This window comes from Flavobacterium alkalisoli, from assembly GCF_008000935.1.
Taxonomy (GTDB): domain Bacteria; phylum Bacteroidota; class Bacteroidia; order Flavobacteriales; family Flavobacteriaceae; genus Flavobacterium; species Flavobacterium alkalisoli.
In genome coordinates this window covers 3,799,491-3,985,855 of record NZ_CP042831.1, presented here as the reverse complement: position 1 = coordinate 3,985,855, position 186,365 = coordinate 3,799,491, and the positions used below count along the sequence as shown (strand labels likewise).

The 186,365-nt window shown below is 37.6% G+C and carries 182 protein-coding genes, 2 tRNA genes and 1 pseudogene (1 of these 185 only partly in view); 94 read left to right on the top strand and 91 right to left on the bottom strand.

The window, feature by feature from the left end:
• Positions 1-94 precede the first annotated feature (94 nt).
• Positions 95-502, top strand: coding sequence for an acyl-CoA thioesterase (locus tag FUA48_RS18270; RefSeq protein ID WP_147584925.1), 408 nt, complete (start codon positions 95-97; stop codon positions 500-502).
• A 48-nt stretch (positions 503-550) separates the two neighbouring features.
• On the opposite strand, the gene FUA48_RS18265 is transcribed toward FUA48_RS18270, so the two are convergent.
• On the bottom strand, positions 551-1,162 hold the full coding sequence (locus FUA48_RS18265) for an IMPACT family protein (RefSeq protein ID WP_147584924.1): 612 nt from the start codon (positions 1,160-1,162) through the stop codon (positions 551-553).
• Positions 1,163-1,329: 167 nt separating this feature from the next.
• On the opposite strand from FUA48_RS18265, the gene FUA48_RS18260 reads away from it, so the two are divergent.
• Genes FUA48_RS18260 through FUA48_RS18220 form a run of 9 tightly spaced genes read left to right on the top strand, consistent with a single transcriptional unit; the run spans position 1,330 to position 7,935 of the window.
• On the top strand, positions 1,330-2,256 hold the full coding sequence (locus FUA48_RS18260; protein WP_129751730.1) for an ABC transporter ATP-binding protein: 927 nt from the start codon (positions 1,330-1,332) through the stop codon (positions 2,254-2,256).
• Between the two features lies 1 nt (position 2,257).
• A complete protein-coding gene (locus tag FUA48_RS18255) occupies positions 2,258-3,550 on the top strand; it encodes an ABC transporter permease (RefSeq protein ID WP_147584923.1) in 1,293 nt (430 codons plus the stop codon).
• A gap of 51 nt (positions 3,551-3,601) precedes the next feature.
• Entirely contained in the window at positions 3,602-4,765 is a 1,164-nt protein-coding gene (locus FUA48_RS18250) for a sigma-54-dependent transcriptional regulator (RefSeq protein ID WP_147584922.1), read from the top strand.
• 31 nt (positions 4,766-4,796) lie between these two features.
• Entirely contained in the window at positions 4,797-5,438 is a 642-nt protein-coding gene (locus FUA48_RS18245) for a DEAD/DEAH box helicase (RefSeq protein WP_147584921.1), read from the top strand.
• Positions 5,439-5,440: 2 nt separating this feature from the next.
• The gene (locus FUA48_RS18240) at positions 5,441-5,893 is read left to right on the top strand and encodes a hypothetical protein (RefSeq protein WP_147584920.1); all 453 of its coding nucleotides are present in this window, start codon (positions 5,441-5,443) and stop codon (positions 5,891-5,893) included.
• Positions 5,877-6,365, top strand: a complete 489-nt coding sequence (locus FUA48_RS18235) for a phosphoribosylaminoimidazolesuccinocarboxamide synthase (RefSeq protein ID WP_147584919.1) — start codon at positions 5,877-5,879, stop codon at positions 6,363-6,365. The genes FUA48_RS18240 and FUA48_RS18235 overlap by 17 nt, the downstream gene beginning before the upstream one ends.
• 12 nt (positions 6,366-6,377) lie before the next feature.
• A complete protein-coding gene (locus FUA48_RS18230; protein ID WP_147584918.1) occupies positions 6,378-6,590 on the top strand; it encodes a putative signal transducing protein in 213 nt (70 codons plus the stop codon).
• 12 nt (positions 6,591-6,602) lie between these two features.
• The gene (locus FUA48_RS18225) at positions 6,603-7,142 is read left to right on the top strand and encodes a GNAT family N-acetyltransferase (RefSeq protein ID WP_147584917.1); all 540 of its coding nucleotides are present in this window, start codon (positions 6,603-6,605) and stop codon (positions 7,140-7,142) included.
• Positions 7,126-7,935 (top strand): alpha/beta hydrolase, encoded by an 810-nt coding sequence (locus FUA48_RS18220; RefSeq protein ID WP_240732511.1) that lies wholly within the window; start codon positions 7,126-7,128, stop codon positions 7,933-7,935. Before FUA48_RS18225 ends, FUA48_RS18220 begins: the two co-directional genes overlap by 17 nt.
• Here FUA48_RS18220 and FUA48_RS18215 read toward each other — a convergent pair.
• Genes FUA48_RS18215 through FUA48_RS18200 form a run of 4 tightly spaced genes read right to left on the bottom strand, consistent with a single transcriptional unit; the run spans position 7,932 to position 8,725 of the window.
• Complete coding sequence (locus FUA48_RS18215; protein WP_147584915.1) at positions 7,932-8,126, bottom strand: hypothetical protein; 195 nt, start codon at positions 8,124-8,126, stop codon at positions 7,932-7,934. The genes FUA48_RS18220 and FUA48_RS18215 overlap by 4 nt on opposite strands.
• Positions 8,123-8,320, bottom strand: a complete 198-nt coding sequence (locus tag FUA48_RS18210; protein WP_147584914.1) for a hypothetical protein — start codon at positions 8,318-8,320, stop codon at positions 8,123-8,125. Before FUA48_RS18210 ends, FUA48_RS18215 begins: the two co-directional genes overlap by 4 nt.
• The gene (locus FUA48_RS18205) at positions 8,321-8,518 is read right to left on the bottom strand and encodes a hypothetical protein (RefSeq protein ID WP_147584913.1); all 198 of its coding nucleotides are present in this window, start codon (positions 8,516-8,518) and stop codon (positions 8,321-8,323) included. It lies immediately after the preceding gene.
• A 3-nt stretch (positions 8,519-8,521) separates the two neighbouring features.
• Positions 8,522-8,725, bottom strand: coding sequence for a hypothetical protein (locus tag FUA48_RS18200; RefSeq protein WP_147584912.1), 204 nt, complete (start codon positions 8,723-8,725; stop codon positions 8,522-8,524).
• 119 nt (positions 8,726-8,844) lie between these two features.
• Between FUA48_RS18200 and FUA48_RS18195 the strand changes: the two genes are divergently transcribed.
• On the top strand, positions 8,845-10,479 hold the full coding sequence (locus FUA48_RS18195; RefSeq protein WP_147584911.1) for an ABC-F family ATP-binding cassette domain-containing protein: 1,635 nt from the start codon (positions 8,845-8,847) through the stop codon (positions 10,477-10,479).
• A gap of 3 nt (positions 10,480-10,482) precedes the next feature.
• Positions 10,483-11,397 carry an alpha/beta hydrolase family protein gene (locus FUA48_RS18190; protein ID WP_147584910.1) on the top strand — a complete coding sequence of 305 codons (915 nt, stop codon included), beginning with the start codon at positions 10,483-10,485 and terminating at the stop codon, positions 11,395-11,397.
• A 35-nt stretch (positions 11,398-11,432) separates the two neighbouring features.
• On the opposite strand, the gene FUA48_RS18185 is transcribed toward FUA48_RS18190, so the two are convergent.
• The 3 genes from FUA48_RS18185 to FUA48_RS18175 all read right to left on the bottom strand — a co-directional run bounded on the left by FUA48_RS18185 (position 11,433) and on the right by FUA48_RS18175 (position 15,642).
• Positions 11,433-14,123: a YfbK domain-containing protein gene (locus FUA48_RS18185; RefSeq protein WP_240732509.1), complete on the bottom strand. Its 2,691-nt coding sequence runs from the start codon at positions 14,121-14,123 to the stop codon at positions 11,433-11,435.
• On the bottom strand, positions 14,107-14,625 hold the full coding sequence (locus FUA48_RS18180) for an RNA polymerase sigma factor (protein ID WP_147585035.1): 519 nt from the start codon (positions 14,623-14,625) through the stop codon (positions 14,107-14,109). Before FUA48_RS18180 ends, FUA48_RS18185 begins: the two co-directional genes overlap by 17 nt.
• Before the next feature lie 171 nt (positions 14,626-14,796).
• Complete coding sequence (locus tag FUA48_RS18175) at positions 14,797-15,642, bottom strand: DUF6929 family protein (protein WP_147584908.1); 846 nt, start codon at positions 15,640-15,642, stop codon at positions 14,797-14,799.
• Between the two features lie 75 nt (positions 15,643-15,717).
• On the opposite strand from FUA48_RS18175, the gene FUA48_RS18170 reads away from it, so the two are divergent.
• A complete protein-coding gene (locus tag FUA48_RS18170; RefSeq protein ID WP_129751746.1) occupies positions 15,718-16,605 on the top strand; it encodes a PPK2 family polyphosphate kinase in 888 nt (295 codons plus the stop codon).
• Between the two features lie 70 nt (positions 16,606-16,675).
• Here FUA48_RS18170 and FUA48_RS18165 read toward each other — a convergent pair whose 3' ends face one another.
• On the bottom strand, positions 16,676-17,176 hold the full coding sequence (locus tag FUA48_RS18165; RefSeq protein ID WP_317130698.1) for a hypothetical protein: 501 nt from the start codon (positions 17,174-17,176) through the stop codon (positions 16,676-16,678).
• A 190-nt stretch (positions 17,177-17,366) separates the two neighbouring features.
• Here FUA48_RS18165 and FUA48_RS18160 point away from each other — a divergent pair, with 190 nt between their 5' ends.
• Together FUA48_RS18160 and FUA48_RS18155 are read left to right on the top strand one after the other, a co-directional pair.
• Positions 17,367-18,755: an MATE family efflux transporter gene (locus tag FUA48_RS18160; RefSeq protein WP_147584906.1), complete on the top strand. Its 1,389-nt coding sequence runs from the start codon at positions 17,367-17,369 to the stop codon at positions 18,753-18,755.
• A gap of 34 nt (positions 18,756-18,789) precedes the next feature.
• A complete protein-coding gene (locus tag FUA48_RS18155; RefSeq protein WP_147584905.1) occupies positions 18,790-19,020 on the top strand; it encodes a hypothetical protein in 231 nt (76 codons plus the stop codon).
• Between the two features lie 12 nt (positions 19,021-19,032).
• On the opposite strand, the pseudogene meaB reads toward FUA48_RS18155, so the two are convergent.
• A pseudogene (meaB, locus tag FUA48_RS18150) lies at positions 19,033-20,122 on the bottom strand (methylmalonyl Co-A mutase-associated GTPase MeaB).
• A 426-nt stretch (positions 20,123-20,548) separates the two neighbouring features.
• Between meaB and FUA48_RS18145 the strand changes: the two are divergent.
• From FUA48_RS18145 to FUA48_RS18135, 3 genes are all read left to right on the top strand, one after another.
• Positions 20,549-21,472, top strand: coding sequence for an AEC family transporter (locus FUA48_RS18145; protein WP_147584904.1), 924 nt, complete (start codon positions 20,549-20,551; stop codon positions 21,470-21,472).
• A 308-nt stretch (positions 21,473-21,780) separates the two neighbouring features.
• Positions 21,781-22,209 (top strand): DoxX family protein, encoded by a 429-nt coding sequence (locus tag FUA48_RS18140; protein WP_147584903.1) that lies wholly within the window; start codon positions 21,781-21,783, stop codon positions 22,207-22,209.
• Positions 22,210-22,276: 67 nt separating this feature from the next.
• Positions 22,277-23,689 carry an FAD-binding oxidoreductase gene (locus FUA48_RS18135; RefSeq protein WP_147584902.1) on the top strand — a complete coding sequence of 471 codons (1,413 nt, stop codon included), beginning with the start codon at positions 22,277-22,279 and terminating at the stop codon, positions 23,687-23,689.
• Here the strand turns inward: FUA48_RS18135 and FUA48_RS18130 are convergent, their stop codons facing one another.
• The 7 genes from FUA48_RS18130 to FUA48_RS18100 all read right to left on the bottom strand — a co-directional run bounded on the left by FUA48_RS18130 (position 23,690) and on the right by FUA48_RS18100 (position 31,561).
• Positions 23,690-24,931 carry a cation:proton antiporter gene (locus tag FUA48_RS18130; RefSeq protein WP_147584901.1) on the bottom strand — a complete coding sequence of 414 codons (1,242 nt, stop codon included), beginning with the start codon at positions 24,929-24,931 and terminating at the stop codon, positions 23,690-23,692. It abuts the gene before it with no gap.
• A gap of 130 nt (positions 24,932-25,061) precedes the next feature.
• A complete protein-coding gene (locus tag FUA48_RS18125; protein WP_147584900.1) occupies positions 25,062-25,637 on the bottom strand; it encodes a hypothetical protein in 576 nt (191 codons plus the stop codon).
• Between the two features lie 23 nt (positions 25,638-25,660).
• Positions 25,661-26,248, bottom strand: a complete 588-nt coding sequence (locus FUA48_RS18120; RefSeq protein ID WP_147584899.1) for a hypothetical protein — start codon at positions 26,246-26,248, stop codon at positions 25,661-25,663.
• Positions 26,249-26,341: 93 nt separating this feature from the next.
• Positions 26,342-29,704 carry a preprotein translocase subunit SecA gene (secA, locus tag FUA48_RS18115; protein ID WP_147584898.1) on the bottom strand — a complete coding sequence of 1,121 codons (3,363 nt, stop codon included), beginning with the start codon at positions 29,702-29,704 and terminating at the stop codon, positions 26,342-26,344.
• Positions 29,705-29,799: 95 nt separating this feature from the next.
• Entirely contained in the window at positions 29,800-30,021 is a 222-nt protein-coding gene (locus tag FUA48_RS18110; protein ID WP_002986941.1) for a DUF2795 domain-containing protein, read from the bottom strand.
• 175 nt (positions 30,022-30,196) lie between these two features.
• A complete protein-coding gene (locus tag FUA48_RS18105) occupies positions 30,197-30,769 on the bottom strand; it encodes a cob(I)yrinic acid a,c-diamide adenosyltransferase (RefSeq protein WP_147584897.1) in 573 nt (190 codons plus the stop codon).
• Between the two features lie 90 nt (positions 30,770-30,859).
• Positions 30,860-31,561 carry an ABC transporter ATP-binding protein gene (locus FUA48_RS18100; protein WP_147584896.1) on the bottom strand — a complete coding sequence of 234 codons (702 nt, stop codon included), beginning with the start codon at positions 31,559-31,561 and terminating at the stop codon, positions 30,860-30,862.
• Between the two features lie 227 nt (positions 31,562-31,788).
• On the opposite strand from FUA48_RS18100, the gene FUA48_RS18095 reads away from it, so the two are divergent.
• The 3 genes from FUA48_RS18095 to FUA48_RS18085 all read left to right on the top strand — a co-directional run bounded on the left by FUA48_RS18095 (position 31,789) and on the right by FUA48_RS18085 (position 33,619).
• Positions 31,789-32,307, top strand: a complete 519-nt coding sequence (locus tag FUA48_RS18095) for a DUF4833 domain-containing protein (protein WP_147584895.1) — start codon at positions 31,789-31,791, stop codon at positions 32,305-32,307.
• A gap of 238 nt (positions 32,308-32,545) precedes the next feature.
• Positions 32,546-33,211: a hypothetical protein gene (locus FUA48_RS18090; protein ID WP_147584894.1), complete on the top strand. Its 666-nt coding sequence runs from the start codon at positions 32,546-32,548 to the stop codon at positions 33,209-33,211.
• Between the two features lie 153 nt (positions 33,212-33,364).
• A complete protein-coding gene (locus FUA48_RS18085) occupies positions 33,365-33,619 on the top strand; it encodes a DUF7218 family protein (RefSeq protein ID WP_147584893.1) in 255 nt (84 codons plus the stop codon).
• Here the strand turns inward: FUA48_RS18085 and FUA48_RS18570 are convergent.
• On the bottom strand, positions 33,616-34,221 hold the full coding sequence (locus FUA48_RS18570) for a hypothetical protein (protein WP_240732507.1): 606 nt from the start codon (positions 34,219-34,221) through the stop codon (positions 33,616-33,618). The two genes, FUA48_RS18085 and FUA48_RS18570, sit on opposite strands and share 4 nt — an antisense overlap.
• 99 nt (positions 34,222-34,320) lie before the next feature.
• Positions 34,321-36,186, bottom strand: coding sequence for an ABC-F family ATP-binding cassette domain-containing protein (locus FUA48_RS18075; protein WP_147584892.1), 1,866 nt, complete (start codon positions 36,184-36,186; stop codon positions 34,321-34,323).
• Positions 36,187-36,287: 101 nt separating this feature from the next.
• Here FUA48_RS18075 and FUA48_RS18070 point away from each other — a divergent pair, with 101 nt between their 5' ends.
• From FUA48_RS18070 to FUA48_RS18055, 4 genes are all read left to right on the top strand, one after another.
• The gene (locus tag FUA48_RS18070; RefSeq protein ID WP_147584891.1) at positions 36,288-36,845 is read left to right on the top strand and encodes a DUF2199 domain-containing protein; all 558 of its coding nucleotides are present in this window, start codon (positions 36,288-36,290) and stop codon (positions 36,843-36,845) included.
• A 167-nt stretch (positions 36,846-37,012) separates the two neighbouring features.
• Positions 37,013-37,441: an Hsp20/alpha crystallin family protein gene (locus tag FUA48_RS18065; protein WP_147584890.1), complete on the top strand. Its 429-nt coding sequence runs from the start codon at positions 37,013-37,015 to the stop codon at positions 37,439-37,441.
• 118 nt (positions 37,442-37,559) lie between these two features.
• Positions 37,560-38,720, top strand: coding sequence for a glycosyltransferase family 2 protein (locus tag FUA48_RS18060; RefSeq protein WP_147584889.1), 1,161 nt, complete (start codon positions 37,560-37,562; stop codon positions 38,718-38,720).
• A gap of 103 nt (positions 38,721-38,823) precedes the next feature.
• Positions 38,824-40,146 (top strand): dihydrolipoamide acetyltransferase family protein, encoded by a 1,323-nt coding sequence (locus tag FUA48_RS18055; protein WP_147584888.1) that lies wholly within the window; start codon positions 38,824-38,826, stop codon positions 40,144-40,146.
• Positions 40,147-40,191: 45 nt separating this feature from the next.
• Here the strand turns inward: FUA48_RS18055 and FUA48_RS18050 are convergent, their stop codons facing one another.
• From FUA48_RS18050 to FUA48_RS18035, 4 genes are all read right to left on the bottom strand, one after another.
• Positions 40,192-40,755, bottom strand: coding sequence for a dihydrofolate reductase family protein (locus FUA48_RS18050; RefSeq protein WP_147584887.1), 564 nt, complete (start codon positions 40,753-40,755; stop codon positions 40,192-40,194).
• A gap of 29 nt (positions 40,756-40,784) precedes the next feature.
• Positions 40,785-41,315 (bottom strand): DinB family protein, encoded by a 531-nt coding sequence (locus FUA48_RS18045; RefSeq protein WP_147584886.1) that lies wholly within the window; start codon positions 41,313-41,315, stop codon positions 40,785-40,787.
• Positions 41,316-41,344: 29 nt separating this feature from the next.
• Positions 41,345-41,560 carry a hypothetical protein gene (locus FUA48_RS18040; protein WP_147584885.1) on the bottom strand — a complete coding sequence of 72 codons (216 nt, stop codon included), beginning with the start codon at positions 41,558-41,560 and terminating at the stop codon, positions 41,345-41,347.
• Between the two features lie 188 nt (positions 41,561-41,748).
• On the bottom strand, positions 41,749-42,774 hold the full coding sequence (locus FUA48_RS18035) for a helix-turn-helix transcriptional regulator (protein WP_147584884.1): 1,026 nt from the start codon (positions 42,772-42,774) through the stop codon (positions 41,749-41,751).
• Between the two features lie 280 nt (positions 42,775-43,054).
• Here FUA48_RS18035 and FUA48_RS18030 point away from each other — a divergent pair, with 280 nt between their 5' ends.
• The 12 genes from FUA48_RS18030 to FUA48_RS17975 all read left to right on the top strand — a co-directional run bounded on the left by FUA48_RS18030 (position 43,055) and on the right by FUA48_RS17975 (position 53,680).
• On the top strand, positions 43,055-44,569 hold the full coding sequence (locus FUA48_RS18030; RefSeq protein ID WP_147584883.1) for a TROVE domain-containing protein: 1,515 nt from the start codon (positions 43,055-43,057) through the stop codon (positions 44,567-44,569).
• A gap of 887 nt (positions 44,570-45,456) precedes the next feature.
• Positions 45,457-46,881: an RtcB family protein gene (locus FUA48_RS18025; protein ID WP_147584882.1), complete on the top strand. Its 1,425-nt coding sequence runs from the start codon at positions 45,457-45,459 to the stop codon at positions 46,879-46,881.
• A gap of 100 nt (positions 46,882-46,981) precedes the next feature.
• Entirely contained in the window at positions 46,982-47,653 is a 672-nt protein-coding gene (locus tag FUA48_RS18020; protein WP_147584881.1) for a M15 family metallopeptidase, read from the top strand.
• A 5-nt stretch (positions 47,654-47,658) separates the two neighbouring features.
• Positions 47,659-48,435 carry a 3'-5' exonuclease gene (locus FUA48_RS18015; RefSeq protein ID WP_147584880.1) on the top strand — a complete coding sequence of 259 codons (777 nt, stop codon included), beginning with the start codon at positions 47,659-47,661 and terminating at the stop codon, positions 48,433-48,435.
• 28 nt (positions 48,436-48,463) lie between these two features.
• Positions 48,464-49,075 (top strand): fumarylacetoacetate hydrolase family protein, encoded by a 612-nt coding sequence (locus FUA48_RS18010; RefSeq protein ID WP_147584879.1) that lies wholly within the window; start codon positions 48,464-48,466, stop codon positions 49,073-49,075.
• Positions 49,075-49,419, top strand: coding sequence for an Hpt domain-containing protein (locus FUA48_RS18005; protein WP_147584878.1), 345 nt, complete (start codon positions 49,075-49,077; stop codon positions 49,417-49,419). The genes FUA48_RS18010 and FUA48_RS18005 overlap by 1 nt, the downstream gene beginning before the upstream one ends.
• Before the next feature lie 5 nt (positions 49,420-49,424).
• Complete coding sequence (locus FUA48_RS18000; protein WP_147584877.1) at positions 49,425-50,672, top strand: competence/damage-inducible protein A; 1,248 nt, start codon at positions 49,425-49,427, stop codon at positions 50,670-50,672.
• Between the two features lie 79 nt (positions 50,673-50,751).
• On the top strand, positions 50,752-50,988 hold the full coding sequence (gene rpmB, locus FUA48_RS17995; RefSeq protein ID WP_129751777.1) for a 50S ribosomal protein L28: 237 nt from the start codon (positions 50,752-50,754) through the stop codon (positions 50,986-50,988).
• Between the two features lie 30 nt (positions 50,989-51,018).
• Positions 51,019-51,201, top strand: a complete 183-nt coding sequence (gene rpmG, locus FUA48_RS17990; RefSeq protein ID WP_026981158.1) for a 50S ribosomal protein L33 — start codon at positions 51,019-51,021, stop codon at positions 51,199-51,201.
• Positions 51,202-51,210: 9 nt separating this feature from the next.
• The gene (locus FUA48_RS17985) at positions 51,211-51,363 is read left to right on the top strand and encodes a DUF4295 domain-containing protein (RefSeq protein ID WP_129751778.1); all 153 of its coding nucleotides are present in this window, start codon (positions 51,211-51,213) and stop codon (positions 51,361-51,363) included.
• A gap of 97 nt (positions 51,364-51,460) precedes the next feature.
• The gene (ftsY, locus tag FUA48_RS17980; protein ID WP_129751779.1) at positions 51,461-52,414 is read left to right on the top strand and encodes a signal recognition particle-docking protein FtsY; all 954 of its coding nucleotides are present in this window, start codon (positions 51,461-51,463) and stop codon (positions 52,412-52,414) included.
• A 48-nt stretch (positions 52,415-52,462) separates the two neighbouring features.
• Complete coding sequence (locus FUA48_RS17975) at positions 52,463-53,680, top strand: hypothetical protein (RefSeq protein WP_147584876.1); 1,218 nt, start codon at positions 52,463-52,465, stop codon at positions 53,678-53,680.
• A gap of 28 nt (positions 53,681-53,708) precedes the next feature.
• On the opposite strand, the gene FUA48_RS17970 is transcribed toward FUA48_RS17975, so the two are convergent.
• Entirely contained in the window at positions 53,709-54,791 is a 1,083-nt protein-coding gene (locus FUA48_RS17970; protein WP_147584875.1) for a serine hydrolase domain-containing protein, read from the bottom strand.
• A 121-nt stretch (positions 54,792-54,912) separates the two neighbouring features.
• On the opposite strand from FUA48_RS17970, the gene FUA48_RS17965 reads away from it, so the two are divergent.
• On the top strand, positions 54,913-55,332 hold the full coding sequence (locus FUA48_RS17965; protein ID WP_147584874.1) for a lipocalin-like domain-containing protein: 420 nt from the start codon (positions 54,913-54,915) through the stop codon (positions 55,330-55,332).
• Positions 55,332-55,628, top strand: a complete 297-nt coding sequence (locus FUA48_RS17960) for a DUF721 domain-containing protein (RefSeq protein ID WP_129751782.1) — start codon at positions 55,332-55,334, stop codon at positions 55,626-55,628. The genes FUA48_RS17965 and FUA48_RS17960 overlap by 1 nt, the downstream gene beginning before the upstream one ends.
• Positions 55,629-55,768: 140 nt before the next feature.
• Here the strand turns inward: FUA48_RS17960 and FUA48_RS17955 are convergent, their stop codons facing one another.
• Both FUA48_RS17955 and bshC read right to left on the bottom strand, forming a co-directional pair.
• On the bottom strand, positions 55,769-56,188 hold the full coding sequence (locus FUA48_RS17955; RefSeq protein ID WP_129751783.1) for a nucleoside-diphosphate kinase: 420 nt from the start codon (positions 56,186-56,188) through the stop codon (positions 55,769-55,771).
• An 80-nt stretch (positions 56,189-56,268) separates the two neighbouring features.
• Positions 56,269-57,858 (bottom strand): bacillithiol biosynthesis cysteine-adding enzyme BshC, encoded by a 1,590-nt coding sequence (bshC, locus tag FUA48_RS17950; RefSeq protein WP_147584873.1) that lies wholly within the window; start codon positions 57,856-57,858, stop codon positions 56,269-56,271.
• Positions 57,859-57,975: 117 nt separating this feature from the next.
• Here bshC and FUA48_RS17945 point away from each other — a divergent pair, with 117 nt between their 5' ends.
• A complete protein-coding gene (locus FUA48_RS17945; RefSeq protein ID WP_147584872.1) occupies positions 57,976-60,177 on the top strand; it encodes a B12-binding domain-containing radical SAM protein in 2,202 nt (733 codons plus the stop codon).
• A 6-nt stretch (positions 60,178-60,183) separates the two neighbouring features.
• Here the strand turns inward: FUA48_RS17945 and FUA48_RS17940 are convergent, their stop codons facing one another.
• The 4 genes from FUA48_RS17940 to FUA48_RS17925 form a co-directional block, all read right to left on the bottom strand.
• Positions 60,184-60,630: a hypothetical protein gene (locus FUA48_RS17940; protein WP_147584871.1), complete on the bottom strand. Its 447-nt coding sequence runs from the start codon at positions 60,628-60,630 to the stop codon at positions 60,184-60,186.
• 81 nt (positions 60,631-60,711) lie between these two features.
• Positions 60,712-62,040 carry a 30S ribosomal protein S12 methylthiotransferase RimO gene (gene rimO / locus FUA48_RS17935; protein WP_147584870.1) on the bottom strand — a complete coding sequence of 443 codons (1,329 nt, stop codon included), beginning with the start codon at positions 62,038-62,040 and terminating at the stop codon, positions 60,712-60,714.
• Positions 62,041-62,186: 146 nt separating this feature from the next.
• Positions 62,187-63,683 carry an OmpP1/FadL family transporter gene (locus FUA48_RS17930; protein WP_147584869.1) on the bottom strand — a complete coding sequence of 499 codons (1,497 nt, stop codon included), beginning with the start codon at positions 63,681-63,683 and terminating at the stop codon, positions 62,187-62,189.
• 66 nt (positions 63,684-63,749) lie between these two features.
• The gene (locus FUA48_RS17925) at positions 63,750-64,811 is read right to left on the bottom strand and encodes a hypothetical protein (protein ID WP_147584868.1); all 1,062 of its coding nucleotides are present in this window, start codon (positions 64,809-64,811) and stop codon (positions 63,750-63,752) included.
• Between the two features lie 103 nt (positions 64,812-64,914).
• Between FUA48_RS17925 and proS the strand changes: the two genes are divergently transcribed.
• The 4 genes from proS (at position 64,915) to rpsT (ending at position 66,969) form a co-directional block, all read left to right on the top strand.
• Positions 64,915-66,390, top strand: a complete 1,476-nt coding sequence (gene proS, locus FUA48_RS17920; protein WP_147584867.1) for a proline--tRNA ligase — start codon at positions 64,915-64,917, stop codon at positions 66,388-66,390.
• 81 nt (positions 66,391-66,471) lie between these two features.
• Positions 66,472-66,543: transfer RNA gene (locus FUA48_RS17915), tRNA-Glu, on the top strand.
• Between the two features lie 67 nt (positions 66,544-66,610).
• Positions 66,611-66,682 (top strand) — tRNA-Glu (locus FUA48_RS17910).
• 35 nt (positions 66,683-66,717) lie between these two features.
• Complete coding sequence (gene rpsT / locus FUA48_RS17905; protein ID WP_129751792.1) at positions 66,718-66,969, top strand: 30S ribosomal protein S20; 252 nt, start codon at positions 66,718-66,720, stop codon at positions 66,967-66,969.
• Positions 66,970-67,033: 64 nt separating this feature from the next.
• Here rpsT and FUA48_RS17900 read toward each other — a convergent pair whose 3' ends face one another.
• On the bottom strand, positions 67,034-68,083 hold the full coding sequence (locus tag FUA48_RS17900) for an endonuclease/exonuclease/phosphatase family protein (protein WP_147584866.1): 1,050 nt from the start codon (positions 68,081-68,083) through the stop codon (positions 67,034-67,036).
• Positions 68,084-68,282: 199 nt separating this feature from the next.
• On the opposite strand from FUA48_RS17900, the gene typA reads away from it, so the two are divergent.
• Positions 68,283-70,082, top strand: coding sequence for a translational GTPase TypA (gene typA / locus FUA48_RS17895; RefSeq protein ID WP_147584865.1), 1,800 nt, complete (start codon positions 68,283-68,285; stop codon positions 70,080-70,082).
• A gap of 40 nt (positions 70,083-70,122) precedes the next feature.
• Here the strand turns inward: typA and FUA48_RS17890 are convergent, their stop codons facing one another.
• From FUA48_RS17890 to FUA48_RS17840, 11 genes are all read right to left on the bottom strand, one after another.
• Entirely contained in the window at positions 70,123-70,533 is a 411-nt protein-coding gene (locus FUA48_RS17890) for a hypothetical protein (protein ID WP_147584864.1), read from the bottom strand.
• A 29-nt stretch (positions 70,534-70,562) separates the two neighbouring features.
• Entirely contained in the window at positions 70,563-73,058 is a 2,496-nt protein-coding gene (locus FUA48_RS17885; RefSeq protein WP_147584863.1) for a T9SS type B sorting domain-containing protein, read from the bottom strand.
• A 57-nt stretch (positions 73,059-73,115) separates the two neighbouring features.
• Positions 73,116-75,881, bottom strand: a complete 2,766-nt coding sequence (locus tag FUA48_RS17880) for a T9SS type B sorting domain-containing protein (RefSeq protein WP_147584862.1) — start codon at positions 75,879-75,881, stop codon at positions 73,116-73,118.
• 63 nt (positions 75,882-75,944) lie between these two features.
• Entirely contained in the window at positions 75,945-76,784 is an 840-nt protein-coding gene (locus tag FUA48_RS17875) for an ABC transporter permease (protein WP_147584861.1), read from the bottom strand.
• A gap of 6 nt (positions 76,785-76,790) precedes the next feature.
• Positions 76,791-77,690 (bottom strand): ABC transporter ATP-binding protein, encoded by a 900-nt coding sequence (locus FUA48_RS17870; RefSeq protein WP_147584860.1) that lies wholly within the window; start codon positions 77,688-77,690, stop codon positions 76,791-76,793.
• Between the two features lie 85 nt (positions 77,691-77,775).
• On the bottom strand, positions 77,776-79,659 hold the full coding sequence (locus FUA48_RS17865; RefSeq protein ID WP_147584859.1) for a BamA/TamA family outer membrane protein: 1,884 nt from the start codon (positions 79,657-79,659) through the stop codon (positions 77,776-77,778).
• A 140-nt stretch (positions 79,660-79,799) separates the two neighbouring features.
• Positions 79,800-80,858: a nucleoid-associated protein gene (locus tag FUA48_RS17860; protein ID WP_129751802.1), complete on the bottom strand. Its 1,059-nt coding sequence runs from the start codon at positions 80,856-80,858 to the stop codon at positions 79,800-79,802.
• A gap of 67 nt (positions 80,859-80,925) precedes the next feature.
• Positions 80,926-81,465, bottom strand: a complete 540-nt coding sequence (locus tag FUA48_RS17855) for a plasmid pRiA4b ORF-3 family protein (RefSeq protein WP_147584858.1) — start codon at positions 81,463-81,465, stop codon at positions 80,926-80,928.
• 107 nt (positions 81,466-81,572) lie between these two features.
• Entirely contained in the window at positions 81,573-81,962 is a 390-nt protein-coding gene (gloA2, locus tag FUA48_RS17850) for an SMU1112c/YaeR family gloxylase I-like metalloprotein (RefSeq protein ID WP_147584857.1), read from the bottom strand.
• Between the two features lie 2 nt (positions 81,963-81,964).
• Positions 81,965-82,342, bottom strand: a complete 378-nt coding sequence (locus FUA48_RS17845; RefSeq protein WP_147584856.1) for a VOC family protein — start codon at positions 82,340-82,342, stop codon at positions 81,965-81,967.
• 73 nt (positions 82,343-82,415) lie between these two features.
• Positions 82,416-83,588 (bottom strand): porin family protein, encoded by a 1,173-nt coding sequence (locus FUA48_RS17840; RefSeq protein WP_147584855.1) that lies wholly within the window; start codon positions 83,586-83,588, stop codon positions 82,416-82,418.
• 164 nt (positions 83,589-83,752) lie between these two features.
• On the opposite strand from FUA48_RS17840, the gene FUA48_RS17835 reads away from it, so the two are divergent.
• Positions 83,753-85,906 (top strand): TonB-dependent receptor, encoded by a 2,154-nt coding sequence (locus FUA48_RS17835; RefSeq protein WP_147584854.1) that lies wholly within the window; start codon positions 83,753-83,755, stop codon positions 85,904-85,906.
• Here the strand turns inward: FUA48_RS17835 and FUA48_RS17830 are convergent, their stop codons facing one another.
• Complete coding sequence (locus FUA48_RS17830) at positions 85,907-86,401, bottom strand: hypothetical protein (RefSeq protein WP_147584853.1); 495 nt, start codon at positions 86,399-86,401, stop codon at positions 85,907-85,909. It lies immediately after the preceding gene.
• 1 nt (position 86,402) lies between these two features.
• Positions 86,403-86,924 (bottom strand): STM3941 family protein, encoded by a 522-nt coding sequence (locus FUA48_RS17825; RefSeq protein WP_147584852.1) that lies wholly within the window; start codon positions 86,922-86,924, stop codon positions 86,403-86,405.
• Positions 86,925-87,122: 198 nt separating this feature from the next.
• Between FUA48_RS17825 and FUA48_RS17820 the strand changes: the two genes are divergently transcribed.
• The 8 genes from FUA48_RS17820 (at position 87,123) to FUA48_RS17785 (ending at position 91,598) form a co-directional block, all read left to right on the top strand.
• The gene (locus FUA48_RS17820; RefSeq protein ID WP_147584851.1) at positions 87,123-87,746 is read left to right on the top strand and encodes a hypothetical protein; all 624 of its coding nucleotides are present in this window, start codon (positions 87,123-87,125) and stop codon (positions 87,744-87,746) included.
• 162 nt (positions 87,747-87,908) lie between these two features.
• The gene (locus FUA48_RS17815) at positions 87,909-88,199 is read left to right on the top strand and encodes a hypothetical protein (protein ID WP_147584850.1); all 291 of its coding nucleotides are present in this window, start codon (positions 87,909-87,911) and stop codon (positions 88,197-88,199) included.
• Positions 88,183-89,529: a 2TM domain-containing protein gene (locus tag FUA48_RS17810; protein ID WP_147584849.1), complete on the top strand. Its 1,347-nt coding sequence runs from the start codon at positions 88,183-88,185 to the stop codon at positions 89,527-89,529. The genes FUA48_RS17815 and FUA48_RS17810 overlap by 17 nt, the downstream gene beginning before the upstream one ends.
• Positions 89,520-89,843 (top strand): 2TM domain-containing protein, encoded by a 324-nt coding sequence (locus FUA48_RS17805; protein ID WP_147584848.1) that lies wholly within the window; start codon positions 89,520-89,522, stop codon positions 89,841-89,843. The genes FUA48_RS17810 and FUA48_RS17805 overlap by 10 nt, the downstream gene beginning before the upstream one ends.
• Before the next feature lie 2 nt (positions 89,844-89,845).
• Complete coding sequence (locus tag FUA48_RS17800) at positions 89,846-90,163, top strand: 2TM domain-containing protein (protein ID WP_147584847.1); 318 nt, start codon at positions 89,846-89,848, stop codon at positions 90,161-90,163.
• Between the two features lie 2 nt (positions 90,164-90,165).
• The gene (locus tag FUA48_RS17795) at positions 90,166-90,471 is read left to right on the top strand and encodes a 2TM domain-containing protein (protein ID WP_147584846.1); all 306 of its coding nucleotides are present in this window, start codon (positions 90,166-90,168) and stop codon (positions 90,469-90,471) included.
• A gap of 8 nt (positions 90,472-90,479) precedes the next feature.
• A complete protein-coding gene (locus FUA48_RS17790) occupies positions 90,480-90,806 on the top strand; it encodes a 2TM domain-containing protein (RefSeq protein ID WP_147584845.1) in 327 nt (108 codons plus the stop codon).
• Positions 90,807-90,842: 36 nt separating this feature from the next.
• The gene (locus tag FUA48_RS17785; protein ID WP_147584844.1) at positions 90,843-91,598 is read left to right on the top strand and encodes a LytR/AlgR family response regulator transcription factor; all 756 of its coding nucleotides are present in this window, start codon (positions 90,843-90,845) and stop codon (positions 91,596-91,598) included.
• Positions 91,599-91,682: 84 nt separating this feature from the next.
• Here FUA48_RS17785 and FUA48_RS17780 read toward each other — a convergent pair whose 3' ends face one another.
• The 7 genes from FUA48_RS17780 to FUA48_RS17750 all read right to left on the bottom strand — a co-directional run bounded on the left by FUA48_RS17780 (position 91,683) and on the right by FUA48_RS17750 (position 98,199).
• Entirely contained in the window at positions 91,683-91,865 is a 183-nt protein-coding gene (locus tag FUA48_RS17780) for a CsbD family protein (RefSeq protein ID WP_147584843.1), read from the bottom strand.
• Positions 91,866-91,976: 111 nt separating this feature from the next.
• A complete protein-coding gene (locus tag FUA48_RS17775) occupies positions 91,977-93,017 on the bottom strand; it encodes a COX15/CtaA family protein (protein ID WP_147584842.1) in 1,041 nt (346 codons plus the stop codon).
• A gap of 107 nt (positions 93,018-93,124) precedes the next feature.
• Positions 93,125-94,567 (bottom strand): CCA tRNA nucleotidyltransferase, encoded by a 1,443-nt coding sequence (locus FUA48_RS17770; RefSeq protein WP_147584841.1) that lies wholly within the window; start codon positions 94,565-94,567, stop codon positions 93,125-93,127.
• Positions 94,567-95,142, bottom strand: a complete 576-nt coding sequence (locus FUA48_RS17765) for an L-threonylcarbamoyladenylate synthase (protein ID WP_147584840.1) — start codon at positions 95,140-95,142, stop codon at positions 94,567-94,569. Before FUA48_RS17765 ends, FUA48_RS17770 begins: the two co-directional genes overlap by 1 nt.
• Positions 95,143-95,144: 2 nt before the next feature.
• The gene (locus FUA48_RS17760) at positions 95,145-96,257 is read right to left on the bottom strand and encodes a DegT/DnrJ/EryC1/StrS family aminotransferase (protein WP_147584839.1); all 1,113 of its coding nucleotides are present in this window, start codon (positions 96,255-96,257) and stop codon (positions 95,145-95,147) included.
• A gap of 25 nt (positions 96,258-96,282) precedes the next feature.
• Positions 96,283-97,230: a hypothetical protein gene (locus FUA48_RS17755; RefSeq protein WP_147584838.1), complete on the bottom strand. Its 948-nt coding sequence runs from the start codon at positions 97,228-97,230 to the stop codon at positions 96,283-96,285.
• Positions 97,231-98,199 (bottom strand): hypothetical protein, encoded by a 969-nt coding sequence (locus FUA48_RS17750; RefSeq protein ID WP_147584837.1) that lies wholly within the window; start codon positions 98,197-98,199, stop codon positions 97,231-97,233.
• 170 nt (positions 98,200-98,369) lie between these two features.
• Here FUA48_RS17750 and FUA48_RS17745 point away from each other — a divergent pair, with 170 nt between their 5' ends.
• Positions 98,370-99,278, top strand: coding sequence for a hypothetical protein (locus tag FUA48_RS17745; RefSeq protein WP_147584836.1), 909 nt, complete (start codon positions 98,370-98,372; stop codon positions 99,276-99,278).
• Between the two features lie 29 nt (positions 99,279-99,307).
• Here the strand turns inward: FUA48_RS17745 and FUA48_RS17740 are convergent, their stop codons facing one another.
• The gene (locus FUA48_RS17740) at positions 99,308-100,231 is read right to left on the bottom strand and encodes a glycosyltransferase family 2 protein (RefSeq protein WP_147584835.1); all 924 of its coding nucleotides are present in this window, start codon (positions 100,229-100,231) and stop codon (positions 99,308-99,310) included.
• Positions 100,232-100,329: 98 nt separating this feature from the next.
• Here FUA48_RS17740 and FUA48_RS17735 point away from each other — a divergent pair, with 98 nt between their 5' ends.
• Positions 100,330-101,115: a glycosyltransferase family 2 protein gene (locus FUA48_RS17735; protein WP_147584834.1), complete on the top strand. Its 786-nt coding sequence runs from the start codon at positions 100,330-100,332 to the stop codon at positions 101,113-101,115.
• 4 nt (positions 101,116-101,119) lie between these two features.
• Here FUA48_RS17735 and FUA48_RS17730 read toward each other — a convergent pair whose 3' ends face one another.
• Positions 101,120-101,887, bottom strand: coding sequence for a glycosyltransferase family 2 protein (locus FUA48_RS17730; protein ID WP_147584833.1), 768 nt, complete (start codon positions 101,885-101,887; stop codon positions 101,120-101,122).
• Between the two features lie 57 nt (positions 101,888-101,944).
• On the opposite strand from FUA48_RS17730, the gene FUA48_RS17725 reads away from it, so the two are divergent.
• On the top strand, positions 101,945-102,655 hold the full coding sequence (locus FUA48_RS17725) for a polysaccharide deacetylase family protein (protein WP_147584832.1): 711 nt from the start codon (positions 101,945-101,947) through the stop codon (positions 102,653-102,655).
• Here FUA48_RS17725 and FUA48_RS17720 read toward each other — a convergent pair.
• A complete protein-coding gene (locus FUA48_RS17720) occupies positions 102,647-103,384 on the bottom strand; it encodes a glycosyltransferase family 2 protein (RefSeq protein ID WP_147584831.1) in 738 nt (245 codons plus the stop codon). The two genes, FUA48_RS17725 and FUA48_RS17720, sit on opposite strands and share 9 nt — an antisense overlap.
• Before the next feature lie 57 nt (positions 103,385-103,441).
• Between FUA48_RS17720 and FUA48_RS17715 the strand changes: the two genes are divergently transcribed.
• Positions 103,442-104,260, top strand: coding sequence for a glycosyltransferase family 2 protein (locus FUA48_RS17715; RefSeq protein ID WP_168197010.1), 819 nt, complete (start codon positions 103,442-103,444; stop codon positions 104,258-104,260).
• Positions 104,261-104,277: 17 nt separating this feature from the next.
• Here FUA48_RS17715 and FUA48_RS17710 read toward each other — a convergent pair whose 3' ends face one another.
• Complete coding sequence (locus FUA48_RS17710; RefSeq protein ID WP_147584830.1) at positions 104,278-105,339, bottom strand: glycosyltransferase family 9 protein; 1,062 nt, start codon at positions 105,337-105,339, stop codon at positions 104,278-104,280.
• 58 nt (positions 105,340-105,397) lie between these two features.
• Between FUA48_RS17710 and FUA48_RS17705 the strand changes: the two genes are divergently transcribed.
• Positions 105,398-106,165: a lipopolysaccharide kinase InaA family protein gene (locus FUA48_RS17705; RefSeq protein WP_147584829.1), complete on the top strand. Its 768-nt coding sequence runs from the start codon at positions 105,398-105,400 to the stop codon at positions 106,163-106,165.
• Between the two features lie 47 nt (positions 106,166-106,212).
• Here the strand turns inward: FUA48_RS17705 and FUA48_RS17700 are convergent, their stop codons facing one another.
• Entirely contained in the window at positions 106,213-107,028 is an 816-nt protein-coding gene (locus FUA48_RS17700) for a 2,3,4,5-tetrahydropyridine-2,6-dicarboxylate N-succinyltransferase (RefSeq protein WP_147584828.1), read from the bottom strand.
• A gap of 136 nt (positions 107,029-107,164) precedes the next feature.
• Between FUA48_RS17700 and FUA48_RS17695 the strand changes: the two genes are divergently transcribed.
• The 4 genes from FUA48_RS17695 to FUA48_RS17680 all read left to right on the top strand — a co-directional run bounded on the left by FUA48_RS17695 (position 107,165) and on the right by FUA48_RS17680 (position 110,599).
• Positions 107,165-107,899 carry a class I SAM-dependent methyltransferase gene (locus FUA48_RS17695; protein ID WP_147584827.1) on the top strand — a complete coding sequence of 245 codons (735 nt, stop codon included), beginning with the start codon at positions 107,165-107,167 and terminating at the stop codon, positions 107,897-107,899.
• A 24-nt stretch (positions 107,900-107,923) separates the two neighbouring features.
• On the top strand, positions 107,924-108,562 hold the full coding sequence (locus FUA48_RS17690; protein WP_147584826.1) for a hypothetical protein: 639 nt from the start codon (positions 107,924-107,926) through the stop codon (positions 108,560-108,562).
• 1 nt (position 108,563) lies between these two features.
• A complete protein-coding gene (ruvX, locus tag FUA48_RS17685; RefSeq protein ID WP_147584825.1) occupies positions 108,564-108,980 on the top strand; it encodes a Holliday junction resolvase RuvX in 417 nt (138 codons plus the stop codon).
• A gap of 107 nt (positions 108,981-109,087) precedes the next feature.
• Positions 109,088-110,599 (top strand): malate:quinone oxidoreductase, encoded by a 1,512-nt coding sequence (locus FUA48_RS17680; RefSeq protein WP_147584824.1) that lies wholly within the window; start codon positions 109,088-109,090, stop codon positions 110,597-110,599.
• Positions 110,600-110,645: 46 nt separating this feature from the next.
• On the opposite strand, the gene FUA48_RS17675 is transcribed toward FUA48_RS17680, so the two are convergent.
• A complete protein-coding gene (locus FUA48_RS17675) occupies positions 110,646-112,877 on the bottom strand; it encodes an FUSC family membrane protein (RefSeq protein ID WP_147584823.1) in 2,232 nt (743 codons plus the stop codon).
• Between the two features lie 170 nt (positions 112,878-113,047).
• On the opposite strand from FUA48_RS17675, the gene def reads away from it, so the two are divergent.
• The 3 genes from def to mazG all read left to right on the top strand — a co-directional run bounded on the left by def (position 113,048) and on the right by mazG (position 115,031).
• Entirely contained in the window at positions 113,048-113,635 is a 588-nt protein-coding gene (gene def / locus FUA48_RS17670; protein WP_147584822.1) for a peptide deformylase, read from the top strand.
• Between the two features lie 58 nt (positions 113,636-113,693).
• Positions 113,694-114,131 carry a DUF5606 family protein gene (locus FUA48_RS17665; RefSeq protein WP_147584821.1) on the top strand — a complete coding sequence of 146 codons (438 nt, stop codon included), beginning with the start codon at positions 113,694-113,696 and terminating at the stop codon, positions 114,129-114,131.
• A gap of 126 nt (positions 114,132-114,257) precedes the next feature.
• Entirely contained in the window at positions 114,258-115,031 is a 774-nt protein-coding gene (mazG, locus tag FUA48_RS17660) for a nucleoside triphosphate pyrophosphohydrolase (protein WP_147584820.1), read from the top strand.
• A 61-nt stretch (positions 115,032-115,092) separates the two neighbouring features.
• On the opposite strand, the gene FUA48_RS17655 is transcribed toward mazG, so the two are convergent.
• The 19 genes from FUA48_RS17655 to FUA48_RS17565 all read right to left on the bottom strand — a co-directional run bounded on the left by FUA48_RS17655 (position 115,093) and on the right by FUA48_RS17565 (position 137,435).
• Positions 115,093-117,117, bottom strand: a complete 2,025-nt coding sequence (locus FUA48_RS17655; protein ID WP_147584819.1) for a DUF349 domain-containing protein — start codon at positions 117,115-117,117, stop codon at positions 115,093-115,095.
• A gap of 156 nt (positions 117,118-117,273) precedes the next feature.
• Entirely contained in the window at positions 117,274-118,035 is a 762-nt protein-coding gene (locus tag FUA48_RS17650) for a shikimate dehydrogenase family protein (protein ID WP_147584818.1), read from the bottom strand.
• 90 nt (positions 118,036-118,125) lie between these two features.
• Positions 118,126-119,523 (bottom strand): tetratricopeptide repeat protein, encoded by a 1,398-nt coding sequence (locus FUA48_RS17645; protein WP_147584817.1) that lies wholly within the window; start codon positions 119,521-119,523, stop codon positions 118,126-118,128.
• A 107-nt stretch (positions 119,524-119,630) separates the two neighbouring features.
• On the bottom strand, positions 119,631-120,818 hold the full coding sequence (locus FUA48_RS17640; protein ID WP_147584816.1) for an aspartate aminotransferase family protein: 1,188 nt from the start codon (positions 120,816-120,818) through the stop codon (positions 119,631-119,633).
• 25 nt (positions 120,819-120,843) lie between these two features.
• Positions 120,844-122,508, bottom strand: a complete 1,665-nt coding sequence (locus tag FUA48_RS17635) for an OstA-like protein (RefSeq protein ID WP_147584815.1) — start codon at positions 122,506-122,508, stop codon at positions 120,844-120,846.
• 133 nt (positions 122,509-122,641) lie between these two features.
• Complete coding sequence (locus FUA48_RS17630) at positions 122,642-123,913, bottom strand: adenylosuccinate synthase (RefSeq protein ID WP_147584814.1); 1,272 nt, start codon at positions 123,911-123,913, stop codon at positions 122,642-122,644.
• A gap of 109 nt (positions 123,914-124,022) precedes the next feature.
• Positions 124,023-124,475: a Fur family transcriptional regulator gene (locus FUA48_RS17625; protein WP_129751849.1), complete on the bottom strand. Its 453-nt coding sequence runs from the start codon at positions 124,473-124,475 to the stop codon at positions 124,023-124,025.
• 51 nt (positions 124,476-124,526) lie between these two features.
• A complete protein-coding gene (locus FUA48_RS17620; protein ID WP_147584813.1) occupies positions 124,527-124,868 on the bottom strand; it encodes a hypothetical protein in 342 nt (113 codons plus the stop codon).
• Positions 124,868-127,090, bottom strand: a complete 2,223-nt coding sequence (locus FUA48_RS17615; protein ID WP_147584812.1) for a RelA/SpoT family protein — start codon at positions 127,088-127,090, stop codon at positions 124,868-124,870. Before FUA48_RS17615 ends, FUA48_RS17620 begins: the two co-directional genes overlap by 1 nt.
• A gap of 100 nt (positions 127,091-127,190) precedes the next feature.
• On the bottom strand, positions 127,191-127,739 hold the full coding sequence (locus tag FUA48_RS17610) for a cupin domain-containing protein (protein WP_147584811.1): 549 nt from the start codon (positions 127,737-127,739) through the stop codon (positions 127,191-127,193).
• On the bottom strand, positions 127,739-128,272 hold the full coding sequence (locus FUA48_RS17605; protein ID WP_147584810.1) for a hypothetical protein: 534 nt from the start codon (positions 128,270-128,272) through the stop codon (positions 127,739-127,741). The genes FUA48_RS17610 and FUA48_RS17605 overlap by 1 nt, the downstream gene beginning before the upstream one ends.
• A 33-nt stretch (positions 128,273-128,305) precedes the next feature.
• On the bottom strand, positions 128,306-130,354 hold the full coding sequence (locus FUA48_RS17600; RefSeq protein ID WP_147584809.1) for a M48 family metalloprotease: 2,049 nt from the start codon (positions 130,352-130,354) through the stop codon (positions 128,306-128,308).
• A gap of 12 nt (positions 130,355-130,366) precedes the next feature.
• Complete coding sequence (locus FUA48_RS17595; RefSeq protein WP_147584808.1) at positions 130,367-131,155, bottom strand: TrmH family RNA methyltransferase; 789 nt, start codon at positions 131,153-131,155, stop codon at positions 130,367-130,369.
• A gap of 42 nt (positions 131,156-131,197) precedes the next feature.
• The gene (locus FUA48_RS17590) at positions 131,198-132,526 is read right to left on the bottom strand and encodes a DUF58 domain-containing protein (protein WP_147584807.1); all 1,329 of its coding nucleotides are present in this window, start codon (positions 132,524-132,526) and stop codon (positions 131,198-131,200) included.
• On the bottom strand, positions 132,526-133,599 hold the full coding sequence (locus FUA48_RS17585) for an AAA family ATPase (protein WP_147584806.1): 1,074 nt from the start codon (positions 133,597-133,599) through the stop codon (positions 132,526-132,528). The genes FUA48_RS17590 and FUA48_RS17585 overlap by 1 nt, the downstream gene beginning before the upstream one ends.
• Positions 133,599-134,795 (bottom strand): DUF4350 domain-containing protein, encoded by a 1,197-nt coding sequence (locus FUA48_RS17580; RefSeq protein WP_147584805.1) that lies wholly within the window; start codon positions 134,793-134,795, stop codon positions 133,599-133,601. Before FUA48_RS17580 ends, FUA48_RS17585 begins: the two co-directional genes overlap by 1 nt.
• Position 134,796: 1 nt before the next feature.
• Positions 134,797-135,558 (bottom strand): DUF4129 domain-containing protein, encoded by a 762-nt coding sequence (locus tag FUA48_RS17575; protein ID WP_147584804.1) that lies wholly within the window; start codon positions 135,556-135,558, stop codon positions 134,797-134,799.
• Positions 135,551-136,471 (bottom strand): hypothetical protein, encoded by a 921-nt coding sequence (locus tag FUA48_RS17570; RefSeq protein WP_147584803.1) that lies wholly within the window; start codon positions 136,469-136,471, stop codon positions 135,551-135,553. Before FUA48_RS17570 ends, FUA48_RS17575 begins: the two co-directional genes overlap by 8 nt.
• On the bottom strand, positions 136,446-137,435 hold the full coding sequence (locus tag FUA48_RS17565) for a stage II sporulation protein M (RefSeq protein WP_147584802.1): 990 nt from the start codon (positions 137,433-137,435) through the stop codon (positions 136,446-136,448). Before FUA48_RS17565 ends, FUA48_RS17570 begins: the two co-directional genes overlap by 26 nt.
• Positions 137,436-137,457: 22 nt before the next feature.
• Here FUA48_RS17565 and FUA48_RS17560 point away from each other — a divergent pair, with 22 nt between their 5' ends.
• Both FUA48_RS17560 and FUA48_RS17555 read left to right on the top strand, forming a co-directional pair.
• Positions 137,458-138,189, top strand: coding sequence for an RDD family protein (locus FUA48_RS17560; protein WP_147584801.1), 732 nt, complete (start codon positions 137,458-137,460; stop codon positions 138,187-138,189).
• Positions 138,189-138,794: a trimeric intracellular cation channel family protein gene (locus FUA48_RS17555; protein WP_147584800.1), complete on the top strand. Its 606-nt coding sequence runs from the start codon at positions 138,189-138,191 to the stop codon at positions 138,792-138,794. The genes FUA48_RS17560 and FUA48_RS17555 overlap by 1 nt, the downstream gene beginning before the upstream one ends.
• Here the strand turns inward: FUA48_RS17555 and FUA48_RS17550 are convergent.
• Genes FUA48_RS17550 through FUA48_RS17535 form a run of 4 tightly spaced genes read right to left on the bottom strand, consistent with a single transcriptional unit; the run spans position 138,791 to position 143,696 of the window.
• Entirely contained in the window at positions 138,791-139,363 is a 573-nt protein-coding gene (locus tag FUA48_RS17550; RefSeq protein WP_147584799.1) for a DUF3137 domain-containing protein, read from the bottom strand. The genes FUA48_RS17555 and FUA48_RS17550 overlap by 4 nt on opposite strands.
• A gap of 9 nt (positions 139,364-139,372) precedes the next feature.
• Positions 139,373-139,939: a hypothetical protein gene (locus FUA48_RS17545; RefSeq protein WP_147584798.1), complete on the bottom strand. Its 567-nt coding sequence runs from the start codon at positions 139,937-139,939 to the stop codon at positions 139,373-139,375.
• Positions 139,936-141,222: a MutS-related protein gene (locus FUA48_RS17540; RefSeq protein WP_147584797.1), complete on the bottom strand. Its 1,287-nt coding sequence runs from the start codon at positions 141,220-141,222 to the stop codon at positions 139,936-139,938. The genes FUA48_RS17545 and FUA48_RS17540 overlap by 4 nt, the downstream gene beginning before the upstream one ends.
• An 8-nt stretch (positions 141,223-141,230) precedes the next feature.
• Entirely contained in the window at positions 141,231-143,696 is a 2,466-nt protein-coding gene (locus FUA48_RS17535; protein WP_147584796.1) for a T9SS type B sorting domain-containing protein, read from the bottom strand.
• 154 nt (positions 143,697-143,850) lie between these two features.
• Between FUA48_RS17535 and FUA48_RS17530 the strand changes: the two genes are divergently transcribed.
• From FUA48_RS17530 to FUA48_RS17500, 7 genes are all read left to right on the top strand, one after another.
• Positions 143,851-144,048, top strand: a complete 198-nt coding sequence (locus tag FUA48_RS17530) for a hypothetical protein (RefSeq protein WP_129751866.1) — start codon at positions 143,851-143,853, stop codon at positions 144,046-144,048.
• Entirely contained in the window at positions 144,032-145,414 is a 1,383-nt protein-coding gene (locus tag FUA48_RS17525; RefSeq protein WP_147584795.1) for a class I SAM-dependent methyltransferase, read from the top strand. The genes FUA48_RS17530 and FUA48_RS17525 overlap by 17 nt, the downstream gene beginning before the upstream one ends.
• Positions 145,415-145,416: 2 nt before the next feature.
• On the top strand, positions 145,417-146,898 hold the full coding sequence (locus tag FUA48_RS17520) for a hypothetical protein (protein ID WP_147584794.1): 1,482 nt from the start codon (positions 145,417-145,419) through the stop codon (positions 146,896-146,898).
• A gap of 2 nt (positions 146,899-146,900) precedes the next feature.
• A complete protein-coding gene (locus FUA48_RS17515; RefSeq protein WP_147584793.1) occupies positions 146,901-147,839 on the top strand; it encodes a FemAB family protein in 939 nt (312 codons plus the stop codon).
• A 19-nt stretch (positions 147,840-147,858) separates the two neighbouring features.
• The gene (locus FUA48_RS17510) at positions 147,859-149,133 is read left to right on the top strand and encodes an O-antigen translocase (protein WP_147584792.1); all 1,275 of its coding nucleotides are present in this window, start codon (positions 147,859-147,861) and stop codon (positions 149,131-149,133) included.
• A 195-nt stretch (positions 149,134-149,328) separates the two neighbouring features.
• On the top strand, positions 149,329-150,291 hold the full coding sequence (locus FUA48_RS17505) for a hypothetical protein (RefSeq protein WP_147584791.1): 963 nt from the start codon (positions 149,329-149,331) through the stop codon (positions 150,289-150,291).
• A gap of 28 nt (positions 150,292-150,319) precedes the next feature.
• On the top strand, positions 150,320-151,996 hold the full coding sequence (locus tag FUA48_RS17500) for a T9SS type A sorting domain-containing protein (RefSeq protein ID WP_147584790.1): 1,677 nt from the start codon (positions 150,320-150,322) through the stop codon (positions 151,994-151,996).
• Positions 151,997-152,032: 36 nt separating this feature from the next.
• Here the strand turns inward: FUA48_RS17500 and FUA48_RS17495 are convergent, their stop codons facing one another.
• On the bottom strand, positions 152,033-153,169 hold the full coding sequence (locus FUA48_RS17495) for a glycosyltransferase (RefSeq protein WP_147584789.1): 1,137 nt from the start codon (positions 153,167-153,169) through the stop codon (positions 152,033-152,035).
• 92 nt (positions 153,170-153,261) lie between these two features.
• Here FUA48_RS17495 and FUA48_RS17490 point away from each other — a divergent pair, with 92 nt between their 5' ends.
• From FUA48_RS17490 to FUA48_RS17480, 3 genes are read left to right on the top strand one after another with little or no spacing between them, the layout of a single operon-like run.
• The gene (locus FUA48_RS17490; RefSeq protein ID WP_147584788.1) at positions 153,262-154,026 is read left to right on the top strand and encodes a glycosyltransferase family 2 protein; all 765 of its coding nucleotides are present in this window, start codon (positions 153,262-153,264) and stop codon (positions 154,024-154,026) included.
• A complete protein-coding gene (locus FUA48_RS17485) occupies positions 154,023-154,436 on the top strand; it encodes a sugar 3,4-ketoisomerase (protein ID WP_147584787.1) in 414 nt (137 codons plus the stop codon). The genes FUA48_RS17490 and FUA48_RS17485 overlap by 4 nt, the downstream gene beginning before the upstream one ends.
• A complete protein-coding gene (locus tag FUA48_RS17480; protein ID WP_147584786.1) occupies positions 154,433-155,524 on the top strand; it encodes a glycosyltransferase family 4 protein in 1,092 nt (363 codons plus the stop codon). The genes FUA48_RS17485 and FUA48_RS17480 overlap by 4 nt, the downstream gene beginning before the upstream one ends.
• On the opposite strand, the gene FUA48_RS17475 is transcribed toward FUA48_RS17480, so the two are convergent.
• Positions 155,501-156,400: a glycosyltransferase family 2 protein gene (locus tag FUA48_RS17475; RefSeq protein ID WP_147584785.1), complete on the bottom strand. Its 900-nt coding sequence runs from the start codon at positions 156,398-156,400 to the stop codon at positions 155,501-155,503. The genes FUA48_RS17480 and FUA48_RS17475 overlap by 24 nt on opposite strands.
• A gap of 83 nt (positions 156,401-156,483) precedes the next feature.
• Here FUA48_RS17475 and FUA48_RS17470 point away from each other — a divergent pair, with 83 nt between their 5' ends.
• Complete coding sequence (locus FUA48_RS17470; RefSeq protein ID WP_147584784.1) at positions 156,484-157,299, top strand: 2OG-Fe(II) oxygenase; 816 nt, start codon at positions 156,484-156,486, stop codon at positions 157,297-157,299.
• A gap of 3 nt (positions 157,300-157,302) precedes the next feature.
• Here the strand turns inward: FUA48_RS17470 and FUA48_RS17465 are convergent, their stop codons facing one another.
• Genes FUA48_RS17465 through FUA48_RS17455 form a run of 3 tightly spaced genes read right to left on the bottom strand, consistent with a single transcriptional unit; the run spans position 157,303 to position 160,008 of the window.
• A complete protein-coding gene (locus tag FUA48_RS17465) occupies positions 157,303-158,601 on the bottom strand; it encodes a glycosyltransferase family 39 protein (protein WP_147584783.1) in 1,299 nt (432 codons plus the stop codon).
• Positions 158,591-159,322: a glycosyltransferase gene (locus tag FUA48_RS17460; protein WP_147584782.1), complete on the bottom strand. Its 732-nt coding sequence runs from the start codon at positions 159,320-159,322 to the stop codon at positions 158,591-158,593. The genes FUA48_RS17465 and FUA48_RS17460 overlap by 11 nt, the downstream gene beginning before the upstream one ends.
• Positions 159,323-159,324: 2 nt before the next feature.
• A complete protein-coding gene (locus FUA48_RS17455; protein ID WP_129751879.1) occupies positions 159,325-160,008 on the bottom strand; it encodes a cell division ATP-binding protein FtsE in 684 nt (227 codons plus the stop codon).
• Positions 160,009-160,202: 194 nt separating this feature from the next.
• Here FUA48_RS17455 and FUA48_RS17450 point away from each other — a divergent pair, with 194 nt between their 5' ends.
• From FUA48_RS17450 to FUA48_RS17440, 3 genes are all read left to right on the top strand, one after another.
• Complete coding sequence (locus FUA48_RS17450) at positions 160,203-163,217, top strand: tetratricopeptide repeat protein (RefSeq protein ID WP_147584781.1); 3,015 nt, start codon at positions 160,203-160,205, stop codon at positions 163,215-163,217.
• A 27-nt stretch (positions 163,218-163,244) separates the two neighbouring features.
• The gene (locus FUA48_RS17445; RefSeq protein WP_147584780.1) at positions 163,245-164,999 is read left to right on the top strand and encodes a TonB-dependent receptor; all 1,755 of its coding nucleotides are present in this window, start codon (positions 163,245-163,247) and stop codon (positions 164,997-164,999) included.
• 77 nt (positions 165,000-165,076) lie between these two features.
• Positions 165,077-165,529, top strand: a complete 453-nt coding sequence (locus FUA48_RS17440) for a hypothetical protein (protein ID WP_147584779.1) — start codon at positions 165,077-165,079, stop codon at positions 165,527-165,529.
• Here FUA48_RS17440 and FUA48_RS17435 read toward each other — a convergent pair.
• Positions 165,526-166,656, bottom strand: coding sequence for a hypothetical protein (locus FUA48_RS17435; protein ID WP_168197009.1), 1,131 nt, complete (start codon positions 166,654-166,656; stop codon positions 165,526-165,528). The genes FUA48_RS17440 and FUA48_RS17435 overlap by 4 nt on opposite strands.
• Positions 166,657-166,663: 7 nt before the next feature.
• The gene (locus tag FUA48_RS17430; RefSeq protein ID WP_147584777.1) at positions 166,664-167,404 is read right to left on the bottom strand and encodes a glycosyltransferase family 2 protein; all 741 of its coding nucleotides are present in this window, start codon (positions 167,402-167,404) and stop codon (positions 166,664-166,666) included.
• A 229-nt stretch (positions 167,405-167,633) separates the two neighbouring features.
• Here FUA48_RS17430 and asnB point away from each other — a divergent pair, with 229 nt between their 5' ends.
• The 7 genes from asnB (at position 167,634) to FUA48_RS17395 (ending at position 177,751) form a co-directional block, all read left to right on the top strand.
• Positions 167,634-169,250 (top strand): asparagine synthase B, encoded by a 1,617-nt coding sequence (asnB, locus tag FUA48_RS17425; protein WP_147584776.1) that lies wholly within the window; start codon positions 167,634-167,636, stop codon positions 169,248-169,250.
• Positions 169,251-169,529: 279 nt separating this feature from the next.
• The gene (gene gyrB, locus FUA48_RS17420) at positions 169,530-171,470 is read left to right on the top strand and encodes a DNA topoisomerase (ATP-hydrolyzing) subunit B (RefSeq protein ID WP_147584775.1); all 1,941 of its coding nucleotides are present in this window, start codon (positions 169,530-169,532) and stop codon (positions 171,468-171,470) included.
• Between the two features lie 190 nt (positions 171,471-171,660).
• Positions 171,661-172,596 (top strand): malate dehydrogenase, encoded by a 936-nt coding sequence (locus tag FUA48_RS17415; protein ID WP_147584774.1) that lies wholly within the window; start codon positions 171,661-171,663, stop codon positions 172,594-172,596.
• 139 nt (positions 172,597-172,735) lie between these two features.
• Complete coding sequence (gene secDF / locus FUA48_RS17410) at positions 172,736-175,687, top strand: protein translocase subunit SecDF (protein WP_147584773.1); 2,952 nt, start codon at positions 172,736-172,738, stop codon at positions 175,685-175,687.
• A gap of 152 nt (positions 175,688-175,839) precedes the next feature.
• Complete coding sequence (locus FUA48_RS17405; protein WP_129751887.1) at positions 175,840-176,547, top strand: MotA/TolQ/ExbB proton channel family protein; 708 nt, start codon at positions 175,840-175,842, stop codon at positions 176,545-176,547.
• A 2-nt stretch (positions 176,548-176,549) separates the two neighbouring features.
• Positions 176,550-176,942 (top strand): ExbD/TolR family protein, encoded by a 393-nt coding sequence (locus FUA48_RS17400; protein WP_129751888.1) that lies wholly within the window; start codon positions 176,550-176,552, stop codon positions 176,940-176,942.
• Between the two features lie 8 nt (positions 176,943-176,950).
• Positions 176,951-177,751 carry an energy transducer TonB gene (locus tag FUA48_RS17395; protein ID WP_147584772.1) on the top strand — a complete coding sequence of 267 codons (801 nt, stop codon included), beginning with the start codon at positions 176,951-176,953 and terminating at the stop codon, positions 177,749-177,751.
• A gap of 64 nt (positions 177,752-177,815) precedes the next feature.
• Here the strand turns inward: FUA48_RS17395 and lgt are convergent, their stop codons facing one another.
• The 4 genes from lgt to folE form a co-directional block, all read right to left on the bottom strand.
• The gene (gene lgt, locus FUA48_RS17390; RefSeq protein ID WP_147584771.1) at positions 177,816-178,757 is read right to left on the bottom strand and encodes a prolipoprotein diacylglyceryl transferase; all 942 of its coding nucleotides are present in this window, start codon (positions 178,755-178,757) and stop codon (positions 177,816-177,818) included.
• 66 nt (positions 178,758-178,823) lie between these two features.
• The gene (gene yidD / locus FUA48_RS17385; protein ID WP_147584770.1) at positions 178,824-179,075 is read right to left on the bottom strand and encodes a membrane protein insertion efficiency factor YidD; all 252 of its coding nucleotides are present in this window, start codon (positions 179,073-179,075) and stop codon (positions 178,824-178,826) included.
• A 4-nt stretch (positions 179,076-179,079) separates the two neighbouring features.
• Positions 179,080-180,564 (bottom strand): cysteine--tRNA ligase, encoded by a 1,485-nt coding sequence (cysS, locus tag FUA48_RS17380; RefSeq protein WP_147584769.1) that lies wholly within the window; start codon positions 180,562-180,564, stop codon positions 179,080-179,082.
• Between the two features lie 44 nt (positions 180,565-180,608).
• Complete coding sequence (gene folE / locus FUA48_RS17375; protein ID WP_147584768.1) at positions 180,609-181,280, bottom strand: GTP cyclohydrolase I FolE; 672 nt, start codon at positions 181,278-181,280, stop codon at positions 180,609-180,611.
• Positions 181,281-181,615: 335 nt separating this feature from the next.
• Here folE and FUA48_RS17370 point away from each other — a divergent pair, with 335 nt between their 5' ends.
• From FUA48_RS17370 to FUA48_RS17350, 5 genes are all read left to right on the top strand, one after another.
• Complete coding sequence (locus FUA48_RS17370) at positions 181,616-183,547, top strand: hypothetical protein (protein WP_147584767.1); 1,932 nt, start codon at positions 181,616-181,618, stop codon at positions 183,545-183,547.
• Positions 183,548-183,705: 158 nt separating this feature from the next.
• Positions 183,706-184,083 carry a hypothetical protein gene (locus FUA48_RS17365; RefSeq protein ID WP_147584766.1) on the top strand — a complete coding sequence of 126 codons (378 nt, stop codon included), beginning with the start codon at positions 183,706-183,708 and terminating at the stop codon, positions 184,081-184,083.
• Positions 183,993-185,747, top strand: coding sequence for a hypothetical protein (locus tag FUA48_RS17360; protein ID WP_147584765.1), 1,755 nt, complete (start codon positions 183,993-183,995; stop codon positions 185,745-185,747). The genes FUA48_RS17365 and FUA48_RS17360 overlap by 91 nt, the downstream gene beginning before the upstream one ends.
• A gap of 14 nt (positions 185,748-185,761) precedes the next feature.
• Positions 185,762-186,061 (top strand): hypothetical protein, encoded by a 300-nt coding sequence (locus FUA48_RS17355; protein ID WP_147584764.1) that lies wholly within the window; start codon positions 185,762-185,764, stop codon positions 186,059-186,061.
• Between the two features lie 86 nt (positions 186,062-186,147).
• Positions 186,148-186,365 carry the 5' end (the start) of a T9SS type B sorting domain-containing protein gene (locus FUA48_RS17350; protein ID WP_147584763.1) on the top strand. The gene runs 1,180 nt beyond the window's last position, so only the first 218 of its 1,398 coding nucleotides appear in the window; its start codon is at positions 186,148-186,150; its stop codon lies beyond the right edge, outside the window.

The following is a 186,365-nucleotide window of genomic DNA, read 5'->3' as shown; positions in this document are numbered from 1 at the left end:
TTTTTAAAAAAAAATGGTTTGCGTATTGATTTTTATAAAAAAATATTGTAAGTGATTTAAAAAAATATTAATACAAAATTAACGCTTTAAAAATATGAAAATTCATGAATTTAATGTAAGGGTAAGATATGCCGAAACCGACCAAATGGGTGTTGTTTATCACGGTAATTACGCGCAATACTTTGAAATGGGACGTGTGGAATGGCTTCGAAATCTGGGACTTACATATAAGTTTATGGAGCAAAAGGGGGTAATGCTTCCTGTTGTTTCCTTAACAATGAATTACAAAAAACCTGCCCGCTATGATGATTTATTAACAGTGCGAACTATCTTTAAAAAACAGCAATCTGTTAAGATAGAATTCGACTATGAGATACTAAATGAGCAGGGTGAGTTATTAACAACAGGGAACTCAGTTTTGGTGTTTGTGGACATGAAAACTGGTCGGCCAATTTTGCCTCCGGATTACGTTTCAGAGAAAATGGATTTAGTTAAATTTTAACTAATTTTAACATTTCTCTTTTTCAAAAAAATCAATTTGAGAAAGAACTTAAACTTCTTTAATCGCTATTTCATAGATACTGTTAAATGCTTCAAAAATCATTGAAGCATTTTTTTTTCGGGTACCAATTACAATTTCACAATCCATTTCCATTTTTTGGGAAACTATATCAAGGTTCTTTTCTTTAATAACGCGCATAACCTTGTTCATATTATGGTAACCGAATTTTATAACATAATGCACATCGATTGTTTTCTCTATTATGTCTGATGCTTCAAGAGCCATTTGTGCCGATGTGCGGTAAGCGGAGATCAGTCCGCCCACACCAAGTTTAACTCCGCCAAAGTATCGTACAACGACAATTAGTACATTGGTTACTTCAAAAGACTGTATTTGTCCGTAAATGGGCATGCCTGCACTGTTGCTGGGTTCGCCGTCGTCATTGGCGCGGTAATACAGTTTCTTTTCGTCTGTGCCTAATTGAAAGGCATAGCACCAGTGCCTTGCAGAGTGGTGTTGTTTTTTAACTTCTTCAAGCAGTAGCTTAACCTCCTCTTCGCTGGTTACAGGAAATGCATAACCAAAGAACTTACTGTTCTTTTCCTTGAACAATGTTTCTCCCGATGCGGCTGCGAGGGTTTTATAGGTGTCTTTTTCCAAGAGTTTAGCTAATTGCCTGCAAAGGTATTTTATATAATACGGAATTGCAAACTGCCTTAAAATTGAGTATACTTGTGTGGATTGATTATAACTTTAGCTGTATATAAGTTATTTTTTTCGGTATCCGCTATATAATTTTTACTTTTACATCATCACAATCAAAACAGATGGATTCAATTTTAAAAGTAAACAACGTTGTAAAGCAGTATGGTGATTATACGGCTTTAAACAGCGTTTCATTAGAAGTTCCCAAGGGCAGTATTTACGGGCTGTTAGGTCCTAATGGTGCCGGGAAGACTTCCCTTATACGAATTATCAATCAAATTACTATGCCCGATAGCGGCGAAGTGTTACTGGATGGCAAAAGGCTTAATCCGGAACATATTGCCCATATTGGCTATATGCCGGAGGAGAGAGGTTTATATAAAACCATGAAGGTAGGAGAGCAGGCGCTTTATCTTGCACAGCTAAAAGGCTTAAGTAAGCAGGAGGCAAAAAAACAACTGGAATACTGGTTTGAAAAACTGGAGATAAAAGGCTGGTGGAATAAAAAGATACAGGAGCTTTCTAAAGGTATGGCACAAAAAATACAGTTTGTGGTAACGGTGCTTCACCAACCCAAGCTGCTTATTTTTGATGAGCCTTTTAGTGGTTTTGACCCTGTTAACGCTAACCTGATAAAAGATGAGATACTGGAGCTTCGCGATAAGGGGGCGACGGTTATTTTCTCTACTCACAGGATGGAAAGTGTTGAGGAAATGTGTGACCATATCGCTCTTATCCATAAATCGAACAAACTTATAGAAGGGAAACTTCATGAAGTTAAAAAACAGTACAGGACCAATACTTTTGATGTAGGTATTGCGCCTTACAACTTCCAGCAGCTTCTGGCAGATATAAGTACTAAGTTTAAAACGGAGCAGGCTGACTTTAAAACGCTTGACGACGAACTTAAACTAACGGTTACCCTGCCGCAGGGAGGTACACCAAGAGAACTGATGCAGTATCTTTTACAGCATGGTGAGGTAACTTATTTTATGGAAAAGATACCTAGTGTAAACGATATTTTTATTCAAACCGTAAGTCAGAGATAATATGAGCCTATCCCTTATTATAAAAAGAGAGTTTAATGCCAAGGTACGTAACAAGTCGTTTTTAGTAATGACTTTTTTGAGTCCGTTATTAATGGTTGCCATGGGAACTTTGGTAGCCTATCTGGCTAGTGTGAATAATGACGAGGTTAACAAGGTGGCTGTATATGATAAAGCTGATTTGCTTAAGACGGATTTTAAAAACTCAGAACGTACTATTTATACCGACCTGTCTGACCTTTCGCTGGATTTGGCAAAACAAAAAGCATCAGAAGGTTATATCGGTCTGATTTATGTTCCGGAGGTAGACAGTATACCGCAACTTGTAAACAAGGTAGAGTACATAACTAACGAGACTCCTAACCTTGAATTTGTAGGCGAAATTGAAAATGTGGTAGATAAGAAGCTTACAAACTACAACCTGGAAGTGCTTGGTTTTGATTCCGAAAAAATTGAAAAGGCGCAAACCGATTCCAACATACATCTGAGTAAATTTACGGGTGAAGAAACTTTTAAGGAAGGAAGCTGGCTTAAAATTATATTAGGAGGAGCATCGGGTTACCTTATTATGATGTTCGTTATAATTTACGGAAACATGGTAATGCGAAGTGTGATTGAGGAGAAAACCAACCGTATTATTGAAATTATTATCTCATCGGTTAAGCCATTCAGACTGATGATGGGTAAGATTATAGGGACATCATTAGCAGGTATATTACAGTTCTTAATTTGGGCGGTAATAGGGCTTACACTGTTTTTTGTACTTAGTATGTTTGGTGTTGATGTTGGTGCAGCATCGGCAAGGCCTGAGTCTGCCGAGGCAACTCAACAGGCGATGGAGGGGCTTCCGCTTTATGTTTCTGAGTTCTTTAAGCTACCGTTGCTAACCATGTTTATTTCGTTTATTGTTTATTTTATAGGAGGGTTTTTCCTGTACAGTAGTTTCTATGCTGCTATAGGTGCTGCGGTAGACAGCGAAACCGATTCTCAGCAGTTCCTTTTACCTATTCTTCTGCCACTGATGCTGGGAGTATATGTAGGGTTCTTTACGGTAATAAGCGATCCTAATGGTACGGTAGCCACAGTATTTTCCATGATACCGTTAACATCACCTATAGTAATGCTTATGCGTATACCGTTTGGTGTACCTATGTGGCAGATAATAACATCGATGGTTATACTGTTTGCAACCTTCTTTGGAGTGGTATGGTTCGCTTCAAAAATTTACCGTGTAGGTATACTTATGTATGGTAAAAAACCAACCTATAAAGAGATATTTAAATGGCTTAAATACTAAGCTATTAATAGCAGAGTTTATAATCTGAAATCAAACAATCAAAAATAGAGAATGTCTAAAATACTTATAATAGAAGACGAAGCAGCAATCCGCAGGGTACTTTCCAAGATCCTTGCTGAGGAGAGCGATTCGTATAAGATAGAAGAAGCCGAAGACGGGCAGCAGGGAATTGAAAAAATCAAGAACGATGATTTTGACCTGGTGCTTTGTGATATAAAAATGCCGAAGATGGATGGTGTAGAGGTACTTGAGGCTATAAAGAAAATTAAGCCTGAAATACCTTTTGTAATGATATCGGGTCACGGTGATCTTGAAACTGCAGTACAAACCATGCGTTTAGGTGCGTTTGATTACATATCTAAACCGCCGGATCTAAACCGCCTGCTTAATACAGTGCGTAATGCGCTGGACAGAAAGACACTTGTGGTTGAAAATAAGATGCTGAAAAAGAAAGTAAGCAAAAACTACGAAATGATAGGTAGCAGTGAACCTATAAACCTTATTAAGGATATTATAGAAAAAGTAGCACCTACCGATGCCCGCGTACTTATTACAGGGCCTAACGGTACAGGAAAGGAGCTTGTGGCACACTGGCTGCATGAAAAAAGCGAGCGCAATACAGCCCCTTTTATAGAGGTTAACTGTGCGGCTATACCAAGCGAACTTATAGAAAGCGAACTTTTCGGTCACGTTAAAGGGGCATTTACCAGTGCTGTAAAAGACAGGGCAGGTAAGTTTGAAGCTGCAGATAAAGGAACCATTTTCCTGGATGAGATAGGTGATATGAGCCTTCCGGCGCAGGCAAAAGTGCTGCGTGCCCTTCAGGAAAACATGATACAAAGGGTAGGTGCAGAAAAAGATATAAAAGTGGATGTGCGTGTTATTGCGGCTACTAATAAAGATTTAAAAAAGGAAATTGAAGAAGGCCGTTTCCGTGAGGATTTATACCACCGTTTGGCAGTAATCCTTATCAAGGTTCCTGCGCTTAATGACAGGAGGGATGATATTCCGGAACTGATCAGCCATTTTTCCGACAAGATTGCAGGAGAGCAGGGAACATCACCTAAACAGTTTTCTGATTCGGCAGTAAAACTGCTTCAGGAATATGACTGGACAGGTAACATTCGTGAACTGCGCAACGTAGTGGAAAGGCTTATAATTTTAGGAGGAAGCGAAATATCAGAAAATGATGTTAAGCTATTTGCAAGTAAGTAATATATAAACCGTATAAACGGTATTTGATACAATGTTTTTAAAAAAGATATACGACAAGCTTTCAGAGGGAATTGAATTGGCAGGATTCACTGAACCTACCGAATTGCAGAAGGAAAGCTTTGGTACCATAAAAAGTGGTGCCGACTGTGTACTTGCCATGCCGGATGGCGGAAGCAAAACCACAACTATTGTTATTAATGTGATACAAAAGCTTCAAAAAGCCTTTGAACAGTCGCCCCGTGCCCTTATTATGGTGCAGGACAAAGCGAAGGTGCTTGAAATGCTTGAGATATTTGAGACTCTGGGTAAGTTTACCGATTTAAGGGTGTATGGCGTGTATGACCAAACGGATATAGACGAAGACAAAAACCAGATATCTATAGGTATAGATGTGCTTATAGGTACACCTAATAAACTAAACGATATGTTTAGTGGTGCAGGGTTTGATGTAAACCAGCTTAAGATGTTTGTAGTAGATGATACAGAAATTCTGCTTAAAAACAGACAGGAACCTAAAATAAGCAGGCTTTCCAATAGTATGGGGAAAATGCAGCGAATTTTCTTTACCGATATAATTACCGAAAGGGTTGAACTGCTTGCCGACAGAATTATGATTGAACCCTACTTTTTTGAGTTTGATGACGAGGAAGGTGATGACGATGATGATGAGTAGAAATGAATAAATTTAAGATTTATGAATATAAAGAAAAGGCTTCGGGCCTTTTCGGCTTTTTTAAACGGAAGTCACAAAAAGTTCCGTTAGGGGAGATTATTTTTCATAATGATAAAGTGCTTCTGGCAGGTAGGGAAATTCCTTTAGATGAATTACAAAGGATTAGTTTTGCTCAATTTCAGGATTATGCTGGGCGTAATGATGAAGGGAAGGTTTCTGAAGGTAATAATAATGTGGTAGAGCTATATTGGAGTAACAGTGTAAAAGAGGTTTGTTGTTTTGCATTGGAAAAACGCTACCAACTAAGAGATGTTAAACAACAGCTTATAGCTTATTATAAAGCTGGTAAGCTTGATTTTGAAAATCTTATACTGATTTTAGGGTTGGAAGATTACAACGCTGTTCAAAATTTTAAGAATTCACTTTTAGCGACAAAAGATGGAAAAGAAGTTTAAAACCAAAACTGGCTATTGCCATATCCTGCCTGATAAAATTGTACTTACCCGAAATGGTATAATAGGCGAGCTGTCTAATGCGGTTGTTGGTAATTCTATTGTTAGGCCTTTAATTATGTATGGTCTTTTTCTGGCCTATATGGCATATAAAGTTGTTACATTATATAATATAGGCGAACAAGTACGAGCCATGTTTCATTTGGTAGTTGCTGCTTTACTTCTTTTTCTCATTTTTAAGAGTATAAGCAATTCTGCAACACCTGTTATATATAGAAATACAATAAAAAGCGTTATCTTTAAGAAAGCTACCCTGCTAACGAGGGCTTATTTTATTGTAGTTTTTGAAAATGATAAAGGTAAAACCAAAAAACGCCTAATCATGCTTCCCGGGTCGATGACAGGAGGTGATGAAGCTACTGGAGAAGCACTAATCATAATGAACGAGGAAGGATTACTTACTACTAACAATTAAAAAACAAGAGCTATGGCATTAGTAAAAATATATTCAGGAAGTGAGATAGAGGCAACACCAATAAAACTGACTCTTGAGGAAGCCGGTATAAACCCTGTTGTTAAAGACAATATACAGTCGGCTACTGTAGCTGGATTTGGCTCTTTTGGTCAGGCTATGGAGCTTTATGTTGAAGAACATGAAGTGGAGGTTGCAGCAAAAATAGTAGCAGGTTTTAATAAATAATATTCTGTTATAATGAATCCCATATTAGAGTCTGAAAGATTGCTGTTTCGTGAGCTTTTGCCGTCAGATGCAGAGGCGATGTTTGAAATGGATTCTGATCCTGAAGTGCATTTGTATTTGGGTAATAATCCGGTAAAAAGTATTGATGAGGTTAGTGATGTTATTGAAAATATTCAGTGGCAGTATGAAACTTTCGGGCTTGCCCGTATGGCAGTTATCCTTAAAGAAACCAATGAATTTATAGGATGGGCGGGATTAAAAAGGGAGCGTAATTTAAAAGAACGCGGGATATTTTATGATTTGGGTTACCGCTTTTTAAAAAGGCATTGGGGTAAAGGCTATGCTACAGAGTCGGCAAAAGCTTTTGTGGATTATGGATTTACAGTTCTTAATCTGGAGAAGATAAATGCCTATGCCGATGCTGCTAATGTTGCCTCCTGTAAAGCCCTTGAAAAAGCAGGCCTAAAAAATATGGAAAGCTTTGAACTTGACGGAGTGGAGGAGATTTGGTATGAAATCCTAAATCCAAATATTTATGCTGAAAAGTCTTAAACTGATAATGATTGCATTAATTTCTTTTTTTACTGTAATTTATCTGCTGATAGTGACGCTGTTGTATTTTAATCAGGAGAAGCTTATATTTCCTGCAACCAAATTGTCTAAGCAGTATGAATTTAATTACAGTAACACTTTTGAGGAATTGTATATTCCGGTAGAAGAGGATGTAAAACTTAACGGACTCCTGTTTAAGGCTGAAAATTCTAAAGGACTTATTTTTTACCTTCATGGTAATGGCGGCTGCCTTGATACCTGGGGCGATATTGCTGCCACGTATACCGATTTGGGTTATGACATCTTTATTCTCGATTACAGAGGATATGGAAAAAGCGGCGGGAATATAGAAAGTGAAAATCAGTTTTTTGAAGATGTAAAAAAGTCGTATGCCGAACTGCTTAAAAGATATACAGAGGAGAATGTTATTATAATGGGATACAGTATAGGTACAGGATCGGCAGCTATGTTGTCATCGCTTAACAATCCTAAATTGCTAATCCTAAAAGCGCCTTATTACAATTTAAGTAATGTAATAGACGGAAGGGTGCCGTTTATGCCCGAGTTTTTAAGAAAGTATAAATTTGAAACCCATAAGTTTCTGGAAAACGTAAACTGTCCGGTTTATGTATTTCACGGTACAAAAGACAAGATTATACCTTATTCTAATTCAGAAAAGCTTAAAGAGGAGTTTCCTGATAAAATACAACTTACCACCCTAAAAGGTACAGATCACCTTATAAACGGAAATATAAAAGCTTACAGGGAGAAACTGGCAGAAATATTGGATTAGTTTTTTGCCTTGTGGTGCTTTTTCTTCTCGAACAGATAGCCTATAACAAGGCCTATAACTATCCAAAAAGGAATGCCTAAAAGTATTTTATGATAAGAGAGCCTTTCGCCATCAATTAAGGGGAAAATAATCATGGCTATAATGTAAAGCACTCCTCCCCATACGAGTCCGGATCTTAACCATTTTTTCATGACTTCTTTTTTTGCAGGTCGTTTTTCTTTAAGAAAGATACGATTATTCCTGCTATTGTCCAAAGGACCAGGTTGAAAAGAATGGTTTGTAAGTCTGTTTTATTATTTGATACTCCTATAGCAGGAGCAATAAAAGTTTGCAGTATAAAAAGTATTGATGCCCATATAAGAGCAAATTTTATATGCGGTTTCATTTATTTATCAATCTGTTTTGTAGGCTCCTTTTTTCTCGAAAAATAACCAAATAGTAACCCGAATACTATCCATAACGGAAACATGAAAAGACATTTATTAATGTCTATTTTTTCACCATCCCATAATGGGAAACCTATGTTCATTACAAAGAACATGAATATTCCCCAGCCGATTCCAAATTTTACCCAGCTTTTCATGATTTATTGGTTTGGAGTTTTAGTGTTTTCTTTTTTAAGGGAATACTTTACCACAAAAAAGCTGGCAGCTATCCATATTGGTATGCCTATAATAACTCTGGTTAATAAAGGTACCTCATCGTTTATGCCAAAAACAGGAAAAAGAAAAGTGGATATGCAGAACATCAGGACAAAAAATATGAGCCCCGATTTAAATTTTTTACTCATTGTTAATTGTATTTGTGGTACTGGCCAAATATATATAAACTTCTTAATCTAAACAAAACGTGTGTTGATTGTGTAATTGCCTAATTATCCTATCTTTGCGGCTTCAAAAAAATACCTCTATGATAACTGTAGATGCACTTTCGGTACAATTTGGTGGTACCACATTATTCAGCGATGTTTCTTTTTCTATAAATGAGACAGATAAGATAGCCCTTATGGGTAAAAACGGAGCAGGAAAATCGACATTGCTAAAAATAATAGCAGGAGTTAACAAGCCTTCAACGGGAGCTATATCGGCACCTAAAGGTACTGTTATTGCTTATCTTCCACAGCATTTGCTAACCGAAGATAATGCTACGGTATTTGAGGAAACATCAAAAGCATTCTCGGGTATTTTTAAAATGAAGGGAGAAATTGATGCCTTAAACGAAGAGCTTACCGTACGTACCGATTATGAATCGGAAGAGTATTATAAGATTATCGAGAGGGTATCTGAACTTAGCGAGAAATTCTATTCTATAGAAGAGATAAACTATGAGGCAGAAGTAGAGAAGGTACTTATTGGTATGGGCTTTGAGCGCGCCGATTTTACAAGACCTACATCAGAGTTTAGTGGTGGATGGAGAATGCGTATAGAGCTTGCTAAAATATTGCTTCAAAAGCCGGATCTTATCCTTCTGGATGAGCCTACCAACCACATGGATATTGAGAGTATACAGTGGCTGGAGGATTTCCTTTTAAACAGTGCTAAGGCTGTTATTGTAATATCGCACGACAGGGCATTTGTAGACAATATTACAAATCGTACCATAGAAGTTACTATGGGTAGGATATATGACTATAAAGCAAAATATTCTCACTATCTTGAATTACGTAAAGACCGCCGTGCACAACAGCAAAAAGCGTATGACGAGCAGCAGAAGATGATCGCTGAAAATATGGAGTTTATTGAGCGTTTTAAAGGGACGTACTCTAAAACGCTACAAGTACAGTCGCGTGTAAAAATGCTTGAAAAACTGGAGATTGTTGAGGTTGATGAGGTAGATACTTCGGCACTTCGATTAAAGTTTCCTCCGTCGCCACGTTCAGGGCAGTATCCTGTTGTGGTAAACGAGCTTTCTAAAGCTTACGGCGACCATGTGGTGTTTAAGGATGCTTCTATGGTTATAGAGCGTGGACAGAAGCTTGCCTTTGTGGGTAAAAATGGTGAAGGTAAGTCTACCATGATTAAAGCTATTATGGGAGAACTGGAGTATGAAGGAGGCAGCCTGGAAATAGGACATAATGTACAGATAGGTTATTTTGCACAAAACCAGGCATCGCTACTGGATGAGAACCTTACTGTTTTTGAAACGATAGATCGTATTGCAGAAGGTGATATCCGTACACAGATAAAAAACCTTTTAGGTGCGTTTATGTTTAGTGGGGATGATACTACTAAAAAAGTAAAAGTATTATCAGGTGGGGAAAAGACCCGTTTAGCAATGATTAAGTTATTGCTTGAACCTGTTAACGTACTTATTCTGGATGAGCCTACCAATCACCTTGATATGAGAACCAAGGATATCATTAAAGATGCCCTTAAGGCTTTTGACGGTACATTGATATTGGTATCTCACGACAGGGATTTCCTAGACGGACTGGTAACCAAGGTATTTGAATTTGGTAACAAACGTGTTAAAGAACATTTTGAAGATATTAAAGGTTTCCTTGAACTTAAAAAGATGGAAAACCTGAGAGAAATAGAAAAGTAAACTATGGTTAAAAAATTCAGTACTGTAATATTATTGTTTTTAGGGGTTGTTGTTTTTGCCCAAAATCAGCAAAAGCTACTTTTGAAAAAAGAGCTGCAAACTACTCCCGCAAAAATATCTTATAAAGACAGTATTGAAGTTTACAGTATAACTTATGCCAGTGACAGCTTAAAAGTTAACGGATATCTTGTGCAGCCTAAAACCCAGGGACCACACCCGGTTATTATATTTAACAGAGGAGGTAACAGGGATTTTGGAGAATTGATCCTGCCTTATGCATATCGCTTTTTAGGCCCGCTGGCAAAAGAAGGTTATGTGGTAATAGCCAGCCAGTATCGTGGTAACGGTGGCAGCGAAGGGACTGAAGAATTTGGCGGCAGTGATGTTGATGATGTGGTTAACTTAATTGATGTACTTGCTGAAATTAAAGAGTCAGATACAACGCGTATAGGTATGTATGGCTGGAGTAGGGGCGGAATGATGACTTTAAGGGCACTAACGGAGACCAATAAGATAAAGGCGGCTGTTGTGGGCGGAGCACTTTCTGATATGAGAGCCGGACTTGAAAGGCCTGAAATGGAAAAGGTGTACAGCGAACTTATTCCCAATTATGCAAATAATAAAGAAGCTGAACTTACAAAAAGATCGGCTATTGAATGGGTAGAAAAATTGCCAATAAATGTTCCATTATTGATGCTACACGGTAATGCCGACTGGCGGGTGAAATGTGAGCAGAGCCTGAAACTGGCTATTGAATTTGAAAAATACAGAATACCCTACAGGCTTGTGGTTTTTGAAGGGAGTGATCATGGTATCAACGAAAACAAAAATGAAGTAAATAAAATGGTGCTAAACTGGTTTGACCGTTTTCTTAAAAATAACGAACCATTACCGGATATGAAGTATCACGGAAGATAAACCAAAAAGGCAGGATTTAATCCTGCCTTTTGTTTTTATTGTACCATATCTACAAGTCTTATAAACTCTGCCTTATATCCGTCAGGGTCCGGTTTTGAACCTTCTTTGGCAAGCTTAATAATGTCTTTAGAAGCCTTGTTAGGTATAAGTTTGGAATCCCTTAGCTTTAACCCGAACCATGCAACTGCGGCGGCAAATTTAAAGTCGCCCGATGCCTGTTCCAGGCTTACTGCTTTGTTTGGTATTACCTGTACAGTTTCTTTACTCTTATCGCCATCAGGCTTTTTGTGCCTGAATTTAATGGTTGCCAGCTCATCGCTATATTTATTCTTAGAAGCCGTTGGCTGACTGTATTTCAAATCAGGTGCAGGATTGTAGTAGTCACTTTGTACACCTGTTGGTATTATTTCATACAATGCTGTAACGGTATGTCCGCTGCCAAGCTCCCCTGCATCTATGGCATCGTTAGCAAAATCCTCATCCCTTAGTTTGCGGTTTTCATAACCTATAAGTCGGTATGACTGCACATGTTTAGGGTTAAACTCGATTTGTATTTTAACGTCTTTTGCAATGGCATACATAGAGCCTTTAAACTCTTTCTGTAAAAAGCGGTCGGCTTCCTGCATGTTGTCAATGTAGGCGTAGTTACCGTTGCCTTTGTCGGCAAGCGTTTCCATTTTAGAATCTTTGTAATTACCCATCCCATAGCCCAGACAGGTAAGGAACACTCCGCTTTTGCGCTTTTCTTCAATAAGTGTCTGCATATCCCTGTTTGATGATGCTCCAACATTAAAATCACCATCGGTAGCTAGTATTACTCTGTTATTACCTCCTTTAATAAAGTTTTCCTGGGCTGTTTTGTAGGCCAGTTCAATACCTTCACCGCCGGCAGTACTGCCACCCGCACTTAGTTCATCTAAAGCCTTTACTATTTTAGTTTTTTCGCTTCCGCTGGTTGATGGGAGTACTAGTCCTGCAGCGCCCGCATATACCACTATGGCTATCCTGTCTTTTGGTCGCATTTGGTTAACCAGTAACTTCATGGACTGTTTTAGTAACGGTAATTTATTGTCGCTGTCCATAGATCCGCTTACATCGATAAGGAACACAAAGTTAGATGCCGGTAAATCCTCGGTAGGTATTTCAAGACCCTTTAGTCCTATTTTCAATAGTTTGTGTTTAGGGTTCCATGGCGCGTCGCTGTATTCAGTATTTATAGAGAAAGGCACGTCTCCTTTAGGCTGCGGATAACTGTACTTAAAGAAGTTTATCATTTCCTCTACACGTACTGCGTCTTTAGGTACGGTTTGCCCGTTGTTTAAAAAGCGGCGAACGTTTGTATAGGATGCATTATCCACATCAATGGAGAAAGTGGAAAGCGGTGTTACAGCCGGATTTTCAAATTTATTTTCTTCAAACATTTCATACTCTTCCTCATCTACATGTATCTTAAACGGATCTGGCTGTTCGTTATCCAGTTCATCAGAAATCTCAATATCTGAAGTTCCGGTTTTGGTAGTTAGTATAACAACACCGTTAGCACCACGCGCACCATATAAAGAGGTAGCCGAGGCATTTTTAAGTATGGTAACCGAAGCAATGTCGTTAGCGTTGATGGTCTTTGCTGTTTCCTCATCTACAGGCATACCGTCTATTACATATAGCGGAGGGTTATATCCTCTAAACGTTGTAAGGCTTGTAATGTCTATAGATTTGTCGGCATCTTCCTGTACACCCAGTATTTGTCCAGGCAGGTTACGGTAGGTTGTGTCGCTGCCATCGCTTATGTCATAAGTACCATTGCTAACATTAGGTGTTAATACCCCCGGATTGATAGTGGAGATAACCACCACACCGTTAGCGCCCCTGTTACCATATATGGAAGTTGCTGCAGCATCTTTATAAACCGCGATAGAGGTAATATCGTTTTGATTTAGGTTCCTGAATGTTTTTTCGTCTACAGGAAGGCCGTCTACTACATATAGAGGTGCTGTGTTGGTTATACTTCCTACACCTCTAAGTACTATTGTTTTATCTGCTCTTGGTTGTTCAGTCAGATATCCTATAGAGTTCTCTATTTTTACTCCGGCAACTTTTCCTTGTAAACTTTGGATAGGTACAGTGTTAGCTCTGTCCTCTAGAGATTCTGCCTGTATGGTTGCTACTGCCATTGCAGATTTATGACTTGTTACAGATCTATAGCTGGTAACTACCACTTCATCAAGTTGAGTACTTTCTACAACCGCTTCTTTTTTCCTAACTTCAAGATGTTTAAATTTTACTTCCTCTATTACGTTTACCCCATCTTCTGTAGTGTAAGATTTACCGTTTTGATATTCCGTCTTTTTACTTAGAATAGGCTGCGTTTTTTGTTCAATAGGAGCATTTACCACGACGCTTTCCTCAGTCTGGCTGTCCTTAGCGGTTGGGCTAAACGTTTCTTCTATTTTATCATGGTCTATAGTGGTAACCTGTGTTTCTGGGTTTTGTTCCGGTAACTCCGGCGATGTATGGTTGTTAAAAAACCTTCCGCCTAATGCTAATAATATTAGCAAAGCAGCAGCTACACCACCATACCTCCAGTAAATGGCGCCCCTTCGTTTCTTTTTCCTGTCGAGCTTATCTTCAACACGGTTCCATACCGCTTCCATTCGGTCAAAGCCTTTTTCCTCGGCTTTTCCGGCTGCATCTTTAAATTGTTCGTATAATTTATTTTGATTTTCCATAGCTGTTTTCATTTAGATAATAAACATTGTTTACTAAATCCTTTAGTTTACTGCGGGAGACATTTAATTGTGATTTTGAAGTCCCTTCTGTAATATTAAGCATTGCAGCTATTTCTTTGTGTGAGTAACCTTCTATGGCAAAAAGGTTAAAAACGGTCCTGCATCCTTCGGGCAGGTAATCGAGCAGTTTTAGCAGGTCTTCTTCCTCAAGCCCGGCCGATTGGGCTTGTGCAGGCTCTGCCGAAGCGTTCATGTCTTCAATATAAATATTAAAGTTCACCTTTCTTTTAAGAGTAAGCAGGCATTGGTTTATGGCTATACGCCTTGCCCAGGCTTCAAAAGCCTTAGTTTCCTTTAATTGGTCAAGCTTGGTAAAAATGGTATAGAAGGCATCGGCTATTGCCTCTTCAATTTCCACTTCGCTCTTTAAGTACCTTTTGCAGGTGTGGTATAGCTTAGGTGCCATATATTCATATACCCTGCGCTGAGCGTCTCGGTGCATTTTCCTGCATGCTGTTATTAGTTTTTCTTCTATCACAATTTGTCTCTTTGTTTATATAGAGCAGAAAAAACAGTAAAAGGTTGGGAGGGGGATTAAAAAAGTTTACAGTGTTCAGTATTCAGTTTTCAGTTTTCAATAGTACTGTATAGTGAACACTGATGACTAAAATAACTATTTATCAATAGTAAGCCTGTATATGTCCGATTCGGTAGCATCACTGTCGGTGTCCTCACATAAAAGGAATTCCAGAGAGTTTCCGTTATCCTTATATAGGGTAATGCCTTCAAACTTATTCCTGTCGGATATGGTTTGGGTAAACTCAACTGTCATGGTTTCTATATCCATCCTGCCTACAAGAGATCCTGCCACCTCACCGTCAAGATAAGTAGAGTTAGAACTCTCGGCAGCGGCAATAAAGTAAAGTTTATCTCCTACTTTAACCGCATCGGTAAAGCTCGACTGAGATCCGTTTATTTTAGGCAGTTCTATAGGGTTGTATATAATCTGTACAGAAAACTCATTAATATCGCCTTCCAGTGTAAAAACTCCGTTTTGCTGAGCCGGGCCGTTACCTCTTTGGAAAAGATACCATATGTCGCCATCATTAACCGCAGCTTCTATGTTAAAATCCTCAGGGCTTATTTCGCTAAATCCCTGCATTGCCAGATACAGATAAATGGCATCAACGGGGCCTTCTGTAGTTTTGGTCTGCATGTTGTATCGTGTAAGGATGCTCCTGTTTTCTTTGGAGCCCGACCCAAAAATATAGAGTTCATTATTAAAAGCCGCTATAGCCTCATAATCGGGTTTGTCTTTTTTAGGTATGTTTTCAAGCGGGCCTGCGTAGTCTTTGGCTGCCAGGGAAATCTTATCGGTTTTGTTTTCCGCTATGTTATATTCATACAGCATGCTGCTGTTGTCTGATATAAGGAAAACCGAACCACCATTAAAAAAAAGCCCCGATGCAGAGCCTATTCCCATAATGTGAAACAGCAGTTCCAGCTTAAACTTTTGCATAAACTTATGTTTTTGGTGTAAACGTGTTATTGTTTAAATTCTTACATTTATATAAAGATATAACATTTCTGCGCCATGAGTATTACTACAGATGACTTTAAAATTACCGGTACTTTTTCTATAGAAAATACCCCTACAAATATAGAGCTTGAACTTACAGCTAAAAAGAAAGTAAAGAAAATAGAAAAAACGAGTGTTAAGCTGGGTAAGCTTCAGGATAAGATGTATGCTAACAACAGGTATGGTGTACTTATCTGTATACAGGGTATGGATACTTCGGGTAAGGACAGCCTTATAAGGGAAGTGTTTAAAAACTTTAATGCCAGGGGAGTAGTGGTGCACAGCTTTAAGACACCTACACCTCTTGAACTGGATCATGATTATTTATGGCGTCATTATATTGCTTTGCCGGAGAGAGGTAAGTTTTCGGTGTTTAATCGTTCTCATTACGAAAATGTGCTTGTAACGCGTGTGCATCCGGAATATCTCTTAAACGAGAACCTTCCGGGTATAGAAAAGGTTAAGGATATTACCGAGGGTTTTTGGGAAGAAAGATTTAAGCAGATAAACAGTTTTGAAAAACATATTGCCCAAAACGGAACTATAGTTTTGAAATTCTTCCTTCATTTAAGTAAAGAGGAGCAGAGGCAAAGACTGCTTAGGCGTCTTGAAAAGGAAGAGCGTTACTGGAAATTTTCGGCTGGCGACCTTGATGAAAGGGATTTGTGGGGTAAATACCAAAAGTATTATGAGGAAGCCATAAACAAAACTTCTACCAATCATGCCCCTTGGTATGCGATTCCGGCAGACGATAAAGAAACAGCCCGCCTGCTTGTAGCAAAAGCAATATTAAACGAACTTAAAAAGTATGATTTTCAGGAGCCTGAAGTTAATGAGGATGTGCTTGATAATATCGCTTTATACAGAGTAAAACTACTTAATGAAAAGCCTGGAAATAAATAAAGCCTGTAACATCTCTGCTACAGGCTTTTAGGTTAGTTTACTTAGGTTATTGTATTAATTGTTTTGGTGTTTACAATTTAAAGCCATAGGCCAGTCTTAATGCTATAATTCCTGAGTCGTAATAGGAGTCTACATCTTCATATCGTACACTAAGGTCAATAAAGTCGTTGGCATATCCTACTCCCGGCGACCAGATAAAGGTTGTTTCGTCATAACCGTTTGTAACTGCAAAACCGGCACCGGTTTCGCCCATTACATAAAAAGGGCTACTGTTAATAAAGGCCTTAAAACCTGCCTTTACCGGAATGAAACCTAAATCCTTAAATTCATTTTCCTTTGCAAAAAGATTAGTGAATCCAGTTGTAAGGGTTAGGGAGGTGTCCTGAGAAAGGTCGTATTGTAATCTTACGTCACCACCAAATGCAAAATTAAAAGCATCGTTGGTAACTCCTCCTGCATTAATACCAAATCCTAAACGGAATCCCTGGTCATAGTTATTATCAGTTATTGTTTCCTGTGCATTTGCGCCCCCTGCAACTAACAGTACGGCAGCAATTAAAAATCGTTTCATCAACTTCATATATTCAAGTATTATGATTATGAAGTAAAATTACTGCGGTAAATCTAATAATATTTTTAAGATAAAGTTAAAAATAGTTATACTTTTTAATATTTTAACTTTTATGGTTTTAATAAACTGATTTTGAGGTCGTTCGTGTTTATAGCCAAGCTTCTTCTTAATTTTGCAGAAAAATTACAAAGTGAACTTAGCTCAATACACAAAAGAATTCTCCTACAATATTAGACTGGCTTATCCTGTAATACTGGGTATGCTTGGTCATACCATTACAGGTATTATAGATAATATTATGGTGGGTAAGCTGGGAGCTGCCGAACTGGCTGCGGCTTCACTGGGGAACAGTATGGTGTTTGTGGCTATGTCGGTAGGTATTGGTTTTTCTACAGCTATTACGCCTATTATAGCAGAGGGTGATGCAGAAAAGGATACGGCTAAGGTAAGAACGGTTTTTCATCATGGCCTGTTCTTGTGTACATTGTTAGGGATAATGCTGTTTGCAGTAGTATGGTTTGCAAAGCCGTTAATGCATCTTATGGGACAACCCGATGAGGTGGTAAACCTTGCGGCACCTTATGTGGACTGGGTAGCTTTCTCGCTATTACCTATGGTAATATTCCAGGGGTACAAGCAGTTTGCCGACGGGCTTTCGCTTACCAAATATGCTATGTATGCGGTAATAGTGTCTAATATCATTAATATAGTTGTAAACTACCTTCTTATATACGGTGTATGGATATTCCCTAAAATGGGTATTGTTGGTGCGGCATTAGGAACTGTGGTATCCAGGATTTTCATGCTGGTATATATGCACTACAGTTTGTATCTAAACAGTAAGCTTAAAACTTATTTCACCGGATTTACCTTTGGTGAAATCAAGAAATCCATCCTTAAAAAGATTACCTCTATAGGTGTGCCTTCTTCTATGCAGATGCTGTTTGAGGTTGCTTTATTTACAGGGGCTGTATGGCTTTCGGGATCAATAGGTGCTAATAGCCAGGCAGCAAACCAAATTGCACTTAGCCTTGCTTCCATGACCTTTATGTTTGCTATGGGTTTAAGTGTAGCTTCTATGATTAGGGTAGGAAACCAGAGGGGATTACAGGATTATAAAAAACTTCAGCTAGTGGCACGTTCCATATTTTTGCTGGCAATTATCCTTGAAATAATCTTTGCCTTATTTTTTGTGTTATTTCACGATTACCTGCCTTTGTACTTTCTTAATATGAAGAATCCTGAACTGGCACTGGAAAACTCAGAGGTTATAAGTATAGCGTCTCAGTTATTATTGGTTGCTGCCGTTTTCCAGATTACCGATGGTATACAGGTAGTGGTGCTTGGAGCATTACGCGGATTACAGGATGTAAAAATACCAACCTATATAACCTTTATTGCGTACTGGGTTATAGGGTTTCCAATATCTTATTACTTGGGGCTGCACACAGAACTTAAGGCTGCCGGTATATGGATAGGGCTTTTGGCAGGATTAACAGCTGCCGCAATATTTTTGTATATTCGCTTTCATATTCTTACCAAGAGGCTAATTGCTAATTCTGTTAGCAAAGCCGCGTAAGCTTTTTTAAGACATACTTTTATAAACAGATACTATGGAATTACCTAAATTTTTATTGGGAGACAATACAGATCATCCGGAAGATATATACATTATACATCTTGATTACCCGCGTTTTATCATTAATCTTAAAGATGATGAGGTGGAGTTTCTTGAAGAACCCGAAGATCTTGATGAGAATGAACTAAACAGCGAGATGGAGGGTCTTATCGAGCAGGCTAACAATTTTTACGACAGGGAAATGGAACGTTATGAAAAGGAATAAAGTTTAGACTTATTATTTATTAAAATACTTTTCTAACAATATATGAGCGGCTACAAACGGTGAAATTTCATTGTTTTGTACCGCTTTTTTGTTTTCTGTAAGCAGTTGCGCAATATCAGGCCTGTTATAAAAACGGTTTTTTAGCTGTTCGTTTATGGTTTCGGTAAGCCAGTGGCTGTTTTGCTCACTTCTTCGGCTATCAAAGTAATGGTTTTCTTTGGTAAGGGTAAAGTAGTCGTTCATTATATTCCATACATCGTCAATACCATCTTTAGTAACAGCACTGCATGTGGTAACCTTAGGTTGCCACCCCGATGTTTTTGCAGGGAAAAGATGAAGCGCCCTGTTAAATTCGGTTTTGGCAAGTCTTGCTTTTTTGATATTGTCGCCGTCCGCTTTGTTGATTACTATAAGGTCGGCCATTTCCATAATACCGCGCTTAATGCCCTGAAGCTCGTCTCCGGCACCGGCTATTTTTAGTAATAGGAAAAAGTCTACCATACTATGTACGGCGGTTTCACTTTGCCCTACACCTACAGTCTCTATAATTATGGTATCAAACCCGCATGCTTCACATAAAATAATAGCTTCACGGGTTTTACGTGCCACACCTCCTAAAGTATCTCCGGAGGCCGAAGGGCGTATGTATGCATTCTCGTCCTTAACCAGTTCCTCCATGCGGGGTTTTATCTCCCAGTATGCTGCCATGGGATAAGGAACTGCTTGGGTCTACGGCCAGTACGGCAACCTTTCTAGCTGCTGTGGTAAGGTGTTTGCCAAAAGCCTCAATAAAAGTACTCTTTCCTACACCTGGTACCCCCGTTATTCCTATACGAACAGATTTATTGGCATGAGGCAGACACCCTGCAATAACCTCATTTGCCTTTTCAAGGTGGGAGGGGTTTGTGCTTTCTATTAAAGTAATGGCACGGCTAAGCGCAGTCTTATCGCTTTTAAGAATACCTTCAATCAGCTCTACAGCGGAAGGTTGCTTTTTTCTTAGCTTGGTAATGTTTTCAATAGAAGCCTTGCTGATACTCTCAGGCTGGTTAATACCTTCTTTTTCGTATAGGGCAGTTTTATGGGCTTTAGGATTGTTCACTTTCTTTTTCTTATACCGTAAAATTAAGCTTTTTTAGCTAATTTTTCCGACAGGGCTCAAGATAGCTTAAGGTAATCAGATTGTACTATTCTCAATCAAAAAATGTTTGTATTTAAAAATTAGGTAAAAAAGAATTAAAGTATATATTTGTCTTTAACATATAACTACAAAACTACCACAGAAATTAAATGATTGTGACACAAAACAATACTTTTGGTTTTGTGACTAATAAGTTGTTTTACTTATTAGCGATTGTTTTATTATTCACGATGATCTTTTATCTTAATATAAGTTTACCGACGAATATTCAGGTTTTACATTTTTTTCATCTCTTAAGTTTTAGTTTTTCAGCATTTGTAGTTATATTGCTTTTTAGTAAGAAATTTACTCTTATTTTAAGTAACCCCCTAACTGCCCCTGTTGATAATGGATAATGTTATTTTAATCTTTATTTGTCTTATACTGGGAGTTTTGCTTCAAAAGCTGCGTGTATTCCCTGTTAATGGTCATGCAACATTAAATCAGTATGTAATTTATATATCCTTACCGGCTTTAAGTTTATATTTCATACCTAAAATAGTACTTTCGGGAGCTTTGTTCTTTCCGTTATTTACGTCGTGGATAGGCTTTGCCTTTGCTTATGTGTTCTTTACCGCTTTAGGTAAATGGCTGGGCTGGTCTAAAAAGCTAACCGGTTGCCTCATTTTAACGGGGGGATTGGGTAATACGGCCTTTATAGGTTTTCCTGTAGTGGAAGCCCTTTTTGGTAAACCGGGGTTACAAACAGCAATTGTTTTAGATCAGGCGGGTACTTTTGTGGTTATGGCTACCTTAGGGATTGTAATAGCGGCAACACACTCGCTTAAGATGAAAGCTGCAGGGTCGGGGGCAGGTGACATCCTGAAGAAAGTATTTTCATTTCCGCCTTTTATTGCTTTTTTAATTAGTGCCTGCATGAATTTATCAGGGTTTGATTTTACGGATGATATACAGTCAGTACTAATGAGTATTTGCCGCACAACGGCACCGTTAGCACTTGTAGCTGTTGGTATGCAGCTTAAGATCGACAGAAAAAGCAAATACTGGAACTCACTTTATATAGGGCTCTTCTTTAAACTTATCCTTATGCCTGCTATTATTTTTACCATTTATAAAGTCTTTTTGGGAGGTAAAGGATTGGCGGCAGATGTATCGGTAATAGAATCGGCAATGGGGCCAATGGTAACCGCTGCTGTACTAGCGTCAGCTTACGGATTAAAACCAAAACTTGCCGGTATGATGGTGGGGGTAGGTATACCGCTATCCTTTATAACTATGGATTTTTGGTATTGGTTACTTCTTAATTATTAATAGTGCTTAGTTATATTTCTAACAATCCATATTAATATTGTTTTTATTAATCTATTTTGATTTTTTTTGTAGCATTTTCCTTAAGTTTATATATCCATCTAAACTCGGTTAAAATGTATAGAATTAAGCAATTAGCTGGTTCGGTTTTAGTGAAATTACTAAGATCAGCCAGGCTTGTAGTTTTTGATACTACCAGTGCCCAACTCCCCACAAAATTAAAGCCGGTACCTATTCCGGTAAAAAATAACAAATTCCCCCACAGATGTAACAGCAATTTCCCCGCTTAACATAAAATAAGGAATTTAATTATGTGGATTTTTGAAACAACAAGAGAAAAGAAGTTATACAATTTTGTTATTTTTTTAGTTAGAATTACGATAGCCTGTTTTATGCTTACGCATGGGCTAAAAAAAATAGACCTTTTATTATCAGATGATCCTGTACAGTTTGCAGATCCTTTTAATTTTGGTCCTGTTGTTACACTAACAATGGTAATTTTTGCAGAGGTAGTATGCTCTGCCTTGCTTATTATAGGCCTTGCAACCCGATTGGTTGTTATTCCTTTAATTGTTACCATGGTGGTTGCAGTATTTATGATACATGGCTCTGATGGTTTTGAGCGTCAGGAGTTGGGAGGTATTTATCTTATGGTGTATGTAATGTTATTGGTTACAGGCAGCGGTAAATACTCTTTGGATCATGTTATATGCAGGAAGAACAGAAAGATGTTTTATTAGTACTTGTATATTTTTTTAAGGCTTGTTTTTATAGTATTTTTGATGTGTAATACATACATGAAAAACTATGAATACTGAGTCGTTATCAAATGAAATGATTGTCGGACTTGAAAATATAGTCGGGCGGTCATTTCTTTTTTTAGATACAGATACAAGAAACCATTACGGGCATGACGAGACCGAAGATTATGTTTTCCCTCCTTCGGTTGTGGTTAAGCCGGGAAATACTGATGAGGTTGCTGCTATAATGAAGTTTGCTAACCAATATGGTATTCCTGTTGTCCCTATTGGCGGACGTACAGGGCTTAGTGGTGGTGCACTTAGTATTCATGGTGGTATTGGGCTTTCTATGGAGCGCTTTGCCAATATAGATATTGATGAAAAAAACCTTCAGGCTGTTGTTGAGCCTGCTGTTATAACTCAGGTATTTAGGGAAGCGGTTAAGGAAAAAGGATTGTTTTACCCACCCGATCCAAGTAGTCAGGGGAGTTGTACCATAGGAGGTAATGTAGCTGAGAACGCAGGCGGAGCGAGAGCTGTAAAATATGGTGTAACCAAAGATTATGTGCTTAATCTGGAAGTGGTTTTGCCTACCGGAGAAGTTATATGGACAGGAGCCAACACCCTTAAGAACTCAACAGGATATAATCTTACCCAGTTAATGGTGGGTAGCGAAGGTACACTTGGTGTTATTACCAAAATAGTGATGAAGCTATTGCCTGATAATTCCCATAATATATTGATGTTGGTGCCTTTCTTTAAGGCAGGGCAGGCCTGTGAAGCGGTCGCAAAGATTTTTAGGGCGGGTATAGTGCCAAGTGCCCTTGAATTTATGGAGCGTGATGCCATAGACTGGACACTTAGATATGTTGACGGTGTTAGCCTGGATATTAAAGATGAGGTAGAGGCGCATCTGCTTATAGAGGTAGATGGTAATTATCCTGACGTACTTTTTGCCGATGCAGAAAAAATTACCGGAGTACTCGAGCAGTTTGAAATAGATGAGATTCTGTTTGCCGATACCGAAGACCAGAAGAATGCACTTTGGAAAATGAGAAGGGCAGTAGGTGAGGCTGTAAAATCTAACTCGATATATAAGGAAGAGGACACAGTAGTGCCCAGGTATGAACTGCCAACACTTTTGGCCGGAATAAAATCCATAGGTAAGAAATATGGATTTCATTCGGTTTGTTACGGGCATGCCGGTGATGGTAATCTGCATGTAAACATCATTAAAGGTGACATGACTGATGAAAACTGGAAAACTGAAGTACCTAAAGGAATACGTGAAATATTTGAACTGACCGTTTCTTTAAAAGGAACACTATCGGGAGAACATGGTATAGGCTATGTGCAAAAAAACTATATGGATATAGCTTTTAATGACACTCAGCTTCAATTAATGAAAAGCATCAAGAAGATATTCGATCCTAATAATGTGCTTAATCCGGGTAAGGTATTACCTGATAATATGGCGTAGTTATTTCTTGCCAAGTAGCTTTCCTGCTATCTTGGCAATAGATAATCCCTGTACCAGTATAGAGAACACCACAACAAAATAGGTAATGGCTATAATGTCATTTTTGTAAGGAACATCATCTATAGACAGTGCTAAGGCAATAGATACACCGCCTCTGAGTCCGCCCCAAACAAGAATTTTTATGGTGTTGCTGTTAAATTTCTTTTTAAATGGTATTATTAATGTAGGCAGCCATATTGAAACATAACGCGCCAGCAGTACCACAATTACACAGGCAAGGCCCGGTAACCAGTAATTGTTTATATCGGTTACCATTAAAAGATTAAAACCTATAAAAAGGAATAAAACGGCATTGAGTATTTCATCGTTTAATTCCCAAAACTTGTCAAGGTAATCTTTAGTTGTTGGCGACATTACGGATGTCTTTTTAAAGTTACCGATAATCAATCCGGCAAAAACCATGGTAAGCGGCCCTGATATGTGCAGGGCAGAAGCTATAAGGTAACCTCCCATGACAACAGACAGTGTAATAAGTACCGATACCTTGTAATCGTCTATTTTTCGCATGGCTTTAGCGGCTCCTATACCCAATAGGACTCCGAGTAAGAACCCTCCGCCAGCTTCCCTTAAAAATAGCCATAGCACATTAAATACAGTAGGAGTGTACTCATTATCCTGAGCAATATTTAGTATTACGGCAAATGCTACGATAGCCATACCGTCGTTAAATAACGATTCTCCTGCAATTTTGGTTTCAAGTGATTTACGCACCTTAACTTCCTTTAGTATACTCAATACCGCAACAGGATCAGTTGGGGATATTAATGCCCCAAACAGCAGGCAATAGGAGTAAGGTATACTTAAGTGTAAAAAAGGCGTGAGGTAATATAAAAACGTACCTACCACAAAGGTTGATATTACAACACTTACGGTTGAGAATACCATAATGGGTAACCTTTGTTCCCTAAGGTCTTTGAGGTTGATGTGAATGGCCCCTGCAAAAAGCATGAAGTTAAGCATGGCTCCCATAAGGAGTTCGGTAAAATCGAACTTTGATATAAGTGAAGAGATATGGTTAAGCGTGTTAGGGAATACATTACCAAAAACTACCAGAAATATGGATACCGCCATAGCAATTACCATGATACCGATTGTTGAGGGTAGCTTTAAGAACCGTACATTAAAATAGGCAAAAAAAGATGCTAATACTATCAGTACTGAGAGAGAATAGTATAATTCCATAGGCTTGTATAGATGCTAAAAGTGGGGTGAAATCAGATTTTCTCAAAAATAAGGAAAAGTAAAGGATTACCTACTGTGAAAAATGCAAAAAGCCCTTAAAAAAGGGCTTTTGTGATATACTGTTACGATTTTATAGGTTTAATTCTTTTCGTACTTCTTTACTAAAAAGTTTTTCCATTAAAGGACTTTTAGATTTATTTATAAAAGACCATTGTTTGTTAGTATAGCTATCGAAAATAGCAATCATTGTAGATTTTTTTGTAATCGTCATAGTGTTGGTTTCATCATTAAAGCTAACGCTTTCAGTTTCCATGGTTTCCTTAAAAATATCTATCATTAGTTCTTTCTCGTCGCTTTCTATTTTCTCTGTAAATATCATCTCCATTTTTAAGTCATGTTTGATAAGGCTGTACCAGCCATCATCAATTTTTTTAATTTCACCGAAAGTAAAGTTAGGAGGTATGTTTATTATTTTTATTTTGAACTCTTCATTTCCTTCAAGCATTTGTTTAAAGCTTTTGAGTATGATATCTCTTGGAGCTATTTCAAAAAGCTTTGAATAGGTGTAATCCATTAGCTGATCAAAATTACCGTCTGCAATGCTGTTATACATTTCGCCGGCTCTCTTTTCCATGGATTCTCTATCCTGTGAAAATACTGAAAAAGCGACTAATAGTAAGATAAGTGTGATAAGGTGTTTTTTCATTAAAGATAAATTATGTTAGTTTATTATTGTGTTTTTATTTGCGCCCTAAGAGCAGGGTCAATGTCTGAAATATTACAGAAAGTCCATTTGAAGTTTGATTTTTTATTGCAGATGGCAATATTGTATATAGTTGACTTTGTAACTATGGCATTGGCTTCTACGTCAAAATAAGCTTCATCGGCCCTGCTTAGTCTTTTATGTCCTTCAACTAATTCTGCACGTTCGTCTTGATTTATCTTATCTTTATATACAAATTTTGATGATCCGTTATATTTCACATAGCAGTAATAACCATCATCAATTTTTGTAAATATACTGAATTCAAAATTTGGTTTAATATCTACAGGAACAACTTTGTAGTCTCTGTAACCGAATTCTTCTGCTTCTTCATTATTAAATTCTTTAGTGTTTTCTAAAAAGGCAATTACATCTTCTTTGTCAACAGATTCATAAACACCGGGATAAATATATTCTTCAATAACAATTCTGTTATTTCCCTGTATGGAGTAATTATGCATTTCATTAGCTCGCGACACTAATTTTTTTTCGTCCTGACTGTAAAAATTAGTTACCGATAAAATAAGAAATGTAAATAAGAAAATTTTTTTCATGGTTAAAGTATCTTGTTATTTGGTTAGGCAAAAATAATAATAAAAAGTCCCGCTATATAGCAGGACTTTTTAATCTATAGAATGAAAATCTGATTAGTCGTTAACCACAACCCATTCACCGGTTGCAATAAGGCTTTCTGCCTTTTTGTATTTCATGGTTTCAGTTTTACCGCTCATAACGTGTTTAATGGTCACGTTGTCGTTACGGTTAATTTTTGGAGCATCCCTAACGATGGTTTCAGTAACCTGAGGGCGGCTTTGGCTCTGTTGAGATACCTGGCGTGCCTGTGAAGCCATTTCATCTGTATTTAGAACGTCTTCCTTACTTTCGGTGTACTGTTCTTTTTGCTGAACCTGTTGTCTTGCGTCCTGTATTTGCTGAGCATTTTGAGATGGTAAGTCACCTTTAAAAAGGAATGATATTACATCTTTATTGATACTGTCAAGCGTTTTCTTGAACAGTTCAAATGCCTCAAACTTATAGATAAGAAGCGGGTCTTTCTGTTCGTGAACCGCAAGCTGTACCGATTGCTTAAGCTCGTCCATTTTGCGAAGGTGTTTTTTCCATGCTTCGTCAACAATAGCAAGAGTAATGTTTTTCTCGAAATCGTTGATTAGCGTTTTACCTTCAGACTGGTAAGCTTTTTCAAGGTTAGTAACCACGTTAAGCGATTTAACACCATCTGTAAACGGAACTACGATACGCTCATACTGGCCTTCGTTGTTCTCATATACGTTTTTAATAACTATAAAAGCTTCTGCAGCGTTACGCTCGTTTTTATCATGGTAAGCCTGGCTAGCCGCTTTATATACTTTTCCTGTAATATCTCTTGCGCTTAGTTTAGCAAATTCAGATTCGCTAACCGGAGAACTTATAGAGAAGTTACGGATTAATTCAAATTCAAAGTTTTTAAAGTCGTTAGACAGTTTGTTGTTTTCAGAGATAACTTCGGCAACATCATACATCATGTTTGCGATATCCACTTTAAGTCTTTCTCCAAACAATGCGTGTCTTCTGCGTTTGTAAACCACTTCACGTTGTGCGTTCATAACGTCGTCATACTCAAGAAGCCGTTTACGTACACCAAAGTTGTTTTCTTCCACTTTTTTCTGTGCACGCTCAATAGACTTGGTCATCATTGAGTGCTGAATAACCTCACCCTCTTTAAGTCCCATTCTGTCCATGATCTTAGCAACCCTTTCAGAACCGAATAAACGCATCAGGTTATCTTCAAGAGATACATAGAACTGTGAGCTTCCAGGGTCTCCCTGACGTCCTGCACGACCGCGAAGCTGTCTGTCAACACGTCTTGAATCGTGACGCTCTGTACCTATAATTGCTAAACCACCAGCAGCTTTTACTTCCGGAGTAAGCTTAATATCGGTACCACGACCTGCCATGTTAGTAGCAATGGTCACTACGCCCGGTTTACCTGCTTCGGCAACAATTTCTGCCTCTTTTTTATGAAGTTTCGCGTTCAGTACATTGTGAGGTACATTTCTCATCTTAAGCATACGGCTTAATAACTCAGAGATCTCTACCGATGTAGTACCGATAAGTACAGGCCTTCCTGCATTAGAAAGTTGCGTTACATCTTCAATAACGGCATTAAACTTCTCACGCATTGTACGGTAAATAAGGTCATGCTGGTCTTTACGTGCAATTGGCCTGTTTGTTGGAATTTCAACAACGTCCAATTTGTATATTTCCCAAAACTCGCCTGCTTCGGTAACGGCAGTACCCGTCATACCTCCAAGCTTGTTGTACATCCTGAAGTAGTTTTGAAGCGTAATGGTAGCAAATGTTTGCGTAGCTGCTTCAATCTTAACGTTCTCTTTAGCCTCAATAGCCTGGTGTAAACCGTCAGAATAACGTCTTCCATCCATAATACGGCCTGTCTGCTCGTCTACAATCATGATCTTGTTGTCCATGATTACATACTCAACATCTTTTTCAAACAGGGTATAAGCTTTTAATAGCTGAGTTAGCGTATGAATACGCTCACTCTTAATAGTAAAGTCTTTGAAAAGCTCTTCTTTAGCTTCCGCTTCATCGTCTTTAGAAAGCTTTTGTTTTTCTATGTTGGCAATCGCAGTACCAATATCCGGAAGGATAAAGAAATCCTTGTCAGTATCCTGAGAAAGGAACTGAATACCGTTATCGGTAAGCTCTACCTGATTGTTTTTCTCTTCAATTACAAAGTAAAGTGCCTCATCAATTTTATGCATTTCACGGTTGTTGTCCTGCATGTAATGATTTTCAGTTTTTTGAAGCAGCTGTTTTACACCTTCCTCACTTAAAAACTTAATAAGGGCCTTGTTTTTAGGTAAACCACGGTGCGCTCTTAATAAAAGGAAACCACCTTCTTTAGTGTTACCTTCTTTAATAAGTTTTTTAGCCTCAGCTAAAACACCGTTTATTAAAGTACGCTGTAAGTTATAAAGATTATCTACTTTAGGTTTAAGCTCATTAAACTCGTGACGGTCTCCCTGAGGAACCGGACCAGAGATAATAAGCGGCGTACGTGCGTCATCCACTAATACCGAGTCGACCTCATCGACAATGGCAAAGTTGTGTTTTCTTTGTACAAGATCGTTTGGCGAGTGTGCCATGTTGTCCCTTAGGTAGTCAAAACCAAATTCGTTGTTTGTACCATAAGTAATATCGGCAGCATAAGCTTTTCTTCTTCCTTCAGAGTTGGGCTGGTGGTTGTCTATACAGTCAACTGTCATACCATGGAACTCAAATAAAGGCGCTTTCCAGGTACTATCCCTTCTTGCAAGGTAGTCGTTTACGGTTACAAGGTGAACACCGTTTCCTGTAAGTGCGTTAAGGTAAAGCGGAAGGGTAGCCACAAGGGTTTTACCTTCACCCGTTTGCATCTCTGCAATCTTACCCTGGTGCAGTACTATACCACCTATCAGCTGTACATCGTAGTGAATCATGTCCCAGGTAATTTCCTTACCTGCTGCATTCCATGTATTAGACCATAATGCGTTATCACCTTCTATAGTGATGTATGGTTTGGTAGCCGAGAACTCAATATCCTTAGGAGTAGCCTTAACCGTAATAGTACTGTTCTCTTTAAAGCGGCGAGCCGTTTCCTTAACTACTGCAAACGCTTCCGGCAGTATGTCCATTAATACTTTCTCACTAATATCGTATGCTTCTTTTTCAAGAGCATCTATAGATGCATAAATATCTTCTCTTGCATCAATGTCTTCTGTTTTCTCAACTTCCTGCTGATATGAAGCTATTTTAGCGTCTTTATCGGCACGGGCTTCGCGAATCATATCTTTAAAATAGATAGTCTTGGCTCTAAGCTCGTCGTTAGAAAGCTGCGACAAAGCCTGTTCGTAAGTCTTGCTCTTACTTATTAAAGGCTGGATAGCCTTTATGTCCTTTTGCGATTTATCACCTACAAAGGCTTTTAAAATGCTGTTTATTAAACTCATTATTATATAATTACTTTTTATTTGTCTATGCTTAGGTACAAATTTAACCAAAAAAAAAGCCTCAAGAAGAGACTTTTCAATTGAATTTATTTTTCCTAGTATTCATCCTCGTTCCAAAGATAATCTTCGTCTGTCGGATAATCCGGCCATATTTCTTCCATCGATTCGTAGATTTCTCCTTCATCTTCGATAGATTGCAGGTTTTCTACTACCTCAAGAGGTGCACCTGTTCTGATGGCGTAATCAATTAGCTCATCTTTAGTAGCCGGCCACGGGGCATCACTTAAATAGGATGCTAATTCTAATGTCCAATACATCTTCTAAACGATTTAATTTTATGCAAAAATAAATTTTCTACTGAAAAAGTCAAGTAAAATTATGTTTATTTTCTGTAAAAAGTTAAGAACGTTTTTCGGGTGTCTTATATAGGTACTCAAAAGGGCTTTTTTAGACCTGCTTTGTATCTCTTTACTGTTTTAACCCTTTGGCAAACTAATACTTTTCTGGTATCCACTTCACTTCGTCGGCCTGTAAATCATGGGACAACTTTCGTGCCAGTACAAAAAGGTAGTCAGAAAGTCGGTTTAAGTATGTCAAAACCATCTCATCTGTAGGTTCCAGTTCGTGTAAATGTACCGAAAGTCGCTCTGCACGACGGCAAACACAACGTGCAATGTGACAATATGACACGGTGGTGTGCCCGCCCGGAAGCACAAAATGCGTCATAGGTGGCAGCTGGCTGTCCATTAAGTCTATCTCATTTTCAAGCAGTTGAATGTCGGCTTCTGTAATTTTAGGGATATTAAGTCTTTCTTTTCCGTTTTTCAGGATCGATTTCTCGGGGTCTGTTGCCAATATGGCACCTAAAGTAAACAGCCTGTCCTGTATGCGCTCCAGTACTTTCTTATAAAGCGGGTTCATATCCTGATCGCGGATAAGCCCAATGTGTGAGTTAAGTTCGTCTACAGTACCGTAGCTTTCTATTCTTATATGATGTTTAGGTACGCGTGTACCGCCAAAAAGTGCTGTGGTACCTTTGTCTCCTGTTTTAGTATATACTTTCATTTTGTATTAAAGTTGCTGAGTTTCTAAGTAGCTTAGTCGCTAAGTTTTACTTTTGAGTGATGGATTGATTAAAATACTGATCACTTACAATTACCTGTGCGGATTAGGATTTACCCTGTCGCTTTCTATCACACCATCCCTAAGGCGTATTACCCTGTGGGCGTAGGCAGCAATATCCTCTTCGTGGGTTACTAATATAACCGTATTGCCGTTTGCATGTATCTCGTTAAAAAGCTTCATGATCTCTATGGATGTTTTACTGTCCAGGTTACCTGTAGGCTCATCGGCAAGGATGATAGAAGGGTGATTAACCAAGGCACGTGCTACGGCTACCCTTTGACGCTGACCTCCCGAAAGCTGGTTGGGTTTGTGGTCCATCCGGTCGTCAAGGCCTACCTGTGTAAGTACCTGTGTGGCGCGTTGGGTACGCTCGGGTTTTTTATAACCGGCATATACCATAGGCAGGGCTACATTATCCAGTGCTGTGGTTCTTGGTAAAAGGTTAAAGGTTTGAAAAACAAAGCCTATTTCCTTGTTGCGTATTTCGGCCAACTCGTTATCGGTCATCTGGCTTACGTCTTTTCCGTTAAGGATATAGGTGCCTCCGGTAGGGGTGTCAAGACAGCCCAACAGGTTCATTAGGGTAGATTTACCCGAACCCGACGGCCCCATTAGTGCTACATATTCACCTTTTTCTATAGTTAGGTCTATACCTTTTAAAACTTTTACAACTTCGTTACCCAACGGAAAATTTCTTGTAATACCTTTTATATCGATAATTGGTTGTGCCATACTTTTATTTTGAGGCTTAAAAGTAAGGAATTTTTGTTGGAATGATGAAAAGGTGTGTTTAGTTTATTATGTAGTTTTTTTATATTTTGACATGTGTGTTGGTTTTGTTTAAAGTGCAAATAGTGAAATAAAAAATATTTATCAAAGCCTGCAACTTTACAATTTCTTTACATAAACTGCCTGTCTAACAAAATTTTTACTATATTTATAGTGTTGACAATCAGTATATGAAAAATCAATTGCTAATCATACTCTTCATTATTAGCATGCCGGCTTGCCTGGCACAGGAGGGCTATCCTGAACCTCCTGATACTCATAAACGCCTTTTTTACATTCAGCACAGTAAGAATCATAATACCTATGTATATGATGCTAATTTTAGCAGCAGCACACGTATTAATGATTCCGATCCTATAGATGTATATCAGATAGACTACAAAAAGGACGGTACCCGTGAGGAGCTTACCGCACTGCAACGTAAAATGGCTTATGGTATTACCTTTAACAGGGTGAGCGAGAACCGTTTTGAATTCACACTGGCTGCCTATCCCGAAAAAACACTTACGCTGGCACTTCATTCCGGGCATCCTGTAGTTACCGTAAACATAAACGGTAAGGATATCCAGCTGGAAAGAATGTTTTTACACTGCAATGCCCTTGGTACAGGGGTTTCTAAAATTGAATTTTACGGTAAGGACTTAAAAACCAAAAAGAAGCTTACCGAAATTATGTACATCAGCAAATAAACTTAAAGTCGAAAGTTTGTAAAGTCTAAAGTCTGTTAAGGCTTATCAGATTATTATACCTATTCCTAGACTTTAAATCCTTCCGACTTTCGACTATAATTCCGTTAACTATTTCTTAAAAATCTTAATAAACTGTTTAAGTGTATTAAACTATTCTTAATAATTTAGCTAAAATTTTGAATTGTCGTAAACATGCAGTTACCTTTGATCTATCAAGTAACAAATAATCAAAACGACTATGAAAAGATTGAATCTATTATTAGGAGCTGCTTTAATCGCAGCAGGTATGACATCATGTAAAACGGATACTGAGCAAATGGCGGAACAAAACATTGACCGTTATGAATCTTATGTTGACTCAATAAGCCGTCTTGATGCTACAGAAAGAACGTCTAACTGGGAAGCAATTGATGCAGAATACAATGCAAGACTTGCTGAAGCAGAAGCTGCGCTAGCTGATGCAAAAGACAGCCAAAATGCTGAAACAAGAATTAACGACTCTAAAACAGAGTACGAAAACGTAAAAACTGAGACTCAAAACACTGTAAAAGAAACTCAGGGTAATGCTCTTATAGTATCTTACTTCGGTCCAAACAACATGGTTGGTAGCGATCTTAACTTTGACTGGGTAAACAAAGACAACATTCTTAGTGTTTACCAAAACTTTGTAGATACTTTTGAGAAAAACAAAGACACTTACTCAAGAGAAGACTTTGACCAGATTAAAGTTTGGTATGAGGCTCTTGATGCAAGAAAAAACACTGTTGAGAAAGAAGGTCTTTCTTCTGAAGACAACAATGCAATTGCTAAGCTTAAATTAGAGTTTGCTCCGAAATTTAAATGGGAGCGTATGACTGCTAAAGGCGAAGAAAACAAAGAGGCTAAAGAAGAAGCAGCAGAGTAATATGTAAAGGTTTTATATAAATTTGTGTTTGTGGAAATGCCGGCAATAGCCGGCATTTTTTGTTTTTATTGGGTATACTTTAACCGGTGGTTAACGTGTTCTTGTTTAGTGGTTTAATACCTTTAAGGTAGTTAAACCATAAAAAATTTAGTTATGCCAGGAAGAAAAAGCCCAGGGCCTGAGGTAAAGGATAAAGCCCAGTATGAGGCACTAAGAGACAAAGGCTATAGTAAGGAGAAGTCGGCGCGTATAGCTAACAGCAAAGGTGCCGAACATCGTGGCGGTAAAGCAAAGAAATATGAAGACCGCACTAAGCAAAGCCTTTATGAAGAAGCGAAAAAAGTGGGAATTGAAGGAAGAAGCAAAATGACCAAGGCAGAACTTGCTCATGCATTGCGCACAAACTAAGCTAATAATCCCCATAAATTGCGAACACCTAAAACAAGGTCGAGTGCAAAGGAACGGTAAGGGCGTATGTTGAAATGTTGTTTCGCCTGTCCCTTACGGAAAAAGATAAGGCCTAAATGATATGTGTCTACCGTGACCGTAACATTTGGGTCTTTTTTTATGGCTTCCCATGCAGCTTCCCTTTCAGGAGTAGCATGTGGATCTGTAAGTACAAAGATATTTTTCTCGGCTACGTTGTCCAGAAGCTTATTAAATACAGGAAGGATGGTGTGTTTATCATGTCCGCAAATTACGCTCATGTCCAGTCCGCCCGGTACTGACGCAAGAGGAGAGAAGAACCATATTTGTGTTTTGGTTTTTTCTCCCGCTTCACGAATGGCTTCGGTCATGTCATGGGCATTTTCTCCCATAATGGCGAGTTTAAACGACCTGAAATGATTAATAGTTTTAAAAAGGGTAGTTAGTGCCTGATTGCTGACACTATTATTGCTGATTTTTACTTTCTTGCCGAAATAAAAACCATCGGTAACAAGATCAAACACAAAAGGGGAGTGAACCCCATGTGCGTTTTTAGACTTTAAAAGAAATTCTAAGTATGACATCGTTCCCAAATTTAATAAAAATCATTTCACTTTAACGAGAGTTTTTTCACGGTATTGTATTACTCTCAAAATGACAGATAATATAGTTTTTGGTTAGAATTATTCTTCCATTTTAGCACTTAACTCAAACCAACGTTCGGTTTTTTCATCAATCTTGTTGAGTACAACCTGAAGTTCGTCTGCTTTTTTGGTGATGTCGGCATCGGCTACCTTACCTTCAGAGAAAAGCAATTCGATGGCTTCTTTTTCCCTTTCAAGGTCTTTAATTTCCTTTTCTATTTTCTGGTATTCCTTCTGTTCGTTAAAGGTAAGTCCTGTTTTTACCTGATTTTGTTTCCATGCTTTTTTATCGGCTGCAGGTTTTGCATCGTCTTTTGCAGGTTCGGCACTGTCTTCATAAGCACGGAAATCGCTGTAGTTGCCCGGGAAGTCTTCTACCTCGCCTTCGCCACGGAAAACAAACAGGTGGTCTACAATCTTATCCATAAAGTAACGGTCGTGAGATACAACCAGTAAACATCCCGGATAATCTAAAAGGAATGCTTCCAGTACGTTTAGGGTTACAATGTCGAGGTCATTTGTAGGTTCATCCAGTATAAGGAAGTTAGGGTTTTGTATAAGTACCGTACATAAATACAGGCGTTTTAGTTCGCCCCCGCTAAGTTTCTCTACAAAGTCATATTGTTTTTTACGGTCGAATAAAAAGCGCTCCAGTAACTGTGCTGCCGATATTGTTCTTCCTTTTGTAAGCGGAATGTATTCGCCAAACTCCTTAATAATATCTATCACCTTTTGTTCCGGCTTAGGGTTGATACCTGCCTGCGTGTAATAGCCCAGTTTTATTGTTTCGCCTATTACAACCTTACCGTTGTCGGGCTGTATGGTTTGTGTAAGTATATTAAGAAAGGTGGATTTGCCGGTACCGTTTTTACCTATTATGCCTATGCGTTCGCCACGTTTAAAGTTGTAGTTAAAGTTATCCAGTATGGTTTTGTCCTTAAACTTTTTAGAAACATTATGTAGTTCCACAACCTTGCTACCCATGCGCTCCATGTTTATTTCAAGCTCTATCTGGTGGTCTTTGCGGCGGCTATGAGCCTTTTCCTTAATTACATAAAAGTCGTCCTGTCTTGATTTAGACTTAGTGGTTCTTGCCTTTGGCTGACGACGCATCCAGTCAAGTTCTTTAACGAAAAGATTTTTGGCTTTGTCTATACTGGCGTTTTCGGCAGCTATTCTTTCCTCTTTTTTAGTAAGATAATACGAGTAGTTTCCTTTGTACTGGTATAGCTTTGCGTGTTCTAGCTCAATAATCTCATTACAAACACGCTCTAAAAAGAAACGGTCGTGCGTTACCATAAACAGGGTCATGTTCTCTTTAGCGAAATAATTCTCAAGCCATTCAATCATTTCCAGGTCCAGGTGGTTGGTAGGCTCATCCAGTATTAAAAGATCGGGCTTGTTAATAAGGATTATAGCCAGAGCCAAGCGCTTTTTTTGCCCTCCCGAAAGATTTTTAACCTTTAACTTAAGGTCTTCCATTTTTAGTTTAAAAAGGATTTGCTTGTATTGGGTTTCGAAATCCCATGCGTTGTTGGCGTCCATGCGCTCAAACGCTTTTTGGTATGCCTCTTCGTCTTCAGGGTTTTCAAGCGCCTTTTCATACTGTTCTATAACTTTCAGTATATCGTTGTCTGAAGCAAATATGCTTTCCTCAATGGTAAGTTCAGGATCCAGATTGGGTTCCTGTGATAAGAAAGCCATCTTAATATCCTTACGTATAACAACCTGTCCTGTGTCGGGAGTGTCTTCTCCCGTAATTATTTTAAGGATGCTTGTTTTTCCTGTACCGTTTTTTGCAACAAAGGCTATTTTCTGGTCTTTGTTTATCCCGAAAGAAAGATTGTCAAAAAGAGTACGCTCGCCAAAAGACTTTGATATGTTTTCTACTGAAAGATAGTTCACTGCTGTATTATTTTTTGCAAAAGTAGTCTTTTTGTATCATGTTTTGTCTTGAAACTTACTTTAGCTGTTATCTTTACCTTGAGGTTTATAAATTGTATTATATGTTTAAAGGCTTAAAAAATATATTCTTTCCTAAAAGGAAGAAAAAATATAAATGTCCGGAATGTGGGGAGTATCATCAAGACTGGCCCGCATTGTGTTATGATGCTCCTATTAATTATTCGCAATTGCCTACTGAAGATAAGGGAAGTATAGCTTCTTTGGATCGTGATTTTTGTGTTATTGAATACCCTGATCAAACCGATAGATTTATTCGTGTGATACTAATTCAAAGAGTGTATGATAGCTGTGAGGATTTACATTACGGATTATGGGTGTCTCTTAGTGAAAAGAGTTTTTTAGATTATAAATCTCATTTTGATTCAAATGATTATGAAGCTGTGTATTTTGGTTGGATAAGTAATATTTTAGAGGGGTATGATGATACTTTGAGTGTTCCTGTTGATGTGGTGTATAATGGAGGTAGCAACAGGCCTGAAATTATACCGCATAAAAGTTTTTCCCATCCTTTTGTTGAGGACTACTATAATGGTATTGCTAAAAAAGAAGCGCAAAAGCGGGTTGATAATATTTTGCAGAGGTTTAATGATAATATTTAGTTTATTATATCTCAATATTTGACAGAAGCGTTCCAGTCGGAGCGCTTTTTTCTTAAGTATAAATCAGACAAAAAGTCATGTAAAGTGCCATTTTGGCGTTAAAAAATGCATTGGAATAAAAGTTGACTATTACTAAGCAAATATTTGAAACTAAAAAATTAAAAGATATGAACTTAGTAAAACGCAACAACACAAACGGTTTTCCATTTGTAATGGACGAAATTTTTAAAGATTTAATGGGTGGTACACAGTATGTAAATAAAGTAACTGCACCCGTAAACATAAAAGAAACAGAAAACAACTTCCTGGTGGAGCTTATGGCTCCGGGGTTAAAAAAAGAAGATTTTAATGTTGAACTTGACAATGACCTTTTAACGATTTCATCTGAAGTAAAAACAGAGAAAACGGAAGGTGAAGAAGGTAAATTTACGCGCAAAGAGTTTAGCTTCTCTTCTTTTAAAAGATCGTTTACACTTCCGGAAACCGTAAATCAGGAGGCTATTACTGCTTCATACGATAACGGTATCCTTAAACTTACACTTCCTAAAAAAGAGGAAGCGTTACCTAAAGAAAAGAGGTTAATAGATATTTCATAATGATTTGAGTTTAGTTGGTTTGAAAAAGCACTCTGGTTTCAGGGTGCTTTTTTATTTGTTGTAAGGTAAATCTAAGTATTGCAATTAACCAATTCAACATAATAATTATATTTGCGGCATGCAGTTATCGGTAATTATCCTTAATTATAATGTCCGCTATTTTTTAGAGCAGTGTGTACTTAGTGTACAAAAGGCTTTAAAAGATATTGACGGTGAAATAATTGTAGTTGATAATAACTCTCCTGATGATAGCTGTGCTATGATGAGCCAGCGCTTCCCTGAGGTTACACTTATAGAGAATAAGGATAACGCCGGATTCCCGAAGGGTAATAATATAGGTGTGGCTGCTGCAAAGGGTGAATACATCTGTATACTTAACCCTGATACTGTCGTCGCGGAAGATACCTTTAAAAAAGTACTGCAGTTTGCACAAAGCAAAACCAATCTGGGTATTGTAGGGGGAAAATTGGTAGACGGCCGTGGTAACTTCCTGCCGGAAAGCAAGAGGGGAGTGCCTACTCCCTGGGTAGCCTTTACAAAAATAACAGCACTTAATAAAGCTTTTTCCAAATCATCGCTCTTTAATAAGTATTATGCTCAACACCTTGATGAAGATCAAACGGGTGAGGTAGATATACTTGTTGGGGCCTTTATGGTTATGAAACGTGAGCTTTATCTTGAAGTAGGAGGTTTTGATGAAGGCTGTTTTATGTACAGCGATGATATTGATTTGTCTTATACGGTACAACAAAAGGGTAAGATCAATTATTATTTTCACGAAACAACCGTTGTACATTATAAAGGAGAGAGTACGGTTAAGGATGGTACTTATATGAATCGCTTTAGGGAAGCGATGCAGTTTTTCTATAAGAAGCATTTTAGGAGTTCTCCTGTTTTTGATTTGTTTATGCGGGCAGGGACTTTGTTTTTTGCTTTGGCAAAACAAAAGAAAAAGGTGGCTGTAATAGTACCCGATAGCTATATACTCTTATCTTATAATGAAGATTTACGTACTGCTCTGGAAGTCAGTCTTGAAAAAAAAGTGGACCGACATGAAAAAGATTTCGAAAAATTATTAATTTCGCAATCGATTTCAGGTTTAAAGAGGTTTGAAGTGATATTTGATAATGAAACGCTTGATTTTTTTGAGATAATTAAATTAATGGAGCTTTTTAAAAAATCAGGCCTTACCTTTAAAATAAAGCCGAGAGGGAGTAATTTTATTATAGGAAGTAACGACAGTAACGACAGAGGGACTGTAATTGTTATAAAATCCTGAAAAGTCTTAACGGTTTTATAAAGCCGTAACAAAACAGGACAAAACTGATTTTTTTTAGTAAATTCGCAAGCACAAAGATTAATTTTACCTTTAGGTTAACGATATGGCAAAATTTGAATTAAAATTACCCAAAATGGGGGAAAGTGTTGCAGAGGCAACAATTACAAATTGGTTAAAAAATGTGGGTGACCACATTGATGCTGATGAAGCGGTTTTAGAGATTGCCACAGATAAAGTGGACTCAGAAGTACCGTCTGAAGTTTCAGGTGTTCTTTCTGAAATACTTTTCCAGGTTGACGATGTTGTTCAGGTTGGTCAAACCATTGCTTATATCGAGACCGAAGGTGGTGTTGCTGTTGATGCTCCAAAAGAGGAAACAAGTGCACCAAGCGTACAGGCAGTAGAAAAAACTGTTGAGGCTGCTAAGGAAACTTCGACTGCAGCTCCTGTTGATTTTTCGGATTCAGATAAGTTTTTCTCTCCGCTTGTTAAGAATATAGCTAAAGAAGAAGGCGTATCTCTTGCTGAACTTGAATCAATTAACGGTACAGGTAAAGACGGAAGAGTTACTAAAAACGATATATTAGATTACGTTAAGAACAGAGGTTCTAAGCCGGCTCCAGCACCTGCACAGCCAGCACCTGCCGCTGCTCCTTCACCGGTTCCTCCAACAGCACAGGCTCAGGTGGCAAAAGCTGCTCCCGTATCTGTAAACGGACAGGACGAGATTGTGGAAATGGACCGTATGAGAAAACTTATCTCAGGATATATGGTACAGTCTGTTCAAACTTCGGCTCACGTACAGTCGTTTATTGAAGTAGACGTTACCAATATCGTTAAATGGAGAGATAAGGTTAAAAACGCATTCGAGAAAAGAGAAGGTGAAAAACTTACTTTTACTCCTATATTCATGGAAGCAGTTGCAAAAGCACTTAAGGATTTCCCTTTAATGAATATATCTGTAGATGGTGAGTATATCATCAAGAAGAAAAATATAAATCTAGGTATGGCGGCTGCATTACCTAACGGTAACCTAATTGTACCTGTTATTAAAAATGCCGATCAGCTAAACCTTGTAGGTATGGCAAAAGCCGTTAACGATTTAGGTAACCGTGCAAAAGCAGGTAAACTTAAACCGGACGATACTCAGGGAGGTACTTATACAGTAACTAACGTTGGTACATTTGGCAGTGTGTTTGGTACACCAATTATCAACCAGCCGCAGGTAGGTATCCTTGCTCTTGGAGCTATCAGAAAAGTACCTGCAGTTATCGAAACTCCTGAAGGTGACTTTATCGGTATCCGCCAGAAAATGTTCCTTTCTCACAGCTACGATCACCGTGTGGTAGACGGAGCTCTTGGGGGTTCATTCGTTAAGCGTGTTGCTGAATACCTGGAGGCTTTTGATCCAAACAGAGATATATAATACTGAATAGTATAAATAAAAAAAGCGGCTTAATAGCCGCTTTTTTTATTTGACTGAAGCAGGTTTGTAATATAAACTTGTAACACCCGATTTAGAAGACCTTACTTCGATAAGCTCGAGGTTTAATCGCTGTCTTATATCCTGAAACAATGGCTTTCCACCACCTAATACTACAGGATGAACTGCAAGTCTGTATTCATCAATAAGATTGTTGTTGATGAAAGCTGTAATAAGAGATGCACCTCCAAAAAGCCAGATATCCTTTCCTTTTTGGTTTTTTATCTGATTTACTTCTTCAGCAATTTTATCTCTTATTATGGTATTTTCTCCGGCATTGGTAAGTGTTGATGAAAAAATATATTTTTTCATTCGATTTATTTTATCATAAAAGTCTTTGAAGCCACTTTCTTCTTCAGGTTGATAGTTGCCATATAGTTCATAGCTTTTTCGTCCGTAAAATACAGTGTCAATTTCTTCAGGAAAAGTTTCCAGGAAATTTTTCTCTCCTGCTCCAATATCTGTATCCATAATGCACCAGTCAATTTCACCATTTGGTCCTTCAATAAAACCATCAAGCGTAACGGCAAGGTCTAGAATTACTTTTCTCATAGTTAAAGTTCGTTTATTACGTGCATGATTTATTCTGCTACGGTGTTAAGATAGCGTTCGTTAATAATATTCATGTGGTGGCGCACATGGCCCAACAGGGCGTATCCTACTGCTCTTGCAGAAACAGTGTCTTCTCCGCTTCCAAGGCAAAGTTGTGATTGCTTTTCTGTTAATCCTGAAAAGAATTCTATGCTATAATTGCGTATTACATTAAACTCTTCCAAAAGTTCGTCAATGTCATGGCGTTCCACTTCTGCGTTTTGTATGTAGGCTTCGTGGTTGGTAAATCCAAAAGGAGTTTGGTTGTCTCCTCTTGATGCAGCTAATGCACGATACTGCATGATTCTCTCCACATAATTTATATGCATCAGTACCTGTTTAATGCTCCATTTTCCTTCGGCATAGCAGTAATTAGCCATGTCAGGACTGATGTTCTTAAAGAAATTATAGGTACAGTTTCTATCCTGTCTCATTAAATGTATAAGTCCGTCTTCTTTAGTGAGGCCTATATACGCTTCCAGTCTCGGCGGATATTCGCCAATAAGGGGTTTGGTGATCATAAATGTTGATTTTTTGATTGATGATTGTTTTAAACTAATTCTTCGCAGTTAAGTCCGTTAGCCCTGAAAAGGTTAATTACTTTAGTTGCGATTTCTTTGTTGCTTTCAACACGAACGATACGGTCGCAATCCTCCGGGTCAAAATCCACTCTTAATACAGAGTCTATTGCGGCAAGTATTTTACTTGCGAATTTGATTTGTCTGTTGGTTTTGACGGAGGTTTTAAAAACAAACACTTTTTTCATAATTGTCGGTTTTTTGATGATGATGATTTTAAAAAGTAGTGTAAATGTACAACACAAATGGATAGGTGGGTTGTGCAAAAACCTCAAAAAATTTTGAGACTTCATTTTTCGAAATCATACAAAATTATTTCACAGGTAATTACATAAACAATACCTGCGTTGACATTAATGTTGACAATAGAGAATAATTAAGATTCCTCTTCGTTATGATATCTTTCTGCCGATTTATTAATCCTCGCAGCTATAATACTTTTAAGCTTTCTTGGGGCCAAAACCTTCATGCATTCCCCAAAGCCCAATATCTCCCTTTCCAATTCAAAGTTATGAACCACATCTATCCGTATTATAATACCGGTTTCATCCTCTTTAACAATCTGTTGCGAATGATGGATGGGTTTAGTTATTACATAAGGGGCGTTGTATTTGTTTACATGCAGTATTACTTTACTGGGCCTGTCTTTTTGAGATTTTGTTACTCCCAGCAAATCATTAAAATAACGGTCAAAATTTACACCGTCATATTCAACATACAGTTCTTTTGAAAGGGAATGAAATTCAATAATCCTGTCCAGGGCCAGAGTAAGAAGGTTTTGGTTTTTTTTTGGCCTGCAAACCAAAAACCATCTGTTTCTGTACTCTTTTAAAAGGTATGGGTAGTAAATTTCATTACTAGCTTTTAAAGCTTTGAATGATTTATACTCTATAAGTAGCGGTGTTTTATTTAAAATAGCCTGATACAAAGGGCTAATATGTTCAATTCCCTTAAGGTTTTTGTTGTCTTCAAACTGAATGTAGTTCTTATTACTGTCGGCCGATTTGTTTACGTTGTTTTCCAGTTTTGCGATAAGATCACTCATTTCGTCAAAGTAGTTAAAGCCATTTAAGTGCTTCAAAACGCTTACTATCTCCTTCATCTTATCCATATCGGCAGTATTGATAGGAGAATTGGTTATACTGTAATCGGAATCTTCATAAGTATAAAACCTTTTGTCAATAACAACAATAGGGGCATTGTATCCCAGCTTATCACTACGCATGGTTTGAATGTCAGACTGAATAGTCCTTTTGCTTACCCCGGTAGAAATACCCTCATATTCGTATAAGGCATACGATACTTTTTCTATAAGGTCTTCCAGTGTCCATTTCCTGAATCGGTTTTTAAGGCATTCGTCAATGGTTTTATATCGTAAAAGGGCAAGCTTATTTGTAGCCATTTGGTAAGGATTTGGTTTTTTGGTTAAAAAAGGCCTTTCAAAAATAGATAAAAATACTTTTACTGCGCATTCTATTTGCGCAGATTTGTTTTTTTAAACATATTTTGAAATTATTTTACTTGTTAAATGATTGGTAGTCAATATTTTCATTGAAAATAATGAAAAAAAAATTCACTGCGCATTTTCATTGCGCATACGTACGGCCATATTTGCAATGTCAGGATGAGACATTAAAACCACACCTTATCAATTTTAAGTTTAACAGTAAAAGATTAGTATTATGAAATTCAATTTTTTAGCCAAAAACAAAAACATAACTGTAAATCACCAAGGAGCTAAAGCTTATAAAGTTACTCCCGAAATGGAACTGTATACAGCAGTGGTTACAACCGGGCTGAGTGATACATTTTACGAATCGGGAAGCGAAAGACTTAAAAGAATTATAAACCTTATGGCTTTATGTGATGCCGAGTTTGTTGCAAAGTTAGCCGTTTATGTTAGAACACAAATGTATTTAAGGAGTATTCCTTTAGTGCTTTCGGTTGAACTTGCAAAACAGGCGTCGGGTACTTCAATAGTAAGTAAAACAATAAACGGAGTAGTACAGCGTGCCGATGAGATTGCCGAGCTTTTAGCTTACTATCAGATAGCAAACAAAAGGCAGGGTGCAAAAAAACTGGGAAGCCTTTCTAAGCAGGTACAAAAAGGACTTGCAGAGTCGTTTAACAGGTTTGATGAATACCAGTTTGCCAAATACAACAGGAAAACAGAAGTGAAACTTAAAGACGCCCTGTTTTTGGTTCACCCTAAAGCAAAAGATGAGAGCCAGCAGGAAGTATTTAATAAGATTGCTGCCAATACACTTGCTGTGCCTTATACATGGGAAACTGAGCTTTCTGAACTGGGAAAAACCAGGTTTGAGAATCAGGTTGTTAAACAGATGGCAGTTGCTCAAAAATGGCAGGAATTAATAGAGAGTAAAAAAGTAGGGTATATGGCTATAATGCGTAACCTGAGAAATATACTTGATGCAGGCGTTTCCGTAAATCATATTAAAATGGTTTGCAGTTATATTTCTAACGAACAGGCTGTGGCAACATCTAAACAATTGCCTTTTAGGTTTCTTGCAGCTTATAGAGAAGTTAAAAAGCATGAATCGAAATATACCTCTATGGTTCTCGAAGCTCTTGAGGATGCGGTAATGCATAGTGCTAAAAACATAAAAGGTTTTGGTGTGAATACATCGGTTGTTATTGCCTGCGACGTTTCAGGTTCAATGCAGCAACCTGTTTCGGCAAAGAGTAGTGTAATGCTTTATGATATAGGCCTAATGCTGGGTATGCTTATGCAGTCGCAATGTAAAAATGTTATAAGCGGTATGTTTGGCGACCGTTGGAAAATAATAAACATGCCAAGGAGAAATGTACTGGCAAATGTACTGGAGTATTACAGAAGGGAAGGTGAAGTAGGTTATGCTACAAATGGCTACCTGGTTGTTAACGACCTTATAAAAAGAAAAGAGGTTGTAGATAAAGTTATGTTGTTTACCGATGTGCAGATGTATGATAGCACAGGCTTCAATTCGTTTGAAGGCTCATGGAAAAAGTATAAGGAAATAGCACCAAATGCCAGCCTGTATATATTTGACCTTGCAGGGCATGGTAAAATGCCTTTAGATATAAAAAGAAATGATGTGTATTTGATAGCTGGCTGGTCTGACAAGATCTTTGATGTTCTTAATGCTGTAAATGATACGGCAATTGCTATGGAAAAGATAAGCCAAATCAAATTGTAGATCGCTTCCGCAGCCGGGGATGCTGCGGAAGCTTAATAAAAGTTCATAAACATAATAAAAACAGGTGCCGTAAATAAGAGTTACTCCGTAAGTTCTGTGTCACAGGTTCAAATCCTGTCATCGTAAGATGTAGCTCAGTCTGGTAGAGCAAGAAACTCTTTTTGCCTTTTGCCCTGTTTGAATTGTAGATTGCTCCTGCAACAGGGGATGTTGCGGGAGCTTAATAAAAGCTTATTAGATGAGTGCCGTAGGGAAGAATTACTTCGTTGGGGTTAACACAATGCAGTTTCAAAAGCTGCTATCCTGTAAAAGGATATCGTCTAATTGGTAAGACTTGTTAGAGAGGTCTTTCCGGTTATAGCCTCATCTTAATATAACAGGTGCCGTAGATAAGAGTTACTTCGTCCATTCCTGAGACGGGAGTTCGATTCTCCCTTTCTTCGAGAAAGTGAAAGATATAGCTTAGATGGTAAGCGCGGGAAATAGTCTCTTTTCGTTTGTAGCCCTGTTTTAAAATAAGGATGCCGTAGGTAAGGGATACTTCGTCACCACTTAGGGGGAGGAATAGCGTAGTCATTTTAATATGGCAAGGCTATCCGGTTCGACTCCGGCTTGACATGCCCCCGTTCTCTTACCGTTTTTTGCTCCTTTGTTCTTTAAAAAATTGTTGAGTGCCGTAGGGAAGTGTTACTTCGCCTGGCTGATTAAAGCGGGTTCGAATCCTGCATGTCACTTCCTGCTTATAGCCCCGGCAGTAAAAGAGTGCCGTTGTAAAGTGTTACTTCGTTTCCAAATCGACATCTTACATCACTTTACGCTTATTGCCTCTTTTTCTATTTAAAAATTATAAATTAAGTTTAAAGCAACCATTGCAAACATAAAAAGTTATGGAACGATTAATTACAGGAACCGATTTATTGACTATCGGTTTTAAAGAAAACACGGTTTTAGGGCATGCCTTAACATTGGTAAATGAAAAATATGCTTCTCAGGAAAAAGAAGAAGTATTGGCTTTATTAAAGAAAGTAAATGATTATCCGGAGAATTTTCTTGATGACGAAGTTTTAGGAACACTGGCTTCGGCAATGATAGAGGAAGCAAACATTTTGAAGGAAGACGAAATACCTCTTGTTGAAAATCCGGAGACGTATACTATATATGGTGAAAAACATATAGAAGAAGGGGCGAAGACCCAAATGGATGTGGCAATGAAACTGCCGGTAACGGTAGCGGGGTCTTTAATGCCCGATGCCCATCAGGGATACGGCCTTCCTATAGGTGGTGTGCTTGCAACAAAAAATGCCATAATTCCTTATGGGGTTGGGGTAGATATAGGTTGTAGAATGGCACTGTCGGTATACGATATTCCTGAAGGATTCTTTATGGAAAATCAGGCTAAGTTTAAAAGGGAGCTTATTGCTCAGTCTAAATTTGGTGCAGGGCAGGGTTTTAAAGGGAGAGATAAAACGACTCACGATATATTAGACCGTGATGAGTTTAATATGAACCAACTTTTAAAAAGCCTCCAGGATAAAGCCTGGTCTCAGTTAGGTACTTCGGGAGGAGGTAATCACTTTGTGGAATTTGGTATTATAGAGTTTGAACAAAGAGATGAGATACTTAACATAGATAAGGGACGTTATGTGGCTTTGCTTACCCATTCGGGTTCACGTGGTTTGGGTGCTACTATAGCAGGACATTATACCAAGCTTGCCAAGAGTATGTGCAAACTGCCAAGGGAAGCTCAAAACCTTGCTTATCTGGATCTTAGTACTCAGGAGGGGCAGGAATACTGGATGGCTATGAACCTGGCTGGAGATTATGCATCGGCCTGTCATCAGGTAATACATGATAAGATGGAAAGGGCTTTAGGAGGTAAAGTGCTGGCTAAGGTAGAGAATCATCATAATTTTGCATGGAAGGAAATCCTTAACGGAGAAGAGGTAATAGTACACCGTAAGGGGGCAACACCGGCCGGTAAAGGGGTTATGGGTATTATACCGGGTAGTATGACGGCACCGGGATTCCTTGTGAGAGGTAAAGGAGAAGAAAATTCCATTAACTCAGCTTCACATGGAGCGGGAAGGCAAATGAGCCGAACACAGGCTATAAAAAGCATTACCCGAGATGATATGAGACAAGTACTTAAAGACCATGGCGTGACCCTTATTGGGGCAGGAAAAGATGAAGCGCCTATGGCTTATAAAGATATCAACACCGTGATGGCCTCACAAACAGACCTTGTGGATGTCGTGGCTAAATTTACCCCTAAAATGGTAAGAATGGCCGATGACGGAAGCCGGGAAGATTAACAATGGGTGCTAAGGGAGACAGTTTTTCTGTCTCCCTTTTTTTATTTGTCTTTGGTCATAAATTCAATTCCCTATCTTTGTAAAGATAAAAGTATAATTGGTGAAAACTTTCGGGGTAATAGTATTGGTTATAGTGCTTTTTGCATTAAGCACCGCTAAAGTTGATGATAAAAGACTTACAGAAGATTTTCATCACACTATAGTTATGAAAGATACAGCCAACTGGGCAGAAATAAAGATGGATACATTAGACATGGTCAATAAAATGGCTTATGCCGATACTGCTAATTTTATGAAGCAGAAAATTTATCCCTGTGCCCGATGCTTTTTAAGGCCGGAGGTAGCAGAAGCTTTAGAAAAAGCTAACATGCTGGCTAATGCTAAAAACCTTAAATTGGTTATTTTTGATTGCTATCGTCCTTACGGCTATCAGCAAAAGATGTATGAAATTGTAAACAATCCCAAATATGTTGCTCCGCCGGGTAAAGGCTCTAATCATAACAGGGGAGCAGCAGTAGATTTATCTCTGGCGGATGAAAACGGTGATTTGCTTGACATGGGTAATGAGTTTGATGATTTTTCAAGCCTTTCCCATTACATGTCTGATAAGATATCTGAAAAAGCGCAAAATAACCGAAAGCTGCTTAGAGTTATAATGAATGAGGCAGGATTTACACCTTATGATAATGAATGGTGGCACTTTGATTACAGAAAGAAAAAATATGAGACTTCCGATTTTAGATGGGAGTGTAATGAACAAACACAACAATAAATAAAATGGAACTTAAACTGCACAGGCCTATATGTTTTTTTGATCTGGAAACTACAGGTACAGATATTACTAAAGACAGAATAGTTGAAATAGCGATACTTAAGGTATACCCTAACGGAAATAAGGAAAGCAAAACCTGGCTTGTAAATCCGGAAAGGCCTATTCCGCCACAGTCTACAGCTTTTCATGGTATAGACGATGAAAAAGTGGCAAACGAGCCTACCTTTAAAGATCTTTCTCATCAGGTGTATAATATGATTAAGGATTCTGACCTTGCCGGATATAATTCAGACAGATTTGATATACCGCTTTTGGCAGAAGAGCTTTTAAGGGCAGGTGTTGACTTTGATATGAAAAACAGGGTAACTGTAGACGTGCAGACAATCTTCCATAAAAAAGAAGAACGTACCCTTAGTGCTGCCTTTAAGTTTTATTGCGGGCAGGTGCTTGAAAACGCACATAGTGCAGCGGCAGATACCAATGCTACTTATGAGATATTAAAATCGCAACTGGACCGGTATGAAGATCTTAAAAATGATATTAAGGAGCTTTCGGAATTTACAACCCGTAAAAAAGCAGTAGATTTTGCAGGTTTTATAGTTCTTGATGATGATGGGGAAGAGATATTTACTTTTGGTAAGCACAAAGGTGCAAAAGTGGAGAAAATACTGGAGCAGGAGCCCGGTTATTTCGGGTGGATTCAGAATGCCGATTTCCCTTTATACACTAAAAAAGTGCTTACAGCTATTAAATTAAGAAAATTAAATAATAAATTAGTATAAAATAATCCCCACAAGATAACGCATACGCATGAAGATAATATGCATAGGCAGGAATTATGCCAGCCATATAGAGGAACTTAAAAACGAAAGGCCAGATGAGCCTGTTATTTTCCTGAAGCCTGACACGGCAGTAGTGCAAAAACAGTTTCCATTTGTTATACCGGAGTTTAGTAACGATGTACACTATGAAGTAGAAGTACTTGTTAAGATAAATAAGGTAGGTAAGTATATAGATGCAAAATTTGCCCATAAGTATTATGACGAGATAGGTTTAGGTATCGATTTTACAGCCAGAGACATTCAGGCAAAACTTAAGGAAAAAGGGCTGCCATGGGAAAAAGCCAAAGCGTTTGACGGTTCGGCTGTAATTGGGGATTTTATCAATAAATCAGAATTAGGATCGTTAGACAGCATAAACTTTGAGCTTACCAAAAATGATGAGGTAGTACAAAAAGGCAATACCCAAAATATGCTTTGGAAGATTGATGAGCTTGTTGCTTATGTTTCGCAATATTTTACATTAAGAACGGGAGATGTTATTTTTACCGGAACGCCGGAAGGCGTGGGCAAAGTTAACCCCGACGATGTGTTGGAAGGTTCGATAGAAGGTAAAAAATTATTCAGGATACAGGTAAAATAATGGCTTTACACTATAATTTATCCAAAGTATATGCGATTTCCGATAACGATGTGGATTTTGCAAGGCAGATAATGGTACTTTTTACCGAAGAGGTTCCGCCGGAAATTAAAAATATAAGGCAGGGACTAAAAGAAAAGGATTATGAAAGGGTATACCATGCTGCACATAAAATAAAGCCTACGCTTGATATGCTGGGTATGGACCTGGCTTATGAGGATGTTTTGTCTATAGAGACATGGAGCAGGAGCGAGGGTAAGAAAAAGGAAATTAAAGAGGTGTATAAGAGTCTTAAGGACAGGATAGACCATGCACTAAAAGAAATAAAAAAAGATTACGGCCTTTAATAGATATGAAAGCAGCGGTTGTTACCATTGGGGATGAGATCCTGATAGGGCAGATTGTGGATACCAATTCTGCTTTTATCGCAAAGTCTTTAGATAAAATAGGTATAGGAGTAGTTGAAATGCTTTCCATAAGCGACAGTCGTGAACATATACTGAAAACGCTGGAAACGCTGCAAAATAAGGTGGATTTGGTTGTCATGACAGGAGGACTTGGTCCAACCAAAGATGATATTACCAAAAAGACCCTTGCAGAGTATTTTAACGATGACCTTGTGACTGATGAAGCGGTTCTTATTCATGTTGAAGAACTGATACAAAAGGTTATGAACCGTCCGGTTTCGCAGATGAATAAAGACCAGGCGCTTGTACCCTCAAGAGGGACTGTGCTTTTTAACAGGGTAGGGACTGCACCAGGGATATGGATGGAAAACGAAAATACCGTTTTTGTGTCGCTGCCGGGTGTTCCTTATGAAATGAAATACCTAATGGATAATGAGGTTATCCTTAGGCTTATTTCTAAATTTAAAAGGCCTTATATACTTCATAAAACCATAAATACATACGGACAGGGAGAAAGCCTTATTGCCGAGCGTATTGAAGACTGGGAGAACAACCTGCCGGAGTTTATTAAACTTGCTTACCTGCCAAGTCCGGGTAAAGTAAGGCTTCGCCTTTCGGCAAGAGGTATCAACGAAGAGTTTTTACAGGAAAGCATTAAGGAAGAATCTGAAAAGCTAAAAGCTATAATAGGCGATATTATAGTTGGTTATGAAGAGGAAGAATCGCTTGAGGTTGTTTTGGCAAAGGTTTTAACGGAACAGCGTCTTACCATATCGGCAGCCGAAAGTTGTACAGGGGGCAGGATAGCGCAAATGCTAACTTCTCTGCCGGGGTCTTCGGCTTATTTTAAAGGAAGCGCAGTGGCTTATGCTACCGAAGCAAAAGTTAATATACTAAAGATAGACCAGCAGCTTATAGATATATTTAGTGTGGTAAGTCCTAAAGTGGCCGAAGCGATGGCTTTGCAGGCAAAGAAGATTTTTGGGACAGATTATGCCGTAGCAACCACCGGAAATGCGGGGCCTACAAAGGGAGATTCTGATGCCGAAGTGGGTACGGTTTTTATAGGTATAGCTACTCCAAAAGGCGTTTACAGTGAGAAGTTTGAGTTTGGTCAGCCCCGTGAAAAGGTAATAGAACGTGCGGCAAATAAAGCTTTGGAAAAAATTTATCAGGAAATTTTAAAAAACTGATTGATTATGTTTGTGTAATAGTTTTATTTTTTGTTACTTTGCACCCTGATTTTGAATAACGATATAAAAGCGATAAATAATGTCAAGAGTTTGTGCCCTTACTGGTAAAAAAGCGATGGTTGGAAATAACGTTTCCCACGCAATGAACAAGACTAAGAGAAAGTTTAGTGTAAACTTAGTGAAGAAGCGTTTTTATCTTCCTGAAGAGGACAGATGGATTACTCTTAGGGTAGCTGCTTCTACTATCAAGACAATTAATAAAAATGGTTTAGCTGCTGTTCTAAAAGACGCTAAAGCTAAAGGATTTATTAAATAATAATCCGTACCTAAATAAATATATAGCAAGATGGCAAAGAAAGGTAACAGAATCCAGGTAATTTTAGAGTGTACTGAGCACAAAGCTTCTGGCGTACCAGGAACTTCAAGATACATCACTACTAAAAATAAGAAAAACACTCCGGACAGGTTAGAGATCAAAAAATTCAATCCTATCCTTAAGAGAGTAACTGTTCATAAAGAAATAAAATAATATTACGTCATGGCAAAGAAAACCGTAGCATCGTTACAGACAGCTTCTAAAAGGCTAACTAAAGCTATCAAAATGGTAAAGTCTCCTAAAACAGGTGCTTATACTTTTGTTGAGAGCGTAATGGCTCCAGAATTAGTGGATGATTTTCTTAAGAAGAAATAATAAGTCCTAAACATATATAGAAAAGCTACTTTCAGTAACGGGAGTAGCTTTTTTATTTTCTATATTTACCAAAGGAAAAACGAGACTAAAAAAGCATATGAACTTCTTTAAAAAAATATTTTCTTCTGAAAAGAAGGAAACTTTAGATAAAGGTCTTGAGAAAACTAAAACTTCTTTTTTCTCTAAGTTATCTAAAGCTGTAGCAGGTAAATCTAAAGTAGATGATGAGGTACTTGATAATCTTGAAGAGATACTTGTATCATCTGATGTAGGTGTAAATACTACCCTTAAAATTATTGAGCGTATAGAAGAGCGCGTATCTAAAGATAAATATTTAGGTACAGATGAACTTAATGCTATATTAAGAGAAGAGATTGCAGGCCTGCTTTCGGAAACCAATACCGGAGAAGCTACAGATTTTGAAGTTCCGGCAGACAAAAAGCCATATGTACTAATGGTGGTAGGTGTAAATGGTGTGGGTAAAACCACAACTATAGGTAAACTTGCTTACCAGTTTAAAAAAGCCGGGCACAATGTGGTGCTTGGTGCTGCCGATACTTTTAGGGCTGCTGCTATAGATCAGTTACAGGTATGGGCAGACAGGGTAAATGTACCAATCGTAAAACAGCAAATGGGTAGTGACCCGGCTTCTGTTGCTTTTGATACGTTACAGTCGGCCGTTAAGCAAAATGCTGATGTTGTTATTATAGATACAGCCGGAAGGCTTCATAATAAAGTAAACCTGATGAACGAGCTTACCAAAGTAAAAAGGGTAATGCAAAAAGTAGTGGGCGATGCACCTCATGATGTGTTGCTTGTACTTGACGGTTCTACAGGTCAAAATGCTTTTGAACAGGCTAAACAGTTTACTGCTGCAACAGAGGTAACCTCACTTGCCGTTACCAAACTTGACGGAACGGCAAAAGGAGGTGTGGTAATTGGTATTTCAGACCAGTTCCAGATACCGGTTAAATACATTGGTGTGGGTGAAGGAATTGAGGATTTACAGGTATTTAACAAGTATGAATTTGTAGATTCCTTCTTCAAATAAATTTTTTACCAATAACCAATTAACTAACTAAATTAATCACCTTACAAGATGAGATTTTTTTCTTTGCTGGCAATATTCCTTATTGCTGTGGTTTCCTATGGCCAGGATATAAAAGGCTATTATATAACTAACAGTGACACTAGGATAGATGTCTATTTTAAACCAACAGATTTTGCAAAAACTGATAAGATTCAAATCAGGCAAAATGAAACAGGGGAATACCAGTCTTTACCATTTTTAACAGTTAAAGAATATGGTATAAGCGATCAGTTTAAATTCATAAAAAGAACAGTTAAAGTCGATAAGTCGAGATCTGATTCTCAAAGATATTATAGTACTTTTAAAGAGGCTGAGTGGGAAAAGACTGAGCTTTTCCTGAATGTACTTGTTGAAGGAGATGCATCTTTATATTCAGGCTACTTTAACGAAGAGAAAAAATATTTTTATTCGATAGATTCCAAAAAAATAAAAATTACCCAACTGGTACACAAAATGTACTTATACGGAAATGAAGTAAAAGAAAATAAAGAATACCAGCAAACCCTTTATAATGAGGTTAACTGTGGAGACAGTTCCGTTAACTTCGGGACTCTGTCTTATAAAGAAAGTTCTCTAAAGAAAGTTTTTGAAGTTTATAATAGTTGTAAAAGTTCACAATACAAAGTTTATGATAATAAAGGCTCATTAAAAATAGAATTGCTGGTAAGTGGTTATGCCGGACCAACAATGAATATGTTAGCTACAAAAACACAAGGCGGAAGCGGTAATGACAGTAGCATAGGTTTTAATTTAGGAGCTGAGGCTGTTATTGTAATGCCTGCAGGTAATTTGGGAGGTTTTTTCAGACTTGAATATGCAATGGCAACAGAGCTTGAAACAATAACACCTTTTGCAAATACAAACAGGCTTGTTGAACAATCTGTTCTTAATGCCAGCTTTTTTAGCGCTGTTTTAGGACCCAGATATTTTTTAAGTGAAAATAAAAACAAAAAAGGGTTTTTTATTGACGCCGGTTTTGGAATGAGCTTTGCTTTTGGTGATTTAACCAAGAATCAGTTAGCGACAAATGCTCAAGGTGAATATTATACGGCTTCAACTCAAACGTATAATCTGGCTCATAATTTTTATCTGACTGCCGGTTTTGGTTATGCCCTTTCAGAAAATATGGGACTTGAAGTAAGATATGATACTCCGAGAGAAGTGGTTGACTATAACAGTAACTATAAATTCAGTAAACTGGGATTGAATTTTAAATATACATTCTAATAAAGAAGCCGCTCATTGAGCGGCTTCTTTATTCTATAACAGCATTTATCTTTTGCCATAGGTTATCATCAAAACCCGAAAGGGCAAAGTTTTCGCCATCGGCTGCATTACCCATTCTTATTACCACCATCTTTTTAGATGGTATTACATAAATCTTCTGGTCATTTTTGCCTAATGCCATATACATATCATTAGCCCCGGAAGGGATAATGCTACCGTTAAATTCAAACTGTGTTTGCGGCAGGTGGTAGCTCTGCTTACCGTTAAGCCACCATAAATAACCGTAGCCTTTGTTAATATCCTGAGAGGTGTTTACAGCCTCGTTAAAATAAGTTGTATTTATTATTTGGGTTTCTTTCCACTTTCCGTTATTTAATGCTAAAAGGCCAAATCGAGCCATGCTTCGTGTAGTACTCCAGTAAACACTAAGGTCATCGCCGCTATCTATCCATACGCCTGTCATTCCTATAGGGTCTCTAAGTTTGGAATTGAAATAACCGCTCCAGGTTTGGTTGGTAGCCTGTGCCACAACATCCTGTAGTTTTACATAAACATTATGGTAGGCCCATCGGGTGCCGGCATCGGCTACGTATTGCAGGTTTTCTGGAGAAACATCATCACCCAGAGAATCGTCAAGGCCGGAACTCATAGTAAGCAGGTGTCTGCAGGTTATAAGGTTCTCTTTATCTAAATTAGCACTTGTCCATCCTGTGCCTAAATAATCGGATACTTTGTTGTTTATATTGATGTAATTTTCCTGCTGGGCAATTCCTGTTACTGTAGACGTAAGGGTTTTTCCGGCACTTGCCCAATACCAGGGGGTAGTGGCTGAATGCCCGTCAAAATAGTTTTCCATTACAATCTTACCATTTACAAGTATCATAAACGATTTGCTGTGTTTTTCTTCAAGATATTGTAAGAGTGCAGGTACGGCACTTTCATTCCAGCCCAACGAAGCCGGACTGGTAGTTTCCCAAACATCGGTATTGTTGTCAGGGAAATACATGCTTTCTTCAGGGGTAGGGCTAGTATCCGGATTGTTACTGTCATCGGAAGAACTACAACTAAAAAACAGGACACCTGTAAGTAGTAAAGGAAATAATTTTCTCATATAATTTTTTTGTTAGCTGATGCTAAAGATATTAAATACTTGTTTTCGTTAAACTACCGTTATAACATTTGAGGACACTTTTAAATGATTAAATTTGTGCTAACCAAAACAAAAAGATATCATGAAAAAACTATGCCTTTTTTTGCTAATGGCATTAGCAACTGTTTCCTGTTCCCAAAAAATTGAAGAGGCTAATCTGTATAAACTTAACGGATATTGGGAAATAAAAGAGGTTATAATGCCTGATGGACAAGAAAAAGAATACACGGTTAATCCTACGATAGATTTTTTTGAGTTGAAAGGAAAAGAAGGTTTCCGTCAAAAGGTAATGCCTCAGGTAGACGGTACATACAGAACCAATGAGCTGACAGAAAAGATCGCATTAAGTGAAGAAGACGGAAAGACTTATATAAATTATACTACCGATCATGCTAAATGGAAAGAGCAGATAATTGAGCTTGACGATGAGAACCTTGTTTTGAAAAATGAGCAGGATATAGAATACCACTACCAGAAACCCGAACCCTTTACTATAAAATAATGGCAAAACGGTTAAACGATCACAGTTCACTAGGTGATGTGCTTAAAGAAATTATCCAGAAGAATAACCTGCAAAAAGGTATGGATAAGATTGATGTGCGTGATGCATGGAAAAATCTTATGGGTAACGGGGTAAATAATTATACCAGTGAAATTATGCTGAAAGGTACTACACTTTATGTGGCGCTGACTTCGGCAGTTTTGCGCGAAGAGCTAAGTTTTGGAAAGGAAAAGATAGTGAAGATGATTAATGAAGAACTGGGTAGGGAAGTAGTAAAGGAAGTTGTTTTAAGATAAATAAATGTTTTTTCATTTCGAGCGCAATGCAATGTAGTCGAGAAATCTACGTCAAATTTTGAGATTTCTCCATTCGTCGAAATGGAAAAAGGCTGTCTATTTATAGACAGCCTTTTTTATTTCAGTTCGGGATTATATTCTTAGAACTGCTCTCTTCCTGCAAAGTGGAAGTTGCTCTCGATAGCAGCGTTCTCATCGCTGTCTGAACCGTGAACCGCATTTTCACCTACAGATGTAGCATATTTTTTACGGATTGTACCTTCAGCAGCATCAGCAGGGTTAGTAGCACCAATTAGAGCTCTGAAATCTTCAACAGCATTTTCTTTCTCAAGGATAGCAGCTACGATAGGTCCTCTTGTCATGAACTCAACAAGCTCACCAAAGAAAGGTCTTTCTTTGTGTACGGCATAAAATGCCTGAGCATCAGCTAAAGTAAGTTGAGTTAATTTTAGAGAAACGATTCTGAAGCCAGCTTCAGTTATCATAGATAAAATACCACCGATGTGTCCTTTTTCAACAGCATCCGGCTTAATCATTGTAAATGTCCTGTTTGTTGCCATAGTCTTTTTAAATTTGCTGCAAAAGTAGTGGTTTTTACATTAATAACTTTAATAAATTATTAATGTTTTTTTATTCTTTTTTACAAAACCACAATGTTAAACTCCTGCTCCAAAGGCTTTAAGTCGGCAAACAGTTTTTCGGTAAGCTTGCCGTCAAATTCAAGATAGAATTGTGAGAAGTTGGCTTTGCGTTCCTGCAGGCTTCTGCCCGGGAAAAGCTCATTTTGAAGTTCTGTTATACGCTCCAGCTTGTCGGCATGGTTTTTCTTTTCTGCCCTAAGCAATTTCTTTTCCAGATTTTCAAGCCCTTTCAGTTGTTTAAGCTCTTGGGCCTTTACGGCTCCGGTAAAGGTAGCGTCAGTTTTTGCAGCCATATCATACAGCTTGGCAAACTGTTGTTTTAAAAACTTTTTCTGTTCGCTAAAATCAAGGCCTAGTTCCGAGAATTCCTGAGTTTTTTTAGTAACAAGCTCCTGCTGTTTCATAAATATATCGCCCCACGTAAGGTTTAGCTTGTCCAGTTTGTCGGCCTGTTTTTGGGTAGTAAGTAGTACCGAATTACGTAACAGTAATATAGGAAAGGTAACCCCCGCCGACTCAAAATAGGTTTTTAACTCCAGCCAGTAAGCCAACTCACCTCCTCCGCCTATATAGCACAGGTTAGGCAATATAACCTCCTCATAAAGCGGACGCATAATAACATTAGGACTAAACTTTTCCGGATTCGACTCCAGTAAAGCCAGTATTTCTGCCTCGCTAAATTTAATTTCGGTATTGTTTACATAATAGGTGCCGTCCTGTAAAATAATACGTTCCCTTATGTTGTCTTCTATATAAAACAGGTTTATTTCCCTTGGGTTAACCTGTATATTGTAGTCTTTTAATAAGTGTGCTGTTTCGGCAACTTTAGTATGCGATGTCTGGTGTAAAAGCTCTTCCTTAACATGAGGAGTAAACAGTTTTTTAAGACTTGAGCTGTCTCCGTCTACTATTACCAGTCCTGTGTCGCCAAAAAGTCTGTTAGCCAGATATCGGGTGGCATCGGTAAGGTTACTGTGTTTTATGTAGGTTTCCCTAAACAGCTCTTTTAGCCATGCTGCATTGTTTCCGGGGCCAAGTTCTTTTTCAAAAACCTCAAGTACCGCTTCCAGTCCAAGAGTGGATAATCGACCTACAGGGCCTGAACTTTCCCTGTTCCAGCTTATTTTCTTTTCCTTAAAGTTAAAGTAGTTAATCTCGTCGAAGTCATGATCTTCGGTAGCCATCCAGTAAACCGGAACAAAATTGTATTCGGGATAGGTTTCAGTCAATTGCCTGCTAAGGTTTATGGTGCTCACGATTTTATACAAAAAGTAAAGCGGGCCCGTAAACAGGTTTAACTGATGGCCTGTGGTTATGGTAAAGGTATTGTCTTTATTAAGTAGCTCAATGTTTTGCTTTGTACTGTTAGATATGTTGAATCCGACATACTGCTGTTGCAGGGCATTTACTAAAACATTACGGAAATCACTATTGTAGTTGTGCTGTTTTTCAAGTGCCTGCTGCTTAAAGTTTTCCAGGGTAGGGAAGCGGTTGTATAACGGCTTCAGGTTTTCTTTTTGGTTTAGGTAATCGGTTATTAGTGGGGTAAAATATCCTGAACTTTGAAAGCTGATACAGTCTGACGGCATTGTAGTAAATTATTTTCCTGTAAAGTTAGCGAAAAAATGAATGCATATTTCTATATGAGTGATGTTTGTAAAATCCCAAAAATATCGACTATTTTAGCAGGCTAAACCATTACTGTTTTGAGTACTAAAGTATTTTTAATAACACCGCCTTTTACCCAGTTAAATACGCCTTATCCGGCAACGGCATATCTTAAGGGATTCCTTAATACTAAAGGTATATCCTGTTTTCAGGCCGATTTGGGTATAGAGGTAATTTTAAAGCTTTTCTCAAAACAGGGGCTTACCGATTTGTTTAACCGCATAGAACAAAATGCTGAAAACCTAAGCCCGAATTCAGAACGTATTATAGCTCTTAAGGAGGAATACCTTAAAACCATAGATGCCGTAATGCTGTTCCTGCAGGGTAAGAACCCTACGCTGTCGCACCTGATATGTCAGGAAGATTTTTTACCCGAGGCATCACGTTTTGCACAGCTTGAAGAATTGGACTGGGCATTTGGCAGTATGGGAACTCAGGATAAGGCGAAGCATTTGGCTACGCTATATCTTGAAGATATATCCGACCTTATTGTAGACTGCATCGACCCGCATTTTGGGTTTAGCCGTTATGCCGAAAGGTTAGGGCGCTCTGCAAATTCGTTTGATGAATTGTATGAAAGCCTGCAACAGCCCTATACTTATATTGATGAGCTACTGATTGATATCCTTCATGAAAGGATGAGGGAAGTTAATCCTGTGCTTGTTGGTTTTTCGGTACCGTTCCCCGGCAATTTATATGCAGCTTTCAGGAGTGCACAGTACATTAAAAAGATATTTCCTGATGTAAAAATCAGTATGGGAGGCGGGTTCCCGAATACCGAGTTGCGTTCGCTTTCGGATGGACGTGTAATGGAGTTTTTCGATTTTATTACGCTGGATGACGGGGAAGCTCCGGTAGAATGCCTTGTAGAATATCTTGAAGATAAAAGAAGTCTGAATGAACTTAAGCGCACTTTTGCACTGGTAGACGGAAAGGTAACTTATATTGATAATTCGGCCTGCAGGGATTATAAACAGAGTGAGGTAGGTACTCCCGATTATTCTGATTTACTGCTTGACGACTATATTTCGGTTATAGAGATTGTAAACCCTATGCACCGCATGTGGAGTGACGGAAGGTGGAATAAACTGACCATGGCTCACGGTTGTTATTGGGGTAAGTGTACTTTTTGTGATATATCATTAGATTACATAAAAATTTATGAGCCTGTTGCCGCAAAGCTTTTGGTAGACAGAATGGAAGAGCTTGTAGCACAAACAGGGCAAAACGGTTTCCATTTTGTGGATGAGGCTGCACCTCCTGCCTTAATGCGTGAAGTGGCTTTAGAGATTATCCGAAGGAAACTGGCAGTAACCTGGTGGACTAACATACGTTTTGAAAAAAGCTTTACGGCCGATTTATGCCGATTGCTAAAAGCATCCGGTTGTATAGCGGTTTCAGGCGGACTTGAAGTGGCTTCCGACAGGTTATTGGAACTGATACAAAAAGGGGTAACGGTGGCTCAGGTAGCAAGGGTAACCCGCAATTTTACCGAAGCCGGTATTATGGTGCATGCTTACCTTATGTATGGTTTTCCAACGCAAACAGCACAAGAAACTGTAGATTCGCTTGAGATGGTTAGGCAAATGTTTGAACTGGGAATACTACAGTCGGGGTTTTGGCACCAGTTTGCTATGACAGCCCATAGCCCTGTAGGAATGTATCCTGAAAAGTTTGGTGTATTAAAGGAAACTGAAGCCATAGGTTCTTTTGCCAATAACGACATTGTACATATAGATAAAACAGGTACTAACCACGATAAATTCAGTTACGGACTTAAAAAGTCTCTCTTTAACTACATGCACGGTATTTGCTTTGACTATCCGTTACAGGATTGGTTTGAGTTTAAGGTACCGCGTACTAAAGTGCAACACGATTATATTTATAACGTACTGCATGAGGAAGATAGTTTTACGGTTAAGCCTACCGCAAAAGTAGTATGGATAGGAGGGAAGCCAACGGTATCCTACTTTACAAAAAACAAAAAAGGCCACACTTTTGAGTTGGCCGCATTTACTTTTCACGATAAAAAGGAGAGTTATACCATTCAGGTTAATAAAGAACAGGGCGAATGGTTGGTTATATTATTACAGCAAATAGCAGTGACTCCGGATAATAAGGTAACAGGATTCCAGCAGGTAAAGCAAAACTACGAAGATGCAGGGCTGGAAGATTTTGAACTGTTTTGGTATAGTAAACCCGTAAACACTTTACGCGAATACGGGTTGCTTATATTGTAACTGTAATTACTTTTGCTTATTTCTGTCGTCGATAATTTTCTGATATGATTTTTTCTGATCTTCAGATAATAACGGAAGGATTTTTTTATCAATCTCCTCACTTATCGCATTGAATTTATCTTTTAAAACCTGGCGGGTATCACTTTCGTTATTAGACAGTTCAAGTATCTGGTCTTTGTGATCGTCATAAATTACCTTAACAGCAGCTTTTTGAAAATCATCCAGCTTAAGTTCTTTAGCAAGGTATTCAGACATTACTTCCGAAAGGTCTTTAGGCTTTTCATCTTTTTTCTTATGTGTATCAGGAGCCCTTCTCTGAGTGTCTATTCTTCGGTCAACACCCGGTCTGTAACCGGAGTTGTAATAAGGATCGTAACCGTAACCATACTGAGCCATAGCTTCGTGTCCGGTAAAAAGAAGAAAGGTAATAGCCAAAAGTTTAAAATATTTCATGATGCAATACTTTATAATAAGGTCAAACTTAATGATTTTTAAACAAAAAAGCTAAAGTTCATCAACTTTAGCTTTTAGGTATTATTCTGTGGCCATGTTTGCCGGTACACCATACAGGTCAAACTCGGTGGCATCAGTAATCTTAATATCTGTAAACTCTCCTGTTTTAAGGTAAGTTAAAGAAGCATCAATGAGTACTTCGTTATCCACATCAGGACTGTCGAATTCAGTTCTTGCCACAAAGTGGTTCCCTTCTTTACGGTCGATGATACAACGGTAAACCTGCCCTATCTTTTCCTGGTTAAGATCCCATGAAATTTGCGACTGTATTTCCATTATTTCGTTAGCGCGCTGTTGTTTTACTTCAGCAGGTACGTCATCCTCAAGAAGGTAGGCATGAGTATTCTCTTCGTGAGAGTAGGTAAAGCATCCAAGACGCTCAAAACGCATTTCCTCTACCCAGTTTTTAAGTATCTGGAAATCCTCTTCGGTCTCTCCCGGATAACCTACAATAAGGGTGGTTCTGATAGCCATTCCCGGCACGGTTTCCCTAAACTCTTTTAATAGTTTGGTTGTTTTTTCATAAGTAGTACCACGGCGCATAGACTTAAGTACATTATCACTTATGTGCTGTAGCGGAATATCTATGTAATTACATATTTTAGGCTCACGCTTCATTAGTTCAAGCACATCCATCGGGAATCCTGTAGGGAAAGCGTAGTGTAACCTTATCCATTCTATACCTTCAACTTTTACAAGGTTTTCAAGTAGTTCGGCAAGATTACGTTTTTTATAAAGGTCAAGACCGTAGTAAGTAAGATCCTGAGCAATAAGTATAAGTTCCTTAACTCCGTTTCTTGCAAGGCCTTCGGCTTCCTTAACCAGTTTTTCTATCGGTTGGGAAACGTGTTTACCCCTCATTAACGGGATAGCACAAAAACTGCACGGACGGTCGCATCCTTCAGCAATTTTAAGGTAAGCGTAGTTTTTAGGAGTAGTTGTTAAACGCTCCCCTAAAAGCTCATGCTTATAATCGGCTCCAAGTGCCTTTAAAAGTAACGGAAGCTCTGTAGTGCCAAAATACTGGTCTACATCAGGTATTTCCTTAACCAAATCCGGTTTGTATCGTTCAGAAAGGCATCCGGTAACAAATACTTTGTCTACCAGTCCCTGTTCTTTCTTGTCAACATAATTAAGGATCATGTTAACCGATTCTTCCTTTGCATTATCAATAAAACCACAAGTGTTTATAACAATAATGTTTCCTTCCTCATGTGCAGGTGCTTCGTGGGTAACATCTTTACCACTGGCTCTAAGCTGGCCCATAAGCACTTCGCTGTCATAAACATTTTTAGAACACCCAAGTGTTACTACGTTGATTTTATTTTTCTTTAACGATTTGGTTCTCATGTACTTGAAAATTGGAGTGCAAAATTACGCTTTTTATTGATAAACAGGAGTATATAGCGTTAAAATTTATGTGGAAAGGTCTATAAAATAAAAACCGCCTCTCTTTTGTAGGGGCGGTTTTTAAAGTAACTATGTAAGATGAAAATTTACAGATCCATAGAATATGAAACAGTAACATTATTGTTGCAGCTGTTTATTCTTGCAGAATCGGTTAATGCTGCGGTTAATAAAGGCGCATCCGATTTTCTGTTAAAGTAAGAGTAGGTCAGGTCTAATCTTGATCCCCTGAAGTTAAAGCCTAAACCTCCCGAGTATCCGGTAAGGTCGCCCATTGTATAACCATTTTTATAAGGACTTTGCTCAAAGCGGTAACCACCTCTAATACTTACACTTTTAATACGGTATTCAATACCAGCACGGAATTCACTTGCTAAATCCAGAGTGCTTCCAAGCTGGTCGTTAATCATGTCGTAACCCCTGCTTGTAAACTTGGTATTGCTATAGTCTTTAAGTGAGTAATCGATACTTATAAGTCCCGACTGCCCAAAAATATAAGCTAAGCTTCCGGTATATTTACCAGGTGTTTTAAGTCCGTAATCGTCCATAATAAAAGTCATTCCCGGGTCGGTAACAACGCGGCTGCCATTGTTTTGAACAATTATGTTTTGTGTGATTTCATCCTGAAGCCTGTACCATGTAGGTGACTCATAAGCAAGTCCTAAACGGAAAGCTTCGGTAACTTTTGCAATAGCACCAAGGTTAAAAGAGAAGCCTCCTCCATATGTGTATCTTTCGTTATTGAAACGAACGGCTTCTAAGCCTGTAGTTGGATCCTGATAGTCTTCGTAAACACTATAGGTTTTAATATAATCGGTAAAATGTGCATTTAGGTTAGCCCCAAGATAAAGCCAGTTAGAAAACTGTCCTGCAAAGTTAATGGCCACCTTGCCGTTATATCCCCTTGTAGAAACACTGTTTTCGTTATAGTAGGGTCCTGCGGGAACATTGCTGGAATAAGTAGTATTGTCCGGAGTATTTACATCGGGGTTAAACATGTAACCATTGTAGCCTAAGTAAGCCTGCTGGTCTATAAAGTTCAGGTCTTCATAGTAAGCGTTGTTAAGTGCGCTTAGCGGAATTCCTCCTTCATTACCTATGCCGTTAGCATATCGCAGAAAATACCTGTCTATAGAGTTGTTTGGGTTATAGCCTGCAGAGAAAATACTGTTGTCAAAATTATCTGTATTTTCATAGTTAAATGCTATGGCAAACTTTTTAAGAGTAGCATTTTCATTGGAGTTGTTAAAAACAAAAACAGCACCAAGCTGGTTTAATTCTATTGAATTATCGTTCTTTTTTGTGTTTGTGCCAAAGTAATTGGATTCGTTAGTGATATTAAAACTCGTTAACGAAACTGTACCTGCATTGTAATTGAAAACTGCCGAACCTGCCGGGTTTACATTAATGGCAGAAAGATCGCCGCCCAGTGCTCCAAAAGCACCGCTTAATGCGCGGAAACGTGCAGTACCTGTAAGGTTGCCGGTTGCATATCTTACAGCATCTTCAGGAGTATTTAGGTCCTGCTGAGCGTGTAAAGCTGCTGCAGTTAATGAAAAAGCAGCAAGGAATAGATATTTTTTCATAGTCAATTGATTTTGAAAAGCTCCATACTGTTTTGTCAAATAGCATGGAGCCGTATTATTGGTTAATTATCCTCTTCTTCCACCGCCGCCGCCACCGGATCTACCGCCGCCAAATCCGCCGCCTGAGCTTCTTGAAGGAGAAGGACTGTAAGACCTGCTTGGTGATGAGCTGCTTCTTGAAGGAGTATAATTATTATTACTTCTTGTATTGCTTGAAGGAGTATATTCTCTGTTACTGCTGCTTCTGGTAGCTCTTGATGAGTTAGAGTAAGAACTTCTGTCGCTGGTGTTGTTACCTCTTGATCTTACTGTAGAACTGTTTCTGGACATAGAAGATCTGTTAGGGGTATAAGAAGAATTCCTTCCGGCTACATTGCTTCGTCCTGTTTGATAGCCTCTGCCTGCAACGTTACTTCTTCCGCTTATACCGCTTCTGTTTCCGCCATAAGCAACGTTAGATCTTCCTGCGCTGTATGGATAACGTCCGTTGTAGTCATTATAGTAATAAGCGTGTCCGTAAGGGTAGTAGCCCCAGTTTCCGTAGTAGCCGCCCCAGCCATAGTATGGGTAACCCCATCCGCCATAGCCGTAACCCCAGCCGATGCCAACATTCCATCCGCCCCATGAGTTCCAGCCAAGGCCCCAGCCCCAGCCGCCTCCGTAGTAAGGATAGCCCCAACCGCCATAGCCCCAACCATAGTAAGGATAACCCCAACCACCATAGCCATAGCCGTCATAAACATTTACGGTTATGTTGTCAGGATTTTCACCCCAACCTGGGTAAGAGTTAGTTGTATATGCGTTGTTGTAGTTGGTAACACTAACAACAGAGTCGTTTTCTGTAGTAGCCTCATCATCATATACAGGGTATTCATTTTTTAAAGATTCGAAGTAACCTTTATAGTTTGTGTTTTGTCCTGAAACATTTCCGTCTCTGTACTGCTGTACGTTTCCGTCGTTGTAAGTATAAACAGGATTGTTGTTGCTGTCACGGGGAACCGAACCATAAATACCGTCATTATAAGAAGAGGTGTTTTGGTAAGAACCGCACGAGACTACGGTAAGGGTCAAAAACCCTAACAGGGTATGCAGGGAGATTGTACGTAGTGTGAAGTAGTTAGTTTTCATAACGCTGCATTTTTTTTATTGTTGGACTAACAAAAATAGTTAGTTTTGCCAAACAGTTAGTAATATATTTTAAGAAAACAATATTTGTGCCAATTTAATTGAAATGAGTAAGAATTTAACTAAACGATCAGAAGATTATTCCAAATGGTATAATGAACTGGTTGTAAAAGCAGACCTTGCTGAGAATTCAGGGGTTAGGGGATGTATGGTAATCAAACCATACGGCTATGCAATTTGGGAAAAAATGCAGGCAGAGTTAGACAGGATGTTTAAAGAAACAGGACACCAAAACGCTTACTTCCCCTTATTTATACCCAAATCTTATTTTAGTAAGGAGGCGAGCCATGTAGACGGCTTTGCAAAAGAATGTGCTGTAGTTACTCATTACAGGCTTAAAACAAGTGAAGACGGAAAAACCATAGAGGTAGACCCTGATGCTAAGCTTGAAGAAGAGCTTATAGTTAGGCCTACTTCCGAAACCATTATATGGGATACTTACAGAAAATGGATACAATCGTACCGCGACCTGCCTATTCTTGTTAACCAGTGGGCAAATGTAGTGCGTTGGGAAATGAGAACCCGTTTGTTTTTAAGGACTGCAGAGTTTTTATGGCAGGAAGGACATACTGCTCACGCAACTAAGCAGGAGGCAATAGCCGAAGCTGAACAAATGATGAACGTGTATGCTGAGTTTGCTGAGAACTTTATGGCTATACCCGTAATAAAAGGGGTGAAAACGGCTAACGAGCGTTTTGCCGGAGCAGAGGAGACATATTGTATTGAGGCTTTAATGCAGGACGGTAAGGCACTACAGGCAGGTACTTCGCACTTTTTAGGGCAAAACTTTGCTAAAGCGTTTGACGTTAAGTTTGCCAACCAGGAAGGTAAGCAGGATTATGTTTGGGCAACCTCATGGGGTGTTTCCACACGCTTAATGGGAGCTCTTGTAATGACGCATAGTGATGATAACGGACTTGTGCTTCCGCCAAACCTTGCGCCTATACAGGTAGTGATTGTTCCTATTCACAGAAGTGATGAGCAGCTTGAAGAAATATCGGCAGAGGTTAAAACATTAATGGCTCAGCTAAGAAAACTTAATATCTCTGTTAAGTATGACGACAGGACTACGCATAAACCGGGATGGAAGTTTAATGAGTATGAGCTTAAGGGTGTTCCTGTAAGAATTGCCGTAGGGCCAAAAGATCTTGAAAACGGAACTTTTGAAGTTGCACGCCGAGATACCCTTACAAAAGAGATAGTGGCTAAGGCTGATATCGCAAATTACATTCAGGATCTTCTTGAAAAGATACAATCTGAACTGTTTAATAAAGCTATTGAGTACAGAAATTCACATATTACTGAAGTAAATTCTTTTGAAGAATTTAAAGATATTTTAGATAATAAAGGTGGTTTTGTAGCGGCTCATTGGGACGGTACAGGAGAGACTGAAGAACGTATAAAAGAACTTACTAAGGCTACAATCAGATGTATAGCTCTTGATAGGGTAGAAGAAGAGGGTAAATGTGTGCTTACAGGTGCGCCATCAAAGGGCCGAGTGCTGTTTGCAAAGGCGTACTAAAAAAAATAAAAAATTTTTGTTTCAGCTATTGCGTAAATAAAAAATAGTTGTACATTTGCACCGCAATAATGAAACAAAAACGGTCCGTTCGTCTAGGGGTTAGGACGCCAGGTTTTCATCCTGGTAACAGGGGTTCGATTCCCCTACGGACTACAAGATTGAAGTTCTAATATTTTTTACTGAGAATAATCCAAAAAGGACTTCAGAGTAACAAAACAATGGTCCGTTCGTCTAGGGGTTAGGACGCCAGGTTTTCATCCTGGTAACAGGGGTTCGATTCCCCTACGGACTACAAATTTTATATAACAAGATATTTAAGTTAACAAAATGGCAAATCACAAGTCAGCTTTAAAAAGAATCAGAAGCAACGAAAAGAAAAGAGTGTTGAACAGGTATCAGCACAAAACTACTCGTAATGCTATTAAAGCAATACGTTTAGCTACAGATAAGAATGAAGCTTCAGAAAAATTATCTTCTGTTATTTCAATGATTGATAAGTTAGCTAAGAAAAACATCATCCACGCTAACAAAGCTTCAAACTTAAAATCAAAATTAACTAAGCACGTAGCAGCTCTTTAATAAGAGGATAACTACTTGTTAAGATATAAAATTGAAGCTCCTGGATCATCAGGAGCTTTTTTTGTTATGTTGATTTTTGTTTCTTTTCATTAGCTTCAGCTATATCATCGCTATCAGGTTTTTCGCCGTGTTGTTCAAACTGCGCTCCTTTGTCAAGCTGTAGGCTTACATATATAGGAAAATGATCTGAACCGCAGTTATTAAGCCGTTTCATGCATGCAAACTTAAAGTGCGGAGATGCAAATGCATGGTCTAAAGGGAACCGCATAAAAGGGTACTGCGCATGGAAGGTGTTAAAAAAACCTCGCCCTATCCTTGGGTCCAGCATACCGCTCATTTTTAAAAACAGTTTTGTAGTATAGCTCCATGCCACATCATTTAGATCACCCATTACTATTACCGGAAATTTACTTTTTTTGCATAAATCTGCTGCAAGCAAAAGTTCCTTATCTCTTTCGGTAGATTGCATATTTTCGTTTGGTACCGGTGGTGTAGGGTGCAGCGCATATAGTTGGATTTCTTGACCGCTTTTTAATAGTACTTTGGTGTGGATAGAGGGGATATCATCTTCTACCATATATTTTACTTCGGTGTTTTTAAGTTCCAGTTTGGAGTATAAGATCATTCCGTATGTATTTTCAAGCGGTACGAGTTTGTTGTAAGGGTAAGTTTCTTTTAACTGCAATGTAGCATCAGCCCAAAAATTATCGGTTTCTATAAGCAGTACAATATCAGGGTCTGCCTTTTTTATTTCTGTAAGGCATCCCTTTGCATTACGGTTTTCCTGATATACGTTTGCAATTACTATATCTATAGTGTTAGCTTTATCTGTACGTTTGACTGTAAGCATCTGTTTTTTTGCAAGAGGCGTAAACGGCAATATATGATAAAGCAGGTAAATAATATTAAGGGATATTATAGAAAGTATAGTTGCATATTCTATTGCCGGGCCATCATAATAAAATAGTATTAGAACCATGCAGATAACAGAAAGAGTTAGCTTTTGCAGCCGAGGATAATCAAAAATCCTGAAAGTCCAGTAATCATTTCTTACAAGTGGTATGATGGTGAAGAGGATAATAAAGGCTGTGAAAATTATTAAAAAAGTATTCATTTATTAAGCTATAAGTTATGCTAAAGCACTGAGTTACTTCAAATATACTTATTTGCTTTTGTAATAAGAAGACTGTTAATTGTAATTTAACTAATGTTAATTTTAGGTGTGATAAAGATTATAACAATCTTAAGTGTCTCGTTTTTAGTGTTTTTTATATCAAAATAAAGTGTACCTTTGCAGCTTCAAAAAAAGAAAGATGGCGTCTATAAGAAACATTGCAATTATTGCTCACGTTGACCACGGTAAGACTACGCTGGTTGACAAAATTATGTACCATTGCCAGTTATTCCGCGAAAACGAGAACACAGGCGACCTGATACTTGATAACAACGACCTTGAGCGTGAAAGAGGTATTACCATTACTTCTAAAAACGTATCGGTAGCTTACAAGGGAACGAAAATCAACATTATCGATACTCCGGGCCACGCCGACTTTGGTGGTGAGGTAGAGCGTGTACTTAACATGGCTGACGGTGTATTACTTTTAGTTGATGCTTTTGAAGGGCCAATGCCACAAACTCGTTTTGTACTTCAAAAAGCTATCGACCTTGGCCTTAAGCCATGTGTGGTTATCAACAAGGTGGATAAAGAGAACTGTACTCCGGAAGAAGTACACGAAAAGGTATTTGACCTTATGTTTGAGCTTGGTGCAGAAGAATGGCAGCTTGATTTCCCTTCGGTATACGGTTCTGCTAAGCAAAACTGGATGAGTACTGACTGGAGAAACAAAACTGAGAACATAGAGCCGCTTCTTGATATGGTACTTGAGCATATTCCTGCTCCTAAAGTATCTGAAGGTACTCCGCAATTACTTATCACATCTCTAGACTTCTCAAGTTTTACAGGCCGTATTGCTATCGGTCGTTTACAAAGAGGTGTTTTAACAGAAGGAATGAATGTTTCTCTTGTTAAGCGTGATGGTAAAGTGGTTAAATCTAAATTAAAAGAGCTTCACACTTTTGAAGGGCTTGGCCGTAAAAAAGTAGAAAGAGTAGAAGCAGGAGATATTTGTGCTCTTGTAGGTCTTGAAGGTTTTGAAATTGGTGATACTGTTGCTGATTTTGAAAATCCTGAAGCATTAGCAACTATTGCTATTGATGAGCCTACAATGAGTATGTTGTTTACAATTAACGACTCTCCTTTCTTTGGTAAAGAAGGTAAGTTTGTTACTTCAAGACACATTAAAGAAAGATTAAACAAGGAGCTTGAGAAAAACCTTGCGCTTAGAGTTAATGAGACGGATAGTGCCGACAAATTCATGGTGTTTGGCCGTGGTGTACTTCACTTATCAGTTCTTATAGAAACTATGAGAAGAGAAGGATATGAGCTTCAGATTGGTCAGCCTCAGGTTATCATCAAAGAAATAGACGGTGTTAAATGTGAGCCTATCGAAGAGCTTACTATCGACTTACCGGAAAACCTTTCAGGTCGTGCAGTTGAGTTTGTAACTATGCGTAAAGGTGAGATGCTAAGTATGGAGCCTAAAGGTGAGCGTATGATAGTTAAGTTTATCATTCCTTCACGTGGTATCATCGGTTTAAGAAACCAGTTACTAACGGCTACAGCAGGTGAGGCTATCATGGCACACCGTTACTTAGAGTACCAACCGTTTAAAGGTGAGATTCCTGGACGTATTAACGGTTCATTAATCTCTATGGAGAACGGTAAGGCAATCCCTTACTCTATTGATAAACTTCAGGACAGAGGTAAATTCTTTGTTGATCCTAACGAAGATATTTACGAAGGTCAGGTTATTGGTGAGAACTCTCGTGGTGATGATATGGTTGTAAACGTTACTAAAACTAAAAAGTTAACTAACGTTCGTTCATCTGGTGCTGATGATAAAGCAAGAATTATTCCTGCTATCAAATTCTCATTAGAGGAGGCATTAGAGTACATCCAGAAAGATGAGTATGTAGAGGTAACGCCTAAGAGCTTACGTTTACGTAAAATCTACCTGAATGAAAATGACAGAAAGCGTTTTAAAATCGCTTAATGATATAAATAAAAAAATCCCGCCAATCGGCGGGATTTTTTTATTTAGTTTCTTCGATTTCTTCCGTTGCTACATCTTCATCTTTAGTAATAGGAATATTCGACTTTTTGATGCCTAACCCTTTCCAAAATGCAGGAGGATATTTGAGTTGTAGACTATCGGCATTGCCCATCCATCCTTTTGTAAGGTTAAGTTCGTAACCTTCTTCAAGCTTTTTATATTCTGTGGAATTTATTGCCATCATATCCCAGTCTCCGGTAAATTCAAGACTGTCAAGGGAAGAAGGATAATCACCATGCCTTACTTTGTAAAGTTCTATTAGGGATAGGGTTGTTTTAAAATGTTGGTCACCAAATTGTTCATTTGCCTGTTTTTGGAATTCTTTCATTTTTTCAGAACAACTGCAAAGTAAAAATGCGGGTAATAAAGCCGCTAACAGGATTTTTTTCATAAAGAATTTTATTAAGATGTATAAACCGATTATCTAATCATACTAAAATGTCCCTTAACAGTTCGGCCATCGTCAAGTTTAATAACATACCAGTAGTCGGTAGATGGTAAACGGTTTCCGTTATATGTTCCGTCCCATCCGGAGCCTTTCGGGTCTATATTGGCTATGAGCTTACCGTAACGGTCGTAAATATATATGGTACTGTTTTGGTAAAATTTAAAATTCATGCCAACAATGTCCCAAGTATCATGTACACCGTCGCCGTTTGGAGTAAAGAATTTAGGTATGGAAAGTATAGATATCTCTTTAAACACTACACCACAACCATTCACATCAGATACATATACAGTATGTAGCCCGGGTTCTACCTTCTCAAAGTGATTGGACTCCTGAAAAGGACCGTGGGGTCTATCTATACTGAATTCATAGGTTGTATTAACTCCTCCGGTTGGAGAAACATGAACGGTTACTGTATTGTTATCTGTAAGATCTATAATGTCAATATCTTCTATTATGGCAACGTCTGACGGAATAACTGTAAAGGTTTGCGTTTTAGAGCAGCCGTGTGCATTGGTTACGGTAACAGAAAAAGTGCCTGAACGTGTAACCTGTATGGTAGGGGTAGTACGCCCGTTAGACCACTCATACGTATACTGTGCTCCTGTAATACCTGTGCTTAAGGTAACAGGATCGCCTGTATTGGCACATATTCTTGCTTCGGCAGTATCGTCTATTCCCGGAACACCCATTGTACCTATGGTAAATGTTGTTATTGCATAACAGTTGGTGTTGTTTTTGTTTTGTACACGGGCATAAATTGTTTGGGGATCGGATGTGTTGTTATAACTGTCCGGATTTAAAGCCCCGGATGATAATTGGGCATTAGTTAACGATTCATAGTACAATACTTCATAATCCTCCGGATCCTGATTGCCTAAAATGGTGTTTGTATTATCGCCAAGTGTAAAGTTTTCTATACCGTCACTACCTGTATCACATTCTCTAAGATTATCAGCTGTATTGGCTACAGGAACTTCTGCAATAGTAACATTTTGAGAAAAGGTAAAACTCTCTCCCGTATATTCAATAATAGCAACCACATTATAAGTGCCGGCATCGGTATAAATGTGGGTAGGGTTAATTTCTGCAGATGTAGGACTTCCGTCACCAAAATCCCATTCTATGCTGTCGAACTCGTTGGTAAAAGCAAGAGTAAATTCAGAAGTATCGCCAAGGCAGGTGTTTTCAATCTCTATACTGGCATAAAAAAAGGAGGTAATAAACGGAGGCAGTCCAAAAAAGCAGCTTGTTCCGTTAGCTAATGTTATTCCGTTTTGCTGATAACCGCAGGCAGCTCCTGTTTCTTCAGGGTTGTTAATAACATCCAGATTTTGCGAGCTTACAACGGCTCTGTAAATTTTACCGTTAGGCCCTAACTGAAGCGTTCCTGATTGCGGGGTGTCTGCAATAAAAATTTCTGAACCGGGAATATTAGCAGCTTCAAGATTATACTGGTATATTCCGCTAATAACATTTGCCGTATCATAACATGCATATAGCTTTTTACCCGAAGGTGAAAATTCAACTCCATACGGCTGACCATTTTCTTTTATCGGTAGTGGATTGGATACCGCTCCCGTACTGTTATTAAAATCATACAGGTATACCATACCATTTGAGGCTGATCCTCCGGTTTCGGTGCCTACCTGCATGTGGGCAATGGCAAGTTTATTTCCTGTGGGCGATATTTTTAAACAACCTATAGCATTTCTCCTGTATCCTGAAGTTGGTATTACAGGTAATAACTGGCTTACTACCGGTGTCTCGTTAACACCATTGGCATCTACTAAAAAAGAATAAAACCGGTCTACAAATTGTGTAATTACCCAATACCCTGTACCGTCGGCATTTTTTACGGCGGTTATCTTTTCAGAACATTTGTACTTAATCTCTTCAATATTTGCAGGGTTGTAAGTAACAAGGTGAACATTTCTTGTTGTTATATCACCTTCGCTGCCATTGGCGCCGATTACCGAAAGGTCTACTATAGAATAATTGAATCCGTTGTTGAGTCCGTCGTCTGAAGCGGGAATAGTACTGCCGTCTGTATACGGTCCGGGAAAAGGATCAGGGTAGGTTGCGGCATTTTCATGATGGGGTTCATCTACAGTAAAAATATAATAGATATTGGGGTCGTCGGCTTTTGGTACTATAATGCCCGATTGTGTACTTGAGGGGTCGCCAAGCAAACCTGTTCCGCCCAAGTAATTTCCGTTTGGCATTATAATGTGGTTTTTATCCCAAACGGTGCGCCCGTCTGTATAAAATAGTAAGTTGCCCTGTGCATCTGAGATTGAACTACAGCCTTCATTGGTTGTCATATTACTGTCGGCCAGTGAAACTACAGAACCGTCGTCAAGAAAATGTATACCGGCATTATTGCCAAAATACCAGTAATTGGCTTCTTTTTGGGCAAAAGCAAATACTGTAAAAAACAGTAATAAGAATAAGGTGATTTTTTTCATAGCGGAAAAATATTTAACGGACTAACGTTAAATGATTTATAAAATTACAAAAAAAACTTACCTGACCATAGCAAAATGTCCTCTTATGTTTCTTCCGTCTTCAAGTTCAAGTAAAAACCAGTAATCTGTAGATGGTAGCGGTCTGCCGTTATACATGCCGTCCCAACCGATACTGTCTCCCCAAAAGCTGCTTACCAGTTTACCATAACGGTCGAATATGGAGATTTTAGATTTAGGAAGGAAATAGATAAAGAAAACCTGCCAGGTTTCATGTATACCGTCTCCGTTAGGTGTAAAAAACTTAGGATAGTTAAGTATAACAACCTCTTCGCTAACCTCACTACAACCATCCTTAGAACGTATATAAATGGTATAAACACCAGGTATAAGATTGCCAAAATGAGGCATGTCTATATAGTTTATTCCGTCCAGTGAATATTCAAAGTTTTCCCAATTGGCAATATCAACAGCTATTGCATTGTCATGTGTTGTAAAATCTTCTATTCTTATGGTGTAGTCAATATCCGGTAAATGCGGTACACTAATAGTAAAGGATACAATGTCGTAGCCTAAACAGCCATTGGTGCTTTCCAGCCTTGCCCAAATGGTTTGTCCTGTATAAGGAACACTGTTTTGATGTATGTCGTTAAGAGGGTTGGTTTCATTTTGTGCATCTTCAAGGGAGGCATAATAAGTTACAGTCCTAAATGGCTCGCTATTTTTTATGAGCTCATCGTTAAGGCTTAATGTAAATAGCTGAAAACCGTCTTCATCACTGTCACATAGCCATAAATCTTCTGGCTCTCCTGCAACAACAGGATTTATAATTTCTATTTCAAAACTTTCGGGTAAACTATAGCATCCGGTTACTGTATTGTATATCTGTATATATATAGTTTGCGGATTGACAGTATTAGCATAAGCCTGCGGATTTGCAATCGCATTTCCGTCGTTAAGGTCATCCATACTTTCATAGTAGGAGAAAACAAGATCGGTTTGATTGCCTGTAAACATATTTTCGTGAGCAGTGAGGTCAAACTCGTTAGACTGGTCGTCTACACCGTCATCATCACACTGATTCAAATCTAAAACGATGTTATCCGGATTATTAAATACAGGTAGTGGAATAATGCTTATGGTAAATGACGTGATGTCGAAACAGTCAGGATTGTTTGTTCTTTGTAGTCTAACCCATATTGTCTGGATGGTATAGGCCAGAGTGTTTTGGTAAGGGCTGGTTATAGGATTTACACCGTTTAGGGCATTTTGCTGAGTTGTGTGGTAACTTACTACAGTATTTGTATCTCCGTTTTGAATAAGGTTTTGGTTTATACTTAAATCAAATAACTGAAAGCCGTCAACATTATCATCACATAACATAAGATTTTGAGGTGTACCTGCTGTTACTGATGATGTATTTATGATAAATGACTGTGTTGCAAAACATCCGGTATCGGTATTAGTCATCCTTACATATACTGTTTGCGGATTTGAAGTGTTAGTGTAGTTAGAAGGGTTTGCTATAGGATTATTATTTTGCAAAGCAGTTGCTGATGCATAATAGACAAATGAAGCATTGGTTGCTCCGCCGGAAAGATTATCTTCGTTAATGGTGAGGTCAAAATTTGTTAAGCCATCGTCTATACCGTCATTATCACACAAAGTGATTTGTGATGGAGGCATTTCAAAAGTATATATGCTTATAGTAAATGAAGATAGGTCAAAGCAACTTTCTCCGGTTTTGTTTAGCCTGGCCCAAATAACTTCGTCTTCATAGGGAACCTGATTTTCGTAAAACGGGCCTATGGCTCCGGTATTGTTCTCGGCATCTTCCTGAGATGTATAATAAGTTACCGTATAATCGGGATCACCTCCTGTAATACCATCATCATTAACCGATAAATCAAATTCCTGTATACCATTCTCATTTGTGTCACAAAGTGTTATGTCTTCAGAGCTTCCACTTATTACAGGTATTTCAACATCAAACGTCAATACATCATAACACCCGGTTATAGGATTGGTCATCCTTAAATAAACGGTTTGTGTTGGAACATCACTAAAAAATTCAGAGGGATTAGCCATAGGGTTTTCACCTAATGTCATATCGTTAAGGCTGGTGTGATAGGTAAGCTCAACATCCGTCTGGTCTCCTATAAACATTTCTTCATAAACGGTTAAATCAAATGTTACCGACTGGTCATATACACCATCATCACCATCACATTGAACAATGTCTAAAGGGATATTATCTGGATTTAAAAAAACCGGAACCTCGTGAAAGGTAGCGGTTCCTGTCCATTCTATAGAAAAATTACTAAAGCCGTGCGGGCGGTCTACCACGAGGTAGTAAATATCGTCGTCCTCAACATCTACCCATTGTATAAACGCATTACCATCTTCATTGGGACCTTCAGAAACATCGATTTCCGTTTCATTCATCCCTGTTGTGTTATAGGTTAGGCCGGCAGCGTTAGGGTTTGTTGTAGAGCATCGTATAGGGTCTCCCAGGTTACCACATTCAAGATTAGGGCCAAAGAACCAGAAATCAAAATCCACAACGAGGTCAGAACTCTCCGGAGTAAGTATAAAGCCTAACGTACCTCCGTCCTTTATCTGAATTTTAAACCAAACGCTGTGATGTTCCTGACTGTGACAATCGTTAGTGGCGGTACTAAGCTCCATTATGTTGCCAACACCCTCGGCAGTAAGCCCATAATAGTCCATACCACCACATACCATAATCGCGTCGGGGCAATCGCTTTGTGCCCAAACGGTAATATTAAAAAGAAAGATTAAAAAATATGTAAATTTCAATTTCACAGCAGGAATGTTAAGCTTTTGGTAAATTTATATAAAATTTATAAAACGTTCCTGCTGTTTATGTTATAAATCTCTCTTTTTCAAAATCTTATAGGATAATGTTATAAATATGGCAATCCATGCTAAAACTATAACAATTTCATACCAATGTACACCGTAGAAACGTTCGTTTATGCCCCCGCTTACCTGTCCTTCAATAGCCTTATATGCCTTAAACTTGGTAAATGGCTCCTTTATGAGGTTATACATGGACTCTAGAGGTAAAAAATTAATAGCAGTCTGAATTGATTTATCATCGCTAAAGAACCATTTCATTAAAGAAAAATGGATTATTTTTTCGATAACATACCACAGCGCTATAAAACCGATTGCAAATGCCGAACGTTTTATAAGTACTCCCGCAAAAAGACAGAAACAGAAGAATGCTACCAACTTTAAGAAATAAGTGAATACATAACCCATTTCTGAAAATACTATGGAAGCCTCGTTATAAGAAGAAAAGCTATATCCCAGAAGTATGGTAACAATAAATACAAATAGGGTAGAAATCGCAGAAAATAATAATACGGTTAGTACCTTTGAGGTAAGGAATTCCTTTTTACTTAATCCGTCTATAAGGTTTTGCTTTAGTGTTCCATAAGTATATTCATTAGACATCATGGATACAATTATAAGCGCAAGGAAAATTTTAAGCAGTGCGGCTATAAAGAAATTAAAATGCCATATATAAGGAAAGTCAAATACTCCCTGATCAGCCAGTTTAAACTCAGCACCAAAAAGGGTTAGCTTAATACTTGATATAAATGCTAAGAAACTTAGTAGTACAAAATAGGTTATTATAAGTACTTTACTGGATCTGTTTTTCCAGAGTTTTTGTAGTTCTATGGTTAAAAGTCGTTTCATAGGGGCTTATTTTGAAGGTGATGTTAATTGAAGGAATTGTTCTTCCAGGCTGTACTGGCGTTTTACTAAATGATTAAGGTAAATATTATGTCCTACCAAATGTCTGTTAAGCTCTGCCGCTTCCAATGGAGCTTTAAGATAAACCATAAGTTTTCCTTCATTTTCTTCAATCTTGTCTACAGCATTGTGCTGCATAAGTATGTTTTGCAGTTTTAAGTTATCATTTGCCTGCAACTCAAAGAAGCCTTCATTAGATATCATTCCGTTTACCGTTCCGGTATATAAAACAACACCTTTCCTTAAAACAACAACATGGGTACAAACCTTTTCCACTTCATCTAAAAGGTGAGAAGCCAAAAGTATGGTTGTGCCTAATGAGGCGATATGCCTTATTATATCCCTAATCTGACGGATACCCTGAGGGTCAAGCCCATTTGTAGGTTCATCAAGTATAAGTATTTCTGGATCGTTAAGCAGGGCAGAGGCAATAGCCAGCCTTTGTTTCATACCCAGTGAGAAAGTTTTAAACTTACTGTCTTTCCTGTCCAGCAGATCAACAAGAGCCAGTTTTTCGTCAATTTTTTCAATAGGGGCTCCCTTGATTTTACAAACCAGCTTTAGGTTTTCGTAAGCCGACATGTAAGGGTAAAAATTAGGCCTTTCTATAATTGCACCTACCTTTTTAAGAGCATCGTGGGTTTCCATATTACCGCCAAACCAACTGTAGTTGCCTGAGGTTGCATTTACAACGTTAAGTATTATACCAAGCGTGGTAGATTTACCACTTCCGTTAGGGCCAAGTATGCCATAAACGTTTCCTTTTTTAATATCAAAGGTCACGTTATTTACCGCATGTACCCTCCCGAATTTCTTATCAAGATTATTGATGGTCAGTATAGTTTCCAAAAGCTCCTGTTTTAGGGTTATTGTTAATATGACGAACTGTTTACTTTTTTGTTACCCCTAAAGTTAAACTTTTTTAACAAAATGTTTATTGATAAGGAACCACCTTAGGTTCGCCAATCTGGAAGTCCGGAAGCATTATATCATTGTTTTTAAAACTGTTGGTTTTAAAAATATTGTCCCCGCTACCCGGTATGGTAGGATAGAAAGCTAATGAAAGCTGGAAGCTGTTAAATACAAGGTAGTCATTAGTTATAAGCAGGCCTATACCAAACTGGGTATACACTTTACTTTGATAAAGGTTATGCCCTTCATCACCAATTACACCCATTGTAAAATTAGCAAAAGGGTTAAGCCTGAAGCCAAAAACATCCCAAGGAGCATAACTCTGGGTTTGCAGCTTTATGGTTAACTTTTTAGTGCCCAATGGGGTAGTGCTGTTAAAGTCGGGGATGGCGCCATCACCGCTAAGGTTTAGCTGATCTTTAATAATTGCTGCCCTGTTATCACCAAAAACCAATATTGGCTGTATAAAATGCCTAAAGCGCCAATTACCCCACTGTTTCATATTGGTAAAATAAAGCAAATCGAACCGCAGTGAGGTTTCCTGTGTTTTGTCTTTATAGAAAAAAGAGCCTACTTCAGCATTAATACTCATGTATCCCCATTTGTAATAGTTACCAAAGGCATATCGTCCACCCAGATAAACTCTTCGTTGCTTGTTTTTATCCTGCATACCTCCGGTAAAGGAGTAGGTACGGCCAATGGGAATATCCTCCACAATATCATAGTTAAAAAGGAATTTATCCTGAACGAATTTACGGGATGTTAAACCGACACTTGCCATGTAAAGCTTTTCGTTACCGTAGTAACCTACCGAGTCATATTGAAAAAAAGGCTTTTCCTTATACTGCCTGTTATATACCCTGGCGGTTGTTACAAGATTTGTGGTTCTGTCTTCTTCGGTAAAGCCTTTAAATATCTTAAAGGCATAACCTCCCCAAAAATCCTTTGCTTCCCATTTCATGTTTTGCATGGCAAAAACACCGGCACTGTTAGGGAGGGAATCCCTTACAAGACTTTCTTCCCACATAAAGCCTCCTGCCCAGCGTGTATAGGCCGAGAAAAATTCTCTTTGTAGGCTGAATCTCTTTAAATAACTGTCATCAGTATTTGTTTGATAGGTAGCCTGGAGCTTGGTGTAAGTATTCATTACATTGGGTACGGTATACTGACCTAAATATGCCGATTGTCCGGTGTTTAACTCTTTATCAAATTCGTTTTTGAACTCGTGTCCCAATCCGAAAAAGTTTCTCTCGGTCAATTCAAAAGAGGTGCGTGATGAGGAAGCCGATCCGTTAGGTATTAAACTCCATGAGTCGAGTACCCGTACTTCCACGTCTACATATTCACTATTTCCTTTTATTGGTTTTGCTGTAATAATTACCCTTCTGGTATAGCGTTGCGAACGTATTAAACGTTCCGACTCCTCAACTAATAGTGAGTCTAAAGGCTTCCCTTCCTTAAATAGCAAAAGATTTCTGATGGTCATTTCTTTTGTTTTAAGGTGAATGTTGTTACCGGTTCTTTCGGCCCAGTTAGAGGGTTTTCTAAGGGTATCGGTAATGGAGTTACCAAAAGGATCGAGAGTTACTATTTTTATTTTACGTATGGTTTTCCCATTGTATTTGGCAAAAGAGCTTTGCATCTCTGGAGCGTTTTCTTTCGTTCTTTTACGTGTGCCGGATGCCTCCTGCTCCCTTACCGGACGAAAGATAAGCTTGTGCATGAATTTTGTAAACTTTCTCTTTTTAGAATACTCCTGTATGCTTTTGTACATTTCCTCTCTTTTTTGCTTAACGGTATCGTTTTGTGCAGGAAGAGAATCTTGTGTAGGAACGACCTGTGCAGCCATAGGTAGGGCCACAAAAAACAAGGTTATAAAAATAAGCAACCGTAATTTTTTGGTCATTTTTCTGAGAAAAGGTTTACAATTAAAATTATGAAATTAAAAGCTAATAAAACGCTAAAATTACCGTCAGCCGTATGTTTTACCATTCATTTAACAATAAAAAAAGAGGCTCAAGGCCTCTTTAAATATAACTGTAGTTATTAGCTTTTCTGTTCTTTGTTAAAGTAAACCAGATAGTAGTACATCTGCTTTTCCTCATCCCATCCTTTTTCTACAAATTTCTCTGCACTTTCTGGGTTCACAAAGTCCATTTTTATCTGGATATTGGTATCCAGATTAATAACGTTCTTTATTTTTTTACGGGCATCGGTAACCGCTGCATTGGCAATAGGGAAGTTAGTAACATCCTCAATACTGTATTTTGGCGCCTTTTCTACTTTGTAGTTTTTAAACTCAGGTATAAGGTCAGGGTTATCAAGTACCTCGTTAAGGAAGTTGGTTTCTTCAAACTCATCGTTTTTAGCGAAGTAGTTTACAGAACGGTTCATAAACATTACTTCCTCTTTCTTGTCTTCTGCAGGAAGTACTACATCTTTAGCAAAATCCTGACAGAATTTAAGGTACTTCTTAGTGATGAAGTTCTCATCCTGAAAAGCATCTACCGAAAGGAAATGCTCCAGCCAATAACGGGCATCATACCTGTTACTGTCTATAGTAAGTATTTTATAACCTTCCTCTTTCTTGTAGTTAAAGATAATACAGCCCTTATCAAGCTTGTTAAGGTTGATACCCTGTTGTAGTATAATTTCAAGGTTGCTGCTTTTTTCTTCAAACTGAAGGAAGTCGGTTTTTATTTCGCTTTTAAATACAGCTACAGCATCTACCACATTATTATCTATAGAAAGGTTAGTCAGGTAAGTAACATAAACCTCACCATTTTTAATATGCGGGTGGTTAGACTGCTCAAAAAGATGCTTGGTTATTTTTTTAGAAACCTCATGCGCCTCACTAGGGTTAGTAAAAATTTCTGTAGCAAGGTTGTACATGTCGTGGTAATCTAAATCCACATCATGGGCAAACTGAAAATAATTTTCCTCTTTATCCCTAAACGGCTTAAAGAAATACTCCTTTAAAAGCGGAGTTATCTCATCGTTCAGGCTATATGGCTGTTCTGATAAAAATATAGCTTCGTTACGGCTTTTGTTTCCTACTCTGTGTACAGAAAGGGTTTCAATTTGTGTGTTAAAAAGGTTTATCATTTTTTTATTAAGATGCTTAGATTCTTAGTTACTTAGGTCCTGAGTTCTTGTTTTGATTTTGTTTAGTTTAATTCCACTGTCCGTCATCAAAGCTCATGTCGTCAAAGCTTTGGTCGTCGTTGAACATGTCAAGATCATCGTCATCAAAATCATCCTCAAACTCTCCGTAAATATCATCTTCATCAGCCGTAAACTCTTTATCCGGTGCGTTAGAAGGCATCTCTCCGTGAGAGAATAAAAGTTCAGGATAAGCAACACCGCTTTCTGGCTCTTCAATAGCACCCAGTTCCACAAAAAATGTCCACATGTTTAAAAAATCATACACATAAATGATTTTTGTATTCTCACTATCTAAAATTGAGCTTAGCGGATAATCTGCCATTGTTTTCATTTCTCCCGGCACATCACCTGCATCAAATAGCGGAATTTCGTCTTCCTGTGCCCATTCGTCATCACAGGTATAAAAAGAGCCCATTTCAAGGCCGTCAAAACCAAAAGCATTAACAATTGCATTGTGTAAATCTTCCAGCGTATCTTCTTCAAGGATAGCTATATCCCTAAAAATATCTTCCTCAGCATCAAGTATTACTCTGAATTTATAAACCATAGTTTAAGTGTTTTTTGTAAACCCCAAAGGTAAACCATTAATTCTGATTTTGCTTTTTGGAATTTTAGAAATTTTAGATATATACATATTTAGAAACCACCTGCAAACTATTTTTCGTATAGCTCAACAGGCAGATTATCAGGGTCTGAAAAGAAAGTAAATTTTTTCCCCGTAAACTCGTCAATCCTAATAGGTTCGGTCGCTATATCATTTTGGTTAAGCCATTTAACAGCCGTGTTTATATCATCGGTTTCAAAGGCTATATGCCTTAATCCGGCAGCTTCGGGAAGCGAAACTCTGGCAGGCGGATTAGGGAAAGAAAAAAGTTCAATAGTATACTGTCCTTTTAGTGAGAGATCCAGTTTATACGATTGCCTTTCCTGCCTGTAGTTTTCGGCTTCAATAGTAAAGCCCAGTATATTGGTGTAAAAATGTTTTGATTTATGGTAATCGCTACAAATTATGGCGATATGATGTATGCGGTTAATGTTAAGCATAATTATTCTCCCTGTGTTATCCACCAATGGTTACCAAAAGGATCTTCAAACCCTGCCGAATATCCGTAATCCTGATTAACAGGCTGCTGTAGTGAAGTACTTTTGGCTTCCAGAGCTTTTTTATAAACCTCATCTACGTTTGAAACAAAAATAAACATGCCCGATGCTTTTTGTTTCCAACTTTCATTACTGTTGGCAAACATAATTACTGCATCGTGTATTTTCAGTTCGCCGTGCATAATTGCCCTTGTATCATCCTGCCCGGGAACTATCATCTGTTCTGTGGCGCCAAAAACATATTTGCAAAATTCCATGAATTCGTAAGCTTTATCCAGTACTAGATAAGGCATTACCGGTAAATAGTTGTTAGGTAAATTCATAATATAAAAAATTAAGGCTCTGCTATAAAAGTAGAGCCTTAGTATGACAATTAAAAGTACTTTATAATTTTCTTTATAAGAAACGGTAACCCAGTATCACATTTAGAGAATTATATTCGGAAGTCCAAACGGTGTAAGGACCTAATATACTATGATCTAAAATGTAACGTGCCTCAATGCTGTAGTTTTTAAAGCCATATCCTGCACCAAAAGCAAATGAGCTGTTTTTACCTATTTCCAGTTCGCTATTGTTGTAGGTTATCTTAGAGTTACCCGTTAAGAAATTAAGATTGTAAGATCCGTTTATAAAAACTTTTGAGTCGCTGTTAAAAAACATACTATATCTTACACCAATGGGTACCTGCAAAAATTTATAATCGGTTTCTACATTGTAGTTCCTGTTTTTATAGCTACTGTTATAAATGTTGTAAGACGGATTAATAAATAAACTCCATTTATTGTTGTTAAATGGTAGTGTATATTCCATTTCAGCCCCTATTGAATAAGTTTGTGAAGGCTCCATTTTAAAATTATAAGTTTTATTAACCGCATTTTTAAATGCGAAAGAAGTAAAGCCTACAGCGGGAGTGAATTTTAAGGTTATTTTGCTCTTGTTGTGTTTTAGCGTATAGTTATTATTGCTTTCTCCATTATATTCGCTAAAAAGCTTGGTAAGAGAACTTTTTTTATAATCAATGTTTTTAAACCTGTTTACAGTATTTATTCTGTCTCGCATTAGGTTAAACAGTTGTTGACGATAATTGTTGTTTTCTTTAATCATACCGTCAACAACATATTTTTTATATAAAAGCTGTGTGGCAGTTTGTTTATCATCAGCACTGTAAAAATATTTAACAATGTTACCGTCTTCAAACTGATAAAGATCTAAATCCCCTTCAAGAAGAACTTTTAAGAAAAGAGTTTTCTTTTCCCATGCAGGTTCCGATGTAACGTCCAGTTTATCTACATAATTACTTGACAGTTCTATATCCAGATTAAAACGCTTGAATTTATAGCTGTTATCAACGTTAAATTCTGCCACATCATTTACGGTTGCAGTTATTGATTCGCTGTTTTCAGCTAGTTTGTATTCAAAATCAAGAGGGCTGTTTTTCCATGCCATGTCTTTAATAAGGCATGTTGTTTTTTCACCATTGTTGTTGATGAAGTATCCCTGCTTGTAGGTTATTTGAGAATAGGAAATAAAAGAAGTAAGAACTAAAAGTAAGGTGTAAAAGTTTTTCATGAAAGTAGTTGTGTAATTGCTGTTGGTTAATAATGGCGAAAGTATAAAATTTTGTTAAGAAATGAAATTACAGTTCATCCTTTAAAAATTACAGTTGGGTATTATTAATTATGAAAGGTGTAAAAGCCGTTGCAAATTTGCTCCATCAAAACAATCAATCAGTTATGAAACGAGCAGTTATTTTTTTCTTTTTATTTACAGCAATCAGCCTTAATGCACAAAACGTAATAAAAGGTACAGTGCAGGATACTAAAGGCAGCCCCCTACCGGGAGCTAATGTTTATCTTGAAGGTACTTATGACGGGACAGTAAGCGATGAAGCAGGTAACTTTTCTTTTGAAACCACTACAACGGGGAACCAGACACTGGTAATAACCTTTTTGTCTTTTGAAAAAGTTACACAGGCTATTACTATTGAAAACTACCAGCCACAAACATTTAAACTTCGGGAAGGTGTAAATACTCTTGATGCAGTAGTAATTTCGGCAGGTACATTTGCAGCGGGCGATAACAGTAAAATAACTGCCTTAAAACCTTTGGATATTGTAACTACTGCAGGATCGGCAGGCAATATAGTGGCAGCCTTACAAACATTACCGGGTACACAAACCGTAGGCGAAGACGGAAGGCTTTTTGTAAGAGGGGGTGAGGCTAACGAAACTCAGACTTATGTAGATGGTATACGTGTAGCACAACCCTATGGAGCTACAACCAATAACCTGCCTACCAGAGGACGTTTTTCTCCTTTCTTGTTTAAAGGTATAACTTTTTCTACAGGTGGTTATTCGGCAGAGTTTGGTGAGGCGCTTTCAAGTGTACTGTTGCTTAATACTATTGAAGAACCGGAGCAGGAACAAACCGATATCGCTCTAATGACAGTAGGTGTTGGTTTAGGTAATACCCAAAAATGGGAAAAGAGCTCTCTTAGCTTTAATGCTAATTATATAAACCTTAAACCTTATCAGTGGATAGTACCTCAAAATATAGACTGGAATAAACCTGTACAGTCTTTATCGGGTGAAACGGTTTACCGATATAAATTCAATACCGGTATGCTAAAGGTATATGCCGCTTTTGATCATTCTGATTTTGATATCAACCAAAAGGATATTAATGAACCGAACCCTGTTAGGGTAGCCCTAAAAAACAACAATTTTTACCTTAACAGTTCATACAGCGGTACTCTTGGAAACGCATGGTCGCTACAAACAGGACTTAGCTATGGTTACAGTTACACCAATGTAGAACCAGCGGGTAATATGGTGGAGGATAAAGAAAACAGTTCACACATTAAAATGAAGCTTAGAAAAAATTTCAGCAGCAGGTTTAAATTAAGTTTTGGTGCCGACTACTTTATAACCGACTTTAATGAAGACTATAAAGAGTCTACAAACTTTACTTTTAGTAGCGGATACAACAATTCTATAGCAGCCACTTATGCCGAAGCCGATATATTTTTCTCTAAAAACCTGGCGCTTAAAGCAGGGGTAAGGGGTTCTTATTCTGAAATAGTTGATGAAACGGTTGTAGAACCACGTGTATCGTTAGCTTATAAGGCAGGTAAAAGAGGGCAGTTCTCTTTAGCTTATGGTGATTTTCATCAAACACCAATGTCAGATTACCTTAAGAACTTTAAAGGTTTTGAGTATGAAAAAACCAGTCATTATATTCTTAACTACCTGTATAATAACGAACGCAGGATGTTTAGGGCAGAGGCTTATTATAAAGATTATAGCAACCTGATTAAATATGATACTGATACACCTATGTACAACTCAGTATACAATAACGGTGGTAAAGGATATGCTAAGGGTGTAGATTTATTTTGGAGAGACAGTTATAATATTAAAAACTTCGATTACATGCTGTCGTACTCATTTATTGATACCGAAAGGGATTACAGGAACTATGAGTATGCTGTTACGCCAAGCTATGTAGCAAAACACAACTTCTCTATAGTAACAAGATACTGGATAAATGATTTAAGATCGCAATTAGGGGTTACTTATACCTTCAACTCAGGCAGACCTTATGATAATCCAAACGAAGCCGAGTTTATGAACAGCATGACCAAAAGCTATAATAACCTAAGTGTTAGCTGGGCATGGTTATTAAGTCCGCAAAAAATACTGTACTTCTCAGTGTCAAATGTATTGGGTTACGAAAATGTGTTTGGGTACAATTATGCCAATACACCCGACTTAAACGGACAGTTTGCAAGACAGGCCATTACCCAACCGGCAGACAGGTTCTTTTTTGTAGGCTTCTTTTGGACCATCAGTGATGATAAAAAAACCAATCAACTTGATAATTTGTAGTTAGTTAATAGGATTTAAGGGCTTTGGTAATTTAATGTCATCAATATTGCCAAAGTCCTGTTTGCCTACATAGGGAGTCCAGCGTTGCCCTTTTTGCAATTCAATTATTTTATTGGCTGTTTGGTATAGCTCTTTGGGTCCATTATTTCCCTGAATTAATATATGGTTTACAGTATCGTTTTTTGTCCTGTAAAATTTTAATATGCTCCCGTCAGCAACAGAGTCTTTGTATACGCCGTCATATTTACTGAAGTTTATTTCTTTTACCAGTGCTAGAGCAGAGTCCCTTTTCTCTTCTGTTAATATAGAATAGAAATAATCTATAGGAGAAGTTTTCATAAATATACTGTCTCCGGGTGTGAACTTAATACTGAAGTTAGCAGCATCTGTAGCAAAAGAAAACACAAACATATCAAAATCCGCTTCTGGTTTTTTCTCTTCTTTTTGGCATCCGGCAAGTAGCAGTAGGCCAAATAGGACGGCTATCTTTTTCATATTAAGCAATTTTATCCCCGTTTCTTATTTCCCATTCCAAAAGGAAAAGATTATATAACTCGTCAATATTGTGTTTAATATTGTTTTCGGGAATACTTATTGGCGATCCGTACATGGCATTGTTGCGTTTGCGTAACCATTTTTTAGTGCCCGATGCCTTATTAATGTATACCTCAGGATTTTTAACATGTACTATTATAAAGCGGTGATTAAATACCTTCCTGATAGTGAATTCTGTAATGTCTTCCCACTTTATATGTCCTACACCTATATTTGTTGAATAATCGGTTATTCCGGTTTCATCCACAATAACCGCAGGTTTATTATTCATAAGGAAAAGAAAAGCGAATACTGATAATGCTCCAAAAAATACTATAGCTGCACTGCCCACTATATTTTCCAGTCCGGGTATAAGTTTCATAGGCTTGTCTAAAATATAGAAGCCGGCAGCAACAAATAGTACCGAACCCAAAAAGGCAAAGAATAGCTTGGTCTTGTTACGTTTAATTATTTTCTTTTCCATTGTTTTTTTAGAGGTTTAAATACGTTTTACAAATATGTTCGGGAAAGTTTAGGAATAGCCGGAGTCCAAATTTAATTAAAATAAACAACTCATCCCCGTTATTCTACAGTTCGGTAAAACACTTTTTAATAGGTGTGTTTTTGTTTGGATATTTGTCTCATCAAAATCAAACAATTATTAATTAAAAAACGAACAGTCATGATTAGATTAATTACAGTTATAGTTTTATTTGTGAGCAGTATGGTTAGTGCACAAAGCCAGTATGAAACAGGAATGCAGAAAGCATTCGATCTTTGGGGGCAGGGTAAAAATTCAGAAGCTTCGGCAATGTTTGAAAGGATAGCTGCAGCAGAAAAAGACAATTGGATCCCGAATTACTATGTAGCGCTTATAAATACGATTGATGCGTTTCAGACAAAGGATAAAGAAAAAGTAAACGCCCTATTAACCAAGGCACAGGATGCACAGGATTTGGCAACACTTGTTTCTCCTGATAACCCCGAACTGATGGTAATGCAGGCAATGATACATACAGCATGGATAGCCTATGACCCAATGACAAACGGAATGAAACTATCTGCAACGGTAAAACAGATTTATGCAAAAGCAAAGCAAACAGCACCAGATAACCCGCGTGTAGTGTTTTGTTCGGCAGAATTTGACATGGGAGGAGCAGCTTATTTTGGTCAGGATACTACACCTATGTGTGCTGAAATTGAGCGTTCTCTAACTCTTTTTGCTAACTTTAAGGCGGAAACACCTTTTTACCCTAGCTGGGGACTGGACAGGGCACAACAAAAAGCAGAAGAGTGTAAAAAATAGTTATATAGATAATAAAATAAGGCAATAAGAATGTTGGAATTAGATAAGATAAGTTTGGTGTGGATAATAATGCCTTTTTTTATAGGAGGAATAGTATATACAAAAATAGTAAGACATAAAACCGGCAACCCTTTGCGGGACAGTGTTAAAAACTTACAGGTTATGATTACTATTACCGCTGTAGTGTTAGTCGTGCTTTTATTCTCACTTTCACCAACAGCTGTATTAGGCAGTTTTGGATACCCGCATGAGCTTGAAGATATAAACAATCAGGAAAAACTACTTGAACTGTTACAGGATTATAACAAGGCAATTGTAAGGACAACAGAAGTGGTTTACTGGTTACTTTTTATAAGTATATTTTGGATACTAACGGCAGTATACCAATTATTAAAGGTTTATAAGGATAAACTGGATAAGGAAACAGCAAAACAATATGAAACTACTAGTTAAAGAGTTATTCAGGGTAATAATAATGGGCTGTATAATTTTTTTTATAGTCCTGTTATTTCTTATGGCAAACGGTAAATCGTTTACCTGGAACAGAGCACTTTTAGTAAACTTTATGTTTGTTATGCTGTATAGCATATGTCTTTATACGGTTAACTCTTTAATGTTTAAGTTTTTTGACCGAAAGTATGGTAAGGGCATTATAACGGCAAAAAGGTTTGTGATTGGTGTAAGCAGTTCGCTTTTGGTATCTCTGGTTATAATTTTTATACTGCGCGTTTTTGAGGATGTTGTGGTGCAGGGGTATACAATGGCAAGATTTATAAAGGAAGAAAAGATAGCAAACTATTTTTTAGCCTTTATATTAACCCTGATAGTTGATATAGGTTTTCATGTGTTTTATGTTTACAAGCGTTACCAGGAAAACCAGGTAAAAAAGCAAAAGATAATTGCAGGTACAGCCTCGGCACAGTTTGAAACCTTAAAAAATCAGATAGACCCGCATTTTCTTTTCAATAGCCTTAACGTTTTAAGTTCGTTAATAGAGGAAAATCCGGAGAACGCACAACGGTTTACCACTTCACTCTCTAAAATATACCGCTATGTACTGGAACAAAGGGATAAAGAGGTGGTAAGTGTACAGGAAGAGCTTTCGTTTGCAAAAACATATATGAACCTTCTAAAGATGAGGTTTGAGAACAGTCTGTTTTATGATGCTCCAACCGAGCTGATAAACCCCGAAGGGAAAGTGGTACCGCTATCGTTGCAACTATTACTGGAAAATACAATTAAGCATAATGTAGTGAGCCCCCAAAGGCCGCTGCATATTAAGATTTATGAAAAAGACGGTTACCTGGTGGTAGAAAACACTCTGCAGAAAAAAGAAGTGCTGCAGGATAGGAAAGGCGTTGGTTTGCAAAATATAGTAAATCGTTATGCCATATTAACCAACAGGAAGATGGAGATAGAGCAAACCGAAGAATGTTTCAGGGTATACTTACCCGTACTAACAAAACAGGTGTCAATTATGGAACCGGTATATTACAATGACGAGGAAAATGATTATTACAAAGCCCAAAAGAGGGTAGAGGATATAAAAGGGTTTTACGGAAACCTGATGTCTTATCTTGTTATCATACCGGGGCTTGGTATATTAAACTATGTTACCTCTCCCGGCTATTACTGGTTTTTATTTCCAGCTTTAGGCTGGGGATTAGGTGTTGTAATTCACGGTTTTAATGTGTTTAATTTCATGCCTTTTTTAGGAAGGGACTGGGAGGAGAAAAAGATAAAAGAGTTTATAGATAAGGAGAAATCCAACAAATGGCAGTAAGTATGAGGTATTACGACGAATTTGATAAGAATAGTGTTTTATATCAGAAAACCAAAAGAAAGGTAAGAGATCTAAGAGCTTTTTATATTCATTTTATTTGTTACCTGATAAGTATAATTGCCATGCTAGTGTTGCTGGATCTCACTTTCAAACCGTTGCTGTACTGGTTCTTTATAATAACAGCCAGTTGGGGATTAGGAGTCTTTTTAAATGCGATGAAGGTATTTGGCTTTTATCCTTTTTTAGGGAAGAAGTGGGAGAAGAAAAAAATGAAAGAATTAATACAAAAAGAGAAATCCTATAAAAAACAATAGTTATGGATAATTTTTATGACAAATCAGAACAGGAAAGGCTATTGTACAGAAAAGCCAGAAAGAAAGTAAAAGAACTTCGCGGGTTTTATTATCACCTAACCTGCTATATAGTAATAATGCCGTTACTAATTTTTATAAACCTTAGATTTAGTCCTGAGTTTTTATGGTTCTTTTTCTCACTTATAGGCTGGGGAATGGGACTTGGTTTTCATGCTATGGAGGTATTTGGTTACAATCCGTTTTTAGGTAAGGGATGGGAAGATCGAAAACTGAGGGAACTCATGGAAAAGGAAAGACAGGATCGTGCAAAATATGAGTAGCTATGAAAAATACCTCTGAAAAACAGCAGATAGATAAAGTGCACAAAAGGGTTGAAAGCATTAAGGGTTTTTACATGCACCTGGCGATATACCTAACAGTAAATATCCTGTTTTTTATATTTTGGTGTGTCGACTCCTGGATGCCGAAAACATTTTGGAAGCCTTCTTTTTTCATCATGATTGTTATAGCGGGTTCAGCAGTATTAGCCCATGGATTATTTGTATTTGGAGCAAAATATATTTTGCCAAAAGATTGGGAAGAAAAGCAAATAAAAAAAATAATGTCTAAAAACAAAAAAGAGTCTTAAATCTAATTATGGAAAATTCATTTGAAGAAAGAGAAAGGTTAGAGCGTGCCAAAAAGAAAGTAAAATCTATTAAAGGGTTTTACAGGCACCTTACCGTTTATCTGTTTGTTAATGCATTTATATTGATATCACGTGCAATTGGTATGGAACCGGGTGAGGATTTTTGGCGGTGGGGCACCTTTAGTACTGCCCTTTTTTGGGGTATGGGATTACTGCTTCATGCTGCCAGTGTTTTTGGGACTACTATCTTTTTTGGTTCAGACTGGGAAGAGCGCAAGCTTAATGAAATATTGGAAAAGAATAAGAAGGCTAAAAAAGAAAACCGCTGGGAGTAACAATACTATCTTTTATAACAAATTAACCGCCAACCAATGAATGTTTTAATTATAGAAGACGAAAAGCCTGCTGCAAGGCTGTTGCAAAGAAAACTTCAAAAACTTAATCTGGAAGCAGGTACCATGCTGCACTCTGTAGAGGAAGCAATAGACTGGTTTCAGAATAACGAACATCCTGATCTTATATTTCTTGACATACAACTTTCTGACGGACTCTCGTTTGAAATATTTGATGCTGTGCCTATAAGCAGTGCGATAATTTTTACTACCGCTTATGATGAGTATGCGCTTAGAGCCTTTAAGCTTAATAGTATAGATTATTTACTAAAGCCGATAGATGAGGAAGACTTAGAAGTAGCTGTAAACAAGTACCGCGAAAGGATTCCGGCAAGCCAGGAGTTTTCTTTTGATTTTAATCAGATAAAACAGATGCTGGTTAATCCTCTTGAAAAGAACTATAAAAAGCGTTTTACCATAAAAATGGGGCAGCGCCTTAAAATGATCAATATAGACGATGCCGAATGTTTTTATAGTGAAAACAAGGGCACCTATATCCATACGAACGACGGGAGGGATTATCTTCTTGATGGTACACTGGAACAGCTGGAAAGCGAACTGGATCCATCAAAATTCTATCGTGTGAGCCGTAAGTTTATCGTTTCGGTAAATGCAATTAAAGATATTGTGATGTATACCAATTCCCGCCTTAAACTGGTCCTGAATACCTATAATGAAGATGATGTAATTGTAAGCCGCGAGCGCGTTAACGATTTTAGGGAATGGTTGGGATAACCCCATAAAAAAAAACTGTTCTGCAAATCATTATCTGATTACAGAACAGTTTCAAAATGTGTAGTTTCCCAGAGGGAAATAAGGTTACTCAAAAACCGATAAAATTTCCTTTTTGGCTTTACCTAATTTCTTTTCGAGCTTCCCCCACATTTCATCTTCTTTGCCTTCTTCATACATTAGATCATCATCTGTAAGTTCGGCATATTTCTGTTTAAGTTTTCCTTTAAACTCATTCCAGTTCCCTTTCATTTCTTCTTTGTTAGGCATAGCTTTTTTATTTTAAGTTGTTTATTTATTTAGTATAAAGTTACCAACTTAATATTACTAATACCAGATGTTTAGTACAACTTTAACCCTGCCTTAAAAGTATGTGAAAGCTTAGTCTGCCTGTTGAGGTATAACCGTTTTTCGGGTAGTTTCCAGCCAAATGTAATACTGTATACCAAACAGTATAGACGCTGTTACTAAATGTATGGTTTGAGAGCCGAACGGAAAGTCAAGATAATACATTGCAACACCCGATGCTATTTCAACCAACAGCAATAACATGACCCAGTTTATTTTACTGTAGCCAAGATTAAGCTTTTTGTTTCGAAGGTATAGCCATAGGTTAACACCAAAAACAACAAAAGAGAAAGTCCTGTGGATATAGAAGGTTACTTCAGGGCTGTTGAGAATCAGGTTCATGTTGTCGTAACCTAACGACTTTATCTGCTCGTCCACAAACTGGCGTACCTGTGTACCTAAAACAACCTGAATCATGGTAAGCATGATTGATACCACAAGAAGGGTTTTAAACAGTTTGTCCTGCTTAAAGCTGCCTGCATTTTCTTTAGCCTTGTGCAGTATGTATAAAATAATACCCACAATTACTAAAGCCATGACCATATGGATGGTAATTTTTACAGGATTTAGTACTGAATATACCACTGTAGCGCCTAACCATGCCTGAAAGCCCATTAGGAATACGGTAATCCAGGAAAGGAGTATGATGTTTGTTTTCTTTTTGTTGTAGACTACTACTGCCATTACAGCCATTATAAATACCGCTAGTCCGGCCAATGCCCCAACTAAACGGTTTATATATTCAACCCAGGTATGCACAGGGTTAAACTCGGCATAATCGTGTTTGGTGTATGCTTCCCAGTTACCTTCGTTATAACTCTCGCCTGTAGTAAACGTTTCTTTTGCAACCCAAAGTTTCTCATCCTTTATAATAACCTGTCCTTTACCAAATTCATGGTTAGGACTCCAGTTAAGCTCGGTAACATCAGTAGGAGGTATGTAATAGCCAAAACATCTTGGCCAGTCAGGACACCCCATACCCGAACCTGTCATACGTACTAAAGCACCTGCCACAATTACAAGGTAAACCAATACCAGGGCAGTTTTTGCAGTTTTTATAAAGTTTAGTTTCATTTTTCTTTGAGTTTCAAAATTTCTGATTTACAAAGTCGCAAAGTTACTTTTAGTACGGTTTGGCTTATATGATCTATATCATGTATAGAAGCTACTCTGCTGCTCAGTTACTTTTTTATTAACCCCATTTTTTTAGCCTTAGCCATCATAAAGTCATGCGCAGCCTGATACTCGTTAGGTATTTCTCCTTCCAGTATGGCTTCTTTAATGGCTTCCTTAAGCTGGCCTATCTCACGTGAAGGTTTCAGGTTAAATATTTCCATAATCTCTTCGCCCGATATAGGGGGCTGGAAATTACGTACATGATCCCTTTCTTCAACCTCTACTATTTTTTGTCGTACTATCTTAAAGTTATTGTGGTACTTTTTAAATTTCTGAGCATTTTTAGTGGTAATGTCTGCGGCACAAAGCGTCATTAGATCATCTACATCTTCACCGGCATCAAAAATTAATCTGCGTACTGCCGAATCTGTTACAATATCCTGAGCCAGTACAATAGGGCGGGAGCTAAGCATAACCATTTTAGCCACATATTTCATTTTGTGGTTTAGCGGCATATGCAGCCTTTCAAACAGCCTTTTTACCATTTTACCTCCAAGGAATTCATGCCCGTGGAATGTCCATCCGTGTTTTTTGCTGAATTTCTTTGTTGGTGCTTTACCTATATCATGTAGTAATGCTGCCCAACGCAGCCAAACATCATCAGTATTCGGAGCAATATTATCTACTACTTCCAGAGTGTGGTAAAAATTGTCTTTATGGGTTTGTCCTTCCACTTCTTCCACACCCTGAAGTGCGGTAAGTTCCGGAAGAATAATGTTTAATAAACCAGTTTCATGAAGCAGCTTAAAGCCTATAGACGGCACAGGAGCCATCAAAATCTTATTAAGCTCGTCTACAATACGTTCTCCCGATATTATTTTAATACGTTCCTTATTCCTGTTTATCGCTTTCAGTGACTCTTCCTCAATCGTAAAGTTAAGCTGTGCGGCAAAGCGTATGGCACGCATCATGCGTAACGGATCATCCGAATAAGTAATATCAGGATCTAAAGGTGTACGTATAATTTTATTCTTAAGGTCTTGAATCCCGTTAAAAGGATCTACAAGCCTGCCGTAGTCATTTTTGTTAAGTGATAATGCCAGTGCATTAATGGTAAAGTCCCTGCGGTTCTGGTCGTCTTCAAGTGTGCCGTTTTCCACAACAGGGTTTCGGCTTTCGCTACTGTAAGATTCCTTACGGGCACCTACGAACTCAATATCTATAAAGTCGCCTTTGTTTTCTTCAAAACGAAGCATGGCTGTACCATAGTTTTTAAAAACCTGAACTTTAGGAGTGTTAGGCAATAGGGAAGAAATCTCTTTTGCCAGTGTAATACCACTGCCTACAGCAACGATATCTATATCTTTTTTAAAATCCCTTTTTAAAAGAAAATCCCTTACAAACCCGCCTATTACATAACTTTCTAAGTTAAGTTGAGCAGCGGCCTGTGAGGCGATTTCAAATATCCTGTTATTTAGAGCTTCTTTGTATGAAGTATTGTTTTCCATTAAGGTCTTATCACTTTTACCTGTAAATCGTTGCCAAGCTTGATAATTGTAGAAGGCTTTGCGGCAACTTTATCATGGTGCAAATTTACGATATAGTCCACTCCGTCCAAAATATGATGGTCTATTTCTTTAAAAGAATTAGGGGTTGGCATCCCACTTATATTAGCAGAAGTGGAAACAAGCGGTTTTTTCATGCGTTCCATTAGCTTGTAGCAAAACGGTTCTTTCACCAGTCGCATGCCTAAAGTATTGTCTGATGCTATAATATTCTTAGCTACATTTCTGGGGTTATCCAGTATAAGTGTAGTGGGCTTATCAGAAAGATCCAGTATTTGCCATGCCACTTCTGGAATTTCATTAAAAACATTGTAAAGCATGCGCTCGCCATTCATAAGTACAATCATACTTTTGCTTTCCTCACGCTGCTTTAGGGTGTATATTTTCTTTACGGCCTCTTCGTTTGTAGCATCGCAGCCTATTCCCCATACGGTATCGGTAGGGTAAAGAATGATACCTCCGTTTTTAATTACCTCATAGGCATTGTGTACCTCTTCATTTATTTTATCTGTGCTCATGGCTAATTTGTATAACTGTTTAAAATGTCTACAATCGTTTTTATTTCTTCATTGGTAAGTACGGGGCTTATTGGCAGGCTCAGTACTTCGTTATGTATCTGTTCGGTTATCGGGAAAGATAAATGGCTATACTCCGTGTAAGCTTCCTGTTGGTAAGGAGGTGTAGGGTAGTGTATAAGTGTTTGCACGCCATTATCTGATAAATGTTTTTGAAGCTTATCCCTGTTTTGAGTGCGTACAACAAACAAATGCCAAACATGCTTCAGGTTACTTGTTATTGCATTCACTTTTGGCAGTATAATCTCCCTATTAGTAATGTTATCACTATAGTATTGTGCTATCTCCCGGCGCTTTTGGTTTTCGGCTTCTAGGTAATTAAGCTTTACCGAAAGCACGGCAGCCTGTATTTCATCCAGTCTTGAGTTGAGTCCCTTATACTGATTTACATATTTTTTTTGCGAACCATAATTGGCCAGTGTGCGTATGGTTTTTGCCAGTTCATCATCATTAGTTGTAACAGCACCGGCATCGCCCAGGGCTCCAAGATTTTTCCCCGGATAAAAACTAAGACCGGCAGCATCACCCAGGTTCCCTGTTTTTGTTCCATTCCAGTTAGCGCCTATGGACTGAGCGTTATCCTCTATAATTTTCAGGTTATGTTTTTTTGCTAATTCTGTTAGCAAATTACTGTAAGCCACCTGACCATAAAGGTGAACAACCATTATGGCTTTTGTCTTTTTGGTAATCTTATCTTCAATCAGTGAGAAGTCTATATTGTAAGTATCAATGTCGGGTTCTGTAAAAACAGGTATAAGTCCGTTATCGGTAATACTCAGTATCGATGCAATGTATGTATTGGCCGGAACTATAACTTCGTCTCCCGGCTGCATTATGCCAAGCTCAATATAGCCTTTAAATATAAGCCTCAAAGCATCCAGCCCGTTAGCGACACCTATGGCATGGCTACAGCCAATGTAATCACTAAGCTTCTCTTCAAAAGCTTTTACTTCTTCGCCTAATAAATACCACCCGTTCCTAAAGGTTTTAAGCAGGCGTTCCTCTATTTCCTGCTGGTGCTGCAGGTTTATTTTTTGTATGTCGAGGAATTTTATCATTGACTAAATTTTTATAAAAATACTATTAATCCTTAATATTGAGTAGGGTTTTAACCCAGTTTTCCTGACTGTACTTTTTATAGATATGTTCTGGAAGCTCCTCATAAGGTGTGTTTAGAAATTCCGAAGGGAGTGATTTTGTCTCCGGGGTCCAGATAAAAACATTATTTGGATTGTAAAAATCATAGTCCTTTATATCCGGATTGGTGGTAATCAGTTTTTTGCCGAGTCCCATGGCTTCATATACCCTAAAGGATAGCCCGCGCTGTATATCCTTGTGAATATCCAGTATAATACGGGATTTTCTCATGTACTCTTTTGTTTCTTTAAAAGAGATGTGTTTGTCTATAAATTCAACCGATTTTGGTGCATCTGTAACATCGGGTAATGTTTCGGCATACTGTTTTATCACCACTTTTTGGTTTTGGGCCTCCAGTGCTTTAGCTATTTTAGCTATAAGCGGATACCTTGAATCGTATGATGCAAGGAAGAACAGGTCATAGTCATAATCAGTTAACCTTTCCTCGTGGAAGTAAAAGTTAGTGATAAGGTTAATATTATAATCTTTGGCATCTTTAGGCTCAAAGGTAAATGCCTCATCAAAATACTGTATGGTATGGGCTGCCGGGATGTGGTCAAACGAATCCCAGTAGTAGGCTACGCTATGACTGGCTTTTTTGGTCAGTTTTTTTAAATGCTGAGGTAATACCAGTTCGGCAGAAATCATTACCAGATAATCATAATGGCTTTCCAGTCCGTATAGGTTCTGTTCGCTGGCCTTAATTTTTTTAAGGTTTTTGTTCAGGAATATTTTAAAAAGAAAGTTTTGTACCTTTTCCCATGTATTCCTGTACTTGTAGTTTTTATATAGAACGGTGGTTACCTCACAACCCGAATATTTTTTGAATCCCTCTTCAAAAACTTTATAAAGGTCGTAGCGTCCGTTACTTAAAAATAATAGTTTTTTTTCCATTTATATAGTGTCACCTTTATCAAAAAAGACAGTGTTAACCCAGTTGTCTATAGTGTATTTATAGTATATATTTTCGTCTAACGGCTCATATGGCGTTTCAAAAAACGAAGCTTCAATTATAGGATTATCAGCATCTACAATCAGTATGTTATTCGGATTGTAAAAATCATAATCCTTTATGGTTTTGTTAGTCGTTATCAGTTTCTTCTGGTAGCATAGGGCATCAAACACCCTAAAGCTAAGCCCGGTTTGATTAACCCTAACAATATCTATAAAAACCTTTGCATTGCTCATGTATTCGTCAAGCCTGTCCAGCTTTATAATGTCCCTTTGGTAACTAATATTAGTGTTTAGGCCAGTAGGTTTATGTTTGCCTACCAGCATAAAGTTGTAATTAATGTTTATAGTATCCAGCCTGTTTGCTATTGCGTTAAGCGTCTGCAACCTTTCGTCTACAGAAAGTATCATGAATGCTCCATAAGTAACTTCATTAGGCTGTTGTAGCGGTTTTTTGTCCATATAGATATAATTGCTTATGGGCGAAAATCCGTATTGGGCAACATCATCACTGTCAAAAGATAATATTTTGTCAAAAATATTATCCAGCAAATGGTCTATAGGGTAGCGTTTGGAACTGTCATACAGATAAGCAATATACTCTTTAGTGTAACTCTTTATTTTTTTATGAATAGCTACAGGTATAAGTTCGGGGTTAATAACCAGTATTTTGTCCTGTGTACCTAACTTATTGAGCTCCTTTAAAATATATTGTTGCTGCTTTATCTTTTTTATATTTCTCTTAAAAACAACTTTACTTAAAAAATTAGTGATCTTGTGAAAAGGTGTGGGGTATTTATACTTAAATTTCCCGGTATTAATATGGTATGCCTCTATATTTTTGTCTTTAAGGGCTCTTACTATATGTTTGTCGTACTCCCAGTGGTCAAAGCTAATAAGGCATATTTTCATTTGAATAGATTTTTAGAGAAAGGCTTATAACTCATAAATTATTGCAAAAATATTATTTTTAACTATGGATTTGTTTAAAAAATAATATTTTAAAACAAATTATGATTCCATTATTATTTTGGTATTTTTGCCCCCTTTAACAATTGTAGGCAAGTTAAAAGTATGTTATTATGAAGAATATACATGTCGGATTCCTTTTGTCCTATGACTATGAGAAGCTCAAACTGGCTATTCCTCCAGTGTATGATGGGGCCGACAGGATTTTTATTGCCTTTGATGAAAACTTTAATACCTGGTCAGGAAACAAATTTGAGGTAGATCCTTCCTTTTTTAAATGGATAGAGGAGTTTGATGTTGATAATAAAATTGAATTCTATAAAGACAACTTTTATATACCTACTCTTAATGCCATACAAAACGATACACGTGAAAGGCATTTACTGGGGTTAAAAATGGGTATAGGCAATTGGCTTATTCAGGTCGATAGTGATGAGTATTTTATAGATTTTGCACGATTTGTAAAAGAGCTTAGAAAGTATGACAGTTATCTGGATAATCCGGAAAAGCACCCTATACAGTTTGCCGGTTTCCATATTAACTTATACAAATATCTTGAAGACGGGCTGCTTTATGTAAATAAGCCTACCAAGTTACTGCTGGCAACTAATTATCCTAATTACAAAAATGCCAAGAACACAAAAGAAAGGATAATATACCACGATACTTTTATCCTGCATGAAGGCCTTGCCAGAACCGAAGATGAGCTTGAGCTTAAATTAGCTAACTGGGGGCATATGCATGAGATAAATATGACCTTTCTTGATAAATGGAAAATGGCTAATAAAGATAATTACCATACCATTAAAGATGTTTTTTATCTTGACCCGGGAATATGGAAAGAGTTGGGCTACTTACCTTCTAAGTCGCTTGCAGATTTAAAAGAACTTGTTGCTAAAGATGAAAACCTGCAACTGTCTAAAACAAAACTTTTCTTTAAGAACTTTGGGCAGTGGTTTAAACATTCCAAAATTAAAAAGCCAGGCTATAAGCCTTATTACGAAAAATATTTTAATGATTAAAACAGGTTAACTAACCTGTTTTTTTATATCTAATTCGTTGCTATTTTTTGTTTCAGTTTAAGTGAATCTGAAAGTGGTGCGCCTTTTAGTAGAAGGAAAAACACAGGCCAGTTTTTAGGTTTAAATATACTGCTGAAAAAATATTTGATAAGCAGAAACAGAAATACCAAAAAATAACCTGCAATGCCATAGTGTTTAAGCATAATATAAAACAGCGAAATGCGCAGTTCCTTTTTTATTGCTATCGATTTTTCGGTACTTGCACCGTGATAGTGAATGAACTCTGCCGAAGGGATAAGGTATGCATATTTGCCCTTTTTCCTTAGGCGTTTGCATAAGTCGGTTTCCTCATAATAAAGAAAGATGTTTGTGTCAAATCCGCCCACCTCATTAAAATCTTCCGAACGTATAAACATAAAGCTACCCGGAACAAAATTTACCTTTACAGGTTCTATATACCGTTTTTTGCGTTTAGGATATTGCTTCGGATTTATTTTCTCCAGAAAACTACGCCCGAAAATTTCGCGGGCAGGTGAGGCAAAGTGATCCAGAGAAATCATAAAGTCACCATTAGGTTTGAATGATTGTCCGCCGGCAATACCTATATCATTGTTTTTTTCAAGATTGTCTTTTAATATGTTAAGGCAATCGTTTATAAATAGTGTATCGTTATTGATAAACGCAAGGTATTTTGCGTTTGCATGCTGAACACCAATCATGTTTCCTCCTCCAAATCCGGTATTGATTTTGCTTCTTACCAGTTGAATGTTAGGGAAATCAATTGTTTCGCATACCTGTTTAAGATTTTGGTAATCCTCATATTCAGAGCAGTTATCAACGATTATAATCTGATAATTCAGTGTATTTGAGGTACTTTTAATTATCGATTTTACACAATCGGCAGTAAGTGTTCCTGAGTTATAATGAACAAGTATAACTGCTATATCAAACATAGGTGAGGCTGTTTTTTTGTTGCTGCAATTTATTGTTTTTGTAAAGTAATAACAAAAAAAACAATAGTTTTGCAAAAGCCCGTATTTAAAACATAATTATGCGTACTTCTTTACTAGTATCTACTTATAACTGGCCACAGGCCCTGAAGGTGGTTTTTAAAAGCCTTAAAGAGCAAACGGTACTTCCTGATGAGGTGCTTATTGCCGATGACGGTTCTAAAGAAGAAACGAAATTGCTTATAGAGCAGTTTAAAAATGAAATAAGTATACCTGTAAAACACTTTTGGCAGGAAGATAACGGTTTCAGGAAATCCAAAATACTTAATAAAGCAGTTGCAGGTAGTGACAGTGATTATATTATACAAATTGATGGTGACTGCATTATGCACCGCAATTTTATAGAAGACCATATTAATGCAGCAGAACGCAATATGTATTTATACGGAGCGAGGGTAAATATACTTGAAGATGCCGTAAAAGAGGTGTTGGAGAATAAGATCACTTCCTTTAGTTTTTTTTCTAAGCTGATAAAAAATAAAACCCGTAGCCTGCATATTCCCTTTTTAGCCGGAATGTATAAACCCCATAAAGAATACTCAGATAAATTTAGGGGATGTAATGTTTCTTACTGGAAAAGCGATTTTATAGCCGTAAACGGTTATAACGAAAGTTTTGAAGGCTGGGGCAGGGAGGACTCAGATCTTGTTATTCGAATGGGCAATAACGGCGTTATAGCAAAAAGGCTGCGTTATGCAGGTATTGTTTTCCATATTCACCATAAGATAAACTCAAGGGACAATTTTGAGGCAAACGAGAGGATACAGCAGGAAACTATAGAAAAGAAAATAATCCGCTGTGAGCAGGGGGTAGATCAGTACCTGTAGTTTATTAGTCTACTTTCCTGTATTTCATCCATAATTGCAGGTATCGTTTAAATACCGAAAATGAGTGTATGTAAGCCAGTATAAAGCCTTCTTTTCCGTCAAGTATACCTAGCCTGTAAAAATACTGCCAGCAAAAACGGTAAAACGGCCTGAAAAGAAAATGATAGGCATTTGGCCGTACTTTTTTGCTATACAGGTTTTCTGCCTGTAGTTTACTGTAAAGATTCAGTTTGCCATTATAATTGTCAAAGCTTTTATAGCTGTAATGGTCAACTTTTTCCTTTAGTGTAGATACTTTTCCTTTAGCGGTTATAACCTCATGTACTAACCCGGTGTACTTGCAATATTGTTTGTTAAATACCCTTATTGCTTTATCGGTTCTCCATCCGCCAAAACGTATGTGTTTACCCATAAAGTGAAATTTACGTTTTACAAAATAGGCTACAGCACCATCATTATTGGCAACCACCTGTTTTATTTCGTTTTCAAGAGAAGGGGTAACAATTTCGTCAAGGTCAAAAAACAATATCCAGTCGTTTGATGCCTGTTCAATGGCAAAGTTTCTTTGGCTGGAAAAGTCCTTAAACTCGTTTTGGATGAATTTTACATTTAGCTTTTCTGCCATTTCTTTAGTAGCATCTGTACTAAAAGAATCCACTACAATAATCTCGTCTGCAAACGATAAACTCTCCACATATCTATTTATATTGTCTTCCTCATTAAAAGTAATAGCTAGTGCGGTTATTTTCTGACTCAAATTATTTTGTGGCATAAAATGGTATATATTGGCAAATGTAATAATTTTACACTATTAAAATTTTAAAAAATAATGGCTAAATTACCAGTTTTAATGTATCATAACGTGTCCGCTTTCAACGAAAAAAGCAAAGGACTGACAATTTCGCAACAAAAGCTGGAAGAGCAGTTTAGCTATATCGCATACAAGTATACTACTTTTCATTTATCCGAACTCGAAAAAAATAAAAATATTCCTGAGAAAAGTATTGTTATAACTTTTGATGATGTTACGGTAAATCAATTGGAGTTTGCCATGCCCTTATTAAAAAAGTATAACCTTAAGGCTACGTTCTTTATACCGTTTAATTATGTAGGTAAATCGGACCTATGGAATGAGGGTTCAGAACCTATTATGACCGTAGAGCAATTGCAGTCTTTAGATAGTGAACTGATAGAGCTTAGCTATCATTCTTTTATGCACAGGCGCTATGCCCAAATGAGTGATGAGGAGATAAATGAGGATTTTAAAAACTGTAATGATTTCATCAGTCAGAATAACCTTGAGGTATATCCTGCGGTAGCTTATCCTTATGGTAATTATCCTAAAAAAGAACCTGCAAAATCGCATTTTAAGCAATTGCTTGAACAAAATGGAATGAAAATGGCCCTTAAGATAGGAAATCGTATAAATGCTTTCCCGTTAAAGGAAAAGTATGAAATACAGCGTATAGATGTAAAAGGGGAGTACAGCCTGTTTAAGTTTAAGCTAAAGCTAAAGTTTGGGAAGCTTAAATTATTTTAGTCCTCGTTGTAATAAAAGCAGTTTTGCATAGCGGGACAAAACCCCATAGGCATTAATACTTGCCAGTGCCAGTCCCGGTATACCGTCTAAAAAGCCTCTTTTTATTATGTAAGTGTGGAAAAAACGGTACATCGGCTTAAATATCAAGTGGAAATAGGTAACCTTTTTTCCTTTCTTGAAGCCCATACCTGCCTGGAACCACGCATAAGAATCCTTTTTTTGCAGCCAGTTAAAAAAGCCTTTGTAGGTATAGTGAACCATAAAGTTCTTAAGTTCGCCTATACTGCCGTTTATATGCAGTTTTTCATGAACATCTCCCGTAAACTTAATATCCTTGTTTTTTACCAGTCGGGTTACACGGTCAACCTTATGGTATAAAAACCTGTTCATGTAAAAATGCAGAAACTTTATTTTGTATCCTTCATTTTTAGGATTAGCAATAGTATCCTGGATTTCAAACCATAATTTTTGTGTAGCGCGCTCATCGGCGTCCATAAACAGAATCCAGTCGCCGGTAGCATAAGGAAGGGCAAAGTTTTTTTGTGCAGAAAAATTGTCAAACTTCCTTTCTATAACCTTGCATCCCAATGCAAGAGCCTTTTCTTTAGTGCTGTCGGTACTGTAAGAGTCAATAACAATAATCTCATATGCTTCCCTTACCGATTTGATTGCATCTTCTATGTAGGCCTCTTCGTTATATGCCGGGATAATTACAGAAAGTTTATTCATTAGCTATGGCGGGTTTGAATTTCACAAAACTAAAAAAAATTGAATTATCTTTGCGGCATGATGCAAAAGAATATTTCTGTAATAATTAGTACTTACAATTCGGTAGAATGGCTGAAAAAAGTACTGTGGGGTTATAACACTCAAACTTATAAAGAGTTTGAGATGGTTATTGCAGATGATGGGTCGCGTGAAGACACCAAGGAAATGATTAATGCAATGAGGGAAGAGGTTTCTTACCCTATAATTCACGTTTGGCACGAAGATAACGGATTTCAAAAATCACAAATACTTAATAAAGCACTTCTTGCCTGTACTACTGATTATGTTTTAATGAGCGACGGCGACTGTATACCGCGTCCTGATTTTATAGAGCAGCACATCAAGTTTCGTGAAGAGGGGTATTTCCTTTCAGGAGGTTACCACAAACTACCCATGGAGCTTTCTAAATCACTTAGCAAAGAGGATATCTACTCAGGCAGGTGTTTTGATGTGGAATGGCTTAAAAAGAACGGTATGTCTGCTTCATTTAAAAATAATAAGGTAGATGCTATGGGTATTAAAAGTGCCCTGTTTAATATGTTGACTACTACTAAGCCAAGTTGGAACGGACATAACTCATCAGGTTGGATTAAGGATATAAAAGCGGTTAATGGTTTTGATGAAAGGATGCAGTATGGCGGACAGGACAGGGAGCTGGGAGAAAGACTGGTTAACTATGGTGTTATACCAAAACAGATTCGTTACAGTACTATATGCCTGCACTTAGATCACCCAAGAGGTTATGCAACTCCGGAATCGATAAATAAAAACAGGTCGATAAGGAAAGTAACCCGAACCGAGAAAAGAAAATGGACAGAATATGGCATCGTTAAATAACGATGCTTTTTTTTGCTCTATAGGTTGTTTTTAAGGAAACTGTCCAGCTCCGGCAGTATCATTTCAGGAGTTAGCTGTTTGTAAAGTTCGTGCGGGTCTTTCTCTATTTTTTTGCGCTGATCATAGGTAAAGCTGTCATACAGATTAGGCTTCATTTCCAGCAGGTGTACGCTTTTATGAAATTTTCCATCCTCAAAACTGGCCCAGTGCGCCTTGTTTACATAAGGAGAGAAAATAGTAAATGTAGGCTTGCCTAATGCTTTAGCAATGTGTACTGTTCCGCCTTCGTTTGCCACAAGGGCATCGGCCTGGTACATTACCTTAATAAAATCACGTATGGTTTCCGGATAAACATCAAGGATGATATTCTCTTTGTATTTGCACATCTCATAAATCTTCATGGCTTCCTCCTTTTGATGAGGTGCATAGTTAAAGAAGATGTATACATTGTAGTGTTCGGCTATAAAATCACACATTTCCGCCACATACTCATAAGGCATCGATTTTTGCGGAGTACTACCCAAAACGCCTAAAACGATAACTTTTTTGTCACGGTATTTATTTAGCCAGTCTTCTTTTTTCTCTTCTTCCGAAAGGAAAATGTGTGGCTCATAATCTATAGGCTCAAAATTACCTGCTATCTGTAAAAGGTGAATACGGTCTTCTATGGCTTTACCGCAAATATGGCTACCTTCCTTAAGCGGACGTGTAGGATGGGTGTAATACCCCCAGTTACCCAGTTTTTTACGGCTCTTGTTGCCAATTGTCATTTTAGCACCCGAGAATTTACAGATAATCCTGCTTTGGGTTTTTGAGTAAGAGTCAAAAATAATATCATATTTTTCGGCTCTTATCTGCTGTATGGTTTCTAAAAGTACAGGGAGTTTTTTAAGTTCTTTTTCCTTAACCGAAATAAACCTGTCAATGTTTGGGTTGTTCATCACCACACCTTCAGTAAAATCATACGCCATAAGGTGAATTATACTGTCGGGGTATTTTGCTTTAAAGTTATTGGCAATTACCGATGCGATTAAAACATCGCCTATACGCTTATTTTGGATAATAAGTACTTTCTTCATACAACTAAATCTATTGCAAAGTAATACTTTTTTTCTACTTTTAAGGCAAAATTATCCTATGCCTTTAAACATCTACACCCATCCCGACTATGCTTCCCAAAAAGACTTAATACTCAATTTGGTACAGCAGTTCCATAACGAAGGGGAAATGCTTGTTAAAGGCTCACGAAACATTATTAAAACCAATTTTTTAGCAGACGAAAAGGTCAATTTAAAGTACTTTAAAAGGCCTAATGCCATGAATTCGGTAGTGTATTCGTTATTAAGGCCGTCTAAGGCAAGGCGCTCGTTTGAGTATGCACAATACCTTTTGCAGCACGAAATACTTACTCCGTTTCCTATTGCTTATGTAGAAGAACGTACCGCAACAGGACTAAAAGAGAGCTTTTACATTTGCAGGCATATAAATTATGACTTTACCTTTAGGGAACTGATACACGACCCTATGTTTGAAAACCGAAAGGAAATACTGGAACAGTTTACCGAGTTTACCTTTAAAATGCATGAAAGCAGGGTTAACTTTTTAGACCATTCGCCGGGCAATACACTAATTGTAAATAAGGGTAATACACAATATGATTTTTACCTGATAGACCTTAACAGGATGAAGTTTGAGGATATGGGTATTGAAGCACGTATGGATAACTTTAAAAAGCTTTGGCCTTCACGTACCATGGTAAAGATTATTGCCGAAAAGTATGCAGAACTTAGCGGACAGTCGGCGGACAAACTTTATGGTATACTGCTTGGTAAGACACTGCAGTTTAAACGAAAAATAACCAAAAAGAAATATTTGAAGCGCAAGCTTAAGGGTAAGAAGAAATAAAAAAGGGATTGCTTAGCAATCCCTTTTAGTTTTATATAAAGCATTAATTATACTGCTACGTCATACTCCCTAAGTGCATTGTTAAGGGATGTTTTTAAATCTGTAGATTCTTTACGTTTACCAATAATAAGTGCACAAGGAACCTGATATTCGCCTGCAGCAAATTTTTTGGTATAACTACCCGGTATTACCACACTGCGTGCAGGTACAATACCTTTCATTTCTACCGGAGTGTCTCCTGTAACGTCAATAATCTTTGTAGAGGCAGTAAGGCAAACATTAGCGCCTAAAACAGCTTCTTTTTCTACTCTTACACCTTCTACCACAATACATCTTGACCCAATAAAAGCTCCATCTTCAATAATAACCGGAGCAGCCTGTAATGGCTCTAATACACCGCCAATACCTACACCGCCACTAAGGTGAACATTTTTACCTATCTGTGCACAGCTACCTACTGTTGCCCATGTATCTACCATTGTACCTTCATCTACATAAGCACCAATGTTTACATAACTAGGCATAAGGATAACACCTGAAGAGATAAAAGCACCGTGACGTGCTACTGCATTTGGCACCACACGAACACCTTTTTCTGCATAGTTACGTTTTAAAGGCATTTTGTCATGGTATTCAAAAATACCTGCTTCCAGGGTTTCCATTTTCTGGATAGGGAAATACATAACCACTGCTTTCTTAACCCATTCATTTACCTGCCATCCGCCTTCAACAGGCTCTGCAACCCTAAGTTTTCCTGCATCAAGCAGTTCTATAACTTCGCGAATTGCACTGGTAGTTGTTTCTTCCTGTAACAGCGCTCTGTTTTCCCAGGCCTGCTCTATAATGGTTTGTAAGTTGCTCATTGTAAAAATTTATTTTGTGCAAAGATAATAATAGGCTTTTCAATACTAAAAGCGAATAAACAAATATCACAAACTAATTACATTCTATTAAATTATTGGCGGTTTCATTATCTTTATGTATCGTATTAATAGTATTATGAAAGACAATTTTTCAACTCAGGCAGGGCAGTATGCCAAATTTCGCCCTTCCTATCCGCAGGAAATGATAGAGTATATAGTATCGCAGGTTAAGAACAGGGAGCTTGCACTTGACGTAGCCACCGGAAACGGACAGGTAGCAGCCCTGCTTTCAGGGTATTTTACAAAAGTATTTGCTAATGATATTAGCCAAAAGCAACTTGATAATGCCGCCAAAAAAGAAAATATAATTTACAGTGTAAGTTCTGCTGAAAAAACGGAGTTTGATGATAATAGTTTCGATCTTATAACTGTTGCACAGGCTATACACTGGTTTGATTTTGATGCTTTTTACAAAGAGGTGTATCGCATATTAAAGCCTGACGGTATTTTTGCGGTAATGGGTTACGGACTGCTGTATACCAATGCAGAAGCCGATAAGATACTCCGACATTTTTACGAAGATATAACCGGACCGTATTGGGATCCTGAGCGACGTTATCTTGATGAAAACTACACAACGATACCTTTTCCCTTTAATGAGCAGGAAATCCCTCGGTTTGTAAATGAGTTTACCTGGGAGTTTGAGCAGCTTACAGGGTATTTGGAAACATGGTCGGCAGTGCAGCATTATATTAAAGAGCATAATACAAATCCTGTTGATATTATAAGGGATGAGCTCAAAGAAGTTTGGGAAAAAGGAGATAGAAAGGTTTATTTTCCTTTACTGTTAAGGGTAGGGCAATTAAAATGATATATTTGGGGGAAATATTAAAAAATGAAATTAAAGGTATTATTCTTTTTTATGATTACTCTTTCCTGTTTTGCCCAACAGGATACTTTGTCTACACAAAAATTTGATGATTTTGTATCTGTAAAAATGCAGGGTCCTGTAACTAAAATGGATACTATTATGGATAATCTTGAAATTAATGCTGCGGTATCGGGTGTAGAGAATTCAGTTTTTGTATTTCAAAGGTTAAAAGTGGGAAATAGTGAAGATATGCCTTACGATTTTAAAAGTCTTAAGGACTTTTATACAGAAACAAATAAAGGTATTGTAGATAAAACGGAGGAGAGTTCCGGGTATAAGCTTTTAGATACAACAATAGTAGATATTAGTGGTTTTAAGGCACTTCGTTCTTCGTTTGGAGAGAATAAAAATAAAAAAATAGAGTTCATTGTTTTGTATTTAGGAGGCTACATGTATAGCTTTGCTTATACTAATGCATTAGACTACAATGAAAAAGAGAAAACAGATTATTTCAAGAGTATAACTATTGAAGAAAATAATCCGGGGCAGTTTACTGGTGAATCTTTTGCATATAGATTAGGAGAGAAATTAGGAGGGCTATCGATTGTCTTGATTGTAGTATTGATTGTTGTTTTGATAATTCGTTCTAAAAGGAAAAAATAGTATGCCAAGAGTATTAGCGATAGATTACGGTCAAAAAAGAACAGGTATAGCGGTAACCGATGAAATGCAGATTATAGCATCGGGATTAACTACTGTAGATACCCCAAAACTAATGGACTTTTTAAAAGATTATTTTGCTAAGGAAAATGTAGGAAAAGTTCTTGTTGGAGAGCCAAAACAAATGAATAACGAGCCTTCGCAAAGTGCGGCCATGATAGACGATTTTGTGGAGAAATTTAAACTGCAATTTCCTGATATGGAATTAGAAAGGGCTGACGAACGCTTTACAAGCAAAATGGCCTTTCAAACCATGATAGACAGTGGTCTTAAAAAGAAGCAACGTCAAAATAAATCTTTAATTGATGAGATTTCCGCAACAATTTTGCTTCAGGATTATTTAGTGAGAAAAAAAATATAACTTTTTGTTAGCTTTTAATAAAAATTAAGTTTAACAAAAGACTGACGTTGCTTTATGATAGTTTTTTGACGGATTCAAAGTAACTTTGCACTCTCAAATTTTACGCAATGTCCACTACAATACAATACGAACCGGATGTGGTTCTTATTGGCGCAGGAATTATGAGCGCCACTCTTGGTATGTTCCTTAAAGAACTTATGCCGGAGGTCAAGATAGATATTTATGAAAGGCTGGATGTGGCAGCTGCCGAAAGTTCTGACGCATGGAACAATGCAGGAACGGGGCATTCTGCCTTTTGTGAACTAAATTATACCCCAGAGCTGTCTAACGGCTCTATAGATACTGCAAAAGCTGTAAAAATTGCCGAATGGTTTGAAGTATCAAAGCAATTTTGGGCTTACCTGGTAGAAAAGGACAGAATTACTAACCCTGAGGATTTTGTGAGGAGTATTCCGCATATGAGCTTTGTTTGGGGTGAGGAAAATGTGGAGTACCTTAGAAAAAGGTTTGAAGCATTACAAAAATTCCCAATCTTTAAAGGGATGGAGTTTTCTACCGACAGGAAAACCATAGAATCATGGATGCCATTAGTAATGGAAGGCCGTGATGAAAAGCAGCCTATTGCCGCTACAAACATGAAGATAGGTACCGATGTGAACTTTGGTGAACTTACACGCGATATGTTTGCATGGCTGTCTCAGCAGGAAGGGGTAAACATATACTATGGCCACGATGTTAAGAGCATGAGACGTTCAGGTCTTGGCAACGGCAAGTGGAAACTAAAGATAAAGAACCTTGAAACGGGTGATAAATTTAGACAATACACCAAGTTTATATTTATTGGTGCAGGAGGAGGATCTCTTCACCTGTTAGAAAAAGCAGATATCCCTGAAGGAAATGGTTTTGGAGGTTTCCCTGTAAGCGGACAGTGGCTTAAATGTGTAAACGAAGAAGTAATTAAAAAGCACCACGCAAAAGTATACGGTAAGGCATCTGTAGGGGCACCGCCAATGTCGGTTCCTCACATTGATACCCGTATGATAAACGGTAAGAGAGAACTTTTATTCGGACCATATGCCGGTTTCAGCACTAAGTTCCTTAAGCATGGTTCTTATTTCGATTTACCTACTTCAATAAAAGCAAATAACATTGGCCCTATGCTTGCTGCGGGCTACCATAATATGTCGCTTACCAAGTACCTTATCGAGCAGGTAACACAATCTAAGGAAGACAGGCTTGAGGCATTAAAAGAATATCTTCCGGATGCAAAAATGGAAGACTGGGTTCTTGAAACTGCCGGACAGCGTGTACAGGTTATCAAGAAAGATGAGGAAAAAGGAGGTAAGCTTGAGTTTGGTACGGAGGTTATAAACAGTGCAGATGGTTCGCTTGCAGTGCTTTTAGGGGCATCTCCTGGAGCTTCTACAGCGGTTTCTATCATGCTGGACCTAATGGCACGTTGTTTCCCTGAAGAGGTAGCTTCTGCAGAATGGCAGGCTAAACTTAAAGAAATGATACCTTCTTACGGACAGTCGCTTAACAACAACGAAGAGCTGCTTAAAGAAGTAAGAGAACATTCAGAGAAGATGTTAGGGCTTGAAAGCCTTGATGAAAAATAGAAATTCACAGTTGCAAAAAAATCCCCATGTTTTCATGGGGATTTTTTTATTTGTTAAGTTCCAGCTGTTTTGTTGCCTTCACAATTTTTTCCGATAATCCGTTGAGCCATACCAGTTGCTCAATTATTAGGTGGGCTTCTTCCATTTTAAGGCGGAACTCCTGCTCATCAGTAATATAGTTTTCCTTTAGCTCACGTGCCCTCAGGTTTTTCAGTTCTATAAAACGTAATGCCAGTTCTTCCTTATTAGAAAGGTGCGCTGCTTCTGCCTGCATATCTATCGTTAAAAGTGTTACTGCATGATCAAGGTTTTTAATAACCGCATCTACCACTACGTTAAAGGCTTTGGAAGCCTTAGAGGTTTTGTGTGATTGTATATAAGTACCTAACGATGCCAGTGATGATAACAGGGTGTGGTTAAGTACCGCCAGTTTGTATATCTGCTGTACCTGTTTTTGTTTGGATTTAGGCTCTTGTATCATCCTCTGGTAAGACGACATAAGGTTTCCTAACTCTACAAAGGCGCTTTTTCTGGCAAGTTTATAAGAGGTAGATACGCTTCCCTTTTCATTATAGAAAACAGATATCTGGTTAAGGTAATCCCTGTTGGCCTCAATAGATTTCTTGATGTACATAGGCAGGCTTAAAAACTCCCATGCCGGCCAAAGGAAATAGTTGGCTATAAAGGCTAGTGCTGCCCCTATGGCAGTATCAAACACCCTGTACTGTATTACTTCCCTAATGTTAGGAGTAAGCATGCCGTACAGGAATACCACGTATATGGTTACAAAGGTTGCCCCAATACTATAATTGATAGAGGTAAAGGCAAGCCCAAGTACCATAGCGGTAATAGCCAGTACAGCAATTACAGATGTACTCTTAATTACACTAAGTAGGGCAAAAGCTATTATACCGCCTACAACCGTACCTATAATCCTTTGGAGGGAACGCTGTTTGGTAAGGCCATACCCGGGACGCATAATTACTATAATGGTAAGCAGTATCCAGTAAGGGTTTTGCAACTTAAGTACAGAACTGCATACAATACCTATTATAAAGCCTATTATTATGGTAAGGGTTAACCTTAGTGAATGCCTGAATATTGTAGACGACATGCTCAGGTTTTCTTTTAGTATCCTGAAAGGGTAATATTCGGGGGTAAGGAATTTTTGAAGGTCCTTATCCCTTTCTTTTATATCCTTAAAGTTTATGGTTGTGGTAAAGGCACGTTCTATTATCTTGATTTTCTCTACCTGCTTTTCGGCATAATGCAGCATGTTAGATAACATCCACACTCCTTCGGAAGCTTCTTCCTCATTCAGTGCGTCACGATAAGATGTTATAGCCTTGTCTACGCTTTCCAAATCTTCTATAAGGTTGTGTTTGGAAATATATTTCTTTCTGTTTTCTATGCTTTTGGCAATCTTTTTAAGTGATGCACCTAGATTGTAGGCAAGGTTTTGGTAAGTACCCAGTACTTTGGGATGCTCACTGAATTTATTTTGCAGTTTACTGTGGTCAAACGAGGTAGAAAGTGCTAACTCTAATATATCGACCAAAGAAATAAAAACCAGTAACATTTTACGGTTACGGTTAGAGCTACCCGCCGTAGAACGGTTACGGATAAGTATTTCCCTAAGGCTTTCGTGTATGGTGTTTATCTCGACCTGCAGGTTAAGCTGTTTTTCTATTATACCTTCCCTGTCGGCGTCCTTGTCCCAAAGGTCTCCGCGAAGTTTCATGTATTTAGCGGTAAGCTTAAGGCATTCTACCATTTGTAGTTCGGTATAGCGGTGCGGACTTACCAATTTAAATAAAACGGATATACCCGTATATATAAGTCCTCCGGCTAGTGATAACCCTGTATAAAGGGGGATGTCCCAACCTTCACGCAAGTGCCCCGTAGATAGTGCAACAGCCAGTAATCCTGAGAAAGATACCATAGTGGCTCTTTGTCCGTAAACTGAAATCATCGACAGGAAAAAAATAATTGCTACGGCAAACGGATAAAATAACCAGGGTATAGGGTGCAGAAGGCTTACCATTAATGTACATCCCGATACGATAAGGGTTGTAATAAGTAATCCTCTTACTTTGTGCTGTAAATTGCTGGGAATATCGGCAGGATAAGTTAAGAAGGCACCCAATGCCACTGCAATACCGTATTCAAAATAACCTAACTGAGAAAGTATAACAAGCGGCATGGCCGAAGCTATGGTTACTATAACTGCTTTAGTAAAATTAGTGCTGTCTGCAAAGCGTCTTAGTTTCTCGATCATGCGCTGTAGGATGGTTTTGCAAAGGTACTAAATGCTTTATTCATTCTATTTCTTTAGGAGTCAATTCTCACAAAACTTTAGCATTTTCCATTATAAACGGCTTATAGAAGGGAGTATCGTTTTTATTTATTATTTTTGCGCTCAATCCAAAATAAATTAGGGATAAGATTATGGTATTACCGATTATAGGATATGGCGATCCGGTTTTAAGGAAAAAATGTGTTGATGTAGCTCAGGATGATCCAAACCTTAAGCAGATAGTTGCCGATATGTATGAGACTATGTATAATGCTTACGGAGTAGGGCTTGCAGCACCTCAGGTAGGGCTTGGTATAAGGATTTTTGTTGTTGATGCCAGTCCGTTTGCAGATGATGATGAGCTTTCTAAAGAGGAGCAGGAGCAATTAAGCAATTTCAAAAAAACATTTATAAACCCTACTATCCTTAAGGAAGAAGGAGAGGAGTGGGGCTTTAACGAAGGCTGTCTTAGTATTCCGGAAGTTCGTGAGGATGTATACCGTCACGAAAGAATTACAATAGAATACTATGACGAAGACTTTAATAAACATACTGATGTATTTGACGGACTTGCAGCCCGTGTAATACAACACGAGTATGACCATATTGAAGGTATACTTTTTACCGACAGGATTTCGTCGCTTAAAAAGAGACTTATTCAGAAAAAACTGCAAAATATAATGGAAGGCAAAACAAGACCTGATTATAAAATGAAATTTGTTGCCAAAAAAGGCAGATAATTTTTGTTTTTATGACCAAAGATTAGATATTTGTCTCCCTTTAAAAAAAATTAGAACAATGAGCATCGAAAAAATATTATCAATTTCAGGAAAACCGGGTTTATATGCCCTTAAATTACAAACACGTACAGGCTTTGTTGCCGAATCTCTATCAGACGGTAAAAAAGTAACTGTAGGTTTAAGAAGCAATGTTAGCCTTTTATCAGAGATATCTGTTTACACTTATGACGGAGAGGTTCGTTTAAGCGAAGTATTCAGAGCTATCGCTACTAAAGAAGACAACGGTCCTGCAATTTCTCATAAAGAGGATAACGCAACCCTTACTAATTACTTTAGGGAAGCGCTTCCTGAGTTTGATGAGGACAGAGTATATGCTTCAGATATCAAAAAAATACTTAACTGGTATAACATGCTTCAGGCTAAAGGTCTTGTTTCTAAAGATGAGCCTGCTGAACAGGAAGCTCCGGCTGCCGAAGAGGTTAAATCAGAAGAATAAAAAGTTATCTTACTAAATTAACGAAGTCCTGTCGCTATCCCATAAAGCGGCAGGATTTTTTTATTTTTAGGAATCTCCTAAAATAGCTTTTTATAAACCCTTATCTTTGTTTAAAACATATTATTTATGAATACAAGACAGCAGCAATTAGAGGCTTTTAACAGGTTACTGGATATAATGGACGATTTAAGGGAAAAGTGTCCCTGGGACAAAAAACAGACCCTGCAAAGCCTGCGCCATCTTACTATTGAAGAAACTTATGAACTGGGTGATGCTATTTTGGATAACAACCTTCAGGAGGTGAAAAAGGAACTTGGCGATATTTTGCTGCACATTGTATTTTATGCCAAAATAGGCAGTGAAACAGGTGATTTTGATATTGCTGATGTGGCTAATGAAATATGTGAAAAACTGATTTACCGCCATCCGCATATTTATGGTGATATAAAGGTGGAGAACGAAGAGGAGGTTAAGCAAAACTGGGAAAAGCTTAAGCTTAAGGAAGGAAAGAAGTCGGTACTGGAAGGCGTACCTAAAAGCCTGCCGGCACTTGTAAAGGCCAGCCGTATTCAGGATAAGGCAAAAGGAGTGGGATTTGACTGGGAAGAACCGGAACAGGTTTGGGAAAAAGTACAGGAAGAGCTACAGGAGCTCCATGATGAGGTACAGGGCAGCAATCAGGATAAGATTGAATCAGAATTTGGTGATGTGCTGTTCTCTATGATAAACTATGCCCGTTTTCTTAATGTTAATCCTGAAGATGCTTTGGAGCGCACCAATAAAAAATTTATAAAGCGTTTTACCTACCTGGAAAGTAAAGCCGGTGAGCTAGGTAAATCATTAGCCGATATGACCCTTGCCGAAATGGATGTGTTTTGGAATGAAGCCAAAAAGTTGTAAAAGGATAGTATCTATATTATAAAAAACAAAAAACCTTCTCAAGTTGAGAAGGTTTTTTGTTTTAATTATCCTGTTGGATATTTCGTATCTGTTTAAGTTTTTCTTTCCAGGTTTTAAGCTCTTCCTTATGGCGATCAATATTTTTATTAATCTCTTTTATAAAAGGATTGTCGGCCTTAGCATTAGAGATAAACTGAATATTATTTTCAAGCTGAAGGATTTCACTATTTACTTCGTCAATTTTACGCATAATGAAAATCTGCTCGTTTTCAATTCTGCGTGAATCGTCGCTGTCTGCCAACTGCTCTAAACGGTTACTGAATTTAACCATCTCTGCATCTTTCTTAGAAAGGCTCAATTTGTCGAACAGTGCATCAAGAATCTTATTGAATTTACCTTCAATGTGGCGTCTTGACTGCGGTACACGGCCTAAATTTTTCCAGTTTTCTATATGTTGCTTAATAGCATCAAGGTCGGTTTTATGATCGCCTGTAAGCTCAAAGCTCTTAAGGTTGTCAAGGTATTCTTTTTTCTTGTCAAAGGCTTCTATTTCCTCTTTATTGGCTTCGTTTCTTACAGCATGTAGCCTGTCAAAATAATGGTTACATGCAGCTTTAAACTCTTTCCATACCTTATCAGAATATTTTCTTGGAACATGGCCTATTTTCTTCCAGTCTTCCTGAATCTGTTTCATTATAGGAGTAGTGGCATTAAAATCGTCACTGTCTTTTAATGATTCAGCTTTTTCAACAAGAGCCATCTTTTTACCAAGGTTATCCTGCTGTTCTTTCTTTATATCCTTATAGAAAGCGTTTTTGTTAGCGTTAAAATCCCTGACAGCGCCTTTAAAGGCTGCCCAGGTATCTTCATTAACTTCAATTGGCACTTTGCCTGCCTCAAAAAATGCAGACCTTAAAGCTTCAACTTTTTCTATTTGTCCCTGCCATCCGTTGTGAGAGCTTACTTTTTCTTTAGCAATCTCTTCAATTTTGGCAATAATCTCTTTTTTGTTTTTAAGGTTTTCTTCTTCCTTCTCTCTTACCTTAGCATAAGAAGCTTCACGTTTGTCATGCAGCTGCTTTGTAAGGTCGCTAAACTGGTTCCATATCTCCTCGCGGTGCTCGCGTGATACAGGGCCAATTTCTTCTTTCCATATTTTGTGAAGCGACTGTAGCTCTCTAAAGGCTTTGTTTATGTCCTCTTCCTGAATCAGCTCTTCAACTCTTGCAATAATTTTTTGTTTTTGCTCGAGATTGTGTTTAAAGTCTAAGTCTCTTGCTTCCCTGTCCAGGTGAAGGTGGTCGTAAAAACGCTCTATATGGAAATGGAAGTTATTCCATACGTGGTTGTATTTGTCGCGCGGTATAGGTCCGGCAGTTTTCCAGCGTTCACGTATATCATTTATATGCTTAAGTGCATCGCTTATATTTTCATCTCCGTCTATAAGATTCTTAAGTTCTTCAATAAGGGCAAGCCTTGTTTCAAGATTACCTTTAAGGTCATTTTGAAGCCTTTTATAGTGAGCGTTTCTTTTTTCTCTGTATTGGTTGTAATAAGCGTCAAACCTGTTTTTTAAAGGGAAATGATAATCAAAGCCCGATGTGTCACCATCATTGTCATGGCTGTATTCATCTCTCTTTTCTTCAATCAGGTGATTGTATTTAGAGTAGAATTCTTTTTTTATTTCCTCAACATGATCCTTAACAGACATTACTTTTTCATGAGCAACGAGTTTTTCCAGCTCATCGGTAAGTTTCTCCATTGAAAAAGCTTCATAATTCTGCATAGGTATATCGTGCCTGTCAGCAGCAGAATCATCCTCACTGTCTTCAGCATTAGAATCTTCTATTGCTTCAACGGCTGTTTTTTTCTTAGGTGTGCCATCTTCTTCCAGGCCTGCGTTTAGCACTTCTTGTGGTGCAAACGGCATTTGCCCTTCAGTTTCGTGAATGTCGCCTAACTCATCAAGGCCTTTATTTTCGGCGTTAGGTTCGTTGGCCAGTTCATTCTTGTTTATAGCACTGTTCAGTTGTTTTAATTCCTGTCCATCTGCATCATGCAGGTTATCATTCTTTTCTTCTAACATTTTTTAAATGCTTAAGGTTTATATTGCGCTTTACACCCGAAAGATAGTAAAGCCTCTTGTAAATTCAAAAAAAAACGGGATTTTATGTTAAATAAAGTCTGTTTTTGAATATTTAGTTAAGTTTTTGATTATAAAATGATTCTGTTATTTAAAATATTATTTATTCCAGATTTTCCATGCTTTCTCTGCCTGGTAAACAAGCATCTTATATCCGTTTGAAATGGTAGCTCCATGAGCAGCTGCTTTCTTTAAAAAGGCAGTTTCTTCCGGATTGTAAACAAGGTCGAAAGCAATATGTTTTTCGGTAAACAGGCTGTAGTCTAAAGCCGGATATTCATTTACATTAGGGTAGGTGCCCACAGGTGTGGTGTTGATGATGATCTGGTACTCATCAAAAATTTCCTTATCAAGGTCGTCATAAGAGAAAATAACATCTGTTCCGGTTCTGGAAACAAAGTCATATTCAATCTTAAGTTTTCTTAATGCATAGGCTATTGCTTTTGCTGCCCCGCCAGTGCCTAATATAAGGGCTTTTTCATGGTGTGGCTCCAGTAATGGCTTTAGCGCTTTTTTAAACCCGAAATAATCCGTGTTATATCCTTTAAGCTTACCTTTTTTAGATATGGTTATGGTATTAACCGCGCCTATAATGCGCGCTGTTTTAGAAAGAGAATCCATCATAGAGATAACATCTTCCTTGTATGGTATTGTTACATTCAGGCCTTTAAGTTTTTTGGTTTCGTCCAAGACATTTCGAAGTTCACTTATGTATTCCAGATCAAAATTCTGGTAATAACAGTTGTCCATCTCTTTTTTGGTGAACTTATCATTAAAATACTTGGCGGAAAAAGAATAGCTTATCCCCCTGCCTACAAGACCATATATTTTTTTGGACTTTGATTTCAAAATACCTTTCATTTTTTAGTTGGCTCAATATAAAAAAACCTGATAACAAAGATTACTATTTCTTTGTTATCAGGCTGTATCTTAATTGTTAATTTATGTCACTTATTTAGCTCTGTTCTTTTTAATGGTTTGCTGTACTGCCTCGGTATCCCAAATGGTAGGGAAGAACTCCTCAAGCAATACATGGTTTTTGTAATTTAACCTTAAACCATTACTAAGATGGAATGTGCCTTTATCTTCCTGATGCTGTAAAAAGTACAGTCCGGCAAGACGGTATTCTATTTCATACTCTTCCGGGAAGTATTCGGCAGCCTGTAATAAAGTAATGATTGCTGTTTCATACTCTCCTAAGAACTGAAGCGTGTCTGTCCAGAATAACCATGTGTCAAGCTGGTAATCACCATACTCAACGGCTTTTCTGTAACCTTCTTCTGCCTCTTCATGAAAATTAAGCGCTTTGTTGATTACAGCATAGCGTTTCCAGTACAGCTTATTTTCATTGTCTATACCTATGGCTTTGTTGGCATAGTATAGTGCTTTCTGGTAGTTTTGACGACGGATATAAAAATCAGTAATCGCAATCCATGCCTTGTCTAAAAGCGGATCTTCATGAACGGTTTTAAGATAATACTTAAGTGCCTTTTCATGATTGCCCAAACGCTCGTAACATTTACCTACACGCAGTAATGCAAACGATGTTGGGTCATCCAGCTCCATTGTTATATTATAACAGGCAATAGCCTCCTCATAGCGTTTAAGCTTTTCAAGGGTTTTTGCTTTTTCAAGAAAAGCACCAAGGAAGCTTTCGTCTATAAGTGTGGCATATTCAAACGCCCATAAGGCTTTTTCAAAATTGTTTACGGCAAAATACTGGCGTCCTAACTGGTGCCATGCCACATCGCTGTATGGGTTTCTGTCTATAAAACCGTTAAGGAAATCAATTGCTTCAAGGTTTTGGTCTAAAAAATCAAAGCAATACACTACATTGTATAATGCAGAGTGGTCTTCAGTATCTTCTTCAAGACACTTTATAAAACTTTCTTTTGCCTGTTCCAGGTTATCCATAAACAGGTATTCCATACCAATAAGTGAATATACGTCGGCATAATCGTCGGTATACTTAAGGGCAACGTTTAAAAGCTCAACAGCCTTATCGTGCTGATCCCTTTTAGAATATATATTGGCTTTTTGGATGTAAATTTCTTCGTTTGTAGGTTCGATTGCATAAAGGTCGTTTAAAAGCCTTTCGGCTATATCGAGCTTGTCATCGAACACTAAAAGCTCAACCTGTACTAATTTTAAGCCTGTTGATTTGGGATGCTGTTCCAAACCTAATTTTAAGGCCTTCTTAGCTAAATTAATTTTTCCGGTATCGAGATAATGAAGTATAATGTCTTCAAACTCTTCGGAGTCAAAGAAGAATACTTTGTTGGTTTTCAACATCGATTCGAACTTTGATAAGGATAAACTGTGATCTTCTTCTTCGTGACTCAAATTCATACGCCTAATAGTTTAATAATTATCCTTCTTAAAGTTACGAAATGTAACACTAAATAAGAATATGTGTCGATTTGTTTTGAACAATTTAATTAACAATTTTAATCTTGTTATTGTTCTGCTAAAATCTCATTTAATACTTCAATAATAATGCCACATCCTTCCTTAATCTCTTCGTTTGAGATAGTTAGCGGCGGTGTAATTCTTATGGCGCAGCCTTCAAAAAGCAGCCAGAATAAAATAAGCCCTTTTTCCTGGCATCTTAATATCGTCCTGTCAGTAATATCAGGCCTTGGCGTCATTGCAGCCAGCATTAACCCTTTTCCGCGCACCTCGGTTATAAGAGGGTGAACAAGCAGTTCCCTGAAAAGTTTTTCTTTTTCCAGTGCCTGTGCCATTATGTCGGTTTCTGTCAGTTCCTGTAAAGTAGCTAAACATGCAGCTGCAATTACCGGATGCCCTCCAAAGGTTGTTATGTGTCCTAGCTTAGGGTCGTGGCTTAACAGGTCCATCATTTTTTCTGAAGCTGTAAAAGCACCTACTGGCATTCCGCCACCCATGCCTTTACCCATAACAATTACGTCGGGAACAACATCATAGTTTTCAAAACCGAACAGTTTTCCTGTACGGCCAAATCCGGGTTGTATTTCATCAAGTATCATTACGGCACCCACTTCGTCACAACGCTGCCTTACTTTTTTAAGGAAATCGTTATGAGGTTGTACAAATCCTGCACCTCCCTGTATGGTTTCCAGTATTATACCTGCGGTTTTTGTGGTTATCTTTTGCAGGTCTTCCTCATTATTAAATGTAATGAAGTCCACATCCGGAATTAATGGCCTGAAAATCTGCTTGCGCTCTTCAAATCCCATAACGCTCATAGAGCCCATGGTATTGCCGTGATAGGCATTATAACACGAGATAAGCTGACTGCGGCCTGTAACTCTTCTGGCAAGCTTTAAAGCACCTTCGGTAGCTTCGGTACCCGAATTGGTAAGGTATGTTTTATTAAGGCTGGGAGGAAGGTTTTCTGCAAGCAGCCTGCACAATTCCGTAGCGGGATGTTGTGCATACTCCCCATATACCATAACATGCGAATATTTATTCAGCTGATCTATAATCGCATTGTTAATCCTTTGGTTCTGGTGGCCAAGACTTGTGGCCGAAACACCTGCTACAAAGTCAAGATAGGCTTTGTTGTTAGTGTCATATATATAGGAGCCTTTGGCGTGAGAAACTTCCGTTCCTAACGGGTAAGGGGAAGTTTGCGCCTGGTACTTTAAAAAATCGTTGATCATTGTGGTGACTTATTAGAGATGCCGCTTATTCTTTTATTACAGGGGGTTTGGGTTTAGGATTGTTCTTGTCATAATCAAGCGTTTCCTGTAGCACTTCCATAGGTTTTATTTCCTCCTTTTTCTTTTCTTCGCTTTCTTTTACTATCTGCTCATGCAGTTCCTGTTCTTCCGGAGGGAAAATGTCCTCTTTCCTTTTTATCCTTTCATCGCCCCGCCATTCAAATCCCCTGAATTTTTTTACGTTCTCAGGAAAATCTTTTTCGGGATATGTAGTTCCGTCAACATTAGTATACGATATGGCATTAACCAGTTCGTTGTTTTCAAATATCATTCTTATCTTACTGCTTTTGCTTTTATCGATACCTATTAAATCTTCTTTGTCATAATTGTATAAAATCTTTTCGGTATTCTTTATAAGGTCTACAATATGGAGTTTGTTGTCTTTAAACTTACCATAAAGATTTAGTCCCTTTATCTGATTGAAATTAGGATTGGACGGATTCTTTTTGGCTGATATGGTATCCAGCTGTATCACAAAGGCATTGTTGAGGACCTTTAATGAATCTAGCTTTTCGGTTTTAGTATCAGAAATGAGGTGCATTACATCGCCTGTAAGCTGGCTTTCTCCGTTCCAAATTACAGGCCTGCCTATAAGTTGTGTAAGTCCTGTTTTTTCTGACGAATGGATAGAGTCACATTTACCGCTGATATCTACTTTGTAGAAACGTGCATTGTTGTAGCCTCTTACAATTCTTTCTCCTTCTTTACCAGTAATAACTATTTGTTTAGCATGGGTATATAGCGAGTCTTTTTCAACCAGAGTAATCACTTGGGCTCTTTTGGTAAGGAAAAGGGAGTCCTGTTTTTTGTATACTTCGGCATAATGTCCTTTTGCTATAAATTTGTTTACAGTATCGGTAACCTTTACATTGTTTGTAGCAGAAGAAAAATCCCTGTTCCTGTCATAATAAATACTGTCGCCCTCTATAATCTGGGTGTCGTTTTTTATGTATGAATTGTCCAACAGGTGGGCAAAGTTCTTTTTGGTGTCATAAAAACCGTTCTCGGTATATATATAATTCTCTTTGCTGGTTATTGTAGATGGACCAAAAACGTAGGCATGTCCTGAGTTTGTATAATAATCAAGATGATTTGATTTTAATACATACTTAGGATTTGTAAGTGTAACAGCTGTTAGAAACTGGTATTTCTTTTGGTTGGCATAAAATCTTCCAGACTTACTTTTAAGAGTGTTCTCGCCGCTAACAATAGTACCGTAGGAGTTGTAATAGGCCTCCTGTTTATTTCTGTCAAAATAGATAGTATCTGTTGATAGGGTCATGTCCGGCGAACGCATAACTACCTTACCCGAAGCATAAGCGAAGTTTTTGTTTCCGTTATATTCGGCATATTCACTGTTCATGTGCAGGGTATCACCCTGATTGAACCTTACATCACCAAAAGCCTTTAGGTAGTTTTCGTTTTCAAGTATATAGGCCTTGTTGCACCATATTTTAGAACCGTTGTGCTCTACCTGCACGTTACCTGCAAGCAGTACCGCGGCACCGGGTATTTCCTTTTGATTTCGGTCTGTAAAGTCTGTATGAATTATCTTAATCTTATCTTGAGCAAATACTGAGGTATTGCTAAGTGTCAGAATACAGATAATAGTAAAAAACAGTTTTTTCAAGTTGTAAAAATTTGATGCAAATTTACGCAAAATACAATACAATAGGTTAGATGTTTATAACTGTTGGGTAAAAGCAATAACCGAACCAAAGTGTATAAAAAAAGCGCTTTAGTTTCCCAAAGCGCTTACTGTATTATTTTGTTATCGTCTGAGTCCTGTCCGGCCCTACCGAAATAACTTTGATAGGCACTTCCAGTTCTTTTTCAATAAACTCAATGTATTCCTTAAGCTCTGCAGGAAGTTCCTCATAAGTAGTCATTCCTGTAAGATCAGCTTTCCAGCCTTTTTTCTCAACATAAACCGGCTCTACGTTTTCCGGCTCAATGTTGTAAGGAAGGTGGTCTATTTCCTGTCCTTTGTATTTGTAAGCTGTACAAACTTTTAGGGTATCAAATCCTGAAAGTACATCACCCTTCATCATATAAAGCTGGGTAACACCATTAACCTGTACGGCATATTTAAGTGCAACAAGGTCTAACCATCCGCAACGTCTTGCACGTCCTGTGACAGAACCAAACTCGTTACCAACTCTTGCCATAGTAGCTCCCACTTCGTCAAAAAGCTCAGTAGGGAAAGGTCCGCTACCTACACGTGTAGTATATGCTTTAAAGATACCAAACACATCTTTAACCCTGTTTGGAGCAATACCTAAACCGGTACATGCACCTGCAGCAGTAGTGTTAGATGAAGTAACAAACGGATAAGTACCAAAATCTATATCAAGAAGCGATCCCTGAGCACCTTCTGCAAGAATTGATTTCCCGTCTTTTAGTGCTTTGTTCAGGTATTCTTCGCTGTCTATAAATGTAAGTTCTTTTAATGCTTTAACCGAAGCAAAGAACTCCTGTTCCATTTCTTTAAGGTCATACTGAAGGTCTACATCATAAAATGCAATCATCGCCTCGTGCTTATCAGCTAAAGCTCTGTAACGCTCTTCAAAATCAGCTAATTCAATATCACCTATACGGATACCGTTTCTACCGGTCTTGTCCATATAAGTAGGACCAATACCTTTTAATGTAGAACCGATTTTTGCCTTACCTTTTGAAGCTTCAGATGCAGCATCAAGTAAACGGTGTGTAGGCAAAATAAGATGTGCTTTTCTGGAAATAAGCAGTCTTGTTTTAATATCTATATTAAATTTTTCAAGGCCCTCCAGTTCTTTTTGAAAAACAACCGGATCCATAACCACACCATTACCAATAATGTTGATGGAGTTTTTATGGAAAATTCCTGATGGGATTGTTCTCAAAACGTGTTTTATGCCGTCAAATTCAAGAGTGTGCCCAGCGTTTGGCCCTCCCTGAAAACGGGCTATAATATCATATTTTGAAGTGAGTACGTCAACAATTTTTCCCTTGCCTTCGTCGCCCCATTGTAATCCAAGTAGCAAATCTACAGTCATTCCGTATTATTTGTTTGTTTATATTATGCTGTTATTGTCGTGTTCTTTACAAAATAAAAACCAACCGCTTATTAGGAGTTGGTTTGCCAATGCCGTATTTTACTGCAATTTAATTTTCGGCTGCAGGCTGTTTTTTCTGGCCGTAAAGGTATAAAGAATGGTTATGAATTTCAATACCAAATATTTCCTCTATGGTTTTTTTTATGCTTTGTATCCTTGGGTCACAAAACTCTATAACCTCTCCTGTATCAGTCATGATAATGTGGTCATGCTGCTTGTCGAAATATGATTTTTCGTAGTGTGCCTGGTTTTGGCCAAACTGGTGCCTCCTAACAAGACCACTGTCTAAAAGAAGTTCTATGGTATTGTATAGCGTGGCACGGCTTACACGGTAGTTTTTATTCTTCATTTTGATATAAAGTGATTCTATATCAAAATGTTCCTGGCTGTTGTATATTTCCTGAAGTATGGCATAACGCTCAGGGGTCTTGCGATGCCCCTTATCCTCAAGGAACTTCGTGAAAACATTTTTTACAATCTCCTGGTTTTTATTTTCTTCCATCAGTTTGTGAATCAAAGTGCAAAGATAAGCTAAATTTTGTGAAGTAAAAGGTTATTGATTAAAAGTGATTTTACTCTTATCATAAATTACGGTTTCATTTCTCTCAAAGGGAGGAAAAGCCACATCAGAAAACCACGTTTGACTTATTTGTATATTTTCTTCAAGCTTTTTCATAAATTCATCATACCAGGGTGTGTCTTCGTGTATGCTGAAATATTCATCTGTTTCCAGTTCAATGGTAATATATATGCAGTCTACAGTTATAAGGTCTTCCTTAAAAGCGATTACCCTGCGTATGTCATTCCAGTTAATGTGTTCTTCATTGAAACTAAATCCACTTTCATGATAAGAAAATGGATTTATAGGTTCTCTATGTTTTTTGCTAAACCACATTAATTATTAGGTATCCTGGTCACTTTATCAATACCGTCTATCTTCTTAATGTTTTCCATAAGTTTTTTAAGGATGGTATTGTTTTGAACAATTACCGAAACCTGTCCGTTAAATATGCCGGCATTACCGCTAAGGGAAATACTCTGGATATTAACATGCATGTTGTTTGAAATTACCTGCGTAATCTCGTTGGCAAGCCCCAGTGTATCCATACCTGTAATTTTAAGGGTAGCCTTAAACTCTTCCTGAGATGAGTCTATCCATTTTGCAGGCATAATACGGTAAGCATAATTAGATTGTAGCCTGATGGCATTAGGGCAATCTTTTTTATGAACCTTTATCCCTTCGTTTATGGTTACAAACCCAAATACATCATCTCCCGGAATAGGGTTACAGCAGTTAGCAAGTTTATAGTCCAGTTTGTCCTGATCCTTACCGAAAACCAACAGGTCATAGTTTCTGCTTATCTCGTCTTTAGTTACCTGTTCCTGTTGTACACTTGGCGTACGCTTAATCTTGTTACCCTTAAAGAAATTCATAAAGGTGTTGCTCTTAAGCGCGGCATAATCCTTAAGTTGTTGGTTGTCTATAGTACCCACACCCACACGATAAAACAAATCGAGACTGGTTTTAAGCTTAAAGTAGTTTACCAGTTCGTTTACTATGGTTTCGTTAAGGGTTACCTTAAGGTGGCGTAACTTACGGGTAAGCAGTTCCTTACCTTCCTCGGCAATTTTCTTGGTACTCTCGTTAAGTACGTTCTTAATTTTATTTCGGGCACGCGATGTGGTTACATAATCTAACCAGTGCGGATTAGGCTTTTGGTTAGCCGATGTAATAACCTCTACCTGGTCACCACTGTTAAGCACGTGGTTTAACGGTACAAGCTTACCGTTTACGCGGGTACCTCTTGTTTTAACCCCAATCTCTGAGTGTATACTAAAAGCAAAATCAAGTGATGTGGCTCCTTTAGGCAACGATTTGATGTCGCCTTTAGGGGTAAATACATAGATTTCCTTAGAGTAAAGGTTAAGCTTAAAGTCCTCTACAAAATCCACCGCACTCCCTGATGTGTTTTCAAGTGCTTCTTTTAAAAGGTTAAGCCATGTTTCAAGCCCGTGTTCTTCACCACCCACACCTTTATATTTGTGGTGGGCCGCATAACCTTTTTCGGCAATCTCGTCCATACGCTCGCTACGTATCTGTATTTCAACCCAGCGGCCTTTTGGTCCCATAACAGTAATGTGCAGGGCTTCATATCCGGTAGATTTAGGTGACGATATCCAGTCCCTTAAACGGCTGGGGCTGGGCCTGTAATGATCGGTAACTATAGAATATATTTTCCATGCCAGGAATTTTTCTTCCTGTGGTGGTGCCTTATAAATAATGCGCAGGGCAAACTTGTCGTAAACTTCATCAAAAGTAACGCCCTGAGCCAGCATTTTCCTTCTTATAGAATAGATGGATTTTGGCCTTCCTTTTATAACATAGTCGATGCCTTCGCCGTTAAGCGAATCCTTAAGCACATCAGAAATGGATTTAATGTAAGCATCCTGTTCCTCCTTGCTTTCCTTCATTTTACTTACAATGTCATTGTAAATATCCGGTTCGGTATATTTAAGGCCCAGATCTTCCAACTCAGTCTTAATGTTATATAAGCCCAGGCGGTGTGCCAGCGGAGCATAGATATAAAGTGTTTCCGATGCTATTTTTGCCTGCTTGTAGTCTACCATAGACTCCATAGTCTGCATGTTGTGCAGCCTGTCGGCAATCTTAATAAGTATTACCCTCACGTCATCATTAAGGGTAAGCAGCATTTTACGGAAGTTTTCTGCCTGTATCGATATTTCCTGATCGGTTTTAACCTGTGCTATTTTGGTTAGCCCTTCAACAATCTGAGCAATTTTAGGATTAAACATCCTCTCGATATCTTCAACAGTTAGGTCGGTATCCTCTACAACATCGTGCAGCAGGGCAGAGGCAATAGAAGTTGCGCCCAAACCTATCTCAGCGGCTACAATTTTTGCAACAGCAATAGGGTGGAAGATATAGGCTTCGCCCGATTTTCTTCTCTGGTCCTTGTGCGCGTCTACTGCTACGTCAAAAGCTTTGCGTATCAGCTTCTTGTCCTCTTCGGTAAGTGTCTGGTAACTGATTCGGAGTAGTTCCTTATATTCCTTGGCAATTGCCTTATTTTCCTGTTCTATATCTATCTCTATCATAGTCCTGTACAATATGATTAAAAATAACTAAATAAATTAACATCTGCAATAGGGTTGCCATCACAAAATATGATAATTCAATAGCCTGAATTTATAGTGTTTAACGGCAATACCTGTTTTTCAGTCGTGTATCTGCACCTGTTACTTTAGCCAAAAAATATGCCATTCCTGCAAAAGGTGTAAGCAGGTAAAAAAATGGGTTTTTTAAGTGGGTATCGCCCCATTTTAAAAGCAATGCCGCATAAAGCGGATTTTTAGGTGTTTGCCTTTTGGTTGTTTTTTCGTCGTTTACCAGTCCAAACAACGATTTTATAAAGTTTTCAAAGCCCGGCTGTCCCTTTCGTAAAATAATCCTGAAGATTATTTCTTCATCGGTGTTATTAAAAAAGCGGTGTACCGTACCTATAGGAACCAATCTGTTTTCTCCCGGCTGTAAGTGAAGATCTTCCTTTTCATACTGCAAGCCCAGCAAGCCCTTAACTGCAAAAAACTCTTCTGTAAATTTTTTATGGTAATGGGGCGGATTGCCTCCTCCCGGTTTCAGGCAAACTTCCAGATGCGAATATTCACCATTAGTATCGGCAGCGCTTTCCAGTATTTTGGTGTATTCCCCGTTTACAGGGTTATAATAGGTTTTGGGTTCCGGCATTATTTGCAGCTCTCAATGTAAGTAATGGAGTGTAGTTTTCCGTTTTTGAAATTAAAGTTCCATTCGTAGCCTTCCGAAAGGTCACGCGGAAAAATAACCACACTCTGGTATTCTTCTCCGGTCACTTCATCATAAATGTCTTCAACATACTCAGCCTGTTCAGGGAAAGAACGATGAAAGCTTTTAAGGCTGGTAGTATGATCAAACCAGTCTTCATTTATGGAAAAGTACATAGCCTTGCGAACAGAAAAATCAATACTGCTGAATTTAAGTGTGTTGTCTTTTTGCAGTTCAAAACATATCCCTTTGTAGTAATAAAGCTTTACTTCAACTTCAGCTTTCTCAGCACAGCTGTAGGCGTAGCCATTTACTATACTATCGGCTTTTTTATATCTGTTTTCAAAGTCGGCCAGTGATAAGGATAGTTTTATCTTATCGTTAATGGAAGCTTCTTTCCATGAGATACCCTCATTTTCCTGAGCTGATATAGTAAGAGAGAAAAGGATAAATAAAGCTAAAAATTTTGACTGCATAGTAAAAACGTTAATGCTCAAAGATAGGTAATACTATATAGAAGTCAAAGTAGCCTGGAAGTCAAGAAAATCTTTTTTCAGCATGCGGCATTTAACCTGGAGCACAAAAACGTAAGCATCTATCCCGTTAAAGAAAGTTTGAAGGTTTTCATTTTTATAACTTTCATTCTCAAAATACGTCCAGTTGTAGGAAGCATATTTGTTCAGGTTGTCTTTCAGTTCGGGAACTAGTATAGATTCATACTCACTATTATTAAGGAGTTGTCTTATTTTCTCTCTTAGTATTTGTTCTTTAGGGAAAAGCTTCCTGAAGTTGGACTCGATTTTTTTAAATGTTGTCGTTTCATTAAGAAACAGGGTCATCCCTTTTATTTCATCAATAGCCCTAAGTTCTTCATCACCTTTTTTAGTGAAGGCAGCAAATGTTTTATACCTGTTTTTGTATTCTTCTGCTTTGCCTGACTGTAAGGCAATATGGTAATAGAAACTGAATATTTTCCTGTCGTTCCTTTGCTTTTTTTCCTTTAACTGTTCAATATCATTTTCAATACTCACAGCTAGTACTGCAGCTTCCTGTTTTTTGTAGTTTTTTCCGTCAAAACCAAAAGTTTTGATAGGGGTTTCTTTATGAGAAATCTGTTTAACTATAGCAAGATCACTTTCAAGTCCTTTAATGTTGTAGTGTAGTTCTACATTTTCTTCACTAAACAGTTCCTTTTCGGTGGTGGTGGTTTCTATAATATCGTTAAGGTCTATATCAGGTGTAAGGAAGTCATCAAAATATTTGTTGAACTTTTTATCAAAAGAGTTTTTGCTGACATTCGTGTTGAACTCAATCTCAAAATCTTCAATGCCATGATTTTTAGTTTCCCGAGAAGTATAGGGAACCTTTGAAAACAGTTTTGATGTTACCTTTAGCTGTAATTGTGTAGCATCTTTAATAAGTGAAAGGGAAGGGTTATTGTTTATGGTATTACTTGTAAGATTAAGGTTTTTAACCCTGTTAACCCTGTCTTCATCACTTGGGTGAGTAGCCCATTTGTCATCAAATTTTAATTTCGATAAATTTAACCTGCTTTTATTCTCCAAGGTTACCATAGGTAATCCGTTTTCTATAGGCAGTTTATTTTCGGTTGCTATAAAAAACATTAGGAACTGTTGTTGCGGATAAATATTGACAGGCCTTATATTTTGCTCAATTTTTCCGCTATAAAAATTCAAAACCCGTTCTAATGAAATAGATGCTAAATCAAGTCTTACTAATGATGAAGCTACAGGTGATGAGCCGGCTACCAAAGCGGCCACTTCATCAGCATGAAATTCCATTTCTCTTGAAAGTGCCGAATGGCTAAGATTAAGTACATTGTATACCTGTTTAAGAATCCACTTTATTCCGGTAATTACCTGTATGCCTAACAAAGTAAAAAGTGCAAAATAGGTACTTACATCCGACCAGCTTTTAGCCACTTCATCAAACGAATCGTTCTTGTAAAGCATGTTATGTATTATCTGGTTTACATTATATACATAACTGCCTACCTTCATGCTTTTTTGGGAGAAATGCCCAAATTCGTGTGCCATAATGGCTTTAAATTCGTCAACAGTAACAGAGTTCATTAATCCCATACCTATTACCAGGTTCTTTTTTACAGGCAGGAACATGCTCCAAAAACTGGAATTGTAAAACACCGAAGCATTAACCTGATGGGATACATAAATCTTTTTAGGAAACGATGTGCCAACCTGTGCAACGATATCTTCAATTAAGGCAAATAATTCAGGTTCGTCTTCTTCATATATTCTGATATAGTCGGGTTCTTCTTTTTTGCTTACTGCAAAAATAAACTTGATAAGAAAAAAAAGTATCAGTAGTCCCATACTACCCAGTCCCAACCCAAGCATTATAGTTATTAATGAAGGTCTTAATGCAATAAGCATAATCGCTCCATAGCCACAAAGAATGGTTAAGCCTAGAGCAGCAGCAATTAAAACAAGGTAAGTAATAACAAACAGGATTATGGCTAATATGGCCATAACGGTTTTTTGCTTAAAGTTTTTTGAAATAGTAATGGTGTGGTTCATAGGTATTATATTTTAAAAACCTCTTTGCCGTTTGGCTTCAAAAATAAGTATGGCTGCAGCGACAGATACATTCATAGAATCTATCTCGCCCTGCATGGGTATAATAATATTTTTGGTAGACGCATCCCTCCATTCGTGAGTAAGCCCAGTGGCTTCGGTTCCTACAACCAATGCAGTAGGGGTAGAGTAGTCCTGTGTGTGGTAATAAGTTGAATCCTGAAGTGTAGCGCAATAAATGGCAATTCCTTTAGATTTAAGAAAATCTATAACCTCCTGTGTACTTGCCGTAGCAATTTGGTTAGTGAAAAGGCAGCCTACGCTGGAACGTACAATATTAGGATTGTACATATCACTTTTAGGATTGGCTATAATTACGGCATCAAGGTTTGCGGCATCGGCAGTACGTAATAAAGCCCCTAAATTACCGGGCTTTTCGGTAGCCTCGGCTACAAGTATAAGCGGATTGTCGCCTAACTGTAGATCCTCAAGGCGTAAAGATTTTGATTTGGCAACTGCCAAAATTCCTTCGGTAGTATCGCGGTAAGCCAGTTTTTGGTAGACTTCCCTGTTTATTTCTGTAAGATTAGCCTGCCTTCCTGCCAGTTGTTTAACCTCTGCTTCGCTAATCATTTCAGGTACAAAAAGTACCGATTCCAGTTCATAGCCGCCTTTTGTTGCAAGCATTATTTCGCGCTGGCCTTCTATTAAAAAAGTACCGCTTTGCCTGCGTGCCTTCGCTTTTTCCTGAAGCTGCACTAACGATTTTATAAACGGGTTTTGAGTACTGGAAATCTGTTTCATATTAGCAGTCGTATAAAGCAGCAAAGGTACAAAGTATAAGTATTACAAAATACCCCTTGCTTTTATCTCCAGGTATTTGTTTATACTTTCTATAGTAAGGTTCTCCGGCTTGGTTAGTACAGAGTAGATACCATATTTTCTAAGTTCGCTAACAATAAGCCTTTTTTCAAAAGCAAATTTCTCGGCTATTACCTGATCATATATCTCCTGAACGTTTTCGGCTTTTTTCTGTACAAAAGCATCAAGCTCTGTATTCTCAAAAAATACAACTACAAGCAAATGGTTTTTTGCTATTCCTTTAAGGTATGGAAGCTGTCTTTTAAGGCCGTCCATAGTCTCAAAGTTTGTGTACAGTATTATGAGGCTCCTGTGATTAATATTTTTCTTAATGTCTCCATATAGCGTACTGAAGTCACTTTCAAAAAAGTCGGTGCCTACATTATACAGGTTTTCCATTATTTTCTGCATTTGAGAGTTGCGCCTTTCAGAAGCTACACGGTTTTCTACTTTTTTAGAAAAAGTAAACATACCGGCCTTATCCTGTTTTTTAAGGATTACGTTAGAGAGTACGAGTGTAGCGTTAATGGCATAGTCTAAAAGGCTAAGGCCTTCAAAAGGCATTTTCATTACACGCCCCTTGTCTATAACCATATAAACGTTTTGAGACTTCTCATCCTGAAACTGGTTTACCATCAGCTGGTTTTTCTTTGCTGTGGCTTTCCAGTTTATGGTACGTATATCATCTCCCGAAACATATTCTTTTATCTGTTCAAACTCCATGGTATGACCTATACGTCTTATCTTTTTTAACCCGTATTGCATTAGCGTATTGGAAAAAGCCATAAGGTCGTACTTTCTTAATTGGATGAAAGAAGGGTAGGTGGGTACCATTTGCCCTTCATCAAAAGAAAATCTGCGGCACGCCAGTTTAAGCGGAGATGTTACAAACACATTGAGTTTCCCAAAATGGTATTCGCCCCTTTCTACAGGTCTTAATAAATATTCAAATATGTCTTCCTTACCGGTGCTTAAATTTCTTTTTATTTCAAAATTACGCATCTGGAACTGTAAAGGTATCTCATCTATAATCTTTGCAGACACAGGAAAAGCATAACCACTGGTAACTTTTACCGTAACCGGGTTTTCGTCGCCATTAGAAAATTTTTCGGGTGTATTTCTGGATGCACTCAATTTCTGATTGGTAAAAAGCATCAGGAAATCCATGGCAGTAAACCCCAGGAAAATATAAAACAGCAGCCACGCCACGCGGTACAGTGCCGGATAGAAATATGCGAGTATGAAGACTACCATGAGTCCTGAAAACACATAGAAAAAGAAATTGTTAAGATATATTTGTTTAAGCCACTTCATTAACGCGGAATTTCTACACTGTCAATTATCTGTTTGATTATCTGCTCGCTTGTAAGTCCTTCCATTTCTCTTTCAGGAGCTACAACCACACGGTGCTGTAATACCGGTACGGCAGAATCTTTAATATCATCAGGAGTAACAAAGTCCCTTCCTCTTAAAGCAGCATAACCTTTTGCCGCATTAAGTATTGCTATAGAAGCACGCGGAGAAGCCCCTAAATAAAGGAAAGCGTTATCACGTGTATTTGCTACTATTTTAGCAATGTATTCTATAAGGTTTGGCTCAATAACAATCTGTTTTACCAATCCCTGGTATTTAATGATGTCTTGCTGAGAAAGTATTTTTTTCACATCCTGCAGCTTCTCTTTGTTTTGAAGTGCATTTTCTCTTTGAAGTATAGAAATCTCTTCTTCAAGCTTAGGGTAATCAATGGTTATTTTGAAAAGGAAACGGTCAAGCTGTGCTTCCGGCAGGCGGTAAGTACCTTCCTGCTCAATAGGGTTTTGGGTAGCTATTACAAGGAAAGGAGACTCCATTAACTGGGTTTTTCCTTCTATGGTTATCTGTCTTTCTTCCATTACCTCAAATAAAGCAGCCTGAGTTTTGGCAGGAGCCCTGTTAATCTCATCAATCAGGATGAAGTTTGAAAAGATAGGCCCTTTCTTAAAGTTAAACTCAGATTTTGAAAGATCGAATACCGAAGTTCCCAAAATATCAGAAGGCATAAGGTCTGGTGTAAACTGAATCCTGCTGAATCCTAACGTAAGGGTTCTTGCCAGTAATTTAGCAGTTATTGTTTTTGCAACACCCGGCACACCTTCAAGTAATACGTGACCGTTAGACAGTATAGCCACAAGCAGTCTGTCTATCATTTTGTGCTGGCCAACAATTACATTGCCTATTTCTTCTTTAACCTGTGCAATACTGTTTTGTAATTCGGTTAAATCAAGCCTGGTACTAAAGTTTATATTATCACTTTGAGTTTCTGTATTAGTTGTGTCCGGAGTAAGGTTTTCGGTGTTTGTAAGGTTTTCCGGATTGTTTTCTGCATTATTGTTTTCGAATGATTCCATTATAATCTTAGATTTTCGATTGCTTTATTTATTTCTATTAAGTCGGCTTCGGTGCTGTCAAAATTATGCCTGTGCCTTTTTATCAAACTTACGGCTTTTTCAATATCTTCTACAGGCTTACCTGTTTTTTGATGCAGTTTTTCTACAAAAGTACTGTCAAGGCTGTAAGTATCTATAAGGTAAACAGTTCTTATATGTTCAAGGAAATAGATAATTTTTTTATCTATAATAGTATGATGGTTCCTTTCCTGGAAATAAAGGTTACCTATGGTTTTTGTAAAATCTACGGTAGTGTTTTTTACCGGAGGTACTATAGGCACTATTCTTTGTTTTCTTCTTGCGTTGAATATCATGAATATCAAAATTCCTAAAAGGCTCAGGTAGTATGCATTCTTTAATGGTGGCTGAGATAGTATATATCTTATAATAGAGTTGCTTTGCCTGTTATTAAGGAAAGAATGCGAATACCAATAAATATTTCCTTTAGGCAGGTATGACACAACATTTTCGGCATAGGTATGGTGTTTTCCCTTAAGCAAATGGAAATTAGTAAATACTGCAGGCTGTGTATGCAATATAAAATAACCATTTCCGTAAGCTACCTTTATAAAATTTGCCTGTTTAGTGGTTTCATTTACTTCCTGATATCCTAAAACAGTAGTGTTTAAAGTATCAATCTTATTAAAATGGAAAAAGCTTACCCCTTCGGAAAGCGATTGGGTTTTATAAGAAAGTTTCTTGTTTGCAAAAGTTAGAGGTATAGAATCTCTTTTGTGATATCCCGAAGAGGTACCTATCTTAAGGGAGTCTAATATTACATCGGGAAAATCTTTCATGCTCAGGAAAACGGTATTACCGTATTCTGCAAAGTACAATAGTTCCTGTGCCGACTCGGTGTCAATAGAGTTGTATGCTTCTATATTAATAAAAGTTCCGGTTTCGGTATAATCACTTACATCATAATCATAAAGGGCATTTAAAAACTCATAAGGTGTTTCAGAGAATTTGGTTACCTTACTGTTTTTAAACAGCGTTTTAGATTCCTTATTCATTACATAAAGTCCTAAAGGAATCTTATCATTGGTTTGATAAGAGGGTGTCCAGTCTATAGCTTTTGGCCCGGCGTTTTCTGCCCACACTATAAGTGTTAGAACAACAACAAGTAATACGCTACATATAATAATTGGTTTCTTCATATTACAGCGTATTTAAGGTTTTAATAAAAGCTTTTTCGGCTTTAGTAAAAGCTTCTTCATCTATTGCAAATTCTCCATACCATATATATTCGTATATATAAGACAGGTATTCAAAATCTTTTCTCAGGCCAGGGTTGTTAATTTCATACAGGTAGTCTGAATTGGTCTTATCAGGATGCCATTCTATAATTTCCCTGTAAGTTAGCAACTTTAACAACCATAGGTAGTAATAGCGGGTTGCCAGCCTGTAATTGCCTGATTGTTTGGTTTCGTTAATTAAATCTTTAAAGTTAACCTGAGCGAGATCTTCGTTCATAATCTCGTTAATTGATATCTTTTTACCCGAACGTTTAAATATCCAGAAAATCTCCTTACCGGCAATAGATGAGGCAATAACATAAATCACAAAAATGATTAGTATCGCAGCAACTAGTTTAGTTATTATTTCTCCCCAGCTTATTCCGCCTTTTTCCTCGGCAACTTCTTCGTCTGAAGGGCCAAAAATGCTGTCCAGCAAATCTCTTAACCATTCCAAAAAGCGGTCCCATGCCGTTTTAGGTTTAGGTTTTATTTCATAAATAAATTCATCGGCTTTATAGCGCTCTTTAAAGCCGGGTTCAAATTCCCTTTGTGTATAGTTAACGGTATCAGTAGCCGAAAGTGCTGCTTCTGTTATCACAGAAACAGAATCGTTTACGGTAGCCTGACCCGATACCAATACAGGGAAGCAGATTAAAATAATATAAATAAGCAGTTTATTCACTTTCTCCTCCTATTAAATCTATTTGAGAATGAAGAGAATTGTTTCCTTTTTCTTCTTCATTACTATAGTAAATCATTCCCTGGCCTATTAAAGCCAGATTTGTTATTGCAAAACTTAAAAGTACAGTAAAGATTGTACCTATTATGGAAAGGATACTTGTACTTCCGTCAAACACTTCAGGATTAGCCTGATCCAGTAATGTAAAGGTTCCTATTATCTCCGGAAGAACGGTAACAAAAAACAGAACAGCAAAAACTATAATACCCATTATAGCAGTTGCACCTACATTTTTCCAAAAGCCATTAAGTACTATTGTGAACCCATTACCCATAGAGGTGAAAAATCCATTATCTTTAGTTAGGTTGTCATAAAAAGAAAGCAGGACCCAGCTAGCCATGAAAGACCCCATTACAACAAATACAAAGAATCCTAAAATAGAACCGAAAAGTCCTAAAGTAGCAAATATAAGCGCTGAAACAGCACCTGATACAATAAGCACCAGAGTTATCAGAGGTATAAATGAGATAAGCGAAGCTATAGGAAAAAGAACTATTTTTCCCAGTTTAGCTTTTAACAGGGCTATAATTTCTTTTGTTTCCGGAGCTTCTTTTTCCTGAATTGCTTTTAGGTAGAAAACGGCAACACTATAACATACAAGAGATAATACTAAATAGACAAAACATCCTAAAAAAGCCAAAATATAAAACGTGCCGTTATCCATCATAGAGCGGGTTACTTCGTCACCTCCTAAAATGAACTTAGCTAACAGAAATGTAACAAGCGATATTACCAGTAGTATACTGCCACTTATAATAAAATAGCTTTTAAGATAGTTTTTGCCGTGTGCCTTAAAAAAAGTGAAAGTATCACTTATAAGAGCGCCAAAATTACGCTGCTTGTAGAGTTGAAACATGTTTAAGGTGTGTGTTTTTATAAACCAGATAAGGGTATATTAAAAAATAAAATGATATTAACGATAGTGTAACCAGTATTATGGCAACACTAAGAAAGTTAGGCATATCCGGTGAATAGCGGGTTATAAACCCTTCCAGTATACCTGCCATTATGGTAAAAGGCATGGTGCCTATTACTATTTTCAGGCTGTTTTTTATTCCGATTTTTAAGGAAGCCATCCTTGAATATGTTTTAGGGAACAGTATAGATGCCCCTAATACCAAACCGGCAGCAGCCTCAATAACCATGGCAAAGATTTCCATAGAACCGTGTATCCATATACCGCGTACACTTTCCCAAAACACGCCATGCTCATAAAAGAAATACTGAAATGAGCCCAGCATGATGCAGTTTGAGAGCAATACATAACCTGTACCAAGGCCTCCAAAAGCCCCCAGTACATATGATGTAATTCCTACCCTTAGGTTATTTAAGGTAATGTAAAACCACATTCCCCAGTTACTACCATCTTTATAAACCGCAACAGGATTCCCGTTTTCTATATTTTCCAGAGTCATGTTTACATAACCGTCTCCTAAAATAAGCCTTACAAAACTACCGTCGTTCATAGCCGATAAAACGCCTATTCCGGTAAATATAAAGAACATGATAAAGGCATAAAGTACATATCTCCTGTATTGGTAAACAATAAGGGGTACTTCGGTTTTAAAGAAGCTTATAAACCTGTTGCCTTCTTCACGTTTGGTCTTATAAATTTTTTGATAGGTAATTGCAGCTAAATGATTTAGGTAAGTAACTGTCTTACTTTTAGTGTAATAGGTTTGTGCGTAAGAGAGATCGTTAACTAAATGTATATACAGGCTGGCTAACTCATCAGGATTTTTTTTAGCTTTACCAAAAATAGCCTGTTCAAATTCAAGCCATTTTTCTTTATTTTGTTTTATAAATGCTGCTTCTCTCATAGGGAAGCTAAAATAAAAAAATATGTCAGAATTATCCATAACCACAACACAAAATGTAAATATAAATTTTAACACGGCCTCTGTTGGCGAAAGGATACTGGCCTATCTTATTGACTTTGTTATTTTTATAGCTTATTACATTATAATGTATGGGGTTTTAAATGCCGGAGACTGGTATAAGGGAGATGATCGTGCAGTAGATGCAGCTATAAACGGACTAATATCTTTACCCGTGTTGTTTTATGCCTTAACGCTTGAAAGCCTTTTAGAAGGACAGACAGTAGGGAAGAAGGTTTTAAAGATTAAGGTGATTAAAATAGACGGCTATCAGTCGGGGTTTATAGATTATGTTCTTCGATGGATTTTCAGGATAATAGAGGTTACACCACCATTAAGCTTTATAGGGCTAGTTATAATGATAGTGAGTAACAAAACCCAAAGATTGGGAGATATGGCTGCCGGTACAGCAGTAATAGATCTTAAAAACAAAATTACAATAGACCATACCATACTTAAAGAGCTTAAGAACGATTATGTACCTACTTATCCGTTAGTTATCAGGCTTAGTGATAATGATATGAGGATTATTAAAGAGACTTATGAAACAGCCGTTAAGAGTGCTGATTTTGATGTTATCAATAAACTGGAGTATAAGATAGAAGCAGTTACCGGAATTAAATCGGTTTCTAAGAGCCCAATGGCTTTTATTGATACTATTATAAAAGACTACAACTACTACACACAAAAAATGTAATGTTTTTTTACCTGATTGATGTTTTCGGGACTATGGCATTTGCCATCTCCGGAGTTTTGACCGCGATTAATAAAAAAATGGATCCCTTTGGGGTTTTTGTTATTGCCTTTGTTACCGCAGTAGGCGGAGGAACCCTGCGTGATGTTTTGATAGGAAGATCGCCTGTAGGGTGGATGAGGGATCTTAATTATGTATATGTAATTATTGCAGGATTCTTTTTGGCGGTTATTTTCAGGAAAAAACTGGACAAGCTACGCACATCCCTTTTCTTTTTTGATACCATAGGACTTGGAGTCTTTACGCTTATTGGTCTTGAAAAAGGATTGGAAATAAACCTGCACCCTGTTATATGTGTAGCACTGGGTACCATGACAGCATGTTTTGGCGGAGTAACCAGGGATATATTATGTAACGAGATTCCTGTAATATTCAGGAAAGAGATATATGCCACTATCTGTATTTTGGGAGGCTGTGTTTTCTTTCTCCTAAAAGCACTGCATGTACCCGACGGATTACTTTATATACTTACATCGGGAGTTATTATAGCTACGAGGCTTATGGCGGTTGTGTTTAAATGGTCGTTGCCGCCTTTAAGCAGGGATTAATTATTGATAATCTCCATATTTTGAAATTGGTCGAGTATAGTGTGAAAAAGTATCTGAATTTCTTTTAGTTTTTCAAAATCATGTATCTCTTTTTCACAATAAAAAGAAAGTTCAGCCTGTCCTTCAGGAAGCTTATCTCCCCAAATACCTTCATTATCTGAAATGGATAAATTAATGTTTTGAATGCTTTCTATAGATTTTCTCACTTCGGGACTGTTTAGTAATTGTTTTACTTTAAAGCCGTTATTACTTTTTATGATAAAGTCTTTATCAAACTCATGATGTCCTGTCTCAATATCCTGCATTCCGAACAGCTTAGCGATGGAGCTAAAAATACTTTTACGGTAGATTTCAAAATAAAATTCCTGCTTAAATGAAAGAGGAGTAATCACCCTCGTATAAGTTTGGGTTACTGTAGTACTTGAAACAGTTTTGTAAACAGTATAATTATCAAAAATTATTCTATGGTTCTTATAAATTGTGTCAACTTTGGCGGAATGCCAAAAATGATGTTTTGTAAAAGAACCATTAATATACTTTGCAAATTCCTGCCATTGTAGAGATTTCATAAGGTATGTTTATTGTTTTATATCTTCAATAAGATGCATTTCCTGCAGCTGATTTATTACCACAGTAAGTAAATGGTAAATGGTTTCCAGTTCCCTAAAATCTTTAATGTCTTTGTGGGTATTATAACATAGCTCATATAGATTTTCGGGTGCTTTTCTGTTCCAAAAGGTTTTGCTTTTGGACAGAGTTATATAAATATACTTAAAGTTTTCAATTTCATTTCTTACTTCGGGAGTCCTTAATAGTTGTTTTATCTTAAAGCCATCATTACTTTTTACGATATATTTTTTATCAAAGTCAGGACTGCCTATAAGTATATCCTGCATACCGAAGTATTTAGCAATGGTTGTAAAGAAATTACTGTTGTATACCTGAAACACAAAATCCTTCTTTAAATAAAGAAACGCGGTTACTTTTGTACAGGTTTGGTTTGTTTCATCTCCTGTTGTGTAGTTTTCAAATACAACTCTGTTTCCCTTGTAGTTCTTTTCTACTTTAGAGGTATGCCAAAAACTTTTTTTTACAAATTCTCCCTGTATGTGTTCGGCAAATTCCTGCCACTTTTTTGTATTCATGATAAAGTGTGTTTGTGCTGTAAGAGTTCATTAAGGCCTTCTTTCTCAAAAAGTATACGGCCTATTTTAATATCGCTCCAACCCGGTTTAAGCTCATAGGTAAATGCCGGAGTACTTTCTTTAAGGTTGCAGTCTAAGTAATAGGTTGCAATACTACCGTTTTGTATCTCTTCCATTTCGGTAAGTTGGTGGAGGTGGCTTGATACAAAAAACAATGAGTTTTTAAAATTAAGCAGGCCTTTAAGCGTTGCTTTGCTTATTTCAAGAGCATCATCAATATTGGTTCCCCTAAACAGTTCGTCAAAAACGGCATAGTGGGGTTTATCTGTACCCGACTGCTCCACCACTTTCTTCAGGTTTATAATCTCGGTCATGAAATGGCTGTAGCCGCTTTGAAGGTCGTCGTTAAGATTGATAAATACCGATATGTTATCATACTTAGGGATCTTCGCCGCCTGTGCCGGTACCGCAAAACCTATATTGCCCAGATAAATACAAATACTGATTGCTTTTAGCAGGGTTGATTTGCCCGACATGTTGGGGCCTGTAATAAGTACTACATTGCTGTTTGCCTCAAAGGAGTTTTTTACCGGATTAGCCAATAAGGGATGATAAAATTGGGTAAGGGCTACCTGTTTCTCAGATATTTCAGGAAAGGCAAGTTTGTGTCGTATTATCCCCTTGGCTATAGATATATAGGCTTCAAAAAGGGTGTAGGCATCCTGAAAAGCTACAATTTCCTTTTTTCTTTTTTTAATTGAGATGAGTTTGAGAATCTGTACTATATGCTTAACCCCGAATTTGTGGGCCCTGATGAGGTTTTCATAATAATCCAGTTTAAAGCTGCTTAAAAAATCGTCGATAAGCCTTATGTCGTTTTTATACTCTTCAGGGAAAGGTACTGTAACAATATTTTTAATGTAATGATTATGCAGCCTGTGAAAAAGCATGATAAGTTGTACACAGCGGCTACGATAATCATAATGTTTTTGTTTAGAAAAATGTAGTTTTAGCTTTAGTCCTTTTTCAAGGAACTCCTCATCATCAAAACTTTGTAAAAAAATGTAGACCTGCCTGAAGTCTATACGGGAATAGGAATAGGTTTCAAAAAGGGAAATGTTTTCGAGAAAGCCTTTTAGAACATGCTGTCTGTATAGTATTTGTTCTTTTGTTTCGAGAGGTTTAAGCAATAGGTTTTTTACGGTTGCTTTAGCATCGTCGTTTAGTGTATAATTAAAAAGGTTGAGGATATCCTCATTAATACTCAGGTCTTTAATTTCCATCGGTGTGGTTATTTGCTTACATATACCCAGCCCACAATAGGTTCAGGGTAATCAGGATCGTTCAGTTCCAGCACAAAATAATAAGTGCCTACCGGTACGGTATTGTTGTCAGAACCTACTTTTTCTTCGGTTGCAACCCCGTCCCAGTCTTCCATACTGTGATCGCCTACCCATACAAGCCTTCCCCAACGGTTATAAATTTTCATTTTAAAATTGAGGAATATATTTCTAAGCCCTCTTACAAAAAATGTATCGTTTATACCATCGCCGTTAGGGGTAACATAATTATAGGTTTGCGGCGGACAGTTTTTTGTATACAACAAAAATGATGCTATAGTGTAGCAGAACTCATCATTTAAGCGAACAAAAATTTCCTGAGGGTTAGTTGTAGTAACAAAGCCTGTAGTGTTATTTATAGGGTTAACACCCTGTTCTGCATCCTGTTGTGTAAGATAGAAATTAACTGTATCGTCAGGGTCATTTTTTAATGACTGTGCGTAATCAGAAAAATCAAAAGTACCCAATCCGTAACCTTCATTACAGGAGATAATATCTTCCAGTCCTGTTATGGTTGGTGATGCTACTAAAGATACAGAGATAGTATATGTATTGTTTGTTTCGTCTGTTTCCTGTATTATGCCTGTGCCATCGCCTGTATCATCCACAACAAAGGTCAGCTCAAAATCCATAGGCAGGGCATCAGGAATGGTAAGTGTTATTGTTCCTTCTTCGCTACCGCCTATAGGTATGTTCATTAAGGTTTCGGTATATTCTATAAACTGTCCGTTTGCATAGATAGATATTGGTGTTCCGGCAGGCAGTATATCGTCACTATCTAAATTATAAACTGTATAAGATACTTCAATTATCCTCGAGTCGCAGGTTTTAACCACATCATACGCTGTTATGGTTGCATCGGGGAAAAGGCAGTCTACTGCATAAAGAAAGAATGAGCCAATGGTATAACACCCGTGTTCATCCTCCAGGCGAACAAAAATTTCCTGTGCCGGTCCGTTAGATGTATAATTCTCCGGATTGGTAATATGGTCAATATCATTATTGGCATTATCTTGTGATGTATAGAAACGAACAATATCCGTTGGCGAGTTTTTAAGGTCTTCTTCATAAGCCGAGAAATCAAAAATCCCTATACCGCTGTTATTAGCCGTTTCACAAACAGTTATGTCTTCAGGCTGCTGTAGGGGAGGAGATACCCATCGTGTTACGTTAACCGTAAAGGAATTATTGTTTTCGTTGGTTTCGGTAATACTTCCTGTTCCGTTACCATTGTCATCTACAACAAATACCAGTTCAAAATCAACAGGAGTATCCGGCGGTAGATTTATGGTAATAGTGCCATTTTCATTACCATCTATGGGTAATTCTGTTTGTGTTTGTGTAGTCCCTACCAAAATGCCATTAGCATAGACGGCTATAGGAGTTCCTGCCGGGAGCGGGTCTGTACTGTTTGTATTGTATACCGTATAATCTACGTCCAGACTTAAAGAATTACACTCTTGCCTTACATCGGTAACTTCAATAGTAGCATCGGGCAGCTGGCTGTTAAGTTTGGTTATAATGGCATTTACCATTACAAAATCCTGTGCCGACTGCAGGCTTATCTCTGCCGATTCATCACCAATCTGTATCATGTTCTGGATATTGTAAATATCAAGATCCATATTGTACATATCGCTGGCTCCGGTAACACTGTTAGTGCCGTTAAAGGCATTATTAGAGGGATTTAACGGTGGGTTGCCAAGTACGTTTCCATTAATGGATAGTACTTCGTTGTTAGCAATATTGGCGTCGCCTTCCCACGCAATAAAGCCTATGCTCGCCCCAATATTGTCTATTACATTAAGGCTGGGAAGAGTAATGTCTATAGATGTGGGTACAAACTGTAACCCGTCATAAAGATTAAGCTGGTTTAAGGGGAGGTTGTCATTTTCATAAACAACAAAAATGGCCCATCCTCCAAAGTTTGTCCCGTTTTGGCAATACAGGTTAGAGGAAGGAGGGACGTCATTATTAATTACATCGGTAAGATCAAGTTCAGAAACCGTATAGGTACCGTTACCTGTGGTTTGAACTAAAGAGGTTACATCGGCAAAGGCACTGAAAAAATCACGGGGAATTAAATCGGAAGTACTAACAAATACCACAGGGAAAGTACGTGTTGCCACTACGTCCTGTCCGTTAAGCTGTATTTCAAAATCACCCGTACCTGAACCTGCCCAATAAAGATAGGCCTTAAATATCTGGTCATCCGGATTTAAGTTAAGCTCTGCCGAAGATGAGGTTAGTATGCTACAGTCAAGTCCGGCGCCGTTTGGTATGGTGTTGAGCGTATTACCTACAAAAGTAAAATCATATTTACCGTTAAACTGCTCGTATAATTGAATATCTACCTGACTGTATAAAGAGGATACAGCAAACAACATTAAAAAAATGGAGAGTAGTTTTCTTTTCACGGCAAATTTATTTTTGCTTAAAAATAGAAAATATTTGATAAAGCTGTCCTTTTTTGCTTAAATGTATAACAAATACAGCGTTTTAGATTATTAAACCTCATAAATTCCCTATGTGCCGGATAATTTTCTATTTTTACCAGTTCAAAAGAGAATTATGAGTCATATATTTTTATACTTCGATCCCGGTACAGGTGCTTTAATAGTGCAGCTGCTTGTTGCGGTTGGAGCTTCCATAGCTTTATTTTATAAAAGGATTACCACAAAAATAAAATCTGTTTTTGGTAAGAAGCAGGAGCAGGACCTAATGGGAGATATTGATATAGAAGACAAATCTGATGCAGACACAAAATAGGCATGCTTCTTCGTTCAGGGATCCGTCGGGATATATTTTTACAGAGAATGATACTGTATTAAGACAGGTAAACCCTGTATACTTTAAGCAATATAATTCGCTTAAGAATAAAGGGTTTTATGATAAGCTTTTTAAAGCGGGTCTTCTTATCCCGCATGAAGAAGTAAAGGCAGATGATAATGGAATTGTAATTAGGCCTGAAAATATTCCGTTTTTTTCCTATCCATACGAATGGAGTTTTAATCAGTACAAACATGCTGCGCTTCATACCTTAAAACTGCAGAAATACTGTATTCAAAATGGTTATTCGCTTAAGGATGCCACAGCATTTAATATTACGTTTCATAAAGGAAAGCCTGTTTTTGTAGACAGCCTTTCTTTTGATTTTTATACAGATGGTGAGCCGTGGAGAGCCTACAGGCAGTTTTTAATGCATTTTTTTGCCCCATTACTTTTGGCAAAGTATTATGGTAACGATATACTTAAGCTGCTTATGCAGCATATAGATGGTATTCCGCTGGATAAGGCTGCAAAAATGTTACCTTTTAAATGCAGGTTTAGTCCGGTTATTTATACCAATATTTATCTTACGGCTAAGTATGATGCCAAGTACAGCAATAGTGTAGGTGCAGAAAAAGAAAGGAAAATAAATATTTCAAAAGAGGCACAAATCAAGATATTAGATTCGCTCTACAACTACATTAAAGATCTTGAGCTTAATGAAAAGACAGAGTGGAAAGACTATTATAGTATAACCAATTATGATGCTGAAGCTTTTGATTACAAAAAGGATTTGGTTAGAAAATGGTATGGAAGTGTAAATGCTTCTAAGCTTATTGATTTTGGCGGTAATGACGGTACTTTTTCGCGAGTGCTTAAAGATTTGGCAGAGGAAATACTGGTAACCGACATTGACCCCAATGCTGTAGACCAAAACTACCTACAGGTCTTAAAAAACAAAGAGAGTAATATATTACCACTGGTTAGCGACCTGGTGAATCCGGTTCCCGGAATAGGACTCAACAATGCCGAAAGGGATTCCTTGCTGGATAGGATTAAAAAAGGTAACTATGATATGGCTATGGCACTTGCCCTTATACATCATATATCCCTTACGGGAAATGTGCCGTTTAGTATGTCGGCAAATCTGTTTGCTTCTTTAACGCCTTATCTTATTATTGAGTTTCCGGACAGGGGAGACTCTTGGGTAGACTTCCTTTTAAACAGTAAACGTGAGTTTAAAGGTCATTTTGACGGTTATAACATTACCGATTTTGAAAAGGAATACAGTGTGTATTTTGATATAGTAGAAAAACAACTTATACCTAATACACAAAGGACGATGTATTTACTAAAAAGAAAATAAACATGATTGAAAAACTAAGGCAAAAGATTTTAGATTTTATCAATTCTGATAAGGATACTCCCATATTGGCAGGATTTAGCGTAGGCTTATACCTGCTTTTGTTCTATTACTCTAAGAACTTTGCTTTAGCTAATTCATTAGTACAGCTTTCCTTATTTGCGGCATTTTATATAATTATACCCGTTACGGTTTTATTTTTTGGATACAAGGTACTTCCTCTTGTAAAGCTTGGCGAGTATAGAAGAAACTACCTGTTTGTAGGGATGCTGGGCATATTGTTTTACTTTATTTTTGATCTTATTGTTTTACAGTTTACAGAAAAAGGTACGCTGTTGCTAATAATAATAGCAGCATGGTTTATATCAAAAAAATATAAAAAGTATTACAAGCTTTTTATCATACTGTTTATTTTTCTTTCCTTTTTTAATCTGGTACCAATTTTAGGAATTGTTTTCTCTAAAGCTGATAAACAATGGCAAAAACAGCCAGATAATATAGAAATGGCAGTCTTTAAAAAGAGGCCAAATATCTATTACATTCAGCCGGACGGTTACACTAATCCGGTAAACTTTAGGGATAGCATTTATAACTTTGATAATACTGCCTTTTGGAACTATCTTGACAAGGAAGGCTTTAAGGTGTATGATAACCAAAGGTCTAATTATTATTCTACACTGCTTTCAAATTCCTCCATGTTCTCTATGAAACATCACTACAGTGCAGCCGATGTTGAAAAATACAGGGCAAGGGAAATAATTGTGGGAGATAATGCCGTACTGCGAACGCTTAAGAATAATAATTACAAAACTCATCTTATAAGCGAAAAGCCTTATTTGATAATGAACAGGCCTGATTTAGGTTACGATTACTGTAATATATCTTATTCGGAAATACCTGTTATTAAAGACGGATGGGCTGTTAATTATGACGTTTTTGAATCGCTTAAAAATAATACTCAAAATATTAGTGACGGAGGTAACTTTTTCTTTATTGAAAAATTCACTCCTGGACATATAGGTGTATACGAACGCTCAATAGCTGAAGAACAGGCAATACAGGAAGAAAAGGATAAATACCTTAGCGGAGTTAATGAAGCCAATATTTGGTTAGAGAAAGTTATTACTTACCTTGAAGAGAAAGACCCGGGTGCAATAATAATTATAGGGGCTGATCATGGTGGTTTTGCAGGTTTTGCCTATAGTTTGCAGTCTAATTACAAAACGACAAATAAATACAAGGTAAACTCTATGTTTGGGGCTTTGCTGGCAATAAAATGGAATGATGCCGAAGCGGATGCTTATGACAAAGAACTGAAAACGAATGTGAATATTTTTAGGGTATTGTTTTCTTATCTGTCTCAGGATAAGTCTTATCTTGAAAATTTGCAGGAAGATAAGAGCTATGTGCGTCTTAAAGAACCTCAGGGACTTTATCTTTACATAAATGATAAGGGAGAACAGGTGTTTGAAAAGATAGAAAAATAAGCATGTACAGAGTTGAGAAATATACGGTTGATTATTACACACAATGGAATGATTTCGTGAGCCGTTCTAAAAACGGTACGTTTTTGTTTCATCGTGATTTTATGGAGTATCACAGCGACCGTTTTATTGATTACTCATTACTTGTGTTTGAAAATGATAAAGTGGTAGCGCTTTTTCCGGCTAACAGTAAAGATGATATTATATATTCCCATCAGGGGCTTACATACGGAGGGTTTCTGTTAGAGAATAAAAGCCTGGGAGAAAAAACAGAGCAGGTTGTTAATGCCGCCTTTCAATTCCTTTCAGAAAAAGGATTTAAAAAAGGTATCATAAAACAAATATTGCCCATATACCATAAATATCCTGCTTTTGAAGCTGATTATGCCCTTTTCAGTAAAGGCGCTAATATTATCCGCAGGGATATGAACCTGGCGATTGATTATTCGCTTCCGCTTACAATTTCCAAAAGTAAAATGAAACATTACAGGCGGGTAAGCAGTTTGGGAATGGAAATAAGGCAGGATAATAATTTTAAAGATTTTTGGCAAAACGTTCTTGTTCCCAGACTTGCAGCTAGGCATAATGCAAAGCCAGTACACACTCTTGAAGAAATAGAGCTATTGCAAAGCCGTTTTCCTGAAAACATATTTCAGTATAATGTTTATTATAATGACGAAATAGTATCAGGAATAACCCTTTTTGATTCGGGAACAGTTGTTAAATCGCAATATGGTGCTACTACAGGTAGGGGCGAAGAGTTAAGGGCGTTGGACTACCTTTTTATAACCCTTATTGAAAAGTTTAGTAATACCAAACGTTTTTTTGATATGGGTACTGTTACAGAAGCAGACGGATATAATGCCGGATTACTTAAGCAGAAAGAGGAGCTGGGCTGTAATGTATATATCCAGGATTTTTATGAGGTAACAATAACTGAATAGCTCTAAAATTATTTGGAATTTGAAGTTAATCAATAAGATAAAAGGCAATCCTGTTCTTAAGGTTTTTTCCCTTAACTCCCTTAGTGTGGGGATAAGGTTGGCGGGAGGCATAATAATTTCAAAAATCATTGCGCAATTTCTTGGCCCTGCAGGACTCGCACTTATTGGTAATTTAAGAAACGTACTTTCCATAACCGATTCAGTTTCTACACTTGGCTTTCAAAACGGTATTGTTAAATATGTAGCCGAACATCAGAAAGAGGAAACAAAGCTTAAAGAGATTTTAAGTACTGTTTTTTTTGTTTTGTTAGGAGTAGTAGCAGTACTAAGTATCGGTGTTTTTTTTGGTGCCGGTTATTTTAGCGAAGTGTTTTTTAAGGATGCAGCTTATAAATGGATTTTTAAAATGATAGCTTTTGCTATGCCCTGGTATGCAGGGAATATCTTTTTAATTTCTATATTAAACGGTTTAGGTAATTATAAAAAAGTAATAAAGGTTAATATTTCAGGAAATGTTTTTGGGGTATTACTTTCGGCCGTTCTTATTATTTACCATCAGCTAAACGGAGCGTTAATAGCTGTAGCACTTAGCCCGGCATTACTTTTTATTTTTTCCTTTATTATGTTAAGGGGAGAAATATCTCTTTCAACATTTATCAGAAAACCTTTTTTTAAGGTTACGATACTTAAAAATCTGTTTTATTACAGTTTAATGACTCTGGTTACTGTAGTTACGGGTTCTTTGGTTACTTTGTACATAAGAAATCTTATAATTGATTTGTATGGGGAGATACAGGGGGGGTATTGGGAAGCGGTTAACCGTTTTTCATCCTATTATCTTATGTTTATTTCCACTTTACTAACGGTCTATTTTTTACCAAAGTTAAGTACGGCGATAACCAATAAAGAAACCAAAACTGTATTTTATAGTTACTATAAAACGGTAATGCCACTTTTTGGTATAGGACTGTTTCTGGTTTTTGTTTTTAAGTATGTAATTATTACAACTCTCTTAAGTGACGAGTTTTTACCTGTTGGCCCACTTTTTAAATGGCAGTTAGCGGGCGACTTTTTAAAAGCATGTTCTATTATTTTAGGGTATGAGTTTTTTGCCAAGAAAATGACAAAGGCATTTATAGCAACTGAGATTTTTTCATTTGTAACGCTGTATTTATCTGCAACATATTTTATAAAACAGTATGGAGCAGAAGGTGCTGTTATGGCTCATGCCTTTACCTATGCTTTATATTTAGGACTTTTATTAGTGGTTTTTAGGAAGAAAATATTCGCCTAATCACTTTAACAATATTTTAACTTTTAAAAATATTTATTTATTAATAGTCCACTTTTTCTTTTTTAAAGGCACATACTAAAAAAAAAGTTTTAATTATTTAAAATACAGCTATTTAAATTTTAATTATCTCTTTTTTGAAGAGTTTTGAATAAATCTATTTCATAGTTTAGTGTTCTAATTTAAACCACACTAATCATGAAAAAAATTTTAATTACAGGTGTACTTTTCCTGTTTGCAGTAACTGCAAAAGCACAAACTACAATTTACAATGGTAGTAGTAGTCTTACAAGTTCTAGAACAGTTACTTTAGGTACTTATTCTTTACATTTTAGGCCTAGTCTTCTTACTTCTGGATTATATATTAATTCATCAGGTAATGTAGGGATCAATTCAACTTCTCCTACAGAAAAACTAGATATTAATGGAAATGTTAAGGCTACTGCAGGTTACTTTACAAAGTCTGCGCCAAATGGTTCTAACTTTGCTACTAATACTGAAAGGGTACAAGCATCATTAGCTTTTGCTGCAGGTACTTTGGTTGATGCACCCAGTGGCATGAGAACATTATATTTATTAGATATGCCTTCTTCAAATATGGATCCTAAACCTGTTGTTTGGTTTGGTGTAAATGACCGTGAAGATTGGAGTAGACTTCGTTTTAGAGCTGAATTAGGAGGTAATTCACAATTTATATTGTTTGATAAAACACAAACAGAACATTTTGCTGTTACAGATGACGGTGTACAAAATTTTGTTATGAGAATGGCAAAACCTAACTCATATGTTTGCATTGGTACTTCTTCTTACATAGATGGTAGTGATGTTTATAAGTTATCTGTTTCCGGTAAAGTTAGGGCACATGAGGTAAAAGTTTATAATACCTGGGCAGATTATGTTTTTGAAAATGATTATGACCTAAAATCACTTGAACAGGTTGAGGCATTTATTGCAGAAAACGGACATTTGCCAAATGTTCCATCAGCAAAAGAAGTAGAGGCTAAAGGTATTGAGCTTGGTGAGATGACCAAAATACAACAGGAAAAAATAGAAGAACTAACTCTTTATTTAATTCAACAGAATAAAGAAAATCAGCAACTTAAAGAAGAGCTTAAAGAATTAAAGGCTTTAGTAAATACTCTGATTGATGAAAAGAAATAACTACGTTTAATTTATTAAAACTAATATTATGAAAAACGTATGTTTATATATATGCATTTTGCTTAGTTTATTAGGCTTTGCGCAAGATCCTAATAATCATTGGCAAATGGGTTCGTTAGATTTTGATTTTTCTACAGATCCTGTTCAGATAAATACAATTGGACAAGGGAATCCGGAATATAATGGAGGAGCAACAATAAGTGATGCTAATGGTAATTTGTTATTTTATTTTAATGAAGGAAATAATGAATTAAGGGATAGAAATCATGATCTTATAGAAACTGTACTTTATCAAGGAGGAGGCCTGCCAATGGGTAAAAGTAGCATAATTCTTCCTTATCCGGGAAACATAAATAAATTTTATGTTTTTTGGGGATATTCTGAGCAAATTCTTTGTTGTCCGGTTCATAGTTTTTATATGTATTCAATTGTAGATTTTACCAATAATCCTTTAGGAGAAGCGATTGACTTTAATAGTCAAGTTGGTTCATATGATAATACAAAAGCAAAAATGTTAAGGGATAACAATGGTGTAGAAATTGACAATGATGGTAATCAAAGAGCAATAGCTTATTCTGAAAATGCTGCGGGAACCGGCTATTGGGTTATTGTTGAATTTGAAGGGAAAATATTTAGTTTTTCAGTTACTCAAAGCGGAGTAAGTTCTGTTCCTGTAGCATCGTATGCTCCAACTGTTTATCAAGGAGATAACAATATGATGAGAATAGCGCCTGATTACTCTAATCCAAGCATTACAAAACTTTATACCTCATCAACAGGGAATTATGTTAATAGTTTTGATTTTAATAAATCGACAGGAATGCTATCTAATTATCAGCAAATCTCACTAGGCTCTTATAGCGAAAATGGGTTTGAGTTGTCTCCCGATAATTCAAAAATGTATGTAATATCATCAGTTGGTACTATTATTGTAAAAGACCTTACCTCACTTTCAACTGCTCCAAGGGTTTTATATCAATATGCAAACCCCTCTTTACAGGCTTCGGGATCTTTCTTGCAAAAAGACAAACATGGAAATGTTTTAGTTGGAGGGAATACATCCTATATTCATAAAGTACAGAATCCTAATTCTTTTCAAAATTCATCGGTACAAACTAATTATGTTTATCTGAATGGAGAAACTATAGATGCTTTTCCACAGTTACAACCTTCTACTTTATTTGTACCATCATGTATAGATGATATTACACTATCAACTATTGAAACGAATGCAAGCTATTCTTATGAAGTTGATAATACAATAACTACAAATAATAATTACTCTGTAAGTTCTGGAAAGAATATTACTTTTAAAGCAGGCAATGCAGTTTATTTAAAAGCTAATACACATTTAAGAGCTGGTAGTGTTGTTGTTGTCAAAATTGAAGAATGTGAATTGATATCTTTAAAACCAGCTAAACTGACATCAAAAATGTATGATGATGACGATTTAAGTGATAATGAATATCTTAAAAGTTTTGTAATGTATCCTAATCCTAGTAACAGTGTTTCTACAATTAAGCTGGATAATGGAGTAATTACAAGGCTAACAGTTACTTCTATTGAAGGGGTAACAATGTATAATGGTAGTCCTCTTCAAAGTTCGTTTGATTTAGATATCTCAAACTACAGGCAAGGTATATATATTGTAACTGTAGAAACTCAAAAAGGAGAAATCTTTACAGAGAAATTAATGAAAAATTAAACAAATTATTAAAAGCCCCGCTTTGCGGGGCTTTTTTTATTTCCAAGCCTTGAGGTACTTTTCTGCAATTTTAATATAGTTATGCTCTTTCTCTATAAAAGCTCTGGCTCTTAGGCTTATCGCTTTTATTTCATTTGGATTTTCAATAAGGTAAGATAGTTCGTTAACAATTGCCTTTGTATCGGGTAACGCATTTATGGCTACTCTCTCTGTAAGATTATATTGTTGGGAAAACTCGGCCTCTGCACCGGTAAAAACTACCTTTCCTTTTGCCATAGCTTCTAAGGCATTATACCCTTGGTCATAACCATAGGTTTGATCCAGTAATATATGTGCCCTGTCATACAGTTTTATGTATTCGTTATAGGGTACGTTCTCGGTAATTATAATCTCTACTTTGTCTCTGTATTTTTCCTGTATTATGGTTAGGGATTCTTCAAAAAAGTTAATTCCTTTTTTTACATAGCTCAATCGGTTAATACCTAAAAAGATGACAATCTTATCCGTTATATCCGGCTGGTTATACGTTATGGTATCCGTATTTATAGGGTTTGGTATAAAGTTAGTTTTATATCCCATTGCCTTCATGGGTACCTCATAATCCAAATCGGAAGTTACAAGGCAAGCGGAATTGTTTTTTACCCATTCAAAAAGCTTTTTATATGCAGGTCTAAGGTATTTAAGAGAGTATGTAAAATCACTTTCAGGAGCTCTTTTTTCAAGATATGGGGTAAGTATAGAGTATTTAAGGTTTCCGCTAAGGCAATACTTTATAATAGGTGTATCGTCTCCACAAATTAGCAGACTCATTTGCCTGTTTTGGTTTAAAAGCTTTTTGTAAAGCTTTAAAGCATGCTTAGGCTGAGATTCAACAGCGTCAGAATTAATTAACTGTATATGGTCAAAACCTCTTAGTTTAGGTAATAGTTTATTAAACCGATATCCTTTTTCAGTCTCCTCTAAATTATATCCGGTTAGTTTGTAAATAAGATTTTTAAATTTTCTTAAAAACCAATAATCGTTAAAAAGCTTTGGGTATATTGAATAGTCAGTATCAAACTTTTTAAAGTTGTCTCCTGTTCCTACTATAATTACTTTATGGCCTAAAGCGGTTAAACCTTCCTTTAAGGAATTGTGAAGCCTGCTATATTCGCCAAGTAAAAGTATTTTCATTAGTGAGTAGGGAAATTTTTATATTTGTGTAAATATATAAACAATTGCAGGAAGGTTTTAAAAAATCGGATATCGAAATTTTGGTTTCTACTATGAACCGTAGTTCACTTGACTTCTTAAAACCAATGTTTGTTTCTCATTTCTCTGATTATTCAATATTGGTTATAAATCAGACAACACAGAATAATTTGCTTCAGTCGGATTATCCAAGCGTTAGGGTAATTAATTCTTTTGAAAAAGGATTAAGTAAAAGCCGTAACATGGCCCTGCAAAATGCAAAAGGGGAGCTATGTGTTATAGCTGATGACGATATACAATATAAGGATGATTTTCAGGAAAAAATACTCAGAGTGTTTAATGAAAATCCCGATACTGCAATTGCTGGTTTTAGGGTTGTAAATCCCGAGGGAACTTTGTTTAAAAAATATCCCAAAGCAAGATTAATAAATCCTGATACATTACAGCTTTTAAGTATAATGTCGGTAGAAATGGTGTTAAATAAAACTGTTATACATGATGAAATAAAATTTGATGAAAGATTTGGATTAGGTGCTCAGTTTACAATGGGAGAGGAAGGTGTTTTTATTTTTGGCTTGCTAAACAGAGGCTTTAAGATTATAATGGAACCTGAGGTTTTATTGCAACATCCTAAAGAGCATACTAATTTAAAAATATCAGTTTCTGAAAAGTACTATGTACAGGGCGCTTTTATCTATAAAATATTTCATAAGAATTATTTTATGTGGTTATTTGTTAAGATATTTTTTGACTTGAAACAGGGAAAAATTAAATTTGGAGATATAAAAACAGCGTGGAGAGCTGCTGCGAAAGGGAAAAAAGACCTGAACAGAATATGAAGAACAATATAACAATTAACGATTTACAGATAATTTCATTACCCAGAATTGAGGATAGGAGGGGTAACCTTTCAGTAATTGAAAAAGATATTCTTCCTTTTGAATTTAAAAGGGTTTATTATTTATATGACGTTCCTGGTGGTGCAGAAAGAGGAGGGCATGCTCATAAAAATCTTCAGCAGTTTTTAATAGCACTCAGTGGCAGTTTTGATGTGGTATTGCATGATGGAAAAGACGAAACAACTGTAGCCCTTAACTTACCTCATAAAGGGCTGTTAATACCTACGGGTATTTGGAGAGAGCTTAAAAACTTCTCTTCCGGTGCAGTTTGTTTGGTGCTGGCATCAGATGTATATCTTGAAGAAGACTATATAAGAGATTTTAATGAATTTCTTGAATTTAAGAAATGAGGTTACTCTATATAACTACAAAGGTGAGTGGTGCCGGGGGAATGCAGAAGGTACTGGCTGTTAAGACAGATTACCTTATTGAGCATAGTGATTATAAGATTGATATACTCATATCTAATGCAGAGCCTGGAGAAGAGGTCATTCATGAATTCAATCCGTCAATAAATTTTCATCAAATAAGTCCTGCAAAGGGTCTTGCTTACTTTAAATCGTATTCAAAACTTTTAAAAAATAAGATAAAAGATATTAATCCAGATATTATCATAATGTGTGATAATGGATTAAAGAGCTTTCTTCTCCCTTTTATAATGAAGAAAGATTATCCTTTGATATATGAACTTCATGTTGCAAAGAGGATATTAAGTAAAGGGGATGGTTTGTTTAAATTTGTGAGAGATAAAATTATTTTCTCTTTTATCTCTTTTTGTTCATCTGCGTTTGATAGGTTTGTAGTACTAACACCTAGCGAAAAAGAGGAATGGAATCTGAAGAATATTGTAGTTATACCAAATCCGTTATGGTTTACTAATGAAAGTTTAAGCCGACTGGAAAATAAAACAGTAGTTGCCGTTGGTAGGCATGTGTATGAAAAAGGTTATGACAGGATGTTTGAAATATGGAAAAAAGTCTTGGATAAACATCCTGATTGGCAACTGCATATTTATGGAGATAAAAATATTGATATAAATCTGGAAGAATTAGCAAATAGTATTGGGATAAATGAGAATGTAAAATTTTTTGATGCCACAAAAAATATACTTAAAGCTTATCATGAGGCTTCTTTATACTTAATGACTTCGCGATATGAAGGTTTCGGAATGGTTCTTATAGAAGCTATGGGCGTAGGAGTGCCTTGTATAGCTTATAACTGTCCAACCGGCCCTTCTGGTATTATAATTAATGGTTATAATGGCTATTTGATTGATGATGGTGATGAGAAGGCTTTTGCAAATGCTGTTTTACAGTTGATAGAGCATGAGGAAATGCGTGAGGAAATGGGGAAAAATGCATACAACTCTTCTCAAAGATTTTTTTTGCCTGAGATTATGCAAAAATGGAATGATTTATTTACCTCTCTTTTGAAGTAACGTTAAATACCCTAATCTATACAAATCAAAAACAAAAAGAGAAGGTTTTCCTCCAAGCAGATTTTTTTGCATAAATGATTTATTTGCCCTGAAAAATAAACTTAGTAAACCGGTAAGGCCAAACTTTTTTAAATTGACATATGTTTTAGACAGCCTCATGTAGTTTGCGTCTAAAAGTTGGTGATCAAGTAAATATTTTAGGCCTTTTATGGAATCTTCAGCTTTTATAAGGCATATATAGCTTGTATCCAGACCCAAATGATAAACCGGATTAGCAATATGCTCCATTGTAATTTTATTTAATGAAAGATCATATGAAAAAAGGATATCCTCATACCTTAAATTTGGTATCGTCTCATTAAATGTAACTTTCTTAAAAACCGACTTTTTTATGGCAAAGTTTAGGGTAAGCATGCTAAGATAAGGGTCTGACATTCTTTTTTTAACCGATAGAGCTTCACGACTGTTGCCATATACCCATCGCAACAATTCCTGTTTTTCAGGTTGCTTTTCCTGATATATAATACCTCCGTAAATAACTTTTTCCTCATCGTTTAAGTGTGGAATGTATTTAGAAATTAAGGTGTTGTTTACGGGCATAGTATCGGCATCTAAAAATAGCAGCCAGTTATATTGCGCCCTTTTAGCCAGTAAGTTTCTTATTCCGCTTCGTCCTAAGTTTTCTTGAAGCACCTCGTAGCTACAGTTGTCTAGATTGTTTATTTCCTGATTAGCCTTTATCGTACCCTCATTTTTTGAAGCATCATCTAAAGCTATAATTTCAAAAACAATATTTTCACTTAAACATTGTTTTAGTAAATTTTCTACAAGAGGAAATACGTTATAATTATATACAGGAATTAAAACAGACAGCATTTAAAACAGTTTTTGCAAATGTAATAAACTAAGTAGTATACATTCTATCAGCTAATGTTTATATTTGGAGAAAATCTTTACATATGGACAGACACTCTTACTCTGAGCTTATATACAATTCAATCCTTCAAAAGAAACAGGAGCTTACTGAGCAATATAATAAAACTGCCGCAGGTATAGGTCATTTTTATCTGGATAACCTTTTACCGGAAGAATTGGCACTGGAAATTTATAAAGCATTTCCTAAGTCTGAGGAAATGGTGCTTAAAAAAAGTATAAGGGAAGATAAGTATGTTGCTGCACAAATGGATAAATATAATCCGGTTCTGGAGGAGATTATTTATGCTTTTCAGGATAGAAAAATTGTTAGGCTTGTAGGAGAAATATGTGGGTTGAAAGATATTTTGCCAGATGATAATCTTTATGCGGGTGGTATTTCTATGATGGGGCATAAGCAGTTTTTAAATCCGCATCTTGATAATTCTCACGATAAGGACAGGGCATTATGGAGGGTTTTAAATCTTTTATACTATGTAACTCCCAATTGGGAAGAGCAATATGGTGGAAATCTTGAGCTTTGGCCAAACGGATTAAAAGCCAGGCAAATTACCGTGCATAGTAAGTTTAACAGACTTGCTGTAATGGCGACACATAGCCATTCTTTACATTCGGTATCCCCGGTAAATTATGATGGATTCAGGTGTTGTGTTTCAAACTATTATTTTTCCGGTGAACCTTTAAAACAAACCGATTCATTTCATGTTACCTCTTTCAGAGGAAGACCAGAGAATAAAATTACTGATGTGGTATTACGTTTAGATACCTTTTTAAGGATGGGTCTTCGTAAAATGTTTAAAAAAGGGGTAAGAGAAAACCCTCATGTATACAAAAAGAAGTAATTATTAAGTTTTTAGCTTTTTTCCAAAAGTAAGCAGTACAACAATAATCATTAAAAACTCAAAAGGGTAGCTAAATCTTGAATTAGTGCCATAAGTAGCCATAGCCTGTAATATTGAGGCAGCAAAAATTACTGTTGTAATAATAATTGCAGGATTGATTTCTTTTTTGCGAAAAAACTGCACTATATGGTAGGGTATAAGCAATACAAAAATTAGTTTGATTAAATAGAGTAAAAAACTTTGTGTCAGCCATAAAAGGTAAAGAGCCTGATTAGCATGTGCTACTTTAAAGCTTTTGTAATTCCAGTAAATGGCAGTATTCCAAAAATCTCTCCATGATACAAACACCTGCTTAGAATAGTCAATAGGGTTTTTCTTTATTGTGGCTTTACTGTATTCGCTTAGTTTGGCAGAAAAGTCGGGCAGGTAAGATAATTTGGTCATGCCCATAAGTTCCGGCCTTGCAAACCAAATGGTCATGGCTACATCTTTATCTGCAGCAATAATTTTTTCTCTGTAGTCGGCATAAGTATCTCCTATCTCTTTATATTCTTCAGGGCACTTTTCGGCAAAATAAACACAGTTTTGCGCTATGTTAATTCCCCAATAGGTAGTTGAAACAAAATAACCTGTATTAACCTTATTTACATAAGACCATCCTAAAAAAGAAAGGAGGGGAAATATAAACAGGATAAGGCGAATATTGATGATTTTTGAAACACTGAAATTCTTCAGGGTATAAAATCCGTAAATTAAAAACGGCAGAAATATATAGAACGGTTTTATAAGTATAAGAAAGCCTATAAGCAGGCTTAATATGATGCTGTTTTTTAGTTTATGTTCTGTATATAATCCTTTTGTAATAAAATAAAATATCAGCGTAACAAAAAATAGTGTAAAGCTTTCTGTCAGGATATTGGTTTCATAAAAAATTACATGAAGCAAGCTGTTAAATATCAGTATTGAAATTAATGATGCCTTAGTTGTAAAGTTTAGTAGCTGTAAAGTTTTATACTGATAAATGGCATTTATGGTTCCTAAGACAAACTGAACGACTACAGCAATAATTAGTGAATTTCCTGTAAGGGCAAGAAGTATAGGATATCCGGGGCTGCGCGTTCCCAGATAGCCTTCCAGATTAAAATCGGCTAAACGTTCTGCCAGTTCTGTATAACCTGACGAATCAGGAAAAATAGTGATGTTTTGATAAAGCAATACAATAATCAGCCTGCTGATAAAGCAAAAAGCGATAATAGTGGCAATAGGCCTTTTAGTGAGGGTATTTATTATATTACTTACCATAGGCAAAGTGTATTTTTACAAGCTGATAAGGGAAGCCTAATAAATCTTTAAAGGTTATTTTGCTGTCTCCTTTTTCTATCCATATGCTAAGGCCGTATTCAAATATCTTGTGAAGGTAATTTTTTTCAATTTCCCTGTAGCGTAAAAGTAGCTCCAAATCAAAAACCCACTTGGTTATAAATGGTTTTTCAAATAATGTTGCTGCCAGATCATGGGTTATAATTTTTGCACCACACTGGGTATCATATACTGGGGCTTTAAGTATCAGTTTGCTGGCAATGGTTGCAAATATCCTTCCGGAATAATGCCTGTAAGAGTAGCGGGTTATATCGCTGCCCAGTTTTTTTATCCTGCTGCCCATTACAAAGGTGTAATTAGGGTTTTTACAGGCAAACTCCCATATCCTGAAAAACTCATCAAAAGGAGTGGCTAAATCGGCATCAAGATACCCTATATGAGTGTAGCTTTTGTCTTTGCTGTATAATACAGCCTGCCTGATAGCTTCTGCTTTTCCGCCGTTCTTTTTAAGGTCTAAGGCAGTTGCATTAGGAAATTTGTCGCTAAGTTTATTAAGGATTAAAGCTGTATTGTCAGAACTACCATCGTTAACCAATAAAAAGTCGCAGTTGGCATGACTTGTAAAAGCCTGAGTAAAAGTATCTCGCTCAATTCTGGATGCTTCGTTGTAAAACGGAATAATAAGCAACAGCTTTTTGTCCATAATTAAACCGTTCGCTGTACTACCTCAAACAGGGTACCGCTATCACATTTAAGCGTTTTAGAAGGGAACTTCATCAGCAGGGCATAATCGTGTGTTGCCATGATTATGGTTTTGCCGTTTTGATTAATCTCTTTAAGCAGTTGCATAACCTCTACGCTGGTTTGCGGGTCAAGGTTACCTGTTGGCTCATCGGCAATAATAACCTCTGGGTCATTAAGCAGGGCACGTGCTACAGCAACCCTTTGCTGCTCACCTCCCGATATCTGGTGAGGCATTTTGTGTATGGCATTTTTCATACCTACCTTATCAAGCACCTCGTTTATTTTTACTTCCATTTCCCTTTTTTCACTCCAGCCTGTAGCCTTAAGTACAAAAAGAAGGTTGTCAAAAACAGTCCTGTCCGGCAGTAGTTTGAAATCCTGAAAAACAACACCTATTTTTCTCCTTAGGTATGGTATGTTACGTTCTTTAAGTTTGGCAAGATCATAGTCTACAAAAGTACCGTAGCCTTCTCTTAGTTTAAGGTCGGCATAAAGGGTTTTCATAAAGCTGCTTTTCCCCGATCCTGTTTTACCTATTATATAGATAAATTCTCCCGGATAAACGTCAAGGTTTATGTCGGTAAGTACGGCATTATTATCCTGGTATACATTTACGTTTTTTAACGATAGAACGGGTTGGGACATAGTCTTTGTTGTTTATTTGGTAAAAGTAATAAAGTAAACGGTTTTATTCAAAAAATTATTCTTTTTGCAATATACAATTTAACCTTTTCTATACGTGTATCCATTTTATTAAAGTAATACTAAAACTCTTTATTTACGCGTTAAATAAAAATAAGAATTGATATATTTGGCTACCCATAAAATAAAAAACCAATATGCGCAAACTAAACAGGTTACTATTATTTTCAGTACCGTTTTGTGCCCTTAGTCTATCGGCACAGCAATCTAAAATCTACACAAACGACCTTAAAGACTTTGATAAGGCTGTTACCTTATACAACGAAAAGGAGTATCAGGCTGCCCAGATTCTTTTTGAAAAAACCAAGAGTACTAACAGTGAAATGGAAGTGCAGGCAGACTGTGCTTACTATATAGCAAATTGTGCCATAAGACTTGAGCAGATGAATGCCGATATGCTTATGGAAAACTTTGTGGAAGACTATCCTACCAGTACCAAGCAAAATCAGGCTTATATTGAGGTGGCAGGGTATTACTTTAATCAGGGTAAATATCCGCAGGCTTTAAAATGGTATGACAAAGCCGATGAGGCTTCCATGTCTAATGCCGACAGGGAAAGATATAATTTCCAGAAAGGATACAGTTTTTTTAATGCAGGCGACAAAAAGCAGGCAGAAAAATACCTTAACAAGGTAGTTAACTCAAAAGAGTATGGTTCTCAGGCAAAATATTATTTGGGGTATTTAGCCTATGAGAGCGATAACTATAAAAATGCAAACGAGTATTTTGAGCAGGTAGAAGATCAGGACGAATACAAAGAGAAAATGTCCTATTTTCAGGCTGACATGAACTTTAAGCTGGGTAATTTTCAAAAAGCTATCGATTTGGGTGAACCGCAATTGGCCAAATCAAACGCTATGGAAAAATCAGAGCTTAATAAGATAATAGGTGAGAGTCACTTTAACCTTAAGCAGTATGATAAGGCAATACCTTATTTAAAAGAATACCGTGGCAAGAAAGGTAAATGGAACAATACCGACTATTATCAGCTAGGGTATGCTTACTACAAGCAGGGAGATTATGAAAACGCCATCGCTCAGTTTAATAAAATTATAGATGGTAACGATTTTGTAGCTCAAAATGCTTACTACCATTTAGGGGAAAGTTACCTTAAAACCGATAAGAAGCAACAGGCTTTAAATGCATTTAAAACAGCATCGGAAATGGATTTTGACGCCAAAATTCAGGAAGATGCCTATTTAAATTATGCTAAGCTGAGTTACGAAATAGGTAATCCTTATCAAAGTGTTCCGGAAGTACTTAAGGCGTTTATGGACAAGTACCCGCAAACTCCTTTTAAGCAGGAGGTTCAGGGGTTGCTTATCGATTCTTATATCACATCAAAAAATTACAAGGAGGCCTTAACGCTGCTTGAAAAGAACAAGTCGCCTGAAAACAGGCTGGCCTATCAGAAAGTGGCTTTTTACCGCGGACTTGAATTATATACAGATGGTAGCTACCACGATGCATTAGAATTGTTTAAGAAATCTATTGCAGAGCAGCGTGACCCAAGGTTTACCGCAAGGGCTACTTTTTGGAAAGCAGAAACTGAATATACTTTAGGTTTATTTAATGAAGCCTTGTTGAGTTTTAAACAGTATACAGGCTTTACTGAGGCTGCATCTACACCGGAGTATAAGCATATAAACTATAATCTTGGATATACTTACTTTAAATTAAAGGAGTATGAAAAGGCAGCAGAATTTTTCCAGAAGTATGCCGATGCTGCTAAAGACGATAAGGTAAGGCTTAATGATGCTTACCTGCGTTTGGGAGACAGTTACTTTGTTTCTACAAAATACTGGCCTGCAATGGAAGCCTACAACAAGGCAATCGACATGAAAGGTATTGATGCAGATTATGCTTTCTTCCAAAAAGGTATCAGTTATGGTTATGTGGGCAGAAATGAGAAAAAGATTGAAGACCTTACCAAATTTGTACAGTCATACCCTAAATCTAAATATGCCGATGATGCATTGTATGAATTAGGTAATACTTATGTAACCGAAAAGAATACAACAAAAGCCCTTCAAACGTATGACAGGCTTATAAGTGAATATAAAGGCAGCTCTTACGTATCTAAAGCAATGATGCGTCAGGCACTTATTTACTATAATGCAGAAAACGATAAGCAGGCGCTTGACAAATTTAAGAAAGTAGTTGCCGAATTCCCTAATACTCCTGAAGCTATGGAAGCCGTAAGTACGGCCCGTCTTATTTATGTAGACAGCGGAAGGACAGAAGAGTATGCGGCATGGGTAAAAACACTTGATTTTGTTGATGTAAGCGATTCTGACCTTGATAATACAGCTTTTGAGGCAGCAGAAAAGCAATACCTTCAAAACAATACTAAAGGGGCTATATCTGCGCTAACAAGTTATCTGGCACAGTTCCCTAACGGTATATCTGCATTAAAGGCAAACTTCTACTTAGCTCAGTCGTACTATGCAGAAAAGCTTGAGAACAATGCGGTGCCTAATTATGAGTATGTGGTTTCTAAATCAAGAAACGAGTTTACTGAACCATCACTGGCAAGGCTTGCAGAAATACATCTTAAGAATAAGAATTATGAAAAAGCGCTGCCGGTACTTAAGAGACTGGAAACAGAGGCAGATTTCCCTCAAAATGTAACTTTTGCACAGTCTAACCTTATGAAGTGCTATTACGACCAAAAAGATTATGCTAATGCGGTTGTGTATGCTGATAAGGTACTTGCAAACAGTAAAACAGAAGACAGGATTAAGAGTGATGCCCAAATTATAATTGCACGTTCGGCTATTAAGACCAATAATGAGGAAAAGGCTAAAGCAGCTTATGCTAAACTGCAAACTATAGCTAAAGGTGAGCTGGCGGCAGAAGCACTGTATTATGATGCTTACTTTAAAAACAAAGAAGGTAAGTATGATGCTTCAAATGCGGCAATACAAAAGCTTTCTAAAGACTATTCGGGTTATAAATATTTTGGAGCTAAAGGCCTTGTGGTTATGGCTAAGAACTTTTATGGCTTAAAAGACAGTTTCCAGGCTACTTATATATTGGAGAGTGTAATTAAGAACTTTACAGATTATCCTGATGTAGTGGAAGAGGCAAAAGCCGAACTGAACAGGATTAAAGGAGAAGAGTCTAAAACAAACTCATCCATCCAAAATTAAGTATAACCAGCCTTTTAAAATTTAGTTATGACAATCAGATTTCAATATAAAATAGCTTTTGTTTTAGCCCTGGCAGGTTTTCAGGCAGCCACGGCCCAAAAGAAAGACGAGAACATAGGAACCGAAGTGGTAAATGTGGTTAAGCCATATACACCAACAATTTCGGATGCTTTTAAAGTAAAGGAAACTCCTGTAATGGAGGATGAGGATAATGCTCAGAAAAAAGAGATAGAATACAATATCTTCTCTTTCCCTGTAGCCTCAACATTTACACCGGCAAAAGGTAAAGCAGCAGGAGTAAAAAGGGGTAAAAAGGAAACAGCTTTTAATAATTATGCATCATTAGGTATAGGTAACTATGGTACTATTAATGCAGAACTTTTTGTTACCGAAAATCTGAATCGAAACGAGTATGTGGGAGGTATGCTTCGTCACATCTCTTCACAGGGAGGTATAGACGGCGTTGTGCTGGATGATAAGTACTATAATACCAGTTTAGACTTAACTTACGGCAACAGACAGAAAGATTATAGCTGGAATGCCGATATGGGGTATCAGAACCAGGTTTATAACTGGTACGGACTGCCATTGGAGTATGTGGATTTTACCGATGAGCAAATAGCGGCAATAGACCCTAAACAAACCTACAATACCTTTTATTTAGGAGGTAATATAGCTGCGGAAGACAGTTTCTTTAGGGATGCTTCGGTATTATATAAGCGCTTTTGGGACGGATACGGTTCGGCGGAAAATCGTTTTTATGTAAAGCCATCTTTAGATGTTGATGTGCTTGAAGAAAAAATCAAAGTAGACTTTATTGCCGATTATGTAGGTGGTACTTTTGAACAGGGGCCATGGGTTGTTGGTGAAGAACTAACATATAGTCATTTAAATTTTGGCGTTCAGCCAAGTATACTTTTTCAGAGAGATGATTTATCGGTACAATTGGGTGCCGGTTTGTTCTATAGCTCAGGAAAAATTGATGATGAAAATGATGGTAAATTCTTTGTTTATCCACAGATTAAGGCATCTTATAAAGTTGTGGGCGACTTAATGATTGCTTATGCCGGTGCAGAAGGCTCGCTAAAACAGAACTCGTATGCTGATTTTGTTTCTCAAAACCCATTTGTGTCACCTGATTTACTTGTAACTCCAACTAATCAGCAATATGATATATATGTAGGGTTGAAAGGTAAGCTTGCCAATACAGTTGCCTATAATATACGCGGATCGTATATGAATGAAGATGACAAAGCATTTTTTAGGAATTCATTGTATATACCTAGTTCTGAAGATCAATTGGATAATTATCACTATAACAACAGTTTTGGTGTTGTTTATAACAGGTTGAGAACAATCAGTTTCTTTGGAGAGCTTAAGGCCGATATTTCTAATAATGTTAGTTTTGGTGTTAATGGGACTTTCAATAGTTATGATACCGACATGAAAGAAGCGTGGAACCTACCTTCAATACGTATAGGAGCTGATCTTGATGTGGATATTACTGAGAAATGGTATGCCGGAGCTAACGTGTTTTTTGTAGGTGAAAGAAAAGACCTGATATATCCTGAACTGAGTTTTGATCAGAACATAGATTCTCAAACAGTAACTCTGGACAGCTATTTTGATGCTAATGCTCATGTAGGATACAGGTATAATGAAAGGCTTACAGGTTTCTTGAAACTTAATAATATTGCAGGCCAAAACTATCAGAAATGGGTTAACTATCCTGTACAGGGATTCCAGTTCCTTTTAGGGGCATCATACAAGTTTAATTTCTAAGGATAAGAAATAAAAAATACCGGTAAAGCTATATAGGAGTAAAATCCTGTGTAGCTTTGCTGCTTTATAAGGGATATATGAAAGAATTAAAGCAAAAGGTTTTAAACTACTATAAGCAACAGGTTCAGGATAAGGAAGACGCTTTCAGGGATATGATAGATGCTCTTACAGAAGGGGCTGCTAACGATGCAAAAGGATCGGCGGGAGATAAACATGAAACAGCCCTTTCCATGATGCACCTGGAACAGGAAAAACTTAATCATAAGCTTAAGGAAATACTGGAACAAAAATCGATACTGGATAAAATAGAACCTGACGTTGCTCCCTCAAAAATCATATTGGGTAGCCTTGTAAAGGCAAATAATATGTATTTGTTTTTAAGTGCCGCACTCCCTAAAATAGTGGTAGAAGGTACTACCATTTTTGCACTCTCTCCACAATCTCCGTTGGGTAGTAAGCTGTTAGGTAGTGAAAAAGGGAGTGAGATAGAGATAAATGGTACAGTTTATCTAATCCATGAAATTTATTAAGAGACCTTTTTTTCTGATAATAGTAAATAATAAAACAAAAAAGGAGTAGCAAGGATATAATAAGATATATCAGCTGAACTGTTATAAAAAGTTTCTGTAAAACCTTCTTTAATGATATGGTATAGGTAATAAAAACTGATGATAGCACTAAGTGTAATGCCGCTGAAAAAATAAACATCATTTTTAGTTTTACATAAAAAGGAAATAGCTATAGCAAATAATATGAAGCCAATTGTATATTCAAACGGAATTAAAAAGGTTGATTGAATAATAAAGGGATTCATTGTTTTAAACTCCTCAAAATGTCCTATTACAAAAGGAATAAATGTAGTTGTAAAAGTAATTAGAGCTATTATGCCTGTAAATACAGTCTGTTTTATATTTATTTTTTTTACGCGTAAAGCATATATAAAGGCTATTATATATGGTATTATATAAACATTTCTTGTTGAAAGAGCTAAGCCTATTAGAATACCACTAATGCAAAGATGTTTATAATTACCATCTTTCGGTTTATTTAAAAAGTATAGAATTGAAAATAAAACTAATAGACCGTTTAAAAAAACATTGCTTCTGCATGTAACTTCCCATAGGTAGAATAAGGATGATATAAGGAGTAATAATATTGCCGTTTGCTTGTAATCTCTAATATTAATATATCTCATCAATCCGTAAAAACATAAAAGTCCGCATAAAGACATAAAGCCTAATTCCCCAATCAAATAAAAAGGAAAAGCTATAATGAAATAAAAGGGCATGGGGCCAGGATAATTATTTTGGTGAGATTCGGCAAAATAAACATAATCCCCATTTAAGTATGCGTCCCAAAATGATGTTATAACACTCCATCGGTCAACATTCAGGTCTTCGGCAGGAATTTTTTGCAATAGGACAATGGAGGTTACCACATAGAGGCAAATTATACCTATATTCAGTAAATTAATATTAAAAGGGAATTTAAATCGGTTTTTGTTTTTCCAAATGGAAAACTGAATAACTATAATAAAAAAACCTATTAAAGCAGCATATTCAGTAATACGTTCCAAGTACTTTAAAGCAAAAAGAAAATTAATAGCCAGTATAAGATAAAGACAGATGTTCTGCTTAGTTATCGAAATATGCTGCATTTTCATTTTAATTAAATAATCTGGATTTAATAATTCCCGTATTGTTTAAAAAGTATTTAAAAGATACTCCTAATACTCCAAAACCATATTTTAGACTTCTCTTAAAGTTTATAGATGAAGCTTCCTCAAAGTATTTGGTAGGGCATGTAACCTCGGCAATTTCATACTTCCGATTAAATATCTGAGCAAGAAATTCATTGTCAAAAATGAAGTCGTCAGAATTATTGTTATAATCTATTTCTGTTAGAACATTTCTTGAATAAGCTCTGTAACCAGTGTGGTATTCAGAAAGTTTTTGGTTCATCAATACATTTTGAGTGAATGTAAGAAATCTATTGGCAATGTACTTATAGTACGGCATACCCCCTTTAATTGCTCCTTTACCTAATATACGCGATCCAATCACAACAGGATAAACCTCATTTGCTATTATATATGCCATGGCATGGATGAGTTTTGGTGTATATTGGTAATCAGGATGAAGCATGATTATTATATCGGCACCTGTTTCTAAGGCATTGTTATAACAGGTTTTCTGATTTCCTCCATATCCTAGGTTTTTATCGTGTTTTATAACGTGTTTAATTCCTATTTCCTTAGCAAGCTTATAGGTGTTATCGGTACTGTTATCATCAACAAGAATCACTTCGTCAACAATATCAAAAGGGATTTCATTATAAGTAGTTATCAGTGTTTTTTCAGCATTATAAGCAGGAAGTACAACTGTTATTTTTTTATTGTTTATCATAATACGTCTAGGGTAAGGAAAGCAAATATAACGATTCCATTATTTTTAAATCTGTAATCTTAGAATATATAATTTTTACTTTTTACTTTTAAAATTGTTTTAATTAAATGTTTTTTATTTAATAATGTAAGTTAAAATTTATTTTGCGTTTTAAAAATGAAAGTTAAAACTCAAATTTGTCTTATATAAAGCAACTTAAAACAGTTGAATGAGATAAAAACAGAAGAGTATGTGCGGAATTTTAGCAATTATCGGAAGGGGAAAAGATGAAGCCCTTGTTAAACAACTTTCTAAAAGAATGTCCCATCGCGGACCGGATGAAAGTGATCTACATGTAACAGAGAACGGGCATATATTAAGTCATGAGCGATTATCCATAATAGACCTTAATACAGGTAAGCAGCCTATACAGGGAACTGATAAGGCGTGGATGGTGCATAATGGCGAAATATACAATCATCAGGAGCTTAGGGATACAGTGCTTAAAGGACATACTTTCAGAACACATTCTGATTCAGAGGTTATAGTACATCTGTATGAGAAGTTTGGTTATGAGTTCTGTCAATTGCTGGATGGTATGTTTGCTTTTGTGGTTGTTAACGGCGACGATTATATCGCCGGGCGCGATCCGCTTGGAGTAAAACCATTGTATTACGGACTGGATGAAAGGGGCAGGATTTATTTTGCTTCTGAGATGAAAGCATTGGCCGATCAGTGCCAGACATTCTCTACTTTCCCTCCGGGGCATTATTATACCCCTCAAACAGGCTTTGTAAAATATTACAGGCCAAAATGGGAAGATGCTGCCAATGCCGTTGAAACGGTAAATTATGATGCAATAAGGCAAACGCTTACCCAGGCTGTAGATAAAAGACTTATGAGTGATGTTCCTGTTGGCGTGTTGCTTAGCGGAGGGCTTGATTCTTCATTAACATCATCTATAGCGGCAAGGTTAATGAAAGAAAAGGGAAAGGAGTTCCATTCGTTTTCTATAGGTCTTGATGCCAACGCTCCCGATACTGTAGCTGCAAAACGAGTGGCTGAGTTTTTGGGTACACAGCATCATGAAATATATTTTACCATTGAGCAGGGTATAGAAATACTGGATAAGCTTATTTGGCATCTGGAAACCTACGATGTTACTTCTGTAAGGGCGAGTACGCCTATGTACTTCCTTTCCGAAGCCATTGCTCAAAAAGGAATTAAAGTAGTGTTATCAGGTGAGGGGGCAGATGAGATTTTTGGAGGTTACCTGTATTTCCGTAATGCGCCTTCTGAGTCCGATTTCCAGAAAGAAACCATAGAAAGGGTACAAAAGCTCTTTACGGCCGATTTGCTGCGTGCAGATAAGTCAACAATGGCTCATGGTATAGAGGCCAGGGTTCCGTTCCTGGATAAAAAGTTTCTTGAACTTGCCATTACCATAAAGCCTGAAGAAAAACAGCCTAAGACTTATGATGGTATAGAAAAATATATTTTAAGAAAGGCATTTGATACTCCGCAGCAGCCTTATCTTCCCGATAGTGTGCTTTGGAGGCAAAAAGAACAGTTTTCAGACGGTGTAGGTTATAACTGGATAGATACCCTTATTGAATATTGCTCTAAAATGGTAACTGATGAGGAAATGGAAAGGGCAGAAGAGCGTTTTCCGTATAATACGCCAGCTACTAAAGAAGCCTATTATTACAGGTCGGTTTTCAGTAAGCATTTCCCGCAGAGGAGTGCTGCGCAAACAGTTAGGAAATGGATTCCTAAATGGCAGGAAAATACCGATCCCAGCGGTAGGGCAAATGCGGCACATATTATGGCCGATACCGCTATAGCACAAATGAAATTGGAAGTTTAAGATAATTTCAGATTTTTTTGGAATTTTAGTTTGTTTGTTTGTAAGCGCCACGCATTTTGCGTGGTGTTCTTATTTTAGGGAGTTGCTAACTGTTTTTTAATTAGCGGGATAGCGTTTTAGTAGTGTTTAAAGTGCTATTTGAAACTATTGTTATAAAAATTCAAAATTTAATAACTTGTTAATAACTTAGCTGCTAAATATGGTGTTTTGGTAGTAATATCCCTTGTGTTTTTATATATTTGTTCGTTAACTTAAAATTTCATTAAGAATACAGATTTTATGAGCGAAGAGGTAAAGAAAAACAATTATTCGGCAGACAGTATTCAGGCCCTGGAGGGAATGGAACACGTAAGGATGCGTCCTTCCATGTACATTGGAGATGTGGGTACAAGAGGTCTACACCACCTTGTATATGAGGTTGTAGATAACTCAATTGATGAGGCACTTGCCGGACATTGTGATACTATCTATGTTACAATTAATGAAGATAATTCCATTACTGTAGAGGATAATGGCCGTGGTATACCGGTTGATATGCATAAAAAAGAAGGTGTATCTGCCCTGGAGGTGGTAATGACTAAGATTGGTGCCGGAGGTAAGTTTGATAAAGATTCCTATAAGGTATCGGGTGGTCTTCACGGTGTAGGTGTATCGTGTGTTAATGCACTTTCAGATCACTTAAAGGCGACTGTTTTCCGTGAAGGAAAAGTATATGAGCAGGAGTATGAAAGAGGTAAGGCTATCTATCCTGTTAAACAGGTAGGAGAGACCGACAAAAGAGGTACTACGGTAACTTTTAAGCCGGATGCTACTATCTTTACTCAAACTACAGAGTACTCTTATGATACACTTGCTGCACGTATGCGTGAGCTTTCTTTCCTTAACAAAGGAATCAGTATTACGCTTACTGACAGAAGAGAGAAAAACGACAAAGGTGAATTTTTAGGGGAAACTTTCCATTCTCAGGAAGGTTTAAAGGAATTCGTTAAGTTTCTTGACGGTAACCGTGAGCCTATTATTGCCAGTGTTATCAGTATGGAGACGGATAAGGGTGAAGTTCCTGTTGAGGTGGCATTGGTTTACAATACCAGCTATACAGAGAATATTTTCTCTTATGTAAATAACATTAATACACATGAGGGTGGTACCCACTTATCGGGCTTCCGTAGGGGATTAACCAATACCTTAAAGAAATATGCCGATTCATCGGGGCTTTTAGATAAGCTTAAGTTTGAAATTTCAGGAGATGACTTCCGTGAAGGTTTAACAGCTATTATATCGGTAAAAGTTTCTGAACCTCAGTTTGAGGGGCAAACAAAAACCAAATTAGGTAACCGTGAGGTAGTGGCACCTGTAAGTCAGGCGGTGAGCGAAATGCTTGAAAACTATCTTGAAGAAAACCCTAACGATGCTAAAATAATTGTGCAAAAGGTAATATTAGCGGCGCAGGCACGCCATGCTGCTAAAAAGGCCCGCGAAATGGTGCAGCGTAAAACCGTTATGGGTGGAGGCGGATTACCGGGTAAACTATCTGACTGTTCAGAGCAGGATCCTGCAAAATGTGAGATATTCCTTGTGGAGGGTGACTCGGCAGGTGGTACTGCAAAACAGGGCCGTGACCGTAACTTCCAGGCTATTCTTCCGTTAAGGGGTAAAATCCTTAATGTGGAAAAAGCAATGCATCATAAAGTGTTTGAAAATGATGAGATTAAAAACATCTTTACAGCACTGGGTGTTACCATAGGTACTGCAGAAGACAGTAAGGCGCTTAACTTAGAAAAACTTCGTTACCATAAAGTAGTTATAATGTGTGATGCCGACGTTGATGGTAGCCACATTTCTACGCTTATCCTAACGTTCTTCTTCAGATTCATGAAGGAACTTATAGAAAACGGACACGTTTATATAGCTACTCCACCGCTTTACCTTGTTAAGAAGGGTAATAAGAAAGAGTATGCGTGGAACGATGCTCAGCGTGATATGATTAATGAAAGAATGGGTGGCGGTGGAACTATTCAGCGTTATAAAGGTCTTGGAGAAATGAACGCTGAACAGCTTTGGGATACTACTATGGATCCTGAGTTCAGGACGCTTCGTCAGGTAAGTATTGACAGTCTTGCGGAAGCAGACAGGATATTCTCAATGCTTATGGGTGATGAGGTTCCGCCAAGAAGGGAATTTATTGAGAAAAATGCAGTTTACGCTAAAATTGACGCGTAAGCTTATTAGTAAAATATCTGCCAAAAAGGGGGTATCGGTAATACGATACCCCTTTTTATTTTCAAAATAGTATTAATAGATAAATAATGCTGTAATATTGATAATTTGATGTGTTTTAAATGGTTGGTTTTGTTATATTTGTTAGGAACAATAACTTTTTTGAATTAACCAATCTAAAAAATATTATACTATGAAAGTAACAATTGTAGGTGCCGGTAATGTAGGCGCTACATGTGCAGACGTGATTTCTTACAGAGGAATAGCCAGTGAAGTGGTTTTATTAGATATTAAAGAAGGCTTTGCAGAAGGTAAGGCGATGGATATAATGCAGTGTGCTACCACTACTGGATTTAATACAAGGGTTTCGGGAAGTACAAACGATTATTCTAAAACAGCAAACAGTAATGTGGTTGTTATTACATCGGGTATTCCAAGAAAACCGGGTATGACAAGGGAGGAGCTTATAGGTATAAATGCGGGAATTGTAAAATCGGTTGCTGATAACGTACTTAAATATTCTCCTGATGCCATAATAGTAGTTGTGTCTAATCCAATGGACACAATGGCATATTTAACCCTTAAGGCTACAGGACTGCCTAAAAACAGGATTATTGGTATGGGCGGTGCTTTAGATAGCTCACGCTTTAAGTATTACCTATCTCAGGCATTAAACAAGCCTTCAAACGATGTTCAGGGTATGGTAATTGGCGGGCATGGCGATACAACCATGATTCCGTTAACCAGAATCGCATCATACAATGGTAGCCCGGTATCGGATTTCCTTTCTCAGGAAGTTCTTGATAAGGTTGCTGCCGATACTATGGTTGGGGGTGCTACATTAACAGGCCTTTTAGGTACTTCGGCATGGTATGCTCCGGGAGCTTCGGTAGCTTATCTAGTAGATAGTATCCTTAACGATCAGAGGAAAATGATAGCTTGCTCGGTATATCTGGAAGGAGAGTACGGGCAAAGTGATATTTGTATGGGTGTGCCATGCATAATAGGTAAAAACGGAATTGAAGAAATTGTAGATATTAATCTTGACGAGAAAGAAAAGGGATTGTTTGCTAAAAGTGCCGATGCTGTAAGGAGCATGAACGACGCTTTGAAATCAGTATTGGCTTAACATTTTCTTAATATATCATAAAAGACTGCTTTATGCGGTCTTTTTTTTGTGATATAATTAGCAAATTAATTGGTTAATCATTTGGAGAATTATATATTTGCTCGTTTTTAAAAAATGGAATAATTAATTTTTAGTACTAATGCAGAATAAGGGACTTATTAAATTTTTCGCAATTATTTTAGCGGCAGTAAGTATTTATCAGCTTTCATTCACATTTGTTTCTAATAAAGTTCAGGACGATGCTAAGGCATTTGCTAACGGCGATTCTACAAAAGAATTAGCTTATCTTGACTCAATAGGCAAAGAGGATGTTTTTCTTGGTTATACTTACAATCAGGTAAGAGACAAACAAATTAACAAAGGTCTTGACCTTGAAGGAGGTATTAACGTTATCCTACAGATATCTGTAAAAGATATCCTTAAAGGTTTAGCTAATAATACTGATGATGCCGTTTTCAACAAGGCTTTAGAAGTTGCTACAAAAGAGCAGCAGGGTAATCAGGATTATCTTGACGCGTTTTTTGTTGCTTTTGAAAAAGAGTCCAACGGTAGCATAAAGCTTTCTTCTCCTAAAATTTTTGCTAACAGAAACTTTAGCGAAGTTAAAACCAGCATGACTGATGATGAAGTTAAGGCTCAGGTTAAGAAAAAAGTTAGCGATGCTATCGACAGTGCATTTGGTGTACTAACAAAACGTATAGATAAATTTGGCGTTGTACAGCCAAACCTTCAAAAACTTGGTCAGTCAGGAAGAATTCTTGTGGAGCTTCCGGGCGCTAAAGATATAGACAGGGTTAAAAAATTACTACAAAGTACTGCTCAGCTTGAGTTTTGGGAAGTTTATAAGTTAGACGATCTTGCTCCTTTCTTAGGTCAGGCAAGCCAAATCTTACAACAAACTGAAAAAGCTGAAGAAGCTAAAGCAGAAACAAAAGATACTGTAAACTCTTCTTTAGAGTCACTTTTAGTTGACAAAGCTGAAGATTCTGCAGCAGCAAAAAAAGGTAACAACCCATTATTTGAAATATTCCAGCCTGGTTTCCAGGGGAGTCCTATAATTGGTATGGCAGCTACAAAAGATACTGCTAAAATCAATAGTTACTTTAAAAGAGAAGATATCCGTGCTAACCTGACAGGTGATTTACGTTTTGTACGTTTTGCATGGGGTAAAGAAAATAAATCCAACCCTGGTGTTGTTGAATTATACGCTCTTAAAGGAAACAAAGAAAACCTTGCTCCTTTAAGCGGTAGTGTTATTACTGGTGCTAAAGATGATTTTGACCAGTTAGGTAAACCTATCGTATCTATGCAAATGGATGCTAAAGGTTCAAGAATTTGGGAAGACTTAACCCGTAAAGCATACGAAGAGCGTGGTAACATAGCTATCGTTCTTGATAACGTTGTTTACTCTGCGCCTACAGTTACTACAGGAGCTATTTCGGGAGGTAACTCTCAAATCTCTGGTTCATTTGATGTAACTGAGACAAAAGACTTAGCTAACGTACTAAGAGCTGGTAAACTTCCTGCATCTGCAGATATTGTGCAGTCAGAAGTTGTTGGTCCGTCATTAGGTCAGGAAGCTATCGATAATGGTATCACTTCTTCATTAGTAGGTTTACTACTGATCTCTTTCTGGATGATATTCTATTATGGTAAAGCAGGTTGGTATGCAAACGTTGCTCTTGCAGTTAACTTACTTTTACTGTTTGGTGTTCTTGCAAGCTTAGGTGCTGTGCTTACATTACCTGGTATTGCAGGTATCGTATTAACAATGGGTACTGCAGTAGATGCTAACATCATTATCTATGAAAGGGCTAAAGAAGAGCTTAGAATAGGCAAGACACTAGGTGAGTCTATTAAGGATGCGTTTAGCTGGAAGGGTGCTATGTCATCTATTATCGATGCTAACGTTACTACATTCCTTACAGGTTTAGTACTATTAATATTTGGTACAGGTCCTGTAAAAGGTTTCGCAACTACATTACTTATAGGTATACTTACATCACTGTTTACAGCGATTTTCATTACAAGAATTTTACTTGACTGGGCTGCAAACAGAAACAGTAACCTTGCATTTAATACATCAATTACTAAAAACTGGTTTACTAAGTTTGACTTTAACTTCCTTGCTAAAAAGAAACTTGCTTATATCATTTCAGGTATTCTTATTGCAGGTAGCTTTGTGTCGTTTGCAGTAAACGGACTTGATCAGGGTATTGACTTTGTAGGAGGACGTACTTTCCAGGTTAAGTTTGAAAATAAAGTATCTGTAGAAGAAGTTAAGTCAGTTTTAAGTGATGCTTTTGGTAGTGCAGTTGATGCAAAAGTATTTGGTAGCGACAGCCAGTTAAGGATAACTACTAAATATAAAGTAGATGCTCACGGTGTTGAAGTTGATAAAGAAGTTAACCAGATACTATATGATAACCTTAAGAAATTCTATACTACTGATATTTCTTATGAGAAGTTTGTAAACTCTTATGAAGGTAAGGAGCTTGGTGTACTTCAGGCTTCAAAAGTGGGTCCTACCATCGCAAAAGATATTAAGACTAACTCTTACTGGGCTGTACTTGGTTCATTAGTTATTGTGTTCCTTTACCTAATGATCAGTTTCAGAAGATGGCAGTTTAGTTTAGGTGCTGTTGCAGCGGTAACTCACGACGTTATCATTGTATTAGGTATCTATTCAGTAGGATATTCTATAGCTCCTTTCCAAATGGAAATGAACCAACACTTTATTGCGGCTATCCTAACGGTAATTGGTTACTCACTTAACGATACGGTAATTGTATTTGACAGGGTAAGGGAATACCTTGGTGGTAATGTTAAAGGTAACTTTAACAGTATCGTTAACCAGTCAATCAACACTACTTTATCAAGAACAATCAATACTTCATTAACTGTAATTGTAGTATTATTAATTATGTTCATATTTGGAGGTGAGTCTATCCGTGGGTTCGTATTCGCAATGCTTGTGGGTATTATAGTGGGTACTTATTCATCACTATTCATAGCTACTCCTATCCTTGTAGATACAGTTTCAGCTAAAGACAAAAAAGCTGTTGAAGAGGCGCACAACGCGGCTGAGTAATAGTTTTTTTACAATTATATATAAAACCTGCCTGATTTTCAGGCAGGTTTTTTTATTTCTAAAAGAGATGTTAGCGCTGTGGCTATTAAGCAATTTTTAGCCTATATTAGCGTTAAAATTTAAAAGATAAATATTTTAAGACTTAATTCTCTATGGTAAACATTCAGAATGCCGCCGATAGTTTGGCAGTGGCTCAGGAAGCTCTATTAGATGAGCAGGCAACAGAAAAAACATTATCTATTTGGGAACTCCTAACAAGCGGCGGACTCGGAGGACAGATCATCATGATCGTGTTGGCAGTTCTTTTGTTTGTGGCAATTTACCTTTATATAGAAAGGATACTTGCACTTAAGGCAGCTTCTAAAGAAGATAAAGGGTTTATGAATCAGATTAGGGATCATATTACCCACAGACGTTTTGATAGTGCTAAGCTTTTATGTCAGCATACAAATACTCCGGTATCAAGACTGGTAGAAAAAGGTATATCAAGAATTGGTAAGCCACTTGAGGATATTAACACTGCTATTGAAAGTGCAGGGAAGCTTGAAATATATAATCTAGAGAAGAACGTGAGTATATTGGCTACTATTTCGGGTGCAGGACCTATGATTGGTTTCCTTGGAACCGTAGTTGGTATGGTACTTGCATTCCATGAGATAGCAAGCGGTGGCGGACAGATACAAGTTGACGCTCTTGCCAGCGGTATTTATACAGCAATGACAACTACCGTGGTTGGTCTTATTGTAGGTATTATAGCTTATATAGGTTATAACCACCTGGTAGTGAAAACAGATAAGATTGTAAACCAGATGGAGGCCAACGCAGTTGATTTCCTGGACTTATTAAATGATCCGGTATAATTATGAATTTTAGAAGCAGAAACAAAGTAACTCCGGAGTTCAATATGTCGTCAATGACAGATATTGTATTCCTGTTATTGATATTCTTTATGCTTACTTCTACAATGGTTACTACCAATGCCCTGGACATTAACCTGCCAAAGGCAAAAGGTAAGACCGAGAATAACCAGAATGTATCGGTAAGTATTAATAAGGATTTGGAGTATTTTATAGATAAAGACCCTATTGCAGAAGAAGCTCTTGAAGGAAGGCTTATTGAACTTTTGGCAGGGCAGGAAGGCAAAGCTATTGTATTGCGCGCCGAAACAGGTGTGCCTATTGAAAAGGCGGTAAGCGTAATGGATATAGCTTACAGAAACAAATTTAAAATAGTATTGGCAGTTAATCCTAAATAATAGGAATAATGAAGTATTTGGAAACAGAAAACGAAAGGAAATCATTTGCAATAACAGTAACGATATTTGCGATACTGCTTATTCTGTGCTTTTTCCTTGGTATGAAGTATATGGATCCACCCCCTGAAAATGGTATTGCCATTAACTTTGGTACTACGGATTTTGGTCAGGGCGATGTGCAGCCTACCGAGCCTATACAGTCGGCACCGCAGCCGCAGCAGTCGGTTCCTGAGTCAAACCCTGTTACAGAGGAGGTAGTTACTCAGGATGTAGATGATGCCCCTGTTATTAACGATACCAAACCTAAAAAGGAAACCCCTAAGCCAACTGAAAAGCCTAAAGAGACTCCTAAACCGCCAACGCCGTCTAAGAGTACTACCGATGCACTTAACAGTCTTATAAACGGACCGAAAAGCGAAGGTAAGGCAACACAGGGGCAGGGTGATAGTAATCAGGCTGGCGACCAGGGTAAAATTGACGGATCGCTTCAGGGAGGTTATGGTAACGGAGGAAAAGGTACTGTTGGTACTGGTAATGGTAACTATCAGTTAGGAGGCAGGAATGCTATTGCAAAACCACAGCCTAAGTATTTGTGTAATGAGCAGGGTAAGGTAGTGGTTGAGATTTCTGTAGACCGTTCCGGTAAGGTGATAAGTGCTAAACCGGGAGCAAGAGGAACCACTAACAATGCAGCATGTTTATTAGAGCAGGCAAAAATAGCAGCGATGAATACAACATGGGAACCTGATTCTGACGCTCCGGACAAACAGATAGGTAAGATTATTTACAATTTTACATTAACTGATTAATGAGATAATATATAAAAATAAAAGCCCCGCATTTGCGGGGCTTTTATTATGATGTACTCTGTAATTAAAGAGTTTCTGTTCTTTTCTTGGCTGTGAATATCAGGTAGAAACCTGCTAATATAAACGGTATACTTAACCATTGTCCTGTAAGCAGGATAGGGTTTTCTCCTTCAAATCCTCCCTGACTTTGTTTAACAAACTCCACCACAAAACGCACTGTCCATAGTAATACAAGGAACACCCCAAAAATAAGTCCGTGCTGTTTTCTTGAATCTGTTTTCCAATACATGTAATAGATAATGGCAAATACAAAAATATAGCAAAAAGCTTCATATAACTGAGCAGGATGCCTGTATGGGATTGCAGCAAGAGTTTCAGAAAATCTTGGGTCATGCTGAATCATATCATAAGCCTTGTTGTAATCGTTGGTTTGGGTAAGTTTCATGGCATCAGCCTTACCAGGGTAATCTTCACCTCTTATAAATTTAACTGCTGTTGGAAGATCTGCAGTAGTCTCACTACCTAATATCTCAGAGTTGATAAAGTTACCTATACGGATAAAGATACCACCGCTTGTTACCGGTATTACTATGCGGTCCAGCATCCATAGCACTGGCCTCTTAATGATTTTTTTACTGTAGTAGAAAATAGTAAGTATGATAGCTATCGCTGCTCCGTGGCTCGCAAGTCCTGCAAAGCCTGTAAATTCAAATTTTGGTGTTGTGCGGAAAGGTAGGAACACATTAAGGAAATCTTCCCTGAATAATTCCGGCTGATAAAATATTACGTGTCCTAAGCGGGCACCTATCATGGTGGCAACTATAGTATATATAAAGAGTTTATCCAGTTTTTCCATGCTTTCGCCTTCGCGTTCAAATATTTTTTTCATTACGAAGAAGCCAAGGCCAAAGGCTACAACCCATGTAAGGCTGTAATAACGAAGCAGAAAGAATCCAAGGTCTATGCCTTCGTGCGGATTCCATACAAAGCTTAAAGCGTGTATCATTTTTATTGGTTTAATTTCTGTAAAAATAAATAAATGTGAAAGACTGCCAAGCCTTAAAATCGTTAATTAATGATTATGGCGGCATTTTCTTTCGGGGACAGGGTCATATCCGCGGCCTCCCCATGGGTTGCAACTTACAATTCTCTTAATGCCAAGCCATCCGCCTTTAAAAAGGCCATGTGTCTGTAAAGCTTCAATGGTGTATTGTGAGCAGGTAGGGGTGTAGCGGCATGCCGAAGGTAAAAAAGGAGAAATAGCGCCCTGATAAAAGCGTATTAATAAAATAAAGGGCGCTATTATTATCTTTTTAAAAGTCAATGTATTATTGTTGAAGGGTAAAGGTTGTGCCTTCCTTACTGTCTTTTAGTTCAATACCAAGTTCTGTAAGTCTGTTTCTTATAAGGTCAGAAAGGGCAAAGTCCTTGTTGGCTCTTGCTTCATTTCTCATGCCGATAAGCATGTTTACCACACCTTCCAGTTTATCGTTGTTATTAGAAGTTGCCTTTTCATCAACAAGTCCCAATACTTCATAAACAAAAGAATGCATAGTGCCGCTTAGTGAAGCAAGATCTTCTGCTGTAATGGTTTCCTTGCCGTCCTTTAACAGGTTTATGTGCTTAACGGCTTCAAACAACTGCGCTATTAATATAGGACTGTTAAAGTCGTCGTTCATGGCATCATAACACTCCTGTTTCCATGCAGCAACATTAATGCTGGATGTAGCAGAAGTTGTAATACCCGGTAAAGACTCGATTGCTTCCATAAGGCGGTTAAAACCTTTTTCGGCAGCGATAATGGCATCGTTACTAAAGTCAAGTACACTGCGGTAGTGTGCCTGAAGTATAAAGAAACGGGTTACCGTTGGCGAAAAAGCCTTACTTAGTATAGCGTTGTTTCCCGAAAAGATTTCTCTTGGCAGGATATTGTTTCCTGTAGACTTCGACATTTTCTTACCGTTTAGGGTAAGCATGTTGGCATGCATCCAGAAGTTTACGGGAGACTGACCTGTACAGGCTTCGTTTTGGGCAATTTCACACTCATGGTGAGGAAACTTTAAATCCATACCACCACCATGAATGTCAAAGTGATTGCCTAAATATTTTGTACTCATAGATGTACACTCAAGGTGCCAGCCAGGGAAACCGTCTCCCCACGGAGATGGCCAGCGCATAATGTGCTGTGGCTCGGCTTTTTTCCAAAGTGCAAAATCCTGAGGGTTTCTTTTTTCATCCTGTCCGGATAGGTCGCGGGTGTTGGCAATCATGTCTTCAAGATTCCTTCCGCTTAGTTTTCCGTAGTGGTTGGTTTCATTAAACTTAACCACATCAAAATACACCGAACCATTAGATTCATAGGCATATCCGTTGTCTATTATTTTTTTGATAGTCTCAATCTGCTCAATAATATGTCCTGTTGCTGTTGGCTCAATGCTTGGCGGCAGGTTATTGAACATTTCAAGAATCTGGTGAAAGTCTACCGAGTATTGCTGAACAATCTCCATAGGCTCCAGTTTTTCTATTCTTGCTTTTTTTGCAATTTTATCTTCACCGTCATCAGCATCGTCTTCAATATGCCCAACGTCAGTAATATTACGTACATAACGTACCTTGAAGCCTAAATGCTTCAGGTAACGGAAAACCAGGTCAAAAGAAATAAATGTTCTACAGTTACCTAAATGTACATTACTGTATACTGTAGGGCCGCAAACATACATACCTACGCCACCTTCATGTATAGGTGTAAACACTTCCTTTTCTCCGCTTAGCGAATTATAAATTTTTAAAGCCTGGTTTTTATACAACTGCATATGGTTAAATTGAATCCGTTAGTAACGGTATAAAAATAATAGGATTAAAATTGTGTGTCAAGTTTTATGTAATCTAAAAACTCTCTGCGAACATGCTCCTCCTTAAATCTTCCTCCAAATTCAGAAGTAACGGTGCTGCTTTCAATATCGCGAATACCTCTTGAGTTAACACAAAGGTGCTTAGCATCGATAACACAGGCAACATCTTCCGTTTTAAGAACTTTTTTCAGTTCCTCCACAATTTGTATGGTAAGTCTTTCCTGTACCTGTGGCCTTTTAGCAAAGTAATCCACAATTCGGTTCATTTTAGAAAGGCCCACAACCGTTCCGTTAGATATGTAGGCAACGTGTGCACGTCCTACTATAGGTAACAGGTGGTGCTCACAGGTAGAATAGATTGTTATATTTTTTTCTACCAGCATTTCACCATACTTGTATTTATTTTCAAATGTAGATGATCCCGGTTTTCTTGTAGGGTTAAGTCCGCCAAAAATCTCTTTTACAAACATTTTGGCAACTCGGTTAGGGGTACCTTTCAGGCTATCGTCTGTAAGGTCCATACCAAGTGTATTTAAAATACTCTCAACATCTTTTTTAATAGCTTCTATTTTCTGGTCGTCACTCATTTCAAAAGCGTCTGGCCTTAAGGGTGTAGCCGAGCTTGTAGCAATATGGTTATCTCCTATATCGTCTTTTAAATCTTCGTTAGCAATCATTGATACAATAATTAATATATACTTAAAAAAGTCAGGTGGCAAAGATAGTTATAAAAGTTGATTTTAAAGGCTGTAGCAGTTAGCTAATTTTTATGTTACTATTTATATAGCTCCATTTGCGGGATTAGTGCATTGTGTTATGTTTGTAACAAACTCCTTAAACTTGCTGTTCTTTTGGTTAAAAAATAAAATTTTATAAAAAAAAAATAAAACAGGGTAGGGTGTAGGGGGTAATAACTGTTATATATAAGCGTTATATTAAAAAAAAGTAATTTTTTTAAAGTAGTGCTTTATTTTTGTGTAAATTTCGCCTTTTCAAAAAACAAGTTAGAAAAATGAGAAACAAGTACCTTTTATTAATACTCTTTACGAGTATTGTATGCTTCAAAGGTTTTTCACAGGCTCCAGGATGTCCGGATGTTAGTGTTTTTGCACCGGCCCCTTTATGTCATCCGGGAGAATGTACCGAATTAACCGCAGATTATTTTGATACAGGAGCGACTACATCTTATGATGTGTCTTCTATCGCTTATGCACCTCCTTATCCTTTTATTGGAGGTACTCAGGTATCTGCAAACACAGATGATGTTTGGTCTCCTTTGGTTACATTACCGTTTTCATTTTGTTTTTACGGTCAAAATTATACACAGGCTCTTGTAGGGTCTAATGGTGTTATTACTTTTGATACTACAAATTTTTCGCCGGGACCTGGTTGTCCGTGGTCTTTTAATCAATTGGTTCCTAATGCAGGTTTTCCTATCAAAAATGCTATTTATGGTGTTTATCAGGATATTGATCCGGGTGTAGATAATAGTTTTGCAAATCCTAATATAAACTATGCTATTTTAGGTAGTGCCCCTTGTCGTACACTGGTAGTTAACTTCTCTGAAGTAGCTCAGTTTTCAGGGACTTGTGAAAACGATGCAACTATAGGTGCGCAAACTTCACAAATAGTGTTGTATGAAACAACAAATGTTATTGAGGTTTATGTGCAAAGAAGAGTTCCTTGTCCAAGCTGGAATGGTGGTAATGGTGTTATTGGTGTACAAAATGCCGGAGGTACCCAAGGTGTAACTCCTCCTGGGCGTAATACAGGTAGCTGGAGTGCGACAAATGAAGCTTGGCGTTTTACACCTAATGGAAGTTCTATAGTTGTTTTTGAATGGCTTGATAGTAACGGTACAGTTGTGAGCACAGATACTACTATGAGTGTTTGTCCTACTGAAACTACTACATATACTGCACGTGCTACTTATACTCCTTGTGGAAACAATGAGCCTGTAATTAAAACTCAGCCTGTTGTTGTTGAAATTGATGAAGTTGAATTAGGTGAGCCTGAAGATTTTGTTATCTGTGCGGTAAACCCTCCTCCTTATATTTTTGACTTATCACAAAATTCTCCTCTTGTAAGAATGGGAGGGAACGAGTTTCAGTATCCGGTAACATATCACCTCACAGAGGAGGATGCGGAAGAAGGTTTTAACCCTATTATTCCGGATAATGCATTTTCTACAACTACTAGTGTTACGATATATGTCAGAATGGAAAATGCACTGACTGGATGTTCAAACACAACCAGTTTTGAAATAATTATAGCTGAAGCCCCTGTTGCAGGTCAGCCGAATGATCTTAATCTTTGTGATGATGATGGTGACGGTTTTGTAATGACCGATCTTACCGTTCAAAACAGTGACGTTCTGGCAGGATTAGATGAGAATGCCTATACTATAGCTTATTTTGAGTCTCTTGTTGATGCCAACGCTAACACTCCTGCTATTGCTGATCCTCAAAATTATAATGCTGAAGAAGGTACTATTTTTGTTAGAGTTTCAACTTTAGGTGATGATACTTGTTTTGATGTTACCAGTTTTGATATAAATATTACTGAATTACCAAATGATGTGGTTAGCCCTGCATCAATGGAAATTTGTGATGATAACCCTAATGATGGTACGGCATCATTTGATTTAACAGATGCTGTTAATGAAATTATTGCTGCTGAACCAGCAATGACGCTTGATATTACAGTTCACGAAACTCAGGCAGAGGCCGATGCCGGTACTAACCCGCAGAACTATCCTGCTTATGTTTCAAATAGTCAGGCTATAAATCAAATTATATACTTTAGAGTTAAAGAAGCAGGTTCTTCTTTAGCAGGTTGTTATGTAGTGGTTCCAATGGACTTAACTGTTAACCAAAGCCCTGCTCCAGCAGCGCCGTTAACCGACTACGTATTATGTGATCAGACGAAACTACATGACCCCTGACGGAGTAGAGGAGTTTGATTTAACCACAAAAGATTTAGAGATCACGGGGTGGTAACCCTGATTATGCGGTAAGCTACTATGAGACGGCTAATGATGCTGAGACGGCTACCAACCCTATCGTTAACCTGACAACTTATGCGAACCTTTCCAACCCTCAGATGATCTATGTAAGATTGGAGAACACGGTAACCACGTGTTATGATGTCTTTGATTTTGATTTGGTTGTAACCCCGCTTCCGATTTATGACAGCGCGCAGACGGACTTCCACGAGTGTGAGGAGGTACCGGGCCAGGCAGACTTTGACCTTCACAGCCATGATTCAGCCCTTGCTTCGGGAGTATCATCGGTAACGGTTAGTTACTATAGCAGCCAGATAGAGGCAGAGACAGGCGATGCTGCCACGCAGCTTCCTGATATCTATGTTGCCCCTGATATGGCCCAGATATGGGCAAGGTTACAGAGCAGTGTAACGGGCTGCTGGACGGCAGTTCAGATACCCTTCATGTTGACCCTGCACCTATTGCCCCTGCACTGACAGCCCTTGAGGAATGTGCCTTTGACAATGACGGTTTTGAGAATTTCGACGTACAGTCGGTAATTGACTATATAGAATCACAGCTTACCGATGTTACGGTAACTGCGCACGAGACCATGGATGACGCGGAGTTTGGTACCAATGCCATTGACCCTGTTGACTATACCAATATCGAGGCGAACACCCAGACGCTTTACATCAGGGTATCTTCGGCCTTTACGGTTTGTTATGACATCGAGGAGCTTCAGCTGATTGTTCACCAGGCGCCTATCGCCACCGAACCGGCACCATATGCACTATGCGACAACGGTCCGGATGATACTGACGGTGAGGGTATCTTTGTACTTCCTTCAAGAGAGTCTGAGATACTTGGCGGATTGGACCCTGCACTGTACACGGTTGGCTATTTTGCGACCCTTGAGGCAGCACAGGCCAATACCCCTGCCATTGCGACCCCGGGCAGCTACACGGCTACCAATACCGATTCCCCTGTTTATGTAAGGGTAACGGACAATGCAACGGGCTGTTATGACATCGTGGAACTGGAGCTTATCGTCAACCCGCTACCTGTTGCTACCCAGCCTACACCATACACATTATGTGATGTGAACACTATAGGAGGGCAGCCTGACGAGGTTGAGGAGTTTGACCTTACCACTAAGATCCCTGAGATCATCGGGGTCCAGACGGGAATCAATGTTACCTTCCACCATACCCTTGCGGATGCTGATGCTAACATAAATGAAATACAGAACCCGCAGGCGTATACCAACCAGAGCAATGCCGAGGCGATCTATGTAAGGGTTACCTTTGAGGCTACGGGCTGCTACAGGATCGTATTGCTTGATATCAGGGTAGAGCCGCTACCGATAGTGGTTCCCCCTTCCCAGGAAGACCTTACCATGTGTGACCCAGACAGTGACGGCCATGCCCAGTTTGACCTTGATGCCCTTGTTGAGGATATGATCAACAACGGAGAGAACCTTTCTGTAACCTTCCACGAGACGGCACAGGATGCGGAACTGGGTATCAACGCCATCCCTAATACGGACAACTATACCAATACCAATGCCTATAACCAGACCATCTATGTAAGGGTGGAGAACACGGTAACGGGCTGTTATACGGCTACGGCCTATGCGCTTAACCTTATTGTTGTGGATACCCCTCAGATTGATGCGGACCTTCAGGACATCACCCTTTGTGATACGGACAACAACGACCAGGATGCCATGGCAGCCGTGGACCTTACGGTTCAGGACAGCTACATACTGGAGCACTTAGGCAATGCGGACCCGTCGGATTATATCATCCATTACTTCAATAACCTTACGGCAGCCCAGAACGGCGCACCGAGGATTACCAACGCTGCTGGCTACACGGCCCAGGACGGAGAGGTTATCTATGTAAGGATTGAGGATGTTGCCACGGGCTGCTACAGCATCGAGAGCTTCACCATCCATATCAATATCCCGCTTGCCTTAACACGTCCGCCTGTACTTAGCGTATGTAACGAGGCCCTGCCGAATGATATGACCACGGAGTTTGACCTTACGGTAATGGAGAACACGATACTGGGCCCATTCGGGGTAGGCCTTGGCTACACGGTTAACTACTATGAGCCGGGGCAACCACACCGATTGCCGACCCTACTGCTTATGTGAACACCTCCAACCCGATGACATTAACGGTAGAGGTTATCACCCTTGCAGGGTGTAAGAGCTACACTACCATGACCATAAAGGTACTTCCGTTACCTACACCGAATACGACCCCTGATGCCCTTGTGTTATGTGATGACAACAATGCGGGGGACGGCCAGGAGGAGTTTGACCTTACCCAGGCAGCAGCAGATATCATGGACAACGAGCCGAACCTTATCTTAAGCTACCACCTTACTTATGATGATGCGGACCAGGATATAAACGCCATAGCGGACCCTACGCAGTTTGTAAGCGGTACGGCTACATCTATGTAAGGGTAGAGGCCAACACGGGCAACCCGAATGATGCTGTATGTTACCAGATCGTTGAGCTTGAGCTTATCGTTAACCCGCTGCCTGCATTGGGCGAGAACGGGGCGATTCCTGCCTATGCGATCTGTGAGCAGAACACCGATGGTTTTGCCACCTTTATACTAAGCAGCCACATCCCTGAGATACTGGGAGAGGATGCCGACCCGAACGATTACCTTGTAAGGTTCTACTTTGATCAGGCAGCCCTTGATGCGGGCACAGCACTGCCGAACCAGTACAACAACATAAGCACGCCACAGGATATCCT

Bases quoted from the DNA above. Each gene is read 5' to 3' on its own strand.
- FUA48_RS18030 (WP_147584883.1), top strand. From the start codon at position 43,055: ATGAAATTCAATTTTTTAGCCAAAAACAAAAACATAACTGTAAATCAC.
- FUA48_RS18035 (WP_147584884.1), bottom strand. From the start codon at position 42,774: ATGGCTACAAATAAGCTTGCCCTTTTACGATATAAAACCATTGACGAA.
- FUA48_RS17900 (WP_147584866.1), bottom strand. From the start codon at position 68,083: ATGAATACTTTTTTAATAATTTTCACAGCCTTTATTATCCTCTTCACC.
- cysS (WP_147584769.1), bottom strand. From the start codon at position 180,564: ATGCAGTTGTATAAAAACCAGGCTTTAAAAATTTATAATTCGCTAAGC.
- FUA48_RS18105 (WP_147584897.1), bottom strand. From the start codon at position 30,769: ATGAAAGTATATACTAAAACAGGAGACAAAGGTACCACAGCACTTTTT.
- proS (WP_147584867.1), top strand. From the start codon at position 64,915: ATGAGTAAGAATTTAACTAAACGATCAGAAGATTATTCCAAATGGTAT.
- FUA48_RS18000 (WP_147584877.1), top strand. From the start codon at position 49,425: ATGAAAGCAGCGGTTGTTACCATTGGGGATGAGATCCTGATAGGGCAG.
- FUA48_RS18045 (WP_147584886.1), bottom strand. From the start codon at position 41,315: ATGATCACCAAACCCCTTATTGGCGAATATCCGCCGAGACTGGAAGCG.
- typA (WP_147584865.1), top strand. From the start codon at position 68,283: ATGGCGTCTATAAGAAACATTGCAATTATTGCTCACGTTGACCACGGT.
- FUA48_RS17470 (WP_147584784.1), top strand. From the start codon at position 156,484: ATGGACAGACACTCTTACTCTGAGCTTATATACAATTCAATCCTTCAA.
- FUA48_RS18250 (WP_147584922.1), top strand. From the start codon at position 3,602: ATGTCTAAAATACTTATAATAGAAGACGAAGCAGCAATCCGCAGGGTA.
- FUA48_RS17745 (WP_147584836.1), top strand. From the start codon at position 98,370: ATGAAGAATATACATGTCGGATTCCTTTTGTCCTATGACTATGAGAAG.
- FUA48_RS17640 (WP_147584816.1), bottom strand. From the start codon at position 120,818: ATGATCAACGATTTTTTAAAGTACCAGGCGCAAACTTCCCCTTACCCG.
- FUA48_RS17490 (WP_147584788.1), top strand. From the start codon at position 153,262: ATGAACCGTAGTTCACTTGACTTCTTAAAACCAATGTTTGTTTCTCAT.
- FUA48_RS18090 (WP_147584894.1), top strand. From the start codon at position 32,546: ATGAAAAGATTGAATCTATTATTAGGAGCTGCTTTAATCGCAGCAGGT.
- FUA48_RS18005 (WP_147584878.1), top strand. From the start codon at position 49,075: ATGGCTTTACACTATAATTTATCCAAAGTATATGCGATTTCCGATAAC.
- FUA48_RS17605 (WP_147584810.1), bottom strand. From the start codon at position 128,272: ATGCAGTCAAAATTTTTAGCTTTATTTATCCTTTTCTCTCTTACTATA.
- FUA48_RS17830 (WP_147584853.1), bottom strand. From the start codon at position 86,401: ATGAAAAAGATAGCCGTCCTATTTGGCCTACTGCTACTTGCCGGATGC.
- FUA48_RS17970 (WP_147584875.1), bottom strand. From the start codon at position 54,791: ATGAGAAAATTATTTCCTTTACTACTTACAGGTGTCCTGTTTTTTAGT.
- FUA48_RS18015 (WP_147584880.1), top strand. From the start codon at position 47,659: ATGGAACTTAAACTGCACAGGCCTATATGTTTTTTTGATCTGGAAACT.
- FUA48_RS17540 (WP_147584797.1), bottom strand. From the start codon at position 141,222: ATGGAAATTAAAGACCTGAGTATTAATGAGGATATCCTCAACCTTTTT.
- FUA48_RS17785 (WP_147584844.1), top strand. From the start codon at position 90,843: ATGAATGTTTTAATTATAGAAGACGAAAAGCCTGCTGCAAGGCTGTTG.
- FUA48_RS18205 (WP_147584913.1), bottom strand. From the start codon at position 8,518: ATGAAAAGCTGGGTAAAATTTGGAATCGGCTGGGGAATATTCATGTTC.
- FUA48_RS17615 (WP_147584812.1), bottom strand. From the start codon at position 127,090: ATGATAGAGATAGATATAGAACAGGAAAATAAGGCAATTGCCAAGGAA.
- FUA48_RS17705 (WP_147584829.1), top strand. From the start codon at position 105,398: ATGCCTTTAAACATCTACACCCATCCCGACTATGCTTCCCAAAAAGAC.
- FUA48_RS17655 (WP_147584819.1), bottom strand. From the start codon at position 117,117: ATGTTAGAAGAAAAGAATGATAACCTGCATGATGCAGATGGACAGGAA.
- FUA48_RS17695 (WP_147584827.1), top strand. From the start codon at position 107,165: ATGAAAGACAATTTTTCAACTCAGGCAGGGCAGTATGCCAAATTTCGC.
- FUA48_RS18050 (WP_147584887.1), bottom strand. From the start codon at position 40,755: ATGAGAAAAGTAATTCTAGACCTTGCCGTTACGCTTGATGGTTTTATT.
- FUA48_RS17985 (WP_129751778.1), top strand. From the start codon at position 51,211: ATGGCAAAGAAAACCGTAGCATCGTTACAGACAGCTTCTAAAAGGCTA.
- FUA48_RS17800 (WP_147584847.1), top strand. From the start codon at position 89,846: ATGGATAATTTTTATGACAAATCAGAACAGGAAAGGCTATTGTACAGA.
- FUA48_RS18245 (WP_147584921.1), top strand. From the start codon at position 4,797: ATGTTTTTAAAAAAGATATACGACAAGCTTTCAGAGGGAATTGAATTG.
- FUA48_RS18270 (WP_147584925.1), top strand. From the start codon at position 95: ATGAAAATTCATGAATTTAATGTAAGGGTAAGATATGCCGAAACCGAC.
- bshC (WP_147584873.1), bottom strand. From the start codon at position 57,858: ATGCCGTCAGACTGTATCAGCTTTCAAAGTTCAGGATATTTTACCCCA.
- FUA48_RS17665 (WP_147584821.1), top strand. From the start codon at position 113,694: ATGAGCATCGAAAAAATATTATCAATTTCAGGAAAACCGGGTTTATAT.
- FUA48_RS17445 (WP_147584780.1), top strand. From the start codon at position 163,245: ATGACAATCAGATTTCAATATAAAATAGCTTTTGTTTTAGCCCTGGCA.
- FUA48_RS18130 (WP_147584901.1), bottom strand. From the start codon at position 24,931: ATGGAATTATACTATTCTCTCTCAGTACTGATAGTATTAGCATCTTTT.
- FUA48_RS17715 (WP_168197010.1), top strand. From the start codon at position 103,442: ATGATGCAAAAGAATATTTCTGTAATAATTAGTACTTACAATTCGGTA.
- FUA48_RS18135 (WP_147584902.1), top strand. From the start codon at position 22,277: ATGAATACTGAGTCGTTATCAAATGAAATGATTGTCGGACTTGAAAAT.
- FUA48_RS17960 (WP_129751782.1), top strand. From the start codon at position 55,332: ATGGCAAAACGGTTAAACGATCACAGTTCACTAGGTGATGTGCTTAAA.
- rpmB (WP_129751777.1), top strand. From the start codon at position 50,752: ATGTCAAGAGTTTGTGCCCTTACTGGTAAAAAAGCGATGGTTGGAAAT.
- FUA48_RS17360 (WP_147584765.1), top strand. From the start codon at position 183,993: ATGGGCAAGGTTACAGAGCAGTGTAACGGGCTGCTGGACGGCAGTTCA.
- rpsT (WP_129751792.1), top strand. From the start codon at position 66,718: ATGGCAAATCACAAGTCAGCTTTAAAAAGAATCAGAAGCAACGAAAAG.
- def (WP_147584822.1), top strand. From the start codon at position 113,048: ATGGTATTACCGATTATAGGATATGGCGATCCGGTTTTAAGGAAAAAA.
- FUA48_RS18190 (WP_147584910.1), top strand. From the start codon at position 10,483: ATGGTTAAAAAATTCAGTACTGTAATATTATTGTTTTTAGGGGTTGTT.
- FUA48_RS17815 (WP_147584850.1), top strand. From the start codon at position 87,909: ATGATTACTATTACCGCTGTAGTGTTAGTCGTGCTTTTATTCTCACTT.
- asnB (WP_147584776.1), top strand. From the start codon at position 167,634: ATGTGCGGAATTTTAGCAATTATCGGAAGGGGAAAAGATGAAGCCCTT.
- FUA48_RS17610 (WP_147584811.1), bottom strand. From the start codon at position 127,739: ATGCCGGAACCCAAAACCTATTATAACCCTGTAAACGGGGAATACACC.
- FUA48_RS17865 (WP_147584859.1), bottom strand. From the start codon at position 79,659: ATGACCAAAAAATTACGGTTGCTTATTTTTATAACCTTGTTTTTTGTG.
- FUA48_RS17845 (WP_147584856.1), bottom strand. From the start codon at position 82,342: ATGAATTTACCTAACAACTATTTACCGGTAATGCCTTATCTAGTACTG.
- FUA48_RS18240 (WP_147584920.1), top strand. From the start codon at position 5,441: ATGAATAAATTTAAGATTTATGAATATAAAGAAAAGGCTTCGGGCCTT.
- FUA48_RS17555 (WP_147584800.1), top strand. From the start codon at position 138,189: ATGTTTTTTTACCTGATTGATGTTTTCGGGACTATGGCATTTGCCATC.
- FUA48_RS17530 (WP_129751866.1), top strand. From the start codon at position 143,851: ATGAGTCATATATTTTTATACTTCGATCCCGGTACAGGTGCTTTAATA.
- FUA48_RS17595 (WP_147584808.1), bottom strand. From the start codon at position 131,155: ATGAAACAGATTTCCAGTACTCAAAACCCGTTTATAAAATCGTTAGTG.
- FUA48_RS18260 (WP_129751730.1), top strand. From the start codon at position 1,330: ATGGATTCAATTTTAAAAGTAAACAACGTTGTAAAGCAGTATGGTGAT.
- FUA48_RS17720 (WP_147584831.1), bottom strand. From the start codon at position 103,384: ATGAATAAACTTTCTGTAATTATCCCGGCATATAACGAAGAGGCCTAC.
- FUA48_RS17750 (WP_147584837.1), bottom strand. From the start codon at position 98,199: ATGAAAATATGCCTTATTAGCTTTGACCACTGGGAGTACGACAAACAT.
- FUA48_RS17365 (WP_147584766.1), top strand. From the start codon at position 183,706: ATGATCTATGTAAGATTGGAGAACACGGTAACCACGTGTTATGATGTC.
- FUA48_RS17825 (WP_147584852.1), bottom strand. From the start codon at position 86,924: ATGGAAAAGAAAATAATTAAACGTAACAAGACCAAGCTATTCTTTGCC.
- FUA48_RS18220 (WP_240732511.1), top strand. From the start codon at position 7,126: ATGCTGAAAAGTCTTAAACTGATAATGATTGCATTAATTTCTTTTTTT.
- FUA48_RS17890 (WP_147584864.1), bottom strand. From the start codon at position 70,533: ATGAAAAAAATCCTGTTAGCGGCTTTATTACCCGCATTTTTACTTTGC.
- gloA2 (WP_147584857.1), bottom strand. From the start codon at position 81,962: ATGCTTAACATTAACCGCATACATCATATCGCCATAATTTGTAGCGAT.
- FUA48_RS18570 (WP_240732507.1), bottom strand. From the start codon at position 34,221: ATGTCATACTTAGAATTTCTTTTAAAGTCTAAAAACGCACATGGGGTT.
- FUA48_RS17805 (WP_147584848.1), top strand. From the start codon at position 89,520: ATGGCAGTAAGTATGAGGTATTACGACGAATTTGATAAGAATAGTGTT.
- FUA48_RS17395 (WP_147584772.1), top strand. From the start codon at position 176,951: ATGAAGTATTTGGAAACAGAAAACGAAAGGAAATCATTTGCAATAACA.
- FUA48_RS18125 (WP_147584900.1), bottom strand. From the start codon at position 25,637: ATGAAAAAACACCTTATCACACTTATCTTACTATTAGTCGCTTTTTCA.
- FUA48_RS17855 (WP_147584858.1), bottom strand. From the start codon at position 81,465: ATGGTTTATAAATTCAGAGTAATACTTGATGCTGAGGAAGATATTTTT.
- FUA48_RS17630 (WP_147584814.1), bottom strand. From the start codon at position 123,913: ATGACTGTAGATTTGCTACTTGGATTACAATGGGGCGACGAAGGCAAG.
- FUA48_RS17730 (WP_147584833.1), bottom strand. From the start codon at position 101,887: ATGCCACAAAATAATTTGAGTCAGAAAATAACCGCACTAGCTATTACT.
- FUA48_RS17790 (WP_147584845.1), top strand. From the start codon at position 90,480: ATGGAAAATTCATTTGAAGAAAGAGAAAGGTTAGAGCGTGCCAAAAAG.
- FUA48_RS17760 (WP_147584839.1), bottom strand. From the start codon at position 96,257: ATGATAAAATTCCTCGACATACAAAAAATAAACCTGCAGCACCAGCAG.
- FUA48_RS18210 (WP_147584914.1), bottom strand. From the start codon at position 8,320: ATGAAACCGCATATAAAATTTGCTCTTATATGGGCATCAATACTTTTT.
- FUA48_RS17840 (WP_147584855.1), bottom strand. From the start codon at position 83,588: ATGAAAAACTTTTACACCTTACTTTTAGTTCTTACTTCTTTTATTTCC.
- FUA48_RS17525 (WP_147584795.1), top strand. From the start codon at position 144,032: ATGCAGACACAAAATAGGCATGCTTCTTCGTTCAGGGATCCGTCGGGA.
- FUA48_RS17835 (WP_147584854.1), top strand. From the start codon at position 83,753: ATGAAACGAGCAGTTATTTTTTTCTTTTTATTTACAGCAATCAGCCTT.
- FUA48_RS18195 (WP_147584911.1), top strand. From the start codon at position 8,845: ATGATAACTGTAGATGCACTTTCGGTACAATTTGGTGGTACCACATTA.
- FUA48_RS17400 (WP_129751888.1), top strand. From the start codon at position 176,550: ATGAATTTTAGAAGCAGAAACAAAGTAACTCCGGAGTTCAATATGTCG.
- FUA48_RS18095 (WP_147584895.1), top strand. From the start codon at position 31,789: ATGAAAAATCAATTGCTAATCATACTCTTCATTATTAGCATGCCGGCT.
- FUA48_RS17650 (WP_147584818.1), bottom strand. From the start codon at position 118,035: ATGAAAGGTATTTTGAAATCAAAGTCCAAAAAAATATATGGTCTTGTA.
- FUA48_RS17725 (WP_147584832.1), top strand. From the start codon at position 101,945: ATGGCTAAATTACCAGTTTTAATGTATCATAACGTGTCCGCTTTCAAC.
- mazG (WP_147584820.1), top strand. From the start codon at position 114,258: ATGAATACAAGACAGCAGCAATTAGAGGCTTTTAACAGGTTACTGGAT.
- FUA48_RS18025 (WP_147584882.1), top strand. From the start codon at position 45,457: ATGGAACGATTAATTACAGGAACCGATTTATTGACTATCGGTTTTAAA.
- FUA48_RS17875 (WP_147584861.1), bottom strand. From the start codon at position 76,784: ATGAAACGACTTTTAACCATAGAACTACAAAAACTCTGGAAAAACAGA.
- FUA48_RS17405 (WP_129751887.1), top strand. From the start codon at position 175,840: ATGGTAAACATTCAGAATGCCGCCGATAGTTTGGCAGTGGCTCAGGAA.
- FUA48_RS18040 (WP_147584885.1), bottom strand. From the start codon at position 41,560: ATGAAAAAAGTGTTTGTTTTTAAAACCTCCGTCAAAACCAACAGACAA.
- FUA48_RS18100 (WP_147584896.1), bottom strand. From the start codon at position 31,561: ATGGCACAACCAATTATCGATATAAAAGGTATTACAAGAAATTTTCCG.
- FUA48_RS18145 (WP_147584904.1), top strand. From the start codon at position 20,549: ATGGATAATGTTATTTTAATCTTTATTTGTCTTATACTGGGAGTTTTG.
- gyrB (WP_147584775.1), top strand. From the start codon at position 169,530: ATGAGCGAAGAGGTAAAGAAAAACAATTATTCGGCAGACAGTATTCAG.
- secDF (WP_147584773.1), top strand. From the start codon at position 172,736: ATGCAGAATAAGGGACTTATTAAATTTTTCGCAATTATTTTAGCGGCA.
- FUA48_RS17940 (WP_147584871.1), bottom strand. From the start codon at position 60,630: ATGAAATATTTTAAACTTTTGGCTATTACCTTTCTTCTTTTTACCGGA.
- FUA48_RS17780 (WP_147584843.1), bottom strand. From the start codon at position 91,865: ATGCCTAACAAAGAAGAAATGAAAGGGAACTGGAATGAGTTTAAAGGA.
- FUA48_RS17975 (WP_147584876.1), top strand. From the start codon at position 52,463: ATGAGATTTTTTTCTTTGCTGGCAATATTCCTTATTGCTGTGGTTTCC.
- FUA48_RS18185 (WP_240732509.1), bottom strand. From the start codon at position 14,123: ATGGAAAATCAAAATAAATTATACGAACAATTTAAAGATGCAGCCGGA.
- FUA48_RS18200 (WP_147584912.1), bottom strand. From the start codon at position 8,725: ATGAGTAAAAAATTTAAATCGGGGCTCATATTTTTTGTCCTGATGTTC.
- FUA48_RS17430 (WP_147584777.1), bottom strand. From the start codon at position 167,404: ATGATAAACAATAAAAAAATAACAGTTGTACTTCCTGCTTATAATGCT.
- FUA48_RS17450 (WP_147584781.1), top strand. From the start codon at position 160,203: ATGCGCAAACTAAACAGGTTACTATTATTTTCAGTACCGTTTTGTGCC.
- FUA48_RS17435 (WP_168197009.1), bottom strand. From the start codon at position 166,656: ATGCAGCATATTTCGATAACTAAGCAGAACATCTGTCTTTATCTTATA.
- FUA48_RS17755 (WP_147584838.1), bottom strand. From the start codon at position 97,230: ATGGAAAAAAAACTATTATTTTTAAGTAACGGACGCTACGACCTTTAT.
- FUA48_RS17580 (WP_147584805.1), bottom strand. From the start codon at position 134,795: ATGAAGAAACCAATTATTATATGTAGCGTATTACTTGTTGTTGTTCTA.
- FUA48_RS18085 (WP_147584893.1), top strand. From the start codon at position 33,365: ATGCCAGGAAGAAAAAGCCCAGGGCCTGAGGTAAAGGATAAAGCCCAG.
- FUA48_RS17495 (WP_147584789.1), bottom strand. From the start codon at position 153,169: ATGAAAATACTTTTACTTGGCGAATATAGCAGGCTTCACAATTCCTTA.
- FUA48_RS17455 (WP_129751879.1), bottom strand. From the start codon at position 160,008: ATGTCCCAACCCGTTCTATCGTTAAAAAACGTAAATGTATACCAGGAT.
- FUA48_RS17740 (WP_147584835.1), bottom strand. From the start codon at position 100,231: ATGTTTGATATAGCAGTTATACTTGTTCATTATAACTCAGGAACACTT.
- FUA48_RS17440 (WP_147584779.1), top strand. From the start codon at position 165,077: ATGAAAGAATTAAAGCAAAAGGTTTTAAACTACTATAAGCAACAGGTT.
- FUA48_RS18055 (WP_147584888.1), top strand. From the start codon at position 38,824: ATGGCAAAATTTGAATTAAAATTACCCAAAATGGGGGAAAGTGTTGCA.
- FUA48_RS17710 (WP_147584830.1), bottom strand. From the start codon at position 105,339: ATGAAGAAAGTACTTATTATCCAAAATAAGCGTATAGGCGATGTTTTA.
- FUA48_RS17965 (WP_147584874.1), top strand. From the start codon at position 54,913: ATGAAAAAACTATGCCTTTTTTTGCTAATGGCATTAGCAACTGTTTCC.
- FUA48_RS17955 (WP_129751783.1), bottom strand. From the start codon at position 56,188: ATGGCAACAAACAGGACATTTACAATGATTAAGCCGGATGCTGTTGAA.
- FUA48_RS17810 (WP_147584849.1), top strand. From the start codon at position 88,183: ATGAAACTACTAGTTAAAGAGTTATTCAGGGTAATAATAATGGGCTGT.
- FUA48_RS17485 (WP_147584787.1), top strand. From the start codon at position 154,023: ATGAAGAACAATATAACAATTAACGATTTACAGATAATTTCATTACCC.
- ruvX (WP_147584825.1), top strand. From the start codon at position 108,564: ATGCCAAGAGTATTAGCGATAGATTACGGTCAAAAAAGAACAGGTATA.
- FUA48_RS18165 (WP_317130698.1), bottom strand. From the start codon at position 17,176: ATGAAACGATTTTTAATTGCTGCCGTACTGTTAGTTGCAGGGGGCGCA.
- FUA48_RS18225 (WP_147584917.1), top strand. From the start codon at position 6,603: ATGAATCCCATATTAGAGTCTGAAAGATTGCTGTTTCGTGAGCTTTTG.
- FUA48_RS17625 (WP_129751849.1), bottom strand. From the start codon at position 124,475: ATGGAAGAAAATAAAAACCAGGAGATTGTAAAAAATGTTTTCACGAAG.
- FUA48_RS17370 (WP_147584767.1), top strand. From the start codon at position 181,616: ATGAGAAACAAGTACCTTTTATTAATACTCTTTACGAGTATTGTATGC.
- FUA48_RS17355 (WP_147584764.1), top strand. From the start codon at position 185,762: ATGACATTAACGGTAGAGGTTATCACCCTTGCAGGGTGTAAGAGCTAC.
- FUA48_RS18140 (WP_147584903.1), top strand. From the start codon at position 21,781: ATGTGGATTTTTGAAACAACAAGAGAAAAGAAGTTATACAATTTTGTT.
- FUA48_RS17500 (WP_147584790.1), top strand. From the start codon at position 150,320: ATGAAAAACGTATGTTTATATATATGCATTTTGCTTAGTTTATTAGGC.
- FUA48_RS17460 (WP_147584782.1), bottom strand. From the start codon at position 159,322: ATGGACAAAAAGCTGTTGCTTATTATTCCGTTTTACAACGAAGCATCC.
- FUA48_RS17620 (WP_147584813.1), bottom strand. From the start codon at position 124,868: ATGTGGTTTAGCAAAAAACATAGAGAACCTATAAATCCATTTTCTTAT.
- FUA48_RS17735 (WP_147584834.1), top strand. From the start codon at position 100,330: ATGCGTACTTCTTTACTAGTATCTACTTATAACTGGCCACAGGCCCTG.
- FUA48_RS17545 (WP_147584798.1), bottom strand. From the start codon at position 139,939: ATGAATACAAAAAAGTGGCAGGAATTTGCCGAACACATACAGGGAGAA.
- lgt (WP_147584771.1), bottom strand. From the start codon at position 178,757: ATGATACACGCTTTAAGCTTTGTATGGAATCCGCACGAAGGCATAGAC.
- FUA48_RS18060 (WP_147584889.1), top strand. From the start codon at position 37,560: ATGCAGTTATCGGTAATTATCCTTAATTATAATGTCCGCTATTTTTTA.
- FUA48_RS17515 (WP_147584793.1), top strand. From the start codon at position 146,901: ATGTACAGAGTTGAGAAATATACGGTTGATTATTACACACAATGGAAT.
- FUA48_RS18110 (WP_002986941.1), bottom strand. From the start codon at position 30,021: ATGTATTGGACATTAGAATTAGCATCCTATTTAAGTGATGCCCCGTGG.
- FUA48_RS17925 (WP_147584868.1), bottom strand. From the start codon at position 64,811: ATGAAAACTAACTACTTCACACTACGTACAATCTCCCTGCATACCCTG.
- FUA48_RS17550 (WP_147584799.1), bottom strand. From the start codon at position 139,363: ATGAAATCTCTACAATGGCAGGAATTTGCAAAGTATATTAATGGTTCT.
- FUA48_RS17570 (WP_147584803.1), bottom strand. From the start codon at position 136,471: ATGTTTCAACTCTACAAGCAGCGTAATTTTGGCGCTCTTATAAGTGAT.
- FUA48_RS18175 (WP_147584908.1), bottom strand. From the start codon at position 15,642: ATGCAAAAGTTTAAGCTGGAACTGCTGTTTCACATTATGGGAATAGGC.
- ftsY (WP_129751779.1), top strand. From the start codon at position 51,461: ATGAACTTCTTTAAAAAAATATTTTCTTCTGAAAAGAAGGAAACTTTA.
- FUA48_RS17565 (WP_147584802.1), bottom strand. From the start codon at position 137,435: ATGAGAGAAGCAGCATTTATAAAACAAAATAAAGAAAAATGGCTTGAA.
- FUA48_RS17465 (WP_147584783.1), bottom strand. From the start codon at position 158,601: ATGGTAAGTAATATAATAAATACCCTCACTAAAAGGCCTATTGCCACT.
- FUA48_RS17560 (WP_147584801.1), top strand. From the start codon at position 137,458: ATGTCAGAATTATCCATAACCACAACACAAAATGTAAATATAAATTTT.
- FUA48_RS17675 (WP_147584823.1), bottom strand. From the start codon at position 112,877: ATGATCGAGAAACTAAGACGCTTTGCAGACAGCACTAATTTTACTAAA.
- FUA48_RS18215 (WP_147584915.1), bottom strand. From the start codon at position 8,126: ATGAAAAAATGGTTAAGATCCGGACTCGTATGGGGAGGAGTGCTTTAC.
- FUA48_RS17860 (WP_129751802.1), bottom strand. From the start codon at position 80,858: ATGATAAACCTTTTTAACACACAAATTGAAACCCTTTCTGTACACAGA.
- FUA48_RS18230 (WP_147584918.1), top strand. From the start codon at position 6,378: ATGGCATTAGTAAAAATATATTCAGGAAGTGAGATAGAGGCAACACCA.
- FUA48_RS18155 (WP_147584905.1), top strand. From the start codon at position 18,790: ATGGAATTACCTAAATTTTTATTGGGAGACAATACAGATCATCCGGAA.
- FUA48_RS18070 (WP_147584891.1), top strand. From the start codon at position 36,288: ATGTTTAAAGGCTTAAAAAATATATTCTTTCCTAAAAGGAAGAAAAAA.
- FUA48_RS18235 (WP_147584919.1), top strand. From the start codon at position 5,877: ATGGAAAAGAAGTTTAAAACCAAAACTGGCTATTGCCATATCCTGCCT.
- FUA48_RS17795 (WP_147584846.1), top strand. From the start codon at position 90,166: ATGAAAAATACCTCTGAAAAACAGCAGATAGATAAAGTGCACAAAAGG.
- FUA48_RS17930 (WP_147584869.1), bottom strand. From the start codon at position 63,683: ATGAAAAAATATCTATTCCTTGCTGCTTTTTCATTAACTGCAGCAGCT.
- FUA48_RS18180 (WP_147585035.1), bottom strand. From the start codon at position 14,625: ATGCACCGAGACGCTCAGCGCAGGGTATATGAATATATGGCACCTAAG.
- FUA48_RS18010 (WP_147584879.1), top strand. From the start codon at position 48,464: ATGAAGATAATATGCATAGGCAGGAATTATGCCAGCCATATAGAGGAA.
- FUA48_RS17480 (WP_147584786.1), top strand. From the start codon at position 154,433: ATGAGGTTACTCTATATAACTACAAAGGTGAGTGGTGCCGGGGGAATG.
- FUA48_RS17820 (WP_147584851.1), top strand. From the start codon at position 87,123: ATGATTAGATTAATTACAGTTATAGTTTTATTTGTGAGCAGTATGGTT.
- FUA48_RS18170 (WP_129751746.1), top strand. From the start codon at position 15,718: ATGAGTATTACTACAGATGACTTTAAAATTACCGGTACTTTTTCTATA.
- FUA48_RS17765 (WP_147584840.1), bottom strand. From the start codon at position 95,142: ATGAGCACAGATAAAATAAATGAAGAGGTACACAATGCCTATGAGGTA.
- FUA48_RS17415 (WP_147584774.1), top strand. From the start codon at position 171,661: ATGAAAGTAACAATTGTAGGTGCCGGTAATGTAGGCGCTACATGTGCA.
- secA (WP_147584898.1), bottom strand. From the start codon at position 29,704: ATGAGTTTAATAAACAGCATTTTAAAAGCCTTTGTAGGTGATAAATCG.
- FUA48_RS17505 (WP_147584791.1), top strand. From the start codon at position 149,329: ATGAAAAAAATTTTAATTACAGGTGTACTTTTCCTGTTTGCAGTAACT.
- FUA48_RS17775 (WP_147584842.1), bottom strand. From the start codon at position 93,017: ATGAAACTAAACTTTATAAAAACTGCAAAAACTGCCCTGGTATTGGTT.
- FUA48_RS17770 (WP_147584841.1), bottom strand. From the start codon at position 94,567: ATGGAAAACAATACTTCATACAAAGAAGCTCTAAATAACAGGATATTT.
- FUA48_RS18255 (WP_147584923.1), top strand. From the start codon at position 2,258: ATGAGCCTATCCCTTATTATAAAAAGAGAGTTTAATGCCAAGGTACGT.
- FUA48_RS18065 (WP_147584890.1), top strand. From the start codon at position 37,013: ATGAACTTAGTAAAACGCAACAACACAAACGGTTTTCCATTTGTAATG.
- FUA48_RS17645 (WP_147584817.1), bottom strand. From the start codon at position 119,523: ATGAATTTGAGTCACGAAGAAGAAGATCACAGTTTATCCTTATCAAAG.
- FUA48_RS17690 (WP_147584826.1), top strand. From the start codon at position 107,924: ATGAAATTAAAGGTATTATTCTTTTTTATGATTACTCTTTCCTGTTTT.
- FUA48_RS17585 (WP_147584806.1), bottom strand. From the start codon at position 133,599: ATGGAATCATTCGAAAACAATAATGCAGAAAACAATCCGGAAAACCTT.
- FUA48_RS17680 (WP_147584824.1), top strand. From the start codon at position 109,088: ATGTCCACTACAATACAATACGAACCGGATGTGGTTCTTATTGGCGCA.
- FUA48_RS17475 (WP_147584785.1), bottom strand. From the start codon at position 156,400: ATGCTGTCTGTTTTAATTCCTGTATATAATTATAACGTATTTCCTCTT.
- FUA48_RS17590 (WP_147584807.1), bottom strand. From the start codon at position 132,526: ATGAAGTGGCTTAAACAAATATATCTTAACAATTTCTTTTTCTATGTG.
- FUA48_RS17885 (WP_147584863.1), bottom strand. From the start codon at position 73,058: ATGAAAAAAATCACCTTATTCTTATTACTGTTTTTTACAGTATTTGCT.
- FUA48_RS18120 (WP_147584899.1), bottom strand. From the start codon at position 26,248: ATGAAAAAAATTTTCTTATTTACATTTCTTATTTTATCGGTAACTAAT.
- folE (WP_147584768.1), bottom strand. From the start codon at position 181,280: ATGATTGCTAACGAAGATTTAAAAGACGATATAGGAGATAACCATATT.
- FUA48_RS17600 (WP_147584809.1), bottom strand. From the start codon at position 130,354: ATGAACCACACCATTACTATTTCAAAAAACTTTAAGCAAAAAACCGTT.
- FUA48_RS17520 (WP_147584794.1), top strand. From the start codon at position 145,417: ATGATTGAAAAACTAAGGCAAAAGATTTTAGATTTTATCAATTCTGAT.
- rpmG (WP_026981158.1), top strand. From the start codon at position 51,019: ATGGCAAAGAAAGGTAACAGAATCCAGGTAATTTTAGAGTGTACTGAG.
- FUA48_RS17700 (WP_147584828.1), bottom strand. From the start codon at position 107,028: ATGAGCAACTTACAAACCATTATAGAGCAGGCCTGGGAAAACAGAGCG.
- rimO (WP_147584870.1), bottom strand. From the start codon at position 62,040: ATGAGAACCAAATCGTTAAAGAAAAATAAAATCAACGTAGTAACACTT.